Raw genomic sequence first — 188,097 nt, 5'->3', positions numbered from 1 at the left:
TTCACTCAGCCAGTAAACGATCGGGGATCCGGGGATCGCTGAGAACTCATCCTGGGGGGCCTCGAAACGGTTGTAGTTCTCATCAAGAAACAGGGAGGCTTATGCAAAATTCCCTCGCACGCCCAGCGAACAAGCCTCTGACCAGGGCTTTTGTGAAGCCCTACCCGAATTTTGCATAAGCCTCAGGGCCTCGATCGTTGAGACCGATCGCACATCGACGTGCTGCTCGAAAAGGCGGCGGTAGACGCCCCGAGCGGTCGGTGTCGGAGGCGTGTTAATGACGACGAACGCGACAGTGCCGAAGTCGGAGCCGAAGACACCGCGTCCGAGGTGCGCCATCGAAGCGAGACGCTGGTCGCGGAGCAAATCACGTCGGAGGTCCTCGAACGACTTCAGAGACATCCACGAGGGCAGATTAATCATCGCCCACATGCCGCCCGCCTCCGCCATCGCCTGAGCACGCACCATGAATCCCGTCATGAGGTCCGACTTGCCCGTCGGGTACTCGTCCTTCATGAACTGTGTTACGGATGAGCGATGCCGCCTCGCTCCGCGCGACGAGGTTCGAGTCGACCCGCAGAGCGACCCTGCCATTCCCGACGAGCCATGCCAGCACGACCTCGATGGACCCCAGATCCCAGCCGTACGGCTTGGTCTCGAACTGTGCGACGACCTTCTTGATCGTCACCTGCTCATGCAGAGCCGTCCGAGTGATGATCCACGACTCCATCTCCGTCCCGGGTGAGGTGAGCGCACTGAGCGAGCCCGCATCGAAGAGCGCGTCCTCATTCTGTACGGCGCTCCCGACCTGCTGTTCCTGAAAGACCTTGCCCCCGAGAAGGCCGAGACTGGTATACGTCCGTCCCACGAGTTCCTGGAATCCGTCGCTCACGCGGGTCATCGCGTCCTGCGAGGTGGAGATGACGGGAGAGGCGTTGATGATCAGCTGAGCGCTGCCGACCGCCCGACTCAGACGCTCGATGAGCTCCTTCTCACGATCGTCGTTGAGCGCTTTCTTGGACTGAAGGATCGATTGCATCGACGGCGATCCGCCCGACCTCGACTGCTGCAGGATGTACTTCTCCGTCTTGAGCACGAGACGCACATCGGTCAGCAATCGCTTGTCGCGACCGAGGAAGACCCGCAGCTCGTCTCTCCCCATGCTCTGGGCGACGATCTCGGTGTCGGTGTAGCTCGTCGCCGGCGTGATGAAGTGGATGGTCAGATCGTGCTGCCTGCCTTGAGCGATGTCGTCGAGCTTGTAACCGAAGGAGAAGTCCTGTCCGTTCTTCAGGTACTTGAGCTTGCTGGTCTTGAGGATGTTGAACGAGAGGTACCGCAGGAATCTACTCGACACCTCAGAGGAGTCGATGTCGACCGCCTTGATCTCCTTCTCGACCTCCTGTTCCTCGTTGGTGAGGTACTCGTAGACATTCCCGTTGCGCTGGAGGTACGACTGCGACTCGAGGAGCGAGAGCGCCTCCTGCACCTGCTTCCCGAGGCTGGTGAGGTCGAGCCCGAAACGGTCGTACACGAGCACGGTAAGGTTGCGTGGCGTGGCCTTGAACGTGTCGACGTACTTCACGAGGAAGAGCGCCTTGAGCAGGCGGTTGGCGAGCCGCGTGATGTCCGATCCGGGGTCGGGGAGGTGCTTCTCAGCCTGAAGGACCGCACTCTGCGCCGCTGACTTCAACGCCGCGCTGATACCGGCGAACATCTGATCGAGGGTCGCGAGATAGCCCACCTGCTCGTCGCCGATCCGCTTGGCGACCTCCTGCACGACACCGAGCATCGAGCGCTCGCCGACGGAGCTGTTCTTCCCCTCGAACATGTTGTGGTCGGACAGTCCCTCGATGGCCGCCTGGAACATCGGGATCTGATAGGTGACGAACGGGTACGTGCTCACGAAGCGCGCTTCATCGACGTAATTGCGATAGGTCTTTGCGCCGTCGACGAAGCTGAAGATCGTCGAGAAATTCGCCGCCTGCGCTGCGTAGACCGACTGAAGCTCCTGGGCACCAGCGGCGTCCTTCTGTAGCAGGCGCTTGCTGATCACCTCTTCGACGTCCTGACTCGTCAGCTTCACCTTCGCGCTGAACCGAGCCTGGATCTTCGAGAAGTCGTTGCCCTGCTGCCGCGTGCGATCGCCGATAATCTTGTCCATGTCCTCCTGCGAGGTGACGAAAACCCAGGCTCTCCCACCGCACTTGGTGTTAAGCGACTCGGCGATCGTCTGGAGGTTGAGCATGAGCTTGACGTCGTCGGCGATGAACTGACCGACCTCGTCGACGTAGAAGTTGAGCCGGAATCCGGGTTCCTGCTTGTCGATCCAGTCCCTCACCGAGGTCGCGAAGTCTTCGATCGAGACCGCATACGACCTCTGATACTGCGCGATGATGCCGGAATTCGCCCCACCATTGACGTCGGCGAAGGCCCTGTCGATGTTGTGACCCTCCAGAGCGGTCTGCTCGCGACCCTGCGACCAGTCGATACCGGCGTGCTCAGCGAAAGCGGCTTTGAACGCGTCGTACTGGCCACGCCCGTCGAGGTCCTGCTCGAACCGCGCCACCGCCCCGTCGTTACCGAAGTAGCCGCGACTCTCGTCGAAGACCTTGACGAACACCTTCAGCAGCGCGTCGGTCTGATCTTTCGCGATGAGGGTCGCCTTCTGGTCGATATTGAACAGCAGGCTCTTGGCCGGGATCGCGGCGGCCTTTCTCAGCGATGCGGTGAGGAAGGCATCGCCAGTCTTCGCGAGGAAGCTCTCGCTCACCTGCTCGCGCGGAAACACCTGCCCCTCGACATCCCCCAGGAGGTGGGCGAGCATCTTGAGCAGGTGCGACTTGCCAGAGCCGAAGAAGCCGGAGATCCAGACGCCGTTGGCATTCGTGTAGTTCGTGTACTCCTCCAGGAGCGGCGCCACACCTTTCGCGGCATCGTTGGTGAGGACGTACTCCTCCACCTCGACTCCCAGATGGTCGACGTCGTCAGCCTTGACGACGCCCTCGATCGAACGGGTGACGTCTTTGAGGAAGATCTCGCTGAGTCTCATCGGGTCATGCCTCCTGGTCGAGGATGCGCTTCGCGCGGTAGAAGGAGTCGTCTCTGAGCTGACCGAACAGCACGAGTGCGGAGCCCCGCGTGTTCGACACCTCGTAGCGCCCGGGGAAGAACAGGAGCATCGGCCAGTCTGAGACGACCGTCTGCAGATTGTTGAGCACCGTGTGCGACCTCACGAACGGGAAGACCTCGCCGATTCCGGTGAGGAACAGGATCTGGAACGACTCTCCCTCCATTCGCTGCTTGATCGCTGGCGCGAGATGCAGCTGCGGATCGAGCATGTTCTGGAGCATCTTGAGGAAGTCGGGCTTGTCCATCGTCGGCTCGGCCGCCATAACGCGGTCCCACACGTTGCGCGCTTGCAGCAACTCGATGCACAGGTCGTAGAGGTTGATCTCCAGCACCCTGATGCCGAGATCGGTCTCCAGCTTCGTCGAGATCCGCTTCTTCACCTGCGCCACCTCGATCGCTTCGGTGGGGTCGTAATCGTAGATGAAGTGTGCAACCTCGTTCCCGAGGCCCTCCATCCCGAGGAAACGGTTGCTGCTCAGGACCTTGTACAGGTGGTCTTCCTGCTGAGGAAGAGTGAGCTGGGAGCCCGAGCGCATCATGCCACCATCGTGGGGAAGAAGCGGATGTCGCTCGGAGTGCGCTTCCGGAGGCGGTCTGCGATCCGCGCCGAGAGAAGAGCGGGCTGGATCGAACCCTGAATCGTGAGCAACTCGGCCTCCACCATCATTTTGAACAGCACCTGCCGGAGCTTCTTGTACGTCGTCGGCGAGACGGAATCAAGTTCGTCGTGCCACAGAGCCTTGGCGCGGTAGAACGCGTCGTAGTCCTCGTAGGAGACGCTACCGGCAAGTGCCAGGAAGCGTTCACGCAGGACTTCCTCTGCAAATTCCCCGATCAGATCGAAACGGCGGCAGGCGGCGACCCAGAGGAGGTGAGCACGCTCCGAGGCGGTGGTGCCGCTGAAGAGCTCGATCTCCTGATCGGAGAGGACGGACAACCGGTCGACGGTCGCGCGCGCCCGGCGAACTCCTGTGCTGTAGGTGCGCGCCTGCAGCAGGTTGCCCTCGACCGCGAGCCGCCGGACCTGCGCCCAATCGCGGTGTTCCTTGTAGACGAGCGTCAGAATGCCAGCCTCTCGTTCCAGAAGTCCGCCCGTGGTGAACGACAGCGCGTACCGCGACGAAGCGGCGGGACCAGTCGTCACGGTACCCCCCCTCGGAAAGCGACATCCCGATCAGGAGAAGGGCGACCCGCGGGGGTCCCTGCGCTTCCAGGCTTTTTGCGGGAATCGAGAGCGATGTCCCCTACCGCTCCTCCAATCATCTCGATATGCGGACATAAAGAGCGGGACATGAGCGGAATGTCGAAGCGGCTGGGGTACCTGGACTCGAACCAAGAACAACTGAACCAGAATCAGCCGTGTTGCCAATTACACCATACCCCAATGGTCACGCGGAGGTGAGGCCGAGACCAGACGGCGAGCGGATCGAGACCCACGCGCCGAGAGACGACAGTACCCTACGGACGGCATCCCGCTCAAATCGAGCCGCGGACCACAGAGCCCTCCGACTCCGGAGCGGCCTCGCCGAGGCGAGCGCGCACGAGGTCACGATTGAGCGCGGAGGCAACCTGCGCACCCGATCCGGCGGCGACGATCAACTGCTGCGGCCCGGGAGGGGTGACCTCGCCGGCAGCGTACAGGCCGGGGACGGAGGTGCGCCCGCCCGCATCGACGCGGAGGAAGCCATCGGCGTCGCGCTCGGGGCCGGCCGCGTCGAGATAGTCGAGCACCGGGGTCCAGACGGGGCGCACGAAGGCTCCGGTGCGCGGGACGACGTCACCATCGGCAAGCAGCACCCCGGTCATGGTGGCCCGCTCCCCCGCCAGATCGGCGACGGGCCGACGCTCGACCCGGATTCCGATGGACGCGAGCAGCGACTCGTCGGCGTCGCTGACGACTCCGACTCCGTTGGTGAAGACGATCAGGTCGGTCGACCACTGCGAGAGGAGCATGGCGCGTTCGGCGAGGTCGTCGGTCTCGCCGATCAGGGCCAGCGCCTCCCCCGCCTTCTCGTAGCCGTCGCACTCCATGCAGCTGTGCACGGCGGTGCCGTAGTAGGCGCGCAGGCTCGGCAGGGCGGGCAGGCGCTCGAGAAGCCCTGCGGCGGCGACGACGGCGGTCGCGATGACGGAGCGGTCGGCGCTGCCGCGGACGCCCCGCGCACCGACCACGAACTCTCCGCCGGAGCGCTCGACGGAGGTGACCTGGGCGTTGTGCACCTCGGCGGCCTCGTAGCGCTCAAACTCCTCGCGCCCGAGGCGGCGCAGTTCGAGTGGGGAGATGCCGTCGCGGGTGAGGAAGCCGTGCGAGTGCAGGGTGGCGGCGTTCCGGGGGCGGTTGCTGTCGAGCAGCAGTACGCTGCGGCGCGCGCGGGCGAGGTTGAGCGCTGTCGAGAGCCCGGCCGGACCGCCGCCGATGACGACGACGTCGTACCGGCCTCCGATCGCCTCCGGCATACTTAGGCCGACCGGGCGGCGGTGAGGTGCGCCGAGAGGCGGTCGAGGCGGGCGATCGACTCGGCCTTGCCCAGGATCGCCATCGACTCGAACAGCGGCGGCGAGACGCGGCGGCCGGAGATGGCAGTGCGCAGCGGCCCGTAGGCGATCCGCGGCTTGAGACCGAGGCCTTCGATCAGAGCGGCGGCGAGCGCCTCCTGGATCGCGGCGGTCAGCCACTCGCCCTCGGGGACCAGCTCGAGCGCGCCGACCGCGGCGGCAAGCACCTCGCCGGTGTTCGCGGGCAGGCCCTTGAGCGCGTCCTCGTCGTAGGCGAGCGCGCCCGCTGTGATGAAGAGGAAGCCGAGCATCCCGGGAGCCTCCCCCAGCAGGCCGATCCGCTCCTGCACGAGTGGGGCTGCGGCATCGAGCACGGCGCGCTGCTCGGCCGTGGGCTCGCCGGCGAGCACGCCCGCGGCGAGAAGGTACGGGACTGTCCGCTCGGTGAAGTCATCGACGGCGAGGAGGCGGATGTGGTCGCCGTTGATCGACTCCGCCTTCTTGAGGTCGAAGCGGGCGGGGTTGGGATTAACATCGGCCACGTCGAAGGCGGCGACCATCTCGTCGATCGAGAAGACGTCGCGGTCGTGGGTCAGCGACCAGCCGAGCAGGGCCAGGTAGTTGATCAGGCCCTCGGGGATGAAGCCGCGGTCGCGGTGGTGGAAGAGGTTGGCGGACGGGTCGCGCTTGGAGAGCTTCTTGTTGCCCTCGCCCATCACGTAGGGGAGGTGGCCGAAGCGCGGGACGTAGGTCGTGACTCCGATGTCGATCAGCGCGTGGTAGAGCGCGATCTGCCGGGCGGTGGAGGGCAGGATGTCCTCGCCACGGAGCACATGGGTGATCTGCATGACCGCGTCATCGACGGGGTTCACGAGCGTGTAGAGCGGCTGGCCGTTGGGGCGCACCACGACGAAATCGCTGAAGGATCCGGCGGGGAAGGTGATCGGTCCGCGGACGAGGTCGTCGAAGGAGAGGTCGGCGTCGGGGACGCGAAGGCGCAGCGCGGGGGCTCGACCCTCGGCGCGGAAGGCGGCGCGCTGATCGTCAGTGAGGTCGCGGTCGTGGTTGTCGTAGCCGTGCTGCTTGGCGCGGCCGGCCGCCTCGTTGCGGGCGTCGATCTCGTCCGCCGTGGAATAGCTCTCGTAGAGGTGGCCGGAGGCGAGCAGGCGCTGGATCACGTCGAGGTAGACATCCGTGCGCTCCGACTGGCGGTACGGACCGTGCGGGCCGCCGACTCCGATGCCCTCGTCCCAGTCGAGCTTCAGCCAGCGCAGCGCCTCCACGATCTGCTCGTAGCTCTCCTCGCTGTCGCGGGCGGCGTCGGTGTCCTCGATGCGGAAAACGAACGTGCCTCCGGTGTGCCGCGCGTAGGCCCAGTTGAACAGGGCGGTCCGGATGAGGCCGACGTGCGGGGTCCCGGTAGGAGACGGGCAGAAACGGACACGGACGTCGCTCCCGGTCGCGGTCGTGAACGGGTGCGCGTCCGGCGCGCGATCCAGGGGCGAAGTGATCTCAGACATACGCTGCCGATCCTATCCGGCGGGCGGCTGCGGCCGCCCGGGACGCGAGCACTTGTACCGCGAAGCGCGCTTCTCGTCAACGGACTGACGCGAAGCAGGGAGCAGTGGTGCTCTATGCCGAGGGCTTCCCACCGATTCTGTCCGAGCACGGCTCCGCACGCCGCGCCCGAGGTCTGCGGGAGCCTGCCCGGAAGGAGCACGGATGAGCACGATCGATCTCGACGTCGGGACGGACCGCACGGTCCTCACCGAGTCGGCCCGCGAGGAGAAGGACGCGCGCACCCTCTCGCTCTTCCAGGCGGCGGCCGCGGCCGAGGACGCCGAAGGACAGCGGATCCGCGAGCGCATCGTGCTCGACCACCTCGGGCTTGCCGAGGCAATGGCCCGCCGAGTTTCCCGCGGCGGAGGCGACTGGGCGGATCTGCGCCAGGTCGCCTACGTGGGCCTGGTCAAGGCCGCCCGGCGCTTCACCCCCGAACGCGGCGAGAGCTTCGCCGCGTTCGCCGTCCCCACCATCACCGGCGAACTCAAGCGCCATCTGCGCGATCTGGGCTGGATGATTCGCCCGCCGCGCGGAGTGCAGGAGCTGCACCGCCGCTCCGCTGTCACGGCCGACGAACTCGCTCAGGAACTCGGACGCCATCCCTCCGACCACGAGATCGCCCGCCGACTTGGAGTCGACGCGGCCGACGTGGCCGACGCGCGCTCCGCCGGTCATCCGCTCTCGCTCGACGAGAGTGTCGGCGAAGGCGGCGTTGGGCTGGCCGAGACGATCGGCGGCGAGGACGCGCGTCTGCTCGAGATCGACCGGCGACACGGCCTTGCCGAAGCACTTGCCGAGCTCGAGGACGGGCAGCGCGAACTCCTCCGGATGCGATTTGTCGAGGAGCGGACGCAGCAGCAGATCGCGGACACGCTGGGGACGACGCAGATGCAGGTCTCGCGCCTGCAACGCAGGATTTTGGCACAGCTCGCGGACCGCCTGGGCGCCCCGTCGCGCAGCCATCAGCCCCGCGTCGCGCGTGCTCGGGTCGCCTCCGTCACACCCGTCCGGCCTGCCGCGCACCTGAAGACCGCCTGAGGTGGGCCTCGGCACTCGAGGGGAGCGAGGACAGGGCCGCGAGGACGTCATCGACCTGGACGGCGAGCAGCGCCGGATCGGGTTCGGCCGAGAAGACGTCGCCGCGGCGCAGGGACGCATCGGTCAGCACGATGTGCGGGCCGGAGACGGGCGGGCCCCAGGCCTCGGGCGGCGCGGGCCCAAAGAGGACGACGGAGGGGATGCCGTACGCCGACGCGAGGTGGGCGGCCCCGGTGTCGACGGTGACGACGACCTCCGCCGCTGCGATGACCGCCGCGAACTCGCCCAGGGAGAGAACGCCCGCGAGGACCTCGCCCGTGCTGGCCAGCTCGGCGACACGGCGAGCGCGGTCGGCCTCGTTCGCGCCTCCGGTGTAGATGACGCGGTGCCCCTCGGCCGTCAGCGCCTGGGCGACAGCGGCGAAGCGCTCCTCTGGCCACTCCCGGGAGCCGTAGAAGGCGCCGATGTGCACCACAGCTGCCCCAGCAATGGGCGCGGGCGCGGTAGGGACGGCGAGGGCGACGTCCTCGGGATCGGCATCGAGGCCGATCGAGTTGACGAGGCGGGCCCAGCGGGCGCGCTCGAGTTCTCCGTCGATCCAGAGCGGACGCGGATCGTGGGGGCCGGCGCCGGGATCGAGCCGGGGGACGCGGAACTCCAGCGTCTGCCGCGGGGCGATCTCGCGCAGGCGCAGTCGCGACTCCGGACCGTTGCCGTGCAGGTTGACGCCGAGTTCGACCCGCCCGGCGGCCATCGGAAGCGGGTCGTCAAGGCCGTGCAGCGTGGGCACCAGAGCGTCCAGGCCCTCGACCAGATCGACGATCGGCTCAAGCCAGGGTGTGGTGGCCATGATCAGCCGATGCTCGGGGAAGCCGCGGCGCAGCGCCTTGAGCGCGGGGACTGCGACGAGGAGGTCGCCGAGTTTGAGGGCACGCAGGGCGAGGATCTCCGCAGTCCCGTCCGGAGCGGTGAGAGCGCGCACGGCGCCTCCTTCCTGTCGGGACCCCCGTACCCCGTTGCGCGGGTCTCAGACGCGGGGGCGGCTGATCCGTTCTGCGACGCGCCCGAGCAGGACGACTTCTCTCGGCGGGAGTTTACATCCCCGGTCGCGGGGTACGAGGAAGAAGTGAACGACTCCTTGCTGCGGAGCGCCGACGGCGCCGCTGAGCGCATACGGACCCTGCGCGGGATCCTCTTCGATCGCGACGCGACGCTTGTGCTGGACGTCCCTTACAACGGTGACCCGTCGCGGGTCTCGCCGATGCCGACCGCGCTCGACGCGGTGGAGCGGGCGCGGGAGGCGGGACTTGCCCTGGGAGTCGTCACGAACCAGTCGGGCATCGCGCGCGGCCTCATCGACCGCGCGCAGGCCGAGGCTGTGAACCGCCGTGTCGATGAACTCTTCGGCGGTTTCGACATCTGGATGCTCTGCCCGCACGGCCCCGACGACGGCTGCGCGTGCCGCAAGCCCGCACCCGGGATGGTGCTGAGCGCCGCCGATGTGCTGGGACTGCCCGTTGACTCCCTCGCCGTCATCGGCGATATCGGCGCCGATATGGGTGCCGCCGCGGCCGCCGGAGCCCGCGGGGTGCTGGTGCCGACTCCCGTCACGCTCCCCGAGGAAGTAGCCGCTGCCCCGCTGCGCGCGGCGACGCTCCTCGAGGCCGTTGAGCTACTGCTCGCGACGCAACCGGACGGGGACTCCGAGTGAGGCGCCGTGTCCTCGTCGCCCGGCTCGACAGCGCCGGCGACGTGCTGCTCTGCGGTCCCGCGGTCCGGGCGATTGCGGCAGAGGCGGACGTGTTGCTGCTGAGCGGACCCCAGGGTGCGCCCGCGGCGGCGCTGCTCCCCGGACCGGTGGCGGTGCGCACCTGGTCGTGTCCGTGGATCGGCGATGCCTCCCGGCCGGTCGATGCCACGTTGGTCGAGGAGCTGCGGGCGATCGTGACAGAGTTCGAGCCCGATGAGGCCGTGATCCTCACCTCGTTCCACCAGTCGCCGCTGCCGCTCGCGCTGCTCGTGCGACTGTGCGGCGTCTCCCGCATTTCCGGCGCCTCCGTCGACTTCGCGGGCGCTCTGCTCGATGTGCGCCTTGTGCCGGGCGAGACGTTGGTGGAGGACCAGCCGGAGCCGGAGCGCGCGCTCGCCATCGCGGCGGCGGCCGGATTCAGCCTGCCCGCGGGCGACGACGGCCGCCTCCGGGTGCGCCGCGAGGGCATCCTCCCCGCGGTTCTCTCGGACGTCGGCCCCTACGCTGTCGTGCATCCCGGAGCCGCAGTCCCGGCCCGCGCCTGGCCCGCGGCGAACGCGGCACGCGCGGTCGAACTCCTCGCCGAGGCCGGCCTCGCCGTCGTCGTCACCGGAGGTCCGAGCGAGCGGGCGCTGACAGCTGAGGTCGCGGGCAGCCGCGGGATCGACCTGGGTGGCGCAACGGACTTCGCGGGAGCCTCCGAGGTTTTGGCCCACGCCGAGGTGGTGATCAGCGGCAACACGGGTCCGGCACACCTCGCCGCCGCGGTGGGCACTCCGGTGGTCAGCCTGTTCGCTCCGGTCGTCCCGGCCGTCCGCTGGGCGCCGTACGGGGTGCCGGTCGCGCTGCTCGGGGACCAGGAGGCGGCCTGCGCCGGCTCGCGGGCGCGTATGTGCCCCATTCCCGGCCACCCCTGCCTCGCGGGGGTGAGCGCCGAGGAGGCCGTCGCCGCCGCGCTCCGGCTCAGCGCCGCCATCCCGGCTCCGACCCCCACGAGAGAGGCGATGGCATGAGGATCCTGCTGTGGCATGTGCATGGCGGTTGGGCGGACGCGTTCGTCCGCGGGTCGCACACCTTCGTACTGCCCACCAGTGCGGCCCGCGACGGCTGGGGTCTGGGCACGGGCGGACGCGACTGGCCGAACGCTGTCGAGACCGCGCCGGAAGAGCTGCACGACGTTGACATTGACGCGGTTCTCCTCCAGCGCCCCGAGGAGTTCGCAGAGGCGGAGCGTCTGCTCGGCCGCCGGCTCGGCCGCGATGTCCCTGCCGTCTACGTCGAGCACAACACTCCGCGCGGCGACGTGCCGGACAATCGCCATCCGCTCGCCGACCGCGACGACCTGCTGATCGTGCACGTCACCCACTTCAACGCGCTGATGTGGGACACCGGCTCGACCAGGACCACCGTCATCGAGCACGGGATCAACGACCCAGGCCCCCTCTACACCGGCGAACTGGCGCACTTCGGCGTCGTCGTGAACGAACCGGTCCGCCGGGGACGCGTTGCCGGCACCGATCTGCTCCCCCGCTTCGGGGCCGTCGCTCCGCTCGACGTGTTCGGGATGAAGACCGATCGACTCACCGAGCTGCCAGGGTTCGATGGGGTGACCGTGCTCGGCGACGTGCGCACGCAGGCGATGCATGACGCGCTCGCTCGCCGTCGGGTCTACCTGCATCCGTTCCGCTGGACGTCGCTCGGCCTCGCGCTGCTCGAGGCGATGCACCTGGGCATGCCCGTCGTTGCGCTCGACGTCACCGAGGCGGGACGAGCCGTGCCGCACGAGGCTGGAGCGATCACGAACGACCTCGACTCGCTGGTGGCCTCCGCCCGCGCCCTGATCGAGGACCCGGACCGCGCCGCCCGCGCCGGGGCGGTGGCCCGCGAAGCCGCTCTCGCCCGCTACAGCCTCGCCCGATTCCATCGCGACTGGGATGAACTCCTGGCCGATCTTCCGCGTCGCCGCACGGCGCCGCCCGCCCTGGAAGGGAGCACACGATGAAGCAGCAGCTCTCGGCGGCGCGTCCGCTCACGATCGCCATGGTCTCGGAGCACGCCAGCCCGCTCGCGACGCTCGGCGGAGTCGACGCCGGCGGCCAGAACGTGCACGTGGCGGCGCTAGCCGACGCGCTCGCCCGCCGCGGCCACCGCGTGGTGGTCTACACGCGCCGCGATGATCCCTCCCTCCCCCGCCGAGTGCCTTTCACCTCGGGCGTGGAGGTCGTGCACATCGACGCGGGACCGGCGAGCCGCGTCCCGAAAGATGACCTACTTCCCTTCATGGGTGACTTCGCGGTCGACCTCGCCGAGGAGTGGCTCGACGAGCGGCCCGACCTCGTGCACAGCCATTTTTGGATGTCCGGTGTTGCGGCGCTCGATGCCTCCGACCGAGTCGAGCGCGTCACCGGACGCCGCGTGCCGGTGCTGCACACGTTCCACGCCCTCGGCGTCGTCAAGCGCCGTCAGCAGGGCGCACTCGACACCAGCCCCGAGGAGCGCGCCTGGCTCGAGCCGGGAGTGGGCCACCGGGCGGACGGCATCATCGCCACGTGCTCCGACGAAGCCTTCGAACTGAAGGGCCTCGGCGTGCCGACCTCGCGCATCTCGGTCGTGCCCTGCGGAGTCGACATCGACCGGTTTACCGTCGATGGCCCGGTCGCGCCGCGCGGAGAGCGACCGCGGTTGATGACCATCGGACGCCTCGTGCCCCGCAAAGGCATGGGCATCGCGATCGAGGCACTCTCGCTCCTGGTCGCGGCCGGTCACGACGCCGAGCTCGTCATCGTCGGCGGCTCCGGCTCCGGCGATGCCCTGACCGCCGACCCCGAGTACCAGCGGCTGCACGCAGTCGCCGAGAAACGTGGAGTCGCCGACCACGTCGACTTCGTCGGCCAGCTCTCGCAGACGGCGATGCCCGCGATGCTCCGCTCGGCCGACGTAATGGTCTGCGCGCCCTGGTACGAGCCGTTCGGCATCACTCCGCTCGAGGCAATGGCCTGCGGAGTGCCGGTCGTCGCCTCCTCGGTCGGCGGGCTGATCGACACCGTGGTCGAGGACGTCACCGGGGTGCACGTGCCCCCGCGCGATCCCGTCGCTCTCGCGGCCGCGCTCAGCTCGCTTCTCGCCGACCCCACGCGCGCCCGCGCCTACGGAGCCGCTGGCCGCGAGCGCGTCGGGTCCGGTTACTCCTGGGAGCGCGTCGCCGCGGACACCGAGCGCGCCTACCTCACGGCCCTTGCCGGGATCGGCGACGAGTCGGTCCTCACCGGTGCCACCAGCGCATCCTCATCCTCCACTACCCGGAAGGCGGCTCCGCGACGATGACCATCGACACCGTTCTGGACACCCCGACGGACGCCGTTCGGCGCCTCGTCGACGACCACGTAGCGCGCTCGCTCGACGTGGTCGCCCAGCTCGAGCGCCACTCCGAGCGGATCGCGGCATGGGGCACCGAGCTCGCTGACCGACTGCACTCCGGGGCCCGGCTACTCGCCGCGGGCAATGGCGGCTCGGCGGCGGAGGCGCAGCACCTCACCGCGGAGCTGGTCGGCCGCTTCGACGGTGACCGCATCCCGTTCTCGGCGATCTCGCTACACGCGGAGACGTCGAGCCTGACCGCGATCGGCAACGACTACGGCTTCGAGCACGTGTTCGCTCGCCAGGTCACGGCCCACGCCCGGACCGGGGACGTGGTTGTGCTGCTCTCGACCAGCGGACGCAGCGCCAACCTTCTTCGCGCCGCCGAGGCCGCCCGCGCGGCCGGCGCCCGTTCGTGGGCGCTGACCGGTGGCGGACCGAACCCGCTGACCGAGCTCTGTGACGAGTCGATCGCCCTCGACGGTCACGGCGCGAACGTGCAGGAGGCACAGCTGGTACTCGTGCACGCGCTCTGCCGAGCCTTCGAGCACCGGATCCGCGCGCGGACGGTGGCCACCTCGTGAACCGGCTACGCCTCGTCGTCGTCGGCGATGTGATGCTGGACGTCGACCTCTCCGGACCCGCGGAGCGACTGAGCCCGGACGCGCCGGTGCCCGTCGTCGACGTGTCGGCCCGCAGCGCCCGCGCGGGCGGCGCCGGGCTCGTGGCGCGGATGCTGGTGCGCGACGGGCACGAGGTGACGCTGGTGACGGCGCTCGCCGACGACTCCGATCTTGATGTCGCGGAGCTGCGCGCCGAGCTGCACGGCATCCGCGTCGTCGCCGGCCCCTCCGCAGCGCCGACGCCAGTGAAGACGCGCGTCGCCGCCTCCGGTCAGGCAGTAGTGCGCATCGACCGCGGCTGCGAGACGCCACCTGTCCCCGGCGTGACCGACACGATGCTCGCCGCCCTCGCTGAAGCTGACGCCGTGATCGTCGCCGACTATGGCCGCCGACTCACCGAGGACCCGTCGCTCCGGGCCGCTCTCGACGCGCTCACCGTGCCCCTGGTCTGGGACCCGCACCCGCGCGGCTCGCAGCCGGTCGCAGCGACCACGCTCGCGACTCCGAACCTCGCCGAGGTGGCCACGTTCTCGGGGGCCACGGGCCGCGGAGTGACGCTCGCCGAGTCGGCCGCGACCACGCTGCTGGAGCGATGGGAGTGCAACGCCGTCGCGGTGACGATGGGCTCCTCCGGCGCCCTTGTGCGCTCGCGCGGCACGGGAGTGCCGGTGGTCGTTCCTGCCGCTGCCGTACCGCCGAGCGACCCCTGCGGAGCGGGCGACCGGTTCGCCGCCTCCGCCGCGGTCGCGCTCGCTCAGGGCTCCAGCCCCTCGGCGGCCGTCCAGGCGGCGGTCGCCGAAGCCGGTGCCTACCTGCTCGCGGGCGGAGTAACGTCCCTCGCCGCTCCCGCCGACGCCGCTCCCCTGCATGGCGGCGGAGTCGACGCCCTGCGGGTCGCCGCGTCCGTGCGCGCCTCGGGTGGAACCGTGGTTGCAACCGGCGGCTGCTTCGACCTCCTGCACGCCGGCCACGCCCGTACCCTCTCGGCCGCTCGGGCGCTCGGCGACTGCCTGATCGTCTGCCTCAACTCCGACGACTCTGTGCGCCGACTCAAGGGCGCCGCGCGGCCGATCATCCCCGAGAACGACCGCGTCGACCTGTTGCTCGCGCTGGAATGCGTGGACGCCGTGCTGGTCTTCGGTGAGGACACGCCGGACGAGGCGCTGCGCCGAATCCGCCCCGACGTCTGGGTGAAGGGCGGCGATTACTCCGCCGAGTCCCTGCCCGAGACGGCAACGGTGGCGGAGTGGGGCGGCCGCGTCCTGACCGTGCCGTACCACCCCGGCCGCTCGACCACCCATCTCGCCGCCGCGCTCGCGCGTGTCGGCTGACCCGCGGCCCCCAGGCCACCCCCGGAAGGAAACCATGAGCACCACTCCCACCCCCCTTGGCCGCGTTCTGATCACCGGAGGGGCCTCCGGGCTCGGTGCGGCCGTCGCGGCCGCGGTCACCGTCGCCGGCGGCACCCCGATCGTGCTCGACCGGGACGTCTCGGCCGTGCAGGAGGGCGTCGCCGCCTATCAGGTGGATGTCGCGAAGACCCGCGAGGCCGAAAAGGCGGTCGCCGAGATCGCGCGTGAGCACGGCGGGCTCGATGCCGTCGTCACCGCGGCCGGCATTGATCGCTGCGGCCGCCTGGTCGATGTGGAGCCGGAGGAGTGGGAGCGGGTCATCTCGGTCAACCTCCTCGGTACCGCAGCGGTCGTCCGCGCGGCGCTGCCGTTCATCACCGAGACCCACGGGCGCGTCGTCACCGTCGCCTCCTCGCTGGCGATCAAGGCGGTCTCGGATGCGACCGCTTACTGCGCCTCGAAGTTCGGCGTGCTCGGCTTCACCCGGGCGCTCGCGGCCGAGACCAAGGGCGAGATCGGCGTGACCACGTTGATCCCCTCCGGTATGAAGACGCGCTTCTTCGACGACCGCGACGAGCAGTACAAGCCCGGACCCGACGCGCTGCTCAACGACCCGGAGAACGTCGCGAACGCCGTCATGTTCATCCTCGCCCAGCCCCGCGGCTGCGAAGTCCGCGAACTCGTCATCACCCACGAGGAAGAGCCTTCCTGGCCGTAACCCCTCACCTTCGCGAGATGCCTCTTGAGTACGCCCGGCGTGCCGCGTACTCAAGAGGTATCTCGCGGGGCAGTCACTAGCGGGTGGCGGCGAGCACCGCCCGGACGTCCTCGAGCACGGCCTCGACACGCACGTCGGCGACGAAGGTGGTCTCGTGCTCGCACCGCGGAGCCGTCCAACCGACCTGCGTCGCGTCGCGCCCGCAGACCGGGCAGCGCGTGGTCCAGCTCAGCTGCACGCGGTGGCGCTGCCGGCCCAGCGGAGCGGCGTTGATCGCGTTGCCGACCCAGAAAATCCCCACGGTCGGTGCCCCGACCGCTGCCGCCAGGTGCCGTGGCCCCGAGTCATTGCCGAGCACGAGGTCGGCGAGCGAGAGCAGCGGAGCAAGGTCCGGCAGTTCGACCGCGCCGGCCCACGAGAGGGTGCCGGGCGCCGCGTCCACGATCTCCTCGGCCGCGGGCACGTCGGAGGCGTCTCCCACGACGAGGACGCGGGCCCCGTCGGCGAGCAGCGCCCGAGCCACCTCTGCGAAACTCGCGCTCGGCCAGCGGCGGCGCCGGTCGGTCGCCCCCGGATGAATCAGCACGAGCGGACCGCCAGCGGGCAGCGCGGCGGCGAGACGGTCACGCCGCTCGGGATCGACATGCAGGAGCGGCTCGAGCCTCGTCGCGGGCGCTCCGGCGAGCCCGACGATCTCGAGCCCCCGCAGCATCTCGTGCTGGTAGTAGACGTAGGGGATCGTGCGCTCGAGCTCCACGGCATCCGGGGTCCGCGACCCGATCGTGTGCCGCGCGCCGAGGCGCCGCAGGAAAGGGTTGGAGTAGCGCCCGCCCCCGTGCAGCTGCGCGGCAAGGTCGAAGCGGCGCGCGCGCATCCGCTCCGTGAAGTCCTCGATAACCTGCGAATCCTCACCCTCACCGTCCCGGACGCCCTGCGCGACCGGCAGAATCTCGACGTGTGCCACCGGAGACTCCACCCCCGCGAGCAGAACCCGATGCGCGGGCGTGCCGAGCAGCGTGATCTCAGCTTCTGGGTAGGCCGCCGCGAGCGCCTCGACGGCGGGGAGGGCGAATAACAGATCACCCAGTCCACCGCCTCGGAGCACGGCGATCCTCTCGACTCCGGCGAAAGGCTCTCGGAGGGGGGCAATGGCGACCACGGCGGGTTCCTCTCAGGTGCGGAGGCGCGCGAGCGCGGCTCCGGGGGACAGTCACTTCTCCACTTCCCCGCGAGCACCGATCCGAAACGGATGTGCGCCGCACAGCGTCGGCTGAGAGTCCCTTCTCATCAACGATGGTGAAGGAGGTCCCGTCCTAGCTGACGTTGCGCGCGGATCCGGAGGCCACGGCCCGCTCGAGCTGCTGAACCCGGGTCAGCGAGACCCCGAACGCGGCTGCGGTGGCCTCGAGGGAGTACCTGTCCGCGCGTGCGAGGGCGACCGCTCGACGCCGCGCCACCGCCGAGCGTTCTTGGGCCGCTCGAGACTCGCGCTCCGCCTCCTCCGCCTCGCGCCACAGCTCTTCCGCCTCCGGCGTCACCCGCACGGTGACCTCCACCGTGACCTCGTGCGCCGCAACCCCGAGCGCGAGCGCCGCTATCTCGTGCGCGACCGCGTCCGCCTCGCTCAGTCCGCGCGCCTGGCCCACAACGTCCAGTTCGCGGATCGTTACGAGCCACCAGCGACCGTCGCGCTCAACGGTCGCTGTGTACCTGTACGCGGTCATCGGGGTCCTCACTCTCGCCATTCCTGCGGAACCGCAGGAAGCTTCCGCATCAGTTGACGGATTACTCCCGCCGACACCTCGTTATGGTGCGCGAAGAGCAATCCTGCGCCAGCGTTCGACGCCGAAAGCGGCCCGCTCCCTAGCCTCGGCGTATGTACTCTCACTTTCCCGCCGCGGCCGTCGCGGTCGCAGCCTCCGCAGCCATCCCCGCCGTCGTCCTGTTTGTCGTCCGCCTGCGCGATCGCAAGCGTCCCGACGAGCGGATCTCCGCCGCACCGGGCGACGCCGTCGTCCTCTCATTCCGACGCTGGCAAATCGTCGTCAACCGGGTCGTCGGCATCGTCGTCGCCGTGCTCGGAGCCCTCATGACCGTCATCGCAGCGACCAGACCCAACGAGACGGAGATGCTGATCGCAGGCATCGTCTTGGTCGTCACCGGCCCCCTGCTCATCCTGCTGGCGAGCTCGCTCGCGCGATTCCGCGTCACCCTCCTGGGCGATCGGATCGACATCATCCCGATGATCGGGCGCCCGCGGTCGGTCCCCGTGCACACCATCGCCAGAATCATCCCGGCGGCAGGCCGGTACGGGGGCGTGCAGGTCTACGACGCCCGGCGTCAGCGCCTCTTCTCCGTCACGACCATCACGCTCGGCTTCGCGCACCTCGTGCCGTTCCTCCAGTGGAACGCCCCTGATGCCTGGGAGGAGTTCGTGCGCAAGTACGGGAGGAACCTCCCCCGGATCCTCGGGCCCGCGGCGCCCCGCGCACAGGTCCGCTGATTTCCCCGAGCCTCGATGTCTAAGCCACCACCCCGCGGGTACCGGACGGTTGCGCCCGCCACCCCGCGCGCGCCCCCGACCGAGAGGTGACCGTGACCATCGACACCATTGCCACCGCCGCCGACGCCGTCCGCCACGCGCAGGCCGCGTTCCCCGCCTGGGCCGCTACCGCGCCCGCCGAGCGCGGCGCCCTCCTTCGAGCCGCCGCCCACCGCGTGGCTGCGCGCGAACAGGAACTTGCGGCTCTCAACACCGAGGAGACGGGCAAGCCCGCGGGAGACGCCCTCGGTGGTGTCCGCGCGGGAGTCGACACGCTGCTGCAATACGCCGAACTCGGCCCCCTGCATCGTGGGAAAAGCCTGCGCGGAGGCACCCTGAATGTCGATGTCGCCCTGCCGCACCCGCGCGGCATCGTCCTTGCACTCACTCCGTGGAACGACCCGGTCGCCGTCGCGGCCGGTCTGCTCGGCGCTGCGATCGTCTCCGGTGACGTGGTTGTGCACAAGCCCAGCGAGCGCAGCCCCGCGACCGGCGCCCTGTTCACGAGCATCCTCGCCGAGGCGCTGCCCGAGGGCGTGCTCACCCTGGTCGAGGGCGATGGCGCAGTCGGCGACGAGCTCGCCCGCACCGAGGGGGTCGACGTCCTCGCTCACGTCGGATCCACCGCCACCGGCCGCGCGCTGGCCCGGATCGCCGCAGTCACCGGCGCACACGTCATTCTCGAAAACGGCGGCAACGACGCGCTCGTCGTCGACCGCGACGTCGATCCGGTCTGGGCGGCGGAGCAGGCCGCGCTCGGTGCCTTCGCCAACGCGGGCCAGATCTGCACATCCGTCGAGCGGATCTACGTGCACCGCGACATCGCCGAGGCCTTCATCACCGCGCTGGTCGCCGAGGCCGAGCGCTGGAGCGCCGGTCCCCTCCCCCGCCTGGTGGACGCCCGGATGCGCGACGCCGTGCACGAGCATGTCACCGAGGCGCTCGGCAGCGGCGCCCGCGCGCTCACCGGCGGCACCCCGGGCCAGGGCACGTTCTACCCCGCGACGGTCCTCGCCGACTGCACCGACGCGATGCTCGTGATGACCGAGGAGACCTTCGGACCGGTCGCGCCGGTCGCCGTCGTCGACTCCTTCTCCGAGGGCCTCGCCCGCGCCGCCGCGAGCCCCTACGGCCTGGCCGCGTCGGTCCTCACCGCCGACATGGAGCACGCGCACCGCGCCGCGGCGACCCTCCCCGTGGGCACCGTGAAGGTCAACGGCGTCTTCGGAGGTGCGCCCGGCGGCAGCGCGCAGCCCCGCGGCACATCGGGCTCCGGCTTCGGCTACGGGCCCGAGCTGCTGGACGAGATGACCACGACCACGGTTGTGCACTTCGGCCTCCCCGTCCTCCCGGGCGGTGCCCGATGAGCCTCGAGGGCTCGGCGCTGCACCGGGCCAGCGCTCTGATCGCGCACGTGCAGGAACGTCCGCCGGTCGTCGCGGTCATCGGCGACCTGATCCTCGACTCGTGGTGGCTCGGCGAGGCTGAGCGGGTCACGCGCGAGGCACCCGCGCCAGTGCTGCGCCTCGACGACGTGGTGGACGTCGCGGGTGGTGCGGCCAACACCGCCGCGAACCTGCGTGCGCTCGGCGCCGTCGTCCGCACGGTCGGAGTCGCCGGCCGCGATCCCGAGGGCGACCGGCTTCTGCGCGCCCTCGACCGGGCGGGCCTGGACACCGCCGCAATCGTCCGCACCGACGCCGCCACCACGATCAAGACCCGCGTAGTCGGCGGCGACAGCGTGATGCTGCGCGTCGACTCCGGACCGCACCGCCCCGCCGACGACGAGATCGAGCGACTTGCGGAGGCCGCCGTGCGAGCCGCGGAGGGAGCAGACGCCGTGTTGGTCTGCGATTACGGCTCCGGGATCCTGCGCGCCGCCGTCGAGCGCATACTGGCCGCCGAGCGTCCGCGGCTCCTCGTGATCGACGCGCACGAGCTTTCCGAGTGGGCGTTCGCGCGCCCCGACGTGGTCACGCCTAACGCGAAGGAGGCGGAACACCTGCTGGGCGCCTCCCTCGGCCGCGGAACCGAGCGGGCCACCGCTGTGCGCGCCGCCGCCGCCGAGCTGCGCGCTCGCTCGGGCGCCGGCCACATCGTCGTCACCCTCGACCGCGACGGCTCGACCGCGCTCGACGCCGACGGTGCCGTGAGCCGCACGTTCGCTCAGCCCGCGGAGGAGAAGCAGGCGTCGGGAGCCGGCGACACCTTCGCCGCCGCGGTCACCCTTGCCCTCGCCGCCGGCCGTTCCCTCGCCACCGCCGTCGACCTCGCGCAGGCCGCCGCCGACGTGGTCGTGCAGCGCCCAGGCACCTCGATCTGCTCCTCCGACGACCTGCTGGCCTCGCTCGCCGCCCCCGGCGCCGTCGTCCTTGGCGAAGACGCTCTTGTCGAGGTGCTGGCGGAGCAGTCGCGGCGCGGCCGACGGATCGTCTTCACCAACGGCTGCTTCGACGTCCTGCACCGCGGCCACACCGCCTACCTCCGTCAGGCCCGTGAGCTGGGCGATGTGCTGGTCGTCGCGGTCAACGACGACGACTCCGTGCGCCGACTCAAGGGCGAGGCACGCCCCATCAACCCCGAGGGTGACCGTGCCGGAGTGATCGCCGAGTTGGGCTGCGTCGACTACGTCACCCTCTTCAGCGGCGACACTCCCATCCCGCTCCTGGAGCGCGTGCATCCAGACGTGTACGTCAAGGGCGGCGATTACAACCCCGACATGCTCGCGGAGGCGGGTGTCGTCCGCTCCTACGGCGGCACCGTCACCACGGTCGGCTACGTCTCGGAGCACTCCACGACCGAGATGGTGCAGCGGATCCGATCGGCGGCGCCATGACCAGTCGCCGTTGGTCGGGGCGCTGGGGAGTCGCCCAGGCTCCCGAGCCGCCGCTGATCGACGTGCTCGTGCCGACAATCGGTCGTCGCGCCGAGCTCGCCGCCACGCTCGCCGGGCTCGCCGCTCAAGACGATCCGCCGTTCCGCGTGATCGTCAGCGACCAGTCAGACGACGGGGTCGCCGAGAGCGATCCGACAGCCGTGGCGATGCTGCGTGTGCTGGAGGTGCAGGGCCGTGCCCCACTCGTGCGTCAGCACCTGCCTCGTCGCGGGCTGGCGGAGCAGCGGCACTACCTGCTCTCGCTTTCCGCTGCTCCCGCGGTCCTCTTCCTCGACGACGACGTCTGGCTCGAGCCGGGCACGCTAGCGCGCCTACACGAGGCGCTGGAGCGGCTCGACTGCGGCTTCGTCGGCTCCGCGGTGCAGGGCCTGTCCTACCTTGAGGACGTCCGCCCGCACGAGACGGAGGCGTTCGAGACCTGGGAGGAGCGCGTGCAGCCGGAGCGGGTCCGCCGCGGCACCCCCGAGTTCGAGCGCTGGCCGCTGCACAACGCGGCGAACCTCACGCACATCGCCGCCGAACTCGACGTCCCGGAGGGCGCCTGGCGCGCGTACCGGGTCGCCTGGCTGGGCGCATGCGTCCTCTACCGCCGCGAGGCTCTGCTGGCCGTCGGCGGCTTCGACTTCTGGGAGCAGCTGCCCCCGGAGCACAGCGGCGAGGACGTCGCCGCGCAGTGGCGCGTCATGGAGCGCTTCGGCGGCGCGGGCCTCGTGCCCAGCGGCGCCGTGCACCTGGAGACGCCCACGACGGTCACTGACCGGCGCGTCGACGCCTTCGACCGGCTCTTCGCCGAAGAGCACTCGTAACACTCCGACGAAAGGACAGCACGATGGATGCACCCAACCCGATCCAGATCCAGAAGTACCTCTCGGGCATCGACTACCCCGCCTCGAAGGACACGATCGTCAAGACCGCCGAGAAGGAGGGAGCCGACGCCGACATCCTCGACGCGCTCCGCGCCCTCCCCGACGTCACCTACGACAAGCCCACCGACGTCAGCGCAGCTGTCGCGAAGCTCTAACCTCGGTGTTCCTCCCCGCGAGGTCCCTCTTGGGTACGCGACACGCCGTGTGAAACGTATCCAAGAGGCATCTCGCGGAAGGCATCGGCGTCCGTCAGGCTGAGGCGTGCTCGCGCAAGACGCCCGACTCGAGGGCCTGGAAGGACAGCACCTTGTAGCCCTCGGACTCGAAAAAGATCGTCGCCCGGTCCGACTCCACGCTCATCACGGTGCCGGCGCCCCATTCTCGGTGCTCGACCGCCTCGTCCACGCTGAGCGGAGCGTCGACCGGCGCCGCGCTCGCCTCGCCGCTCGCGTCGTGATGCTCGCACGCGTCGCAGTTGCCGCACCACTCCTCCGACTCGACACCGAAGTAGTCGAGCAACTCCCGACGCCGGCACTGCTGCGTCTCGGCGTACGCGCGCATCATCGACAGGCGCGACTCCGCAATCCGCTCCCGGGAGGCGAGGGCGGCCTTCACCGCCTCCACCGCTTCGTCCCCCGACGCCTCGCGCGTCGCGACCAGGGCCGAGCCGGTCTCGACGAGGCCGGCATCCGCGAGGTCGTTCACGATCCGGGCGACGGTGCGCGCGGGCTTGTCCAGTTCCTTCGCGAGCGTAGCGGAGTCGACGCCCGGTCGCTCCGAGACTGCCGCCCAGACCACCCGCAGTGCCGCCTTGTCGACCGAACGCTTGGCGAAGAAGCGGCGAATCCCCAGATCCTCCGCGCGGTAGTGCAGCGCACCCGTCGCGGGTTCGCCATCGCGGCCCGCCCGGCCGATCTCCTGGTAGTACGCGTCAAGCGACTCCGTCGTCGTCGCGTGCAGGACGAATCGGACATCAGCACGGTCGATACCCATCCCAAACGCCGACGTCGCGACGACGACGTCCAACTCGCCCGCGCGCCACTGCTCATGCACGACCTTGCGCTCGGACACCTTGAGCCCCGCGTGGTACGCGGCGACCCGGCGCTCCTCTTCCGCGATGTCGGCCGCGTAGGCCTCGGTCTCCTTGCGAGTCGCCACATAGACCAGCCCCGGAGCCGTCCAGTTGCGCGCCTCCTCGACCACCGCCGCGCGCTTCTCGCTCTCGCTTTCGTGGCGACGCACGACCAGGCGGATCTCGGGCCGGTCGACCCCGTGCACCTGCACCTCAGGATCCGTCATCCGCAGCCGCTCGATGATCTCCTCGCGCACAGGTCGGGAGGCGGTGGCCGTCATCGCGAGCACAGGAGGGTTACCCAGCGCCTCGCGGACGTCGGCCAGGCGCAGGTAGTCGGGGCGGAAGTCGTGCCCCCAGGAAGAGACGCAGTGCGCCTCATCGACGACCAGGAGTGACACTCCCGCGGCCGCCAGTCGCGTCACGTTCTCGGGCTTGGCTAGTTGCTCCGGCGCCAGCAGAACGTAGAGCGGGCCGCCTGCGTCGATCCGCTCCCACGCGCGGGCGACGGCTGCGGCGCCGAGGGAGGAGTTGATCGCCACGGCCGGCGGAGCAGCGGGGGCGGACTCGATCGCGGCGAGCTGATCGGCCTGCAGCGCGACGAGCGGCGACACAACGAGGACGATTCCGCCGCGCTCCGCCCCGGCAATCTGGTACACCGCGGACTTGCCACCGCCGGTCGCAAGGACAAGGAGCGTGTCGCGCCCCGAGACCGCCGACTCGATCGCCTCGCGCTGTCCGGGCAGCAACGACGACCAGCCGAAATCCTCCCGGGCAATGCGGCTGACGGGATCGGTGCGGGGAGCATTCATGGCTCGACGCTACGTCTCGGCGCCGGCCGAGAGCGTCCGCTTGACAGCGCACCGAGGCTCGGTGAAGTGTTCCGCGGCGACGAGAGAGCTGCCGGGAACGGCGTCGCCGCCCCTTAGCGTCGCGTCAGCACCGAGTTGAACAGCGTGCCGATCCCCTCGATGTCGATCGCGACCGTGTCACCGTTCGCAATCGGCCCGACCCCCGCCGGCGTCCCGGTGAGAATCACGTCCCCCGGGAGCAGCGTGAAGATCCGTGACACATACGCCACGATCTCGGGCACCCCGTGAATCATGTCGCCGGTGCTCCCCGTCTGCTGCACCCGCCCGTTTACGCGGGTTTCGATGGCGCTCTCATTCCAGATGAACTCGGTCTCGATCACCGGCCCCAGCGGACAGAAGGTGTCGTACCCCTTCGCGCGGGTCCACTGCCCGTCCGAGCGCTGGAGGTCGCGTGCGGTGACGTCGTTCGCGATCGTGTAGCCGAAGACCACGTCCTCGTAGTCTTCCGCGCGCACATTGCGGGCGACGGCGCCAATCACAATCGCCAACTCCCCCTCGAACTCCACCTGCTGACTGTCCTCGGGGAGGACGATTGCCTCGTCGGGCCCAATGACCGACGTATTCGGCTTGAGGAAGACGAGTGGCTCCGACGCAGTCACGCCGCCCATCTCGGCCGCATGGTCGGCGTAGTTCCTGCCAATGCCGACCACCTTCGAGCGCGGGATCACCGGGGCGAGGAGCTTCGCCTCCGCAAAGGGGATGCGCTCGCCTGTCGTGTCAAATCCGGCGAACATCGGGTCCCCGGCGAGCACGACCAGATCGTCCTCATCAACGATCCCGAAGTGAATCGCTCCCCCGTTGTCCCCGTCGCGCTGCGTGGCGAATCGTGCGATCTTCATGCGTCCAACCTCGTCATCCATCCGTGCCTGTCCTCGCGGCGTCCATACTGGATGCCGGTCAACTCCTCGCGGAGCGACATCGTGAGTTCGCCCGCGGGCGCGCCCTCCTGCCCCACCGAGAAGCCCTCGCCCTTCAGTTCGGCAATCGGAGTGATCACCGCGGCGGTCCCGCATGCGAACACCTCGACCACATCGCCCGAGGCGACTCCATCCCGCCACTCATCAATGCTCACCCGGCGACGCTCGACCCGGTGCCCTCGGTCCTCGGCGAGCTGAAGCACGCTGTCGCGGGTGATGCCCTCGAGGATCGAGTCTGAGTCTGGGGTGACGAGCGTGCCGTCCTTTGTGACCAGCACCACATTCATGCCGCCGAGTTCCTCAATCCACCGCGACTCCTGCGAATCGAGGAAGAGCACCTGCGCGCAGCCGTGGCCGTTTGCCTCCTGCTGGGGCAGAAGGGAGGAGGCGTAGTTGCCGCCGGTCTTCGCCGCGCCGGTGCCCCCCTTGCCGGCCCGCGCGTACGAGGTCGACAGCCAGATCGACACGGGCGCGACTCCGCCCGAGAAGTAGGCCCCGGCGGGACTCGCGATCACGTAGTAGCCCACGTCCTCGGCCGCCCGCACGCCGAGGAATGCCTCGCGCGCGAACATGAATGGCCGCAGGTACAGGCTGGTCTCCGGCTCCGACGGTACCCAGTCGCCATCCGCGGCGATGAGCCTGCGCAGCGATTCGACGAAGAGGTCGGTGGGCAGCTCGGGCAGGGCCAGGCGGCGGGCGGAGTGCTGGAGCCGGCGGGCGTTCGCATCGGGGCGGAAGGTCCAGATGGAGCCGTCCTCGTGGCGGTACGCCTTCATCCCTTCGAAGATCTCCTGCGCGTAGTGCAGAACCGCCGCGGCGGGGTCGAGCGCCAGCGGTCCGTAGGGCAGGACTCGGGCGCTGTGCCAGCCGTCGGCGCGAGTCCAGCCGAGTTCGACCATGTGGTCGGTGAAGTGCACGCCGAAACCGGGGTTGGCGAGAATGCGGGCGCGCTCGTCGGCCAACCTCGGCGACGGAGCGACGGTCACCTCGAAGGCGAGGTCTGCGCGGGCGGAGTCTGTCGTCATCGTGGTGGTGTCCTTTGGCGGGAGGTCAGCGGAGGCGGGCGACGACCGAGTCGCCGATGGCGGCCGTGGAGCGCGGAGTACCGTCGCGAGACTCGATGTCCTCGGTCACCGCGGCGGTGACGCGAGCGGCCTCGTCGCGGTGGCCAAGGTGATCGAGCAGCATCGCCGCCGAAAGGATCGCGGCGGTCGGATCGGCGAGTTGGCGTCCGGCGATGTCGGGCGCGGATCCGTGCACCGGCTCGAACATGCTGGGGAACGCGCCACTGGGGTTGATGTTGCCCGAGGCTGCGAGTCCGATGCCGCCGCTGATCGCGCCGGCCAGATCGGTCAGGATGTCGCCGAAGAGGTTGTCCGTGACGATCACGTCGAACCTAGCAGGATCGGTCACGAGGAAGATCGTCGCCGCATCGACGTGGAGGTAGTCGACGGCCACGTCCTCGAAAGCAGCCCCGACCTCATCGACAATCCGCTTCCAGAGCGAGCCGGCGAAGACGAGCACGTTCGTCTTGTGCACGAGGGTGAGCCGGGAGCGCCGCGCGCGGGCAACCTCGAACGCGTGCCGCACGACCCGCTCGACCCCGTACGCGGTGTTCACCGAGACCTCGTTCGCGACCTCCTGCGGTGTGCCCTGCCGGATCGCGCCGCCGTTGCCGACGTAGGGTCCCTCCGTGCCCTCCCGCACGACGACGAAGTCGACAGCACCCGGTTCAGCGAGTGGCGAGGGCACTCCCGCGTACAGGCGAATCGGCCGGAGGTTCACGTAGTGGTCGAGTGCGAACCGCAGGCGCAGCAGTAGTCCGCGCTCGATGTTCGCGTCCCTCAGACGCGGGTCACCTGGCGCACCACCAACCGCACCCAAAAGGATCGCCTCGTGTTGCGAAATCGAAGCGAGATCGTCGTCCGTGAGGACATCACCAGTCTCGAGATAGCGAGCCGCACCCAGCGAAAAGGTCGTCTTCTCCAGCACGACATCCGAGCCGACGGTCACCGCATCGAGCACCTTCACCGCCTCAGCCGTCACCTCCGGCCCGATCCCGTCTCCAGGAATGACGGCGAGCTTCACGGTGCGGGGCATGGCGGATCCTCAGGCGTGCGGGGTCAGAGTCCCTCCAGCGTACTCGCAGACCGGTCCCGGGGAGGCCGAGGGCCAGGGGCGCTACTGAGAGACGGCCGTCGTCACGAAGACACCGGACTGTTTTCCCGCTCGCGGGTCATACGCCACACGTCGGCTCTCTCCGGTGCTGTGGTCCGTGATCACGATCCGAGCCTCTCCGCGATTCACCTGCTCACGGGCGAACACCGCGGAATAGGTTGCACTTGCATGGCTGGCGGAGACTGTGATGCCGCCGGTCGACACATCGTCCGACGCGCTGACATACCACTCCCCTGAGGGCTGACCTGTGTCGCCAGTCGTGCTCGAGACGCGTTGGATCGCACCAGCGTCAATAAGGCGCCCATAAGACTCCCCCGCGCACTCGCCGTCTCGCGCACCATCGAACATGATGCGGAACTGCCCTTTCCGATATGTCCGCGTACTGTCGTCTCTAATCTCCACGATCGACGACGCTTGAGTCGTGCTTGTGTCTCCGTACCACACCGTGAGCGTACTCGTTCCACCCACGCTGCCTCCTTCTGCCCGAATACCCGTGCGCGACTGGTAGAGAGACGCGCCCGACTCCGTTCTGGTGACGTTGTGGCATCCATCACCGCTGAACCACGTGGCGGTGGCAGCAGACGTCGGAGTCGCTAGAGCGACGCCCGTGCTGACGGCCACAACGAGACCGAGAGTTGGGCTCCAGTGGGCTTTCTTCTTCATCGCTCCTCCATCTTTCAGATCGCCATTCGACTGTCGCAACGGCGAGCAGACAACGCAAGAGCCGAGCCACCATCCGCGTCACACACCGTCATACGGGAGCACCTCATGGCGAGAGACAGTCGTCGCGAGAGAGGCTGGGAGCAGCGGGTGCCGCTGAGCACGACCGCTGATCCATGACGGAGGGAAGACAGATGTGGTTCGGTTCGAGCAGACTTCTCGGTTTCGGCGGAGCGGAGGCGAGAGCCCGCCGCGATCGCGCGGCTGCCGCGGACCGCTCCGACGATCACCGGTCCGATGAGCCCGACGATTTCGACGCGTCATCGACCCCCCTCCCACTCCAGCACCCCCTCGAACCCCCGCCTGACCACCCCTCCCGCGCCTGAGCAGACCTACCCGCGAGATGCCTCTTGGGTACGCGACACGCCCACGGAGGCGTACTCAAGGGGGCCTTTCTCGGCAGGAAAAGACCGCGCTCAGCTGCGGCGGAGGCGCCACGCGCCAACCGCAGCGGCAGCCAGGACGAGGCCCGCCCCGAGCCACGCCGACCAGCCGACGCCCACGTCGAACGCCGCGCTCGCCGAGGCGAGCAGACTCGCGGCAGAGTCGGCCGACAGTTCCCCCGCGACCGACACGGCGCCGCCGAGGGTCTCCCCCGCGCGCTGCGCCTGGCCCGCGTCGAGACCCGCGGGCAGCTCCACTCCACCGCGATACACCGCGGTCAACACAGTCCCCAGCGTCGCGGTACCGAGCACGGCGCCGAGCTCGTAGGCAGTCTCGGAGACGGCAGACGCTGCTCCGGCCTTGTCGGCAGGCGCGTTCGCGAGGATCAGTTCGTTCGAGACGGTCTCGGCCGCCCCGATCCCCAGGCCCAGGAACGCGAAGGCAACGGCCACGGTGAGTGCCGAAGCGCCTCCTGGAGTCCCGCTACCCACGGCGAGCAGCACGTAGCCGACCGCCGAAATCAGCAGCCCGGCCGGGACTACGAGGCGCGGAGCGACCCGCCGCGCGATCGGAACCACGCCCAGCCCGGCCACGATCATCACCGCGAGGCCAGGTACCAGCACAAGCCCCGCCTCGAGCGGCGAGAGCCCGACCACGAGTTGCAGATGCTGCGCGAGGAAGAACAACCCACCGACCAGCGCGGTCACGCTGAGCAGATTCACCACGATCGCGGCGCTAAACGAGCCCCGGCTAAACAGCGAGAGGTCGAGCATCGGCGAGGCCCGGCGCTGCTGACGGCGCACGAAGAGCACGCCCGAGACAACACCAGCGACCAGGGCCGCGACTCCCACCACGTCGACCCCGTGCTCCGCGAACGATTTCACCGCGTAGACGATCGGCGCCATCGTCGCGAGCGAAAAGAGGATGCTCAGCACATCGACCGGTCCAGGCTGCGGATCGCGCGACTCCGGCACCAGGATCGGCACGAGTACCACCAGCGGGAGCAGCACCGGCACCGCCAGCAGGAATACCGACCCCCAGGCGAAGTGTTCGAGCAGGACCCCACCGACCAGCGGACCGAGGGCCGATCCGACAGCGAATCCCGTCGCCCAGATCGCGATCGCGAGGCGGCGCTGATCGCGGTTCGGGAAGAGGCTGCGCAGGAGCGAGAGCGTCGAAGGCATGAGCATCGCGCCGAAGAAGCCGAGCGCCGCGCGAGCGCCGATCAGCGCGCCCGCGGTGGGAGCGAATGCAGCCACGACCGAGACCGCGGCGAACCCGACCGCGCCGACCAGGAGGAGGCGCCGCCGGCCGATGCGGTCGCCCAGACTTCCCATCGCCACCAGCAGTCCGGCTAGCACCAGCGGATACGCGTCCACGATCCAGAGCAGCTCCGTGCCCGATGGCCCCAGGCTCTCGGCGATCGAGGGGAGCGCGAAATTCAGCACCGTGTTGTCCACCGAGACCAGCAGCACGGGCAGCATCAGCACCGCGAGCGCGACCCAGGCGCGTCGTCCAACCCGATCGGCAGCGCCGGTAGGAGCGACGAGGGAGACGGGAGCGGTGCGCGCGGACACAGGAACGACCTTTCGAAGTGGGGACGAGGTGAGTATACCGTCCGGCCGGTACAGTCGCGAGGAATTCACCGTAGGATGGTCGCTGTGCCTCCTGTCACCCCCGCCCGCGACCGTGTCCTCGACGGGTTCGAGCAGCTGCTGATCGAGCAGGGCGAGCGGGCAGCCACCCTCGACGCCGTCGCACGCAAGGCCGGCGTCTCGAAGGGCGGCCTGCTCTACCACTTCCCGTCCAAGGACGCCCTCGTCGATGGGCTGCTGCAGCGTCTCGACGAACGGCGCGAGGAGGACGTCGCGCGCAGCCTCGCCGCACCGGAGGGAGTCGTCGCCTACCTCCTGCGCACCTCGTTCGCCGCCGACTCCGCCTTCGACCGCACCATCCTCGCCGTCTCTCGCGTCGCGCAGGGCCACGACGAGCGCGCGAGCACCGCTCTCGCCCGGATCCATGACAGCTGGAACAAGGTCGTCGCTGAGGCCGTCGGCGACCCGCTCCTCGCCCGCGCCATCGTGCTGATGAGCGACGGGCTCTACTACAACTCCGCCCTGCTCCCCACGGGCCAGGAGTCACGCGGCGAGGCCGAGGACGTGCTCGCCGTCGTCCAGCGCCTGCTCGCCACCTGACCCGGCGTCAGAGCCGCGTCACCAGCCGCTCCCGATCACAGCGCCGGACCACCGCGAAGAAGAGAACCGTGTCCACCACGACGAGCACGACCGCACCGACCCCCGCGACGGCGACGGTGAACAGCGAGAGCCCCGCCGTCTGAGCCACGACGAGGCCCACCAGCGGGAGCACCAGGAACGCCGCCGTCCCCTGCGCACCCTGCACCGTCGTCGCCCGCTGCGAGACCGCCACGATCAGGCAGATCGCGAGGAAGGCGATCAGCGGGGCGAGCACGAACGCCGAAACCAGCCAGGTCGCGGTCGGGAAGACCAGTCCGCCGAACAGCGGATAGCCGACCAGGTTCACAATGAGGCTGTAGAGGATGAAAGCCGCCCAGGTGATGAGCACGGCGGGGATCAAGGAGACGAGGATTTTCGCGAGCACCAGCTCGCTGTTGGTCAGCGGAGTGTAGAGAAGCCCCTCGATCGTGCGCTTCTCCTTCTCGCCCACGAAGCTCGCGCTCGCCGTGACACTCGCCACCAACACGGGGATAAGGAGGAAGACAGGGGCGAAGAAGTAGATCACCATCGCGTAGGCACTGGACTGCGCGAGGTCGTAGTCCGCGGGGACGACGCCCGCGGGCAGGTTCGCGAGGAACTGCTGCATCCCATTGATCGACGCCATCAGCGTCTCGTTGCGGCCGAGGAGCAACACCAGGACGGGAAGCACCGTGACGAAGAGGATGGGCACGACGATGATGGGCGCGAGAGCCTGCTTGTTGCGCAGGATCTCGTGGAAGTCCTTCCTGACGAGTGCGGTGACGCGTCTGCGGTTCATCGTTCTCCTCTGATGATGCTGAAGTAGTACTCCTCGATGGTGTGCCGCCGAGGGACGATTGAGGCGATCCGCACGCCTCCGGCGACAAGAGCCTCGACGAGATCGGGGATTTCAGCCTCCCTCCCGACCCGCAGGGTCAGCATGTCGCCATCGCAGGTGGCTGGCGCGGAGGCGAGGCGGTCGACGATCGCGAGCGCCGCCGCCGGGCCGCCTTCGACGGTGAGCTGCACCGTCGTGTCCGGCCAGCGCTGTTCGAGCAGGTCCGCGACAGTGCCTGAGGCGACGAGACGGCCGCCGTCGAGGATCCCGATACTCTCGCACAGCGTCTCCAGACCCTGCAGCTGGTGCGTGCAGAGGACGACGGCGACGTCGCTCGACGAGGTTAGCGACGAGAGAAAACCGATCAGTTCGGCCGTGGCCTCAGGATCCAGGCCCGACGTCGGCTCGTCCAAAAAAAGGACGTCGGGTTCGTGCAGCATCGCTCGCGCGATAGCCACCTTCTGACGCATGCCCTTGCTGAAGGAACCGAGGACGTCGTCTGCCCGGTCCGACAGGCCGAACAGGTCAAGCACCTCGCCGATTCGCGCGTCGCGTCGGTCCGCGGACATCCCGAAGAGTTCGCCCCACACCGTCAAGTTGTCGCGGACCGTAAGCAGATCGTAGAGGTTCCCGTCGGTCTGCACGCCGATGCGGTGGCGGAGCCGGTCGGCCGACGCCGGCGTGAGCGGCTCCCCGAAGAGGTAGACGGACCCCGCAGTCGGCGTGAGGAGCCCTGTCAGCAGGCGGACCGTTGTCGTCTTGCCGGCGCCATTGGGCCCGAGTAGCCCATAAGCAGACCCGCGTCGGAGGGAGAAGGACACGTCGTCGACGACCGTCCGCCCGCCGAGGGTCTTGGTGAGGCCGCGCACGCCGATCAGTTCCTCGGAGCGCTGTGACGTGGGCGTCTGCATCGCTGTCTCCATCATGTTCTTCTGTGTCCGTTCGATCGGATGCGGATGAGGAGGACGCTCGCGATGGCGGCAGTCAGGACCACGAGGGAGACCAGCCCGGCACCCCACTGGTCAGTCCCGCCGCCGGCGATCAGGCCGGACGGCGCGAGCAGAGCGGTCGGGGACCACTGTCGGAACCCCTCCGCGCCGGAGAAGAGGCTGCCAAGGAAGACGACGGCGGCGATCACGATCGCGGAGAGGAAGGGGGCGTTGGTCCAACAGGCCAGCACCCCCGCCAGGAGGGTAAACACCACGAGTGCGCCCGCCTGAAGCGCAAGCCCGCCGACGAGGAGTCCCCCGTCGAGGTCGGGGTGCAGGACCACGGTCTCGTAGCCGGCCATGACGGCACCGACTAGCGCGCCGATCAAGGTGACGATCGCCGAAACGGCCAATCGCGGGCCGAAGATCTGCCACGGTCCCGTTGCGCGCGAGCGGTAGAAGAGGCGCAGGCGTTCGTCCGGTCCGAGCGCGCATGCCCAGCCGACAAGATAGCCGGCAAGCAGGAGGGCGAGTTGCGATGAGTTCTTGAAGTAGGAGTCGACCAAGTTTTGCCATGTCGGGGCGGAGACGGTGATCGTCACGGTCTCGGAGGCGCCCAGTGCACCGAAGATGTCGGCGCTGTACTCGGCAATGAGCGGTGAGGTAATGCCCGAGAAGAGGAAGAGGAGCGCGACCACGAGGAGCCTCCTCGTCCGGTTCCATCGCTTGAACTCGACGGAAAGGCTCATGACCGCGGCCCCGCTCCAGCGTCGGCGGGCGTACCGATCCGATTCATGAACGCTTGCTGAAGCGAGTTCTCACCGAAGCTGATCGAACGGATGTCGCGACTGCTGTGCGCAATGACAGCCAGGAGCGGTTCAACCGCCGCCATGGGAACGAGTAGCTCGCGGGCTGAGCCAAGCGCGGGCTCCGCCGCGACTCCTGCCGCGGCGAGGCGGGCGCGGAGGCCGGATGCGTCCTCGAAAGACGACACGACGATGCTGGAGCGCACGGAGGCCGACTCGATGAAACCGCCCTTGTCTCCCGCGAACACCAGGCGACCGTGGTCGAGCACGACCAGGCGGTCGGCCACCGAGTCGACGTCGGTGAGGATGTGACTCGAGATCACCACGCACATCTCGCGCCCGAGGCTGCGCACGATCTCGAGGATCGCCTCACGACCAACCGGGTCAAGGGCGCTCGTTGGCTCGTCGAGGATCAGGAGCGAGGGCTTGCGCACGAGCGCCGCCGCAATCCCGAGTCGCTGCTTCATGCCCCGGGAGAACCCGCCTACCCGGCGCCGCGTGGCGTCGTCGAGTCCGACCCGTGCGAGCACATCCCTGATCGCCCGGCGCGTCGCCACATCGTGCGTGGGAGTGCCCAGCCGTGCCGACTGCGCCATGACTTCCAGCGGCGTGAGAAACGGCTCGAAACTGGGCGTGTCTGGGCAGTAGGCGATTTCGCCGGAGCCGCGCTCGATCCGCCCCGATATCACCGGGATGAGCCCGAGCAGCGCATGGATGAGCGTCGTCTTCCCGGCGCCGTTCACCCCGATCAACCCATGCACACCGGTTCCCGAAAACGCGCAGGTGATGCCGTCAAGAGCGGTGAAGGAGCCGAAGCGTACGGTGGCGCCGTCGGCTCGGACGAGCGCTCCGCTAATCGGTCGCACGCTGCTCGGTCCGGCCGAAAATCAGGTAGAGGATCCCGCCAAGGGGGATGGAGATCGCGCAGATGATCGCCCACGCCCACTTGGGCAGGTGCCGCGTGCCCGCGCTGCGAATCAAGTCGACGAAGCAGTAGACGAGGAACGCCAGACAGAGGATCAGGACGGGGAGCAGGATTTCGATTTTCATGACATCACTTTCTGTCTGAGGGCTGCACTGATCTGTCGGAGGTCGTCCAGGGCGGCCTCGTCGCCGTGAACCATCGCCACCGCGGTCGGGTTGAGGACCACCTCGTCGACCCCGTGCTCGCCGATGTCCCGGATGTGCTCCGCGACTTCTTGCGCATCCCCGACGACGAACACGTTTTTGCGCACGAGTTCACGGGCGCCGGACACGATATCGGAGGGGTGGGCGTCGATCCCCGCGCGGCAGAGCATGTCGGAGTAGTGGAAGCGCGCGAGGTGGTTCGAGCATCCGGCTTGCGCGAGAAGGTTCGGCGAGCGCCCCTCCCCCGTCAGGGCAACGTGCACATTCGTCACCACCCGCGCGCGTGTTCCGTCGGTCCGGGTCAGGCGCGGGAGGAGCACGTCGCGCACGTAGGTCCGCGGCGTCATCCAGGTGACGACGAAGTCCACTACGTCGCGCGACCTGGTGGCCATGCCCGGTCGCAGCACACCGGTCCCGATCTCGACTGGACCCGTCTCGAAGGTGGGCAGTTGAGCGTGGCGAGCTTCCAGGCCGGGCTCAGTGCTCGTGACCGGCCGACCCGCCAGCAGGTCGCGGACCATTCCTGCGTAGGCGGCGGTATAGCTGGCGGGGCGCTCCAGCGGCGCTCCTCGGGTCGCAGTGACGAAGTCTGGATCGGAGGCTCCGTACGCGACAGCGACGTCGCGGCCGAGGATGGCCGCCAGCGAGCGTGCCTGCAACGCGGCGTCGTAGGGGGTGCGCAGCACGGCGAGAGCGGTTCCTATACCGACGGGGACAGCGTCCTCTGTCCCGCCGAGGCCGGCCAGCGCCACATGGCTCTCGATCTGGAACGACTGCCCGGCCCACAGGCGTGCGTAGCCGCCCTCGCGCACGGCCCGCGCATAGCGGCGGACAACTCCCAGATCGCTTGGTTGGTGCGGGCAGAGCAGCGATACCTCGCTCACGCGGCACTCTCCTCGCTCACACTCGGCGCGAGGTTACGGGCGACATTGTCGGGGTCGATCCTCGCCTCGGCCAACGCGTCACGGATCCGGTCGACAAGTGCCCCGCCGGACGTCACGGTCGCGGCGATCGCCCCGGCCAGCGCGGCGCACCGGCTCTCGCCGAAGCTTTGCTCCCGGCCGGAGCGGACGGGCTCAGCGGCCATCCGCACACCGGGGACAATCTCCGCGCACAAGGGAGACCCCTCCGTGCTCGCGCCCGAGGACGGGACGAGTCGACGCAGGACGTCGCCGATGCCTCCCGCATCGGCAGAGGAGTAGTACACGATCGAATCGTTGCGGGGAAACGCGTCCGGACGGGACAAAATCTTGGTCCGAAATGAAAGGTTGCGGTCGACGAGCTCGCGCACGCTCGCCGCCCAGAAGCGAAGGGCCTGATCGGGATCATCGAAGCGCAGATAGTGGCGCAGCATCGTGCCGGGCGCCGCCGGCCGATCCGCGCGCTCGTGCAGGAACATGAAGAACCCCGGCGTCAGATTAGGTCGCAGACACGAGAGGCGCGCGTACTGCGCACCCTCCTCCTCCGTCAGGACGTCGGCCTTGAATCGCACCCGGATGCGATGCAACTCGACGACGCCTGCGTCGTGGTTGCCGTACCCGGGCGCCTCGACGGGGACGATCACACCGGGGTCCGGAATCGCGGCGTAGATGTCCTCCTCGAACCCCTCATCCGGGAGCAGGGAGGTCGTCACGAAGACATCGGGATTCCCCGCATGCAGATTCGCGTACAGCCAAGAAGCGAGGCCACGATGCGGGTCTATCGGGTCAAGATCGAGCCGGGCGTCCGCCAGCTGTAGCACACTGTTGTCGGTGTCGACAGTGAGAAGACGGGCGAGATCCGGCGCCGAGAGGCCTGCGCCGCTCACGCGATCACGGCCTCGAGGAGCACGGCCGCGCCGTCCGGCTCCAGCATCGCCTGCCGACCGATGCCAGCCAGAGCACGATCGACCGCAGGCATCGAGTACGACATCATCGATCGCGCGATGACGCGCTCGATGACGTACCAGCCGATGCCTCGCGCCAGCTCATTCCGATCCAGTGGTTCGGTGCAGCAACTGCGGTAACCCTCGAGGATCGCGGCAGCCACGGGCCGGGCCCGCGAGAGCATGGTCTCGCCCCTATCCAGCAGCAGGTTATGGAAGTCCAGGGCCGAACTCTCTGGCGAGTCGATTCCCGTGAACGCCCGCACGACCGCATCGAACAGAACGGCGCCGAGGAGCCCTGCAACATCGCGATGCGCCGGTGCGACCGTGAACTCCTCCCAGTCGATTAAGACCGGCTCGCCGTCGGCCCCGACCAGAAACTGGTCCGGTCGAAGATCGCCGTGCGAGGGAACCATCGCGAAGCGGCGCTGACCTGTCGTCCACGCGCGAACGATCTCGATAAGCTCCGCGTCATGCTGGAAGAGCCGCCAGCAGTCGAGCTCGCCGCCGCTCGCGCGCTCGAAGGCCGCCGGAGTGAGCCAGTCGAAGCCGTGCAGCGGCTCGTCCTCGGGACCGTCGGTGACCAGGGTCGGTTGCAGTCCGGAGATCGAGTGCAGCTCGCCGAGGATCGCGCCTGCGCGGGCGAACAAGCGTTCGACCTCGTTCGTCTCGTGAGCACTGTCGAGGACTTGCTGCAGGGAGCGAGCCTCGAGCAGATATGGGAACACCACTGTCCGCGCCTGCGCGTCGCTCGAAAGCATGGGGGGCGAGAACGTCAGCGCGTGCGCGCGGCGGACAGCCTCCCACTCCACAGTGTTGCGAAAGCGCCGGTCGGCGTCGGCCTGTCCACCTGAGAACACCTTGCGGAAGACCAGTCCCCTTTCAGACGCGACGACCGTCGAGCGGTTCCGCCCGACGAGCCTGTCTGCAATCGCCTCCGTCAGCATCCGATCCCCTCCGTCTCATCATCATGCAATGCTTCCCCGGTAACGAGCACTGCATCGCCCGTGAGCACTGCCTCCTTGCTGAGCAGCGCCTCAGCGCAGGAGAATGCATAAACTTCCTCGATTGCGCCGAACGGCCGATCCCCGTTCAAACAGAATGTCAGCCCTCTCGCAGAATCGGGACCGACGATCAGCCACGAACCAGCGAGGACGCCGGGCGCCGAGCCGCCTTTAAACTGCATGATTGGCGCACCCTCTGGATGGTTCTCCACGTGCCACGGAGTCCATGAACGTTCGGACAAACGGCGCATGACGTTGTCAATAGATTCAAGTGTAATAAAGTAGTCCAGCCCATCTGTGTATCGGATGCACTTGAGCGCGCGCTCTCGGAGATGAGAATCAACTACGGAGTGTTCGGCCACAGATTCCATCCCCCGCCCCCAGGCGCGAAGAAAATATTCCCGCGTCGAGAGAAGAGGAGTATTAAGAGTGCGCGGAACGCCGTGGAATTCGGCCGTGGCGAGAATCTTCTCGGACCCAAGAATGCGAAGAAAAAGATCAGCCGCAGTGTTGTCGGAGCGCAGGGTCAACAGTGAGCAAAGATCACCGACAGAAATTGATTTGCCGACATGCGCTGCCGTCAGGCCGCTACTAAGGTATGAGATGTCAGACTGTCGGATGACACACTCCGTCGCAAGAGACAAGGCGCGCGACTCGACGGCGGCCAGCGTTGCATCGAGGATGAAGAGCTTCATGAGGGACGACCCTGCGATCACGTTTGGGCCCGACCGGGCGACGATTCCCCCGTCTCTGGACAACACCGAAACCGTGCCGGCCACGGCGGACAGGGCCATTCGCAGTTCCTCAGCATCGCGAATGCGCGGAACCGGTGTCGTCAATCGCAACCCCTCGAGCCTCCCATCGGCTGTTTCCTGGACGTAGACGACGCCCGCGATTCCACCTTCCGACTCGACCTGGACCGCCGTGAGGCAGGCGGATTCCCGTGTCGAGTGTACGAGTCGAGGGCGGCTGAGCTGGATAGCCTGGACCGTCTGAAGGACGGCCGACTCCGGTCCTATGCGCTGCGCGGGACGCAGGCGTCGATCGATCTCATCCTTCGACACCTGCTCGCCTGAGAGGAACAACTCGATCGCCGCGGCCGTCGTCGGGCTAGTTTTCATTATCGTGAGCCTCGCGCTTTCTGGAGTGGCCGGGGGAGGTCGTGCATCGCGGCGAATCCCGTCTTTTGCACCTGTCGGACATGCTTTCTCGCGACCAGAAAAAGAAGACGGATGGGTTTTACTGGCATCGACGCAGAGAAGCCAGTCCGCTCAATTCACTCAGCGGATGAAGATCAGCGCCGGGACGCCCCGGGAACGACCCGACGCCGATCACATACCCGTCATCAAACGGATCAGGTCCAGGACCAGGACCAGGAAAACGACAGCGAATAGCTCACGCTGATACTTATAGACGTTCCGACGTCTCCCAGTTGTGCGTCGTTGAGAACAATGCTTTGAATCTCCGTCGGTGACGCATAAGCGGTGTAACCGCTCAGCAGGCTCCGTTCCATGATTTTCCCTTTCTTTGTTCGCGATTGGCAATGCGACCCCGAAGCGACGTTCTCACCTACCACCCCAGGCGCGCTCATGAACCATAGCAGCACGTAAGATGATGATGTCACAACCGGAATGGACTATTACTTATGCCTCCCATAACAAACACTTCTCTCTTGAGAGGATTCGGCGCCGAGACCGTACGCGCACTCTGCGCTCGAGGCAGTGTCGCTGAGCGCTCCACATACTCGAGGATCATCGTCTTCGCCGATCAAGCCCTCCTTGGTACGCCGCCTGCAGAGTGGGCCCTCGAGGCACTTCGTCAGGGGACACGCGGACCGCTTGTACGTCCGACGAGCGGTCCGCCTGAACTCGATGCGGTTCTCGCCGATGCGGGATTGCTCCAAAACTGTTCAGCCGCGGTAGCGCTTGGCGGAGGATCGGTCATTGATCACGCGAAACTGGTCCGAGCAGCAGCAGCCGGGGCAGACCTGCGTTCACCGACGAAGTTGGCTGCGGGCCACGTGCCCCTCGTCACTGCGCCTTCCCACGTGCCGCTGATCGCGCTTCCGACAACGCTCGGTACTGGATCCGAGCGCAACACTAATGCCATCCTCGCCGCCGGAGGCCGCCGATTTCTTGTCTCGGGTGACGTCCTGCGTCCGGACGTGGCCGTCCTCGACGCCGACTTCACTCGCTCACTCAGCACCAACGCGATTCTCTCCGGTATCTACGAAGCCCTCGCACGCACCATCGAACCCCATGCACGCCCGACGGCTCAGCTCGGCGCTGACCAACTCGCGCTCGCCACGGCGGCCAGGCTGGCCGTCCTCGGCGACGAAATCTCAGTGCACAGGGGCGAGCCGGTTGCCGACGACGTCCTGTTCGAGCTGGCCCGCCTCAGTGGATTGAGCCACGCACCCGCGATGCACGCGGGACGTTCCGCGTTCGCCTTCCCCGGCTGGTTCCTTGCACACGAACTCGCCACGGTCACCGGCACGTCCAAAGTTAGCTGCCTTCGCGCGCTGCTACCCGTGATCGATCGGCGGGCACACCTTGGGGTTCGGGCCTGGGGATCAGCGCGTCGGCGAACGGCGGCCTCGAATGCCGTCCTGACCGCCGTGGGCTTGCCTTCAGAAATAGAGTCGGCCCTGAGCGTCCTGGCGACGCGCTGGTCGCTCGCCGTCCCATCTACCGATTTCGACGTGGACGCGCTAAGCGCGAGGATTTTAGCCGCGTGGGGACCTCCTTCCCCCCACCTGACACGCATCGGACACCGCGAACTGGTCGCCGTGCTGAACGAGGTGAAAGACACTGGTTCCGTTTAACAGAGACTGCGACGGTGCCCTCGACAGTGCCGTCTAACATGCCGGGTTCCAGCACGATCCCGTCGGGCGCGAGGCGCTGCCTCTTGGTGCGCAGCCCGAGTTCATCGAATTGGCAAGAGGTCGAGACATCAGCGTCGCTAAACATAGGGTGAGGCGTATCAACATCTTATGGAGGAGCAGAGTGACCCTTCACCGTAGGTAGACCCTGACCTTCGGGCGATTTACGCCGCCAGTTCGAGGATCCATACAAAGAACTCACCTCAGCCTTAAGCTGTTCCCAGCAAGGGGAGACCATCATTAGGCGTGGAAAAGTGTGCTAGATAGGTTTTTGTGTTCAGTCGTCCCTTATTGACATTCAGTTACCGTTATCCAATTCTCCATCGAATTGCCTTTCCGCCCTCATCTGTAAAATAGTGGTTCGAAACTCGACCGCCGCCGGTTTATTGGTAGCTCTGGCTTGCCAGACCAGGTAAAGCGGGATGCAACCAAAGTGATGCTCGCTGAGCGGAACTTCGATCAGGTCGCGCGAATCGGGATGAAGTAAACCCTGGGGAAGAATTGCGAGGCCCAAGCCCTCGGCGACAAGATCGTGGAGCAGGCCGGGACTCTGGGACTGATAGTCCACACTGAATCCAGCATGTTTAAGTATCTGGTCAATTTTCGACCTTACAGGAGATCCAATCTGGAGACTGAGAAGGGAATGTCCAGAAAGACAAGTTATGTCGGTGAGCGGTGAGTGAAGACTTTCTACGCTGTCGCGACGATAGACTATACACAGTGGCACAGTACCCAAACTTGCTTTAGCTAAAGTTTCATCATCGCTTATCCGACCTCCTACGACGACAAGGTCTAGCTCGTCTCTACGAAGGGACGCGATTAACGCATCACTCGACCGTTCGTACACCTCGACTGTCGCTAGCGGATTCTTCGTGGAGAATGCCGAGATTGCGCTCGGGAGAGGTACAAGCTGCGCCCTCACCGAGGGTACGATCCCGAGCGTCACCACCCCGTGGATTGTTGCGGCGTAGTGCAACGCCTCTAACTGCAACTCGGCAGCTTCGTTCAGAAGCTTCTCCGCCCTAGGGAGTAGCCAGGCGCCCAATTCAGTCATTCTGACGCCTCCCGATACGCGACGAAAAAGGGATCCACCAAGGAAAGACTCGAGCAGGCGCACCTGAGCACTCACGCCTGGCTGAGTGACGTGCAGCTTCTCAGATGCTCGAGTAAAACTTTGCTCCCTAGCGACGGCGACAAAGTATCGCAAGCGCTGAATTTCCATGACATGACGCTAACTCTCGAGGGTCGCAACGGTGGTAATGGCGCGTTTTGTTCGCCCTTAGGCGCATATTCGGCTAATACCCACACAGTGAGCAACGCCGCGATACCGATGCGGCACAGTGACGAACACGCTCTCACACGAAACCATCCCTTTGTTGTCCTCTCCGCACAACTTGCGTGGAAAGAACTAAGGCGATGCTCGCCTCAAGCGAGGCAAATAACGACTGGGGTGTCAATATCTCTTTGAGACAGCACTTTGCTATTAAATTTGCCGAGCATGAGACGCTGGGGGGAATTAGTGCGGGCGCGTGCTGTTCGCCATTCCTTTCGCCACGAATCAATAACACGCATTTTAGCCGTAAATCTAAAGGATTGTGGTCAATATTTGTCGTTTTATTCACAAACACGAAAGCGGACCCGCGCTGGAATGAATAAGATATGTCACTTAACGACCATCATCCACTCGCCGAGGGTGTTGATGAGACCACGCACGCACGATCATTGATCATGAGGGCGTTCCTCCAGCAGGTCGTCAGTACCGATATCGATCGAGGCTGTAACTAACCGAGGCCGAGCCGCCGAATCTAGCCCGTTCAAGCCACTAGCGGCGCGCTCGACCTCGGTGACGAACAGGGAAGCGGCGCACCGACCCGTTCCCTCACTGCTGGGTGATGTCGATCTCCTGCATGAGGTCGGCGTCGATCGCGACGCGCACCTTCTCGAGCAGGCCGTCAGGCGCGGGCGAGTCGATGGTGATGACCGAGAGTGCCTTGCCCCCCGCCTCCGTGCGCGCGATCTGCATACCGGCGATGTTGACCGCAGCCTCGCCGAACTCGCGCCCGTACACCGCGACGATGCCGGGCCGGTCGACGTAGCTCATCACCACGAGATGCTTGGCGATGGGCACCTCGACGTCGTAGCCGTTGATCGCCACGATCTTCTCGACCTGCTTGGTGCCCGTCAGCGTGCCCGAGACCGAGATCTGCGAGCCGTCCGAGAGCGCTCCGCGCAGCGTGATGACGTTGCGATACTCGTTCGAGACCGTGTCCGTAATAAGGCGCACCTCAATGCCACGCTGCTCGGCGAGCACCGGCGCATTGACGTACGAGACCGTCTCGGAGACGACGTTGGTGAACACGCCCTTGAGCGCAGCGAGCTTGAGCACCTTCACGTCGTAGCCGGCGAGTTCGCCGCGCACCTCGACGTCGATGGAGGTGACCGGCGAGTCGGCGAGACCCGAGAAGACCTGGCCGAGCTTCTCGATCAGCGGGATGCCCGGGCGCACGTACTCGTCGATCACGCCTCCGGCCACGTTCACCGCGTCGGGCACGAGTTCGCCCGAGAGCGCGAGCCGCACCGAACGGGCGACCGAGACCCCGGCCTTTTCCTGCGCTTCATCTGTCGAGGCACCGAGGTGCGGAGTGACGACCACGTTCTCGAGGGCAAGCAGCGGCGAGTCGGTCGGCGGCTCCTTCACGAACACGTCAAGCCCGGCGCCCGCAATGGTCTTGGCGACCAGGGCACGGTGTAGCGCGTCCTCGTCGATCAATCCGCCGCGTGCCACGTTCACGAGGAACGCCGTCGGCTTCATCAGCGCAAGCTGCTCGTCCGAGATCATCCCGGTCGTCTCGGCCGTCTTTGGCATGTGGATAGTGATGAAGTCGCTCGCGGCAAGCAACTCCTCCAGCGGGAGGAGCGTCACGCCGAGCTGCTGAGCGCGGGCGCTCGTGACGTATGGGTCGTAGGCGACGACCTGCACTCCAAACGCCTGCAAACGCGCCGTGATCAGCGCGCCGATACGGCCGAGCCCAATGATGCCGACCGTCTTCTCGTAGAGCTCGACGCCGGTGTACTTCGAGCGCTTCCACAGGCCCTGTGCGAGGGCACTGTGTGCCGCCGGGATATGGCGCGCGAGGCTCAGGATGTGGCCGACCGTCAGCTCCGCGGCCGAGATGATGTTGGAGGTCGGCGCGTTCACGACCATCACTCCCGCGGCCGTCGCCGCCGTGATGTCGACGTTGTCGAGGCCGACTCCCGCGCGGGCGATCACCTGGAGCGAGGGAGCGGCAGCGATCGCCTCCGCGTCGACCTGCGTCGCCGATCGCACCAGGATCGCGTGCGCCGAGCTGAGCGCCTCGAGCAGCGCCGGGCGGTCGGTGCCGTCCACGGAGCGGATCTCGAAGTCGGGACCGAGCGCGTCCACGGTGGCGGGCGAGAGTTCTTCGGCGATCAAGACGACCGGCTTTGTCACGAGAGGCGCTTCCTTCGGAGAGGGGACGGAGCGGGCACCGAGGCGGGGAGCGGCGACCCCCCGACACTGTAGCGGAGGGGTGCCCGCGCCCCGGGCCGTGTGACGCGGAGCGTCACGTCAACGCGAAGAGCCTCTCGTAGCCGAAGACCAGCTGCACGTCGAGCGAGAGGGCGGCCGAGAGGCAGAGCGCCGCGGCGAGAATCCCCACGCGCGCAAGGAGCCCGCGTCGGCGTCCGAGCACGAGTGCGAACGCGAAACAGACCACGGGTAGCACCAGACCGAGCAGCAGCACCGTCCAGCCCGTCGCAGTGAGGTCGGTGCCCAGCAGCGCCCCGTAGCTGCGCAGGCCGACCAGGTTACCGACCGCCTCCCACACGTCCCAGGCGAAGAACAGCGCGAAGAGGACGGCGATCAGCACGGAGGCGAGCAGGCGACGCCCAGGTCGGTCGCGCCGGCCGGTCCCACCGAGAGTGGCCCGGGTCGAATCGGTCATCACGCCCCCCTGAGGAAAGGCAGCGGAGCAAGCAAAACCAGCCCAGCGACGAGCCAGAGCACGCGGGCGCGCACCCGGGAGTCGCGGGTAGCGAGCAGAACGACGGCGAACCACACGGGTGGTGCGGCGGCCGCGAGCCAGAGGCCGAGCGAGTACAGTCCTCGGCCCAGACCATCTCCTGGCTCGAATCGGCCGGCTACGGTCGGACCCTGCCGCGTCGCAGTGATGGCCCAGGCGATGGCGTACAGGAGGTAGAGCCCGGCCGCGATGCCCGACGCGACCAGCAGCGCGGACGAGGCGGCGTCCGCGTCGTCGTCGCTGGAATCGGAGTCCCCGGAGACGTCGCCACCAGCACCCTCGCGCGACGCGGGCGCCTCACCAGCGGCGAGCGTCGGGTCCGCGCCCTCGCCCGCCCACCCCAGAGCCTCGTCGTCGTCCGCCGCGTCTTCGTCCGCCGAAGAGCGGCCCGGTCTGCCATCACTCACCGCAACACCCTAGCCGCGCACTCCTGCGGACCGCGAGGGAACCCCGACCTGTTGAGGGAGCCCTCCCTCAACGAACCGGGGTTCCCTCGGTCCGCGAAGCGATTAGCGCGCGACGCTGCCGTCGGTGTAGTCCTCGTCGGTCTGCTTCCAGGCGAAGAGCTTGCGCAGCTCGCGGCCGGTCTCCTCGATGGGGTGCTTCTCGCCGCGGGCGCGCAACTCCTGGAACTCGGGTGCACCGGCGTCCTGGTCGGCGATGAAGCGCTTGGCGAAGGCACCGCTCTGGATGTCGCCGAGGACCGCCTTCATGTTCTCCTTGACGCGCGGATCAATGACGCGCGGGCCCGACACGTAGTCGCCGTACTCGGCGGTGTCGGAGACGCTCCAGCGCTGCTTCGCGATGCCGCCCTCCCACATGAGGTCGACGATGAGCTTGAGCTCGTGCAGGACCTCGAAGTACGCGATCTCGGGCTGGTAGCCCGCCTCGACGAGGGTCTCGAAACCGTACTGGACGAGCTGCGAGGTGCCACCGCAGAGCACGGCCTGCTCGCCGAACAGGTCGGTCTCGGTCTCCTCGGTGAAGGTCGTCGTGATGACACCGGCGCGGGTGCCACCGATGGCCTTCGCGTAGGACTTCGCAGTCTCCCAGGCGGTGCCGGACGCGTCGTTCTCGACGGCGATGATGTCCGGGATGCCGCGGCCGGCGACGAACTCGCGTCGCACGGTGTGGCCCGGGGCCTTCGGCGCGATCAGAATCACGTCGACGCCGGCTGGCGCTTCGATGTATCCGAAGCGGATGTTGAAGCCATGCGCGAAGGCGAGGGTCTTGCCCTCGGTCAGCTTGTCCGCGATCTGCTCGCTGAAGATCGTGCGCTGGTGCTGGTCCGGCGCGAGGATCATGATCAGGTCGGCCCACTCGGCAGCATCGGCGACGCTCTTCACCTCGAAGCCGTCGTCCTCGGCCTTAGCCGTCGACTTCGACCCCTCCTTCAGGGCGATGACAACCTGAACGCCCGAGTCGCGGAGGTTTTGCGCGTGCGCGTGGCCCTGGGAGCCATAGCCCACGATCGCGACCTTCTTGGACTGGATGATGGAGAGGTCGGCGTCGGCGTCATAGATGAGTTCAGTCACGTGGTAAGTCCTTTTCTCTAGTGGAGCAGCGGTCAGTTCTTGAAGACGCGTTCGGTGATGGACTTCGAGCCGCGCCCGATGGCGAGCAGGCCCGACTGCGCGATCTCCTTGACACCGTAGGGCTCGATGACGCGCAGGAACGCGTTGGTCTTACCGGTGTCACCGGTCACCTCGATCACCAGCGCGTCCGTCGCGACGTCGACCACGCGGGCACGGAAGAGCGTGACGGCCTCGAGTACCTGCGAGCGCGTGACGTTATCCACGCGGACCTTCACGAGCAGGTGCTCGCGCTGGACCGACTGGTCGGTGTCGAGTTCGACGATCTTGATCACGTTGACCAGCTTGTTGAGCTGTTTGGTGACCTGCTCGAGCGGCAGGTCCTCGACATCCACGGCGACCGTGATGCGTGAAAGCCCGCCTAGCTCGGTCGGACCGACCGCCAGAGACTCGATATTGAAACCGCGGCGGGCGAACAGTCCGGCGACACGGGTGAGCAGTCCCGGCTTGTCCTCGACGAGCAGGGAGAGAACGTGGTGCGTCATGCGGGTCTATTCCTCGTCGTCCCAGGTCGGGCTGTGGTCTTTGGCGTACTGGACGTAACTGTTCGAGACGCCCTGCGGGACCATCGGCCAGACCATGGAGTCGCGGCTGACGACAAAGTCGATAACCACGGGTCGGTCGTTGGTGGCGATGGCGAGTCGGATGGCGTCGTCGATCTCCTCCGGCTTGGTCACGCGGATCCCGAGCGCGCCGTACGCATCGGCGAGCTTCACGAAGTCGGGCACCCGAATGGTGTCGTGACCCGTATTGAGGTCGGTGTTGGAGTAGCGGCCCTCGTAGAACAGCGTCTGCCACTGGCGCACCATGCCGAGCGAGGAGTTGTTGATCACCGCGACCTTGATCGGAATGTTGTTGATCGTGCACGTGGCAAGTTCCTGATTGGTCATCTGGAAGCAGCCGTCGCCGTCGATGGCCCACACGGTCCGGTCCGGTTCGCCGACCTTCGCCCCCATCGCCGCGGGCACGGAGTAGCCCATCGTGCCAGCGCCGCCGGAGTTCAGCCACGAGTTGGGGCGCTCGTACTGGATGAACTGCGCCGCCCACATCTGGTGCTGCCCGACTCCAGACGCGAAGACGCCCTCGGGTCCGGTGATCTCTCCGATTCGCTTGATCACGTACTGTGGCGAGAGCAGGCCGTCGTCGGGCTCGGAGTAGCCGAGCGGAAACTCCGTTTGCAGCCCCTTGAGGTAACTCCACCACTCGGTGGTCTCTACCGTTCCGGCCGCGCTCGCTCGGACGAACGCCTCCGTGAGATCGGGGAGGACATCCTTGAGATCACCCACGATGGGCACGTCGGCCACGCGAATCTTTGAGATCTCGGCCGGGTCGATGTCGACGTGCACGACCTTGGCGTGCGGAGCGAAGAGGGCCGCCTTGCCGGTCACGCGGTCATCGAACCGGGAGCCGAGCGCGAGAATCAGGTCGGCCTCCTGCAACGCGAGCACCGCGGGGACGGTGCCGTGCATACCTGGCATACCGAGGTGCTGCTCGTGCGAGTCGGGGAACGCGCCCCGCGCCATCAGCGTGGTGACGACGGGAGCGCCGCACGCCTCGGCGAACGCCTTCAGCTCTGCCGCCGCGCGCGCCCGGATAACGCCGCCGCCGACGTATAGCACCGGCTTCTTCGACTCGGTCAGCAGCTGCGCCGCGGCCTGGATCTGCTTGCCGTGCGCCTTCGTGACGGGGCGGTATCCCGGCAGGTCGATCTTCGGCGGCCAAAGGAATGGCGCCTGATCCTGCTGCGCATCCTTCGTAATGTCGACCAGCACCGGGCCGGGGCGGCCTGTCGTGGCAATCAGCGCGGCGGAGGCGAGGGCAGAGGGGATGTCCTCAGGTCGCGTCACGAGGATGGAGTGCTTCGTGATCGGCATCGTGATGCCGACGATGTCCGCCTCTTGGAAGGCATCGGTGCCCATCAGCGTCGAGAACACCTGGCCGGTGATCGCGAGCATCGGTACCGAGTCCATGTAGGCGTCCGCAATCGCGGTCACGAGATTCGTGGCTCCGGGGCCGGAGGTCGCGATGCAGACGCCGAGCTTGCCGGTCGCCGAGGCGTAACCCTCGGCCGCGTGGCCGGCGCCCTGCTCGTGACGAACCAGAATGTGCCGGATCTTCGACGAGTCCATCAGCGGGTCATAGACGGGGAGGATTGCGCCGCCGGGCAAACCGAAAACGTCCTCGATCCCCAGCATCTCAAGCGAGCGGACGACCGCTTGCGCTCCGGTGAGGACCTCGGCCGCGGGGGCGGCGCCCGGGTTGGCGGATCGGGGCGGCTGGGGCGTCGGTGCGGTCTGCACGGCGGACGGGTCCGGGGTCATGCGGGTGTCGATTCCTTCGGGAGGTGGTGCGGCGGACCCCGGGCGACAAGCTCAGGGGCGGATGCCGGGAAAGCTCAGGGGCGGATGCCGGAGAAAGCTCAGAGGCGGATGCCGGGGAGACGCGAGTGCGCGACGGTCACCCGGTGACGGCGCCCTCGGCTGCCGAGCGGACGAGCTTGGCGTACTTGGCGAGGACACCGCGGGTATAGCGCGGGGGAAGGGGTGCCCAGCCTTCTCGGCGAGCGGCGAGCTCGGACTCATCGACGAGTAGGTCGATCGAGCGAGCGGCGATATCGACCCGAATCGGGTCTCCGTCGCGAACGAATGCGATGGGACCTGCGTCCACCGATTCGGGAGCGATGTGGCCGATGCAGAGGCCGGTTGTGCCGCCCGAGAATCGTCCGTCCGTCAACAGTAGTACATCTTTCCCGAGCCCTGCCCCCTTGATAGCGGCGGTGATGGCGAGCATCTCGCGCATTCCGGGGCCGCCCTTGGGGCCTTCATAGCGGATGACCACCACGTCGCCCTTCTCGATCCGCCCCTCGGTCAACGCGTCCATCGCGGCGCGCTCGCGCTCGAAGACACGGGCGGGGCCCTCGAAGACCGAGGCGTCGAAGCCGGCCGTCTTGACGACCGCCCCCTCAGGAGCGAGCGAGCCCTTGAGAATAGTGAGCCCGCCGGTCGCGTGGATCGGGTTGTCGAGCGTGCGGATGACCTCGCCGTCCAGCGGAGCGATGTCCATCTCGGCGAGGTTGTCGGCGACGGTCTTCCCGGTGACGGTGAGGCAGTCGCCGTGCAGGAGCCCCGCATCCAGAAGCGCCTTCATCACGGCAGGGACGCCGCCGTGGCGGTCAACATCGTTCATCACGTACTTGCCGAACGGCTTGAGATCGCCGATATGCGGGATCGTGTCGCCGATGCGGTTGAAGTCGTCGATCGTGAGGTCGACCTCGGCCTCGTTGGCGATCGCGAGCAGGTGCAGGATGACGTTGGTCGAGCCGCCGAACGCCATTGCGACCGCGATTGCGTTCTCGAACGCCTTCTTGGTGAGGATGTCGCGCGCCGTGGTGCCAGTGCGCAGCAACTCGACCACCGCCTCCCCCGACTTGCGGGCGAAGTAGTCGCGGCGGCGGTCGGCCGCGGCGGGCGAGGCCGAGCCGGGAAGGCTCATCCCGAGCGCCTCGGCGACGCTCGCCATCGTATTGGCGGTGTACATGCCTCCGCACGAGCCCTCGCCCGGCGCGAACGCGCACTCGATCCGCTTGGCGTCCTCCTCCGACATGATCCCGGCCTTGACGCCGCCGACGGCCTCGAAGGAGTCGATGATCGTGATGTCCTTCTCGGTGCCGTCCGAGAGCTTGACCCAGCCCGGGGCTATCGAGCCGGCGTAGACAAAGACGGCGGCGAGGTCGAGGCGCGCGGCGGCCATCAGCATCCCGGGCAGCGACTTGTCACAGCCGGCGAGCATGACGGTGCCATCGAGGCGCTCCGCCATCATCACGGTCTCGACGGAGTCGGCGATGACTTCACGGGAGACGAGCGAGAAGTGCATGCCCTCGTGGCCCATCGAGATGCCATCCGAGACGGAGATGGTGCCGAATTGCAGCGGGTAGCCGCCCCCGGAGTGCACGCCCTCCTTCGCGGAGCGCGCGAGGCGCTCGAGCGAAAGGTTGCAGGGAGTGATCTCGTTCCAGGAGGACGCGATGCCGATCTGCGGCTTCTCCCAGTCGTCATCGCCCATCCCGACCGCCCTCAGCATCCCGCGCGACGTCGTGGCCTCAATGCCGTCCGTAACGGTGCGCGAGCGAGGCTTCCAATCGATTTCCGGCATGCGTCGAGGCTACCGCGTCGCGCTCGGTCCCCCTGCTCGCCAGGCGGACCTCGACCGGCCCGCGCACTCGGCCCGGTCCACCCGTCCGGCACCCGGCCATCACGTCGAGATCCCCATGGACATCCGACTCGTCACGAAAGGCTGCTTCCTGCGTCAGATAGCAGCCGTTCGTGACGAGTCGGCCGGGCGGGAGGGGCGCCGCGGCGATTGCTGCGGGAAGATTCGGTCTATTTTGAGCGAAGGTCGGCGAGTAGCCGCAGCGCGTGCGCGACCTGCTCCGGCCCGCGGACGCGGTAAGCAGCAGCGGTGGTGCCCTCGCCGCTCTTGATGCCGACGTCGCCCACGCCGAGGACGGCGAAGGCGTCCTCATCTGTCACGTCATCGCCCGCGTAGAGCACAGCAGTCGCACCGGTGTAGCGGCGCAGGTGCTGGACGGCTTCCCCCTTGGTCGTCGAGCGGACCGAGAACTCGAGCACGTTCTTACCCTCGCGGACGGTCACACCCTGCACCTCCGCGCGCGCCTCCGAGAGGGCGACGACATGGGCGACGCGGCTGTGGCGCTCGGTCGCGAGGCGGGTGTGCAGAGCGAAGCCGGCGGGCTTGTCCTCGATCCAGACATTGTCGATCCCGCGGGCGATGCCTTTCAGCACGTCCTCGAGGACGCCGACCTTTTCGAGCTCGTCGTTATTCAGGCGCACAGCATCATCCTCGGAGTCGAGGCGGATTTCGATGCCGTGGGAGCCGACCAGCAGCGCCTCGTCGGGCAGCTGCGAAACCTCCTCGAGGCTCCCGAGCGCGCGACCCGAGACGAGGGCGACACGAGTGGCGGGAAGGGCGAGGAGCCGCAGCACGGCCTCCCGCGCCTCCGGAAGCGCTCGCGCCCGTGCGGGGTCGTCGACCTCGGGCGCGAGGGTGCCGTCGAAGTCGAGCGCCACCAGGATGCGGTCGGTCGCAGCGAGCTGTCGCAGTGCCATGCGGAGCCGGTCGGAGACGCCCTCGTTCATCGCGCGCCGCCGTCGAGCGTCCGCTCGTCCGCCGCCTCGCGCTCGCGTTCCGCCGCCTGGCCGTGCGCCGCGTCGTCGCGATGCTCCGCTTCCTGGCCGTGCGGCGCCTCCTGGCCCCGAGCGGCGGGGCGGACGTCGAGCTGCTGACCAGCTGCGTGCTCGGTGAGCGCCGCGAGGAACGACTCCGACCAGCGCGCGACATCGTTCTCGAGCACGCGGCGGCGCAGCGCCCTCATGCGGCGTGTGCGTTCGACCCGCGGCATCCGCGCCGAGGCTTCCATCGCGTCCTTCAGCCCTGCGATGTCGTGCGGATTCACCTGCACGGCCTGCTTGAGCTCGTCCGCTGCTCCGGCAAACTCGCTCAGCACGAGCACGCCGTCGTTGTCGAAACGGGAGGCGACGTACTCCTTCGCCACGAGGTTCATCCCGTCGCGCAGCGCGGTGACGAGCATCACATCGGCCGCGAGGTAGAGCGCCACCATCTCCTCCCGTGGATAGCCGTGGTGCAAGTAGCTGATCGCGGGGTGTCCGAGCGTGCTGTAGTCACCGTTGATCCGCCCGACCTGAAGCTCGATGTCGTCGCGCAGCTGGCGATAGGTGTCGACGCGCTCGCGGCTCGGGCTCGCGACCTGCACGAGCACTGCGTCCTCAGAGGTGAGACGGCCGTCGGCCAGCAGCTCGCCGAACGCCTTGAGGCGGTGGCCGATCCCCTTCGTGTAGTCGAGGCGGTCGACCCCGAGCATGACCGTCTCGGGGTCACCCAGCTCGGCACGGATCTCGCGGGCCCGCGCCTGGATCGTGGGGGTTCTCGCCATCGCTTCAAACGACGCGGAATCGATCGAGATCGGGAAGTGCCGGGCGACGACGCGCCGGACGCTCGCGCCGCGACGAGAGCGGTTCACGCGTCGGGTGCCGCCGGCCGCATCCTCCTCGACCGGCACCTCGACGACGGTGCTGCGGGTGTCGTAGCCGAGCAGGCGGCGCACGGCGCGGAGGAAGCTGCCGGCGTCGCCCTGCCGCTGGAACCCGATTACGTCGGCGCCGAGCAGGCCCTCGACGATCTGCCGACGCCACGGGAGCTGCGCGAAGATCCCGTACGGCGGAAAAGGGATGTGGTTGAAGAAGCCGATCGTGATGTCGGGACGGAGTTCCCGGAGCATCTTCGGCACCAGCTGCAATTGGTAGTCCTGTACCCAGACGACACCGTCCTCTTCCGTCACGGCCGCGGCCGCCTCGGCGAAGCGCCGGTTCACGCGCACGTAGGCATCCCACCAATCCCGGTGGTAGGTGGGAGGAGCGATGACGTCGTGGTAGAGCGGCCAGAGTGTGTCGTTCGAGAAGCCCTCGTAGTAGTCCTCGAGTTCCTGCGCGCTGAGGGCGATGGGGACGATCTGCACGCCGTTGTCCACGAAGGGAGCGACCTCCTCGTCGGCGACCCCCGGCCAGCCGACCCACGCGCCCTCGTTCGCACGCATCACAGGCTCGAGTGCGGTGACGAGGCCGCCGGGCGATGTCTTCCACGAGGCTGTGCCGTCCTCGGCGATGACGCGGTCGACGGGGAGGCGGTTCGAGACGACCACAAATGCGTTGCGCTCCGGCCCTCCGCGAGTCTGCTCGGCGTGGGAGAGATCTGCAGGGGAAAGAGTGGAGGTGGAGTGCGAAGGAATGGTCGTCCCAATCGTCGGTCGAGCCGTCGTCGTGCCCGTCGAGGTTACCAGCCCACCCCTGATGGGGGCCGGGGTCAGCCGTGGACGAGCGCGAGCGCGAGGGTCGCTCCGCCGACCGTCGGGATCACCGCGACCAGACCCAGGAGCGCGTACTGCCGCCACGAGATGTGCACTCCGAGCGCGGTGAGCCGCTGGTGCCAGAGCAGCGTCGCAAGCGAGGCCCACGGGGTGATGAGGGGGCCCGCGTTGACGCCGATCAGCAGAGCGACCAGGCGCAGGGGATCCGCGGCGACCGGCTCGAGGGCGAGGTATGCGGGCAGGTTGTCGACGAGATTCGAGGCGACCGCGCCGGAGCCGGCGAGGCGCAGCAGGTCGAGGGTCCCGCTCCCCTCTCCCGCGACGACGGCGAGCGCCGCGCCCAACCCGAGCTGGTGCGCTGCCTCCATCGCCACGAAGAGACCGGCGGCGAAGACGACGAGCTGCCAGGGCAGAAGCGAGACCCGCAGCGCGGCGGGCTTGCGGAGCGCGAAGAGGACGATCAGAGCAAGCGCGGCGACGGTCGCCGGGATCCACACGTCGAGCCCCGAGACCAGGGCGGGGAGGAGCAGCGCCACGACGATCCCCGCGCCGGTGAGCAGCACGCGGTCCGTGACGGGCGTCCGCTCCCCCGGCGAGTAGCGCCCTGCGAGCTCGCGTCGGTAGCGCACCGCCAGGATCACGACAGGCACGGCCGCCGCGACGAGCGCCGGCATCACGGTCAACGCCGCGAAGGCGAACGGGCCCTCGACGCCGAGCCTGTGCTGCGCAAGCAGGTTGGTCAGATTCGAGACGGGCAGGAGGAGCGAGGCGCAGTTCGCCAGCCAGACGGTCGCCATCGCGAACGGCAGTGGCGAGACGCGCACGTGCGCCGCCAGCAGCACGACGACCGGAGTCAGCAGCACCGCAGTGGTGTCGAGAGAGAGGAACACCGTGCTGACGACCGCCATCGCCACGACCAGCAGCCAGAGCACGGCGGTGCGCCCGCGCCCCCAGAGCGCGGCGCGCTCGGCCACCACCGTGAAAACCCCGGCGTCCGAGGCAAGCTCGGCGACCACGGTCACCGCGACCACGAAGCCGAGGATCGGCGCCGTCCGCTCGACCAGCTCGCCGAGCGCCTGCATCGGCAGGACTCCGGTGACGACGGCCACCGCCCCGACGACGAGCAGCACCGCTCCGATTACTGCCGTGCGCATGTCGTTCCCGTTCTCCTCGGCGTGCCCCGGCACGAGGACGGTGGTCCCGGCGGCGGTCCACCGTAGCGGGAGAACGCCTCGGTGCTGTCAACCGTTCCTCTGAGAGCTTTCGCACCCGCTAGCGTCGAGGTGAACACGGGAGGCACACGCATGCGCAAATTCATCCTCAATTCCAGCGTCATTAGCGCGATCGTCGGCGGCTGGTCGATTCTGCAGACCACGCGCAAGGGCCCGCGCGACTGGCGACTGGCCCTGCAGTGGGTCAGCTGGGCGATCTCGGTCACCGTCGCCCTTGCCTCCGTCTCCTACGACTCGAAGGAGATCGTCGCAGAGGAGCGCGGCGCGAAGCGCGACCGCTGAGCAATGCGTCCTGATGCTCTGCCTCCTCGTGAAGCGGCGTGTCAGCCTGTTGGTGGGTGTGTTCCCGGCGAGACTGGAGACCGTCGTCGCGTGCACGAGAAACGGGGTTCATCATGAGGTTTCGTCTGAGGCGCCGCCAATCGGCTCCCGAGGTCGTCGCGGCCCCCGCCCTGACGCAGGACCAGCTTTTCGCGGTGGTTCACGAGCGCCTGGCGGCGTTCGTCGGCTCCGAGGGCGCCTGGGTTGTCACGCGTCGCAGCCACGACGATCGGGACCCGATCTTCCACGGGATGCTGGCGCGCTCTCTCGCACACGAGCTGTCGGCCGCGATTCACGACGAGCAGCTGCTCGTCGGCGTCGAGCCAACGGAGAGCCCGGTTACCGCTGCGATCCCGGCGATGCGCGCGTCCACTCCCCCGGTCGAGCCCGCCGCGCTGCGCTGGGAACCGCAGCCGATCGCGGTCTGGGCGGAACCGACTCCGGCTGACGTCTCCGTCCCCGCTCCCCGCTGAGTTCGACGGATCTGGGCCGGTCTCGACTCCGCCGCGTTCGCAACCGAGGTTGAACGGCCCCGACAGCGCGTTTCCCGTCCTTTCGGATGCTTTCAACCTCGGTTACGCACATCGGTCAACGGAGAACCCACTCAGTTCAGAGCGTTGGCCAGCCCTCGGGGCCCTGGCTGCCGGCGGGGTACTCGTCGAGCGGTACCGCATGTGCCTGCCACGCGTCGATCGCGGGCTGCACGATCCGCCAGCACTCCTCCGCCGCGTCCCCGCGCACGGAGAGGGACGGGTCATCGTCCAGGATCCCCGAGATGACCTCCCCGTAGGCGAGGAGTTCCCCGGCACCGAATGTGGCCTCCAGCGAGGCGCGCTCAAGGGAGTAGGGGTCACCAGGACCATTGATGTTGAGTTCGAGCGCCATCTTGTCCGGCGCAAGGAACAACCGCAGCACCGACGGCTCCTCTGTCCCGTGAAAACCCGCGGGCAGGTGCGGCACCGGCTTGAATCGGATGACCACCTCGCGCCGCCGCTCGCCCAGCGCCTTGCCGGAACGCAGCGTGAACGACACTCCCGACCATCGCCACGTGTCGATCTCGACGGTGAGCTCGGCCAGTGTCTCGGTGCCGCGCTCGGGATCGACACCTTTTTCCTGGGCGTAGGACGGCAGTTCCCGCCCGTCGATCGTCCCCGCGGTGTAGCGGGCGCGCCGAGAACTTTCGGCCGGGTTGTCGCCGCGCAGGCGCGTCGCGCGCAGGACGATCGACTTGGCGTCCCGCAGGTCCGCGGCGTCGAGCGTAGACGGCGGCTCCATCGCGATCACGGCGAGGACCTGCAGTAGGTGGCTCTGGATCATGTCGGTTAGCGCACCGGCTCCGTCGTAGTAGCTCGCGCGACCCTCTAGAGCGAGTTGCTCGTCGTAGACGATCTCGACGCTCTCAATATGCTCCGCCGACCACAGCGGCTCCAGGACCCGGTTGGCGAAGCGCAGCCCGAGCACGTTCATCACGGTCGCCCGGCCGAGGAAGTGGTCGACGCGGTGGGTGCGGTCCTCGGGCACAAGGGCGGCCAGTCGCTCGTTGAGCGCTCGGGCGCTCGCCTCGTCGGTGCCGAACGGCTTCTCGAGGGCGAGCACGGTCCCCTCGGGCAGCTCGTGGGCAGCGAGCGCCTCGCACGCCGTGGCCGCGATCGCGGGCGGGAGCGCGAAGTAGACCGCGACAGGCCCGACGCAGCTCGCGAGCAGAGCAGCGAGCGCCTCCGGATCGGTCACGTCGACCTGCTGGTAGCGCGTGCCCGAGACCAGCGCGTCGATGCCGGCCCCGGTCGCCTCGACGCTCCCGAACGATGTGGTCAGCACGTCGTGCCACTGCTCCTGCGTCCAGTCCTCCCGCCCGGCCCCGACGAGGTGAATCCGGCGATCGGTCTCGCGCGTCAGCAGTTGCCCGACCGCAGGCAGGAGGAGGCGAGCGGAGAGGTCCCCCGTCGCACCGAGAATGAGCAGGGTCGAGACCGTCTGTGCCATGCGGCTCACCCTACGGCCCAGCGGGGCGCCATTGCTCCGCTGGGAGAAGGCCGCTACACCTGGAAGGATCACCGCATGGTCTCCCCCATCGAGGACTACGCCGTCCTCTCCGACTGCCGCACGGCCGCTCTCGTTTCCCGCGACGGAGACATCGACTGGCTGTGCCTGCCCCGCTTTGACTCCGCCTCCGTCTTCGGTGCTCTGCTCGGCGGTGACGACCAGGGACGCTGGTCGCTGCGGCCGGTGGACGGCGAAGCGACGAGCGAGCGGCACTACCTCGGTGACACTCTGGCGCTGGTCACGCGCTGGACGACTCGGACCGGTGTGGTCGAGGTCATGGACGTGATGCCGCTCCGCGACGAACGCGCCGAGCTCGTCCGCCGGGTCCGTGGTATCTCCGGCACCGTCCGGATGCGGCAGGAGCTGCGCATCCGCTTCGACTACGCCCGCACCATGCCGTGGGTGCGCCAGGAGGGCTCCGACAAGGATCCGCTGCTCGTCGCCGTCGCCGGACCAGACGCGGTCGTCGTGCGCGGTGTCCGGCTGAAAGCCGTGGACCACGCGCACGTTGCCGAGTTCGACGTCGTGGCCGACGCTGTCGTGGACCTCTCGATGGCCTGGTTCCCCTCGCACCAGCGCTCCCCGAAGCGCCTCGACATCGATCGCGCCCTGGAGCGCACGCACGCCTGGTGGACAAGGTGGGCGTCGGCAATCGACTACGACGGACCGCATCGCGAGGCCGTCGTCCGCTCGCTCCTGACGCTGCGCGCGCTGACCGACGACGAGACCGGCGGCATCGTCGCGGCAGCGACCACGTCACTCCCTGAGCAGTTCGGTGGCAGCCGCAACTGGGACTACCGCTACGTGTGGCTCCGCGACGCCGCCCTCACGCTGCAAGCCCTGCTCGCGCACGGCTTCGAGCAGGAGGCGCAGAAGTGGCGTGCGTGGCTGCTGCGGGCGGTCGCCGGCGCCCCTGAGGACGTGCAGATCATGTACGGCCTCGCGGGTGAGCGCGACCTCGCCGAGCGAACGATGCCGAGCCTGCCGGGCTACGACGGCGCCTCGCCCGTACGGATCGGTAACGCCGCCGTCGACCAATACCAGGCCGATGTCATCGGCGAGGTCATGGTCGCGCTGCACGAGGCGCGGGTGCTCGGAGTGGACGAGACGGCGTTCTCGTGGCCGCTCCAGCGCGCGCTGCTGGGCTTCGTGGAGGAACACTGGCAACGGCCCGACAACGGTATCTGGGAGATCCGGGGCGAGCCGCAACACTTCACTAACTCGCGCGTGATGATCTGGGCGGCCCTGGACCGCGGCGTCCGTGCCGTGCGCGAGGGTGGGCTTCCTGGTCCGGTCGAGACCTGGGAGCGGCTACGCGACGAGGTGCGGGCCGAGATCCAGGCGCAGGGCTTCGACGCCGAGCGCGGCCACTACGTGCAGTCCTACGGATCGACCGAGGTCGACGCCTCCCTCCTCGTGCTGCCGATGGTGGGCTTCGTCGCCGCAGACGACCCGCGGATGCTGGGCACCGTTGCCGAGCTAGAGCGGGTACTCCTGCAAGACGGACTGCTGCACCGCTACCGCACTGAGTCGTCAGTCGACGGCCTGGCCGGTGGTGAGCATCCGTTCCTCGCCTGCTCCTTCTGGCTGGTGCGGCAGTACGCCTACTCAGGCCGCCTCGGTGACGCGCGGGCACTGATGGACCGCTTGGTCGGCCTCAGCAACGACGTCGGCTTGCTCTCGGAGGAATACGACGTCGAGGGCCGCCGCCACGCGGGCAACACGCCGCAGGCACTCTCCCACCTCGCGCTCGTGCAGGCCGCCGACGCGATCGCGGCGCAGCAATGAGGTGACGGTGGGTGCCTGCTAGCGGGCGGAGGACCGTCGGCTTCGGCTCGTGCAGGCCGTGGGCGGGCGACGGTACCGCGACGACCAGTCGACCGAGTGGCGGATCACGAAGGCTCTCCTGACGTTCAGCCGCATGCTCGGCTGAGAGGAGCCGACGCGCTTGACCTCGAGCGCGCTCGAAGTCGTAGGTTGGCGCCATGCCCACCGCCACTGCCGCCCCGACCGAGACCGAGGTGCTGTCGATCTCGCAGGTCGCCGCCGTCACCGGTCTGACCGTGCACACCCTGCGCTACTACGAGCGCGCCGGGCTGATGCTCGACCCGGTCGAACGCGCCGCGTCTCAGCACCGCCGCTACCGGCCAGCCGACGTCGGCTGGGTCGATTTCCTCACCAAGCTCCGCGCGACCGGTATGCCGATCGCCCGGATTCGCGAGTACGCCCGGCTCCTGCGCATCGGGCCAGCCACGGAGCCGGAGCGCCTCGCGCTACTTCGAACGCACCGCGACGAGGTCGAGGCGCAGCTCGCCCGGACACACGCCAGCCTGACCGCGATCGACATCAAGATCGCGGCGTATCAAGAGAGGACCACCACCCTATGAAGACGATCACCCTCGGATCCGCCGTCGCCGCCCTCGAGGTCTCGCGCCTCGGCCTCGGCGCCATGGGCATGTCAGCGTTTTATACCGGAGCCGGCACCGACGACGCGGAGTCGATCCGCACCGTGCACCGCGCCCTCGAACTCGGCGTCACCTTCATCGACACTGCCGAGATCTACGGCCCCTACACCAACGAGGAACTACTCGGCCGTGCCCTGGCCGGCCGCCGCGACGACGTCGTGCTGGCCAGTAAGTTCGGCATGATCCAGCACCGCGGCGACGGGAGCCGCGGACTCGATGGCTCCCCTGAGAACCTGCGGCTCGCCGTCGAGGGCTCGCTACAACGCCTCGGGACCGACCACATCGACCTCTACTACCAGCACCGAATGGATCCGGGAGTGCCGGTCGAGGAGACGGCGGGAGCCTTCGCCGAGCTGATCCAGGAGGGCAAGCTGCGCGGCTACGGCCTCTCGGAGGCGGCACCCGCGACGATCCGCCGCGCCCACGCCGTGCACCCGGTGACGGCGGTGCAGTCCGAGTACTCGCTCTGGACCCGCGACCCCGAAGCGGACGTCTTGCCGGTGCTTCGCGAACTCGGCATCGGCTTCGTGCCCTACTCGCCGCTCGGCCGCGGCTTCCTGACGGGCAGCATCCGCTCGGTCGACGAGTTGGGCAGCGACGACTTCCGCCGCGACAACCCCCGCTTCGCCGACGGCGCGCTCGAGGCGAACCTGCGGATCGTCGAGGCCGTCGACCGCGTCGCTGCAGAGGCTGACGCGACGGCTGCGCAGGTCGCGCTCGCCTGGCTACTCGCGCAGGGCGACGACATCGCGCCGATCCCGGGCACCAAGCGCGTCTCGCGCATCGAGGAGAACGCCGCCGCCGACGCCCTGGTGCTCACCCCCGAGCAGCTCGCCACCCTCGGCTCCCTCGAGCCGCCGGTCGGCGACCGCTACGCCGACATGAGCTCGATCGGCCGCTAACCCCTCCGCCCCTTTCCCCCGCGAGATGTCTCTTGCGACCGCCTCCCTCGGCGGGTCACGTACCCAACTGGCATCTCGCGGGGTGAACTCAGTCGCGCGAAGGAGTGTCGCGCAGATCGATCAGGCCGGTGAAGAGAGCGCCGCGCTCGTCGGAGCGCTTGTCGCCCGAGAACAGGTTGTCCGGGGCGGAGGAGGTGTGGCGTCGCGGTGCCACCGGCTCGCTCTCCATCTCGATGCGCTGGCGCGGCAGGGCGACCGGATCTTTCTCGTGCAGCCACGAGACAAGTCGCTCGCGCACGTAGCAGCGCAGATCGAAGAGGGTCGGCGCGTCCTTCGCGGTCACCAACACGCGGATACGGACGAAACCGCCGGTCGCGTCAGTCACCTGCAGCACGCTGGTGCGCCCGTCCCAGAGGTCGGTCTCCTCCAGCATCCGGTGCAGCTCCTCGCGCATCTGCTCGGGGCTCACCCGCCAATCGAGGTCGAGTTCCACCGCGCCGAGCAATTCGGAGCCGGTGCGCGTCCAGTTCTGGAAGGGCTTGGTCGTGAAGTAGTTGGTCGGCAATACCAGGCGGCGATCGTCCCAGAGGTGCACGACCACGTAGGTCAGCGTGATCTCCTCGATCCGCCCCCACTCGTTCTCCACGATCACCACGTCGTCGAGCCGGATCGCGTCGCTGAAGGCGAGCTGCATCCCGGCGAAGATGTTCGTGAGACTCGACTGAGCCGCGAGCCCCGCGACGATGGAGAGGACACCGGCTGAGGCCAGCAGGCTCGCGCCGGCGGTCCGCGCCTCGGGGAAAGTCAGCAGCGAGGCTCCGATCGCGATCACGACGACGGCCGCGATGGCGACCCGCCGGATGATCGTCATCTGGGTGCGAAGACGACGGGCGCGCCGGTTGTCGGCGGTATCCGTGCGGTAGCGCGCGGCCCCGAGATCCTCGAGGAACACGAGAAGCGCGCCAGTCACCCACGCTGACGCCGCGATGGTCGCGATCTGGAACGTTCGTTCGATGAGCCCCGGCCAGACCTCGCCTGACACCGTCGCGGCCAGGGCCGTCCAGATGGCAATCGTCACGAGGAGGACCCGCAAGGGGACGCGTATTCGGCGGATGAGCAGGCGCGCCCAGGTCTTGCGTCTGCCGATCGAGCGGAGGACGAGAGCGGCGACGGCGGTCGCCACGACGGCGATCACGATCGCGATCACCACGGCGAACGCGATCGAACCGATCTCGGGGAGGACGTCTTCAGGCACAGGTGTCCTTTCGTTGGCGGGAGGCGAGCGCGCACCATCGAGCGGATCAAACACACAAGCCTTCCACGAATCCGGAAGCCCGTCCGGTTCCCCTCCCCAATGCTGCGCCAACGTCCAGACCCGGGCCCTAGCCCCGTGAGATGCCTCGTGGGTGCAGCTTTATCGGCGTGTCGCTTACCCCACTGGCAGCTCGCGGCGGTCGTCGTCGCGCGCCGGACGAGGCGCCTGTCGTCGCGCGGCTGCTAGCGTCCCAGCATCGAACGCGAGGGAGAATCATGTCAAAAGCGTCCACCATTACCGCGCTGATCGCGGCCGCCGCCGTCCTCACGGGCTGTTCTGGAGCAGGAGGCGAAACTCCGGCGGAGACTCCCACCCCCTCGTTCTCGTTCCCCGCCGCACCAACGGCCACGGATTCGGCGAGCCAGCGCTTCGCGGGAACGGACGGGGCGGGCCTCGACGACCCGGCCACACTCGAGGGAGTCGCCGCCGCGCTCGCGGGTACCAGCGCCTTCACCTTCGACGCCGGCGCCGCCCTCTCCTCCGAGAACACGCCGTACTGGGACACCGACACGGCAGCACTCTCATCGGCCGGTTTCCAAGCAGACACCTCGAGGACGAATCCGGCGAAGGGCTACTGGACTTTCCGCAACGACGCGGGAACGACGATCATGATCATCCAGCAGCGCGTGAAGGACAACGATCCGCAGGTCAGCGATGAGGCCGCGAGCCAGCATGTGATCGATATCTCGGGTCCTCAGGGGGAGGTGCAGCGCGTCTCCCTGGCCGTGAAGGGCGGCGGAACGATCGACGCTCTGCGTGCCGCGCTGGCCCCCGCCGAGGATGGGCTGGCCTGGGGCTCCGTTCTGCGCTCGTTCACCAAGCCAGGCATCGCCGTGCAGCTCATCGCGACCGGCGCCGATCAGTCTCGGGCCGACGACGCGCTCGATCTCGCGGTCCGGTCGACCACTGTCGGATTCCACGGCGTGCTGCCCCTCGTGGGTGGCCCCACCCCCGCCCCGACCGACCACTGACCGAGCACCACCGTCCGAGCACCATCGTCCGAGCACCACCGTCCGAGCACCACACCAAGGGAGAGCCATGACCATCCGACCCCTAGCCCGCACACTTGTGGTCGTGGCCACCGTCCTCGCCCTCGCGAGCTGCGCGAGCCCGGGGAGCGCCAGCCCGGGAGACGAGACCGCCGCGGAGACCGCCGTTACGCCGTCGTTCTCCTTCCCTGCCGCGCCAGCAGCACCCACCCCGAGCGCTTCCTCAGCCACCCACGGAGCCGACGACGCCTCAACCGGCGCCGGCCCTATCACTTTCACCGATGGAGCAGCACTGCATACCACAGACGAACTCTTCTGGGCCATGAAGATGTCGACCCTGAGCGAGCACGGCTTCGAACTCGACGCCGCACAGTCCGACATCGCGAACGGCCGCTGGATCTTCCGCGCCGGCGACGGCTCGGTCCTCACTGCACTGCAGCAGCGAGTGACGGACATCGACTCCACCACCACCGACGAGGACGCGACCCGGCAGGTCCTCGTGGCCTCGCACATCATCGACGACCCGCAGCCCGCAACCCTGCCCCGTCAAGGAGGCGGCACGATCGAGGCCCTCGGCGGCGACCGGGCTCCTGACGCGGACGGCCGATCCGTCGGAGCGATCTCGCGCAGCTTTGCCCGCACGGGCATCAACCTGTCGATCCTCGCCGCGGCTCCAAGTCCGGCGCGGCTGACCGAAACCCTCTCCGTCGCGGCGCAAGGCCTTGAGGTGGGCTTCCAGGCCGGCAGCTGAGTCCGTCGAGAACCGACCCGTCCGAGTGGGATGAACGACGCGGGCTTCGGCGGGGCGACACTCAGATTCGTGGGCAGCTTGGCCTGGTTCTCGACGCGCTTCTCACCGAACACCCGCTCAAGCCGACTAAGAAAAAAGCTCCGAGCCCGGCGCCGGACTGATGAGCAAAAGATATCGTTACACAGATTCGATGCGACTCCGCCGATTGCCACCCATAGGGGGGCTTCCTTGTAACTTCTTCAGCAGGTCAACAGTTATTTAAGTCGGTTCGCGCTGCGCCCGGTGATAGCTTTTTCGATATCGGTGACCTCAGAGCAGACGCCTCTGCATACCTCGTGGCGCGAGCCATACTTAGCGACACACATCGGTCCCTCGACGATATTGTCCGCGAACATTCTATCGCCATAGAGGATGACCCGGGATGGCTTGCGAAGCAGTTCTTTGCGTTGCGTTTCGGCACCCACGCCGTACTCATCGCGGCCGTGAAAAACGTGTTCACCGACCCGTGGCCGATGACGGCCTGGCCGAAAGACCACTTCATCGAAGTTCGCAATCCAGGCACATCCGCACCGAAATTCAGTCCCTCGGCCACAATCCTCGCCAGCGAACTCAACGACGTCGCCGAAGGTTTCGCAGATGCCGTCACGGCAGCAATGAGCTGGACAGAACGCTGAATCGGGATGCAGGCATGAAGCAAGAGCAACCGCCCGGGCGACGTCTTTCGTCAACGTACGCCGCCGCGGCCGTATTAACGATGCTCTCATCCACTTTCCTGCAGCTAGACGCGATTCGTGAATGGCGACCGTGCGGAGGGACGGATGTCGGAGCAATCCTAGGCGAGTCTGCCGTCGCGGCTGCTCTGACGCTCGTTTCCTGTTTTCTATGGCTGTGGGTCACGCGACGAGCCGACAAGTCGTACGAGAAGGTTCGGGGAGCGACATCGGTGGCGCTAGTCATTGCCGCCTTCGTGGTCGGTTCCGCCTTCTTTCTCGGTGTAGTCCTATTGTCCCCGGGAATCTCTGGCGAGTACGACACATGCGGATTCGACCTGGGTACGGCCGTCGTTCGGGCAGTTCCCGTACTCGCGCCCCTCATCGCATTAGCCGTTGCAGTGACGGCGACGCCCCGACGAAGGCGGGTGACACTACGAGGTGCTGCATGGTTCGGGGCGATCGTTCTCGGGGCGTGGGTTGGATTCGGGACTGCCGTGCTCGTGACCGTCTAAGCCTCGTGCTGCGGTAGTCGCGCCGGCTGCTGAAGAACGGCTCCTTGCGAGGCAGGGCGGATTCTGGACCGTCCCCGTTTTGGTGGACGAGGACCGATCAGCGTGGCGAATTGGCGAAACAGGGTGTGGACCAGAGCGATCCCGGCGGCTAGACTCGATGCTTTCGGCTTCATCCCCGAACAGCCTCCGTCCTACAGCGGCTTCCCCTGCGATTGCGGCCGGGGTCGACGTGCTCGTCGTCCCGCGGATGCAGGGACACAGCGACGTGAAGATGGTCCTCACTGTCCACGGGCACCTGTTCCGGACAGGCTGGACGAAGCAGCCGGATCCGATGGACTCGGCCAGGACGAGGGCACCGACTGAGAGCCCTACGGACTTTTTTCTGACTGCGGCAGCAAAATAGCCCCGACCTTCGGACTGTAAATACCGTCTGATCGGGGCTTTTGGTGCACCCCCTCGGACTTGAACCGAGAACCCACTGATTAAGAGTCAGTTGCTCTGCCGATTGAGCTAGAGGTGCGTGGCACACGGCTGAACGTGCGTGCCGAACCGAGGAGTCACACTACCAGCGGCTCCCCCCTACCCGTCAAATCGAAGGCGGTGCCGGCGGAGACCGGGGTGGAGAGGCCGCCGGTATCGTGAGCATGTGACCCCGAGCAGCGACTACCCGAGCCTCGACGACGACCTCCGCCTCGCCCTCCGCCTCGCGGACGCCGCCGATGCGATCTCCCGCGAACGGTTCGGCGCGCTCGACCTGATGATCGACACCAAGCCGGACAGCACTCCCGTGACCGACGCCGATCGCGCCGTCGAAGAGGCGATCCGCTCGCTGCTCTCCGCCGAACGCCCGGACGACTCGATCCTCGGCGAGGAATTCGGAACCTCAGGCGTTGCCGCACGCCAGTGGATCCTCGACCCGATCGACGGGACCGCGCACTTCCTGCGCGGAGTGCCGATCTGGGCGACGCTGATCGCGCTCGCGGTCGATGGCGTCCCCGTGGTCGGAGTCGTGTCCGCTCCCGCGCTCGGCACGCGCTGGTGGGCCGCGGCCGGCTCCGGCGCCTGGGCGGTCGAGACCGGACGCGCGACCGCGGAAGCCGCATCCGCGCGCCCGCCTCGCCGTCTTCGAGTCTCGGGCATCGACACACTGGCCCAGGCCACATTCAGCTACAACAGCATTCAGCAGTGGGACGGCGCCGGACGTCTTCCGCAATTGCTCGACCTCGCGCGCTCCGTCTGGCGCGACCGCGCCTACGGGGACGCCTGGCCATACATGCTCGTCGCCGAGGGGCTTCTCGACGGCGCAGGCGAATTCGATGTGAAGCCCTATGACCTCGCGGCGCTGGTGCCCATCGTTCAGGAGGCGGGCGGGCGCTTCACCTCTGCCGACGGCGAGGACGGCCCCTGGCACGGCAGCGCGATCGCGACCAATGGGGCACTGCATGACGAGGTCCTGGCGTTAGTGGCGCGGCGATGAGGAGCGGAACAGCAGCGCTGGCCAGTGCCGGACTGCTGATTCTCCTCTCGGGCTGCGCCTCGGTCGTCGGCGCCGACGGCTCCGAGGCGGTGCGCGACGACGACGGCACCGTCGTCACCGCCGGGGTGACCGATGTCTTCGCTCTGCACCGCGGCGACTGCTTGCGGGACCCGGGCGATGACCGGATCGACGACGTCGAGGTCGTGCCGTGCGAGCAGGAGCACGGGCTCGAGGTTTTCCACTCGTTCGAGCAGTCGGGCGACCGCTACACGAGCCGCAATACCCTCCTCGCGCAGGCCGACGCCGGCTGCGAGCCGGAGTTCGGCGCCGTGATGGGGATCGCCTACGGCGACTCGGCGTTGGAGTACCGGGCTCTCGTCCCCTCCGAGGTGAGCTGGCAACACGGCGACCGCACGATCCTCTGCACAGTCCACGACCCCACTGCGAGCGCAACGACGGGCACTCTCATGGGCGCCGCCCGCTGAGGTTCCGCGGGGTCAATCCCTCCCTGACTGCATTGACAGCCGAGACGACCGCGAGCACTGTGTGAGGACGACCGGCAGGCGCGAGGGGGCGCAGAGACCGACGGCTCAGGAGTCGACATGCAGAACCAGTACGACCAGGATCCCCCGGAGCGATCCGGGACAACCGAGCAGCGCTGGGGCCCCGCCGAGAGTCTTTTCGCCCGGCTCCGCCGTCAGCGCACTCTCCTCGCCGCCGCTGACGCGCTCGCCCAGGAGGGTCTTGGCGACCTCTGGTCCCGAGCCCTGCGCGCCTACACGGGAGCCTCCGACCGCGTCGTCTCGGTGGACGGTAACGCCGAGGCCGCGACCCTGGCGTGGCTGAAGCCGCGTGGAGTGATCTCGCTCCTCGTCGCCGAGACCTGCGACGACTCCGACACCGTCGAGCATCTGGCCGCCGCCCTGGCCGCGATGAACGCCGTCACGCTCACCCTCGACGAGGCGCGTGCCCGGCGTCTGGAGCGGCTGCTGCGGGCGCTGGCAACTCTGGTGCCCGACGCATTCGCCGAACTCCCGGCAGCACCGCACACGCATTACCCGGCAGGAGCGGCGACGGCATTCCTGACGCCAGGGCTGCTGTATCGCGACTGGGCACCACCGAAGGTGCTGCCTGTTCACGATCGGGACGACGATGAGCGCCTCGCGCTGCTGACCCTCTATGGGAGGATCCACCAGCTCGACGTTCGCTCCTGACCGGCAGCCTCTGCCTTGGACGGAGAAACCGCGAAAGAACAACTCCCAGTGCGCGACGACGACCGGTGGTGGAGATGGGGGGAATCGAACCCCCGTCCATCGCTGTGATTCTGCGCCTTCTACGGGTGTAGCCGATGAGAGCGTTCTGCTCGGCCCCGACCGTTACCATCGGCGCATCGGTCGACGGGCCCAGCCCGAGTTCAAGTCCCGCGTCGCCCTCAGGCGTAACGACGCAGCAAGTCCTCTCAATGACGCCAGGATCCGGGGCGAGGACGCACCCACGGGCTGACGGACTATCTACTCTGGCTTAGGCAGCGAGAGCGAAGTCGGTGCGCTTCTGTTCGGCACCTGTGTTTTCCAGGGATCGTTAACGAGATAACCTTGGATCCTCGACCCGCTTCTCGCAGTTTCGCAGGCAATGTCGAAACCGATCATCCCCGCGAGCACTCATCAGCCCTGGGGCCGCACGAGTGGGTCGTCGTCGCACACTGTGGAGTTACGCCGACCAGTCTACCTCAGCTCCGGGCGCTGACGCGGCGACGACGCAAGTCGACGAGGCCGAGTACCAGAGCGAGCGCGATCAGCCCGAGCGTGACGAGGTAGCCGTTGCGGAACGCATCGTGGTACTGGTCCAGTCCACCGGCCATTCCCTTCTCGCTCGCCAGAGTGGCGAAGAAGACGGCGGACGCACAGGCTGTCCCGACCGCGGTCCCCACCCGCTGCCCGAGCTGCCCGACCGAACCCGCGACTCCGCCCTGCTCGGGCGAGATCTCGGCAAGGGTGAGCGTCTGATTCGGCGAGACGACGAACCCGCCACCAGCGCCAGCAACCAGCATTGCCGCGCCCATTCCGAACGCCGCCGTCTCCGCCGGTAGCACCTCCGCCGCCAGCAGCACCAGTGTGAAGCCGACGACCACCAGCACGATTCCCAGCACCACGAGCGCCCGACCGTAACGCTGCACCAGTTTGCCGCCGTACCAGGCGGTGACCGCCGAGGTCAGGGCGAAAGGGATGCTGACCATGCCCGCGAAGACTGGCGCAAGTCCGAGCCCCTGCTGGAGAAACAGCGTCGTCAGGAGAAAAGTCGCGGGGATCGCCGCGAAATACGATGTCGCGACGAGGATCCCGTTGCGGTAGGAGCTCGTGCGAAAGATCCGAAAGTCAATGACCGGAGTGCGGCCCGTGGCGGCGTACTGCGCCTCCCACCGCACGAAGCCGAGAGCTGCCGCCGCGGCGAGCAGGAGCCAGAACCAGCGGTAGGGCGAGTCGCGCGACGATCCGGTCGTGAGCAGGAACGGCAGCATCAGAGCGAAGATCGCCACCGCGAGCAGCAGCAGGCCGACCGGGTCGAGTGACGCGTCGCCGCTCGACTGGCGACTCCGGCGCGGGATGAGCTTCCACGCGAAGACGAACGCGGCGATGCCGAGGGGGATGTTCATCCAGAACAGCAGCCTCCAGCCGTCCTGGTCGCCGCCCACCGCGATCAGGAGCCCACCGAGGGTCGGACCGAACGCGGTCGAGACCCCGATGGTTGCGCCGAAAACGCCAAAGGCCCTCGCGCGCTCGGCGCCCGTGAACATCTGCTGCACCAGGCCGAGCACCTGCGGCATCTGGATCCCCGCGGCCACTCCCTGGAGGAAGCGCGCGACAACGAGCATCTCGATCGAGGGCGCGACGGCGCACAGCAGGCTCGTCACAGTGAATGCCGAGAGCCCGATCAAGAAGAGCAGGCGTCGAGAGCGGATGTCGCCCAAGCGTCCGGAGGGAACCAGCGCGAGACCAAAGGCCAACGCGTACCCGGCGACGATCAGCTGCAGTTGACTCGCATCAGCCGAGAGCGAGGCCTCGATGGCGGGAAGCCCCACATTCACCTTCGACAGGTCGAGGATGGTGATCGCGGCGACTGCAACGCTCACGGCGAAAGCGCGCCAGCGGGTCTTCTCATCGGCGGCGCTCAGGGCGGCAGGTGCGCTGTTCTCCGGAGTGGTCACACTCGCCAGTGTTGCAGTCCAACAGCCGTTGAGAAGAGGGTTGCGCCACAGCTGTCGGACACCCTTGAGCGGGCACGTGCCCCGAGTGGCTACTCCCCGAGGCGGCGGCGGGTCGCCATCGCGCGGTCCGCCTCTCGCCGGTCCTGGCGCTCACGGAGCACCTGGCGCTTGTCGTAGTCCTTCTTGCCCTTCGCTACCGCGAGCTCGACCTTAGCCTTGCCGTCGCTGAAGTAGAGCGACAACGGAATCAGCGTGTACCCACCCTCCTTCACCTTGTTGTGGATCTTGAGGATCTGCGCCTTATGCAGCAGCAGCTTCCGCTTGCGGCGAGGCGGGTGGTTCGTCCAGGTCCCATGCGCCCACTCGTTGATGTGCACCGCGTCGAGCCACGCCTCTCCTGCATCGACAAAGGCGTAGCCATCGACCAGCGACGCACGACCTGCGCGCAGCGACTTCACCTCGGTGCCGGTGAGCACGAGCCCCGCCTCGTAGGTGTCCTCGATGAGGTAGTCATGGCGCGCCTTGCGATTGGTCGCGACGACCTTCTGTCCCTGTTCTCTGGGCACGGCTGCTCCTCGGGTCACGAGCGAATGGGGTGCGTCACCGGGACGATGCACCGGTGGGCTGCCCCGAACGGGACAGCCCATCAGTATACGGCCAACCGCGGATTAGACCCGCAAGTACCGCGCGATCGCCACATTCGCTGACACCGCCGAGAGGACGATTCCCACCACGATCAGGATCGGCACGACCACGATGGCGTCGTCGAGGCCGACGAACGACACCAGCGGGATCCGCTGAGCCAAAAAGCCCTGCACGAAGAACTGCACGATGGCGACCATCGCGACACCCGAGAGGATCGAGCCGATGAGCGCGGCGAAAACTCCCTCGAGGATGAACGGGGTCTGGATGAACCGGTTCGACGCGCCCACGAGCCGCATGATGCCCAGCTCCCGTCTCCGCGAGAACGCCGATAGGCGGATCGTCGTGGCGATGAGCAACACGGCGGCAACGAGCATGAGCACCGCGATACCGATAGCGGTGTAACTCGCGGCGTTAAGCGTGGAGAAGATCTGATCGAGATAGCGCCGCTGGTCGGTGACGCTCTCGACTCCCGAGACGCTGGACAGGCTCTCGACGATCACGTCGGACTGCGTCGGATCCTTGAGGTTGATCCAGAAGGTCTGGTTGAGCAAGTCGGGAGTGACGTACTCGGCGACCGGATTGCCCGCGAACTGCGCCTGGAAGTTCGCGTACGCCTGGTCGTGGTCCTCGAAGTAGGAGCGATCGATGTACGCCGCCAGCGTCTGGCCGGAGAGCTGTGCCTGCACCGCGTCGATCTGCTCCTGCGTGGCGTCGGAGCCGCTGCAGTTCGAGCCGCCGGACGTCGCCGTGCACAGATAGACCGCAACCTGGGCCTTGTCATACCAGAAGTTCTTCATCTGGCCGATCTGCATTTGCAGCAGGATCGCCGTTCCGACGAAGGTGAGGGAGATAAAGGTCACAAGGATCACCGAGACGACCATGGAGACGTTACGTCGGAGGCCGCCTGCGACCTCCGACCAGATCAATGCGAATCTCACTTGACGGGTCCTACGTTCTGCTGGTCGTCGCCGTTTTCTTCACTGTCGGCCGTGGGGGCGCGCAGGCCCAGCCGAGCCGCCAGTGACTCCTCGGGCAGGGCGCCGGTATCGGCGGGGAGAAAGATCGGGCCGGTCTGGCTCTGGATCTCGACGCGCGGGGCGGCCGGGGGTTCGGGGGCGGCAGCGGGCTCGGGCGCACGCGGGACGTCGGGGGCCGCGGCGGAGCGACGCCCTTCGGCGACGCGCGGCTGCGCGCCGGTCTGAGTGAGACGCGCGGGCTCCGGCACCGCGGCAGGCGCCTCTTGGCGCAGATCCACCTCGGGCACCTCAGCGGGCGCGAGTTCGCTGTCGATCAGCGCGGGCGTGGCGTACTCGGCGACCGCGTGGTCGTCGGCGGCCACCACCACGACGCCGTCGTGCACGACGGTGATGCTCTCGGTCTGGCCGTAGCCGCCCTGGCTCTCGTCACGAACGATGCTGCCCGCCGAGAGTTCGATGACGCGGCGCTTCATCTGATCGACGATGCCGGCCTCGTGGGTAGCCATGATGACGGTCGTGCCGCCGGCGTTGATCCGCTCGAGCAGAGCCATGATGCCGGCGCTGGTCGTCGGGTCGAGGTTGCCGGTCGGCTCGTCCGCCAGGAGGACGGCGGGCTTGTTCACGACCGCACGCGCGATCGCCACGCGCTGCTGCTCCCCACCCGAGAGTTCGTGCGGGAGGCGTGACGCCTTGCCTGCAAGGCCGACCATTTTCAGCGTGTCCGGAACAGCCTCCTGGATGTATCCCTTCGACTTGCCGATGACCTGCAAGCTGAACGCGACGTTGTCGAAGACCGACTTGTTCGGCAGCAGCCGGAAGTCTTGGAACACCACGCCCATATTGCGGCGGAAGTAGGGGACCTTGCGGCTCGAAATTTTGCCGAGGTTCTGGCCGAGCACGTGGATCGCCCCGGAGGAGGGGCGCTCCTCCTTGAGGATCAGGCGGAGGCAGCTCGATTTACCGGAGCCGGAGGCGCCGACGAGGAAGACGAACTCGCCCCGGAGGATCTCGAGATCGATGGCGTTCAGGGCGGGTCTCGTGCCGCCGCGATACTGCTTGGAGACGTTGTCGAAGCGAATCATGTCGGTACGAGGGTAAGCGACGATCGCGAAGAGTCGACCGAGCGGACCCGCGGCGCGTCGGTCGCGACTTCCCGGTGGCGCGCTACGCCGACTTGCGCCAGCGGATGCCGGCGGCGATGAAGCCGTCGAGATCGCCGTCGAACACGTGCGAGGGATTGCCGACCTCGTGGTCGGTGCGCAGGTCTTTCACCATCTGGTAGGGGGCGAGCACGTAGCTGCGCATCTGGTCGCCCCAGCTCGCGGTGATGGTGCCGGCGAGTTCCTTTTTGGTGGCCGCCTCCTGCTCCTTCTGGAGGAGCAATAGGCGCGATTGAAGCACCCGCATCGCGGCGGCTCGGTTCTGGATCTGGCTCTTCTCGTTCTGCATCGAGACAACCGTGCCGGTGGGCAGGTGGGTGATGCGTACGGCGGAGTCGGTGGTGTTGACCGACTGACCACCCGGGCCGGAGGAGCGGAAGACGTCGACGCGGATGTCATTGTCGGGGATCTCGATCGCCTCGGTCTCCTCCATCAGCGGGATGACTTCGACGGCGGCGAAGGACGTCTGGCGCTTGCCCGCGGCGCCGAACGGACTCATCCGCACAAGGCGATGGGTGCCGGCCTCGACCGAAAGAGTGCCGAAGGCGTAGGGGGCGTCGATTTGGAAGGTGGCCGACTTGATGCCCGCCTCCTCTGCGTAGCTGGCGTCCATCACGGTTGCCGCGTATTTGTGCTTTTCGGCCCAGCGCAGGTACATCCGCATCAGCATCTCGGCGAAGTCGGAGGCGTCGACGCCGCCGGCGCCTGCGCGGATGGTGACCACGGCGGGGCGGTCGTCGTACTCGCCGTCGAGGAGGGTCTGCACCTCGAGCTCGCCCATCACCTTTTGCAGCGAAACCAGTTCGGCGATCGCCTCCTGCTCGGACTCGGCATCGTCGGCTTCGTTGGCCATCTCGACCAGGACCTCGAGGTCGTCCAAGCGGCGGTCGATCGCCGTGACGCGACCTAGCTCGGACTGCCGATGGCTGAGGGCGCTCGTCACCTTCTGCGCTCTCGCCGTGTCGTCCCAGAGGTCGGGAACACCCGCCTGCTCGCTCAGCTCGGCGATCGTCGCGCGAAGCCCCTCTACGTCGATAACGGCGCGGATATCGGCAAAAGTGGAGCGGAGAGCAGTGATCTGCTCGGTGAAGTCGTTGTCCAGCATGGTGACCTCAGACTACCGGGGGCGCTCGTTCTCCCCGGCGTACCCTGGGGTCAGTGACTGACTCCGCACCGCGCCCCTTTCCCGTCGGGCCGCTGCTGCTGTCGACCTTCCTGCCGACCCTGCTGTTCTCGATCGGCGAGGGCGCGATCATCCCGCTCCTGCCTGCCGTCGCTGGCGACCTCGGAGCCACGCTCGCACTCGCGGGGCTCGTGGCCGGGATGATCATGATCGGCGAACTGGCGGGCGACATCCCCAGCGGCTGGATCGTCTCGCGAATCGGCGAGCGTGGCGCGATGCTCAGCGCCTCGGCGGCGTCGATCCTGGGCTTGGTCGTCTGCCTGGTCGCGACCTCGTGGGTCGGATTGACGCTCGGCGTGTTCGTGATCGGCCTCGCGACCGCGGTCTTTGCGCTGGCCCGGCACGCGTTCATGACCTCGTTCGTGCCCATCAGCCACCGGGCGCGGGCGCTGAGCGCTCTGGCAGGAGCATTCCGCGCGGGCTGGCTGATCGGGCCGTTCCTCGCGGCGGGAGTGGTGCACCTCACCGGTTCTCTCGAATCAGTGTTCTGGGTGCACATCCTTTGCTGCGTCGCGGCGGTCGTCGTGCTGGTGCTGGTGCCCGATCCGGCGACGGTCCTCCGGCGCGCGCGAACGACGGATGCCGTGGCACTCGATGCGGCGCCGGTGCCGGAGTCGGCCCAGTCACTTCTTGGGACACTGCGAGAGCACCGTGGTGTGCTCGTCCGGATGGGCTCTGGTGCTGCGGTGATCGGCGCCCTGCGTGCGAGCCGCACGCTGATCCTCCCCCTCTGGGCGGTCAGCATCGGGCTGGCCGGGACGGAGACGGCGATCATCATCGGTGTCGCCGGGGCACTCGACTTCGCGCTCTTCTACGCGGGCGGCCAGCTGATGGATCGCTTCGGGCGGGGAGCGACCGCGATTCCCTCCATGATCGGACTCGGACTCGGCCACCTCGCGCTCGCCGCCTCCGTCCTCGCCGCCGATCCGGTGCCCTGGTTCGTCGCGGTAGCGTGCGTGCTCGCCGCGGCGAACGGGATCGGCTCGGGCATCCTGATGACCATCGGAGCCGACCTCGCTCCGCCAGCCGACCCCGCCCCGTTCCTCGGCGCGTTCCGCTTCACCGGTGACGCGGGCAATGCAGCCGCGCCACTCGTCGTCTCGGCGCTCACCGCGGCCGTGTCGCTTCCCTTCGCCGCGGTCGCGGTGGGCGTGCTCGGACTCGCCGGAGCCGGGGCTCTTTCCCGCTGGATTCCGCGCTATCTGCCGCGCAGCGCTCCCCGCGGCTGACGCGGGCGGGCGGCCTCCTACACTGGAACGCGCACGCGGGAGTGGTGAAATGGCAGACACGCAGGATTTAGGTTCCTGTGCCGAAAGGCGTGAGGGTTCGAGTCCCTCCTTCCGCACGGTATCGCCGAGTACGCTGGGCGCGCTCGAGCTACCCATCGACCGGCCGCTCGGCACCGATCGACTGGAGACCCGTTGACACATGCCGCCCTCGTCCCCTGGCTCGACCCGGAGACGATCCTCACCTCATTCGGCCCGTGGGGCGTTCTCGTGGTGTGCCTCATCGTCTTCGCTGAGACGGGACTGCTGATCGGCTTCCTGTTCCCGGGCGACACCCTCCTCATCATCACCGGCCTTCTGGCGCACGAGAGCGCCTCCAATGGCGGTCTCGGCGTGCCGATCTGGCTGATCTGCCTGGCCATCGGCATCTCGGCCTTCATCGGCGGCGAGGTCGGCTACCTGATCGGGCACAAGGCCGGCCCGCGCATCTTCGAGCGCAAGGAGTCCGGCTTCTTCAGCATCGAGAACGTCAAGCGCACCAACGTGTTCTTCGAGCGCTTCGGCGGACTCGCCGTCGTCCTCGCGCGCTTCGTGCCGATCGTCCGCACCTTCGCGCCGATTGCGGCCGGGGTCGCACACATGAACTACCGCAAATACAGCCTCTATAACCTGATCGGCGCGCTGATCTGGGGCAGCGGGGTCACGCTGATCGGCTGGCTGTTGGCTTTCATCCCGCCGGTCGCCCAGTTCGTCTCGCACTACATCGACGTCATCCTGCTCAGCGCCGTCGCCCTCGCAGTGATACCGACGCTCTTCCACTTCTTCCAGCAGCGCCACCGCGCAAAGCTCGCGGCCGACCCCGAAACCGACTCCACGGAGTCAGCCGCCTACGTCCTCGACGCCGACACCCTCGACGGCAAGCCCCCACGCCGCTGATCCCCTCCCCCCTCGCGAGATGCCTCTTCGGTACGCAACACGCCGAAGGAGGCGTACCCAGAGGCCTCTCGTGGAGGCGGAGGGACGGGGGTTAGAGGCGGGCGGCGAGAGTGGTGAGTTCGGCGCGCAGGGCGGTGAACGCTCGGGCGCGGTGGCTGCGGGCGTTCTTGTGGTCCGGGAGGAGTTCCGCCGCCGTCCGGGCGCCCGTTTCGGGGATGAAGATCGGGTCGTAGCCGTGGCCGTTCGTGCCGCGCGGGGCGGTCGCGAGGGCGCCATCCCAGCGGCCTTCGACCACCGTCTCCTGGCCACCGGGTAGCACAGCCTCGGGAACGACCAGCGCGATGGTGCAGCGGAACTGCGCTCCGCGATGCTCGGCCTTGACGTCGTGCAGCTGCGCGAGCAACAACTCGAGGTTCGCCGTCGCGTCGTGCGCACGGCCCGACCATCGTGCCGAGAAGATCCCAGGAGCCCCGCCGAGCATATCGACGCAGAGACCAGAGTCGTCGGCCAGGGCCACAAGGCCCGTATGAGCGGCCGCCGCGCGAGCCTTGATCAGTGCATTCTCGGCGAAGGTGACGCCGTCCTCGATCGGCTCCGGCCCGTCATAGGCGCGCACGCCCACTCCGGGGACGGAACCGGCCAGCATCGCCCGAAACTCCTCCACCTTGCCCGCGTTGTGGGAGGCGAGGACGAGTTCGAGACTCACGCGCTCGGCTCCGCGGCGAGCGCCTCGGCCTGGATGCGGGCGAGGTCGGCGGCACCGGCGAGCGCGAGATCCAGCAGAGCGTCGAGTTCGCGGCGGTCAAAGGGGGCTCCCTCGGCGGTGCCCTGCACCTCGACGAACAGGCCCCGGCCGGTGACGACGACGTTCATGTCGGTCTCGGCGCGGACGTCCTCGACGTAGGCCAGGTCGAGCATCGGGACGCCGTCGATGATGCCGACAGACACGGCCGAGAGGCTGTCGATCAGCGGTTGAGCCTTCTGCCCCACGTACTTCTTGCCGCGGGCCCACTCGATCGCGTCGACCATCGCCACGTAGGCGCCGGTGATCGCGGCGGTGCGAGTGCCGCCGTCGGCCTGGAGGACGTCACAGTCGATCACGAGGGTATTTTCGCCGAGCGCCTTGGTGTCGACGACGGCGCGCAGGCTCCGCCCGATCAGGCGCGAGATCTCGTGAGTGCGTCCGCCCACTTTGCCCTTGACCGACTCGCGATCCATCCGGGAGTTGGTGGAGCGGGGCAGCATCGCGTACTCCGCGGTGACCCAGCCCTTTCCCTTGCCCTGCAACCAGCGCGGCACTCCGGCGGTGAAGGAAGCCGTGCACAGCACTTTCGTGGTGCCGAACGAGACGAGCGCGGAGCCCTCGGCCTGGGTGCTCCAGCCGCGCTCGATCGTCACGGTGCGCAGCTCGTCGGGCGCGCGGCCGTCTTTGCGCGTTGCCTGCGGTGCAGTGCTATCGGTCACTCGGGTCTCCCTCGGTCGTTCGGGAGCGCGGCCCGGTCGAGCTCGCGCAGGTTGATAGTGCCGGTTTCGACGAGGTCGACACTCGAGACCTCGGGGCCGAGGAAGCGGCGGGCAAGGCGGACGAAGTCGCTCGAGCCCGTCTCCTCCCAGCGGTAGCTGGGCGGTTCGGCAGAGGTGCGTTGCAGGCCGTGAGCGACGAGCGTCCGGTACACGTCGAGGGCGGTCTCCTCGGCGCTCGAGACGAGGCGGACGTCCGGGCCCATCACGTAGGCGATTGCTCCGCGCAGCAGTGGGTAGTGCGTGCAGCCGAGAACGAGTGTGTCGACGCCGGCCGCCTTGAGCGGGGCGAGGTACTCCTCCGCCACGGCGAGCAGCTCGTCGCTCCAGGTAACGCCCGCTTCGACGAACTCGACGAAGCGCGGACAGGCGGCGGTGACGAGGTGCAAGTCGGGCGCGGCGACGAAGGCGTCGTCGTAGGCGCGGGAGCGAATCGTGCCGACGGTACCGATCACGCCGACGCGGCGGTTGCGGGTGTCGCGCACAGCGCTGCGGACGGCCGGATGGATGACCTCGATCACGGGAATCCCGCGGCCAAGGGTGTAGCGCTCGCGAGCGTCGCGCATCATTGCGGCCGAGGCGGTGTTGCAGGCGATGACCAGCAGCTTCGCGCCCTGATCCACCAGAGTGTCGAGCGTGTCGAGGGCGTAGGCGCGGACATCGGCGAGCGGCTTGGGTCCGTAGGGCGAGTGGGCGGTGTCGCCGAGATAGACGATCGACTCGTTCTGCAGCTGGTCGATGATGGAGCGGGCGACGGTGAGCCCGCCGACTCCGGAGTCGAAGATGCCCAGCGGTGCGTCCGTCACGGAGGAACAGCCTACCCGCGCCCGGGCGCCCGGCCCGGGCGACGCCGGAGAACCCTCGGCTGGGCGCGGCGCGCCGGAAATCCACCCTCCGACAGCCGCCGTGGAACACTGTCCGGATGGATTCGACGGCCTTCCTCACCGACCGCTACGAACTCACGATGGTCGAGGGCGCCCTCGGCAGCGGCACCGCCGACCGTCGCTGCATGTTCGAAGTGTTCGCCAGGAGTCTCCCACCGGGCCGCCGTTATGGCGTCCTCGCCGGAACCGGACGTCTGCTCGAGCTGATCTCGCGGTTCCGCTTTGGCGATGACGAGCTGTCGTGGTTGCGCGAGAACCGCGTGGTCGACTCCCGCACGCTCGACTGGCTCGCCGACTACCGATTCCGGGGCGATGTCTGGGGGTACCGAGAGGGGGAGATCTATTTCCCCGGCTCGCCCGTGCTGATCGTCGAGGCGCCATTCGCCGACGGCGTCCTACTCGAGACCGTGGTGCTCAGCGTCCTCAACCACGACAGCGCCATTGCGAGCGCAGCGGCGCGGATGGTCTCGGCCGCCGACGGCAGACCACTGGCCGAGATGGGCTCGCGCAGGGCGGGAGAGCGCTCGGCAGTCGCGGCGGCCCGTGCCGCGTACATCGCCGGCTTCGGCGCCACCTCGAACGTGGAAGCGGGCCGCAGCTTCGGGGTGCCGACCATGGGCACCTCCGCTCATGCGTTCACCCTGCTGCACGACAGTGAGGAGCAAGCGTTCCGCGCCCAGGTCGCCGCGCTCGGCCCCGGCACCACGCTGCTGGTCGACACCTACGACGTAACCGCGGCCGTCGACCTCGCCGTCCGGGTAGCAGGCACCGGTCTCGGAGCTGTACGGATCGACTCCGGCGATCTTCCGCAGCAGGTCGCGCAGGTGCGCGCGCAACTCGACGCCCTCGGCGCGACGGGAACCCGGATCACGGTCACCAACGATCTCGACGAGTACGGCATTGCTGCCCTGGCCGCCTCCCCCGTCGACTCCTACGGCGTCGGGACCTCGGTCGCCACCGGCTCCGGGCACCCGACGGCCGGAATGGTCTACAAGCTCGTCGCCCACGAGGACGACGCAGGCGACTGGGTCGCGGTCGCGAAGAAGTCGGTTTCAAAGGCGTCGATCGGCGGGCGCAAGGCCGCGGGTCGCCTCCTCTCGGAGGACGGCGTCGCCGAAGCCGAGGTCGTGCACGTCGGCGCGGGTCCCGAGGGCGCGGTCGGCGAGAGCGAGCGGGCGCTCCTCGTCCCGATGATCGAGAACGGCGAGATCCGTTCTGAGCACCTCGGCTTCGAGGGTGTCGCTATGGCACGAGCGCACCAGGCGAACGCGGTGCTCGAACTCCCGCAGGACGCCCAGCGCCTCGGCCGGGGCGAGCCGGTTATCCCGACCCGCTACGAGTGACGGCGCCGAACGTCACTTCATCTTCGCGTAGATCTCTTTGCAGGCCGGGCAGACCGGAAACTTCTCCGGGTCGCGGCCCGGGAGCCACTTCTTGCCGCAGAGCGCGCGGACCGGCTTGCCCGTGAGCGCGCTCTCGAGAATCTTGTCCTTCGGCACGTAGTGGGAGAAGCGCTCGTGGTCGCCGGGCTCAATGGACTCCTGGTTGAGGAGTTCTTCGAGTTCGCGATCGAGGATGGCGGTTCCCCCGCCGCCCTCAAGGGGATCAGTGCTGCTGTTCTCGGCGCGCAGAATCATGCCGACGATCCTACGCGCGGAGGCTAGCGTCGAGCTGTCATCTCCGTTCAGACGACAGCCCGAAAAGGAGACCCCGTGGAACTGCTCTTCGTACACGGCGCACTGGTGCGCGACGGCGGCTGGTGGTGGCGTCGCGCTGCCGCCCTGCTCGAGAAGCGAACGGGCGTCCGCAGCCGGTCGCTCGCTCTCCCCTCCTGCGGTGAAGGCGACGGCGATTCGGAGGCGCCCGCGGGCCTTGTCGCCGACGCTGCGGCTCTGCGAAACGCGCTCGACGAGAGCGACGGAGCGGTCCTCGTCGGCCACTCCTACGGTGGCACCGTGATCGCCGAGGCCGGCGCCCATCCTGCCGTCGCGGGTCTGCTGCTCATCTCGTCCTACCTGCCGGAGGTCGGCCTCTCGCAGGGCGCGGTCATGAGCGGCGAACCGGATCCGGTGCGGATCGGACTCCTTCCCGACGGTTCCCTTCACATCTCCGGCTACGACGCCGCATCGTTCGCCGCGCGGTTCCTCCAGGACGCCGACGACGAGGACCGCGCTGGAGCGTGGGACCGCGTGACCAGCCAGTCGGCCGCCGCCTTCTCGACACCGACAACGGCCGCGGGCTGGCAGGGTGTCGACTCGACCTACGTCGTCTGCACCGGGGATCGCAGCACCACGGTCGCACTGCAGCGCTTCCATGCAGCACGGGCGACACGCTCGGTCGACATACCGACCGGGCACCATCCGTTTCTCACCCGCCCCGATCTCATCGTGACCGAGCTGGAAGCACTGCTCCGCTAGGGCTGGTCGGACACTGGGTGAGGAGCGAGGGACCGAGGTGCGGCGCCTCATGGTTCACCAGGCAATTATCGCGACGACCGAGCGGGGCGGACGCGGATCGGCCACGCGCTAGTAGCGGCTGGTGAAGGCGACGAGTTCGGTGGCGCGACGCTCGAACAACCAGCCTCCGATCAGCACGCCGAGGGCGAAGGCGACCACGGCGCTGCCGAAGCCCACGAGCACGGCGACGCCGGCCGACTCCGGATCGACGAAGAGCGCGCGCACGGCGAGCACCACGGCGGGCGCCGAGAGAAGCAAGCCCAGGCCGAACGCGAGCGACTGGGCCCCGGCACCACTCGCGCCCGGCGCCTGAGGCTGGACGAAAGCACTGTCGCCCGGCCGAGGCGCCGGATAGGCGAGAGCGGCCGAGACCGCACTGGCCACTCCCGCGGGAACGAGCAGCAGGCAGGTGTTGACCGCCAGGATCACGGGCAGAGCGCCGGGCTGGGCGGAGGCCGCACTGCTCACCAGCGATCCAACGACCACGACCGGGAGTCCGAGCAGGAGAGTCGGAAACGCGCGGCCGAGCCGGTCGGACCAGCCGCGCACACCCGCCGCGACGTGCAGCCAGAAGGCGGAACCGTCGTAGGCCACGTCATTGTGCAGGAACCAGCCGAGGAAGAGCGCGATCAAGGGCACCGGCAGCAAAGAGAGCAACGGGAACGGCACGCCGACCAGCGCGAGAAGCAGGAGCGCCGCGATCGGGAGCAGCGGCACTGCCACCAGCGACATCTGATAGCGGGGGTCGCGCAGCCAGTACGTGATACTGCGAGCGGCTATCGCGCCCGTGCGACTCGAGCCGAGCACGTCGAACCAGCCCAGTCGCAGGCCACGCGGCGGACGGGAGGTACGTTCTGGACGCTCGGTGAGGATCCGCACGACAAGCCACCACAGTGCGGACGCGGCCAGCACCGTGAGGAGGGCGACGACCAGCGGTCGGGCCGCTTCGCCCGTCACGGCGGCGGGAGCGATGGCCCAGGCGGCGCCGAAGGGAGTCGCTCCGAGAGCCACGCCCCAGCGATCGAATACCGGAGACTCGCCGGTGTCGAGCACCGCGGCCACCCCGAGAGCAATCGGGCAGGCGAGCAGGAGGACCAGTCCGAGTACGGCGAGCAGCTCGCGGGCCGTGCGTGACGGGACAAGAGCGGCGGAGGCGGCGAGGCCGATCCGCGCGAAGAGGGTCGCCGTCACCACGCCGAGGAGTGGACCGAGCAGCGCAAGCGCCCCAGCGCCGGGGAAGAGAGGAACGCTCGCCAGCCCCAGGACCAGCAGCGCGAGGACGGGCAGCGAGACGAGCCCCGCGAGTGCGAGCGCGCCGGCGAGACGGACCGTCGGCAGACCGAAGAGCCGGAAGGCCCGCGGGTCCATCGGGTCGAGCGGGCCAAGAAGGAACGGGAGCACGAGGAAGCCGAGGCCGATCAGACCGCCACCGGTCGCCACGGCACCCGCGGCAGCTTCCGGCGCGGAGTGCAGCGCCCCGAGCGCGGCGAGGAGCCCGGCGGTGACTGCGATGACCACGAGCACGCCGAGTACCGCGCCGGCCGAGCGCGCGGGCCCGGAACGGAAGGCGCCGAGCAGGACGTCGATCCTCAGCCGGAGAAGTCGTGCAACCACTGCAGCCCCTCGGCGATCTGCTTACCGCCCGCGAGTTCGAGGAAGCGCTCCTCAAGAGTGGCGGCGCCGGCGACCTCGGCGACCGATCCGGAGGCGAGAACCCTCCCGCCGACGATCACGGCGACGTCATCACACACGCGCTCGATGAAATCGAGCCCGTGACTCGAGAGCACGACGGTGCCGCCTCCCGCAACGAACCGGCGGAGCACGGTGATCACGGCGGCGGAGGAGACGGGATCGACGGACTCGAACGGCTCGTCGAGCACCAGGACGCGCGGCGCGTGGATCATCGCGCCGGCGAGCGCCACCTTCTTAGCCATGCCCGCGGAGTAGTCCGAGATCAGCCGCTCCAGAGCGTCGGTGAGGCCGAGCGCGTCGGCGAGTTCGAGCATGCGCTGCTTCGCCGTCGGCACGTCGATGCCGCGCAAAGCGGCCGAGTAGGCGAGGAACTGAGCTCCGGTCAGCCGGTCGAAGAGACGGAGGCGGTCAGGCAGCACACCGATCAGTGGCTTCGCGGCCGCGGGGTCCTTCCACACGTCGACGCCGTGCACGAGCACGCGGCCAGTGTCGGGGCGGAGAAGGCCCGTCATCATCGAGAGGGTCGTGGTCTTACCCGCCCCGTTGGGGCCGATGATCCCGGAGAAGGTGCCGGCGCGAACGGCCAGATCAATGCGGTCGACCGCCACTATCCGCCCGAAAGTTCGGGTCAATTGGGTCAGTTCGAGGACGACGGGAGAGCCGCTCTCGGAGCCTGCGGTGTCCTCGGCTGCACGCTCGGCGGGATCGGCGTTCGTCGCGGACGTCATCCGGCTACGGTACCAACTCGCTTCCGAGGCCCCGGCGCCCGCGCCGGGCGCGCGGACGAGACTGCGAAAGGTCAACCACCCCGAAACGAGGGGGGCGAATAGTACACTCTGTCTCATTGCCGAAAACCGTCCCTCCGGTGCCCGGCGACTGAATTCGAGGAGAAGACACGATGACGCGCCCAGGTCCGACGACGAACCGCAACCTCGCCTCCGTCGTCATTCTCGCCGCCGGGGTGGGCAGCCGCCTCGGTCGCTCCCTCCCGAAGCCACTCACGCCACTCAGCGACGGCCGCACGATCATGCAGCAGCAGTTCGACAACATCCACCACGCGTTCGGCAGGAGTGTGCCGATCAGCATCGTGGTCGGCTACAAGCTCGAACACATCATTGAGGCCTTCCCTTCGGCGGCGTTCGTCTATAACGAGCAGTACGACCAGACCAACACCTCCAAGAGCCTGCTCCGCGCTCTGCAGGCGAGCGGCCAGGGCGGGGTGCTGTGGATGAACGGCGATGTCGTCTTCGACCCGCGCGTCCTCGACCGGGCCGCCGGGCTGATCGCGAGGGAGATCTCCTTCGTCACCGTCAACACCGCGAAAGTCTCGGACGAGGAGGTCAAGTACACGACAAGCGCCGAGGGCTTCATCGACGAGCTGTCCAAGACGGTGCACGGAGGACTCGGCGAAGCCGTCGGAATCAACTACGTGTCCGCCTCCGACAAGGCCGCGCTGGCACGTCAGCTCGCCCGGGTGGACGCGCAGGACTACTTCGAGCGTGGAATAGAGTGGGCGATCGAGCAGGACAGACTGCTCGTCGAGCCGATGGATATTTCCGACCTGTACGCGGTCGAGGTGGACTTCGCCGAGGACCTTGAGCGCGCGAACCTCTTCGTCTGACGCCGGCGGTTCCTCATCCGGCTCGGGCAGGGCCGGTGGGGAGGAGTCGTACGCTGTGAGCGCCGCCGACCTCCTTGCCTCCGAAACGGCGCTGCGCCACCGGCGCTCGCGGGCGTGGCGTTACCGGCACTCGCTCTGGTTGCTGACGAAGCGCGACCTGACGGTCCGCTATGCGACGAGCGCGCTCGGCTATGTCTGGTCGGTGCTCGACCCGCTCGTGATGTCGGGCATTTATTACTTCGTCTTCACCGTCGTCTTCCAGCGGACTGTCGGCGAGGACCCCTACATCGTGTTCCTGCTCGCGGGCCTGCTGCCCTGGATGTGGTTCACCCAGGCGACGTCCGATGCGACCCGCGCGTTCCTTCGCGAGGCAAAGTTGGTGCGCTCAACCTCGATCCCGCGCACCATCTGGGTGGGGCGGATCGTGCTCTCCAAAGGCATCGAGTTCGTGGCAAGCCTGCCCGTGCTGGTGCTGTTCGCTGTGATCGCCGGGGCGCACCTGACCTGGTCGGCGCTGCTGTTCCCGGTGGCGATCCTCCTCCAGGGGGTGCTCACGCTCGGTGTCGGCCTGCTCGTCGCTCCGCTCGTCGTGTTCTTCCGGGACTTGGAGCGGGCGGTCAAGCTCGTGCTGCGCTTCCTCTTCTACGCGTCGCCGATCATCTACTCGACCGCGAATCTGCCCGAGCAGATCCGTCCGTTCGCCGCGCTCAATCCGCTCAGCGGGATCTTCGCGCTCTACCGCTCCGCCTTTTTCGAAAGCGAACTCGACGTGCCGCTGATCCTCTCCTCCGCGGGGATCTCGCTGCTCATGCTGGCCCTCGGAATGATGGTCTTCCGCCGCTCGGAGCACGCAGTGCTGAAGGAGCTGTAATGGCCGACGCCCCCGTGGTCATCGAGTGCCGCGACCTCGGTATTCGCTTCCGCCGCAACCGTCGCGGGCGCCGCTCCTTCAAGGACCTCTTCGCCGGACGCTCACGCCGATCCCGCCCCGATGAGTTCTGGGCCCTGCGCGGACTGGACGTGCAGGTGCGCGCCGGCGAGGCGATTGGGGTCGTAGGACGCAACGGACAGGGCAAGTCGACGCTACTCAAGCTGGTCGCGGGCGTGGTGCTACCCGATGAAGGCGCCGTTCACGTGCGCGGAGGCGTCGCTCCGCTGATCGAGATCACCGGCGGCTTCGTCGCCGACCTCAGCGTGCGGGAGAACGTCTACCTCACGGCCGGGCTGCACGGGATGTCCAAGCGCGAGGTCGACGTCCGCTTCGACTCGATCATCGAGTTCGCCGAAATCGGCGACTTTCTCGACACCCCCTACAAGCACCTGTCCAGTGGGATGAAGGTGCGCATCGCGTTCTCAGTTGTCTCGCGGCTCGAAGAGCCGATCATCCTGGTCGACGAGGTGCTTGCCGTCGGCGACACGGCGTTCCGCGAGAAGTGCTATGCCCGAATCGAGGAACTCCTCGCCTCCGGCCGCTCCCTCTTTTTCGTCTCGCACAACGAACGCGACCTCCGCCGCTTCTGCACTCGCGGGCTGTACCTGGACAAGGGCCGCTTGGTTCTGGACGCGGGGATCGAGGAGGTGCTCGCGCGATACGCTGAGGACTACGCGCCGAGACCGCGGGACAGGCCACTACCGCGGAACAGCGCGGCGTCGACCGTGGAGGGTGCGCCAGCCGAGAACACCGTCGCCGACAACTGACCGCTCCGGCGCCCCGAGGACGCAGGAGTGCACGACATGGCCCAGAAGGACCGCAAGCGCGAACGCGCGCTCAAGAAGGCCCGAGTCGATGAAGCCCGCGAGTGGGAACGCTCCGAGGGCCCCGGGGCTGCCGAGAATGCGCAGCTCGCCCGGATGCTGGATCGCCTGCTCGCCGTGCAACGGCCGGCCGTACTCGCCAACATCCGCGCGCTGCGCCGCCGCCGCCCGTCCGCCACTCCTGAACAGATCATCACCTCGCTCGAGCGGCAGTATCTCTCGAGCGTGACCGCCGGTGGAGCCGCGATCGGTGCGACCGCCGTCGTCCCGGGCATCGGCACCGCGGCCTCGGTGGCCCTCTCGGGAGCCGGAGCCGCTGGCTTCCTGGAGGCCAGCGCGCTCTTCGCACAGTCAGTGACGGAGGTGCACGGCATCCCCCTCGACGACCCGGACCGAGCCCGAGCCCTTGTGCTGACGCTGATGATGGGCTCCTCTGGCAGCGAGATGGTGCGCCAGGTCGCCGGGCAGGCCGTGGGAGGAGGCACAGGGCTCAACCAGTACTGGGGGTCGGTCGTGACCAAGGGGCTGCCGTCGTTCCTCGTCGGCGAGCTGGCCGACCGAGCGAAGAAGTCGTTTGCGAAGCACTTCCTCGCACAGCAGGGGGCTGGACTCGTTGGCCGGGCGATGCCGTTCGGGATCGGAGCCGCGCTCGGCGGGGTCGGGAACGCGATGCTCGGGCGCAAGGTCGTGCAGAGCGCCCGCGACGCGTTCGGACCAGCACCGCAGGCATTCGGGAACACGCTGGTGCTCAAGCCGAGCCGCGCTGAACAGAAGGCGCTGGCCGCGGGGTCCGCTGAGCCGCTGGAACTCTACGTGCGCGATTACGGCGGAGCGGGCGAGCGCGTGGCGCTGCTTCTGCACGGGCTCGGCTCCGACTCCCGAATCTGGTACACCCTCGTGCCGACGCTGCACGAGCGCGGTTACCGCGTGCTCGCGCCGGACCTGGCCGGGCACGGCGGCTCGCCTGCGTCCCCCATCTATTCGCCCGAGCGCTGGGCCGAAGACGTGCGCGCCTCCATGCTGCAGACTCCTGACCTGATCATCGGGCATGGCCTCGGCGCCGTCGTCGCGGCGCGGCTCGCTCCGGAGTACCGAGCACAGCGGCTCATCCTGCTCGACCCGGCCTACTCGGACGCGCGCGGCCTGGCGACTGCCCTGCGCCGTGCTCGATCTGTCGCCCACGTCGAGACCGGTGACGCCGACTCCCTCCGCCACCGCCACCCGATCTGGACAGACGAGCAGATCGGGCTCGACGTGTCGGCTCTCGGGCTCTGGGACCCGACGTCGTCCGACGGGCTGACTGCGCGTGGCGCGGCCGAGGCGCCGGAGAGCTTTCCGGTACCGACGCTCGCGGTACTTCCGCAGGACCCGCTCGGGCACGACTCGCTCCGCGGGGTGCTCGGCGATCGCGGCGTCGAGGTGCGTACCGTGCCGGGTGGCGGCGCGTCGATCCTGCGCGAGGACCGCGCCGCGCTCATCGCGACGGTGGAGGATCGGCTCTAGGCGCCGGTGTTTGCCATCGAGGGCCCGCGGACGCGGCCGGCAGCGGGTCGATGGCTCGCTCTACCGGTGGAACACGGAGGGGCTGGGCCGGCAGCGTCCGTAACCGAGGTTGGGCGCTCGAAATCCGGCTCCAACGGGGCGAATCCGGGTTCTCCACCTCGGTTGCGAACGGCTCGGGCCTTCACAGGGCCTACGGCGGCTACGGCGCTCCGGCCGAGGGGAATCGTGCGAGCCGGGAGACGGCTACTTCGCGGCCTTGGCGGCGGCCTTGGCGGCCTGCTTCGTCGCGCGGACCTTCGTCAGCGACTCCGGCGAGACGATGTCGGCGACCGAGCGGAACGAACCCTCCTCGCCGTAAACACCCGCGGCCTCGCGCCAGCCCACGCCGCCGAAACCGCACTGCTTGCCCAGCAGCGCCAAGAAGATCCGCGCCTTCTGCTCGCCGAAGCCCGGCAGACCCTTCACGCGGGCGAGAACGGTGCGACCATCGGGGTCGTCTCGAGTCCACAGAGCGGACGCGTCGCCGTCCCAGTCGTCGATCACCGCGCGGCACAGATCCTGCACGCGGCCGGCCATATTCACCGGGTAACGGTGGACTGCCGGCGGCGTGCGGCACAGCTCCGAAAAGGCGTCTTCGTCGAATCCTGCAATCGAGGCGGCATCGAAGGCCGCGCCGGCCTCGGCGAGGCGCTGCTCAATCTTGAGCGGACCCGAGAATGCGGTCTCCATCGCGACCTGCTGGTCGAGGAGCATCCCGATCAGCAGGGCGAGCGGGTCGCGGCTGAGCAGGGCGTCAGCGTCGGGATCGTCGGTGATGTGCAGGGCGAAGTCGCGGGTCATCCTTCAGGGATACCACGGCGGGCGGCGAGGCTCAGTGCCCGAACGGTGCGGTCGATCAGGGCGAGCGCAGAGGTCACCTCCAGATCGCCGGAATGGCCGTAGCCGAGCACGAGCGCCTCGGTGCCGGACCGGCCCGAGAACGCGTAATCGTGCACTGTGGCGACGAGGAGCCCCTCCCGAAGCAGCGCGGCAGCGACCGCTGCGGACTCCAGCGGCGCGGGCAGCGAGAGGACGACGTGCAGCCCGCCGTCGAGTCCGCTCGCTCGACCCCAGGGGAGATTCTCTGCGAATCCGCGGACCAGCTCGCGGCGGTGCGCATACCGACGCCGGGAGCGGGCCAGATGCCGTCGGAACGCCCCGCTCGCCATGTACTCCGCGAGCGCAGCCTGAGTCGGGCCCGAGGCGGACGCATCGCGCTCGTCGTTTAAGGCAATCAACGCTCCACGGAGCCACGACGAGGGCGGGACGGCGAGGTACGCGATCCGGAGCCACGGCGAGATCGTCTTCGAGAAGGAGCCCACGTGCGCGACTCCACCACCCGAGTCGAGGGAGGCGAGCGCGGGCAGAGGCGCCCCGACGTAGCGGAACTCGCTGTCGTAGTCGTCCTCCACCACGAGCAGCCGCCCGTCCGACGCGCGACGGACCAGCTCGAGCCGCTCGGCCAGAGCGAGCCGGCCACCGGTCGGGTATTGATGCGAGGGGGTCACCACGACAACGTCGGCTCCGGAGTCGGCGAGCGCGTCGAGGTCGATGCCGTCGCCGCGGACGGGGACGCCGACCACCTCGTGCCCACCCGAGTGGAGGCGGCGACGGACGGCGGGATAGCCCGGATCCTCGACCGCGATGCGCACCGGCCGTCCGAGCGAGGCGGAGGCAGCGCGCGCGAGCAGCGCGACTGCTGCGGCCGTGCCACTGGTCACCAGCACGTCGGAGGCATCGACGTCGACGCCGCGCGACCGGCGCAACTGCTCGGCGATCTGCTCCCGCAGACCAGGATCCCCGGAGGCAGGCGGAGCGGCGGACGGGGGCCTCGAGAGAACCGTCCGCCAGGCTGACCGCCACTCCGGCGTGTCTAGGGCTCTGGTGTCGGGGCGACCTGGACGGAGGTCGGCGACCCTGTCGGTCGCGGCGCGGGGAGCGGCACCCGGCCGCAGGCGCAGTGGTGGCGGCGCCAGCAGTCCGTCGGAGGCGACGGTCACTGCCGCGCGAGGGTGCGCGACCAGGTAGCCCTCCCCCACGAGCTGATCGACGGCCGCGACGACGGAGCCGCGCGAGACGCCCAGTTTTTCGGCGAGAACTCGGCTCGCGGGGATCGGATCACCGGCTCGGTAGCGACCGTCGAGCACCGCCTGTCGTAGCGCCTGGGCGAGAGCAGCCCGCACCCCTCCTCGCGCTATCGGGCCGAGCTGCAGCGGAATTTCGAGATCGCCGGACGCCATCGGTCACTCCGTTCTGGACCACTTCGATTGCGGCCCAGTGGCATCGTGACAGATCCACGATGCAGGCGAGGATCTCTGTATGGACACCCTGCCCACGACCGACCGCACCCGCGTGACCCGGCTCCGAGAGCGCCAGCGCACCGACCCCGCCGAGCTGCACGCGATCCTCGATGAGGCGCTGATCGCGCACGTCGCCGTCGTCCGCGACGGGGTAGCAATCGTGCTGCCGACCCTGTTCGCCCGCGACGGCGATTCCCTTTTGCTGCACGGGTCAAGCGGCGGTGGGCTCTTGCGCGAGGCGGCGCGCGGCTCCCTTCTCACCGCCTCCGTCACGCTCGTCGATGGCCTGGTCGTGGCCCGAACGACGTTCGACAGTTCGATGAATTACCGCTCGGCGATGGTCATCGGGCGGGCGGAGGCGGTGGAGGGCGAGGAGAAGGCGCGCGCCCTCGACCTGCTGGTTGCGCGCCTGCTTCCTGGCCGTGCCGACGAGGTGCGGCCAAACACCGCGCGGGACATCGCAGCGACCCTCGTGCTGCGCCTCCCGCTCGCGGAGGCGAGTGTGAAGGTGCGCGCGGCAGGGGCCGGAGACCAGCCGCAACCTGGAGTCTGGGCGGGAGTGGTGCCGCTCGTCACGCGCACCCTTGCCCCACTGCCCGCCGAGGAGGAGGCACCGCGCGTGCCCAACTCCGTCGCGCGCTTCGTCGCCGCGGTCGATAACTCCGCGCCGCCCTACCGCTGAGTGCAGACGAGCCGCGTGCTACTTCGCGTCCTGCCGCGGGAAGACGACCTTCTGCACGACGATGATGACCGACGCGGCGACCGGGATCGCGACAAGCGCACCGAGCACGCCCGCGATAGTGCCGCCCGCCACTGCCGCGATCACGACGACTGCTCCTGGCACCGAGACAGCCCTGTTCATGATCCGCGGACTGAGGACGTAGGCCTCGACCTGCATGTAGACGAGGTAGTAGCACGCCGCGACGAGAGCGGTCAGCGGCGAGGCGAGCAAGCACGCGAGCGAGATGATGACCGCTCCGGAGATCGTGCCGACGAGCGGGATCAGCGAGCCCAGGAACGCCACGCACGCCAGCAGCGCCGGCACAGGGCCGCCGATGACAAGAAGCAGGATGAACGTCAGCACGCCGTTCACACCGGCGAGGGTCACCTGCCCGACGACATAGCGGCCGACCGCACCGGTGATCTCGTCACCGACCTCGTGCGCCTTCGCTCGGTGCGAGGCCGGCGCGAATCGGTAGGCGACCGCCTTCATCGAGCGGAGGGAGGCGAGGAAATACAGGGTGAGGATCAGGACGATGATGGCGCCGGTCACTCCGCTCGCGATCCCCGTCCCGACGGCGAGCAGCCCGCCGCCCAGCGAGAGCAGGTTGTTCGGGTTGCCGAGGACGCCCTGTGCGTTGGCGATCAGCTCGTCGATGTCGATGACGCCGCGCAGCTGCCGCTCGAGGTCGAGCACCCACGGCTGCGCGGCGATGTCGGTGATGATCTCCGGGGCGCTGGTGACGAACATCGTCAGCTGCTCGACGAGGATTGGGATGATGTAGATCAGCAGCCCGGCGAAGATCAGCACGACCGCTGTGAAGACCGCCGTGATCGCCAGCGGCCGGGGTAGGCGCTTGCGCTCAAGCCACGAGACCAGCGGATCCAAGCCGAGCGCGAAGAACATCGCCACGAAAATGTAGGTGAGCACCGTGCTGAGCTGGACGGCGAGGCCGCCGAGGACGAGGGCAACCAGCACCCCCAGACCGCCGAAGAGGCCGATGCGGAAGGAGCGGATCGTGAAGACCGGCTTCTCCGGATCGGTCGAGACCACGATGTCCGGCTCGGCCGCTGGCTGAGCGGGAGCCGACCGGCGCCGGCGGGAGCGGGCGAAGGCGCGCGGGAGGATCATGGATCGAGCGTATCGAAACCCGGGCGGGCCTCCCGGCGGCGCCGCCCACCCTTGACGCGAGCTGGTTCCGTCGCCTGATCGAGGCACCGTCCACGAGCGAACTGCCAGAGCAGCAGGGCGAGCGGAGTCGCGGAGTCAGCCCTCGGGATCGTGGTCGTCGATGACCGCGTCGTCACGGTGGAGGGCGGCATGCCGCTCCCACTCGGCGAGCAGATGCTCGAGTGCCGCCTCAAATCGGCGGGTCGCGGCTCCAGGCGATGTATCACCGAAGTAGTGGGCCACCCAGCGCTGCAACCGCTCGATTGCCACAGTGTCGTGCTCGGCCGTCTCGATTCGCGCAACGACCGCGGCGGCGTCCTCGGCGAGCAGCCACTCCGCGTCGCCCAGATAGCCGGACTCATCCACGTCGGCCGCGGAACTCGTCGGCCGGGTCACCAGCAGTGGTCGTCCCGTCGCGAGCCGGTCGTAGACCATCGCCGACACGTCGAGCACCGCGAGGTCGGCGACCGCTAGTTGCCAGCCGAGTTCGGCACCGGTGTCGTGCACGTGCCGGGCGGCAGGGTCGGCGGCGTTCGCGGAGGCGATCATCGCAACGATCTCACGGTCCGCCGCCGCGTAGTCGGAGTCGACGGCGCCGCTTCTCGGGTGCGGGCGGTACACCACGCGAAAGCGGTGATCGGCGAGCAGCGCCCGAACGAGCGCGACGCCGTGGCTACGGATCGAGCCGTATCCCGCCGCCGGCCGGTCGCCCTCCCAGGTCGGCGCGTAGAGGATGACCCGGCGCTCGTCCGGCTCGAAAGGTGTGTCGCCTGCGAAGTGGTCGGCCTGCGGGCGCCCAATGGCCAGAGCGCGAGTCTCGAAGTCATAGTTCCAGAGCACGCGGTGCAGACGGGCGAGTGCGGCGTCTCCGGCGATCAGGCTGTAGTCGTACGCCTTGAACTGATTGGTCGTCATGTACATCTTGTCGCTCTCGCCGTGGTTGACGAAGACGTGCCAGCGGCGCCCATACCGCATCATCTGGAAGTTGCGCGCGTTCTGATTGACATACAGGATCACGCGCAGCGGCTGGCTCGCGATGGTGCTCTCGAGGTCGGCGACCGAGCGGACGTAGGCGACCGGGATCGGGCTTTCGCGCAGCAAGACGTCGGCGGCGCTCGCGGTGCGGCTGAGCAGTACGACCGGATGCGTCCGCGCGAGCTGGGCGAGTGGCCGGTACCACTGCCGCACCTGGTAAAGATTGATGTCGCCGTCGGCGAAGTAGACGCCCACGTCGAAGCGGCCCTGCGGCAGAGGACCGCGCGCGGCGAGCAGGCGCGCGACCGAGCCGCGGGCCCGCCGGGCCGCCAGCAGCTCACCGGCCATCGTGACGGCGAGGCGCGCGTCGGTACGGAGGCGGTCGAGGAGGTCGCGAGGGGCGGAAGTCATCCTCATCAGGCTACCGGCGACGGCCCCCGGATCGGGGGTACCGCGAACCCCTTAGACCGGGGTCACCCGCAACCAGACGAACTGGAGCGGCGCCAGCCGGAAGCCCTCGCGCAAGTCGACGCCGGTCTCGGTGACCAGGTCAACCGCCTCCGGGACGAACCCACCAAAGCGCTGGGGCGCAACCTCCTGCACCTCCTCCGACACGTTGACGAGCACCAGCACCGCCTCGCCGTCGCCCGGGCGCTGGTAGCCCAAGACATGGTCGTTCACCGCATCGAAGCTGGTCAGCGCAGTGCCCGCGAACATCGGCGTCGCCTTGCGCACAGCGATCAAGTGCAGGAGCCCGCCGAAAATCTCGCTCGCTGCCGTCCCCGGGACCTCGCGCTCGGCGTAGCGTTCCCGAGGGCGCCGGGGCCGATTGACCCACCGCGAATCACCGGCCTTCTCGGGGTCGTCGAGGTAGCTGTGATCGTTGAGCTGAGCGACCTCATCACCGAGGTAGAGCAGTGGCAGTCCGCCGGAACTCAGCATGATCGAGTGCGCGAGGAGGACTCGGTCGATGCCGTAGGGATCGCCTGCCTCGATCCCGGCCAGCGAGGCCGTCGTCCCCGATACGCGCCGGTCCCCCGTCCGCGGATTCTCTTGGAACGGCACTCCGCGGGCGAAGGTCCCGTCGAAGTGGCCGGTGTAGAAGTCGTTCAGGAACCTCCGATGCCCGGCCGCGTCGATCCCCAGCTCGGCCGCGTCTTCGTCGGCGAAGGTCCAGCCGATGTCGTCATGGCCGCGCACATAGTTGACCCAGGCCGTGCCCGCGGGCAGCGCATGCCGACGCTCCAACGCGTGGGAGAGCAGACGAACGTCGCGCGTGGCCAGCGCCTCCCAGGTCAGCGCCATCTGCAGCGGGTTATACGAGAGCTGGCACTCCTCGACATCGATGTACTCGATCACCTCGTCGGGATGCACGATCGCCTCGGACTTGAACAACAGCGCCGGAGCCGCCAGGCGGCAGACCTCGTTGAACGCGCGCAAGAGGAGGTGCGCCTGCGGCTGCGACTCGCAGCTCGTGCCGAGCTCCTTCCAGATGAACGCCACCGCGTCCATCCGTAGGGCGTCGATGCCCTGATTGGCGAGGAACAGCATCTCCCCCGCCATGGCACGGAACACTTCTGGGTTGGCGTAGTTGAGGTCCCACTGGTAGCGGTGGAACGTCGTCCACACCCAGCGGCCGTCCTCGAGCTGCACAAAGGAGCCGGGATGATCGTCGGGGAAAATCTCGCGGGTGGTGCGCTCGAAGGCGTCCGGCTGCTCACGATCCGGGAAGATCCAGTAGTAGTCCTCGAAACGCTGCTCGCCGGCCAGCGCCCGCTGCGCCCACTCGTGCTCGTTCGATGTGTGGTTGAAGACGAAGTCGACGACCAGCGCAATGCCCTGCTCGCGCAGCTCGGCGGCCAGCAGGCGCAACTGCTCCATGTCGCCCAGATCGGGCCGCACCCGCCGATAACTCGACACGGCGTAGCCGCCGTCCGACTCCCCCTCCGGTGCATCGAACAGCGGCATCAGGTGCAGGTAGTTCAGCCCAATCTCGCAGAAGTACGGGATTTCAGCGCGCAGACCCTCGAGATCGACGGCGAAGCGATCGACGTAGCAGACACCGCCGAGCGCCTTGTTCGAGAGGAACCAGTCCGGGTTCAGCTCGCGGGCACGGTCGTGGGCTCGCAACTCTTCGGGCCGCTCCTCCCACGAGGCGGCAGCGAGTTCGACGATCGCGACGAGCTGGTCGGCGAGGTCGTCGCGGCCCACGTAGACCGCGGATAGCAGTTCAACCAACCGCGGGAGGTGCGCGTCGAGCCGCTCACGGAACTCGTCATCGACGGGGCCGAGGCGTCCGCGGACGGCCGCGAGGAGATCCGGCTCAGCGAGCCTCGCCTCCGCTTTGGCACGCTCGGTCGGGGAGAGCTGAGTCGAATCGAACACCGTCGTCCTTTCGGGGCCCCGGCGGGGGCGGATTCCCCGATGCTAGACGATCGGCGGACGCCCGGCGAACGTCATCCGGAGCACCGTGCGCGCCGAGAGCACGCGCCGCCCACCCGGATCGGATCGCCAGCCCTCCCGCCAGCCGGCCCACCACGCACGCAGGGCGGCCTGGTCGCGGCGCCAGCGCAGGCACTGGATCGCCGTCCACGAGCCGATATAGGCCGCGGCGAGCGGAGCGGCGAGGTTGCGCCGCGCGAGCCAGACCCGGTTCCGCGCGTTCAGCCGGTAGTAGTCCGCATGACGGGTCGGCTGGATAACCGGATGCTGCGCGACGAGATCGCCGGCGTACCAGACCGTGCGACCGGTGCCCCAGACCCGCCACGCCAGCTCGATACCCTCGTGCGCATAGAAGAAGGGAGCGGCCCAGCCGCCCGCCTGGGCGAAGACATCGCGGCGCAGCACGACGGCTCCCTCCCACACCGAGAAGACGGGGCCGGAGCGACGTGGGTCGCCCTTGCGGATGCGCGGAATCCACCGCCGCGGGCTCGGCGAGCCGTCGGTGCTGTCGACCCGGGGCTGCACGAGCCCGATCCGGCGCGGTGACGCGAGCAGGGCTACGGAGTCGAGCAGGAAGCGCGGCGAGGGTACGCGAGCATCGTCATCCAGGAAGAACAGGTACTCCCCTTCGACGACGGCCGCTCCGGCGTTGCGACCCGCGGGGATGCCGAGATTCTCGGGGAGCGCGAGCGCGCGCACACCGTCGGGCAGGCTCTCGGGCTCCCAGCCGTTACCGACGCAGACGACGTCCAGTTCGACCCCCTCCTGCGCACGCACGCTCGCGAGGCCCACGGCGAGGTCATCGGGCCGCGTTCCCTGGCTGAGCACGACGACTCCGACCCTCGGCTCAGGCGCGAACACGCCGAGAGGCCATGATCGCGACGAAATGACCCACCAGAGCGAGCAGGGCGAGTGGCAGCAGCGCCCCGACCAAGACACGATCGGCGATCCCCGCTCCCACGACGAGGCCCACCAGGGCTGCGGCGAACGCCAGCATGGTCAGCTCGACGGAGTGGTAGAGCCGGTGGAACGGCAGGAAACGGGCCGCGCGGCGCAAGCGTGCCAGTCCGGAAGAGGACACAGCCGCCTCTCCCTTCGTGTCGGCCAACTTCGTCAGCCCCGCGTTCGCCCGCGCGACATGCACCATGTCGTTCAAGGCCTTGTTCAGCACGATCACGAGCGCGAGCGCGAAGCCCACGCTCGTCCAGAGGAAATCCTCCGGCGCCTCGAACGGGAAGCCCGCCGCGCGGAGGCCGAGGGCGATCGGGATCAGCGCCTCCGTCGTGTAGTGGCCCACCTTGTCCAAAAACACGCCCGCCGGCGACGAGGTGCGGCGCCAACGCGCGACCTCACCGTCGCAACAGTCGACGAGCATCTGCACCTGGCCGAGGAGCAGCGCCAGCGCGGCCCCGGCAATTCCCGGAATCACCAGCGCGGCGGCGGCACTCCAGCCCACCAGAATCATCAGCCCCGTCACGCCGTTCGCCGAGATCGGCGTCCGCACGAGCAGCCAGGTCAGGTACGGCGAGAGGCGGCGGAGGTACAGCGAGGCGGTCCAGTGCTCGGCGTTGCGGCGCCCGCGGACGTCCGGCGGTTGCGTGACCGCTCGAAGTTCGGCGAGAGAGCGGGGTCTCGTGGTCATGCGCCCCTCGGCGAGTCGGACCGCGGCTGGTGGCGGTGGGCGGAGATGTTGCTGGTCAACCCGGCGAAGCCGAGCACGAAGCCGGTGCCCCAGGCGACGTGGATCGCCGGGATGACCACGGCGAACCACAGCATCGCACGGGCACCGTCCTGCCGTGCGACCGCGAGTGCCGCGGCGGCGACCACGAGGAGATAGCCCACCGGGACCGCACAGCCGAGCAGCAGCCACGGTGCCGCGTGGGTGAGCGCCTGCGCGACTCCGCCCAGGCCCGCGACGAGCCCGAGCGCGAGCAGCGCCACGAGCAGCGGCGGGGCGAAGTAGCGGAGCGAGCGCGAGGCCGGGAACATCCGAGTCAGCTCGCCGCGCCACATCCCGGTCGAGAGGAACTGGCGCAGCAGCGCGCGCAGCGATGGCCGCGGCCGATAGGTCACGGTGAGACGCGGAGTGAACCAGACAACCTCGCCGCCCTCGCGCAGACGCCGGTTCAGCTCCCAGTCCTGACCGCGCTTGAAGCGCTCGTCGAAGAGGCCTGCACGCGCGAGCGCCGAGCGGCGAAAGACTCCGAGGTAGACCGTGTCGGCCGGACCCTCCTGCCCCCCGACGTGGTGCGGGGTGCCGCCCAGGCCGATCCGGGAGCCGTAGGCGCGGGCGACGGCCCTCTGAAAGGGGGTGATCCCCTCTGCTGCCATCACCCCGCCGACGTTCGCGGCCCCGGAGCGCTGGAGCGCCTCGACCGCCGTGCGCGCGTACTCGGGCGGCAGCACGGAGTGCGCGTCTACTCGCACGACCACCGGGTACCGCGAGGCGCGAATGGCCGCATTGAGCCCCGCGGGCGTGGAACCGACCTCGTTGTCCACGACGCGGATCCGCGGATCGGCCGCGCTGAGTTCGGCGACGAGTTCCTCGGTGCCGTCGATGCTCGGCGCGAGGGCGAGCACGATGTCGAACGGCCCAGAGTAGTCCTGGCCCAGCAACGAATCGACTGCCGCGCGCACGTGGGTGACCTCGTTCAGCACGGGCATGACGTACGACACGCCCGGCAGGCCGGAGAGGTCGTCCGTCGAGGTCTCGGGCTGCATGGGTCCAGTTCGTGCGGGCTCGGGCGCCGGGTCAGTGCGCGGACGCAGGACTCGTCACACTATCAGCGGCTGACCTTTTGGCCCACGGCCGCTAGCCGCGCCCTGCGCCGCACCGCACGCTGGACTCGGCCTTCGAGCGTGCGGCGGAGCATCCGACGTGCGGCAGGACGTAGCGGTAGCCCCCGCGGACGACTCCGCGAGGGCTACCGGTGCTGGCGAGAGTCAGTTCGTGGCCATCTGACCCAGCGTCGCCTTCGCCTCGTATGCCTGGCCGTTACGCACGTAGGTCAGCTCGACCTCGGCGTTCGCGGGATGCGAGCGCACCTGAGCGGTGAGATCGGTGCCACTCGTGACCGGGACGCCTCCGATGCCCGTAATGATGTCGCCCTTGGCGAGACCGGCGGCCGAAGCGCCCCCCCCTCCCGCTACGCTCTCGATCGTCGCGCCGAGCACGCCCTCGACCGAGTCGCCCACACTCGCACCGAGCAGGCCGTGCGAGACCGAGCCGTTCGCGATGATCTCCTTCGAGACGCGCTCGGCGACCGAGCTGGGGATGGCGAAGCCGAGGCCGACGCTGCCTGCCTCCGAACCGGAGGAGGACTTTTCGGCGCTGTAGATAGCGACGTTGACACCGATGAGCTGACCATCGCTGTTGAGCAGGGCCCCGCCAGAATTGCCGGGGTTGATCGACGCATCGGTCTGGATGACCGGCAGCGAGACCGAACTCCGGGCCTGAGCCGGCTGCTGCTGACCGGGGAGGTCGAAGTTGAACGGGCTGTCGCCGCCGCCGCTCGACTTGTCACCGGTCTCACTCGGCGGCGCCGAGGAGGCGACCGAAATGCTGCGGTTGAGTGCGCTCACGATGCCGTCGGTGACTGTGCCGGGCAGACTGAAAGGAGCACCGATCGCAACAGCGGTGTCGCCGACGTTGACCTTCGTGGAGTCCGCGAACGTCATCGGACTGAGGTCCGTCGCTCCCGTGAGCTTGATGACGGCGAGATCGAGGGTCGGATCGGTGCCCACGATAGTGGCGTCGAAGATGCGCCCATCGCTGGTGGAGACAGAGACAGTCGGGCTGGACGTCGTGCCGCCGACAGTGACAACGTGCGTGTTGGTCAACACGTATCCGTCCTTCGAGAGCACGATTCCCGAGCCGCCGCCCCCTTCCCCGTTCCCGTTCTTGACCAAGATGGTCACGACGCTCGGGCTCGCCTTGGCGGCGACCGCGGTGGCGGTCGTGGCGTCCTCGGCGTTGTTCACGGTGATCGTCTGCGCGCCGCCGGTCGAGACCACGCGCGTCCCACCTCCGTTGGAAGCGGACCACAGGCCGAACACGCCGGCTCCGGCGACGCCTCCGACGACCGCGCCGATGGCGAGCGCCGCGACGACGCCGACGCCGGCGCGGCGCGTGCCTGAGGAAGAAGCCGCGGAGTGTTCAGTGCCGAAGGCGCTCGCGATGGGCGGCTGCTCGGAGCCATGCAGCGTATTGGGCGCGGGAGGCGCGTACTGGCCGTAGCGGGCGGACTGCGAGACAGGTTGCGCTTCGTTGCCAACCGTGGCGTTCGGCGTGTACGGAGGCTGAGGAGCGGAGGGGTAGGGTTCGGTCGGGTTCCCGCCCTGGTGGATCGGCTCGGTGGGCCCGGTGGTCGAGGACGACGCTCCGGAGATCTCGCCGGGTGTGCGCTCGGTCGCCTCTCGGGCGCCGGACTCCGACGGCGTAGTGGGTTCCTCCGGCTGACGAGGACCCTCGTGACTCTCGGTCATGGGTGCTGCTCCTTCCAAGCGGGGATAGCTTGGCGAGCGTACCTGAGCGTTTCTTATGACGAGGCTGCGAGCGCGAAATGAAACCGTCACGGTCACCCGACCGGGCACACTGGAAGAGTGAGTATTTCTGGATCCTGGTCACGCGCAGCAGCCGGCGCGGGCCTTCTCGGCCCGAGTGGTGAGGTCGCAACAACCGTCTTCAGTGAGATGAGCGCGCTCGCTCAGCGCACGGGTGCAGTCAACCTCGGCCAGGGCTTCCCGGACGAGGACGGGCCGCGCGAGGTCCTCGAGGCGGCGCAGGCAGCCATTGCCTCTGGCGTCAACCAATACCCGCCCGGGCCGGGCTTCCCGGTGCTGCGGGAGGCGATCGCCACGCATCAGCGCCGCTTCTACGGCCTCGAACTCGACCCAGACGGTGACGTGCTGGTGACGACCGGGGCGACGGAGGCGCTCGCGGCCACGCTGCTCGCGCTCCTCGAACCGGGCGACGAGGTCGTCACCTTCACTCCGCACTACGACGCGTACGGCGCTCTAATTGCCCTCGCCGGCGGTGTCCACCGCACCGTTCGCCTGCGCGGTCCCTCCTTCACCGTCGACCATGACGAGCTGGCCGCTGCTGTCACCGACCGCACGCGGATCATCCTGGTGAACGATCCGCACAACCCGACCGGCGCCGTCCTTTCCGCCGACACGCGTCACGAGATCGTTCGCCTCGCAGAGCGGCATGACGCGGTGATCGTCACCGACGAGGTCTACGAGCACCTGCGCTTCGACACCCCGCACGTACCCTTGGCGACCCTCCCCGGCGCGTTCGAGCGCACGCTCTCCATTTCCTCCGCGGGTAAGACGTTCAGCACCACCGGGTGGAAGATCGGTTGGATCGGCGGGCCGCGGGAGCTGGTGACCGCGGTCCTCGCGGTCAAGCAGTTCCTCACCTATGTCAGCGGCGCGCCGTTCCAGGGTGCGGTCGCCCTCGGCCTCAGGATGCCCGACTCTTTCTTCACCGGGATCGCGGCAACCCTCGCTCAGAAGCGCGATCTGCTCTCGGCGGGCCTGGCGGCGGCCGGCTTCGGCGTCGCTCCCTCTTCCAGCGGCTATTTCGTCGTCGCGGATGCGGCTCCGCTCGGCTTCGCCGACGGCGTCGCGCTCTGCCGGGAACTGCCGAGGCTCGCGGGCGTGGTGGCTGTCCCCGTCTCCGCATTCTGCCGACCGGAGGACGCGGCGCCCTACCGCTCGCTCGTGCGGTTCGCGTTCTGCAAGCGCTTCGAGGTGCTGGAGGAAGCGGTGGCAGGCCTCGCGGGGATGGTGCGCTGAGGGATCAGAGCGGCTGCACGCGGAATCGCCTCAGCGCGAGCGCCGGGTTCTGTGCGCGAGCCCGCAGGATCCGGTCGCGGGAGACCCAGGCGACGGCGACGTCCTCCACCTCGCCGAGCGTCACGATCTCGACGCCCATCGGATCGACCACCATGCTCGTGCCCACCCCGATCGGTGGCGTCTGGTCGGCCGCGAGAAGGTAGACGGTGTTCTCGAGGGCGCGCGCGGTGACCAGCGTCCGCCAGTGTGCCTCTTTGAGCGGGCCGCGAACCCATTCGGCGGGCGCCGCGATCACGTCTACCCCCGCGTCGACCAGCCAGCGGCTCACCTCGGGGAAGCGCAGGTCGTAGCAGGTCTGCAGGCCGACGACGAGGCCGCCGACATCGAAAGTTTCGGGCGCGGTGATCTCGCCCGGCGCGACCCACTCCGACTCCGTCTGCCCGAAGGCGTCGTAGAGGTGGAGCTTGCGGTAGCGCGCGACGAGCGACCCCGAGGGATCGAGAGCCACCAGAGTATTGGCGATCCGCCGATCGTCGACAGCTTCGACCATCCCTGCGACAAGATGGAGCCGATGCTCTCGCGCGAGTGCCGCGAGCCCCTGCACGAACGGGCCGTCGAGTGCCTCCCCTGCCGCGACGATGTCTGGCCCGAGCGGGTCAGTGAAGGCGGAGCTGTACTCGGGCAGGACGACCAGGCTCGCACCGCGCTCCGCCGCAGTGCGCACCAACCGCGCGATCACGGCGAGGTTCTGCTCGCGGTCGATGGTCGGGGCAAACTGCGCAACCGCCATCCCGATGGCGGCAACCATCAGCTCGGCGGGTAGAGGAAGAGCGCGACCTGCGAGGCCGGGATTGTCCTCGTGTGGTATGCGTGGCTGTGGCCCCAGTTGTACTCCTCGAGCGCGACCGTGCCGTCGGCATTGACGGCCTGCACGTACGCGACGTGGTTGCCGGTGAACCAGGCCACCGCTCCCGGGACCGGAGTGCTGCTCGTCACCCAGCCGTGCGAGGCCCACTGTCCAGCCCAGGCGTAGGCGCTGCCGCCTCCCGGGGTCATATTGCCCCAGGTCCACTTGAACGCCGCGCTCGTGGATCCCTGGTCGCGGTTGATGCGCCAGGCGACGAAGTCGACGCACTCGCGGTAGTAGTAGCGCAGCGGCGAGAGCCCGCCGCCCTGCTCGTCAGTGAGCTGGTCGCGCCACGGGTAGTCGTCGCCCTCCTGGCGCGGGGTGACCGAGATGCTCGTGCCCGCGCTGCCCGCGGGAGCGCCCGTCGGTGCGGTGGCGGCCTTTGCCTCCTGAGCGAGACGCGCCGCCTCAGCGTCGCGGGCGGCCTGCTCTGCGGCGGCGAGCGCCCGCGCTTGAGCGGCGGCCTCGTCGAGCTGTGCCTGGGTCGGCGCGGTGAAGGAGTCGCGGATGACCTGCTCCTGCACGGCGTCCGGCGCGACCGTGAGCTTTTGGTTGCCCAGGGCCCGCACGCGAGCGGCAGCTTCGATTGCGGCCTGCGAATCGGGAGCCGGGTCGAACGAGTAGGCCGGCAAAGCCGAGACAGCGACGAGCCCGGCGATAGCGGCAACGGCGACCGTGCTGAACGCGGCGCGGACCGCCTTCCGCGAACGTCCGCGAACGGGGCGGAGGGGGACCAGGATCGGAGTGGCAACCGGTGCGGCCGGGAGGGCCCGTGGATTCGCTCTCGCCTCGCGCAGGCTTCGGCGGGTCGGGTGGGAGCCGGCTCCGTCGTTCGAGCGCTCGCCCACCTGTTCGTCCGTCACACCGCCACCCTTCACATCGCGGTCGAGGATACCGCGCGCGGCTCGGCGACACACCGAGTGGCACGGGCGCGGCGGGACTCTCCCCGCCACAGCGTGCTCTGGTCAGTGAAGAAGCAGTCCGGCTGAGATCCGGGTGCCACTGCACCCTCGCTCGGTGATGACTCGCGAGCCTGCCCGGAGTAGCGTCCGTGACGACGCGGGAGCAACGGGGCGGCCGCGGAACGGAGGACGGACATGATCCGGAGCGAACGCGCGTTCAGCGGCTTCAGTGTGGATGACGTGGAGAAGGCACGTGCCTTCTACGGTGACGTGCTCGGTCTCGACGTCGCGGTGAACGCGATGGGCATCCTCGAGATCGAACTGCCGGGCGGCGGCCGCGCGATCGCCTACCCCAAGCCCGACCACGAGCCGGCGGGCTTCACCATCCTGAACTTCGCGGTCGAGAGTGTCGATGCCGCCGTGGCGGAGCTGAACGCGGCGGGAGTCGTCACGGCCATCTACGACGATCCCGCCCTACCGACCGACGCGACCGGAGTGATGCGCGGTCACGGGCCGACGATCTGCTGGTTCCGCGACCCGGCCGGCAACGTGCTGAGCGTGATCGAGGGCGACTGACGACCTCGTCACGCCCGCACCGCCCGAGCCGGATCAATCGATGCCGCTCGCAACGCAGGAGCGACGGACGCGAGCGTCCCCGTGACGAGCCCCGTCGCGAGTCCGAGCAGCGGCGCAGAGGAGGAGAGAACAGGTTCCCAGCCTTGACCGGCGCTGACGACCAATACCGTCAGGAGACCGCTCGCCGCCCCGGCCGCTCCACCCGCACCACCGACAAGCACCCCCTCGAGGAGAAAGAGCAGGGCAGTCGCCGCCCTGCTTGCGCCGACGGCGCGGCGGAGTCCGATCTCGGCGACCCTGGACTGGACCGAGACGAACAGGATCGCGGCCGCACTCACCGTCGCCAGTCCGAGCAGGACGAGCGAGATCGTGGCGACCAGCGCGCTCAGATCAGCGGCAACCCCTCGACGGAGGTTTCGCAGGTCGGCGACCGTCTCGACGTTCACCGATCCGGGCGCTCCTGGAGCGACGGCGAGAGGAATCGCCTCCGCAACCGCGGCCGGTAGACCCGGCTCGGTGCGCACGACAAGCGAGTGGTCGGCTCCCGGCAGATGGTCGGTGACCGCCGCGGAGACGAAGAGTGCGGAGTCGAGATCCGCGCGGCCGGAGTCCTCAATCAGTCCGACGACCTCGACGGGTTGGCCACCGACCCAGACCTCGACGCCCGGTGCTGCGGCCCCGACGCCGAGCGTCGTGGCGGCTTGCGCGCCGAGCACAGCGAAGCGACCCGGCACAGCCGGATCAAAGAGCGAGCGCGCCGATGACGGCCGGGTGCGCACGTCATCGAGCACGAGCAGGGCGGAGTCACCACCGACGACCCGCACGGGCGCGCTCTGACGGACCAGCACGGAGCCGGGACGGAACCTGGCCAGGCCCGCGTCCGCTGCAGAAACGGAGATGGAACGCGCGACGCCGACGACCCCGGGGAGAGCGTCGATCCGCTCGACGGCGGTTCGCTCAGCGTCCACCCGCTCGGCCGTCCTCCGTTCCTCGGGAAGCGACACCGTGACCTCGTCGAGTGCCGCCCGAACGAGGCGCTGCGAGACCTGGTGCGCGGCAGTCTCGGCCAGGCCCGTTGCGGCGACCAAACCCCCGGTACCGACGAGGAAGGCGAGGAGGAGCAGCGCCGTCCGGCCCGGGCGCAGCGTCATAGAAGAGAGTGCATCGCCCACGATTCCGACGAGCGCTCGCGCCCGGTGCCGAGCAAGGCCCCGCTCCGCTCGCCGTGAAGGAGCGAGGCGGGAGCTGCTACCTCCGGTATCAGCGATGACCGTCCCGTCGGCGACCTCGATCCTGCGAGTCGCGGCGCGCGCCACTCGTTCGTCGTGGGTGACCACCACAACTGTCCTGCCCTCGCCGTGGAGCTCCTGCAGGAGCCGGATCACCTCAAGACCGTTCGCCGAGTCGAGGTTGCCGGTTGGCTCGTCCGCGAGGATGACCTCCGGATCGGTGCAGACGGCGCGGGCGATCGCGAGCCGCTGGCGCTCCCCACCTGAGAGCGACCTTCCGGCAGCCCGGCGCCGATGCAGCAGACCAAGGCGCGCGAGCGCCGTCGTCACGCGCTCGCTCTGCTCCTGGGTGCTCCGGCCGCCGATGCGTAGCGGGACCGCGACGTTGCGCTCGACCGAGTCGTCGGGCAGTACGTGGGACGCCTGGAAGACGAAGCCGAACACTCGAGACCGCAACTGATCCCGGCGGTGGTCCCGCAGCGCACTCACATCAGCGCCGTCGATCCGGTAGCTGCCCGAAGTCGGCTGATCGAGGAGCCCGAGGACGTTGAGGGGAGTCGACTTACCCGCCCCTGAGGGACCGATCACCGCCACGAATTCACCACGTTCGATGACCAAATCGACCGCCGACAGAGCGGTCGTCGCGGACGTACCGTCCCCGTACCGGCGGGCCACATCACGCAGTTCGAGCAGCGGAGTCACCTCGGCACCCGGACCATCGTGCCGACAGGAAGGGCCTCGGTCGGATCGAAGGACGCCCAGCCGTCCGCCTGCGCGCGCAGGCCGATCTCGATTCGGGGCGGCAGCGTCGCGCTCGGATCACCTGTCGGCTGAACGAAGGTCTTCCCGTCCTCCTGGAGCACCGCGACGAGGGGGACGGCCGGAACCGGCTCACCCGTCCGACCGGTCGCGACTGTGACGGGACGACCGATCGCAAAACCCTGGTCTGGCCTCTGCGAGAAGGCCACGTTCACGTCGTAACCGGCGCCGGACGAGGAGTCTGTGGAAAAAGCTCCGATCGACGACACGGTACCCGTGGCCGATGCTCCCGCCTCCCCCATCAGCGTGACGGCCGTGCCGACTGTGAACTCGTCCACGCTGATGACAGTCGCCCGGGCGCGGACAGCGTCGGGAGCCGTGCGGAGCTCGGCAAGCGCCTGCCCGGTCCCGACGCTGGGCTCGACGGGAGCCGCGGTCGCCGGCGAGGACGACGACGCCGGCGATGAGCCTCCGCCGGAGCCGCCCTCCGACAGGACGGTGCCCACGGCGGCGACCGAGGCGACGATGGCACTCGGACCGGGAAGGATGACGAGCTCACCGAGGTCGACACTCGTTCCCGGCCCGATGCCCCCCGGTGGTTCCGCGTCAGCCCGGTGGTAGAGGTCTCGGATCGCCCGCTGTGTTTGCGCGTCGATGACGCCGCTGTCCACGACGTCCAGGCCGGCTTCCGCGAGCGCCTGCTGGAAGCGCGTGACGTCCTCCCCCGTATCGCCCGCCGCGAGCGCACGATACGGCGGCACATCCATCGACAGCACGAACACGGGTCTGTCCGAGACCTCGGCGAGGAGCATCCCGGCGCCGACCTCCTGCCCGACCTCGACGTGAACCGCCGTCACGACAGCACGGGACGCCGAGCGCGGCCGGACGGCTTCGACCGGCAGAGTCGTGCCGGCGACCACCTCTCCCTGCAGTCGAGCGGACTCGGCGACCACGCGGGACTCAATCGCAACATCGACCGGCACCACGGTGGTGGACGCATCGACGGCCACCGATTCAGGAGTCTGAAGTGACCGACCCCACCAGAACGCGCTGCCAGCGGCGAGCAGGACGACCGCGACAAAGACTCCGATCACAGCGGGACGCGCGATAAGCCCCGGCCGGGCAACGACGTCGCCATCCGGCTCAGCTTCCATGCTCAGCGATCACCTTCTTCGCTCGCTCGAGCACCTCCGCCTGCTTCTGCTTCACCACAGCCAGCTCCGCCTCATGAGCCGCGATATACCCCGCCTGATACTGAGCTTGAATGTCATAGAGGGTCTGCTCCACCTTCGCCTCCTGATGACACGTCGCCTCGGCTACCGCCGTCCTCACCTGGCCCTCGGCATCCTCCGGCTTATTCATCACTTCAAACGACGACGGGTTATCACTCATGGACAACCCGCTCCGCGCAAAACACTCAGCAAGAGCCGCCCGAACCTTCGGGAACTCCTCACTCTCCGCCGCCGCCGCAGCGCCCCCGTAGCGGCCCTCATCGACAACCACCATCAACGCTTCGGTGGGGTTATCGCTGTGGCCCGCGTCTTCTGTGAGATTCGGGATCCGCTCGACCGACTTGGTGCACCTGCTCTCGGCAGCCATCTGCTCCGCCGACGGCGTCCCGTCCGCGGCGACCGCGGCCATCACGCTTTTCTCATACGGCGACTCCGGGACGTCGTAGCCATACACCGCAGCCCGAGACACACTCCAACTGCCGTACCGGCGGTTGAACTGCTCCTCCGAACCCCCTTGCCAGTCCACATGCGCCGGCGAATAATCACGACCGGACTGCTGCAGGCAGTCGAGGATGAGCAGATCATTCGCGTGGGTGACCGCGAGCATCTCGTCGGTCGTGGGCAGGAACTCATCGAGGGGAAGACGAACCGACTCAAACTCCTCATGAAGAACGGCATGCACCGAACCATCCGGGGCGACTTGCTCATAAACCTGGTCTTCTGTCGCCGCCGGGGCAGGCGATCCACTGACGCCGACGGCTTCCTGAGAACAGCCGACGAGGACGACGGAAATCCCGGCGAGGATGAAGACACCGAAAGACAGAGGGACACCACTGCGCATCAGGCGATCCTCCAGCTGCTGATCTGGTCGTTGAGATCGTGCGGATCACCGTCGCAATGCCGATTGGGGAGGAAGTGCTCGGACGATTGCGCCGGGAGAAACATGCTGCATCCGTGATAGCGCTCGTCCGAGTAGAAGCGCGTGGCATATTTATTGGTGGCCACGCTGGAGGCTTGATCGTTCCACCAGTCGCCGCCGAGCGACTCGCGGTTCGGATTCTGCTGAGTCATCTTTCCGCCGAAATTGGCGTGTTCGAACAGGCAGACGTACACGCAGCCATCCGAGAAGGCGTCGGCGCCTGCCGGTGCGGCCCCGGTGATCGCCGCTCCGGCGACGACGCCCAGCAGGGCGACCCTCGCCCAGGCCGCCGAGCCCGCCGATCCACTGTTCTTGACCGCTCCGGTCTTCATGGTTGTCTCCTTCGTTCCTACCTGACGGAATGTCAGTGACCAGGAGGATACGCAGTAGCCGGTCGACGCGCTCTCCTGGCGCGGAATGACGGTTGGAGAGTGACGGGGCCTACCGGCGCCCACAACCAGGGCCTTGGCAGGAGCGGTCTGACCTGGCAGCAGCCAGCAGGCGGGGACGCGCAGCCACAGACGTCACGAGAACGAATCTGCCGGGAACCTTGACGAGGAGCACATCCCGGATGCCCAGTGACGGGCCACTAAAACGACGAAAGCCGATCCCCTTCGGGACCGGCTTTCGCTTTCTTGTTGCGGGGGCAGGATTTGAACCTACGACCTCTGGGTTATGAGCCCAGCGAGCTACCGAACTGCTCCACCCCGCGGCACAAGAGAAAACACTACAGGCCTTACGAAGCTGGTGCAAATCGACGCTTCGCCCAGTCGACGTTCCCCCTCAGACGGGCTTCGTCGCGCGCAGCACATCCTGCCGATCGACGGTGAGGCCAACCGCCGTCAAGGCAGCTGCGAGGTCCGCCGAGGATCGAGCCCACGTGCGCACGTCGGCCGCTTCTCTCGGAGTGCCTGAGCGAGGCCACACCAGGACAACGCCTCCGGGGGCCACGAACCATTCGGTGAGCCGCGCCCACTCCTCCAGGTCGGGCAACCATGACACGACGCCTTCCGAGCTGAGCACGACGTCGAAAGAGTCCGGCTCGGGCAGCATGTGCCGCAACTCGTAGAGGTTCGCGCAGACGAAGCGGATCCGCTCGGACAGATCGCGCTCGGCAGCACGAGCGCGCGCACGGCGTACAGCCGGCATCGAAAAGTCGACCCCGACGACAGTCGCGCCCCGCCCGGCGAATTCGTGCGCGTCGAGGCCGTCGCCGGAGCCGAGGTGCAGAACTCGCGGTGTGAGCGTCGAGGACAGCACCGCCTCCGCCAACCCCGGTCGGAGCGCACCCTCGCCGGTGCGCTCCTCCCAGTACGTGCGATTCAGGTCAAGCCACTCTCCCGAGCGCAGATGCTCTCCGCGGTCGACCTGGACCATCCGGGCTACTTTCCTTCGGCCTGGAGCGCCCGCGCGAGCGCCTCGGTCAGCTGCTTGTCTGCCGTCGCGAACGCGGACAGATCGCCCGACTTGAAAGCAGTCTCGCGCGCTGTCAAGGCGGTGCGAGCGTCGTTCAAGGCCTGCTGGAGCGCGGTCTGGTCGCCCGTCCCGGTGCCGCCCGTGCCCCCTGTCGTTCCGCCCGCGTCGCCGCCGGTGTTCCCACCCTCGGTACCCGTCCCGGCGCCCGGAGTCGTCGGCGTGCCGGTATCGCCCGCGTCCGCTCCCGAGTCGCCGCCGAAGAGGCTGTCGAGCGCCTTGTCGAGGGTGTCCTCGAAGGCGATGTCGTCACCGAATGCGACCAGGACCTTCTGCAGGAGCGGGAAACTCGTGTCTCCGTTGGAGCGCACATAGATCGGCTGAACGTAGAGCAGGCCGCCACCGACCGGCAGTGTGAGCAGGTTGCCCCGGGTGACGGTCGTGTCGCCACGCGAAAGGATGTTGAGTTCGTTCGCGACCGTGGGATCGGTCGTGAACGCGTTTTGCACCTGGCCCGGGCCCGGGACCGTGTCGTCCTTGGGCAGCTCGAGCAGGCGGAGCGTGCCGTAGCCGTCAGCGACGGCACCTGCCTGGGAACCGGCGTCCGAATCGGCGACGAGATAGCCGGTCAGCACGTTGCGGCTGGCCTGCGTGCCCTGGACACTCGCCGGGATGTACGTCGAGTACAGCGAGTAGGACGGCACCCCCTGATCCGGAGTTTGCAGCGTCAGATAGTACGGCGGTTGCAGGCTGGCGCCCGATGCGGCGGCCGTAGTCGCGGCTCCGCTGGTCGGGTCGTTGGGAGTCGCCCATGCGTCCTCACGGGAGTAGAACGATCCGGCGTCGGTCACGTGGTACGTGCCGAGCACCGCGCGCTGAACCTTGAAGAGGTCCTCCGGGTAGCGGACGTGGCTGAGTAGCTGCGCGGACATGTCGCTGACCGGCTTGACCGTGGTCGGGAAGATCTTTTCCCACGTCTGCAGAATCGGGTCCTCGGTGTCCCAGGCATAGAGGGTCACCTTGCCGTCATAAGCGTCCACAGTGGCCTTCACCGAATTGCGGATGTAGTTGACGTCATCGGTCGGGAATTGCTGCTGCGTGCTCGTGTCGGCGATCGCCTGCGAGAGGCTTTGCACCTCCGAGTACGGGTAGTCGGCAGACGTGGTGTATCCGTCGACGACCCACACCACGCGGCCGTCGACGACGGTCGGATAGGCGTCGGAGTCGAGCTTGAGATAGGGAGCGACCTTTTGCACGCGCTGCACGGGATCGCGGTCATACAGGATCTGTGACTTGTCGTTCACTCCGTCCGAGAGGAAGATTTGCTCGGACTGGAACTTGATCGCGTAGACGAGCTTCTTGAAGACGTTGTCGAGCGAGGGACCGCCTTGGCCGTCGAAGGTCGTGTACGTCTGCTGCGCCCCATCGGTGCCTGACGGGTAGTCGAGTTCGATGTCGCGCGAGTCGTTGCCGCCGACGATCGAGTACGGCGGCGAGTTCTCGCCGAAGTAAATGCGCGGCTGGTAGTCGCCCAAGTCTCCGGTGGTGGGGACGCCGGACTCGATGAAGACGGGCTCGCCGTCGGCCGAGCGCTGGTTGCCATAGGCGGCGACGAGGCCGTAGCCGTGGGTGTAGACCAGCGTCTGGTTGTACCAGGTCTGGTTGGCGCCGAGGCCATTGAGGTTCAGCTCGCGGACGCCGACCACGGCATCCTGCGTGGAGCCATTGATGGAGTAGCGGTCGACATCGAGGGCATTTTGCGTGTCGCCGAACTTGTAGTACTGCCGGAACTGCTGCAGCTGCGCGAACGCGTCAGTGACGACGGAGGGATCGAGGATGCGAATGTTCGCCGTGGTCTCGGCGTCGGAGCGGAGCGCACCCGGCTCGGCGTCAGTGGTGGCGTCGTAGGGGATGACCTGGACATCCTTCACTCCGTACGCCTGACGAGTCATGTCGATGTTGTTCTGGATGAAAGGCTGCTCGAGCGTACGTTCGTTCGGCTCGACCTGGAACTTCTGCACGATCCACGGGTACAGCGAGCCGACGAGCAGACTCGACACGATCAGAAGAGCCGTGCCGATGACCGGGAGACGCCAGCGGCCGATAAAGGCAGTGACTACGAAGAAGATCGCAACTAACGCAGCGATTCCGGCGAGGATCTGCAGGCCCGGGATCGTCGCGTTGACGGTCGAATACGTGGCTCCGGTGATACGCGGACCCTGCTTCGCGAGGGTCGCGTACTGGTCGAGCCAGAAGCTCACAGCCTGCACAGCGAGGTAAAGGGCCGCGGTGATCGCGAGCTGGACGCGCGACGCCTTCGAGATGCGGATTTCGCGGCCGTTGACCCGGATAGCGCCATAGAGATAGCCGGTGGCGAGAGTCGCGAACGCCGAGATCAGCAGGACCGCCGACGCGAATCCGACAATGCTCTGATAGAAGGGCAGCTCGAAGAGATAGAACGACGTATCCAGGCCGAATTGCGGATCCGCGACCCCCGAGGGCGTGCGATTCCAGAACGTGAGACTCGTCTGCCAGCGAGTGGCAGAGGAGACGCCGGCAAAGAGGCCGAGCACCGCGGGGATCCCGAACGTGGCCAGGCGCCGGAGCGGCTCCACGACCTGCTGGTAGCGGTCGATCTGCGGATTGAGCTTCGCGTAGACCGGCCGGAGGCGGTACGCGAGCATCAGGCTGACGAACACCGGCACGGCCATCGCGACGAAGCCGATGATAAAGAGACCGCCGGCGGCCGCCCACTGCGTTGTGAGCACGGACAGGAAGCCGAGCTGGTCATACCAGAGGATGTCGGTGTACAGGCCGGCGAAGACGAAGAACGCCACCACCAGGATGGCCACCACCACGACAGTGACGGCGAGGACGCTCCGTCGCTTCCGCTGCGGCGTTTCGGTTGCTGTGGAACTCACGGAGGGGCCTCTTGCTGTCGAGATGTGAGGGGAGAGACCCATGCTATGCGACGTGTGTCCGGCTCAGCTGAGCGTCGCCCGCGGGCATCGTCTCCGCCCGTCCCCGGTCCCGCCCCGTCCCGCTCCCGTCCCCCGCCGAGAAGCCAGAAGTTGTCGCACTCGGCGTCGAGTGCGACAACTTCTGGACAGTGGCAGATGCCGACTCTCGGACAGTGGTGGATGGAGAGTCGGGAGTGAGCGCGGGCGGCGGGCCGCGGTCAGTTGATCGGAGTGGCCGTGCTGCAGTTGGGGAGGCCAGACGTGTCGCCGGCAGCGACGGCCGTGAGGGTGGCCAACGCGTCGTCGAGGGTCGAGACCGCCAACACGCCGAGTCCGTCGGGGACGTGACCGACCACCTCGTTGCAGTTGCTGCTCGGAGCGAGGAAGTAGGCCGCACCGGCGCCTTTCGCTCCGTAAAGCTTTTGCCGGATGCCGCCGATCGGGCCGACCTCGCCCGCGGCGTCGATCGTCCCGGTGCCCGCGACCTTCTGGCCGCCATTGACTTCGCCCTCGGTGAGCTTGTCGATGATCCCGAGCGCGAACATCATTCCGGCGCTGGGTCCACCGACATCATCGAGCTGGATGTCGACCTGGAAGGGGAAGTCGAAGGATGTGCCGGGCAGGATGCCGATCACGGCGGCTCCGTTCGATTCGCGGGGCGTGACGTGCACCTCCTGCTGCGCTTCGCCGCGCGCAATGCTCAGCTGCACTGGCGCGCCGGTGCCCAGCGTCTGCAGGGTCTCGCGCAGGGCGGTCACATCGGTCACGGCGGTGCCTGCGACGGCCAAAATCTCGTCCCCCGGCTCGAGAACGCCCTCAGCGGGCGATCCTGTCGGCACCTGCAGCACCGACACGTGCTGCTGGACGTCGTAGCCGAGCTCGGTGAGCGCCGCGGCGATCGCCTCCTGCTGCGAGTCGGTCATCTCGGCCTGGTTCATCTCGTCACGCTCCTCGACCGTGGTCGACGGCGGGAAGATCGCATCGACTGGGACGACAGCCTTTGTGCGATCGAACCAGGCTCCCGCGACCTCGACCCAGTTCGGGAGGCTCTGCGGACTGCCGAGGACCGAGACGGTGAGCATGTCGAGGGTGCCGCCGGTCGGATAGGTCGTCTGGTCCGGGATCGAGATGAGCGGGACGTCCTTCCTGGTGCCCAGGGTGTCGAACACGGGACCGGGCTGCTCGATCACGTAGGGAGCGGGAGCGACGCCGAGTCCGACGACGAGCGCGACTCCCGAAAGAAGGACGACCGGTCCCACCCACGCGCGGCGAGGGGACAACGACGGGCGCGGGCCGTCGGAGAACAGCGACACGGAGGCCTTTCTGGCTGCGGGTGGAGCGGCTCCGCCGGGATGTTCGCGGCGGGCGGAAGCGGGCTGCGCCCGGGCGGCGCTCTGCACAACGTGGCCCGAGGCGCTCGGGCTAACGTAGCCTGCACGACTGGGAGTCGCTGGAACATGCGCCCGAAGTAGGGCCGCAGAGGCTGCGACGACCGATTTCACCCGAACGACGGAAGGCTGATCCGATGGCCGATGGCGACAGCGCGGACCGAGCGGGCGGCGGCTCCGAGGACGAGTTCCGGGAGATGCTGCGGAAGTTCCTCTCGGGGAACGGACCGGTCGATCCCGCACATCTCGCGGGGGCTGCGGGTCTTCCCAACGATCCCGTCGCGCTGGCGAAGCTGCTGGGGCAGCTGCAGAGCGCGATGCAGCACAACGGCACAGGAGGCGTCAACTGGACGCTCTCGCTGGAGCAGGCGAAGCAGATGGCGCGGGCCGAGTCCACGCCGGTGTCCGACTCTGTCCGCGCACCGTTCGATGGCGCCTTCAAGGTCGCGGCCCTCTGGCTCGACGAGGTCGCGTACGTCTCAGAACTGAGCCGCACGCCGCGCTCGATCAGCCGACTGGAGTGGATCACGCTGACCATGCCCGTGTGGACTCAGCTCGCCGAGCCGGTCGCCCTCAGCATCTCGGACGCGCTCACCCGAGTACTGCGCGACCAGGCGCCCGAGGAGATGCAGGCGATGATCGCCGGCGCCGAGGGCATGATGCGAGGGATCGGCGGCACCCTGTTCGCCCTGCAGCTCGGCCAGGTCGTCGGGCAGTTGACGGCCGAGGTCGTCTCTGGCGGCGATATCGGCATTCCGCTGCTCGAGGAGAACGACGCGGCGATCGTGCCGCAGAACGTCGCGGCCTTCGGCGAGGGTCTCGACATCCCGCTCGATCAGGTGCAGCTCTACCTCGCGGTGCGAGAACTCGCACACGCGCGCCTGTTCCGCCACGGCAAGTGGCTGCGCCTCGCTCTGATCTCGCAGATCACCGACTTTGCGCGCGGGATCAGCATCGACACCACCCGCCTTGAAGAGCTGGCCGAGAACTTCGACCCGGCCAACCCCGAGGAGCTGCGCGACGCAATGACATCGGGCGCGCTGATCCCGCCCAAGACGGAGGAGCAACTCGCCGCCCACGGCCGCCTCGAGACGGTCCTCGCACTCATCGAGGGCTGGGTCGACGTGGTAACGGCTGCAGCGACCACCCGACTGCCCAGTGCAGGAGCGATCGCCGAGACGGTGCGCCGCCGCCGGGCCTCCGGCGGGCCCGCCGAGTCCGCCTTTGCCACGCTGGTCGGGCTGGAGCTGCGGCCACGACGCCTCCGTGAGGCCGCCGCGATGTGGCAGGCCGTCACCGACGCGGTGGGGCCGGAGGCGCGAGACGCCCTGTGGTCGCATCCCGACCTCCTGCCCGGGTCGGACGACCTTGACGACCCGAGCATGCTCGTCGCGCGACTCACCGCCGAGGCGCGCGGCGAGACTCCTGAGCCGGACGAGATGGACCGCGCTCTGGAGGATCTGCTGAACGGAACGATGCCGCACGAGGGCGACGCAGATGATCCCGGCACAGACGTCGCTGACGACCACGGAGACGACCAGGGTTCCGCACCCACCGGAGACCGCCCCCTCTGAACCGGCGCCAGCCTGTGGATAACTCGCGCGGCGCCGGGACGTTGTGGGCCATGATCGGGCGATGGTGCTCCGACTCGATCCCCGACTCCCCCTGCTCTGGCGCTCCGCGCACTCGGTGCAGCTCGGACTCGACCGGCCGCACGTGGTCCTCGAGGGAGTCGGCTACCCCGAGGAGCTGCTGCTCGACGCCCTCCGAATCGGCACGAGTGCGGGCACTGTCCGGTTGATCGCGAGACGCGCGGGAGCATCCGACGCGCGCGTCGATGACGTCCTCGCGGCGCTGCGCCCCGTGCTCGTGCGCACTACTGAGCCCGGCCCGCCCCCGGCCCCGCGCGTCGTGGTCGAGGGTGCCGGCGCCGCCTCCGATGCGCTTCGGACGCTGCTCCGGAGCGAGGGCTGCGAGCTGCTGGGCGAGGACTCCCTGCCGGATCTAGCCGTCCTGGTCGCGGACTTCGCTGTCGCCCCCGCGCGCGCGGCGCACTGGCTCGGGGCGGATGTACCGCACCTGGCTGTCGTGTTCGGCGACGAGGGTGTGCACCTCGGCCCGCTGGTGGAGCCGGGCGAAGGGCCATGCCTGCACTGCGCGGAGCGTGCACAGGTCGACCTCGACCCGGATCGGCCGCGGCTCGTGATCCAGGTGCTCGGCAAGACGGCGCCCACGCGCACACCCTTGGCGAGCGCCGCAATCGCGGTTGCGGCGGCCGACATCGTCCTGCGGCGGCTCTTGGCCGGATGGCGGGGCCTGCGTCACGTCGAGCGTAGCTATACCGACGCCTCCGGCAGTTTCAGCGAGCGGCGGAGGGAACCCCACCCCGGCTGCGCGTGCCGAGCTCTTCCAGGAAGCGTGACGGCTCCCGCCGACTGACGCGGCCGACCGTCGAGCGCGCCCACGAGAGCCGGAGCCGCCGTCGAGCGCGGGTGATCCCGACGTACAGCAGCCGGCGCTCCTCGTCGATCGCCTCGAGCCCGGCGGCATACGAGATCGGCAGCAGGCCCTCGGCGAGTCCCATCAGGTGCACTGACTCCCACTCCAGGCCCTTCGCCGAGTGCAGGGTCGCGAGGGTGACCGCCGCCCGATCGGGCTCGTGGTGCACGTGCTGGCGGGCGATCAGGTCGTCGGTGAAGTGGCGGAAGCTCCAGCCTGCGGGCGCCTCGTCCACCAGGCGGGCGAGGGTGTCCAGCGACTCCCAGCGGTCGCGCACCGCACCCGGTGCAGACGGCGGCTCGGCGCTCCAACCGAGGGAGCGGAGCACGTCGCTCACCGACTTGAACAGCGGCTCGCCCGCAATGGACACGGAAGCGGCGCGCAGCTGCATCACGGCCTGCTTCACTTCTGGGAGGTCGAAGAAGCGCTTGCCGCCGCGCATGTGCGCGCTGACTCCGCGCTCGTGGAGCGCGTGTTCGATGACAGCGGACTGACTGTTGGTGCGGAAGAGCACCGCGATGTCGGAGGGACGCACCCCCGCTTCAATGTCCGCGGTGACTCGCGCCGCGATGCCACGTGCTTCGGCGATGTCGTCCGGGTAGGCGTCGACTGCCGGCTCCGGGGCCTCTGTCGCGGCCACAGCATGGAGCGAGAGAGCCCCCGGCCGCCCGCGCATCAGACGGTTCGCGGTCTGCACGATCGGCACAGCCGAGCGGTAGTTCTCTTCAAGGCGGACGACCGTCGCGGCCGGCCAGCGGGCCGGGAAGTCGAGGAGATAGTCGGCGCGGGCTCCCGCGAAGGAGTAGATGGTCTGGCTGGCGTCGCCGACGACGCACAGGTCGCTCCGGTCGCCCAACCACAGCTCCAGGAGCCGCTGCTGTAGCGGCGAGACGTCCTGGTACTCGTCAACCACGAAGAAGCGATACTGCTCGCGCACCTGCATCGCCATCGCCGGCTCGGATTCGAGCATCCCGGCGGTGACGAGCAGCACGTCCTCGAAGTCGATCTGGCGACGCTGGTCCTTCAGGCCCTCGTACTCGTCCACGAGCGCGACGGTCTGCTCGAGTGTGAGCCGACCCGGGAGTGCGCGGGTGCGCGCGGCGACCGCGTACTGCTCGAGCGAGAGAGCGGACACCTTCCGCCACTCGATCTCGGCCGAGAGGTCTCGCAGAGTCGCCGTGTCGAGCTTGAGGCGCAGACGCTCAGCCGCGTGCCCGAGCAGCCGCGCCTTGCCGTCGAGAAGCTGCGGCATCGTCCCGCCGACGAGCTGTGGCCAGAAATACCCCAGCTGCGAGAGCGCCGCGGCGTGAAACGTGCGCGCCTGGACTCCGCCGGCTCCGAGCACCCGCAGGCGCGAGCGCAGCTCGGCGGCCGCGCGGCTGGTGAAGGTGAGCGCCATCACTCGGCCGGGGGTGTAGACGCCAGTGGCGACTCCGTGCGCGATGCGGTGGGTGATCGTGCGGGTCTTGCCCGTCCCCGCTCCGGCAAGCACGCAGACGGGGCCGAGCAGCGCCTCCGCTGCCTCGCGCTGCCCCTCGTCGAGACCATCGAGCAGGCTCACGCGATCGGGCCGTTCTCCAACTCGCCTCCGTACCAGTCCTCGATCATCGCGCGAGCGATCGAGGATCTCCCGGGCAGGAGCACCGAGTCGAGCGAGTCGTGGAGTTGCTGCCGGGTGAACCAGCGCAGCTCGACGATCTCCTCGCCGTCCGGGAGCAGGTCGTCCGGCGCCTGATCGTCGGCGACCCGAGCGCTGAATCCGACCATGAGCGACGCGGGGAACGGCCAGGGCTGCGAACCGAGGTACTGCGGGGCGACGACGCGGAGCCCCGACTCCTCGCCGATCTCGCGAATCACCGCGGCCTCGAGCGACTCGCCGGGCTCGACGAATCCGGCCAGCAACGAGAAGCGGCCGGTGCCCCACATGGCGTTGGAGCCGAGCAGGAGGCGGTCGTCGGCGTCGAGGACGCAGACGATGATCGCGGGATCGGTCCGCGGGAAGACCTGACTGCCGTCGGTGAGCGAGCGGCGCACCCAGCCACCCTGCTCGACCACGGTCGGGTCGCCGTTGCGAGGCGAGTAGCCGTGCGAGGCGTGCCAGTTGGCGATTGCCAGTGCCTCGGTGAAGAGGCCGGCGTCACGGTCGCTCAGGCGATCGGCGATCGGACGCAGGCCGCTCCAGCGCTCCTCGTCGGGCTCGAGCTCGGCGGCGGCCGCATCCGTGAGCACCGTCACGACGACCGGAGTTCCCGCGGGCTCGCCGGGCGCGTCGACCGTTGTGCGACCGAGGTAGATGCGGAGCACGCCGGAGGTGACCTCCGCCGTGCTGCGCAGCGCGAGACGGTCGGAGTCAACGAGCGTGCGGTCGTGATGCAGCGCGAGCACGCGAGTGGTGGAGTCGGTGAGCAGCTCATCGAAGAGCGCCGGGCGGGTGCGGCCAACGTTGTCGCGGTCGACCGCCTGTCGAGAAAGGGGGAGGCGATCAGCGAAGGGAACTGACATCCGAAGCTCCTTTCGTCACGGAGCCGCGAGCACCGCTGTCACGGGCCTTCGACGGCATCGACGGGACAGCGCGTGGCGGCAAGACGGCCGGGCACGAGCCGCCTACCCTGGACACCATGGCCAGATCCCACCTCACTCTAGCCGCGCTGGCCACCTCGGCCGTCGAGGGCCTCGATGTCCGCACCGCGCGCCCTTTCACATCGTCGACGCACGGCGACTTCGACTCCGCGCTGCTGACGACCCGGGACTCGGCGCGCCTGGTGGTGCGGGTGCCCACCTCCCCGCTGGCCGAGCAGGAGCAGCTCGGCGACCTCGTCGCGTTGCGCGCGCTGACGCCAGGAATCCGCAGCCGCCTGCCGTTCGACGTCCAGAAGAGCGTCGGGCAAACGCCCTTCGACGGGACGCGCGCCGTGGTCTACGAGTACATCGAGGGCCACCGCGTCCTGATCGACGATGTCGCCGCGCAGAGCGCTCTCGCCGATTCCGTCGGTTGGTCGATCGGAGCGATCCACTCGCTGCCCGCCTCGTTCGTGCAGGAGGCTGGGCTGCCGATCTCGACGACCCGCGACAACGTCAACGAGACCGTCGCGGTCATCGAGCGCGCGGCCGACACCGGACACGTCCCTGCCGCCCTCGTCGCACGCTGGGAGATGGCGTCCTCGGACGACGCGCTCTGGCAGTTCGATCCGACCGTGGTGAATGGCTCGATGACCGCCGACTCGTTTCTCCGCTCCGGTGACGTCGTCGCCGCGGTGCTCGGCTGGGCGGCGTTGCGCGTCGGCGACCCCGCCCGCGATCTGCACTGGCTGCTGAGTGCCCCCGGCTCCGAGACGGCGCTCTCCGCCTACTCGCGGATGCGCGCGGGCGCCGTGGACCGCGCGATCCGGCAGCGCGCTCAGCTCTACGCCGAACTCGAGCTCGCGCGCTGGCTGCTGCACGGCACCGAAACCGACGACTCCGCGATCGTGGACGACGCGGTCGCCATGCTCGACACGCTGGTCGACAGCGTGCTTGGCGACCTCTCGGCGCCGCTCTCGACCGACACCGGGCCCGTGCTTGAGGTCTCAGAGGTCGAGGAGCTATTGAACCGCACGCCCGGAGCCCGCACCGGCTCCTCCGCTCACGGCCGCGGGCTCGCCCCCGTTGCCGAGGACAGCGACTCCGCCAGCTCGCGCTCGGAGTAGAACCGCTCGGGCCGCAGCACGAGGTCGTCGGCAACGAAATAGAACACGGCGTCGACGCTGTCGAGCGGCACGCCCCGCCAGCGCGAGTAGGCGAGCCGGTACAGCGCCAGCTGGAATTGCTTGAGCTCGAGATCGGCGGCGTCCTTCGGTGCGCGGCCGGTCTTCCAGTCGACGATTTGGACGCCCGCGTCGGTGCGGTAGACGGCGTCGAGCTTGCAGACGACGACATGGCCGGCGAGCTGGAGATGGATTTCGATCTCGACGGCGTCGGGGCGCCGGTCGGCCCACTCCGATCGCTCGAAAGTCTCGATGAGGAGCGCGAGTTGCTCGTGTTCGAGGCTGGTCGATCCGCTCTGGTCGAGTTCGTCGGGGAAGGTGTCGACGGCCTCAGCACCGCCGTAAATCCCGAAACGGTTCTCGACCCAGGAGTGGAACGTCGTGCCGAGGCGGGTCTGTCGGTACGGCCGCTCGGGCATCGGCCGGCGAAGCTGCGCAGACACCTCGTCGGGCGTGCTCACGATGTCCTTGAAGCGCGACGCGGGGATGCGCGTCGGCAGCGGTGGCCGCTTGCCACCGGCGAGGCGCACCGCCCGCTCGGCCAGCAGGAGGCGGATGTCGTCGCCGCGCGCTCCAAGCAGGGCCGGCTCGGCCGTGTGCACCCGCGCCGCAGCCGCCCGCACCCGCTCGCCCCGGGAGCCGAGCGGATCGTGCGGCCAGCGGAACGTGCGCGGCGCGCGTTCGAGCGGGTTCTCGAGGTCGGCAGGTTCGGTGGGGAGCGCTGGGATCGTTCCGGCCTCTTCGAGGTCGCGGAGGAACACCCCCGGCCCGCGCGGCTTCGCCTGACCTGCCCACCACGAACCGGTGAGCAGCAGGTGGTGACGCGCGCGCGTCACGGCGACGTAGGCGAGGCGGCGCTCCTCCGCCTCGTTGCGCTCGCGGAGGGTCTCGCCGAACGCGCCGATCGCGTCGACGACCTCCTTCTGGGTGGTGCAGCCGCGCCAGGCGAGGTCGGGGAGCTCGGCGGCATCGCCGCGGAAGGCGTAGGGCATCGCACCCAAGCGCACCCAGCCGCGGAATCCTTCGACGGGCGTGCCGGGCAGCTCGCCATCGACCATCCTCGGCACGGCGACGAGATCCCACTCCAGGCCCTTCGAGCCGTGGATCGTCAGCAGCTGCACGGTGCCTGGCTCGGGGTCCTCGGGGCGTGGGGCGAGGCCGTCGCGCTTGTCGGCCAGCACCAGCCAGCGGAGGAATCCCCGAAGCGACGAACCGGTGCCCGCGCCGCGGTCGTCGGTCTGTAGGTAGCCGGCCACGGCCTCCCGGAACGCCTCCAGGTTCGCCCGGCCGTCGCTGCGCGACTCGTTCGCCTCGACCTCGATGTCGAGGCCCAACTCTTGCTCGACAAGGGTGACGAAGTCCAGGAGGTCGAGACCGGCCCGCGCCCGCAGGCGAGCGACAAGAGTTCCCGCCTGGCGCAGCCGGCGCAGTCCCTCCTCGCTGAAGGCGCCGAGGGCGGAGTGGTCGAGGCGGCCGTCCTCACCGGGGCGGCGCGCGGCAATGAAGTCGAGGGCCTCGACGATCGAGCCGCCCTCGCCCTCGGTGACAGACGCACGCATCCGCTCGCGTACCTCCTCGGGAAGCAGGCGGTGCGCGTGGTCGCGGGCAGCGAGCCAGGAGGCGAGGTCGCGCAGGGCCTTGAGGTCGCGCACCCCGAGGCGCCAGCGAGCACCGGCCAGCAGGCGCACGAGTTCACTGCCCGCGGCGGGATCCTCCACCACCGTCAGCGCCGCCACGAGGTCGGCGATTTCGGGCTGGCGGAGCAGGCCACCGATCCCCAGAATGTGGTAGCGAACGCCGTGCTTCGCCAGCGCGGCCGCGAAGCGGTCCATGTGCGCGCGAACACGAAAGAGGATGGCGGCCGACGGCGGCTCGAGGCTCTCGCGCAGACGCCCCGCGAACCAGCGCGCGACATCGTCGGCCTCCTCCTCGATGGTCTCGGGGAACGTGAGCTCAACGGGGTGGCCGCTCGCCCCGGGGCCGGCAGCGAGGGTGTCGACCGGCACGGCGCTCCCGGCCGAGAGCGGCTCGACGACCGCGTTGGCGGCCGCGAGCACGCCATGGCCGTTGCGCCAGCTGGTACTGAGTGAGAAGCGCGCCTCCCCCTCGAAGTCGACGGAGAATCGGCCGAGACCCTCGGCGCTCGCCCCGCGCCATCCGTAAATCGACTGGTGCGGGTCACCCACGGCCATCACGCCCTGTCCCGCAAAGAGCCGGGCCAGCAGCTGCGTCTGCAGCACGGAGGTGTCTTGGTACTCATCGAGCAGCACCACCCGGTAGCGGGCGCGATACTCGTCAGCGATCCGGGGCACGCGCTCGACGATTCGTCGTGCGAGGGCGACCTGATCCGAGAACTCGACAAACCCGCGCTCGGCTTTCGCCTCCTGGAACCGCTCGGCGAGCGCCGTCAACACGGGCAGCGCGCTCACCGCGTTCAGCGCCTTCTCGAGCTCGCGGTAGACGCCGGAGCCGCTGCCCCCGCGCGGCAGCTCCCCCAGACGAAGGAAGTCCTCGGCGAACGCGGCGACCTCGGCCGGCTCGGCGAGATTGTCGGCCAGATCGTGCGCGAGTGACACGACGAGATCGGTGAGCCGGTCGATCCCGGCTTCGACGTCGAGGATGCGAGGGTCGGCCGTGTCAGCGACGACTCCGCGGGCGAGGTGCCACGCGGACGCCTCTGAGAGGACAGTCGCATCGCCCTCGCGCCCAATCAGCGCAGCATTGTCGCGGAAAATGGTGTTCGCGAAGGCGTTGTAGGTCGAGACCGTCGCCGCCTCGAAGAGGTCCGGGGCGCTCTGCCCGGGCGGCAGCCGCAGGAGGCCCGCGGCGCCGAGCTGGTCGATCCGCCGCCCGATGCGCTCGCCGAGTTCGGTGGCCGCCTTGCGGGTGAAGGTGAGACCGAGCACCTCGGAGGGAGCCGCGAGGCCGTTCGCGAGCAGCCACAGTACGCGGTTCGCCATCGTCTCGGTCTTGCCGCTGCCGGCTCCGGCGACCACCAATGCGGGCCGCAGCGGCGCCTCGATCACGGCTCGCTGCTCGATGGTCGGCGGGCGCAGGTCCAGGCGCTCCGCGATGGTCAGGGCGTCGATCACGGCAGTTCCTCCTCGTCCGGTGCGTCGGCGTCGATCGTGAGCAGGCCGTCGCCCGGCACCTCCGGCACAGCGTGGATGCGATAACGCAGCGCGTCACCCGGCGAGTACGGCACCGACTCGAGCAGACCGGAGAACCGGGCTGCCGCCATACCGAGCGCCGCAGCGCGGACGCGCTCGCGCAGGCGCTCCAGCTCCTCCTCGCCGAAGCGGGGCTGAACGACCTCGCGGTACGGCTTCCCGCGCACCCCACCGGAGACGAAGAGCAACTTTGCACCGCCGCCGGCCGTCGGATCCGCCGCCTCAATCGCCCCCTCGGCTACCGCGAGCTGGTAACTGCCGAGCTGTGCATGCTCGGCAATGTCGACCTGCCGAGGAATTCTGCGTCCCGTTTTAAGGTCGACGATGGTCACGGAGCCGTCGGCCGAGCGCTCGACGCGATCGATCGAGCCGCGCACCCGAGCCGGAGGCACATCGAGCTCGAACTGCTGCTCGCGGCCCAGTACCTCGCCGCCGCCGCGCTCGAAGTCGGCGAGGTAACCGGCGAGACCGTCGATGAGACGCCGCGTCACACGCTTCTGCCGCTCGCCGAGCCACGGCGACTCGAAGACGAGTTCGGGCCAGCGCGACTCCAGGGCCGCCCAGAGCTCGTCGGGGTCGGTACTCGCGGCGTTCTCGAGCACCCAGTGCACGAGGGTCCCGACGCCCATCGCCGTGCTGGTCGTCGAGCCCGAGACGGCATCCACGAACCAGTCGAGCGGCGAGCGCTCGAATGCCTCGAGTCGGCTGGGCGAGACTGCGACCGGCCGCTCCGGGTCATCGACGTCGAACAGCGGCTCCGTGCTGGAGGGCTCGAGGAGTCCCGACCACTCGGCCGGGTCGGCGCCAGGCACCTCGGCCACAGCGAGGGCACGCAGCCCACGGATCGCCGCGGGCGATTGCGTGGACCCGGGAGTGGTGGCCGTGCGCCGCAGCGCCGCCACCGCCCCCCGCAGTGTCATCGGCACTGCCGACGTGGCGTCGAGCCGGGGCGCGTCGGGCGGGCTCAGCCGGAAGAAAAGGGAGGGCGTCTCGTCCTCGCCTGCGACGGCGCTCAGCACCACCTGCCGACGGGCGCGGGATACGGCGAGAGCGAACATCCGAAGTTCATCGTCGAGCGTGGCTTTGCGGACGTCGAGCGGCAGACCCCCCTCGCCCCGCGTGTACCGCACCAGCCCGTCGGGGTCGAGCAGCGAACCGCGCTGGCGGAGGTTGGGCCAGACGCCGTCCTGCAAGCGAGCGATGACGACCACATCGAACTCGAGCCCGACCACCGAGGAGGGAGTGCCGATAAGCACCGCGTCCTCGACCGAGCGGGGCGCGAGTGTGTCCTCCGGCACCTCCGCCTCGAGGATCTCGGTCACGAAACCGACGGCGGACCGCCCGGGCGCCCGCTCCACGAAACGACGGGCTGCGCTGAAGAGGGCGACCACACCATCGAGATTGCGATTGGCCTCGGCGGCGGTGAGCCCGGTGCCGAGCGCGAGTTCGCGCCACGAGGTGGCCACGCGACTCGACTCCCAGGCCGACCAGAGCAGCTCCTCGATCGAGCCGTGCTCGGCGTGCAGCCCGCGAACCCGGTCGAGAGTGACGGCAAGCCGCTCGGCCTGGCGTGCGGGCGCCGAGTCGATCGTGGCAAAGCGGCCGGGAGCCGCCAGCGCCTCGACCAAAAGGGGATCGCTCGCGCGGATGCCGCCGGCCGCGAGTTCCTCAGCACGCAGGGCGAGCCGAAGCCGACGCAGACCAAGCCGGTCGACGCCGCCGAAAGGCCCGAGCAGCAGCTCAGCGGCGAGGTTGGCGTCGAGTTCGCGCTCACCGATCGCCACGCCGACGAGCACAAGCAGAGCGCGCGCGGCATGATCATCGCGGAGGTCACGGCCGGCGAGCACCGAGCGGGTCGGTACCTCCGCTACCGCGAGCGCCTTCATCAGCGGCTGGACCGCGGCCCCGGAGCGAACGACCACCGCCATCTGCTGCCACGGGATGCCGTCGCGCAGGCGTCGCTCTCGCAGCAGCCGCGCCACCGTCGCCGCCTCACGGGCGGGTGTGGGCGCGTGCAGCACGAGCACGGGCACCAGCCCGCCCTCGGGCTGCGGCTCGGCGACCGCCGTGCGCTGGCGGCCGGCGGCAGCGGTGCCGATCCGCTCCGTCGCGCCCGACACGAGAGCACGCACTGCGGCTGGATGCCGGTGCACCCGGGTGAGGATGAACGTGCTGACCTCGGTGATGCCGAGGCGCGAGGCAAAGCGGCCGAGAGTATCGGAGGCGGCGCCGCGGTAGGCGCTCGTCGCCACGTCGGGATCGCCCAGCGCCACGACAGTCACGCCGCGCTCCGCCAGCGCGCGCAGAAGCACAACGGTCGATTCGCTGGCCTCCTGCATGTCGTCCACGACGACGAGTCGCAGGGCGCCGATCCGCTCGCCCCCGCGCCCGGTGCGAATCGCCTCGGCCGCGAACGCGGCGAACTCGGCGGCGTCCAGTCGAGTGCCCGCCTCTGGCGCCATCCAGTCGACGACATCGCGCACCTCGTCGAGCATGTCGGCGGCGGCGCACCACTCGCCGCGCTCGGCGTCCACGCCCAGTGCCCGGATCGCGTCCGTGTCGAGCCCGTGCTCGGTGGCGCGCATTCCAAATTCGCGCAATTCGGTGCGGAACGTCCGCAGCCGGAGTACCTCGGGGCTGAACTCGTCAGGCCAACAGGGACCCGTGCCCTCCTCGAGGTGGCCCTCGAGAAGTTCGGAGAGGAGGGCGTCCTGCTCGCCTCCGGTGAGCAGCGTCGGCCGCTCCAGCCCGCGCTCCTGTGCGGAGGAAGTCACCGCCTCGAATGCCAGCGACGTCGCGGTTCGCGCGAGCGGCCCCCGCGTCGGCACGCCCAACCGCAGCGCCAACACATCGCGAAGGGCGGTCGCGGCGGTGCGACTCGCCGCGAGCACGACGATCGATTCGGGGGCGTAACCCCGTTCGAGCACACGCTCGGCGACCAGCTCGACAGCCGTGGTGGTCTTGCCCGTCCCCGGGGCGCCGAGGACGGCCGCGCTCTGCCCATCCGGCAGCGCGAGGACCGCGCGTTGGGACTCATCGAGCGGGACCGGGGGCAAGTTGTAGAACGCCAAGTCCCGATAGGGGATGGTCACTTAGCTCCTCGAGGACCCTGATCAGTACGAGTCGACACCCGCGTACTCAGTACGCTGACCGAAAATTAAGACGGCCCCCACGGAAACCGTGGGGGCCGAATCCCCTCCGAGCTAGGGCACGCTCTTAACACGCTTTATAGTACACGCGAAGGACACGGCCGTCAACTTCACGGAAGGACGAAGCGAGCCCTCAGTGCGCTTCGAGGATCACCCCTCACTCAGAAGCTAAGCAAATTCGCGGGGTTCCAGGCGCCGTCCAAGCCTCCGGCCGTGAGGCCGACCTCAGCGCGCGCCGCAAGCTGGAGCGGAGCGACTCCGTGAAATTGTTCCGCGTGAATCATCTGATCCAAGACAGCGGAGATCAATGGACCAGAGCAAAGCAGCGTGCTTTCGAGCCCGACCGGCCTTGCGTCGCCGCCATGTAGAACCATGTTCCGCTGTCGGTACAGTCGATGCAATGCATGGTTGATGTATTTCCTCACGCGGTTGAGCGTACTCTTTGGGTCCTCCGCAAGTTGCTTCATCCTGTTAAGAGCCTGTTGCGATCGAAAATCGAGGAAGTCGATGACATTCCCGGAGAGCAACCAGCTGTACATAACTTCCGCTCGACCGGCGGTATCCTCAACGCTTTCGAGCACGGAGAGCAATCGCTGATTAGCCCTCTCTTCTCTTTCTACCAAATAAGAGAGTCGACCAAGTTCAGCTCGCCCCCATGCTGCGGCAAGGATCGACGCAGCGCGGTCGGCGGCGATCGCCTTACCCCCGAAACCGCGCTCATCTCCGTCACTGGGGTCAGTAAGAAGGGACTCGATCGAAGCCCATGCTGACGAAACCGCCAAAGTGTCCGGACCATCAGTTAGGGGAGAAGCGAGTTGCAAAGCATCGTCTAGCGCGGTCGGTTGTCCATTCAAGACGATGCCATTCCGAAGTTTCTCACCCGCAGTCCGTGACCTGAGGACTATCGCCTTCCGCCGCTGAGCGAGACGCTTTGCTCCAGATTCCATGCGAAAAAAGGGATCATAGGCGAACTTGATTTCACCCGGTTCAAAGCGTAGTTGATTCTCAAGCCGGGTAATTCTCTCCGCAACAATTCTTGTGGCCGACCCAGGATCAAGTGCCTCCACCTCGAATTCGAGGGAACCAATAATAAGGTCACCCTCGACGCGCTGGTCCTTCCAGTCGCTCAGAATTCCAAGAGCAACATCTTTAGACCTCCACTGCGGACTTTTCTCAAGTTCGATGTGATCGGGGATTTTATGAATGAGAACCAAACCTCTGTGCGGAATCGGAGATTTAAAGAAAAGGGATTCCAGTTCCTCCACGATATCGAGGGTTTTCGCGCCATTTCTAATAAGGGAATGAACGTACTTCCGAAGCCATTCGCCATCATATCCTTGATCCAGAACCGCAGAAGAGAGATAACGCGAAGCACGCTCTACATGAAGATTATCTCCGTGCTCCTTGAGCTTGTCCTTCCAGTTGCTGAAATACCTCGACTCCGCGAACTGAATGAGATGATCCAACTGACGATGGCGCTGGGAGGAGTAGCTCAACTTACTCTTGAGGATATCGTGGAGCTGCTCCCGAACGGAGAGGCCTGCCAGGCCCGCATCGTTTCCCAACCCACCGAGGATGCGCCGTGAGAAGCGATCGAGTGCTCCTTGAGCGACTACCCTTTCGGGAACCCACTTCAGGGAGCCCGAGAACTCCCAAAGCGCTAGGAGCGAACCACCCTCCCATGAGCGACGGTACCAAGGTGTCCACGGCTCAATCTGCTCTAGGAGGCGATGCACGAAGAGGTCTCCCCGTGATGCAACGTTCATCAGCCGGCACCTCTTCCCGCACCCGTTCGCTCCGGGGTGCCTCCGTACCGTAGTGCAATCCATGCGTCCGACACTCCCGCGCAGCTCACCGGTCCCCCACCCTGCCCGCTCCGCTCAGCGCGAAACCGGTGCCGGCGCTGAAGCGCGGTCCCGTATCCTGACAGGCACATCCCCTCCCGAAAGGCACTGCTGGTGGAAATCCGTATTGGAATGGTCAACACCCCGCGCGAACTCAACTTCGAGTCGTCGATGTCCGTGACCGAGGTCGAGAAGACGGTGACCACCGCCCTCGAGGCCGGTACCGCGGTCCTCCGCCTCCGCGACGAGAAGGGCAAGATCTACATCATCCCCACCCACACCATCGCCTTCGTCGAGGTCGGCTCCGAGGAGTCGCGCCGCATCGGCTTCGTCGCCTAGGCGCTCCCCCGCGGTCTTGTCGTGGAACTCCTTTTTGCCACTCTGTTCGGCGCACTGATCGGCCTCGGTGCGCGCTACACGGTGCCGCACCGGCACCTGCACGGCTCCGTACTGGTGCCGGCCCTTGGCGGGCTGATTGCCGCGGTCCTCTGGGTGGCGCTGACGTGGGCGGGCCTGCCGTGGGACGGCGGACTGATCTGGATCATCACGCTGGCCGTCACCGCTGTCGCCGTCGTGCTGATCGCCCTGCCCCTCGGCCGATTTCGAGCGCGCCGCGACGAGGCCGCATTGCAGGCCATGCTGTCGGGCCGCGTCGCGCCCTGACCACGCACGAAGGCGCGGGAGTTCCACGACTCCCCGAAGATTCACTCCGCGAGGCCGCCCTCACGCCGTGAGACCGAGAGCGTCCATCCGCCGAGTGTGCGAAGCGATGAGTTCGGTGAAGACTGGCTCGATGCGCGACTCGTCGGAGTCGTGGTTGCCCGAGCCGGACAGTGCTGAGCGAGCCACGAGAAGGGTGTCGCCGACCAACCGACGGCCCCACACCGCCAGGCGAGAGCCCAAGCGCTCGTCGGCGGCGATCTCGCGGCGGAGGATGGCGATCACTCCGTCGGCCCCGGTGTCGGCGCCGAGTGTGTGGGCGATCCGCGGTCCGACATCGCTCGGCAGGCCGCCGGAGAGGCGGATGAAGAAGTCATCGAGCAGGCCGGCCGTGATGTGAGCCGAGAGCAGCGTCTCGTGCAGGTTAGCGCCACGCGTCAGGCGCTCAAAGGTGTCGATCGCCGGCCGAAACGGCGCCATCGCCTCGCCCGGCTCGACGTCACGTCGACGCAGCTCGGCAACCACGGCGTGATGCTTCGCGAGAGCGGTTCCTGCGGCGGAGGAAATCGACTCCTTGTCAGCGAGATCGTCGCTCTCGGCGACGGCGCGAGCCAGCACCTCAAAGACGGCGAGCTGAAGGTACGCCACCTGGCCGAGATAGGGCAGGACCTCCGGCGTGAGGTCGGCCAGATCGACGCGGTCGCGCTTCCTGACTGCTTCGCCACGCGGTGTCAGACGGGGGACGTCGAGGAGCGGACGTCGACGTCGAAACCAGGCAGCCATCCCCTCAGCATAGAGCGCAGGTGCGCGCCGGTCCGGGGCGCTGTGGCTGCCGCCTCCGGGGCCCTGGGGGTCGAAAGCAGTAGACTCGCCGGGATGTCACCGGCGCTGGATCGGTGACGCTGCGCCCGGAGTCGTACAGGGGCGTAGACCGTTCGACACGACAGGCGCTTCACTCCGTGACTTTCTCCGATCTGAATATTGACGATGACATCGTCGCCGCACTCGCCGCCAAGGGCATCCTCGAGCCGTTTCCCATTCAGGAGCAGACGATCCCCCTGGCCCTGCAGAAGCAGGACATCATCGGCCAGGCCAAGACGGGCACCGGCAAGACGTTCGGCTTCGGCCTCCCCCTTATCCAGGCCCTCGGTACCGATCCCGCCCCCGGCGTCAAGGCGCTCATCGTCGTGCCGACGCGGGAACTCGCGGTACAGGTGACCGAGGACATCGAACTCGCCGCCTCGAACCGGCCGACCAAGATCGTCTCGATCTACGGCGGTAAGGCCTACGAGGGCCAGATCGAGCAGCTCAAGGCGGGTGCGCAGATCGTCGTCGGCACGCCCGGGCGCCTGCTCGATCTCGCCGGGCAACGACTGCTCTCCCTCACAGACGTGAAGGTGATGGTTCTCGACGAGGCCGACAAGATGCTCGACCTCGGCTTCCTCTCGGATATCGAGAAGCTGTTCGCGCAGACTTCCGCTACCCGCCACACGATGCTCTTCTCGGCGACAATGCCGGGTGCGATCGTCGCCCTTGCGCGGCGCTTTATGAACAAGCCAATCCACATTCGCGCAACGGACCCCGACGAGGGCATTACGCAAGCCAATATCAAGCACATTGTTTATCGGGCGCACTCGCTCGATAAGGACGAGGTGATCGCACGCATCCTTCAGGCCGAGGGTCGCGGCAAGACCGTAATCTTCACGCGCACGAAGCGCGCTGCCGCCCGCATCGTCGAGGAGCTGAACGACCGTGGCTTCAACGCTGCCGCCGTGCACGGCGACCTCAACCAGGAGCAGCGCGAGCGCGCGATGGCCGCATTCAAAGCCGGCAAGAAAGACATCCTCATCGCGACCGATGTCGCCGCGCGTGGCATCGACGTCAACGACGTCACCCACGTCATCAATCACACGATCCCGGATGACGACCAGACCTACCTGCACCGTGTCGGCCGCACCGGCCGCGCGGGCAAGACCGGCATCGCGGTGACCTTCGTCGACTGGGAGGACCTACACAAGTGGGCCCTGATCAACCGGGCGCTCGAGTTCGGCCAGCCCGATCCGGTCGAGACCTACTCCTCGTCGCCGCACCTCTACACCGATCTCGACATCCCTGCGGGCACGAGAGGTCGGCTGAAGCCAACCCCGATTCCCGCCGAGGCGAAAGCCGATGCACGCCCGGAGCGCAGCGACCGCCAGCCGCGCCGCCGCACCCGTGGCGACTCCGCCGAACCCGCCGCCGTGCAAACCGGCCCCGCACCCTCGAGCGAGAGCAAGGAGCACCACGACGGCAACAGCGAGCCGCGCCGCCGCACGCGCTCCCGCCGCCGCTCCCCGCGCCCCGACACCCACCTCTGACCCCCTCCGGCCCCTCTTCTCCTCCTTCCCCGCGAAATGTCGCGAGATCGGCCGAAACGGTCGAGAGAGCCGTCCCTGGCGGCATATTTCGTCCGTTGCGACCAATCTCGCGAACGTCGACCGCTCACGACCGGCGAGATCGCGGGAAACGGACGAGATCGGGCGCCACGGACAGCGATGTCGTCCGTTCGAGGGGATCTCGCGACATTTCGCGCGCGAGGAGGAGAGGCGGCGCGGGTGCGGCGTCAGCGGGCGGAGGCGCGGATCGCGTCGATCGTCGCGCGGGGCGTCGTGTTCTCGCCCAGGCGGTTGGGCTTGCCCGTGCCGTGGTAGTCGCTCGATCCGGTGGTGACAAGGGAGTACCGGGTCGCTAACTCGCGCAGGCGCCGCTTACCGTCGGCCGTGTTCTCGCGGTGCTCGACTTCGAGGCCGAAGAGCCCAGCGTCGACGAGCTGCGGCAGGATCGACTCGACCGCGATCCCTCTCGTACTCGCGGCGGGATGCGCGATCACAGGTACTCCGCCGGCTAGGCGGATGAGCCGCACGGCGTCGACCGGGTCGGGTGCGTAGTGCGGACGATAGTAGCCGCCACGCCAATCGAGAATCCCCGCGAAGGCCGCCGATCGGTCCGTCGCGAGCCCGCGGGCGACCAGAGCGTCGGCAATGTGGGGGCGGCCGATGGTCGTACCCGGAATCGTCTGGTCGAGCACGTCATCCCAGGTGAGGTCGTAGTCGGCTGCGATCGCAGTCACGATCGCCTCCGCTCGGTGCGTGCGGGCCAAGCGGATGCGCGCGGTCTCCGCGACGAGGTCTGCATTGGCTGGATCGACCAAGTACGCGAGCACGTGCACACTGGCCCAGCCGACGCGCGAGGAGAACTCCATGCCGGGTAGCAAGTCGATCCCGACGCTCTCGGCGGCGTCGAGCGCCTCTGTCCAGCCGCCCGTCGTGTCGTGGTCGGTTAGGGCCACTCCTGCCAGTCCCGCTGCGGCGGCGGCACGGACGACGTCTGCGGGAGTCTCAGTCCCGTCGGAGACGACGGAGTGGGTGTGGAGGTCGTACGCGCCTCCATCGATATGCATGCACTCCATCGTAGACGGGCCGTCCGCATGCCCTAGCCTGATCGGGGATGGCGACGAGACTGGTGAAGTTCGCGGTGGCGCTCGCGGTAGCGATCATGCTGCTGGTGCTCGTCGTGCCGGGGTTCTTCGGCGTCGCCCGAGAGGCACCGTTCGCGCAGATCGTGCCGTTCCGGCTGGCGACCGGCCTCGCCGCCGTGGCCGCCGCCGCCGTCCTGGTCGTGCTCGCGGTGTTGGTCGCTCCGATCCGCCGTCTGTCACTCGCGCTCGCCGCCCTCGGGGTCGCCTTCGCGCTGGTCCTCGCGGGCGTGCAGGGCCTGCGCGGCTACGGCTCCGCTCCCCCGCGCGCCCACCGGCTCGCCGATGTCCGCGTCGCGAGCTGGAATATCCTGCACGATGGCGTGCCGACCGAGACGATCGTGGAGCTCGCACAGGAGAACGCCGTCGACGCCGTGGCCCTGCTCGAAGTCTCGCGCTCGCGTGCCCAGGAGGTCGCGGATGCTCTCTCGGTCGCGGGTGCGCCGATGACGCTCCACTACGCCGGAGCGGGCGGGACCGACGGCTCCGCTCTGCTGCTCTCACCGGGCCTCGGCGGGTACAGCATCGACTCAGGCACCGTCATCACGGGCGAGACTCCCTCGCTCATCGCCCGGCCGGACACCCCCGAGCGGCCGGTGCTGGCCGCCGTTCACACGATGGCTCCCATCCCCGGGGGCATGGCCCAATGGCGGAGCGACCTCGCCGGTCTGGCTCGGCTGTGTACCGCGGAGGAGGACGTCATCGTGGTCGGTGACCTCAACTCCACCGCCGAGCACTGGGCCGATCTTCCCGGCACTGCGGCGCTGGGAGGATGCGAAGACGCCGGCGCGCGTGCAGGAGGTGGCGCCCTCGGCACCTGGCCGGCCTCGATCCCACCTGCCCTCGGCGCTCCCATCGACTACGTTCTCTTCTCCGGTCGCTGGGAAGTCTCGGGCTATCTCGTGGTCACGGACCGTGACGAGGCGGGGAGCGATCACCGGCCCCTCGTCGTCCAGCTCTCGGTCCGCGGCCTGGTGAAAGACTCTTCCTAAGACTGCTCCACAGGCTCCTCCACAGGCCGTGACCGTTGCCGATCTTTCCCCCTCGACCCCTCGCAGCCTCCGCCCGTCGACCGGAGGAGGACAATAGGCGGCATGACCAACACGGAGGAGCGGACCGCCGCTCAGACGCCCGACCCCGCTGCACCCCCGCACCCCCGCGCCACTGCGAACCGCTCCACGACCCCCGCCTCCGACCGCTTCCGCACCTTCATCGCCTCCGGCTGGGCCGAGCACGAGGAGCCGTTGCCCGGCCCCCGCGAGCAGGCGTCGTTCGCCGCCGCGCGCCGTGAACGCCTCTCGGCTCTGCACACCGGCGTCCGCCTCATCGTTCCCGCCGGCCGGCTGAAGCAGCGCGCGAACGACACCGACTATCCCTTCCGCGCGCACTCGGCGTTCACCTGGCTCACGGGCTGGGGCTCCGACTCCGAGCCCGGCGCGGTCCTGGTGCTCGAGCCGGCCGAGTCGGGGCACCGCACGACGCTCTACTTCCGCGAGCGGGCCGGTCGCACCTCCGATGAGTTCTACGCCAACTCAGAAATCGGCGAATTCTGGATCGGCCCGCGCCCGTCACTCGCGCAGGTCGCGAGCGACCTCGGACTCGAGACGCGCGGCATCGACGAACTCGACGCCGTCCTCGACTCGGGCGACGGCGTTCCCGTCGCCCTGCTACGCGAGGCCGATCCGCTGGTCGCCGAACGACTCTCGGCGGGTAACGCCGACGAACTGGCCGATCGCGACGGCGCGCTTGAGCGGGACATCGCCGAGTTGCGCCTCGTGAAAGACGCCTACGAGATCGCCGAACTGCGCGCCGCGGTCGAGGCGACCGGCCGGGGCTTCGAGGATGTACTGGCAGATCTGCCGCGCATCATTGCGCACGAGCGCGGCGAGCGTCTGATCGAAGGCGTCTTCTCCGGTCGAGCCCGCGCCGATGGCAACGCGGTCGGCTATGACACCATCGCGGCGGCAGGCCCGCACGCCTGCATCCTGCACTGGACCCGCAACGACGGGCCCGTGCGTCCCGGCGAGCTGGTGTTGCTCGACGCCGGCGTCGAGCAAGAGAGCTACTACACCGCCGACATCACCCGCACCTTCCCGGTCACAGGCCACTACTCCGAGGCGCAGCGGCGAGTGCACGAGACGGTCCTGGAAGCGGCCGATGCGGCCTTCGCGATCGTCCGGCCCGGAATCCGCTTCCGTGAGGTTCATGCCGCGGCAATGGCCGTGATCGCCCAGCGCACCGCCGAGTGGGGCCTGCTGCCGGTCAGTGCCGAGGAGGCGCTCGAGGCCGACAACCAGCAGCACCGCCGGTACATGGTCCATGGCACCAGCCACCACCTCGGACTCGATGTGCACGACTGCGCCAAGGCGCGGCGCGAGATGTACCTCGACGGAGTGGTCGAGGAGGGCATGGTCTTCACGATCGAGCCCGGGCTCTACTTCCAGCCCGATGACCTCACCGTCCCGGAGGACCTGCGCGGCATCGGCGTGCGGATCGAGGACGACGTGCTCGTCACTGCCAACGGCGCTGAGAACCTCTCGGCGAGCATCCCCCGCACGGCCGACGACATTGAGGCCTGGATGGCGCGGCTGGCTCGCTGAGTCGTCTCGGCGGGTCGAGAGCGATCGTGGAGCCTTGATAAGCACAACTACGGCTCCCGCGGCAGTACATGGATGATGCGACCTGGATGAGACGCGAAGGTCCGGCAGGACGTCGCCACCTTCTCCGGCTTCACAGACGTGCACCCGCTGAAAGCTCACGAGGACACCCAGGACTGAGGCCAGGGCTCATGCCGCGAGCGCGACGTCCGTTGCGTCGAGAAGCCCCCCGAGAAGAGTCGCGAGCTGACCCGGCGGCGACTGGGGATCCTCCGGGTGCCACTGAACCCCGAGGAGGGGTGCGCGGCCGTGCTCGACCGCCTCGACGACTCCGTCGTCGGCGCGGGCAACGACGCGAAGACCCGGCGCGAGCACATCGACGGCCTGGTGGTGGGCGCTCTGCACGGCCAGCCGTCCTGCCCCCAAGAGCCCGCCGAGCGTGGAGTCGGCCTCGAGCTCGACCTCGTGCCGGTGCATACGCTCGTGCGCGGCGCCCGCCGCGTTCACGTGCGCCGCCTCGGGGCCGAGATCTTGCACCAGCGTTCCGCCGAGCGCGACGTTGACGATCTGTAGTCCGCGGCAGATGCCCAGGAGCGGAGTACGCCGCACCAGCGCGCGGTGCACGAGCGCGATCTGCGCGGCGTCGGCCCGCTCCGCATGCGGCCCCTCTCCGGGGTATCCGCGCCGGGCGCCGTAGTTCTCCGGGGCGATGTCCTCGCCGCCCGCCAGCACCAGCGCGTCGGTGCCCGCCGTCCGAGCGAGCAGTTCTGCGCTGCCAAGTTCCTCCGCTGCATAACGCTGGACCTCCCAGCCGTGCTCGCGGGCGAAGGTCAGGATCCGACCGTTCAGGATCTGCACATAGGCGTGGTAGTCCTCGCGACCGGGTCGCGCGCGGACAACCTCGACGATGGCGAGTGAGCGGGTCATGGCACCATCCTGCGCACGGATGTGCCGATGGGCGACTCCGCATGTCACGCGGTGTCACACTCGGGCCGTACGATCGCGGAATGAGCGCGCTACCCCCGTCCTTCTCGGAGCGCCTGAACCGAGCGCGCGCCGACATCTCCGCGCTTGCCTCGACCACGCCGGAGCGTCACGTCCGCCCCCTCCGCGAGGCGATTGAGCTGGCAGCGGGCGGACGAGAGGACGCGGACTCGTTGCTGGACGCGGTCGAAGCCTTCGTCGCGCTCCTCACCCGCGCCCAGACGCAGCTCAGCGGAGTCGAGCGCTCTATTCGCGAGGACCTGGAGCGGGCAGTGACCCTCTCGGCCCTGCGCACCTCCGCGCAACTCGCCTCTGCCGCCGACGTCGCCACCGCCTGCTCGGCCGCGCGCTCTCTCCTCCTTGATGCGGACGAGGCCCGCTCGGCCGGCGCCCGCCACGACCCGGCGGCTCTGCTCGTCCTCCTCCTCGAGGCCGATGCCGCGCTGGACCGGGTGGTGGCCGGCTACCGCGAGCCGCGCGCGCAGGCCGCGCGCCAGCTGCTCCTCCTCGAAGCGGCGCGCACCGCGGCCCACCTCGGCGCGGGGGCTGTGGAGCTCCTGACGGCCGTGCACGGCGAGCGCGTCACACCAGCGCCGCGGATTCTGGCCGAGGAGACCATCGCGCAGCTCGAGAGTGCGGCGCACCGAGCCGCGACCCAGCCCGCGGTCGCTCTCGACCAGGCCCGCGCAGCCGCGGATCGCGCGCAATCGGCCCTCGACGAGGCCCTCGTCGACCTCGACGGCCCCACGGCGCCACCAGCTCCCGCGACCCTGCCGAGCAGTGCGCCCGGCGCCTGAGCCAGGAGGCGCCGCGGCGCGCATGCCATAGTGACACGCATGGCCTCCTTCCTCGTCGTCCCCCAGTGGCAGGGCTCGGCATCGACCCGTGCGATGCGCCTCGTCGACGGGGCCGAAGCAATCCGGGGCGATCTGCCGTCCTCCGCCACCACCACCGTCGAGGTGCCCGCCGAGGCCGGTGATACTCAAGACACCGGAGTCCGCCGCTACGCCTCCGTCGCCGCGACCGCTGAGCGGATGCGCGACGCTCTCGCCGGACGCTCTGAACCCGTGATCACGATCGGAGGTGACTGCGGCGTCGAATTCGCGGGGATCGGCCACGCGGTCCGTCATATGCCGGGTCCCGTGGCGCTTGTCTGGCTCGACGCCCACCCCGATGCGCACACGCCCGAGTCGTCGGTGAGCGGCGCCTTTTGCGGGATGGTCCTCGCGGCGGTGCTCGGACAGGGCGTTGGCCTTCTCACTCCCTCCGCTGACGAGCGGGTCGCGGCCGAGCAGGTGGTGCTTGCGGGCGTCCGTGCCGCCGACGTCGGCGAACTCGAGCCGCTACTCGAGCGAGGCGCGACCGCTCTCGACACCGACGCCGTCGATCCGGAGTCTCTTGTCGCCGCGGTCGAGGCCACCGGCGCGGCCTCGGTCTACGTGCACATCGACCTCGACGTGCTCGATCCGGCAGATTTCGCTGGCCTGTTCGATCCGGTACCGTTCGGCGTCCCCGCCGCTCGCCTCGTCGCGAGCCTCGACGCGTTGCGAGCACATTTCCCGCTCGCTGGCGCCGGAGTCACCTCGTTCGCCCCGTCCTCTCCCGACGCGGCGGAGGACGATCTGCCGACCATCCTGCGGATCCTCGGCGCCCTGTCTCGCGGAGTCTGACCGAGGAGCCGAGACAATTCTCCGCCCGCTGCGCAAGCCCCGGCGGGTGTCGGTGGCACCCGGCAAGATAGTCGAAGGCGACCGGACGGAGGAACGATGAGCGACGAGCGACCACGCGTGCGGATCGAACGGCGGGGTCCCGTGCTGGCGATCGTGCTCGATCGTCCCGAGAAGCGCAACGCCGCCGACATCCGCCTTCTCTCCGAACTCGCCGCCGCCTACGGCGAACTCGACCGCGATCCCGATCTGCGTGTGGGAGTCGTCCTGGCCGAGGGCGAGCACTTCACCGCCGGTCTCGACCTCGCCGACATCGGCCCGCGTCTCGGCACCGGCGGTCTCGACTTCGTCCCCGAGTGTGGCCTCGATCCGTGGGGCGTGTACACCCGCCCCGTCGCGAAACCTGTTGTCATCGGCCTGCAGGGCACCTGCCTTACCCTCGGCATCGAGCTGGCGCTTGCGAGCGACGTGGTCGTCGCCGAGGAGTCGACCACATTCGGGCAAATCGAGGTGACACGCGGCATTCTGCCATTCGGCGGCGCGACGCTCCGCTTCCCGCGGGCAGTCGGCTGGGGCAACGCGATGCGCTGGATCCTCACGGGAGAGCTCTTCGACGCCGCCGAGGCGCACCGCATCGGCCTCGTCCAAGAGGTGGTCCCGGACGGTACCGTCGCCGACGTCGCCCATGCGCTCGCTGCGCGCATCGCCGCCCAGGCTCCGCTCGCGGTCCAAGCGGCGCTTGCGAACGCCCGGCTCGCGGTCGTCGCCTCCGACGCCGAGGCCGCCGCCGCTCTCCCCACCGAGCTCGCCCGCCTGGTCGGATCAGACGATGCCCGGATCGGCGCCGAGGCGTTCCTCAGCCGGACGACCGCAGAATTCACCGGCCGATGAGTAACGAGAGCGCCGCAACAGGCGTGCGGGATGTGACAGCCCTTGAGGCGCAACTGGCCCGAGCCGCGCAGCAGCTCGAGATCCGGCTGCGCTATGGCGATCAAGTTTGGGAGCTACGCGAGGTCGACCACTTCGCTGTCTTCTCTCGGCGCAGCGTCGCCCGTCGCGCGGGGCGCATCCTCGTCGCCTCCGGCTACCAGATCGCGATTTCCCGTCTCCGCCTGCGTTGGGTACTCGTCGCCAGCCACTACGCGGCGGTCGACGAGGAGTCGACCAGCGCGTTCCTGCGGCAGGTCGTCAGCGCCGTCGAGAGCGAGGGCGGCCGGTACGACAGCTGGCGCGCAGAGATCGTCCCGGCGCACTGATGTGCACGGTACCGAGCGGCATCCGTCCGCTCCCCGCAGCCACGGGGCGCAGCGCCCCCGAGTCCCCCCAGGAGAGATCATGACCAGCAGCCCGACCGCCGACGAGTTCGACCTGATCGTCATCGGAGCCGGACCTGTCGGTGAGAACATCGCCGACCGCGCTGTCCAGGGCGGCCTGAGCGCCGCGATCATCGAGAGCGAACTCGTCGGCGGCGAATGCTCCTACTGGGCCTGTATGCCGTCAAAAGCCCTGCTCCGGGCACCGATGGCGCTGCGGGCGGCGCGCGACCTACCCGGCGCTGCGCAGGCAATCACCGGGGGCGTCGACGTCGCCGCGCTGCTCGAGCACCGCGACTTGGTCACCAGCCACTTCGACGACCACGGCCAGGTGCAGTGGCTTGAGGGCGCCGGGATCGAACTCGTCCGCGGCCACGGACGCCTGAGCGGCGAGCGTGAGGTGACCGTGACCGGCACCGAGGGCGATGTCCGCGTCCTCCGCGCCCGTTTCGCTGTGGCGGTCGCGACCGGCACCACCGCCGTCGTCCCAGACGTCCCCGGTCTGCGCGAGGCCGCGCCGTGGACCAGCCGCGAAGCGACCTCGGCGGAGGAAGTGCCGCCGCGCCTCGTGATCATCGGCGGCGGAGTTGTCGCCTGCGAGATGGCGACGGCCTACGCGGGCCTCGGCTCCTCCGTCACGCTGATCGCCCGGAGCGGACTCCTCTCGCCGTTCGAACCGTTCGCCGGCGAGCTGGTTGGCTCGGCGCTGCGCGACCTCGGCGTCGACGTCCGCCTCGGCGACTCCCCCGTCCGGGTCGAGCGCCGCTCCGGCACCGTCGCCGTCACTCTCGACGGCGGAGACGTGATCGAGGCAGACGAGATCCTCGCCGCCACCGGCCGCGCGCCGCACACCCGTGACGTCGGCCTCGACACGGTCGGTCTGGAGCCCGGCTCCGCCCTCTCCGTTGATGAGACTCTGCTCGTGCTCGGCGCCGACGGCGCGCCCCTCGGCGGCGACCACCCGTGGCTCTACGGGGTCGGCGACGTCAATCACCGCGCACTGCTTACCCACCAGGGCAAGTACCAGGCCCGCGCAGCAGGAGACGTGATCGTTGCGCGCGCCACCGGCGCCCAGGTGCACGACGCGCCGTGGGGCGCCCACGTCGCGACCGCCGACCACGAGGCCGTCCCGCAGGTCGTCTTCACCGACCCCGAAGTCGCTTCCGTGGGCCTCACCGCTGCGGCCGCCGAGAAGGCCGGCTACCGAATCCGCGTCGTCGATTACGAGATCGGCTCTGTCGCCGGAGCCTCCCTCGCGGCGGTGGGCTACACCGGAACCGCGCGAATGGTCGTGGATGAGGAACGGAAGGTCGTCCTCGGTGTGACTTTCGTCGGCAAGGAAGTCGGCGAGCTGATCCATTCGGCAACCGTCGCCGTCGTCGGCGAGGTGCCGCTTTCACGACTCTGGCACGCTGTCCCCTCCTACCCGACCATCAGCGAGATCTGGCTGCGTCTGCTCGAGACCTACGGGCGCGAGAGCGCGTGAGCGCCCTCCGCCGCGCCGCCTCGAATGTGGCGCTCCATCCGGTGATCACTCGGCCCGGCTATCTCTTCGCCTGCGCGGTCGGAGTCGTGTGGGGCGCCCTCTGGAGCACCGGAACCATGAGGCGCAGCCACGGGCTCGTCGTCTTTACCGGGCTCCCCGTCTGGGCGTTTAGCCGCGGCGGCTCCTGCGTCGGGACAAGCTACCTGACGGGCACAAACGTGTCAGAACGAGTCCTTGAGCACGAGGCCGTGCACAAACGGCAGTGGCGGCGCTACGGAATGTGGTTCCCGTTCGTTTACACCGCGGCGGGTCGCGATCCGCTCCGCAATCGATTCGAGATCGAGGCAGGCCTCGAGAAAGGTGGGTATCTCCGTGGTCACTGACATGACAGGACGCGTGGTCGTCATCACCGGAGCCAGTTCCGGCATCGGCCGAGTTGCGGCCGGCGCGCTGGCCGCGGCGGGCGCCAGCGTCGCGGTGGTCGGGCGCAACCCCGAGCGGACGCGGGCCGTCGCGGCCGACGTCGGCGGAAAGGCGTTCCTTGCCGACTTCGACCGGCTCGACGACGTCCGCGCGCTCGCTGCCGGTCTCCTCGAGCGCTACGAGCGGATCGACGTGCTCGCCAACAACGCGGGCGGCCTGGTCTCGACCCGTGCCGCCACAGTCGACGGCTACGAGCGGACAATCCAGAGCAACCACCTCGCGCCGTTCCTTCTCACCCGCCTCCTGCTCCCCCGGATGATCGAGACTTCGCGGGAGCGGGCCGGGGTGCGTGTGGTGTCGACCGCGAGCGTCGCGAACCGCTTGGGCCGTCTCCGTCTCGACGATCTCGACAGCCGTCGCGGCCCGTGGCTCGGCGGTTGGCGCGCGTACGGTACGTCCAAGCTCGTGACGATCCTGTTCATTCGGGAGTTGGCCGAGCGGCTGCTGACGACCGCGGTCGACGCGTACTCGTTTCACCCGGGTGTCGTCTCGACCAACTTCGGATCGGACAGCGTTCTGATGAAGGCGATGACGTCCCTGTCGATCGGCTCCTTCGGAATCTCCGCCGAGGCGGGCGCCGTGCCGCTCATCACCCTCGCCTCCGAGCCCGACGTTGGCGCCGCGAGCGGCACGTACTTCGACCAGCTCACGCCGCACGGCTCCCTCAACCCGCAGGCGCGAGACCGCACCCTCGCCCACGACCTCTGGGACCTCTCCAGTCGACTCGTCGGCGTCTCCCCCGTCCTCGTCTGACCTCGCGTGCGACCCTCGGACACGCGTGAGAGTTCGAGCGGAGCGAGAGGTGTCCACGTCGGCGTCTTGATCGGTCTATGAATGCGCCCGGTACGCGTCTGCATCCTCCGGCGGAGGACGGTCGTTATCGTGACCGTATGGGTGCAGGCGTGAAGGGCTCGCTCGGCTCGGGACGCCCCTCGACTCGTCTCCCCATCCGATTTCTGACGGCGACGATCCTCGTGCTCGCGACGGCCCTCACCGCGATTGCCTCGGGGGTCCCGTCCTATTGGAACGACGAGGCCGCGACCCTCCGGCTGGCGCGGCTGCCGCTCGACGAGTTGCTCGCTTTCGTCCAGCACAAGGATGCCGTGCACGCCATCTACGGGGTGTCCATGCACGGCTGGATCCTCCTCGCCGGGGAATCAGAGGCGGCAACACGGGCCCCTTCGGCCCTCGCAATCGGCGCGGCGGCCGCAGGCCTGTTCGTGCTCCTCCGCGAGCTTGATCGACCGCGAGCGGCGGTCTCTGCGGTGGTCGTCTTCGTGCTGTTGCCGCGTTCGACCTTCAACGGCGTGGAGGCTCGGTCCTCGGCGCTCGTGACCGCACTCGTCGTCTGGGCCGCGGTCCTGGCGGTGCGGGCGGCTCAGGAGGGGCGATGGTGGCGCTGGCTCGCACTCGCCATTGTCGCCGGGGCGGCGGTCGCGGTCTTCCTCTACGCGGCCCTGGTCCTACCGGCGCTGGTCGTACTCGCGGTGAGTGCTCATCGCGGTGCGCGAACGGCTATTCGGGCGGTGCTTGCCGTCATCACGGCGGGCCTGCTCGCGTCTCCGATCGCACTGACGGCGGCGGGGCAGGGCTCGCAGGTGGGGTGGCTGCAAACCCAGCCAGTGAACGCCTGGACGGTGATGGTCGAGCCGTTCTTCGGGTCGAGTTGGTGGCTGGCCGCGCTCGTCATCGTGCTACTCGCTGTAGGCGGAGCCGGTGCCTTCCGCGGCGCCCGCCTGCTCGTGCTCGCTGCCGCGGCCTGGATCCTCGTGCCTCTCGTGACACTGCTCACGACGACCGCTCTCGTGACACCCGCCTTCACACCGCGCTACCTGAGCATGAGTTCGCCTGCGGTGGCAATCCTCGTCGCCCTCGTTCTCGCCTCGTGGTCGCGACGCATGTCCGTCCTGGTTCTCGTGGCTCTCGTGCTCGCCGCCCTGCCGGCCTTCGTCGGGTCGCGTCTACCACTGGGCAAGCCTGGAGGCCAGGACATCCGTGGCGTCGCGCACGTGCTCAGCGAAAAGGCGCAACCTGGCGACGCACTACTACTCGGGGACAAGGGCACCGTCTCGCTGCGCCCCCGGATAGCACTCGCGGCCTACCCCAAGGCATTCGCACCGCTCGAAGACATCGCCCTCGCTGAGCCCTACTCCACGTCAGGGAGCTACTCCGACCGGCTGCTCGACGAGAATGCGGTGCTCAGCCGGCTACAGCACGAGCAGCGCGTGTGGATCGTGACGCCGACCGGTGCCGAGCCCTCGCCGGACGACGCGCAGATCACCCAGGCAGGCTTCACGCGGGTCAGCGCGCAGTCGATCCCCACGATGACGATCGCGCTCTGGGCGCGACAGTGAGACCTCTCTGGGTCGAACAGCTGTCCGCAACGCAGCCATACGGTCACGAACGTGTCCCGTATGAGGACGCCCAGACGGAACACCCGCGGCGGGTGTCCCACCGGCCAGTTCGTGCGCTGTATTCAGCACGAGGCGTTGGTAGGGGTTCTGCATGAGTGGATGCACAGCACCGCGTCAGGGGCGCCGAACCGCGACTATCCCCGTGCGCCTCGACTTCCGCCTCTCGCGCCGACGACGACCTGTCGCTCAACCACCCCCACGTCCGGGTGCGCGGCTTCCTCGACGTCCCAGCGGACGCTATTGCCCTAGTTGGACTCGGAGCGGCCCGTGCGCCAGTACCCCATGAACGCCACCCGCCTGCGATCGAGCCCCAGCTCCGTAACGAGGCACCGGCGGATCAGCTTCACCGCGCCGGCTTCCCCGGCGATCCACGCGTAGAGACCGGGGTCACTGCTCTCCTCCGGGACCTCCCAGAGAATCCCGCTGTCGATGTCGACGTCGGAGACCTCGACGCCGCGGTGGTGCGCCGTGAGGAAGCGGGTCGCCCAGGAACGCACTGCGCCGCCGAGAGCAGCGCCCGGAGCTGCGACGGATTCGCGGACGATCCACGTCACACTCACACCGGCCGGATGACGCAGCGCAAGCCGGTCGAGTGCCGACGGCACTTCGAGGAACGCCGCTCCGGTCGCCTCGTCGCCCAGGCTCTCGAGGATCGCGGCGATGGCCGGGACAGCCGTCTCGTCCCCGGCGAGCAGGAGCGACGTCGCCGCTCCGGGATGGAATTCGACCCCGCCGCCCGGCAGCTCGGAGCGAATGTCGGGGGCGATGATGACGATCCGCTGGCCGGCACAGGCCGACTCGGCCCACGCGGAGGCAGGCCCGGCATCGCCGTGAGCCGCGAAATCGACGTCGACCTCGGCGAGCTCGGGACGGGTCGCGCGGATCGTGTAGGTGCGCAGCGGGTTGCGCAGCTCGTCAGGCAGGTCCCGCCAGCGGGTGTACCAGTCGGGTGCGAGCCCGTCGGGTCCGTCCTCGTCCGCGACGGAGGCCATGAACTCCTCGGCCCCCGAGGCCGCGGTCGGCACCACGAGCTTGATCCTTTGGTCGGGACCCGTACAGCCGACGCAGTCGAGATCGGCGCCGGTGAGAGTTACCCGGATGAAGTGGGGGGCGATCCTCGTCGCGCGGGCGACGGTCGCGAGGTAGGGCCGGTAGGGCGGGCGGGCGGGCGCAGTAGTTGTCGGAGGCATCGGTTCGTCTCGCTCGGAGGTCGGGTTTGGCGCGTTAGGTTCAGCGGGCTGCGTGTTCGGTAGAGACGCGAAGCCGTGCCTCGATGTCGGTCGCGAGTTCGTCGATGACCGGTCCGGCTCCGCCGATCCAGGCGCAGAAATCGTGCCGTGGGTCAGCCCACGGGTAGTCGCGGTCGACAACGGACATCTCGCCCGTCCAGGCGCGCACGGCGCGGTCGAGGACGGCTCCTCGGCAGCTTGCCCCACCGGTTCTGGCGCGGCCGAGCCAGGTGACGCACACGCGGCCCGGAGCCAGAAGCGGTGGCAGACCTCGCGCGTCGTCCACCTCAATGAACACCTGGCCGCGAGCACCCTCCGGCAGCGCGTCGAGGATGCTTTGGATCCACGGCACAACGGTCTCGTCGCCCGCGATCAGGTACTGCTTCACGTCGACCGGCGCGGAGCCGTCGCGGTCCTCGAACATGCACATCGCGTTCGAGTATAGGCAAGGCTTACCTCAGTGCCTAGGCTGCGACGCTGATCATCCACCGGGCACTCTCACCACTGAGGAGGATGCCGCCGCTGCCAGCGCGCCCGCCGCTCAAGCTGCGCGCCGATTGCGAGCAGTGTCGCTTCCCCACCGGGGCGGCCAATCAGCTGAACCCCCATCGGGAGTCCCTCCTCTGTCGTGCTCAGCGGGAGAGTGATCGCGGGGAGGCCGCTGACGTTCACGAACGAGGTGTAGGGCGTATAAAGCACCTGCTGTTCGAAGTTGCGCTCGGGATCATCGAGGTCGTACCAGCCGACCGGGCGCGGCGTCATCGTCAGTGACGGTGTGAGGATCGCGTCGAAGCCGGCGAAGGCGGCGATCACGGAGCGTTCGTAGCCCGAGAGCCACGCCGCCGCCTCGACGACCTCGCGGGCGGAGCGGCGGCGTCCCTCCTCGATCAGCCAGCGCGTCAGTGGCTCCAGCAAGTCAAGGTCCGCCCCTTCGACCGGGAGAGTCGCGGCGCCGCTCTGCCACAGCACGCGGAACGCTGCGGGATACGCGGCGCTCGGTGGCAGTGCCGCCTCGTCGAGCCCGTGGCCGAGCGCGCTCAGCGCCGCGATGCCCTCCTCCAGCGCTGCGCGAGCTTCAGGCCCCAGAACGATCTCGTACTCCTCGTCCCAGGGCGAGGTCGTCAGTACACCGATCTGAAACCGACCCTCCCCCCGCACCGCCGCGCCGAGGAACGAGCCGTCACCGTCACCGGGAGCACCGAGCGACCAGCGCTGCGGGAGGCGACCGTTCTTCCGCTCGAGCATCCCCTCCAGCAGCAGCCCGGCGTCCGCGACCGAACGGGTGATCGGACCGGCGACCGTGAGACCGCCGACACCGCCGATCCCCGAGAGCGCCGCCACGCGCCCGCGTGAGGGCTTCAGCCCGACCAGCCCGCAGGCCGCCGCAGGGATTCGGATCGAGCCCCCACCATCGGACGCGGGGGCGAAGGGCAGCAGGCCAGCCGCGACGGCGACCGCCGCGCCTCCGCTCGATCCGCCCGCACCGAGCCGGGTGTCCCACGGGGTCACCGCCGGCGGTCCGATGCGGGTCTCGGTGTACGAGGGCATACCGAACTCTGGAGCGGCGGTCTGACCGAGGCTGATGGTTCCCGCAGCGTCGAGCACCTCGACGATCTCGTCGGATGCGGTCGGCACGTGATGCTCGTGCAGTCGGGAGCCGAAGGTGGCACGCACTCCGGCGCGGCGCCAGAGATCCTTCTCGCCGCTCGGTATACCCCAGAGCGGCACGGTGCGCGGCAGGGCGTCGGCTAAGAGCGATGCGGCACGCTCCCGAGCCGCCTCCGGAGTCACCGTCGTGAAGGCGCCGAGTTCGCCGTTCCAGCGCTCGATTCGGGCGAGATAGTGCTCGGTAAGCTCGAGTGGAGTGATGTCACCGCGCTGCAGCCAGTCCCACTGCTCCTGGGCGCTGAGATGGTGGAGTTCGAACATGGGACGACCCTATTCCGCCACTCGTGGGAGTCGGCAGAACAGGGTCGGGGGGATCAGGCGGCGCGACTCCCGCTGTCGTCGGCACCGAGACGGCTACCGGCGGGAACCACGGTGTCGCGGTCCACGCGCGCTCCTGTCGCAATGACGGCCGAGCCGCCGATGCGCGAGTAGCTTCCGATCCGGGCCCCTGGTCCGACAACAGCTTCGGGACCGACGTGAACGTTCGCACCGATGAAGGCGCTATGCCCGATCATCGCGTCGCGGTCGACCCAGCTCCCGGCGCCGATCCACGCCCGCTCGCCGACCGTCGCGCCAGGCTCGATGTAGGCGCCGGTCTCGATATATGCGGATGCGGATACTCGCGAGCCGGGAGCAACCATGCCGCGCCCGTTAGCGTGCCGACGGTAGACAATCTCCCCATCGCCGCTGCGTGCCCCTCGCCCCTTGTTCATTCCTGTTCCTGCCATCTGCCTGCGGCTCCTCCGAGCTGTCCAAAGGACGGGCTCGACGCCCTGTCCCGTTATCGAGAGACAACAGCGGCTGACCCTCCGGAATTCCCCGTTTGGGGGTCGGGCCGGGCTGTCGGAATGACTCAACAGCGTCGGTAGGCGTCATCCTCAACCGCCAGCACGTTGGATCGTCAGGAGCGGGAGTCGAGCACCCGCCGCAGCCAGTCATAGGAGGCTTTGGGCACCCGGTCGTGACTGCGCGCGTCGAGGGCCACCAGGCCGTGGGGCCGGGTGTACCCGTGTTGCCACTCGAAGGCGTCCACCAGCGTCCACAGTTGCACGGAGTCGATCGGGAGCCCCTCGTGCACCGCCTCCGCCAGGGCCGCGAGGTGCGCGCCGAGCCAGCGAATGCGATCGGTATCGACGATTGTGCCCTCTCGGTCCGGCTCGTCGGGATAGCTCGCGCCGAGGGCCGTGACGACGAGCGGAGGCAGCGCCTCGCCGTAGCGCTCGACCAGCGACCGCAGCACCGAGACGGCGGCCCAGGGAGCCATCGGCGAGCCGTCGCCCGTGCGGTCCAGCTCCGGCCAGGCGACGGTGTGAAACGGCAGCGCCGGTGGAGCCCCGACTCCGATGGGCGCCAACGGGTCGCGGCCCGCGGCGATGCGTTGCGGCGGCAACGGCGCGACCGCGTAGAAGTCGAGCGGAGCCGCGATGCGCGCGAGGTCGACCGGGTCGGCCTGCGCGAGAGGCCCGAGGAAAGGCGGCAACTCCTCAGGGCCCTCGGGGTATGCCCCGGTCAGCACGGGATCGGCGACGAGACGGTTGCGGAGCACGTCCGCCAGAGCAGCCCAGGCCCGATCGTGCTCGTCGTCCGAGGCGGCCTCGACCGGAGCGAGCGCATCGACGATCCCAATCCGCCCGCCTACTTCGGCCGCCCGCAGTGCTTCAAGGGCGACGCCGTGGCCTAGCAACTGGTGGTGCAGCGCGGGCAGGGCGCTGAAGAGACGACCCGCAGCGGGCGCATGACGCGTCAGGGCGTAGCCCTCCAGCATCACGGTGGCGGGCGAGTCGAGCGTGATCCAGTCAGCGACCCGGTCACCGAGCCGAGAGCCGAGTTCGAATGCCAGATCACCGAAGCGAAACGCTGTGTCGCGGTTCAGCCAACCGCCGCTCAGCGCAGACGGGGTATCGCGGTGGTGCAGCGTCAGCGCGACGCGAATGCCCGCCTCGGCGAGGGCGTCGAGCAGCTGATCGTAGAAGCCGAGGCCGCCGCGATCAACCGACCCGCGCCCGTCAGGCTGCACCCGCGGCCACGAGACTGAGAGCCGCAGTTCGTCGACGCCGAGATCGACCATCAGCGCGAGATCCTCGCGCCAGCGCAGGAAGAAGTCGGTCGCGATCTCGGGCGTCGCCTCCTCGGCGATCGTCCCGCGTCGCAGAGCGAAGTCGTCCCAGACCGATCGGCCCCGCCCGCCCACCTCGAGCGACCCCTCCGTCTGAAAGGCGCTCTGGGCTAGGCCGATTCGCAGCCCGGGCGGGAGGATCCTCGCCAACTCGCGTGGATCGTCGAAGCGCGCGGCCTCGGCTCGCACCTGTCGCCGATCGCGCCCCCGTGCCTCGTCTTCGCGCATGGTCTGTCCTCCGTTGTGTCGTGGCCGGGTATATTCTCGCGGAAGCGCTCTCTCGCACTCACCGGGCTCCCCCGTCCGGGTGAACCACCTCCTTCGATTGGTGGACATCCGGTAACACCGGTGCGGCGCCCTTGACAGCGCCCGCGCGCCCCCGTCCAATGGACGCATCGTGAAATCGGACGTCGACATGGCAGTACCGGGGAGTCCATCGGTCGCGCCGGTGCCCCAACTGCGTCGATCCCGGAGGAGCACAGCCGCACTCCTGCTGATCCTCCTCGCCGCCGTCGCCTCGGCCTCAGGCCTCACGGCGCCCGCCGCCCAGGCTGCGACGATAGCGATCACCGCACCCGCGGCAGGCACCGTCCTCTCCACCGGCACGACCACCGTCACCGGCACGGCGACCGCGGGCGACCAGGTGCAGGTCGGACTGCGCGGCGGCAGCGATCCGCTCTGCATCACGACCACCGGCACGGATGGCCGCTGGAGTTGCGTCGTGACGCTGAAGGACGGTCCTGCGACACTCGTCGCCGTGCAACTCCTCGCCGCGGGCGGCACCAGCTCGGCTGCGGTCGACATCGCGGTCCTCAGCGCTCCGGTGATCCAGTCCGTCGATGGCTCCGCCACCTCCGCTGGCTCGGTGCGCGGCACCGCCTACCCCCGCGCCCGCGTCGCGGCGGTCTCGAACGGCGGAGCGTCCTGCCTCGCCACCGCAGATTCGAGCGGCGCATGGTTCTGCCAGCTCGCTCCCACCCCGGCTCCCGGCACCTACCGGATCACCGCGACCCAGACCGCGTCGTTCGCGGGGAGCACCGCCTCCCCGGCGAGCGCACCGGTCACGCTCGTCGTCGACACCGCCGCTCCGACCGCACCGACCCTGGGCTCACCGACCGGCGGGGCAACACTGCCGCTGACGGGCGCCACCTACTCCGGGACCGGCACCGATGGCACGCGCGCCTACGTGTATGTCGACCGCGTGAACACGTGCGAGGCTGCCGTCGCGGCCGGTGCGTGGAGCTGCACGGGTGGAACGATCCCGGCCGGCGCGCACCGCGTCTCGGTCATCGCGGGCGACAGTGCAGGCAACTACAGCTCACCCAGCCCGTGGATCGACGTGACTTTCGCGGCCGCGACCCCTGCTCCCTCCAGTACACCGACAACGCCGCCGGCCACCTCGGGGACGACTCCCTCCGTTCCGCGCACGACTCCCGCCGCCCCGGGGACCGCGTCGCCGCGACCGACCGTGCCTCCGACGCCCACTCGCCCCGGCGAGGCGGCACCCGCTCCGCAGGCCGCGCCAAGTAACGAGCCGCCGGCGACGCCGCCGCCCGGTCCGATCGAGCAGCCCCCCTCGTCGCCCGCCCCGGCACCCGATGTCGGGTCGGTCCCCGGTGGCTGGAACTCGGCGACCGGGATGACCACGGCGCTCTCCGCCGGGTCTCCGGTCATCTCGATGGCGGACTGGATGCGTTCGCTCGCCCTCGCGCTGCTCTCCCTCGCCCTCGTGGTGGTGCCCGCGCGCCTCGCTGCCGCCGGCCGCGCTCCGCACGCCACCCGCACCTGGCGCCTGACCGGCCGCAACCGCGCCGCGGTCGAGTACGACGACAAGCCCGACGCCGGCCCGATCTCACCGCGCCTGATGGTGGTCGGGATGATCGGCTGCGCCGCCGGGCTGGCCCTGCTCTCAGGGCGTGTCGACAACCAACCCGCCTATCTTCGGTTGCTGATCGCGGTGATCGTCGCGGTCGCCCTCGTCAATGCGGTCGCCGCGGGCGTGCCGGCGGTCATCGGTCGCCGTCTCGGCATTCCGGGGATCGGCGTGATCGCCGCCCCACGCTCCCTGCTCCTGGTCGCCGCCGCCGCGCTCCTCTCACGGTTCGCCGGCCTCGACCCGGCCTTCCTCTTCGGCGTGGTGATCGGACTCGTCCTGCCAGCGGGAGCCTCCGCCTCCGCGAGAGCGAAACTCGCTACCGTGCGGATCGTCTCGCTGCTCGTGCTCGCGGGCCTGGCCTGGGGCGCCTCCGCACTCGTGCCGCTCGACGGTTCGTTCGGTGCCGTCCTGTGCGCCGAGGTGCTGAGCGCGACGACGCTGATCTCGGTGGGCTCGAGCGTCGTCCTGCTGTTCCCGGTGGGCCGGCCGGCCGGGCGGAACATCCTGGCATGGTCCCCGCTGCTCTGGCTGGGTATGACCCTGCTTGCCACCACGGTGCTGTTCGTGCTGTTGACCCCGACCATCGCCGCATGGTCGACCGACGGCGGTGCCGGGCCGGTCCTCTTCGCAGTGGTCGCGTTCACCGCGGTCTGCACGTCGATCTGGGCCTGGCGGCGCTTCGTCGATTCGGAGTAGCGGCCCGGCTCAGCCGATCGAGACCGGCTCGTCGAGGTTGTCGTTCGGCAGCAGGTCGGCCACCGCGCTCACCGTCAGCTCACGGAGCGTCGCGATCCCGCCGTAGACCCCGAGGAACGCGGTGTCAGCCGCGTCCCGCCCGGTCGCGATGCGGACCAGGCTCGAACGGGGCGCGAGCGTCGTCGCGTCGACCACGCGCCACTCCCCCTCGACCCACGCCTCAGCGACCGCGTGGAAGTCCATCGGCTGCAACCCTGGGGCGTACACGGCGGCGAGGCGCGCGGGGACGTCGAGGGCGCGGAGCAGCGCAACGACGAGGTGCGCGAAGTCGCGGCACACGCCCTGCCGCGCGAGCAGGGTCCGCTCAGCGCCGTCGGTCGGCAGGCTCGACCCGGCCACATACGCCAGACGGGTGCCCACCCACGAGCTGACCGCCGTGAGCAAGCTCTGGCCAGAGAGTCCGGCGAACTCCGCACGCGCCGTTGCCCAGAGTACGTCTGACTCCGCATAGCGGCTCGGCCGCAGGTAGCGCAGGCGGTCCACCTCCTCTCCCGTGAGGGGAGCGCTGCGACCCCGGATGCTCGCGGAGTAGTCGACAATGAGGTGGCCGACGGGTGCGTCGAGCACGTGCAGCCGAGTGCCGTGCTGGTCGAGCACCTCGCGCGGCGCGAGCGGACGGCCGTCGAGGCTCAGAGCCAGTGTCTCGACAGCCCCGTACACCTCCGCCACAGCGACGGAGAACACGAGAGCGGCCGGAGCCGCGACATCGAGGGTGAGCCGGACCGAGACATCGCGCTGCATACGGGCTCTTCTCTTCGAGGGGGGTCAGATGCTCTGCGGGAGGGGCAGAAAATCAGGTGCCCTGCTCACCCTTCGGCGGCGGGGTCGGTCCAGCCTCCGGCTCCTGGACCAGCTGGAGGCCGCCCGAGGAGTTCGCGGATACGGTCAGCAGATCAATCCAGGTGCGGTTGATCGAGGGGACGCGGCCACCGAAGTACGTGAAGTACAACGGGACGGAGGGGTCGAGCCAGATGCTGGAGCGTCCGTCACCGACCGCGGGGTCGTCTCGCCACGAGAAGAAGAAGCTCTCGCGGCGGCGCAACTTGTTCGCAATGACGATCTGAACGTGCGTGAGCGTGCGGTCGTCGAACTCGATCTCGACTCCCGAGGCTCCGTAGAGCAGCTTCCCCATGGGGGCCTCCTGGCCGCCCGGTGCCGAGCGGTGCATGACGGTGCCCGCGGGCACGAGGAGCGGGAAGCCATTCGAGACGCCCGCCGTGAACCGGGCGAATCGTGGTCCGGACCCGCGTCCGAATGTGCAACCGCCTGGCGACGACTCTATGCGAGGTGGCGCGGGCGAGCGACACCCGATTTTCGCACGGCGTTTTCGGACGAAAGCTGTTCGCAACCGAGGTTGAAAGCCTCGGACGGGCCGCCTACGCCGCCGCCAACCGATCTCAACCTCGGTTACAGACATATCGGCCGGCAGACGCGCCGGAACGACGCCCGGCGATGTCGGAGGTCGGACGTACGGTACCCGCATGATCGAATGCGCAGCGTGCGGAACCGACGCCATCGTCCTCGACCGCTCCGGCGGTCGCGACCTCGAAGAGGAGCTGGTGGTGCTCTGCGCCAAGTGCACCCCGGGCGAGATCACAGGGGCCCTCGAACCGACGCTACTCGAACCTCCACGCCGCAATGCCCACGCTCGCGCCGCATAGGTGCCCCCACTGGGACTCGAACCCAGACTGAAACGATTTTAAGTCGTCTGCCTCTGCCGATTGGGCTATGGGGGCGACCACCGGGAGGAGTGATTTCTCGCACCTCCCAGCGGCTCTCTCAGGACTTAGCGGGCTCGCCACCGACCGGCACGGGAACGCCGGCCTGGCCGGGGATCTGCGCCGGAGCCTGCGCGGCCGGGGCCTCGGCGGCGGGAGCCGCCGGACGCGGACGCGACGCGTATGTTTCGAAGGAGCCGCGAGGGTACTCACGCGCCTCGATCGAGGCGATGTCACGGCCGAGCCAGAGGTTGTTCCACCAGCCCCAGACGACGCGGAACTTGCGCTCCCACGACGGCATCGCGAGGCCGTGGTAGCCGCGGTGCATGACCCAGGCTGGGAAACCCTTGATCGAGAGCTTGCCGGACTGGAAGACGCCGATGCCGATGCCCAGGCCCGCGACCGCGCCCGCATTCTTGTGGAAGTAGTCGACCGGCTTCTCGCCGCGCAAGACCGCGGTGATGTTCTTTGCCATCAGCTTGCCCTGGCGGACGGCGTGCTGCGCGTTGGGGACGCAGAAGCCGCCGACACCACCGCCGGTGAGATCGGGGACCGCCGTCGCGTCACCGGCTCCCCAGGCCCCCTCGACGATCACGTCATCGTGGCCGACGCGGAGGTCGGCCCGCACACGCAGACGGCCACGCTCCTCAATGGGGAGGTCCGAGTTCTTGATCGACGGGTTCGCCATCACGCCCGCGGTCCAGATGATGAGGTCCGACTCGAAGCTCTCGCCGGTGGAGAGCTGGATGACGCCGTTCTCGGCCGACTTCAGCTGCGTGTCGAGGTGCACGGTGGCGCCGCGCTCATCGAGGTTCTTCAGCACCCAGTGGCTGGTCTCGAGAGCGACCTCGGGCATGATCCGCCCCATCGCCTCGATGAGGTGGAACTGCGTCTCCTCGAACTCGATCTCGGGGTAGCGCTTGAGCAGGGCGCTCGCGAAGGAGCGCAGCTCGGCGAAGACCTCAATACCGGCGAAGCCACCGCCGACGACCGTGACGGTGAGCAGGCGGGAGCGCTCGGGGCCGGCCGGCAACGACGCGGCCTTATCGAAGTTGGTGAGGATGCGGTCGCGGATCGCGGTCGCCTCCTCGATCGTCTTGAGGCCGATGGCGTTGTCGGCGACGCCCGGGATCGGGAACGTGCGCGAGACGGAGCCGGCGGTGACGACGATCTGGTCGTAGACGAACTCGTACGGCTCGCCGACGGTCGGGGTGATCGTTGCGGTGCGGTTGGCGTGGTCGATCTTCGTCACCTTGGCCGCGAGGATCGCCGTCTTCTTGAGGTGGCGGCGCAGCGAGACGATCGCGTGGCGAGGCTCGATGGAGCCGGCCGCGACCTCAGGAAGGAAAGGCAGATACGCCATGTAGGGCAGGGGGTCGACGATCGTGACCTCTGCCTCGTTCGGGCGGAGCTGCTTCTCGAGCTTCCACGCGGTGTAGAAACCGGCGTAGCCGCCTCCGACGATCAGAATTTTGGGCACGGGTGAATCTCCAAGGGGGATGGACAATGCGAACACCCCCACTCAACGCGAAGTGCCCGCTTTCGATGCGGTGGCAGCACTGACCCCGACTGGGAATGAGCTTAGCGAAGAGCGCGACGGTGGTGGCGCCTCCCGGGCTCCGGTAGGAGGCCTATGCGGCGAACGGCGCGCAGGCGCAGCGCTCCGGGGACCAACCGGCCCGATCCAGAGCCAGGTCGCCGATCGGGTTGATGCCTGGGCCGGCGGCGAGAGCGTGTGCGGCAAGGGCATGCAGGCACTTCACCCGGGTGGGCATCCCGCCCGAGGAGATGCCAGCGATCTCGGGCACAGAGGCGACGCTCTCGCGGTCGGCGAGGAACGCCCGGTGCGCGGCGGCGTACGCCTCACGCAGCGTGTCGTCCTCGGTGAGGAGCCCGTTGTACTCGACCATGACCTGCGTCGCCTCGAGCTGCGAGATCGCGGACGTAGCGGCGGGGTGGGTCAGGTAATAGAAAGTCGGGAACGGAGTGCCGTCCGACAGGCGCGGGCTGGTCGACACGACAGTCGGATCGCCGCAGACGCAGCGGGCGCTGATCCCGATCACGTCGCGGGCGGGGCGGCCGAGCTGAGCGGAGACGACCGCGATATCGCGCTCGGACGGCGGATCGAAGGGGGGCGTGGTCACGGGGGCTCCAGAGGACGGACGGCCGGAAGGACGTTCCAGTGTACGCAGGCGTGCGGCGCAGCCTCAGGGAGTGGGAGTCGGCTCCTGAGCCGTCGGGTCGCCGAGGCCCGAGACTGCAATGGAGGAGAGCAGCGAGCCGGCCCAGTCGGTCGGCGTCTCTTGCACGGTATCGCTGGCGGGCTGCTCGGCCTGCTGGGCGACGGCGATGTCATCGAGCACGAGGTAGCTGACCTCGCCCGGCATCACGAAATAGAGCCGTTCGCGCGCCTGGGCGCGAATGAACGCGGGGTCGGACCAGCGCGTCCTTTCCTCATCGAGATTCTGCGACTGCGTCTTGGCAGCATCGACCGTCCGCTGCAGTTCGGCAATCGCGGCGCGCTGCTCCACGAAGTTCTTGATGCCGGGAGCGAGAACGAAGACCGCCAGAATCATGATGGCCATCACCAGGAGAGTGAATCCGGAGCCGCGGAGGCCGGCGATCCAGGCGGACGAGGGTGCGGCGGCCGGTTGTTTCGGGCGAGGGGCGCGCGGTGCGCGAGGGGTGGAGGTGACGTGAGACGTCGATCCGGAGCCCTTCGTTGACCTCGTCGCTATCGCCTGCGGGGTGGCGGCAGGCGCCGCAGCGGGTCGACGCGGGGCGCTTCCGGGAGCGGAGGGGCGGCGGGGCGGACGGGCCATGAGCGGATACCTCCTCGAGCGCAAACGACGTGGAAATGACAGGGGAACGAGGAGCGGCCCCGGCGCCCGCACCGAGGTGCTGAGACTCCGGGGCCGCTCCGGCGGGGAGAGACTACGCCGAGAAGCGCGGGAAGGCGGAGCGACCCGCGTAAGTCGCCGCACCTCCCAGGATCTCCTCGATGCGCAGCAGCTGGTTGTACTTCGCCACGCGATCGGAGCGAGCAGGAGCACCGGTCTTGATCTGGCCGGCGTCGGTGGCGACAGCGAGGTCGGCGATGGTGGTGTCCTCGGTTTCACCGGAGCGGTGCGAGAGGATCGCCGTCATGCCGTTGCGCTGGGCGAGGGCCACGGAGTCGAGCGTCTCGGTGAGCGTGCCAATCTGGTTCACCTTGACCAGGATCGAGTTGCCCGCCTTCTCGGCGATGCCGCGGGCCAGGCGCACCGGGTTGGTGACGTAGAGGTCATCGCCGACGAGCTGCACCTTCTCGCCGATGGACGCGGTGAGATGGGTCCAGCCGGCCCAGTCGTCCTCGTCCAGCGGGTCCTCGATCGAGACGAGCGGGTAGTTGGCGACGAGGTCGGCGTAGTAGGAGGAGAGCTCCTCGGCCGAGAGCTTCTTGCCCTCGAACGTGTAGGCGCCGTCCTCGTAGAACTCGGAGGAGGCGACGTCGAGCGCGAGACCAATATCTTTGCCGGGAGTAAAGCCCGCGGCCTCGACGGCCTTGAGGATGAAGTCGAGCGCCTCGCGGTTGGTGGGCAGATCGGGAGCGAAGCCGCCCTCGTCGCCGAGGCCGGTCGCGAAGCCCGCCTTCTTCAGCTGCGCCTTGAGCGCGTGGTAGATCTCAACGCCCCAGCGCAGGCCCTCCGAGAACGACTCGGCGCCCAGCGGGACGGCCATGAACTCCTGGATGTCGACGCCGGTGTCGGCGTGCGCCCCGCCATTGATGATGTTCATCAGGGGCACGGGGAGGGTGTGCGCGTTCGGGCCGCCGACGTAGCGGAAGAGGTCGAGGTCGGCCGACTGGGCTGCGGCCTTGGCGACGGCGAGGCTGACGCCGAGGATGGCGTTGGCGCCGAGGCGCGACTTGTTCTCGGTGCCGTCGAGTTCGATCAGCTCGGCGTCGATCAGGCGCTGGTCGGTGGCGTCGAAGCCCTCGATGGCCGGACCGATCTCGTCGATCACGGCGTCGACGGCCTTCTGCACCCCCTTGCCGAGGTAGCGCTCGGAGTCGCCGTCGCGCAGCTCGTACGCCTCGAACGCGCCGGTGGAGGCGCCGGACGGGACCGCCGCTCGCGAGGACGCGCCGTCCTCGAGCAGGACCTCGACCTCGACGGTGGGGTTGCCACGCGAGTCCAGAATTTCTCGGGCGACGACTGCCTCGATAAGGGCCACAACTATCTCCTCTTGACGGGTGGGCTCCCGGAGGATGGGAGCGGTCGGGAAGGAGTCTACTGACCGCCTCCCCACCACAGGAGCCCACGCGGCCGTAGACTCCCAGGGCCCGATCGGCCGGATGGCCTCGGCGCTCCCGCTAACCGGAGGTTCCCCGTGAGCACGACCGCCGCCGACTACGTCGACCGCCTCATCGCCCTCGTCCCGGACTTCCCGAGCCCGGGCATCCTGTTTCGCGATCTCACGCCCGTCTTCGGCGACGGCGAGGCGCTGCGGGCCGTGGCCGACGCGCTGATCGAGCCGTATCGCGGCCGGGTCGACGCGATCGCCGGAGTGGAGGCGCGCGGCTTCCTCCTCGCCGCGGCCGCCGCTTATTCCACGGGACTTGGCGTGGTCACCATCCGCAAGCCAGGCAAGCTACCGCGGGAGGTCCTGCGCGAGCGGGCGACCCTCGAGTACGGCGAAACGACGCTCGAGGTCCACGTCGATGCGGCCCCGCGCGGCTCCCGCCTGCTGTTGGTCGATGACGTGCTTGCGACCGGCGGAACGCTCGACGCCAGTCGCCGCCTCATCGACCGCGCCGGCTGGCACCTCGAGGGCATCGCCGTCGTTCTGGAACTCCAGGCCATCGGCGGTCGCGCCGTGCTAGCCGGCCACCCCCTCACCGCGCTCGTCACCGCTTAACGCCCCCACCTCCCTCCCGCGCGATGCGGAGGAGGGCGCTAGGTGAGGGAGAGTGACATGCGGGAGAGGACGAAAGTCTCGATCACCTGGACTGCCATGTAGAGGACGAGGGAGACGGCCGTCACGAGCACGACGGCCGACCAGACGTCGGCGAAGCGAGCCTGTGCCGACCAGGCGTTGATCGCCCCGCCGATGCCGGCGCCGGTGGAGAGCCACTCCGCGAGGAGCGCGCCTGTGATCGCTCCCGGAACAGAGATGCGGATTGCCGCGAAGAGCGAGGGTAACGAGCCGGGGATCGCGACCTTGCGGATCGCAGTGAGGGTGCTGCCTCCGTAGACCGCGACGACGTCGAGCATCTGCGGTGCGGCGTTGTTGAGGCCGAAGGCGATGGTCACCAGCGCAGGAAACAGCACGACGATTCCGCCGATGACGGCGACGGAGGCAAGTGAGCCGGTGCCGAAGATCAGGATGATCAGCGGCGCCATCGCGATCAGCGGCACCGAGCGCAGCAGCATCGCAAACGGCATCAGCGCGTGCTCGAGGCCTTTCGAGAGCCGGAAGAGGATCGCGCCGAGGATGGCCACGACGAGCCCCGCCGCAAAACCGATGACGGCGTCACCCATCGTCACGGCGAAGAGGCCGCCGAGATCGGCGCGGTGCTGCGGAGCCTTCGCATCGGTAACGAGGTGGTCCCAGACGTCCCACGGGCCCTTGACCACGTAGGGCGAAACGCCGCTGAACAGCACGACGCCGATCCAGATCGCGAGCACGATCACGATCGTCGAGAGGGCGACGAGCAGGCTCTTACGCAGGTTTTTCAGAGTTGCGCCGAGCGCGGCCGTGCGCAGTTGCTTTCGTAGCTCGTCGACCGCGAGGATCGAGGTCACCGTCGACTGCTCGGTGCGGTTGGGGACGGTGGTCGTCATGATCATGCCCGCTTTCCGGAGGACCAGGGCGCGACAAGGCGCCCGATCCCCCCGACAATGCCGTAGCCGAGGAGCGCGACACCCGCGCAGAGAAGGAACAGGGCCCAGACGCGGGGCGAGTTCAGCGAGACCTGCGCCGCGACCAGGATCGGGCCCACGCCCGTCTCGATCTTGCCGAAGTACTCGCCGAGAATCGCGCCGAGGAAGGCAGCGGGCACCGCAATTTGCAGTGCCGACAGAATGTTGGGCAGCGCCGCGATCAGACGGACCTTGCGCAGCTGGGTGAAGCGCGAGCCTCCGTAGACCGTGACCACGTCGAGCGCCGCCTTGTCGGCCGCTTTGAGCCCGAGCAGGCTGCCGACGACGGTCGTGAAGAACACCGAGAGCCCGGCGAGGAAGATCGCGGTTCCGCTCGGGCGGCCCGGAGCCTCCGCACCGCCGAGGATCAACAGCACGATCGCGCCGATGGCGACGATCGGCACGCAGTAGGTGATGACCGCGAGCTGCGAGACGACCCCCTCCAGCCAGGGCACAACCAGCACGAGCGCCGAGAGCACCAGCGCGATGAGGTTGCCCCAGAAGTAGCCGACCGCGGCCTCGCCGATCGTCACGGAGAAGTTGCGCCAGTAGAAGCCGACGCCGTCCGCCATCGCCGTCTGCACAACCTGCACGGGGGTGGGGACCGGGGCGTAGGTCGCGGATCCGGTCGGGGCGGTCACGAGAGCGATAATCCACCAGGCAGCGACGATGGCGGCAAGGCCGATCAGACCGATCAACCAGGGCGGAAGGGACAGGACGCGGCGCGGCGCGGCGGGCAACGTGGTGGCCACGAGGCTCTAAACCTGGTCGTCCGCGGCCGCGCCGCCGTCACCGAAGAGGAGTTCCGACGCCTGGTCGACATACGCGTGGAACTCGGGGGTGCGCTGCATCTCGGGAGTGCGCGGGCGGGGCAGGTCGATGTCGAGAATCTCCTTCACCCGGCCGGGCCGCGGGCTCATCACGGCGACGCGGTCCGAGAGGAAGATCGCCTCCGAGATGCCGTGCGTGACGAGCAGCGTCGTCGCCGGCTTCTCGGTCCAGATCCGCAGTAGCTCGAGATTGAGCTTCTGCCGCGTCATGTCGTCGAGCGCACCGAACGGCTCGTCGAGCAGCAGCACCTCGGGCTTGAGGATGAGGCACCGGGCGATCGACACGCGCTGGCGCATGCCTCCCGAAAGCTGAGCAGGCTTGGCCTTCTCGAAGCCGCGCAGACCGACGAGGTCGATGAGTTCGTCGATGTACGCCTGATCGACCGGCTTGCCCGCAATCTCGAACGGCAGTCGAATGTTCGCCGTCACGCTGCGCCACGGCAGAAGCGCGTGGTCCTGGAAGGCGATGCCGAGTGTGTTGTCGCGACGCAGCTCCTGCGGAGTGCGGCCGTCGACCCGGATGCTTCCCGCGGAGGGCTCCTCCAGACCCGCGAGGATGCGCAGGATGGTCGACTTGCCGCAGCCCGAGGGGCCCAGGAGCGCGAGAAAGCTGCCCCGATCCGTGTGCAGATCGGTGTCGTGCAGCGCCGCGACGCTGCGAGAGCCCATCCGGAACGTCTTCGACAGGCCGTGGATTTGGATGCCGGTGCCGCCGGCATCCTGGTCGCGCAGGGTGCCGGCGTTGGTCGTGTCGGTCACGAGTGGTGCCCTTCGTGAATCAGGATCAGGCCGCGTACTTCAGCAGGTCGGGGTTCGCCTGGTACACCTCGGCGAGGAGGGTCAGGTCGAAGAGATCCTCGGCCGTGACGTCGATCCCGGCGCCCGCCAGGGACGCGATGGTCTCGGACTGAAGTGTCTCGGAGATGGTGAAAAGGCCATGTGCGACCGTCTCGTCCGAGACGACCAGCTCCTCGGACTGGATGGTGGCGCCCTTCTTGGACGCCTCCTCGTTGAGGCCGAGGTCTTTGCCGTAGGTGGTGACGGCGAGCATCGCGCCCGCCTCCGGGTCGTTGACCGCGTCGGTCCAGCCCTTGATCTCGGCGACGAGGAACGCCTTGAGGGCTTCGCGCTTTTCGGCGATCGCCTGCTGCGTGACCGAGAAGGTCTCGGCGACGAACGGGAGGCCGTTGTCAGCAAAGGGCAGATTGACGACCTCGTAGCCCTCGGCCGCGACTGTGATCGCCTCATTGGTGAGGTAGGCGATGAAGCCGTCCACGGTGCCGTTGACGAGGACCGAGGGGTCGTACTCTACCGGGACGACGGTGAGGTCGGATTCGGAGAGGCCGTTCGCCTTGAGCAGCGCTTGGAAGAGCGAGGTGTTCGAGGCCTGAACGCCGATCTTCTTGCCGGCGAGGTCAGCCGGGGTGGCGATGTTGCCCGCGGTCTTGATGGAGAGGACAGTGAAGGGGTTCTTCTGATAGGTCGCGCCGATGATCTTCAGCGACGCCTCCTGCTGGGCAATCGCGGTGCCGATCGAGACGGCGTCGCTCAGCGCGACATCCGCGCCGCCCGAGAGCAGCTCGGCGACACCGGTCGACGGGCCGGGGGTGAGAGTGACGCCCGACAGGCCTGCGGCGGTGAAGTAGCCCTTCGAGTCGGCGAAGAATTCACCCGCGAACTCCTCGTTCTTGATCCAGGACAGCTGGACCTTGAGGGTGCCGAGGTTGCCGCCCTCACCGGCCGCGGCGCCGGAGGAGTCGGACGCGCACGAGGCGAGGACGGACGTTCCGCCAACCGCGAGGCCGGCCACGCCCGCCATGCGGAGGAGGCTGCGGCGATCGAAGTGCGAAGTGGTGGGGAGGGGCGACAGGGTCAAGGGGACTCCTCGGGTGGGATCGTCGGGCTGCTGCGGTACGGTGCGCGGGTTCGCGGCGGGTACCCGCGCGGGCACTGTCGAGCGCACCGGTCGGGTGCCTCGACGCTATCCCTCAGAGATTTCTCAGGTGTATCCGCACATTTCACGGGTATTAAGGCTCTCACGGTTCCACCATCCGACTGGCTCTGCGCCCGCGGGCGAGCGGCGGACCCGCTGAGCCTCAACCGAGGTTCTTGAAGACCAGATCCTCGACCTCGACCGCTTCCCGCGGGACGAGCGCGAAGCGAGTGAAGCCCGCGGCGGTAGCCCGATCGAGCAGCGGAGTGAGGTTCTTTGCCCGACGCTCAAGCCGGACCCGCGACCCCCGAGCGATCAGCACCTGCTTGAGCGCGAGCAGGTACTCGGGAGCGGCGTCGCGCTCGTGCACTAAGACAACCGCGTCGGCCCGCTCGGACTCCGACGCCTCGATCAGCTCGACGATGCGCTCGAAGCCAATCGAGAAGCCACAGGCTGGGACATCCTGGCCGAGGAAGCGGCCGATCATCCCGTCGTAGCGTCCGCCACCACCGACCGAAGAGCCAGAGGACGGGTGCGCGATCTCGAAGATCGTGCCGGTGTAATACCCCATTCCGCGCACAAGGGTGGGGTCGAAGCGGAGCGAGACGCCGACGGGTAGCGAGCGGAGCGACTGCGCGAGCGTGTCGAGCGCGAGCACCGCCTCCGGGTCGATACCGTCGGGCAGCACGCTGAGGATCGCGGACTGCTCCAGTGGCACTCCCCCGGCGGCGACCGCTTCCTCGATCCGTGCGAGGTAGCCGCCCAGCACCGCCGCGGCGTCCGGGCCGTCGACCTCGAGCTCGGCCACCACTCCGGACGCTCCAATCTTGTCGAGCTTGTCGATCGAGATCAGCGCGGGGCCGAAGCGCTCGGGCGCGAAGCCGCAGTGCTCCAGGATTCCGGTGAGAATGCGGCGGTCATTGATTCGAATGGTGCACTCGCGCAGGCCCAGCGTGTCGAGAACAGCAGCGGTCGCGGTGATGAGTTCGACCTCGGCCAACTGACCGGGCTCGCCGATGATGTCGATATCGCACTGCACGAACTGCCGATAGCGGCCCTTCTGTGGGCGCTCAGCTCGCCAGACCGGGGCGATCTGAACCGAACGAAACACCGTCGGCAGCTCGGCCCGGTGCGAGGCGTAGAAGCGGGCGAGCGGCACGGTGAGGTCGAAGCGCAGGCCCAGGTCGGCGAGGGCAGAAGCGTCGTCGGCGGCGGCGAGGTCGTCGCGGGTCAGGCCGCGGCGCAGGACGCTGAAGGCGAGCTTCTCGTTGTCGCCGCCGAGGCCGGAGTGCAGGCGCTCGAAGTCCTCGACCACGGGGGTCTCGATCTCGTCAAACCCGTGCGCGGCGTAGACGCGGCGGATGATTCCCAGCGCGTGCTCGCGCTTCGCTTTGTCTGCCGGGAGGAAATCGCGCATGCCACGGGGCGGGGTGATCGGGGAGGCCATGACGGCGATTCTCCCAGATCGGCCGGGGCGGGCCGGCGACGGGGTGACCGCGACAGCGGCTGAGCCAGCACACATCACGTCGCTGAGCGGCAACCTTCGATCGACGACGCGATCGTGTGCCCAAAAATACCCGTGTACCCCGGTACCGCCAGCCCTCGTCCGACGCGTGGACCACGTTTTGCGCCATGGCTCGATTCTTCCTCAATTTTGCTTTATGAATGAAGGGGCATTGACACAAATTTTGGAAAAGGATCGGTGCCGCTCGCGGCGTACTACCCGGCTCACTCGCCCGGGTTTTTGCATCACCGAAGGGTTTACCATAAGGAGTTTTAGCGCATGATGAGGCACCTCTATATGCTCATGCTGATCATCATGGTGACGGTCATGAGTGAGCTCCAGGTCGCCGGGATGATGCCGGTCATGGCCGCTGACCTAGGCGTCGGAACAGGCAGCATTGGCTTACTTGTCTCGATCTACGCTTTCGGCATGACAGTGGGCGGACCCACCTTCGCATTTCTACTCAGGCGTCAGCCACCCAAAGCCGCATTGCTCGCGATCATCGCCTGTTATGCCGTAGCACAAGTACTCGTTCCACTCATTGACTCTCTCTGGTGGATAGCCAGCGTACGATTTATCACAGGAGCACTGGCTGGCGCCTCCTTCGGACTTTCCCTCAGCTACGCCGCACGCGTGGCGCCCCGTCCGGAGCGGATCGGTCAAGCAGTCTCTATCGTGCTGGGAGGAATCACGATTGGTACGGTGCTCGGCCTTCCGCTCTCGCACCTCATCGCAGAGTCTTGGGGGTGGCGAGCCAGCTTCTTTGTTCTTGGCGGAGTGACGTTCCTCCTTCTCCTCTCCGCCGGGAGAACTCTCCCCAAAAGGGACGGTGCGACAGCAACCGCTGCTGGTCAGGACCTCGATAATCTCCGCTTGCCCACTTTATGGATGCGGTATTTGGTCAGCCTACTCACCATCGGTGCCGCGTATGCGTCGTTTTCCTTCTTCACGCCCCTCCTCGAAGTGAGTTCTGGTTTCAGCAGCGCCGCAACGACCGGGATACTTCTCGCGTACGGGCTGTGCGCCTACATCGGGAACGCCGCGGTTGGACGTCTCGCCGACACCCGGGCGGTCGAGGTACTGTGCAGCGGCCTCGCCGCTCTTGTCGTGGCACTTGCGGTGCTGGCGACCTGCGCGACCAACCAACCACTCGCTCTTGCAATGGTGCTCGTTGTTGGACTCGTCGGAGTATCAATGAATCCGGCTCTCGTGACCAGGGTTGCCGAGATCGGTGGCACAGGCACGATGGTCAGCACCATTCACACGGCAGTCATCTCGGCTGGCGTGGCTCTCGGGTCTGCCATGAGCGGCATAACGATGAGCTGGGTCGGCGACGACGACCCCACCATTGCCATGTGGACAGGGAGCGGACTTGGTCTCGTGGCAGTGATAGCGGCTCTCGCGACAGGCCGAGGGCACACCGGCAGCATCCGGTCCGAACGAGGGAGCGACGGAGCCCGAGCACGTGCCGCGGAAGACAGCCTCCCCCGTGGCTGAGAGCGCACCGAGGCTGTGAAGGGGACGCGACAAGCATCTCTGCGGGAGCCGCGTCGCCGTCAGCCCTCGCGTTGCTCCTGCTCGACGGCGCGGATCTCGTCCTGGAGGTCGCGGGTGGCGGTGCGGAGCGCGCGCTCGGCGTCGAGTCCCTGGGCGCGGGCGGACGCAACGATCGCGAGCAGAAGCGGACCGAGATCCTCCTCCGATTCGATGGGTAGAGGACCCTGGCCCGCATCGACGATGCCGAGCGTGGTCGCCTTGCCGATCACCTTGTCGGCAAGCGCCAGGGCGGGCATACCCTGCGGAATGCCGTCGAGCACGCTCGTGCGGTGCGGCTTCTCGGTGCGCTTGAGGTCGTCCCAGACGGCGATCACGTCCTCGGCCGTCTCGGCCGTCGCGTCACCGAAGACGTGCGGGTGACGGCCGATCATCTTGGCGTTCATGTGCTCCGCGACGTCCTCAATGGTGAAGGGTTCGGCACTCTCGGCGGCGAGATCGGCGTGGAAGAGCACCTGGTAGAGCACATCGCCCAGCTCTTCGATCAGGTCGGCCCGGTCGCCCGCCTCGATCGCCTCGACCAGCTCGTGCGACTCCTCGATCAGGTAGCGCACGAGGGACTCGTGGGTCTGCTCGGCGTCCCACGGGCAGCCGCCCGGAGCGCCGAGGACGTGGACGGTGCGGATGAGCTCGTCGAGCCGAGGATGCGCGATCACCCGGCCATCCTCGCATCCGCTCCATCGAAGCAAGCACCCGACCCCGCCCGGACGTAACTCCCCTCCCGGTCCCCGTTCCCCGCCGGCCCCAGCCGCGAGATGCCTCTTGGGTACGCGACACGCCGGGCGGAGTCATATGGTCGTTGCAACTGGTCGTTGCAACGCTTCGATAGTTCGGAGTGTTCATGTCACCGGTTCCTGCACCGAACATGTCCGCAATAGTCGTTTTGTTCACGTTCTGCCGTAACAAGACTAGAGTCACAACGACCTGCTCGCAAATGTTCAACAACCCCGGCCGTCCCGACGTCTCACCCCTTCCCGCGGCAATCTGCCATACCCGAGAGATCAGCTCCGTCAATTGCTTCGCATCCAGGCCTGCAGTAGAGTCGTACCGCATTGGCTTCCCGTTCCAAAAATAACGAGCTTTGGAACTTCTATCCTCTCGAACGGGAAGCCGATGGCTCTGAACGACACGCCCAAATCAGACCTTATGAATAACGCTCTTACACTCTCTATTTCTCGGAGCAAGGAGCCGATGCGCTACAACGCTACTACAGGACTTGATTCGGAGCAGATCACGGAACTCGTGTCCCAGATATGGCAAGCGTGTTGTCTGTCCGGTGTCGCTCTGACCGACGCGGCGATCGGTCGGGTCCTTCTGGTCGACGGCGAACGTGTCAAATGGTGTGTGTAAGGGTGCGTCTCCTGACGAAAGGATGCACGCAGTTGGTGATCAATAAGGTGACGCGCGAGACGCGTCGGAAGCAGCAGGCCGAGGGCGCGCGGCGTCTGGTCGAGTCGGGTGTGATGGATGACCTGTTCGCGAAGATCGACGCGGGCGAGATCCAGCTCGATGGTGATGGCGGGTTTATCCAGCAGCTGATCAAGACCGGGTTGGAGCGGGGCCTGCGAGCGGAGCTGACCGATCATGTCGGTTACGAGAAGGGCGATCCGGAGGCGCACGTGTTCCCGAAGACGGTGGCCACGAGCGTCGGTGATGTCGAGTTGCGCATCCTGCGGGACCGCAACGGGTCGTTCACCCCTCGGCTGGTCCCGACGGGCAGTCGGCGTCTGTCGCAGCTGGACGAGATGATCGTCTCGCTCTACGCCGGCGGGATGACGGTGCGGGACATCGAGCATCACCTGGAATCGACGATCGGGACGGACCTGTCGCACGAGACGATCTCGAGCATCACCGAGGAGATCGCCGACGAGGTCCTGGCCTGGCAGCAGCGGCCGCTGGAGGCGTTCTACCCGGTGATCTAGCTCGACGCGGTGATCGTCAAGGTCCACGACGGCGGGCACGTGCGCAACAAGGCCGCACACATCGCTGTCGGCGTCGACGTGGACGGCGTCAAGCAGGTGCTGGGCATCTGGATCCAGGCCACGAGGGCGCGAAGTTCTGGGCGGGGGTCTGCGCCGAGCTCGCCAACCGCGGCGTGCGTGACGTCCTGATCGTCTGCTGCGACGGGCTCACCGGGTTCCCCGAGGCGATCTGACCTAACTCGATGGTTCAGACCTGCGTCGTCCACCTCATCCGCAACGCGATGCGGTTCGTCGGCTACGGGCACCGCAAGGCCGTCGCGGCCGCGCTCAAGCCCATCCACTAGCCCCGACCGCGGAGGCCGCCAGAGACGCGCTCGAAGCGTTCAGGGCGTCGGAGCTGGGCCGAGCCGATCCTCGCGCGGCGGCGGTATTCGAGGACACCTGGGAGCGGTTCACGCCCTTCCTGGCGTTCCCGCCGGAGGTGAGGCGAGTGATCTACATGACCAACGCGATCGAGTCGCTGAACTTTCAGCTGCGGAAGGTCACCAAGAACCGCGGACACTTCCCGAACGATCAGGCCGTCGTGAAGCTGCTCTGGCTGGCGATCTGCACCATCGAGGACAAGCACGCTCGCGACCGCGAGACGGAACGCGGACTTGGCCGCGGCGCGAAACGCAAGGCCGAAGGGCGGCTCGTCGAGGGCCAGGTCACCACGAACTGGAAGAAAGCCCTGGAACAGCTCGCCATCGTCTTCCCCGAGCGCGTCGAGCCCTACCTCTAACCCGGAGGCCCCACCAACTTACACACACAACTTGACAAACTCGGCGACGGGCGTGCCAGGCCGACCGGTCCTGATTCGACGGGCGCGGGAAGAGCAAGGGAAGATGGCATGGCAGGCGTGGCGTCTCTCGCGGATGGTGAGCGTTGAAGAACTTCCATCCTCAGCGCGAACACCACGCCTGCACCGCTACCCCAGCACCGGCGTGTCACACCCGAAAATCGCTGGTCACGTCACCCACCAACGACTTTGACGGGGCCCTGGATGTCCTCCCGATCCGCCAAACTCAACAACACACCACGCGACATCCGGTCGTCCTCTCAGCGATTACACCCCGAGTGATGCACTGACCACCTGAAACCGCCCAGCGACCACGGGGGAGCTCTTGCTCGACCTTCTTGTAGCCCGAACTAAAGAAATGATTACTGCCGGAACCAAGAACTGATTCAAAGGCCATCCATGTTCCGCCCGCTGCACTGCGAGCCAATTCCATGAGACTTATTCAGGCCACACGATCCGCGGCTTGGAAATCCGCGCTAATCAAGGATTTCGTAGCGGCCCGGTAGAGCTCTGAATAAGCCTTCATGAATACAGTGCAGGTCGTATGCGTGAGGATGTGTAACGTTCTGGGACTCTGGCTTGCTGCTGGTTGCGGGTCTTACGAGTGGTATGTTCATGGAATGGGTAGCAACACGGGTACGAAGGAGGGTCGACCGCGCGACGCGGCCATCAGCCGCGCTCTAATACGAGCCGCTGAGCGACTCATGGAATCCGACGGTTTCGATAAGCTCACCGTCGACGGGATCGTCAGTGAGGTTGGCACGACGCGTCAAACGTTCTATAGGCGCTACAAGAGTGTGTCACTCCTGGCCCTCGAGATTCTCCTTGAACGGTTTGGCCGCCAGGAAGAGATAGACACTGGCAACCTTTCATCTGATCTGCTCGAGCTACTGCGCACTGACGTGGCTATGATGACATCTCCGCTTATCCGAAAGAATCTCACTGGACTCCTTGAAGACATGCGCACTGACGATGAGATTCGTGCGCGCTACCTCAAAGAAGTGATTTATTCCCGCCGAGAGGTGGTGAGTCGGGTGCTCGAACGGGCGAAAGCTCGAGGCGAGATCACCCGAGATGACACTGACTCCGAGTACATCTGCGACCTCATGTTTGGACCAGCGCTGTCGCGTGTGGTCCTGCAAACTGGGGCTCCGATTGACGATCGTCTCGCGCGCCAGATCGTGGCTTCGTTGATGCGAGAGCTTTGCTGACACTTGACCGCTGCCGATCTGTTAGCTGGGCGCCCTGAGGGTGATCTTCGCCAGTCCCTCGCGACTAAGCGATACCGTTCTGAATACCCTCTGGCCGAAGTGACTTGAGCGATCTATGCTCGGGGACTGGCTACTGTAAGTGATAGAAACTGTGCCGAATTTACGGAAATGGGTGCGGTATATCTAGCGGGCTGCTACCGAGCCTCTCCAGGCCGCGGATGCGCCTGTTTCTATGCCCGAATGTCATCGGAACTGCACCCGGAATTGCTGCTTTCACGCAGTACAGACCCGCCAGAGAAAGTTCGCGACTAGTTTGATCAACGATCATTGGATCATATCCTTCAGATGTAATCCGCATCACCATATTACGCAAGTCATCTCCGCTAGAAGCGGAAACCCTGAGCGAGTATTTTTCTTCCAGTTCCGAGATCTCAATCTTGCTTGCCCCTCGCCTGTCGTCCAGATGTCGAACAAGGTGCGCTGCGTCCGGGTGAGCGTGCATGAGAGCGTGGTCGCCGAGCTGACGAACGTTTTCAAAGCTATGAACCATGCTCCGGGCGTTAAGCCAGTTTGCTTGCAATGCACCATCGACGCTTCGCAAAATTGGCGCAAGCTCGCTCAGAGCATCAGTAAGCGCTTGTCCGAAACTAAAACGACAACTTGCTGCAGATACCGAATAGGCAACGCGTGATTCACGAGACCCTTTTTCTGCGCGTCGCGCATGGACCCATACCACGGGGATGTCGCCAATGGATTTCGGCGCAAAAGCGGTCACCTGGCACTCATTCTGTTCCTCGATATACAGCCACAGATTGCGACACTCTTCTCCCATAGAATCCTGGGAGATGCGGATGGGGGTGTCCTGGCGATACCACGCCCTAAGACATGCATCACGCTCGACAACTTCCAGTAGCCCAAACAGTGAGGCTTCGGCTAAAGAATTTCCGAGTGCGCAACCGTTTGAAACTTCATAAGCCTGCCGAGGGTCACCCCGATTCACCAAAGCGTTCCCGTAAAACGCATAACCTTCGGGTACGAGTATCGGACTCTTCTTGCCTAAAGAATATCCCCACGTCCACCTGCACTCTGGATCGAGCCGAGGAGATACGAATCCTTCACCGTACAGTTCATGCTCTCCTGCCCGACGGAGATCGAGAGCTGCCTCAGCTAGGTCACTTCTTCGACAAGTCATCGCCGCCAGAGCTCTAGCAGGTGCGAGCCCTGCCCACCTCTCAAGCGCTTCGAAGAGCGCAGTGGATTGGGCGACTTCTGAGGACTGTGCCCTACCCCAGCCGGCTTCCTTTGACTTGCTTCCGCGAATGGGGACCGCCGCTTTGGCGACCTGAAGTCCGGCTACTTCTCCTATCTCGATTGCTGGCGTGATCCCAGCAAAATCATCCACGTAATAGCTCCGCAGCGACTCAAGGGAAGGAGCGAGGGAGCGAAGAGAACCAGGCTCTGACTTCTTGCCGGCTTTCCAGTTGAAATCCTCTGGTCGGGACACTGGAAGCTGTCCGCACCATGCGCACAACGGGTCAACAACGATCCAACGAGGTTGAATAGAAAGATCTGAGAGGCCAACGGTGAAGTATCGACGCCTACGATCCTCATCCCAATTGATCGCTTCCTCTCGCAAATTCTCAGCCAGCAGTACGGCAATTTCGGGTAGTTCCGGTCGAAGGCGTAATACCTTTTCGCTCAGATGAGGTAGAAGCCGCTTACTGTTGGCCTCTTCGAACACCTCACCGTGTTGGCGGATTCTCGTCCGTCTAGATAGCAGACACTGAGTACAGCACGTCTCTCCCGCTTGCTCAACAGGCCCTATCACTAGCCATCCTGGTTCATGTGTAATGAGTTGCATTGCCCCAGTTATCGAAGGGCGATCGTCTTCCCACATGTCAGATACAAAGATGTCTAGCCCGTTCTGAAGCACGCTCGAAGCTGTGCTTTGAACTGCCTGAAAGAATGCTCCTTCACCGCGTATCATACGCTGCTCCTAAAACCAATTGGCTGTCTCAATGCCTGCCCTCCTTTAGCGAATACCCGCGTGCTGCGAGTTCATGGTGAAGTGCTCCATAGGGGCTGCTAGGCCAGAGTTCATGAGGAACAAGCATCGGCGCTTCGGCATCCGAACTTCGTTGGGACGAGGGTCGCAACATAGAAATTCTCTCACGAATAAGAGGCCATGCACCTAAGGCGCCGGAGAGCGATTCGAATAAGAGGGGCGCCGTCTTCGCGATATCGCACCCAAACTGTACAAGCACACTCGGCTGACTCATCAAACGGTATACCTGAAACCATCCCTTCCCCTCCAAGCTTTGACGCGGGCACTCCTTCATCACCATCCTCGCTAAAAAAAGCAGAGCGAAATCAGCATCCGCTTTCGCGGGGAACGCACGGGATGAAGAACAGATCTTGGCGGCAAGGCGTTGTATTGCGACACGCGCCGCCATATTCCGAGAGGCTTCCACGGACTCTCCGCTCGCAATTGTCACATTACCGTCAGCTGCGCAGGCTTCCGAGAAGCGTAGACCGAGTTGAATGTGGTTTACCTCACCAACCTCGAATAGCGGGCCCAGGTGACGATTAACTAAGCGCGCCAATAGCTGATCGGAGGTAGTCGACCATTCATCTGGCGAAGAAAAACGCTCAACGTCTGTGGACAGAGTTGTGTTGTCAACACGAATCACTCTCCCAGAAGCATTATCTGCCATATGGGCACCACGAGATGAACTCGCAATTATCTTCGCTACCCGAAATGCACGGCGCGCGTTCCGACCTTCACCTCGGCTGCTTACCCCCTCTACGGACTCTACCCAGGCCTGGAACCCTTGCGACTTACTTTCATCGAAGGCGTGGACCCATGCCGCTTGCGAACTAGAAGTGACTTTAAGTGCCTCGTAAGGTGCATCGGTTGGGCGTTCGAGTACCCCCCGAGTCAAAAGAATATCGGTGAGCCTCCTAGTTGCAGACGCCCCACCTTGCGTGTCGGAATAACCGGCATCCATGCTTGTCACATCGCTAATTTTTGACAGCAGTAAGGGAGTTACGCGTTGCTCGAATTGTCCTACTCTCCAGGGTCGGGCTACAGAATTCAACGCAATCGTGTGATCCTGCTGAGTCATGAAGACGACCTCACCGACGGCGTTCAGACCACTCACGATCGACTCCCGACGGCAATCTCTCCGACGCTAGCTGCAACATCAGGATCCCAACCTGTGTAGTCCTGCAGGAGCCGAGGGGTCCCAGTGCCCAAAAGACAGCACGAAGTGTCCTCGGCGACGGACAATAACGACCAGCTCTCCATGACAATCCCCACGTGTTTGAGGATCAGGGAGTACCCGATCTCGCGATACTTGCGGAAAAGATCGTTAAACCTCGCAACCATGATCACCAGTACCTGGGGAGCGGCGGAACCTGCCATCGCGACCCGGGCATCATCACACATCCGCGCGGCGGGCTCCGCCCCGTTCAATACTTCTAGAGTGTGGGATTCCTTACGATAGATATAGAGCCCCGCCGGCACTCCTTCAGCGTTCCGAACAGCTAGAACTAGATCAAGTTCGTAGATCGCGCCACCGGAAGGGTACGACCTATTGAACGGCTCCCGCCCAACAACCCCCGATAGCAGATTCGACAAGGCTTGACTTGACACTGGATTCGTTTCGTTGTATCCGCGTCGCGATAGCCGCCGGTCCAGTGCCTCCCCGAGCGAGATTTGGTCTTCAGCCTCACGTCTTGATCTGGGCAAAGGATGATGTCGACCTGTCCCTTCAAGGTAGGTGCTCGCCCTGGCTTCGCTGATCACCGCACCGAAGTTGTCGCCAATGATGGCGGCGCGGTGTCGACGACTCCGTAGATGAAACCAACGTTCATGAACAGCCCAATTGTGATGATCTCTAGACCGGGATAGTTGTGCATCAACATATATGCCAGAAGAGATAAGCTCAGTAACTACTTCTCCTAAGATTCCAGCAGGCACGCCATGCACGCCACGCAGCACTTCACTCGCCAGGGAGGCGTCGCCGATGTGGATGCGCCTGCCGCCGCTCACACGTTCCAGTAGGAACCCCGACTGCCATGGACATACGACGACATCGTCGGCGATCCGGTATCTCGGAACCCGAGAGCTGTCGGGTTCCGTGCCTTGACAGAAGTCAACTGGAATGCTCTCAGCCCTCACTAACCGACCATCCCAGATTCTCCTAATGAGTAATGAAGCTTCATTCAGGCTGGTAAGTAAGCCGAACATCCCCATCGCCTTCGACTCCGCCTCGGTAACCTCCGATGAGGCAATCAGACGCAGAAACTGCAGCGCAGCATCGCTAGAGTCACCTAGTTTCCATGTCTGACCGAACCACTCGAGCCAGATTTCTCGACTTCCTGGCGAAGTTCTCGTCTCACGCTTCACCAATTTGATACCTGAAATTAGCGAAAGACGAAGAGTCATAGCTCGTACACCGTTCGGAAACGCTCGATCGCCCGCGACACGCTCGCGTTTTCCCCTGGACCGGGCAGCAGCTTCGAGGAGGCCGTCACTTCGAACAGACGCTCCGCGCAGTCTGCAGCTAGGTGGCAAAGCAGAAATCGTTCCCCTGGCTTGATTCCTAGCCGAGTGAGCTGGAGGTAAGAGTAATTGAGCAGCAGACGGTATTGCGAGAACCAGATGATATTCAATGTGGTTCCTGTTTGTTCCGCCGCATGAAAGGGACTAGCTGATACAGCAAAGGGGGCATCGTTTCGCGAAGCCGTTGACCAAGGCGGGTCTATGCTGAGCCTTCCCGCCGAAATCTGATACGCAGAGTCCTGGAAAGTTCCTGACGAGGAGCTGAGCCAGGATTCAACTAGTGGTGAAAGCGCTTCTCCACAATCGAGTTGTGTGACGATCTGGTGAGCCCGCTCGTCTAAGGTCTCTGCTGCCTTTCGACTCATCCGATCCCACTTCTCCCGGAGACCCTTGCCTTCGGGCCACCAATTGAGGAATGCCTCGCTATGGGAACGAAATGACACGAACCCTCGCGCTAACCCGACTCCAGAGAACGCATGCACCGTAGCAATCATGAGGTCGAAGGCGAATTGGCGGAGTTCTGCCGGGTGATCGAGGTGTTCGAGCACGCCTAGGCCCGATCTTGTTGTCTCGACATAGAAGCGCTCCAATGCCTTTGCGCCAGCGGAGCCGCCGACCATTTCTGTCCGTTCAGGTGCCCGAATCATATCCACATGCGCATCGCTCATTAAAGGGAGGAAGGGACCTTGGTCGGACTCAAGCTCGGCGAGTCTTGCTTGGTGATCCTCCGAAAAGTTTGAGGCGGAAAGTCGATACTCGTCTCGCTCGCCCGTAACCCTTACCAGTTCGAGATGCTCTCGGAGATTCGCAGTGAATGCCTGAATACTTCTCATTGGCGTGTCGGGCAGCACGATTCGCCAGTGGGGACCCTGTTTCCAGTGTCTTACGAAGTAGGCATCGCTGATCTCGGAAGCCGCTTTCATAGCCGGTGCCAGATAGGTCGACGCAACTGGCTCGCGGTAGTCAAAGACTCTCACGATATAGCTCATCTCACTCCACCCCATTCTTTAGTTCAAGGATTTCCTGAGCCGCGCGACGGACTGCTGCCTCATCGTCGATTGTGACTCCGATCCTGTTGCAGAAGAGGTGAAATAATAGGTTGAGGACTCGCTCAGGCGTAATGTCTTCTGGTCGGTTCGGAGATAGCTCGATGAATCGTGAAATCGACTGGATCTCGTGCGCCCACATTTGCGATGCCACGTCACTAGGATTGAAACGGTCGTGGGCGACCTTCAACCGCGAGGGCATGGAGACCGACTCGCCTGTGAGACGGATGCCACAGAGTTTCGCGGTCTCAATGCCGCAACGGATCGCGAGTGCCATCTTGCTGCTGCGACTTGGCGCCTTTTGAAGTACTTCAATCGCGAACTGGGAGGACCATACAAAGTGGTCTTCTACCCGGTGTAGCAACTCGCCGTCTCCGTATCTTCCGCGTTCTGGACGATAGGGAATTGTCCTCACGCTACAGTTGGGCAGCATTTTTGGGAGATAGTCGACTTGTTCATAGCGGCCAAGTACACGGGCACTGTGGGCGTACGCCGTAGCCGTAATCGCGTCACACGGGTTGTTCCTGAACCAGATGCGAGTGATGTCGGCAACGATGCTTTCGAGCTGCTCAATATCAGCATCGGGTTCAACCAACAACCGGAGCCTGACATGCGGACCACCATCCCAGTAGCGCAAGAAAAAGAAGAGTTGTGTAGAGCCGATCGCTTCAGCAACTTGGGGAATGAGTTCAGCAATCAGCCGGTTCTGGTCGCCGTGATAAAAGATGTGGGTGCTCAGCCAGAGCCTGGTCCGTTCCAAGTCAATCGCCTCCTTTCAGCGTTTTCGTATCTCGAGAACTGTTTCCTCGTGGGGAACTGTCCCTGAGACGGGCACAGGGCTCGCCGCCTCAACGACGACCACGCCTGATGTGGACCGCAACATTTGCGCGAATGAATCTAGATACTCATGTGAGCGAAGGTCGAGATATTGGGGTTTACGCGCCTTTCCAAAGGCTCGTTCTTTCCAATCAGAAGACTCGATTTCTAGACGTATGTAGACGTGCTCAGGTATCTGGTGCTTGCGCCGCCAGAGTTCGAACTCCCAGAGTGTCCGCGCATCAAGAGGTGGCCTAAGAGGGACATCTGAGACGTTCGCAACCCACTTTTGACGTTCAAATACGACGTGCTCGAACTGTACTGGAGGAATGATTTCGACCTGGTTCGACGTCGGTGCGGCCAAATGTTGCACGATAGGGAATGCTGGATGTTTGAGGTTTGCCCTGCCGAACAGTGCGAGTAGGAATCGGGCAGCCGGGGGCATTATTGGCTCTGCGAGAAGCCCTGTGAAGCCGGGACGGAAGTCAGCACCGTTACTGTCTGTAAGGGTTAGTAGTCCATTTGGTCCCAGCCGCACCTTCAGATCACCGAGGTTGATGGCCTTGGCGGCACCAGTCTGTACTTCGACGTGAGGGTAGCGGAGAAACTTTGCTTCGGGTGGTGCGGTGAGATTTCCTGCTGATCCGAAAGCTCCGGGTATGGGCAAGGCCTCGACTGTTGCGGAAGTGCTATTGCTCGGCAATACCGTCAGTGCATCTTTGCCCGACGCTTGTTCTAACAGGCGCCACCAGCGGGCTCTGCCTCGGCCGTCCCCGGCGCCCACCACATTGATCATGATCGTCTCGCCGTCTGTTTGCGCATAGAACGTGGCGCGATCGCGCGTACTGATCCAGGCGGGGTAGGAGGATGTGATCTGCTTTAGCCGATCCTTCGTAAGAGGGCCGTTACGGCATTCTTCTCTGACAGCATCTCGCGCAAAGCGCCTCAGCTGGTTAAGGCTCACTAGGCGGGGATCTGTGCTCCTTGCCAATAGCTTGCCGTCAAGAGGTCTTGCCAAGTCGAGTAATTCCAAGGTCTCGTTGTGCGACCCGTTTTCCGTCGACCTGTACTGGCGAAGGGCTGTTTGAACTTCGAAGTAGAAATCTACGAAGGTCGTGGCCTCTGAATCTCCTAGAACCTGTCTCGCAAAGTTCGCGGCTGCCAGACGCACGGGGAGCATCCGGTCGAAAACAGAGAGCCATTCCGTTATGACTCCCAGCAGGCTGACAGTCTCAGCGCTCTGGAACTGTGGTTGAAGTTGGCCTGCCGACAAGCGCAACGCGTTCTCGTGGAACCCATGCTTTGATTTTGCCTGCTCTTTCGGCCATGGTATCCCTCCAAGAAGTTGGGCGAGTCGCGCCCCTACCTTGTGCACCTCTTCTAGGCGTTGTCGGGGCGATGTTTGACAGTCCGCGATCTGCTGCCTTCCTAGACACGCGTGTAGTCGACCGAATAGAGCCGACAGCTCATATGAATCCTTGTCATCGATTGCCTCACTGCACCACGATGCGATCTTCTCGAGAGCAGTCGGATCATCCAACGAGAACGGAGGAAACAGCTCCAGGAGACCCAACTCAATCGCGCTGTCCACATGCTCTTGCCAGCCGTCGTCAGGTCGCGCAGCGTAGACCTCGGAGAGTGAGGTGGCTGCTTGCCGGCACATGTCGATGAGTTCGTCAAGTTGAGGGCTGGCTCTGACTTGCACGAATGGCTCGGAGCGTCCGTTGCCGGTAAACCGAAGCACGCCGTTGTGGCGGACAATTGACGGATTCACTCTCAGTATTCCCGATCCAGCAAATGTCTCGCGCTTGAATAGACGAGTAACAAACTGGTCAAGAACGTACTGGTCCAACTCGATCACCGAAGCGGTTGGGCTACCCGGCTGCTCTTCTGCACGGGGAGTAGCGATCCCAGTCGTGGTGAAGGTGCTATATGGGCTGGTTTTGGCGCCGGCTCGCGAAAAATAGCGAAGCAATGCAATCCGAGAGTGTCTCGAAAGGCTATTCCCATGCTTACCTATTGCCTCTGACAGTGCAAATGTCGCCGTCTCAAGGCCTCGAGCGAAATTTTGATCGCTTAGCGCCAACGTTACCCAGGTATGAGTGTCCTCCTTAAGCAGATTGGCAAGCGAGTCTTCCTTAAGTTGCAGAGCAACACGCAGGGAATCCCATTCCTGAAGTAGCCCAATCTCGCGCGAGGATAATTCGGCAAAGACTTCGCGGGAACGCTCGCTTCTGGGGATCTTTCGCTTGTTGTGAATAGACCTACGCAGGCCAACTAGCTTTGCACGGATGGAAGTGTCGGCTTCTGGGATGCGTTGATACAGGGCATCTTCGAGCTGGGCGCCTACATCGTTCAAGTCGGCGTAGGCCTCGACGACGAGATCAACTCTCCGTACGAGTTCCCTATTTCTCACAGTAGAGAGCAGCTCGGGAGAAACTCCCGCACGTCTGGTGAATACGGGTTGCTCGATCGCCCATTCAGCCAATGTTCTCGTACCATGCCCTTCATCAGATACGGATTGGGGAGGGTGATCGCTTTCGGCGCACCCTCCCCAACTTCTTCGTGTCTGCCAGTTACGGCAGCGACGAGCAGGAACAGCCGCAGCTCGGCCACGAAGCGCCGGTCTCGACGAGACCGTGCCCAGCGGTGAGCGACTCTACGGTCAGTCCGTCGTCGGACAGGTCGAAGACCTGAGCGTCGATCTTCTGGAACGATTCTTTCTCATTCATGTTGCACCTCCTCTCTATTTGCATACAGTACATGCTGTATCGGCACTGGTCAAAGTCGTGGGTGAGTGGTCTCACCGGGGTCTGGTGTGTGACACGCCGGCGTTGCGGTGGCGCGGCAGGCGTGGTGTTCGCGCTGAGGACGGACGTTCTTGACGCTCACCATCCGCGAGAGGCACCACGCCTGGAGGCTTGTTCAGAGCCCTACCGGTTCGCTACAAACGCCCTGATTAGCGAGCATTTTCAGGCTGTGAATCATGTGCTCTGAAAAAGCCTCCGGCTATGTCATTTCCCCGCGCGTTTCCCGCGCACGTCGAATCAGAATCGGTCGGCCTCGCGCGTCCGCGGTTGTCTCGAGCTGCTCTCCACAGTCCCTGACCCGCGTCGGCGCCGCGGCGTCCGGCACCAGATCGACGCGATCCTCGCCGTCGGGATCGCCGCCGTGTTGGCCGGGTCGCGGTCGTTCATTGCGATCGGCAAATGGGCGGGCGACGCGTCCACGGCCACGCTCGCTGACACCTCGGTGTCACGGCTGGGCGCAGACCATCGGAACCCACGATCCGTCGCGCGTTCCGGGACATCGACGCGGACGTCCTGGACCAGGTGATCGGCGCGTACATGTGGTGACGCACCGGCATGCTCGGCGGGCGGCGGGTGTTCGCGATCGACGGGAAAACGGTCCGCGGGGCCCGCTCCCGCGCCGCACCTGGTCTCCGCGCTGGAGCACCACTCGGGGACCGTGCTGGGGCAGGTGCAGACACGTGCGGAGAGCAATGAGATCCCCGAACTCCGTGATCTGCTTGACCGTTTCACCCTGGAGGGTGTCGTGGTCACCGCGGACGCGATGCACACTCCACGCGACATCGCGGAACACATCATCGCCGCAGGCGGCCACTACCTGCTGACGGTCAAGAAGAACCAGCCGAGCCTGCACCGGCTCTGCAAGAATCTTCCTTTGGCCAATGTGCCGGGCTCGACCGAGATCGATACCGGGCACGGCGTCTGGGCGCGCCGCACGATCAAGGTCCTCTCAGCGCCGCCGGGGCTGGAGTTCCCGCACACGCTCCAGGTCGCGCAGCTGCGCCGCACCCGGACCGTGAAGGGCCGTCAGAGCGTCGAGGTCGTCTACCTGATCTGCTCCCTCGACCACAGCTAAGCCCCACCACGAACACTCGCCGCGTGGAGTCGAGGGCGCTGGGGCATCGAGAACCGGGTGCACTGGGTCCGCGACGTCACCTTCGACGAAGACCGCTCCCGAGCACGGGTCGGCAAAGGGCCCCGCGTCATGGCGACGCTACACTCCACCGCGATCAGCCTGCTCCGCCCCACCGGACACAACAACATCGCCGCCGCTCTCCGGCATCACGCCCGCGGCCACACCAGACCCGTGAAACTACTACTCACCAGCTGATACCGACTTTGACGGGGCCCTGCATGCTGTATGGGAACTGGTCAACCATCATCTTGCACCCAAGCGCGGATCCGCACCACTGCTCGCGACACGCCGGTATGACGGTGCTGTCGGTTCCCCGCCTGTCGGCAACTTAGGGTATGGTGTGATCCGGAACTCTCCATGACCGCGGGGCTACTACGCCCGTGGCACGGCGACGCCCACGGCACGGCACTGACGCCACCGTGCTGAACGGAAGATCAGAGCCTCAGCAGTGTGGCCGGCCTCGCGGGTCGTGCCGCTCAGTATGGATTCCGCATCTACGCCGGATGATACGCAGCGCTGGCCTCGCAGGGTTCCCCGTGATCGCAGCTGAATGTATGGTCTTAAGAACGAATGTGAGTGGAGGTGTCGCCGTTGCTCCTGTCTCTCTGGCTGATGATGCAGTTCATCGTGCTGTCACTTTCGGTGGCCGCGGGGTCGGTACTCGCGTCCAACCCGACGCAGACTTTACTCATTGTGGCTGCGAGCGCTCTCGTTCTGGCTCACTCTGTATGCTGGGTGGCGAATGCACTCGCTCGTTCTCTTCGGATGGCGCCTAACGCTCCTCCAGTGCCTACGCGTATCCAGGCATCCGAGGGGCTGCGTCTCCCCGGGGAACCTGGGACGCCGGGCAATATTCGGGCCCGTGCTCCGGCCTTCGTCGTCCAGACCTCCTTCTGAGCGACAGATAGCTCACGCCTACTATGGCAAGAGTGGCAGAAGCGCCCGCCTATCGGCTGTGCGTTCATCGTTTTGAGGAGGTGTTGTAGCCCACACTTCAGCATCTAGCGAGACGAGCATTTCGTGTATCCTTATACCCCCAACAACGACCACCATGTTCCTGCGGTAGCGCAGGACGACATCCCCGTTCGCCCTGAGAATGAGGGGCAATCAGGGTCGTCTCGATCTTTGCTTTCATCGCTTTGGCTGCGTGTTTCTACGCGGGTGAACATTGGCGTGATGGTGGCCTACTCCGGTGCTGCGGCTCTGATTGGAGTCGAAGGGCTTGCAGTAGTTGTCACATATTCTTCGATGTGGCCTGTTGGGATCCCTATTGTCGTGGGAGTTCTCTGGCTCGCGTATGTCTTCCGCGAGCGTTCGACGGCTGCGTGGAGACGTCTCCGTGGTCGAGGGCCAATAAGAACAGATGAGATCGACCCCAAGTCGTAGTCGATGAATATGGGCCCCTACGAGTTCTTGCCGATCCAACTTCTTCTCAGGATCGCATACTGGGCAGTCACGACCCTCGAGTCCTTTGTCGAACCCGTCGCCGGCAGCGAGAGTGCTGCAATCACTATCATCCTCTTTACAATTGGTATTCGATTGCTTCTCATTCCAGTAGGAGTATCCCAAGTGAAGGCGGGAGTCGCCCGGACTCGGATGGCACCTAAGGTCACTGAGTTGCGACGGCGCTACCACAAGAATCTAGAAATGCTCCAACGCAAGACAATGGCGCTCTACGCGGAAGAGAAGGTCTCCCCGTTCGCCGGCTGTCTTCCCGTGCTCGCGCAAGCACCAGTTCTGATGGCGGTATATGGTCTGTTTATTCGACCGTCAATCGACGGGCATTCGAATGAGTTGCTACTGCGTGCCTTTCTAGGAGTTCCTCTTGACTCGGGGCTTCTCGGGCTACTTACTGACGGCATGATTACCTGGCCTGCGGCCGCGGTGTTTGTAGCAATCATCTTTCTCATTGCCGTGGTAGCTCAAGCTTCTCGGCATCTTCTTGCTCCTTCGAGTCCGCCCCCTTCCGACAGCCTCCCGCCCGGGTCACCAAACCCTGCGGCGATGATGCGAGTCCTCAGCTTCATGCCCTTTGTGACGGCGGGCATCGCAGTGCTCGCCCCTCTGGCCGCCGGGCTGTATCTACTCGCCACGACCTCATGGACTCTCGCTGAGCGCCTCGTTCTCATTCGAATACTGGAGCCGGGCAAAGTCGCACCCATGTGAGTATCGACAGACCGAAGCCGCAACGGTAGTCCATGGGTTGCTGTATTGAAGAATGGAATCTTTGTGCGGAGGGAAATAGTTCGCGTGTGAAAATTGCCCCTTAGAAAAAGGCTGGATGTCGAGATGCGTGATTTTGCCCGCCACCGATTTAGGGCACTTACGGCCCTAAGCGGCCCACACTTTGTCGCCTTTCCGTGTTCGCGATTCTCGACCGTTCCCTGAATCCGCGCCTCAGAGCAACGAGACGACGTTCAGCAGACTCAGCTACACGCCACTCAGATTGCTGGATGACTGTGGACACCTTTGCCTTTTTCGGCTCATCGTAATTGAGGGTGTAGTCGGGGTCTGAAGACGCCAGTTTCGAGCAGGCTGCGGGCGATGTAGGTGGTGAGGTTGCGGAAGCCCAGGGTGGTGCCGCGGAGGTGTTCGAGGCGGCCGTTGATCGCTTCGGTCGGCCGTTCGACGTGCCGGGGCGGTCGAAGTAAGCGAGGATGTCGGCGGCGCGGGCGTTCATCGTGCGGCCGAGGGTGACCAGCTCTTTCAGGGCTCGTGGGACCTTGCTGCTGATCGAGTCGATCAGCGCTTGCATCGCCGTCCTCCCGGCGGTCCGATCCGGGTCGCGGTAGGCGGCGATCATGCGTTGATAGATGCCCCAGGTCGCCTCGACCTCGACGTGCTCGTCGACCGCGAACACCGTCTTGAGGCGGGCGTGTTGCTTGTCCGTGAGGAGGTCGGCGCCGGTGTGCAGGGTCCGGCGTGCCGAGTAGAGCGGGTCTCTGGAACGTGAGCCGCCCAACGTTCTCTGGACCATGTGAATAGTTGTCTATGCAGCGAGATTCATGTGATGCCACAAGCAGCAGCCGCCTGAAATCACCACGCGTTGCAACGACCACTAAACAATGCCCCGAGGGAGGCGTACCCAAGAGGCATCTCGCGAGGGTCGCGGGCGGGGGCGAGATGCCGGCCGGAGCGGGGGTGGGTTAGACGGAGACCGGCTCGGAGAACAGGGCGTCCAGGAGCGATGCGACCCACTGGATGAGGGCGCGGTCGCCCAGCGCGGCGCCGTCGAGCACCGGCATCGGCACGACGACTGCATCGGCCTGCTGGAGGTACTTCGCACTCGGGTACATCCGGCGCAGGCGCACCTGGATCGAGTCGGGCAGGTGTGCGGGAGCGACGCGCACGTTCGAGCCCATCGCGACCACGTCGCTCAGGCCCGCCTTCTGCGCGCGCATCCGCAGCCGAGAGACCAGGATGAGGTTTTCCACCGCCTCGGGCAGCTCACCGTAGCGGTCAGTGAGTTCCTCGACCACCAGGTCGATGCTCCCCTCCTTCGCGGTCAGCGAGGAGGCGGCCGAGAGCTTTTGGTACGCCTCCAGCCGCAGCCGCTCGCTATCGACGTACTCCTCCGGGATCCGCGCATCGACGGGCAGCTCGAGCCGCAGCTCCGTCTGCCCCTCGGCGACCTCGCCGCGGAACGTGTCAACAGCCTCGCCGATCATCCGCAGGTAGAGGTCGAACCCCACACCCTGGATGTGCCCGGACTGCTCGCCGCCGAGCAGATTGCCGGCGCCGCGGATCTCGAGGTCTTTGAGCGCGATCTGCATGCCGCCGCCGAGGTCGGAGTTGGCGGAGAGGGTCTGTAGCCGGTCGTGCGCGGTCTCGCTGAGCGGCGCCGTCTCGTCGTAGAGCAGGTAGGCGTAGGCGCGCTCGCGCCCGCGACCAACTCGCCCGCGCAGCTGGTGCAATTGCGAAAGTCCGTATTTGTCGGCGCGGTCGACGATGAGCGTGTTCGCGTTCGGGATATCAAGACCGGTCTCGACAATGGTGGTCGAGACGAGCACGTCGAACTTTCGCTCCCAGAAATCGACGATGATCCGCTCCAGCTGGGCTTCGCTGAGCTTGCCGTGGGCGACGGCGATGCGCGCCTCCGGCACCAGTTCGGCGAGCTGGGAGGCGGCACGGTTGATCGTCGAGACCCGGTTGTGCACGAAGAACACCTGGCCCTCGCGCAGCAGCTCACGGCGGATCGCAGCGGAGATCTGCTTTTCGGAGTACGGGCCGACGAAGGTGAGGATCGGGTGGCGCTCCTCAGGCGGAGTAGCGAGAGTCGACATTTCGCGGATACCGGTTACCGCCATTTCGAGCGTCCGCGGGATCGGCGTGGCACTCATCGAGAGGATGTCGACGTTCTTCTTCAGCGCCTTCAACTTCTCCTTATGCTCGACGCCGAAGCGCTGCTCCTCGTCGATCACGAGCAGGCCGAGGTCTTTGAAGACGATGGCGTCGCTCAGGAGCCGGTGCGTCGCGATGACCATGTCGACGGTGCCATCGGCGAGGCCCTCGATCGTCTCCTTCGACTCCTTCGCACTCTGGAACCGGCTGAGTGCCCGCAGGTGCACGGGGAAGCCGGCGAAGCGCTCCTGGAACGTCTCGAGGTGCTGGCGGACGAGCAGCGTGGTCGGCACGAGCATCGCGACCTGCTTGCCGTCCTGGATCGCCTTGAACGCGGCGCGGACGGCGACCTCAGTCTTGCCGAAGCCGACGTCGCCCGAGAGCAGGCGGTCCATCGGAATCGGCCGCTCCATGTCGGCCTTCACCTCGTCGATCACGGTCAGCTGATCAGGAGTCTCAGCGAACGGGAACGCCTCCTCCAACTCCCGCTGCCACGGCGTGTCCGGCGGGAACGCGTGCCCGCGCGAGGCCATCCGTGCGGAGTAGAGCTTGACCAGCTCGACGGCGATGTCACGGACTGCGCGACGCGCCTTGCTCTTGGCCTGTGACCAGTCGCTCCCGCCCATCTTGCTCAGTGCCGGGGCCTCGCCACCGACGTACCGCGAGAGCAGGTCGAGCTGGTCGGTGGGGACGAGGAGCTTGTCGCCGGGGAAGCCGCGCTTGCTGGGCGCGTACTCGAGCACCAGGTACTCGCGGCGAGTCTTCACCGCGTTGCGCCCGCCGCTGGAGACCTCGCGCTGCGAGAGTTCGACGAAGCGGCCGATACCGTGCGTGGCGTGCACGACATAGTCGCCGGGGGTGAGCTGCAACGGATCGACGACGTTCTTGCGGCGCGACGCGAGCTTCTTCACGGCGCGGGAGTCGTAGCCGACGGTGCGGCCGTAGAACTCGGTGTCGGTGAGCAGGGCGAGCTTCGCCTCCTCGATTTCGAAGCCGTGGTCGACCGACGCCTGCACGACGTAGGCCAGCCCGGTCTCGAGGTCTGCTGGCAGGTCGGCGACGATCCGCGCGGCAACCTCGTGTTCGGCGAGCACCTGGTCGGTGCGCTCGACCGTGCCGGTGCCCGGGGCGGTCAGGACGACACTCCAGCCATCGGCGAGGCGCGCGCGGACGTGCGCGAGGGCGCCCTCGACGCTGGCGCCGAAGCCGGGGACGGGCTCGCCCTCGATCCGCACGGCGAGGATCTCGTCGATGCCAAGTTCCTCCGGCAACACGTCGGTCTCGCCCGCGGCGGGGCCCTGACGGAAAGTGCTCATCGTCCACCAGGGGTGGTCGGGAGTCTCGGCGCCGGGAGCGCTGTACTTCACGGAGTCGCACAGCGCGCCCAGCGAGATGAACTCGCCCGAGGCGAGGTCGATCGGCGTCTCCGCCCCCGCGGTCGCCGCGCTCCACGCCGCCTGAAGGAACTCACGGTTGGTCTCGGCGAGGCTGATGGCGCGGGTGGCCACCCGCTCGGGCGCGAAAACGGCGACCGCCGCCCCCTCCGGCAGATAGTGCGAGACCGGGACGAGCCGGTCCAGCAGCGCCGGCGCCAGCGACTCCATGCCCTCGACCGGGATGCCCTCGGCGATCTTCGCGAGCATCGCCGACAGGCTGGGGAATTCGTGCAGCATCTCGCGCGCCCGCTGCCGCACGGCGGGAACGAGCAGCAGCTCGCGGCTCGGCGGTAGGTCGACGGAGTCTGTTTCGCCCGGGAGCGAGCGCTGATCGGCCACCGAGAAGCCGCGGATGGAGTCGACCTCGTCGCCAAAGAAGTCCACCCGGCTGGGGTGCTCGGCCACGGCCGGGAACACGTCGAGGATGCCGCCACGCACCGCGAACTCGCCGCGGCGGGTGACCATGTCGACTCGGGCGTAGGCGAGGTCGACCAACTCGGCGGAGATGCGGCCCAGGTCGTAGCCGCGTGCCCCCTTGACCAGGCGGATCGGCTCGATATCGGCCAGATTGTCGGCGACCGGCTGCAGGGCAGCGCGCACGGAGGCGACCACCACCAGCGGACGCTCCCCCGTCCAGTGCTTCATCCTTCGCAGCGCGTCGAGGCGACGCCCGACGATCTCGGCGCTCGGGCTCAGGCGCTCGTGCGGGAGCGTCTCCCACGCGGGGAACTCGACGACATCCGCCTCGGGAAGGACACAGCCCAGCGAGGCGCGAATGTTCTCGGAGTCGCGGCCGGTCGCCGTCACGACCAGCGCGGCCTGCGGGCGACCCGCCTCCGCTCGACGCCCGAGCAGCCCCGCGAGCAGAGGAACCCGAAGGCCGTCGGCCACCGAGAAGTCGGCGTCCCGCGCCGCGTACGCCAGAGCATCGTCGAACGTGGAGGCGCGCGACAGCGCCGAGATGATCTCGTTGAGGGGCACCACGCCAGTTTACGGGCGGCCGGCCAGTCGGCCGCCGCCCCCGCGTGAGCGAACCCTGGACCGCCGAGGGAGCCCGGCAATTCGGGTCCCGTCGACGGGTTCCCTCGAACGGGTCAGGCGCTGGTGTGGAACTTGAGCTGGGCGGCCGACAGGCCGGAGTCGGCGATGAGTTCGACGGCGTCCGCCGCATCCGACACGAGCAGGGGTAGGGCCTCGCGCTCGGGAGCCGCGAAGTCCCGAAGGACGAAGTCGGCGGCCTGCTGGCGACCGGGCGGGCGGCCGATACCGACCCGAACCCGCAGAAACTCGGCCCCCGCGGTCGCAGCGAGGATGTCGCGGATGCCGTTGTGACCTCCGTGGCCGCCGCCCTGCTTCAGCCGCAGGGTGTCGAACGGGATGTCCAACTCGTCGTGCACGACGATCAGGTGCGACGGATCCAGAGAGAAGAAGTCGAGGAGCTGCGCCGTCGGTCCGCCAGAGAGGTTCATGAAGCTGTTCGGCTTACCGAGCACGAGCTTGGGGCCGCCGGGCCGGAGGAATCCCTCGGCGACCACAGCGTTCGCACGGTTGTGTCGGCGGAACGAGCCGCCGATCCGCGTCGCGAGTTCGTCGAGTACCATCTGGCCGACGTTGTGCCGGTTGCGCGCGTACTGCGCCCCCGGGTTGCCCAGTCCCACAATCAGCCAGGTCTCGCCCATGTCGTTCCTCTTCCTCGGGGGCCGGCGGAGGAATCCCCCCTGGCCGACACGGAACGGGCCCGCCGCGGCTGCGAGCGGGCCCGTTCTCGGGATGTCTGGACTACTCGGCGCTCGCGGCGACGACATCGCCCGAAGCGGGAGTTTCGTCCTCGTCGCCCAGGTCCTGCTCGACCTCGGCGGTCACGTTGACGATAAGCACCTCGGCGTCGGTGACCAGCGTGGCGCCCTCGGGCAGCGTGACGTCGGCTGCCGAGATCTGGGTGCCGGCCTCGAGGCCCTCGACCGAGACGACGACGTTCTGCGGAATGCGCGTGGCGTCGACCTCGAGCGAGAGGGTGTTCGACTCGATCGACACGAGCGTGCCGGGAGCGGCGTCGCCCTCGATGTGCACGGGGATGTCGACCTCGACCTTCTCGCCCTTGTTGATGACGACGAGGTCGATGTGCTCGATGATCTGACGGACCGGGTCGCGCTGGATGTCCTTCACCAGGGTGGTCTGCTGCGCGCCCTCGATGTCGAGCTCGAGGATCGCGTTCGCCTTACGCGTGAGCAGCAGAACCTGGTGGCCCGGGAGGGTGAGGTGCTGGGGCTCGGTGCCGTGGCCGTAGAGCACGGCGGGGATCTTGTTCTGCGCGCGAATCTTGCGGGCGGCGCCCTTGCCGAACGAGGTGCGGACCTCGACGACGACCTTGTTGGTCAGTTCAGCCATGATGTTCTCCTTGGGCGACGCACAGCGCCACCGGATCGGGTCGTGGCCGGTAGCCACGGACGGGGTTTCGACTCGAACGCATGTCAGCGTGAGGAGAAGTCCGTGGCGCCCAGGAGGGGCCTCGCCTGCTTCCACCGCGTCGATCACGGATGCAGGTGCATCCCTCGCCGAAGTTCAGCTGCCGATCCTACCGGGCGTCCGCTCTGCCCGCCAGCATCCGGCGGAGACCTTTCGCTCAGACGGCCCATGTCCGGGTGGACTGGCTACCGTGCCCCTATGACGAGTGATGACTTCGGCTCCTACGTCGAGAAGAACGGCTTCCACCGCGACACCAATTACATTCCCACGCGAATCACCGCCGACGGCCGCGACGGCTACCCGGTCGAGGCGGGGCGCTACCGTCTCGTGGTCTCCCGGGCCTGCCCGTGGGCGAACCGTGCCGTCATCGTGCGGCGGCTGCTCGGCCTCGAGGACGCCCTGTCGATGGGCGTCTGCGGACCGACCCACGACAAGCGCAGCTGGACCTTCGACCTCGATCCGGGTGGCGTCGATCCGATTCTGGGCATTCCACGCCTGCAGGACGCGTTCTTCGCCCGCTTCCCCGACTACCCGCGCGGGATCACGGTGCCGGCGCTCGTCGACATCCCGAGCGGACAGGTCGTCACCAACGACTATCCGGTGATGACCCTGGACTTCTCCACCGAGTGGACCGCGTTCCATCGCGAGGGCGCTCCTGACCTCTACCCCGAGAAGCACCGCGACGAGATCGACGAGGTAGCGGAGTTGGTCTTCCACGACGTCAATAACGGCGTCTACAAGTGCGGTTTCGCGGGCTCGCAGCGCTCTTATGAGCGGGCCTACGACCGCCTCTGGGCGCGCCTTGACTGGCTGGAGGAGCGGCTGAGCACCCGCCGATACCTGGTCGGTGACACCATCACCGAGGCCGACGTCCGCCTCTTCACCACGCTCGCCCGCTTCGACGCGGTCTACTACAGCCACTTCAAGGCCAACCGAAATCTGCTCTCGGCGATGCCGGCGCTCTGGGGCTACGCGCGCGACCTGTTCGCCACTCCGGGATTCGGCGACACCATCGACTTCGTGCACATCAAGTCGCACTACTACGAGGTGCAGCGCGACATCAATCCGACCGGCGTCGTGCCGAAGGGGCCTGACCTGTCCGGCTGGCTGGTGCCCTCCGGCCGCGAGGAGCTGGGCGGGCGTCCGTTCGGCGACGGCACTCCCCCGCCCCCGCCGATCCCGAGCGAGCTCGTCCCCGCCGGGCATGGGGCCTGAGGGGGCACGGGCCTGAGCGGGCGGAGTGGTGGGAAGGACCATCCCGTCCTCGAGTACGTGATGCGGGTCCGAGCGGACGTCGGAGGCCCATTCACGTCCGAGGTCCACGCTGACGCCCGCAAGGAACTTGGGCAATGGATCTGGCTCCGGCGCGGGGAGTCGCTGAACGGGGCGGCCGCGTGGACGGTTCAGAACAGCGATCGGCTCATCGCGTTCGCGGCACGCGGTCACGGCCGTTCCGACGGTGCTGGGCCGATCAAGCCCGGCAACGTCCGCGCCGATCGCCTCTTCGACGGCCCGGCGCTCCGCGGGGACTCCCACCGCTCGCGGGATGCGCTGCATGTCTTGCGCGTTCAACTACGCCGCCCCGGAGGGAATCTACTTACTCAAGGAAGCGCAGCTCGTATCGCTGAGGCACCGCGTCATGCTGGCAGTAGTGCCAGAAAATCTCACCAGCTTCGACAGCGTCAAACGCCTCGTCAGCGGGCACTCTATCAACACGACCGTTCCAAGTAATATCCGCAGCGCCCGTGGACTGTTTACCTTCGGGCAACAGGCGAGCCAGCCTGTAGAGACTTTCGGAGCCACCCGCATTCTGCTTCCGTACCTCGATCATCATCACAGCCGCACTCCCGGCAGCCTGCACAAACAGATCCGCCCAAGATCCAGGCAAATCGTTCCTCAACCGCTTGCCCTCCGGCAGTCGAGACAAAGAGATCGCGAATTCGCCTTGACCATCCATCAGCATCGGAGCTCGGCGAACAACGTGCTCAGCAAGCTGATCACTCAAGACTTCTAGTCTCGAAACTCCGTTATAAGTGAATACGTGCGTGACTGGCATCTCCCGAGCTTTCTTTTCAAGGAATTTCCTGAAGGATGACTTTGACAATCGCAGTTGGTTGACCATTCGGAATACCCCTCGCCGGACTTTCTGGCGATTCCCTGCTTGCGTTTTGCCGAGCTTCTCGCTCTCTTCGAGTGTGGCGATATCTGCGACATGGCGGAGGCTGCGCAGTCGCAGCAGACCGTTGTTCCCGACGTCGACGAGGTTGACCTGCACCTGCACCCGTCATCACCGGACCGGACGAGGGAAGGCGTCGGCCGAGAGAGCGGGAAGCAGGAGAAGGTTAGCGGCGCTGGCTTGGCGGGACGTACATCCTCTCGGGTGTCAGTTCTCGACCGGTCGGCGTGTCGACAATACGTTTGCCCTGCTCGTCGATGACGATCTGCAGATCGCTTCCGACAGGGAGGTCGTAGATACCGATCAGAGCGGGCTCGATTTCGCAAGCATCGTTGAAATCGGTGATGCGCCAGTTGTTCGAGTCGGCGAGGTACTCACTGCTGTCCGCCGCGCTCATGATCCGCCAGCCATTGTCAACCCGTGCGTTCGAGGGCTCCCGCAGCATCCATCGCACCGGAGCGCGACCCTCCCACGCGTTCACCGTCATCAGACATGCCCCAGCCTGAGGAATAATCTCCATACCCTGCTCCCGTCTCATGAGATCACGTCAATATCTTGCCCCGTCGCCGCAGCATACGCGCGAACCTCATCGCGCATGAAACCAAACTTGGTTTGCGCGAAATACTGCCCCACGCTGGCTTGACGACGCTGATCGACATGCGCTGTCAAGTCAGGTCGAGAGTGCGCCGTGACCGCAGCAAACACGGCCCGCAAATATTCGGGCTTAGCAGAAATATTCGTGAGAAGCATCGTCAGTGGAAGGCCGAACCTGGGTGAGCGCAGATTGATGTCCGCCCCGCCGTCCAACAACCGTGCGATCAGCGCCGCTTCCC

The 188,097-nt window shown here is 67.6% G+C and carries 162 protein-coding genes, 5 tRNA genes, 1 other RNA gene and 4 pseudogenes; 65 read left to right on the top strand and 107 right to left on the bottom strand.

Going from position 1 to position 188,097, the window contains the following annotated elements; genetic code table 11:
* Window positions 1-415: 415 nt before the first annotated feature.
* From brxC to gltX, 6 genes are all read right to left on the bottom strand, one after another.
* Entirely contained in the window at window positions 416-3,052 is a 2,637-nt protein-coding gene (gene brxC, locus B0H03_RS08070) for a BREX system P-loop protein BrxC (protein WP_237399358.1), read from the bottom strand.
* A 4-nt stretch (window positions 3,053-3,056) separates the two neighbouring features.
* Entirely contained in the window at window positions 3,057-3,671 is a 615-nt protein-coding gene (locus B0H03_RS08065) for a DUF1788 domain-containing protein (RefSeq protein WP_337189957.1), read from the bottom strand.
* Window positions 3,668-4,276 carry a DUF1819 family protein gene (locus B0H03_RS08060; RefSeq protein WP_104263908.1) on the bottom strand — a complete coding sequence of 203 codons (609 nt, stop codon included), beginning with the start codon at window positions 4,274-4,276 and terminating at the stop codon, window positions 3,668-3,670. The genes B0H03_RS08065 and B0H03_RS08060 overlap by 4 nt, the downstream gene beginning before the upstream one ends.
* Window positions 4,277-4,444: 168 nt before the next feature.
* A tRNA-Gln gene (locus tag B0H03_RS08055) sits at window positions 4,445-4,516 on the bottom strand.
* 92 nt (window positions 4,517-4,608) lie between these two features.
* Window positions 4,609-5,589 carry an NAD(P)/FAD-dependent oxidoreductase gene (locus B0H03_RS08050; protein ID WP_104263907.1) on the bottom strand — a complete coding sequence of 327 codons (981 nt, stop codon included), beginning with the start codon at window positions 5,587-5,589 and terminating at the stop codon, window positions 4,609-4,611.
* A 2-nt stretch (window positions 5,590-5,591) separates the two neighbouring features.
* Window positions 5,592-7,148, bottom strand: a complete 1,557-nt coding sequence (gene gltX / locus B0H03_RS08045) for a glutamate--tRNA ligase (RefSeq protein WP_104263906.1) — start codon at window positions 7,146-7,148, stop codon at window positions 5,592-5,594.
* A gap of 202 nt (window positions 7,149-7,350) precedes the next feature.
* Between gltX and B0H03_RS08040 the strand changes: the two genes are divergently transcribed.
* Window positions 7,351-8,229, top strand: coding sequence for a sigma-70 family RNA polymerase sigma factor (locus B0H03_RS08040; RefSeq protein WP_104263905.1), 879 nt, complete (start codon window positions 7,351-7,353; stop codon window positions 8,227-8,229).
* Here the strand turns inward: B0H03_RS08040 and B0H03_RS08035 are convergent.
* A complete protein-coding gene (locus B0H03_RS08035) occupies window positions 8,189-9,211 on the bottom strand; it encodes a glycosyltransferase family 9 protein (RefSeq protein ID WP_104263904.1) in 1,023 nt (340 codons plus the stop codon). The genes B0H03_RS08040 and B0H03_RS08035 overlap by 41 nt on opposite strands.
* A 144-nt stretch (window positions 9,212-9,355) precedes the next feature.
* Between B0H03_RS08035 and B0H03_RS08030 the strand changes: the two genes are divergently transcribed.
* From B0H03_RS08030 to B0H03_RS08000, 7 genes are read left to right on the top strand one after another with little or no spacing between them, the layout of a single operon-like run.
* The gene (locus B0H03_RS08030; protein ID WP_165827977.1) at window positions 9,356-9,940 is read left to right on the top strand and encodes an HAD family hydrolase; all 585 of its coding nucleotides are present in this window, start codon (window positions 9,356-9,358) and stop codon (window positions 9,938-9,940) included.
* Complete coding sequence (locus B0H03_RS08025) at window positions 9,937-10,992, top strand: glycosyltransferase family 9 protein (RefSeq protein WP_104263903.1); 1,056 nt, start codon at window positions 9,937-9,939, stop codon at window positions 10,990-10,992. The genes B0H03_RS08030 and B0H03_RS08025 overlap by 4 nt, the downstream gene beginning before the upstream one ends.
* Window positions 10,989-11,981 (top strand): glycosyltransferase, encoded by a 993-nt coding sequence (locus tag B0H03_RS08020; RefSeq protein ID WP_104263902.1) that lies wholly within the window; start codon window positions 10,989-10,991, stop codon window positions 11,979-11,981. Before B0H03_RS08025 ends, B0H03_RS08020 begins: the two co-directional genes overlap by 4 nt.
* The gene (locus B0H03_RS08015) at window positions 11,978-13,303 is read left to right on the top strand and encodes a glycosyltransferase (protein ID WP_104263901.1); all 1,326 of its coding nucleotides are present in this window, start codon (window positions 11,978-11,980) and stop codon (window positions 13,301-13,303) included. Before B0H03_RS08020 ends, B0H03_RS08015 begins: the two co-directional genes overlap by 4 nt.
* On the top strand, window positions 13,300-13,920 hold the full coding sequence (locus tag B0H03_RS08010; protein ID WP_104263900.1) for a D-sedoheptulose-7-phosphate isomerase: 621 nt from the start codon (window positions 13,300-13,302) through the stop codon (window positions 13,918-13,920). The genes B0H03_RS08015 and B0H03_RS08010 overlap by 4 nt, the downstream gene beginning before the upstream one ends.
* Window positions 13,917-15,290, top strand: a complete 1,374-nt coding sequence (locus B0H03_RS08005; RefSeq protein WP_276329553.1) for a PfkB family carbohydrate kinase — start codon at window positions 13,917-13,919, stop codon at window positions 15,288-15,290. The genes B0H03_RS08010 and B0H03_RS08005 overlap by 4 nt, the downstream gene beginning before the upstream one ends.
* 34 nt (window positions 15,291-15,324) lie before the next feature.
* Entirely contained in the window at window positions 15,325-16,029 is a 705-nt protein-coding gene (locus B0H03_RS08000; protein WP_104354072.1) for an SDR family oxidoreductase, read from the top strand.
* Window positions 16,030-16,105: 76 nt separating this feature from the next.
* Here B0H03_RS08000 and B0H03_RS07995 read toward each other — a convergent pair whose 3' ends face one another.
* Window positions 16,106-17,188: a glycosyltransferase family 9 protein gene (locus B0H03_RS07995; protein WP_104263898.1), complete on the bottom strand. Its 1,083-nt coding sequence runs from the start codon at window positions 17,186-17,188 to the stop codon at window positions 16,106-16,108.
* A 154-nt stretch (window positions 17,189-17,342) separates the two neighbouring features.
* Window positions 17,343-17,753: an antitoxin HicB gene (locus B0H03_RS07990; protein WP_104263897.1), complete on the bottom strand. Its 411-nt coding sequence runs from the start codon at window positions 17,751-17,753 to the stop codon at window positions 17,343-17,345.
* A 152-nt stretch (window positions 17,754-17,905) separates the two neighbouring features.
* Between B0H03_RS07990 and B0H03_RS07985 the strand changes: the two genes are divergently transcribed.
* From B0H03_RS07985 to B0H03_RS07965, 5 genes are all read left to right on the top strand, one after another.
* The gene (locus B0H03_RS07985; protein ID WP_104263896.1) at window positions 17,906-18,532 is read left to right on the top strand and encodes a hypothetical protein; all 627 of its coding nucleotides are present in this window, start codon (window positions 17,906-17,908) and stop codon (window positions 18,530-18,532) included.
* 92 nt (window positions 18,533-18,624) lie between these two features.
* Window positions 18,625-19,938 (top strand): aldehyde dehydrogenase family protein, encoded by a 1,314-nt coding sequence (locus tag B0H03_RS07980; RefSeq protein WP_241560370.1) that lies wholly within the window; start codon window positions 18,625-18,627, stop codon window positions 19,936-19,938.
* Window positions 19,935-21,407, top strand: a complete 1,473-nt coding sequence (rfaE2, locus tag B0H03_RS07975; RefSeq protein ID WP_104263894.1) for a D-glycero-beta-D-manno-heptose 1-phosphate adenylyltransferase — start codon at window positions 19,935-19,937, stop codon at window positions 21,405-21,407. The genes B0H03_RS07980 and rfaE2 overlap by 4 nt, the downstream gene beginning before the upstream one ends.
* Window positions 21,404-22,273: a glycosyltransferase family A protein gene (locus B0H03_RS07970; RefSeq protein ID WP_104263893.1), complete on the top strand. Its 870-nt coding sequence runs from the start codon at window positions 21,404-21,406 to the stop codon at window positions 22,271-22,273. Before rfaE2 ends, B0H03_RS07970 begins: the two co-directional genes overlap by 4 nt.
* Before the next feature lie 23 nt (window positions 22,274-22,296).
* Window positions 22,297-22,488: a DUF2795 domain-containing protein gene (locus B0H03_RS07965; RefSeq protein WP_104263892.1), complete on the top strand. Its 192-nt coding sequence runs from the start codon at window positions 22,297-22,299 to the stop codon at window positions 22,486-22,488.
* 94 nt (window positions 22,489-22,582) lie between these two features.
* Here B0H03_RS07965 and B0H03_RS07960 read toward each other — a convergent pair whose 3' ends face one another.
* The 5 genes from B0H03_RS07960 to B0H03_RS07930 all read right to left on the bottom strand — a co-directional run bounded on the left by B0H03_RS07960 (window position 22,583) and on the right by B0H03_RS07930 (window position 30,053).
* Window positions 22,583-24,217 (bottom strand): RecQ family ATP-dependent DNA helicase, encoded by a 1,635-nt coding sequence (locus B0H03_RS07960; protein ID WP_104263891.1) that lies wholly within the window; start codon window positions 24,215-24,217, stop codon window positions 22,583-22,585.
* A 113-nt stretch (window positions 24,218-24,330) separates the two neighbouring features.
* Entirely contained in the window at window positions 24,331-25,116 is a 786-nt protein-coding gene (locus tag B0H03_RS07955; protein ID WP_104263890.1) for a fumarylacetoacetate hydrolase family protein, read from the bottom strand.
* Window positions 25,113-26,219 (bottom strand): branched-chain amino acid aminotransferase, encoded by a 1,107-nt coding sequence (locus tag B0H03_RS07950; protein WP_104263889.1) that lies wholly within the window; start codon window positions 26,217-26,219, stop codon window positions 25,113-25,115. Before B0H03_RS07950 ends, B0H03_RS07955 begins: the two co-directional genes overlap by 4 nt.
* 25 nt (window positions 26,220-26,244) lie before the next feature.
* Window positions 26,245-27,294, bottom strand: a complete 1,050-nt coding sequence (locus tag B0H03_RS07945; RefSeq protein ID WP_104263888.1) for a 3-isopropylmalate dehydrogenase — start codon at window positions 27,292-27,294, stop codon at window positions 26,245-26,247.
* Window positions 27,295-28,508: 1,214 nt separating this feature from the next.
* Complete coding sequence (locus B0H03_RS07930) at window positions 28,509-30,053, bottom strand: MFS transporter (RefSeq protein WP_241560369.1); 1,545 nt, start codon at window positions 30,051-30,053, stop codon at window positions 28,509-28,511.
* 84 nt (window positions 30,054-30,137) lie between these two features.
* Here B0H03_RS07930 and B0H03_RS07925 point away from each other — a divergent pair, with 84 nt between their 5' ends.
* Window positions 30,138-30,671, top strand: a complete 534-nt coding sequence (locus B0H03_RS07925; RefSeq protein ID WP_419956894.1) for a TetR/AcrR family transcriptional regulator — start codon at window positions 30,138-30,140, stop codon at window positions 30,669-30,671.
* Window positions 30,672-30,678: 7 nt separating this feature from the next.
* Here the strand turns inward: B0H03_RS07925 and B0H03_RS07920 are convergent, their stop codons facing one another.
* The 9 genes from B0H03_RS07920 to B0H03_RS07880 are packed head-to-tail and all read right to left on the bottom strand — an operon-like array spanning window position 30,679 to window position 38,379.
* Window positions 30,679-31,488, bottom strand: coding sequence for an ABC transporter permease subunit (locus tag B0H03_RS07920; protein ID WP_104263884.1), 810 nt, complete (start codon window positions 31,486-31,488; stop codon window positions 30,679-30,681).
* Entirely contained in the window at window positions 31,485-32,438 is a 954-nt protein-coding gene (locus tag B0H03_RS07915; protein WP_160487260.1) for an ABC transporter ATP-binding protein, read from the bottom strand. Before B0H03_RS07915 ends, B0H03_RS07920 begins: the two co-directional genes overlap by 4 nt.
* 11 nt (window positions 32,439-32,449) lie before the next feature.
* Window positions 32,450-33,154 carry a hypothetical protein gene (locus tag B0H03_RS07910; protein ID WP_133248938.1) on the bottom strand — a complete coding sequence of 235 codons (705 nt, stop codon included), beginning with the start codon at window positions 33,152-33,154 and terminating at the stop codon, window positions 32,450-32,452.
* Window positions 33,155-33,201: 47 nt separating this feature from the next.
* A complete protein-coding gene (locus B0H03_RS07905; protein ID WP_104263881.1) occupies window positions 33,202-34,128 on the bottom strand; it encodes an ABC transporter ATP-binding protein in 927 nt (308 codons plus the stop codon).
* Complete coding sequence (locus tag B0H03_RS07900) at window positions 34,115-34,312, bottom strand: PLDc N-terminal domain-containing protein (RefSeq protein WP_104263880.1); 198 nt, start codon at window positions 34,310-34,312, stop codon at window positions 34,115-34,117. Before B0H03_RS07900 ends, B0H03_RS07905 begins: the two co-directional genes overlap by 14 nt.
* Window positions 34,309-35,274 carry an LLM class flavin-dependent oxidoreductase gene (locus B0H03_RS07895; RefSeq protein WP_104263879.1) on the bottom strand — a complete coding sequence of 322 codons (966 nt, stop codon included), beginning with the start codon at window positions 35,272-35,274 and terminating at the stop codon, window positions 34,309-34,311. Before B0H03_RS07895 ends, B0H03_RS07900 begins: the two co-directional genes overlap by 4 nt.
* Window positions 35,271-36,197, bottom strand: a complete 927-nt coding sequence (locus B0H03_RS07890) for a T3SS effector HopA1 family protein (RefSeq protein ID WP_104263878.1) — start codon at window positions 36,195-36,197, stop codon at window positions 35,271-35,273. Before B0H03_RS07890 ends, B0H03_RS07895 begins: the two co-directional genes overlap by 4 nt.
* Window positions 36,194-37,201: a phosphotransferase gene (locus B0H03_RS07885; protein WP_104263877.1), complete on the bottom strand. Its 1,008-nt coding sequence runs from the start codon at window positions 37,199-37,201 to the stop codon at window positions 36,194-36,196. The genes B0H03_RS07890 and B0H03_RS07885 overlap by 4 nt, the downstream gene beginning before the upstream one ends.
* Window positions 37,195-38,379, bottom strand: coding sequence for a serine hydrolase (locus B0H03_RS07880; protein ID WP_104263876.1), 1,185 nt, complete (start codon window positions 38,377-38,379; stop codon window positions 37,195-37,197). The genes B0H03_RS07885 and B0H03_RS07880 overlap by 7 nt, the downstream gene beginning before the upstream one ends.
* Before the next feature lie 524 nt (window positions 38,380-38,903).
* Here B0H03_RS07880 and B0H03_RS07870 point away from each other — a divergent pair.
* Window positions 38,904-40,082, top strand: coding sequence for an iron-containing alcohol dehydrogenase (locus B0H03_RS07870; RefSeq protein WP_104263874.1), 1,179 nt, complete (start codon window positions 38,904-38,906; stop codon window positions 40,080-40,082).
* Window positions 40,083-40,437: 355 nt separating this feature from the next.
* On the opposite strand, the gene B0H03_RS07865 is transcribed toward B0H03_RS07870, so the two are convergent.
* The 11 genes from B0H03_RS07865 to B0H03_RS07815 form a co-directional block, all read right to left on the bottom strand.
* Complete coding sequence (locus B0H03_RS07865; protein ID WP_104263873.1) at window positions 40,438-41,361, bottom strand: LysR family transcriptional regulator; 924 nt, start codon at window positions 41,359-41,361, stop codon at window positions 40,438-40,440.
* 657 nt (window positions 41,362-42,018) lie between these two features.
* The gene (gene serA / locus B0H03_RS07860) at window positions 42,019-43,611 is read right to left on the bottom strand and encodes a phosphoglycerate dehydrogenase (protein WP_104263872.1); all 1,593 of its coding nucleotides are present in this window, start codon (window positions 43,609-43,611) and stop codon (window positions 42,019-42,021) included.
* A 112-nt stretch (window positions 43,612-43,723) separates the two neighbouring features.
* The gene (locus B0H03_RS07855) at window positions 43,724-44,104 is read right to left on the bottom strand and encodes a hypothetical protein (protein WP_104263871.1); all 381 of its coding nucleotides are present in this window, start codon (window positions 44,102-44,104) and stop codon (window positions 43,724-43,726) included.
* Complete coding sequence (locus tag B0H03_RS07850; protein ID WP_104263870.1) at window positions 44,104-44,589, bottom strand: hypothetical protein; 486 nt, start codon at window positions 44,587-44,589, stop codon at window positions 44,104-44,106. The genes B0H03_RS07855 and B0H03_RS07850 overlap by 1 nt, the downstream gene beginning before the upstream one ends.
* Before the next feature lie 102 nt (window positions 44,590-44,691).
* Window positions 44,692-45,717, bottom strand: coding sequence for a ketol-acid reductoisomerase (gene ilvC, locus B0H03_RS07845; RefSeq protein ID WP_104263869.1), 1,026 nt, complete (start codon window positions 45,715-45,717; stop codon window positions 44,692-44,694).
* Between the two features lie 32 nt (window positions 45,718-45,749).
* Complete coding sequence (gene ilvN, locus B0H03_RS07840; protein ID WP_104263868.1) at window positions 45,750-46,259, bottom strand: acetolactate synthase small subunit; 510 nt, start codon at window positions 46,257-46,259, stop codon at window positions 45,750-45,752.
* A gap of 6 nt (window positions 46,260-46,265) precedes the next feature.
* Window positions 46,266-48,095 carry an acetolactate synthase large subunit gene (locus B0H03_RS07835; RefSeq protein ID WP_104263867.1) on the bottom strand — a complete coding sequence of 610 codons (1,830 nt, stop codon included), beginning with the start codon at window positions 48,093-48,095 and terminating at the stop codon, window positions 46,266-46,268.
* A 136-nt stretch (window positions 48,096-48,231) separates the two neighbouring features.
* The gene (gene ilvD / locus B0H03_RS07830; RefSeq protein WP_104263866.1) at window positions 48,232-49,926 is read right to left on the bottom strand and encodes a dihydroxy-acid dehydratase; all 1,695 of its coding nucleotides are present in this window, start codon (window positions 49,924-49,926) and stop codon (window positions 48,232-48,234) included.
* A gap of 227 nt (window positions 49,927-50,153) precedes the next feature.
* Window positions 50,154-50,930: a trehalose-phosphatase gene (otsB, locus tag B0H03_RS07825; RefSeq protein WP_104263865.1), complete on the bottom strand. Its 777-nt coding sequence runs from the start codon at window positions 50,928-50,930 to the stop codon at window positions 50,154-50,156.
* Window positions 50,927-52,510, bottom strand: a complete 1,584-nt coding sequence (locus tag B0H03_RS07820; RefSeq protein ID WP_104263864.1) for an alpha,alpha-trehalose-phosphate synthase (UDP-forming) — start codon at window positions 52,508-52,510, stop codon at window positions 50,927-50,929. The genes otsB and B0H03_RS07820 overlap by 4 nt, the downstream gene beginning before the upstream one ends.
* A gap of 161 nt (window positions 52,511-52,671) precedes the next feature.
* A complete protein-coding gene (locus B0H03_RS07815; RefSeq protein WP_104263863.1) occupies window positions 52,672-53,829 on the bottom strand; it encodes an SLC13 family permease in 1,158 nt (385 codons plus the stop codon).
* Window positions 53,830-53,979: 150 nt separating this feature from the next.
* Here B0H03_RS07815 and B0H03_RS07810 point away from each other — a divergent pair, with 150 nt between their 5' ends.
* Window positions 53,980-54,189: a hypothetical protein gene (locus B0H03_RS07810; RefSeq protein ID WP_104263862.1), complete on the top strand. Its 210-nt coding sequence runs from the start codon at window positions 53,980-53,982 to the stop codon at window positions 54,187-54,189.
* 113 nt (window positions 54,190-54,302) lie between these two features.
* Complete coding sequence (locus B0H03_RS07805; protein WP_104263861.1) at window positions 54,303-54,701, top strand: hypothetical protein; 399 nt, start codon at window positions 54,303-54,305, stop codon at window positions 54,699-54,701.
* A gap of 136 nt (window positions 54,702-54,837) precedes the next feature.
* Here B0H03_RS07805 and B0H03_RS07800 read toward each other — a convergent pair whose 3' ends face one another.
* Window positions 54,838-56,211 (bottom strand): glucose-6-phosphate dehydrogenase, encoded by a 1,374-nt coding sequence (locus B0H03_RS07800; protein WP_181075006.1) that lies wholly within the window; start codon window positions 56,209-56,211, stop codon window positions 54,838-54,840.
* Between the two features lie 39 nt (window positions 56,212-56,250).
* On the opposite strand from B0H03_RS07800, the gene B0H03_RS07795 reads away from it, so the two are divergent.
* From B0H03_RS07795 to B0H03_RS07785, 3 genes are all read left to right on the top strand, one after another.
* Entirely contained in the window at window positions 56,251-58,059 is a 1,809-nt protein-coding gene (locus B0H03_RS07795; RefSeq protein WP_419956895.1) for a glycoside hydrolase family 15 protein, read from the top strand.
* A 197-nt stretch (window positions 58,060-58,256) separates the two neighbouring features.
* Window positions 58,257-58,658 carry a MerR family transcriptional regulator gene (locus tag B0H03_RS07790; protein ID WP_104263858.1) on the top strand — a complete coding sequence of 134 codons (402 nt, stop codon included), beginning with the start codon at window positions 58,257-58,259 and terminating at the stop codon, window positions 58,656-58,658.
* The gene (locus B0H03_RS07785) at window positions 58,655-59,638 is read left to right on the top strand and encodes an aldo/keto reductase (protein ID WP_104263857.1); all 984 of its coding nucleotides are present in this window, start codon (window positions 58,655-58,657) and stop codon (window positions 59,636-59,638) included. Before B0H03_RS07790 ends, B0H03_RS07785 begins: the two co-directional genes overlap by 4 nt.
* A gap of 88 nt (window positions 59,639-59,726) precedes the next feature.
* On the opposite strand, the gene B0H03_RS07780 is transcribed toward B0H03_RS07785, so the two are convergent.
* The gene (locus B0H03_RS07780; RefSeq protein WP_181075005.1) at window positions 59,727-60,893 is read right to left on the bottom strand and encodes a mechanosensitive ion channel family protein; all 1,167 of its coding nucleotides are present in this window, start codon (window positions 60,891-60,893) and stop codon (window positions 59,727-59,729) included.
* Between the two features lie 275 nt (window positions 60,894-61,168).
* On the opposite strand from B0H03_RS07780, the gene B0H03_RS07775 reads away from it, so the two are divergent.
* The 3 genes from B0H03_RS07775 (at window position 61,169) to B0H03_RS07765 (ending at window position 63,367) form a co-directional block, all read left to right on the top strand.
* On the top strand, window positions 61,169-61,924 hold the full coding sequence (locus tag B0H03_RS07775) for a hypothetical protein (RefSeq protein ID WP_104263856.1): 756 nt from the start codon (window positions 61,169-61,171) through the stop codon (window positions 61,922-61,924).
* A gap of 67 nt (window positions 61,925-61,991) precedes the next feature.
* Entirely contained in the window at window positions 61,992-62,693 is a 702-nt protein-coding gene (locus tag B0H03_RS07770) for a hypothetical protein (protein WP_127843857.1), read from the top strand.
* Window positions 62,694-63,028: 335 nt separating this feature from the next.
* Window positions 63,029-63,367, top strand: a complete 339-nt coding sequence (locus B0H03_RS07765; protein WP_127843856.1) for a hypothetical protein — start codon at window positions 63,029-63,031, stop codon at window positions 63,365-63,367.
* Between the two features lie 995 nt (window positions 63,368-64,362).
* On the opposite strand, the gene B0H03_RS07755 is transcribed toward B0H03_RS07765, so the two are convergent.
* Window positions 64,363-64,438 (bottom strand) — tRNA-Lys (locus tag B0H03_RS07755).
* Window positions 64,439-64,564: 126 nt separating this feature from the next.
* Here B0H03_RS07755 and B0H03_RS07750 point away from each other — a divergent pair.
* The 3 genes from B0H03_RS07750 to B0H03_RS07740 all read left to right on the top strand — a co-directional run bounded on the left by B0H03_RS07750 (window position 64,565) and on the right by B0H03_RS07740 (window position 66,609).
* A complete protein-coding gene (locus B0H03_RS07750) occupies window positions 64,565-65,395 on the top strand; it encodes an inositol monophosphatase family protein (protein ID WP_104263852.1) in 831 nt (276 codons plus the stop codon).
* Window positions 65,392-65,880 carry a septum formation family protein gene (locus B0H03_RS07745; RefSeq protein ID WP_104263851.1) on the top strand — a complete coding sequence of 163 codons (489 nt, stop codon included), beginning with the start codon at window positions 65,392-65,394 and terminating at the stop codon, window positions 65,878-65,880. The genes B0H03_RS07750 and B0H03_RS07745 overlap by 4 nt, the downstream gene beginning before the upstream one ends.
* A gap of 117 nt (window positions 65,881-65,997) precedes the next feature.
* The gene (locus B0H03_RS07740; protein ID WP_104263850.1) at window positions 65,998-66,609 is read left to right on the top strand and encodes a hypothetical protein; all 612 of its coding nucleotides are present in this window, start codon (window positions 65,998-66,000) and stop codon (window positions 66,607-66,609) included.
* A gap of 66 nt (window positions 66,610-66,675) precedes the next feature.
* Here the strand turns inward: B0H03_RS07740 and ssrA are convergent.
* The 6 genes from ssrA to prfB all read right to left on the bottom strand — a co-directional run bounded on the left by ssrA (window position 66,676) and on the right by prfB (window position 72,487).
* Window positions 66,676-67,048, bottom strand: a transfer-messenger RNA (tmRNA) gene (gene ssrA, locus B0H03_RS07735).
* A 76-nt stretch (window positions 67,049-67,124) separates the two neighbouring features.
* Window positions 67,125-68,600, bottom strand: coding sequence for an MFS transporter (locus B0H03_RS07730; protein WP_104263849.1), 1,476 nt, complete (start codon window positions 68,598-68,600; stop codon window positions 67,125-67,127).
* Window positions 68,601-68,689: 89 nt separating this feature from the next.
* Window positions 68,690-69,166, bottom strand: coding sequence for an SsrA-binding protein SmpB (gene smpB / locus B0H03_RS07725; RefSeq protein ID WP_104263848.1), 477 nt, complete (start codon window positions 69,164-69,166; stop codon window positions 68,690-68,692).
* Between the two features lie 102 nt (window positions 69,167-69,268).
* On the bottom strand, window positions 69,269-70,183 hold the full coding sequence (ftsX, locus tag B0H03_RS07720; protein ID WP_104263847.1) for a permease-like cell division protein FtsX: 915 nt from the start codon (window positions 70,181-70,183) through the stop codon (window positions 69,269-69,271).
* Complete coding sequence (gene ftsE, locus B0H03_RS07715) at window positions 70,180-71,304, bottom strand: cell division ATP-binding protein FtsE (RefSeq protein ID WP_104354071.1); 1,125 nt, start codon at window positions 71,302-71,304, stop codon at window positions 70,180-70,182. The genes ftsX and ftsE overlap by 4 nt, the downstream gene beginning before the upstream one ends.
* Before the next feature lie 82 nt (window positions 71,305-71,386).
* Window positions 71,387-72,487: a peptide chain release factor 2 gene (prfB, locus tag B0H03_RS07710; protein ID WP_104263845.1), complete on the bottom strand. Its 1,101-nt coding sequence runs from the start codon at window positions 72,485-72,487 to the stop codon at window positions 71,387-71,389.
* A gap of 53 nt (window positions 72,488-72,540) precedes the next feature.
* On the opposite strand from prfB, the gene B0H03_RS07705 reads away from it, so the two are divergent.
* The 3 genes from B0H03_RS07705 (at window position 72,541) to B0H03_RS07695 (ending at window position 74,727) form a co-directional block, all read left to right on the top strand.
* Window positions 72,541-73,794 carry an MFS transporter gene (locus B0H03_RS07705; RefSeq protein WP_241560368.1) on the top strand — a complete coding sequence of 418 codons (1,254 nt, stop codon included), beginning with the start codon at window positions 72,541-72,543 and terminating at the stop codon, window positions 73,792-73,794.
* A 35-nt stretch (window positions 73,795-73,829) separates the two neighbouring features.
* Window positions 73,830-73,910 (top strand) — tRNA-Leu (locus B0H03_RS07700).
* A gap of 76 nt (window positions 73,911-73,986) precedes the next feature.
* Window positions 73,987-74,727, top strand: a complete 741-nt coding sequence (locus B0H03_RS07695; protein WP_104263844.1) for a DedA family protein — start codon at window positions 73,987-73,989, stop codon at window positions 74,725-74,727.
* Window positions 74,728-74,818: 91 nt separating this feature from the next.
* Here the strand turns inward: B0H03_RS07695 and rdgB are convergent, their stop codons facing one another.
* From rdgB to murI, 3 genes are read right to left on the bottom strand one after another with little or no spacing between them, the layout of a single operon-like run.
* Window positions 74,819-75,433, bottom strand: coding sequence for an RdgB/HAM1 family non-canonical purine NTP pyrophosphatase (gene rdgB / locus B0H03_RS07690; RefSeq protein WP_104263843.1), 615 nt, complete (start codon window positions 75,431-75,433; stop codon window positions 74,819-74,821).
* Window positions 75,430-76,191 (bottom strand): ribonuclease PH, encoded by a 762-nt coding sequence (gene rph / locus B0H03_RS07685; protein ID WP_104263842.1) that lies wholly within the window; start codon window positions 76,189-76,191, stop codon window positions 75,430-75,432. Before rph ends, rdgB begins: the two co-directional genes overlap by 4 nt.
* Window positions 76,188-77,054 carry a glutamate racemase gene (gene murI, locus B0H03_RS07680; RefSeq protein WP_104263841.1) on the bottom strand — a complete coding sequence of 289 codons (867 nt, stop codon included), beginning with the start codon at window positions 77,052-77,054 and terminating at the stop codon, window positions 76,188-76,190. Before murI ends, rph begins: the two co-directional genes overlap by 4 nt.
* A 116-nt stretch (window positions 77,055-77,170) precedes the next feature.
* On the opposite strand from murI, the gene B0H03_RS07675 reads away from it, so the two are divergent.
* Window positions 77,171-78,475, top strand: coding sequence for a nicotinate phosphoribosyltransferase (locus B0H03_RS07675; protein WP_104263840.1), 1,305 nt, complete (start codon window positions 77,171-77,173; stop codon window positions 78,473-78,475).
* Window positions 78,476-78,487: 12 nt separating this feature from the next.
* Here B0H03_RS07675 and B0H03_RS07670 read toward each other — a convergent pair whose 3' ends face one another.
* Window positions 78,488-78,769 (bottom strand): DUF3039 domain-containing protein, encoded by a 282-nt coding sequence (locus B0H03_RS07670; protein WP_104263839.1) that lies wholly within the window; start codon window positions 78,767-78,769, stop codon window positions 78,488-78,490.
* 75 nt (window positions 78,770-78,844) lie between these two features.
* Between B0H03_RS07670 and B0H03_RS07665 the strand changes: the two genes are divergently transcribed.
* Window positions 78,845-79,549, top strand: a complete 705-nt coding sequence (locus B0H03_RS07665; RefSeq protein ID WP_104263838.1) for an alpha/beta hydrolase — start codon at window positions 78,845-78,847, stop codon at window positions 79,547-79,549.
* A gap of 108 nt (window positions 79,550-79,657) precedes the next feature.
* Here the strand turns inward: B0H03_RS07665 and B0H03_RS07660 are convergent, their stop codons facing one another.
* Window positions 79,658-81,202: an ABC transporter permease gene (locus B0H03_RS07660; RefSeq protein WP_104263837.1), complete on the bottom strand. Its 1,545-nt coding sequence runs from the start codon at window positions 81,200-81,202 to the stop codon at window positions 79,658-79,660.
* A complete protein-coding gene (locus B0H03_RS07655) occupies window positions 81,178-82,008 on the bottom strand; it encodes an ABC transporter ATP-binding protein (RefSeq protein ID WP_237399357.1) in 831 nt (276 codons plus the stop codon). Before B0H03_RS07655 ends, B0H03_RS07660 begins: the two co-directional genes overlap by 25 nt.
* A 170-nt stretch (window positions 82,009-82,178) precedes the next feature.
* Between B0H03_RS07655 and B0H03_RS07650 the strand changes: the two genes are divergently transcribed.
* From B0H03_RS07650 to B0H03_RS07635, 4 genes are read left to right on the top strand one after another with little or no spacing between them, the layout of a single operon-like run.
* Window positions 82,179-82,901, top strand: a complete 723-nt coding sequence (locus B0H03_RS07650) for a phosphocholine cytidylyltransferase family protein (RefSeq protein WP_104263835.1) — start codon at window positions 82,179-82,181, stop codon at window positions 82,899-82,901.
* 55 nt (window positions 82,902-82,956) lie between these two features.
* Window positions 82,957-83,772, top strand: a complete 816-nt coding sequence (locus B0H03_RS07645; protein ID WP_419956893.1) for an ABC transporter permease — start codon at window positions 82,957-82,959, stop codon at window positions 83,770-83,772.
* Entirely contained in the window at window positions 83,772-84,599 is an 828-nt protein-coding gene (locus B0H03_RS07640; RefSeq protein WP_104263834.1) for an ABC transporter ATP-binding protein, read from the top strand. Before B0H03_RS07645 ends, B0H03_RS07640 begins: the two co-directional genes overlap by 1 nt.
* A 36-nt stretch (window positions 84,600-84,635) precedes the next feature.
* The gene (locus tag B0H03_RS07635) at window positions 84,636-86,159 is read left to right on the top strand and encodes an alpha/beta hydrolase (protein ID WP_104263833.1); all 1,524 of its coding nucleotides are present in this window, start codon (window positions 84,636-84,638) and stop codon (window positions 86,157-86,159) included.
* Window positions 86,160-86,402: 243 nt separating this feature from the next.
* Here the strand turns inward: B0H03_RS07635 and B0H03_RS07630 are convergent, their stop codons facing one another.
* Both B0H03_RS07630 and pdxR read right to left on the bottom strand, forming a co-directional pair.
* Complete coding sequence (locus B0H03_RS07630; protein ID WP_104263832.1) at window positions 86,403-86,999, bottom strand: HhH-GPD-type base excision DNA repair protein; 597 nt, start codon at window positions 86,997-86,999, stop codon at window positions 86,403-86,405.
* The gene (gene pdxR / locus B0H03_RS07625; RefSeq protein ID WP_104263831.1) at window positions 86,996-88,438 is read right to left on the bottom strand and encodes a MocR-like pyridoxine biosynthesis transcription factor PdxR; all 1,443 of its coding nucleotides are present in this window, start codon (window positions 88,436-88,438) and stop codon (window positions 86,996-86,998) included. Before pdxR ends, B0H03_RS07630 begins: the two co-directional genes overlap by 4 nt.
* A 79-nt stretch (window positions 88,439-88,517) precedes the next feature.
* On the opposite strand from pdxR, the gene B0H03_RS07620 reads away from it, so the two are divergent.
* The gene (locus tag B0H03_RS07620; protein ID WP_104263830.1) at window positions 88,518-89,180 is read left to right on the top strand and encodes a pyridoxamine 5'-phosphate oxidase family protein; all 663 of its coding nucleotides are present in this window, start codon (window positions 88,518-88,520) and stop codon (window positions 89,178-89,180) included.
* Between the two features lie 18 nt (window positions 89,181-89,198).
* Here B0H03_RS07620 and B0H03_RS07615 read toward each other — a convergent pair whose 3' ends face one another.
* The 7 genes from B0H03_RS07615 to B0H03_RS07585 all read right to left on the bottom strand — a co-directional run bounded on the left by B0H03_RS07615 (window position 89,199) and on the right by B0H03_RS07585 (window position 98,291).
* Window positions 89,199-90,350 carry an AI-2E family transporter gene (locus tag B0H03_RS07615; RefSeq protein ID WP_104263829.1) on the bottom strand — a complete coding sequence of 384 codons (1,152 nt, stop codon included), beginning with the start codon at window positions 90,348-90,350 and terminating at the stop codon, window positions 89,199-89,201.
* A gap of 135 nt (window positions 90,351-90,485) precedes the next feature.
* Complete coding sequence (locus tag B0H03_RS07610; protein WP_419956892.1) at window positions 90,486-91,775, bottom strand: hypothetical protein; 1,290 nt, start codon at window positions 91,773-91,775, stop codon at window positions 90,486-90,488.
* 51 nt (window positions 91,776-91,826) lie between these two features.
* A complete protein-coding gene (locus B0H03_RS07605) occupies window positions 91,827-93,749 on the bottom strand; it encodes an alpha-amylase family protein (RefSeq protein WP_104263828.1) in 1,923 nt (640 codons plus the stop codon).
* Window positions 93,750-93,791: 42 nt separating this feature from the next.
* Complete coding sequence (locus B0H03_RS07600; protein ID WP_104263827.1) at window positions 93,792-94,667, bottom strand: glycosyltransferase family 2 protein; 876 nt, start codon at window positions 94,665-94,667, stop codon at window positions 93,792-93,794.
* Window positions 94,654-95,448 carry a CDP-alcohol phosphatidyltransferase family protein gene (locus B0H03_RS07595; RefSeq protein WP_104263826.1) on the bottom strand — a complete coding sequence of 265 codons (795 nt, stop codon included), beginning with the start codon at window positions 95,446-95,448 and terminating at the stop codon, window positions 94,654-94,656. The genes B0H03_RS07600 and B0H03_RS07595 overlap by 14 nt, the downstream gene beginning before the upstream one ends.
* Window positions 95,445-96,527, bottom strand: a complete 1,083-nt coding sequence (locus B0H03_RS07590) for a glycosyltransferase family 2 protein (protein WP_104263825.1) — start codon at window positions 96,525-96,527, stop codon at window positions 95,445-95,447. Before B0H03_RS07590 ends, B0H03_RS07595 begins: the two co-directional genes overlap by 4 nt.
* A 222-nt stretch (window positions 96,528-96,749) precedes the next feature.
* A complete protein-coding gene (locus B0H03_RS07585; RefSeq protein WP_104263824.1) occupies window positions 96,750-98,291 on the bottom strand; it encodes a S1C family serine protease in 1,542 nt (513 codons plus the stop codon).
* A 117-nt stretch (window positions 98,292-98,408) separates the two neighbouring features.
* Here B0H03_RS07585 and B0H03_RS07580 point away from each other — a divergent pair, with 117 nt between their 5' ends.
* Entirely contained in the window at window positions 98,409-99,605 is a 1,197-nt protein-coding gene (locus B0H03_RS07580; RefSeq protein WP_104263823.1) for an aminotransferase class I/II-fold pyridoxal phosphate-dependent enzyme, read from the top strand.
* A 4-nt stretch (window positions 99,606-99,609) separates the two neighbouring features.
* Here the strand turns inward: B0H03_RS07580 and B0H03_RS07575 are convergent, their stop codons facing one another.
* Both B0H03_RS07575 and B0H03_RS07570 read right to left on the bottom strand, forming a co-directional pair.
* Entirely contained in the window at window positions 99,610-100,413 is an 804-nt protein-coding gene (locus tag B0H03_RS07575; RefSeq protein ID WP_104263822.1) for a carbon-nitrogen hydrolase family protein, read from the bottom strand.
* Complete coding sequence (locus tag B0H03_RS07570) at window positions 100,413-101,375, bottom strand: CHAP domain-containing protein (protein WP_160487258.1); 963 nt, start codon at window positions 101,373-101,375, stop codon at window positions 100,413-100,415. Before B0H03_RS07570 ends, B0H03_RS07575 begins: the two co-directional genes overlap by 1 nt.
* A 234-nt stretch (window positions 101,376-101,609) precedes the next feature.
* Between B0H03_RS07570 and B0H03_RS07565 the strand changes: the two genes are divergently transcribed.
* Window positions 101,610-101,990, top strand: coding sequence for a VOC family protein (locus B0H03_RS07565; RefSeq protein ID WP_104263820.1), 381 nt, complete (start codon window positions 101,610-101,612; stop codon window positions 101,988-101,990).
* Between the two features lie 8 nt (window positions 101,991-101,998).
* Here the strand turns inward: B0H03_RS07565 and B0H03_RS16540 are convergent, their stop codons facing one another.
* The 8 genes from B0H03_RS16540 to B0H03_RS07525 all read right to left on the bottom strand — a co-directional run bounded on the left by B0H03_RS16540 (window position 101,999) and on the right by B0H03_RS07525 (window position 111,815).
* Entirely contained in the window at window positions 101,999-103,921 is a 1,923-nt protein-coding gene (locus B0H03_RS16540) for an ABC transporter ATP-binding protein/permease (protein WP_104263819.1), read from the bottom strand.
* Window positions 103,918-105,132 (bottom strand): hypothetical protein, encoded by a 1,215-nt coding sequence (locus B0H03_RS07555; protein ID WP_104263818.1) that lies wholly within the window; start codon window positions 105,130-105,132, stop codon window positions 103,918-103,920. Before B0H03_RS07555 ends, B0H03_RS16540 begins: the two co-directional genes overlap by 4 nt.
* Window positions 105,122-106,051 carry a hypothetical protein gene (locus B0H03_RS07550; RefSeq protein WP_104263817.1) on the bottom strand — a complete coding sequence of 310 codons (930 nt, stop codon included), beginning with the start codon at window positions 106,049-106,051 and terminating at the stop codon, window positions 105,122-105,124. The genes B0H03_RS07555 and B0H03_RS07550 overlap by 11 nt, the downstream gene beginning before the upstream one ends.
* Window positions 106,051-106,461, bottom strand: a complete 411-nt coding sequence (locus tag B0H03_RS07545) for a peptidase inhibitor family I36 protein (RefSeq protein WP_104263816.1) — start codon at window positions 106,459-106,461, stop codon at window positions 106,051-106,053. The genes B0H03_RS07550 and B0H03_RS07545 overlap by 1 nt, the downstream gene beginning before the upstream one ends.
* 306 nt (window positions 106,462-106,767) lie before the next feature.
* Window positions 106,768-106,841: transfer RNA gene (locus B0H03_RS07540), tRNA-Met, on the bottom strand.
* A 71-nt stretch (window positions 106,842-106,912) separates the two neighbouring features.
* Window positions 106,913-107,506, bottom strand: a complete 594-nt coding sequence (locus B0H03_RS07535; protein WP_104263815.1) for a class I SAM-dependent methyltransferase — start codon at window positions 107,504-107,506, stop codon at window positions 106,913-106,915.
* Window positions 107,507-107,511: 5 nt separating this feature from the next.
* Window positions 107,512-110,505 (bottom strand): UPF0182 family membrane protein, encoded by a 2,994-nt coding sequence (locus B0H03_RS07530; RefSeq protein WP_164860175.1) that lies wholly within the window; start codon window positions 110,503-110,505, stop codon window positions 107,512-107,514.
* A 215-nt stretch (window positions 110,506-110,720) separates the two neighbouring features.
* Window positions 110,721-111,815 (bottom strand): YlbL family protein, encoded by a 1,095-nt coding sequence (locus B0H03_RS07525; protein WP_104263814.1) that lies wholly within the window; start codon window positions 111,813-111,815, stop codon window positions 110,721-110,723.
* 212 nt (window positions 111,816-112,027) lie between these two features.
* On the opposite strand from B0H03_RS07525, the gene B0H03_RS07520 reads away from it, so the two are divergent.
* Window positions 112,028-113,464 (top strand): zinc-dependent metalloprotease, encoded by a 1,437-nt coding sequence (locus tag B0H03_RS07520; protein WP_104354070.1) that lies wholly within the window; start codon window positions 112,028-112,030, stop codon window positions 113,462-113,464.
* 61 nt (window positions 113,465-113,525) lie between these two features.
* A complete protein-coding gene (locus B0H03_RS07515) occupies window positions 113,526-114,329 on the top strand; it encodes a hypothetical protein (RefSeq protein WP_104354069.1) in 804 nt (267 codons plus the stop codon).
* On the opposite strand, the gene B0H03_RS07510 is transcribed toward B0H03_RS07515, so the two are convergent.
* Together B0H03_RS07510 and nudC are read right to left on the bottom strand one after the other, a co-directional pair.
* Window positions 114,250-115,986, bottom strand: a complete 1,737-nt coding sequence (locus B0H03_RS07510) for an ATP-dependent helicase (protein WP_104263962.1) — start codon at window positions 115,984-115,986, stop codon at window positions 114,250-114,252. The two genes, B0H03_RS07515 and B0H03_RS07510, sit on opposite strands and share 80 nt — an antisense overlap.
* On the bottom strand, window positions 115,947-116,891 hold the full coding sequence (gene nudC / locus B0H03_RS07505) for an NAD(+) diphosphatase (protein ID WP_104263963.1): 945 nt from the start codon (window positions 116,889-116,891) through the stop codon (window positions 115,947-115,949). The genes B0H03_RS07510 and nudC overlap by 40 nt, the downstream gene beginning before the upstream one ends.
* A 116-nt stretch (window positions 116,892-117,007) precedes the next feature.
* Here nudC and B0H03_RS07500 point away from each other — a divergent pair, with 116 nt between their 5' ends.
* Window positions 117,008-118,075, top strand: coding sequence for a phosphotransferase (locus tag B0H03_RS07500; RefSeq protein WP_104263811.1), 1,068 nt, complete (start codon window positions 117,008-117,010; stop codon window positions 118,073-118,075).
* On the opposite strand, the gene B0H03_RS07495 is transcribed toward B0H03_RS07500, so the two are convergent.
* From B0H03_RS07495 to B0H03_RS16175, 3 genes are all read right to left on the bottom strand, one after another.
* A complete protein-coding gene (locus tag B0H03_RS07495; protein WP_104263810.1) occupies window positions 118,012-121,224 on the bottom strand; it encodes an ATP-dependent DNA helicase in 3,213 nt (1,070 codons plus the stop codon). The genes B0H03_RS07500 and B0H03_RS07495 overlap by 64 nt on opposite strands.
* Window positions 121,221-124,394: an ATP-dependent DNA helicase gene (locus B0H03_RS07490; RefSeq protein ID WP_104263809.1), complete on the bottom strand. Its 3,174-nt coding sequence runs from the start codon at window positions 124,392-124,394 to the stop codon at window positions 121,221-121,223. The genes B0H03_RS07495 and B0H03_RS07490 overlap by 4 nt, the downstream gene beginning before the upstream one ends.
* Window positions 124,395-124,612: 218 nt before the next feature.
* The gene (locus B0H03_RS16175; RefSeq protein ID WP_127843850.1) at window positions 124,613-126,217 is read right to left on the bottom strand and encodes a hypothetical protein; all 1,605 of its coding nucleotides are present in this window, start codon (window positions 126,215-126,217) and stop codon (window positions 124,613-124,615) included.
* Between the two features lie 192 nt (window positions 126,218-126,409).
* On the opposite strand from B0H03_RS16175, the gene B0H03_RS07475 reads away from it, so the two are divergent.
* Together B0H03_RS07475 and B0H03_RS07470 are read left to right on the top strand one after the other, a co-directional pair.
* Window positions 126,410-126,634: a DUF3107 domain-containing protein gene (locus tag B0H03_RS07475; protein WP_104263806.1), complete on the top strand. Its 225-nt coding sequence runs from the start codon at window positions 126,410-126,412 to the stop codon at window positions 126,632-126,634.
* A gap of 21 nt (window positions 126,635-126,655) precedes the next feature.
* Complete coding sequence (locus B0H03_RS07470) at window positions 126,656-126,958, top strand: hypothetical protein (protein WP_104263805.1); 303 nt, start codon at window positions 126,656-126,658, stop codon at window positions 126,956-126,958.
* Window positions 126,959-127,018: 60 nt separating this feature from the next.
* On the opposite strand, the gene B0H03_RS07465 is transcribed toward B0H03_RS07470, so the two are convergent.
* Window positions 127,019-127,738, bottom strand: coding sequence for a ferritin-like fold-containing protein (locus B0H03_RS07465; protein WP_104263804.1), 720 nt, complete (start codon window positions 127,736-127,738; stop codon window positions 127,019-127,021).
* 176 nt (window positions 127,739-127,914) lie between these two features.
* Here B0H03_RS07465 and B0H03_RS07460 point away from each other — a divergent pair, with 176 nt between their 5' ends.
* Window positions 127,915-129,312, top strand: coding sequence for a DEAD/DEAH box helicase (locus B0H03_RS07460; RefSeq protein WP_104263803.1), 1,398 nt, complete (start codon window positions 127,915-127,917; stop codon window positions 129,310-129,312).
* A 245-nt stretch (window positions 129,313-129,557) separates the two neighbouring features.
* Here the strand turns inward: B0H03_RS07460 and B0H03_RS07455 are convergent, their stop codons facing one another.
* Complete coding sequence (locus B0H03_RS07455) at window positions 129,558-130,394, bottom strand: PHP domain-containing protein (protein ID WP_104263802.1); 837 nt, start codon at window positions 130,392-130,394, stop codon at window positions 129,558-129,560.
* A 47-nt stretch (window positions 130,395-130,441) separates the two neighbouring features.
* Here B0H03_RS07455 and B0H03_RS07450 point away from each other — a divergent pair, with 47 nt between their 5' ends.
* Window positions 130,442-131,461, top strand: coding sequence for an endonuclease/exonuclease/phosphatase family protein (locus tag B0H03_RS07450; RefSeq protein WP_133248937.1), 1,020 nt, complete (start codon window positions 130,442-130,444; stop codon window positions 131,459-131,461).
* A 102-nt stretch (window positions 131,462-131,563) separates the two neighbouring features.
* On the top strand, window positions 131,564-133,069 hold the full coding sequence (locus B0H03_RS07445; RefSeq protein WP_104354068.1) for an aminopeptidase P family protein: 1,506 nt from the start codon (window positions 131,564-131,566) through the stop codon (window positions 133,067-133,069).
* Window positions 133,070-133,255: 186 nt separating this feature from the next.
* Here the strand turns inward: B0H03_RS07445 and B0H03_RS07440 are convergent, their stop codons facing one another.
* A complete protein-coding gene (locus B0H03_RS07440) occupies window positions 133,256-133,993 on the bottom strand; it encodes a gamma-glutamyl-gamma-aminobutyrate hydrolase family protein (RefSeq protein WP_104263799.1) in 738 nt (245 codons plus the stop codon).
* Between the two features lie 80 nt (window positions 133,994-134,073).
* Here B0H03_RS07440 and B0H03_RS07435 point away from each other — a divergent pair, with 80 nt between their 5' ends.
* The 8 genes from B0H03_RS07435 (at window position 134,074) to B0H03_RS07400 (ending at window position 141,353) form a co-directional block, all read left to right on the top strand.
* Window positions 134,074-134,847, top strand: coding sequence for a hypothetical protein (locus B0H03_RS07435; protein WP_104263798.1), 774 nt, complete (start codon window positions 134,074-134,076; stop codon window positions 134,845-134,847).
* A gap of 39 nt (window positions 134,848-134,886) precedes the next feature.
* Window positions 134,887-135,720, top strand: coding sequence for an arginase family protein (locus tag B0H03_RS07430; protein WP_104263797.1), 834 nt, complete (start codon window positions 134,887-134,889; stop codon window positions 135,718-135,720).
* Window positions 135,721-135,816: 96 nt separating this feature from the next.
* Complete coding sequence (locus B0H03_RS07425; protein WP_104263796.1) at window positions 135,817-136,608, top strand: crotonase/enoyl-CoA hydratase family protein; 792 nt, start codon at window positions 135,817-135,819, stop codon at window positions 136,606-136,608.
* Window positions 136,605-136,973 (top strand): ribonuclease E inhibitor RraB, encoded by a 369-nt coding sequence (locus B0H03_RS07420; protein WP_109714859.1) that lies wholly within the window; start codon window positions 136,605-136,607, stop codon window positions 136,971-136,973. The genes B0H03_RS07425 and B0H03_RS07420 overlap by 4 nt, the downstream gene beginning before the upstream one ends.
* A gap of 79 nt (window positions 136,974-137,052) precedes the next feature.
* Window positions 137,053-138,516 (top strand): dihydrolipoyl dehydrogenase family protein, encoded by a 1,464-nt coding sequence (locus tag B0H03_RS07415; protein ID WP_104263794.1) that lies wholly within the window; start codon window positions 137,053-137,055, stop codon window positions 138,514-138,516.
* Complete coding sequence (locus tag B0H03_RS07410; RefSeq protein WP_104263793.1) at window positions 138,513-138,899, top strand: Fe-S oxidoreductase; 387 nt, start codon at window positions 138,513-138,515, stop codon at window positions 138,897-138,899. The genes B0H03_RS07415 and B0H03_RS07410 overlap by 4 nt, the downstream gene beginning before the upstream one ends.
* Window positions 138,889-139,752 carry an SDR family NAD(P)-dependent oxidoreductase gene (locus tag B0H03_RS07405; protein ID WP_241560364.1) on the top strand — a complete coding sequence of 288 codons (864 nt, stop codon included), beginning with the start codon at window positions 138,889-138,891 and terminating at the stop codon, window positions 139,750-139,752. The genes B0H03_RS07410 and B0H03_RS07405 overlap by 11 nt, the downstream gene beginning before the upstream one ends.
* Window positions 139,753-139,889: 137 nt before the next feature.
* Entirely contained in the window at window positions 139,890-141,353 is a 1,464-nt protein-coding gene (locus B0H03_RS07400; RefSeq protein WP_160487257.1) for a glycosyltransferase family 39 protein, read from the top strand.
* Window positions 141,354-141,658: 305 nt separating this feature from the next.
* Here the strand turns inward: B0H03_RS07400 and B0H03_RS07395 are convergent, their stop codons facing one another.
* The 5 genes from B0H03_RS07395 to B0H03_RS07375 form a co-directional block, all read right to left on the bottom strand.
* Window positions 141,659-142,603, bottom strand: a complete 945-nt coding sequence (locus tag B0H03_RS07395; protein WP_109714858.1) for a siderophore-interacting protein — start codon at window positions 142,601-142,603, stop codon at window positions 141,659-141,661.
* A gap of 40 nt (window positions 142,604-142,643) precedes the next feature.
* Window positions 142,644-143,072 carry an SIP domain-containing protein gene (locus B0H03_RS07390; protein ID WP_104263785.1) on the bottom strand — a complete coding sequence of 143 codons (429 nt, stop codon included), beginning with the start codon at window positions 143,070-143,072 and terminating at the stop codon, window positions 142,644-142,646.
* 68 nt (window positions 143,073-143,140) lie between these two features.
* Window positions 143,141-144,571, bottom strand: a complete 1,431-nt coding sequence (locus B0H03_RS07385) for an amidase (RefSeq protein WP_104263784.1) — start codon at window positions 144,569-144,571, stop codon at window positions 143,141-143,143.
* A gap of 53 nt (window positions 144,572-144,624) precedes the next feature.
* Window positions 144,625-145,038 carry an LbetaH domain-containing protein gene (locus B0H03_RS07380; protein WP_104263783.1) on the bottom strand — a complete coding sequence of 138 codons (414 nt, stop codon included), beginning with the start codon at window positions 145,036-145,038 and terminating at the stop codon, window positions 144,625-144,627.
* A gap of 173 nt (window positions 145,039-145,211) precedes the next feature.
* On the bottom strand, window positions 145,212-146,654 hold the full coding sequence (locus B0H03_RS07375; RefSeq protein ID WP_160487256.1) for a glycoside hydrolase family 1 protein: 1,443 nt from the start codon (window positions 146,652-146,654) through the stop codon (window positions 145,212-145,214).
* A gap of 169 nt (window positions 146,655-146,823) precedes the next feature.
* Here B0H03_RS07375 and B0H03_RS07370 point away from each other — a divergent pair, with 169 nt between their 5' ends.
* Window positions 146,824-148,998, top strand: a complete 2,175-nt coding sequence (locus tag B0H03_RS07370; protein WP_160487255.1) for a hypothetical protein — start codon at window positions 146,824-146,826, stop codon at window positions 148,996-148,998.
* 9 nt (window positions 148,999-149,007) lie between these two features.
* On the opposite strand, the gene B0H03_RS07365 is transcribed toward B0H03_RS07370, so the two are convergent.
* Window positions 149,008-149,799, bottom strand: coding sequence for a transglutaminase-like domain-containing protein (locus B0H03_RS07365; RefSeq protein ID WP_104263780.1), 792 nt, complete (start codon window positions 149,797-149,799; stop codon window positions 149,008-149,010).
* A gap of 52 nt (window positions 149,800-149,851) precedes the next feature.
* On the bottom strand, window positions 149,852-150,190 hold the full coding sequence (locus B0H03_RS07360; protein ID WP_104263779.1) for a DUF7882 family protein: 339 nt from the start codon (window positions 150,188-150,190) through the stop codon (window positions 149,852-149,854).
* Window positions 150,191-150,539: 349 nt separating this feature from the next.
* Here B0H03_RS07360 and B0H03_RS07355 point away from each other — a divergent pair, with 349 nt between their 5' ends.
* The gene (locus tag B0H03_RS07355; RefSeq protein ID WP_104263778.1) at window positions 150,540-150,719 is read left to right on the top strand and encodes a hypothetical protein; all 180 of its coding nucleotides are present in this window, start codon (window positions 150,540-150,542) and stop codon (window positions 150,717-150,719) included.
* 1 nt (window position 150,720) lies between these two features.
* Here the strand turns inward: B0H03_RS07355 and B0H03_RS07350 are convergent.
* The 5 genes from B0H03_RS07350 to eno form a co-directional block, all read right to left on the bottom strand.
* Window positions 150,721-150,794: transfer RNA gene (locus tag B0H03_RS07350), tRNA-Leu, on the bottom strand.
* Between the two features lie 43 nt (window positions 150,795-150,837).
* Window positions 150,838-152,256 carry an NAD(P)/FAD-dependent oxidoreductase gene (locus B0H03_RS07345; RefSeq protein WP_104263777.1) on the bottom strand — a complete coding sequence of 473 codons (1,419 nt, stop codon included), beginning with the start codon at window positions 152,254-152,256 and terminating at the stop codon, window positions 150,838-150,840.
* A 151-nt stretch (window positions 152,257-152,407) separates the two neighbouring features.
* Window positions 152,408-152,920, bottom strand: a complete 513-nt coding sequence (locus B0H03_RS07340; protein ID WP_104263776.1) for a DUF501 domain-containing protein — start codon at window positions 152,918-152,920, stop codon at window positions 152,408-152,410.
* A gap of 63 nt (window positions 152,921-152,983) precedes the next feature.
* A complete protein-coding gene (locus B0H03_RS07335; protein WP_104263775.1) occupies window positions 152,984-153,598 on the bottom strand; it encodes an FtsB family cell division protein in 615 nt (204 codons plus the stop codon).
* 112 nt (window positions 153,599-153,710) lie between these two features.
* Entirely contained in the window at window positions 153,711-154,991 is a 1,281-nt protein-coding gene (gene eno, locus B0H03_RS07330; protein WP_104263774.1) for a phosphopyruvate hydratase, read from the bottom strand.
* 156 nt (window positions 154,992-155,147) lie between these two features.
* Here eno and B0H03_RS07325 point away from each other — a divergent pair, with 156 nt between their 5' ends.
* Window positions 155,148-155,675, top strand: a complete 528-nt coding sequence (locus B0H03_RS07325) for an adenine phosphoribosyltransferase (protein WP_104263773.1) — start codon at window positions 155,148-155,150, stop codon at window positions 155,673-155,675.
* Between the two features lie 38 nt (window positions 155,676-155,713).
* Here the strand turns inward: B0H03_RS07325 and B0H03_RS07320 are convergent, their stop codons facing one another.
* The 5 genes from B0H03_RS07320 to hisS all read right to left on the bottom strand — a co-directional run bounded on the left by B0H03_RS07320 (window position 155,714) and on the right by hisS (window position 160,889).
* Window positions 155,714-156,607, bottom strand: a complete 894-nt coding sequence (locus tag B0H03_RS07320) for an ABC transporter permease (RefSeq protein WP_241560363.1) — start codon at window positions 156,605-156,607, stop codon at window positions 155,714-155,716.
* Complete coding sequence (locus B0H03_RS07315; protein WP_241560362.1) at window positions 156,604-157,431, bottom strand: ABC transporter permease; 828 nt, start codon at window positions 157,429-157,431, stop codon at window positions 156,604-156,606. The genes B0H03_RS07320 and B0H03_RS07315 overlap by 4 nt, the downstream gene beginning before the upstream one ends.
* 6 nt (window positions 157,432-157,437) lie before the next feature.
* Window positions 157,438-158,178, bottom strand: coding sequence for an ABC transporter ATP-binding protein (locus B0H03_RS07310; protein WP_104263787.1), 741 nt, complete (start codon window positions 158,176-158,178; stop codon window positions 157,438-157,440).
* A gap of 115 nt (window positions 158,179-158,293) precedes the next feature.
* Window positions 158,294-159,385 (bottom strand): ABC transporter substrate-binding protein, encoded by a 1,092-nt coding sequence (locus B0H03_RS07305; protein ID WP_237399356.1) that lies wholly within the window; start codon window positions 159,383-159,385, stop codon window positions 158,294-158,296.
* Window positions 159,386-159,605: 220 nt separating this feature from the next.
* Window positions 159,606-160,889 carry a histidine--tRNA ligase gene (hisS, locus tag B0H03_RS07300; protein WP_104263772.1) on the bottom strand — a complete coding sequence of 428 codons (1,284 nt, stop codon included), beginning with the start codon at window positions 160,887-160,889 and terminating at the stop codon, window positions 159,606-159,608.
* Between the two features lie 336 nt (window positions 160,890-161,225).
* Between hisS and B0H03_RS07295 the strand changes: the two genes are divergently transcribed.
* The gene (locus B0H03_RS07295) at window positions 161,226-162,443 is read left to right on the top strand and encodes an MFS transporter (protein ID WP_104263771.1); all 1,218 of its coding nucleotides are present in this window, start codon (window positions 161,226-161,228) and stop codon (window positions 162,441-162,443) included.
* Window positions 162,444-162,502: 59 nt separating this feature from the next.
* On the opposite strand, the gene B0H03_RS07290 is transcribed toward B0H03_RS07295, so the two are convergent.
* Window positions 162,503-163,156, bottom strand: a complete 654-nt coding sequence (locus B0H03_RS07290; protein WP_181075003.1) for a nucleoside triphosphate pyrophosphohydrolase — start codon at window positions 163,154-163,156, stop codon at window positions 162,503-162,505.
* Between the two features lie 807 nt (window positions 163,157-163,963).
* On the opposite strand from B0H03_RS07290, the pseudogene B0H03_RS07285 reads away from it, so the two are divergent.
* Window positions 163,964-165,203, top strand: a pseudogene (locus B0H03_RS07285) (IS256 family transposase).
* A gap of 677 nt (window positions 165,204-165,880) precedes the next feature.
* Window positions 165,881-166,471, top strand: coding sequence for a TetR/AcrR family transcriptional regulator (locus tag B0H03_RS07280; protein WP_160487254.1), 591 nt, complete (start codon window positions 165,881-165,883; stop codon window positions 166,469-166,471).
* A 160-nt stretch (window positions 166,472-166,631) separates the two neighbouring features.
* On the opposite strand, the gene B0H03_RS07275 is transcribed toward B0H03_RS07280, so the two are convergent.
* The 6 genes from B0H03_RS07275 to B0H03_RS07250 form a co-directional block, all read right to left on the bottom strand.
* Window positions 166,632-168,332, bottom strand: a complete 1,701-nt coding sequence (locus tag B0H03_RS07275) for a TOMM precursor leader peptide-binding protein (protein WP_160487253.1) — start codon at window positions 168,330-168,332, stop codon at window positions 166,632-166,634.
* A gap of 1,296 nt (window positions 168,333-169,628) precedes the next feature.
* The gene (locus B0H03_RS07270; RefSeq protein WP_160487252.1) at window positions 169,629-170,882 is read right to left on the bottom strand and encodes a SagB family peptide dehydrogenase; all 1,254 of its coding nucleotides are present in this window, start codon (window positions 170,880-170,882) and stop codon (window positions 169,629-169,631) included.
* Window positions 170,883-170,917: 35 nt separating this feature from the next.
* Window positions 170,918-172,027, bottom strand: coding sequence for a lantibiotic dehydratase C-terminal domain-containing protein (locus B0H03_RS07265; protein WP_160487251.1), 1,110 nt, complete (start codon window positions 172,025-172,027; stop codon window positions 170,918-170,920).
* 1 nt (window position 172,028) lies between these two features.
* A complete protein-coding gene (locus B0H03_RS07260; RefSeq protein WP_160487250.1) occupies window positions 172,029-172,844 on the bottom strand; it encodes a lantibiotic dehydratase C-terminal domain-containing protein in 816 nt (271 codons plus the stop codon).
* Window positions 172,845-172,859: 15 nt separating this feature from the next.
* Window positions 172,860-175,388: a lantibiotic dehydratase gene (locus B0H03_RS07255; protein WP_109714857.1), complete on the bottom strand. Its 2,529-nt coding sequence runs from the start codon at window positions 175,386-175,388 to the stop codon at window positions 172,860-172,862.
* Window positions 175,389-175,476: 88 nt separating this feature from the next.
* Window positions 175,477-175,632 (bottom strand): thiomuracin/GE37468 family thiazolyl RiPP peptide, encoded by a 156-nt coding sequence (locus B0H03_RS07250; protein WP_104263762.1) that lies wholly within the window; start codon window positions 175,630-175,632, stop codon window positions 175,477-175,479.
* A 355-nt stretch (window positions 175,633-175,987) separates the two neighbouring features.
* On the opposite strand from B0H03_RS07250, the gene B0H03_RS17445 reads away from it, so the two are divergent.
* The 4 genes and pseudogenes from B0H03_RS17445 (at window position 175,988) to B0H03_RS07240 (ending at window position 179,011) form a co-directional block, all read left to right on the top strand.
* Complete coding sequence (locus B0H03_RS17445; RefSeq protein WP_202129912.1) at window positions 175,988-176,236, top strand: transposase family protein; 249 nt, start codon at window positions 175,988-175,990, stop codon at window positions 176,234-176,236.
* A gap of 93 nt (window positions 176,237-176,329) precedes the next feature.
* Window positions 176,330-176,785 (top strand): annotated as a pseudogene (locus tag B0H03_RS16895) (ISAs1 family transposase); the annotation flags it as partial.
* Window positions 176,786-176,800: 15 nt separating this feature from the next.
* A pseudogene (locus B0H03_RS16890) lies at window positions 176,801-177,040 on the top strand (ISAs1-like element ISMul1 family transposase); the annotation flags it as partial.
* 1,200 nt (window positions 177,041-178,240) lie between these two features.
* Complete coding sequence (locus tag B0H03_RS07240; RefSeq protein ID WP_104263760.1) at window positions 178,241-179,011, top strand: YidC/Oxa1 family membrane protein insertase; 771 nt, start codon at window positions 178,241-178,243, stop codon at window positions 179,009-179,011.
* A 317-nt stretch (window positions 179,012-179,328) separates the two neighbouring features.
* Here B0H03_RS07240 and B0H03_RS07235 read toward each other — a convergent pair.
* The 4 genes and pseudogenes from B0H03_RS07235 to B0H03_RS07220 form a co-directional block, all read right to left on the bottom strand.
* Window positions 179,329-179,819: pseudogene (locus B0H03_RS07235) on the bottom strand (transposase); the annotation flags it as partial.
* 172 nt (window positions 179,820-179,991) lie between these two features.
* Window positions 179,992-183,603: a transcription-repair coupling factor gene (gene mfd / locus B0H03_RS07230; protein ID WP_104263769.1), complete on the bottom strand. Its 3,612-nt coding sequence runs from the start codon at window positions 183,601-183,603 to the stop codon at window positions 179,992-179,994.
* Window positions 183,604-183,716: 113 nt separating this feature from the next.
* Complete coding sequence (gene pth / locus B0H03_RS07225) at window positions 183,717-184,301, bottom strand: aminoacyl-tRNA hydrolase (protein WP_104263759.1); 585 nt, start codon at window positions 184,299-184,301, stop codon at window positions 183,717-183,719.
* A gap of 100 nt (window positions 184,302-184,401) precedes the next feature.
* Window positions 184,402-185,010, bottom strand: a complete 609-nt coding sequence (locus tag B0H03_RS07220) for a 50S ribosomal protein L25/general stress protein Ctc (RefSeq protein WP_104263758.1) — start codon at window positions 185,008-185,010, stop codon at window positions 184,402-184,404.
* A gap of 276 nt (window positions 185,011-185,286) precedes the next feature.
* Here B0H03_RS07220 and B0H03_RS07215 point away from each other — a divergent pair, with 276 nt between their 5' ends.
* Window positions 185,287-186,303 (top strand): glutathione S-transferase family protein, encoded by a 1,017-nt coding sequence (locus tag B0H03_RS07215; RefSeq protein ID WP_104263757.1) that lies wholly within the window; start codon window positions 185,287-185,289, stop codon window positions 186,301-186,303.
* A 382-nt stretch (window positions 186,304-186,685) separates the two neighbouring features.
* Here B0H03_RS07215 and B0H03_RS16170 read toward each other — a convergent pair whose 3' ends face one another.
* The 3 genes from B0H03_RS16170 to B0H03_RS16535 all read right to left on the bottom strand — a co-directional run.
* Window positions 186,686-187,369: a hypothetical protein gene (locus tag B0H03_RS16170; protein WP_127843848.1), complete on the bottom strand. Its 684-nt coding sequence runs from the start codon at window positions 187,367-187,369 to the stop codon at window positions 186,686-186,688.
* A 61-nt stretch (window positions 187,370-187,430) separates the two neighbouring features.
* On the bottom strand, window positions 187,431-187,784 hold the full coding sequence (locus tag B0H03_RS07205; RefSeq protein ID WP_104263755.1) for an immunity protein Imm33 domain-containing protein: 354 nt from the start codon (window positions 187,782-187,784) through the stop codon (window positions 187,431-187,433).
* A gap of 14 nt (window positions 187,785-187,798) precedes the next feature.
* On the bottom strand, window positions 187,799-188,097 hold a 299-nt coding region (locus B0H03_RS16535; RefSeq protein ID WP_165827978.1), incomplete at its 5' end, for a hypothetical protein.

This window comes from Rathayibacter iranicus NCPPB 2253 = VKM Ac-1602, assembly GCF_003149025.1.
GTDB classification, from domain to species: domain Bacteria; phylum Actinomycetota; class Actinomycetes; order Actinomycetales; family Microbacteriaceae; genus Rathayibacter; species Rathayibacter iranicus.
This window is presented reverse-complemented; position numbering and strand designations above follow the sequence as displayed.

Coding starts and splice junctions, on each gene's coding strand:
- brxC (WP_237399358.1), bottom strand. CDS start 3,052: ATGAGACTCAGCGAGATCTTCCTCAAAGACGTCACCCGTTCGATCGAG.
- B0H03_RS08065 (WP_337189957.1), bottom strand. CDS start 3,671: ATGATGCGCTCGGGCTCCCAGCTCACTCTTCCTCAGCAGGAAGACCAC.
- B0H03_RS08050 (WP_104263907.1), bottom strand. CDS start 5,589: ATGCCGGAGGCGATCGGAGGCCGGTACGACGTCGTCGTCATCGGCGGC.
- gltX (WP_104263906.1), bottom strand. CDS start 7,148: ATGTCTGAGATCACTTCGCCCCTGGATCGCGCGCCGGACGCGCACCCG.
- B0H03_RS08040 (WP_104263905.1), top strand. CDS start 7,351: ATGAGCACGATCGATCTCGACGTCGGGACGGACCGCACGGTCCTCACC.
- B0H03_RS08020 (WP_104263902.1), top strand. CDS start 10,989: ATGAGGATCCTGCTGTGGCATGTGCATGGCGGTTGGGCGGACGCGTTC.
- B0H03_RS08015 (WP_104263901.1), top strand. CDS start 11,978: ATGAAGCAGCAGCTCTCGGCGGCGCGTCCGCTCACGATCGCCATGGTC.
- B0H03_RS08010 (WP_104263900.1), top strand. CDS start 13,300: ATGACCATCGACACCGTTCTGGACACCCCGACGGACGCCGTTCGGCGC.
- B0H03_RS08000 (WP_104354072.1), top strand. CDS start 15,325: ATGAGCACCACTCCCACCCCCCTTGGCCGCGTTCTGATCACCGGAGGG.
- B0H03_RS07990 (WP_104263897.1), bottom strand. CDS start 17,753: ATGACCGCGTACAGGTACACAGCGACCGTTGAGCGCGACGGTCGCTGG.
- B0H03_RS07985 (WP_104263896.1), top strand. CDS start 17,906: ATGTACTCTCACTTTCCCGCCGCGGCCGTCGCGGTCGCAGCCTCCGCA.
- rfaE2 (WP_104263894.1), top strand. CDS start 19,935: ATGAGCCTCGAGGGCTCGGCGCTGCACCGGGCCAGCGCTCTGATCGCG.
- B0H03_RS07970 (WP_104263893.1), top strand. CDS start 21,404: ATGACCAGTCGCCGTTGGTCGGGGCGCTGGGGAGTCGCCCAGGCTCCC.
- B0H03_RS07965 (WP_104263892.1), top strand. CDS start 22,297: ATGGATGCACCCAACCCGATCCAGATCCAGAAGTACCTCTCGGGCATC.
- B0H03_RS07960 (WP_104263891.1), bottom strand. CDS start 24,217: ATGAATGCTCCCCGCACCGATCCCGTCAGCCGCATTGCCCGGGAGGAT.
- B0H03_RS07955 (WP_104263890.1), bottom strand. CDS start 25,116: ATGAAGATCGCACGATTCGCCACGCAGCGCGACGGGGACAACGGGGGA.
- B0H03_RS07950 (WP_104263889.1), bottom strand. CDS start 26,219: ATGACGACAGACTCCGCCCGCGCAGACCTCGCCTTCGAGGTGACCGTC.
- B0H03_RS07945 (WP_104263888.1), bottom strand. CDS start 27,294: ATGCCCCGCACCGTGAAGCTCGCCGTCATTCCTGGAGACGGGATCGGG.
- B0H03_RS07920 (WP_104263884.1), bottom strand. CDS start 31,488: ATGAACCGCAGACGCGTCACCGCACTCGTCAGGAAGGACTTCCACGAG.
- B0H03_RS07915 (WP_160487260.1), bottom strand. CDS start 32,438: ATGCAGACGCCCACGTCACAGCGCTCCGAGGAACTGATCGGCGTGCGC.
- B0H03_RS07900 (WP_104263880.1), bottom strand. CDS start 34,312: ATGAAAATCGAAATCCTGCTCCCCGTCCTGATCCTCTGTCTGGCGTTC.
- B0H03_RS07885 (WP_104263877.1), bottom strand. CDS start 37,201: ATGCTGACGGAGGCGATTGCAGACAGGCTCGTCGGGCGGAACCGCTCG.
- B0H03_RS07880 (WP_104263876.1), bottom strand. CDS start 38,379: ATGAAAACTAGCCCGACGACGGCCGCGGCGATCGAGTTGTTCCTCTCA.
- B0H03_RS07870 (WP_104263874.1), top strand. CDS start 38,904: ATGCCTCCCATAACAAACACTTCTCTCTTGAGAGGATTCGGCGCCGAG.
- B0H03_RS07865 (WP_104263873.1), bottom strand. CDS start 41,361: ATGGAAATTCAGCGCTTGCGATACTTTGTCGCCGTCGCTAGGGAGCAA.
- B0H03_RS07855 (WP_104263871.1), bottom strand. CDS start 44,104: ATGACCGATTCGACCCGGGCCACTCTCGGTGGGACCGGCCGGCGCGAC.
- ilvN (WP_104263868.1), bottom strand. CDS start 46,259: ATGACGCACCACGTTCTCTCCCTGCTCGTCGAGGACAAGCCGGGACTG.
- B0H03_RS07835 (WP_104263867.1), bottom strand. CDS start 48,095: ATGACCCCGGACCCGTCCGCCGTGCAGACCGCACCGACGCCCCAGCCG.
- ilvD (WP_104263866.1), bottom strand. CDS start 49,926: ATGCCGGAAATCGATTGGAAGCCTCGCTCGCGCACCGTTACGGACGGC.
- otsB (WP_104263865.1), bottom strand. CDS start 50,930: ATGAACGAGGGCGTCTCCGACCGGCTCCGCATGGCACTGCGACAGCTC.
- B0H03_RS07815 (WP_104263863.1), bottom strand. CDS start 53,829: ATGCGCACGGCAGTAATCGGAGCGGTGCTGCTCGTCGTCGGGGCGGTG.
- B0H03_RS07810 (WP_104263862.1), top strand. CDS start 53,980: ATGCGCAAATTCATCCTCAATTCCAGCGTCATTAGCGCGATCGTCGGC.
- B0H03_RS07805 (WP_104263861.1), top strand. CDS start 54,303: ATGAGGTTTCGTCTGAGGCGCCGCCAATCGGCTCCCGAGGTCGTCGCG.
- B0H03_RS07800 (WP_181075006.1), bottom strand. CDS start 56,211: ATGGCACAGACGGTCTCGACCCTGCTCATTCTCGGTGCGACGGGGGAC.
- B0H03_RS07790 (WP_104263858.1), top strand. CDS start 58,257: ATGCCCACCGCCACTGCCGCCCCGACCGAGACCGAGGTGCTGTCGATC.
- B0H03_RS07785 (WP_104263857.1), top strand. CDS start 58,655: ATGAAGACGATCACCCTCGGATCCGCCGTCGCCGCCCTCGAGGTCTCG.
- B0H03_RS07775 (WP_104263856.1), top strand. CDS start 61,169: ATGTCAAAAGCGTCCACCATTACCGCGCTGATCGCGGCCGCCGCCGTC.
- B0H03_RS07770 (WP_127843857.1), top strand. CDS start 61,992: ATGACCATCCGACCCCTAGCCCGCACACTTGTGGTCGTGGCCACCGTC.
- B0H03_RS07745 (WP_104263851.1), top strand. CDS start 65,392: ATGAGGAGCGGAACAGCAGCGCTGGCCAGTGCCGGACTGCTGATTCTC.
- B0H03_RS07740 (WP_104263850.1), top strand. CDS start 65,998: ATGCAGAACCAGTACGACCAGGATCCCCCGGAGCGATCCGGGACAACC.
- ftsE (WP_104354071.1), bottom strand. CDS start 71,304: ATGATTCGCTTCGACAACGTCTCCAAGCAGTATCGCGGCGGCACGAGA.
- prfB (WP_104263845.1), bottom strand. CDS start 72,487: ATGCTGGACAACGACTTCACCGAGCAGATCACTGCTCTCCGCTCCACT.
- B0H03_RS07675 (WP_104263840.1), top strand. CDS start 77,171: ATGGATTCGACGGCCTTCCTCACCGACCGCTACGAACTCACGATGGTC.
- B0H03_RS07670 (WP_104263839.1), bottom strand. CDS start 78,769: ATGATTCTGCGCGCCGAGAACAGCAGCACTGATCCCCTTGAGGGCGGC.
- B0H03_RS07655 (WP_237399357.1), bottom strand. CDS start 82,008: ATGACGTCCGCGACGAACGCCGATCCCGCCGAGCGTGCAGCCGAGGAC.
- B0H03_RS07650 (WP_104263835.1), top strand. CDS start 82,179: ATGACGCGCCCAGGTCCGACGACGAACCGCAACCTCGCCTCCGTCGTC.
- B0H03_RS07640 (WP_104263834.1), top strand. CDS start 83,772: ATGGCCGACGCCCCCGTGGTCATCGAGTGCCGCGACCTCGGTATTCGC.
- B0H03_RS07635 (WP_104263833.1), top strand. CDS start 84,636: ATGGCCCAGAAGGACCGCAAGCGCGAACGCGCGCTCAAGAAGGCCCGA.
- B0H03_RS07630 (WP_104263832.1), bottom strand. CDS start 86,999: ATGACCCGCGACTTCGCCCTGCACATCACCGACGATCCCGACGCTGAC.
- pdxR (WP_104263831.1), bottom strand. CDS start 88,438: ATGGCGTCCGGCGATCTCGAAATTCCGCTGCAGCTCGGCCCGATAGCG.
- B0H03_RS07620 (WP_104263830.1), top strand. CDS start 88,518: ATGGACACCCTGCCCACGACCGACCGCACCCGCGTGACCCGGCTCCGA.
- B0H03_RS07615 (WP_104263829.1), bottom strand. CDS start 90,350: ATGATCCTCCCGCGCGCCTTCGCCCGCTCCCGCCGGCGCCGGTCGGCT.
- B0H03_RS07610 (WP_419956892.1), bottom strand. CDS start 91,775: ATGACTTCCGCCCCTCGCGACCTCCTCGACCGCCTCCGTACCGACGCG.
- B0H03_RS07595 (WP_104263826.1), bottom strand. CDS start 95,448: ATGACCACGAGACCCCGCTCTCTCGCCGAACTTCGAGCGGTCACGCAA.
- B0H03_RS07590 (WP_104263825.1), bottom strand. CDS start 96,527: ATGCAGCCCGAGACCTCGACGGACGACCTCTCCGGCCTGCCGGGCGTG.
- B0H03_RS07585 (WP_104263824.1), bottom strand. CDS start 98,291: ATGACCGAGAGTCACGAGGGTCCTCGTCAGCCGGAGGAACCCACTACG.
- B0H03_RS07575 (WP_104263822.1), bottom strand. CDS start 100,413: ATGGTTGCCGCCATCGGGATGGCGGTTGCGCAGTTTGCCCCGACCATC.
- B0H03_RS07565 (WP_104263820.1), top strand. CDS start 101,610: ATGATCCGGAGCGAACGCGCGTTCAGCGGCTTCAGTGTGGATGACGTG.
- B0H03_RS07555 (WP_104263818.1), bottom strand. CDS start 105,132: ATGGAAGCTGAGCCGGATGGCGACGTCGTTGCCCGGCCGGGGCTTATC.
- B0H03_RS07550 (WP_104263817.1), bottom strand. CDS start 106,051: ATGCGCAGTGGTGTCCCTCTGTCTTTCGGTGTCTTCATCCTCGCCGGG.
- B0H03_RS07545 (WP_104263816.1), bottom strand. CDS start 106,461: ATGAAGACCGGAGCGGTCAAGAACAGTGGATCGGCGGGCTCGGCGGCC.
- B0H03_RS07535 (WP_104263815.1), bottom strand. CDS start 107,506: ATGGTCCAGGTCGACCGCGGAGAGCATCTGCGCTCGGGAGAGTGGCTT.
- B0H03_RS07530 (WP_164860175.1), bottom strand. CDS start 110,505: ATGGGTCTCTCCCCTCACATCTCGACAGCAAGAGGCCCCTCCGTGAGT.
- B0H03_RS07520 (WP_104354070.1), top strand. CDS start 112,028: ATGGCCGATGGCGACAGCGCGGACCGAGCGGGCGGCGGCTCCGAGGAC.
- B0H03_RS07515 (WP_104354069.1), top strand. CDS start 113,526: ATGGTGCTCCGACTCGATCCCCGACTCCCCCTGCTCTGGCGCTCCGCG.
- nudC (WP_104263963.1), bottom strand. CDS start 116,891: ATGTCAGTTCCCTTCGCTGATCGCCTCCCCCTTTCTCGACAGGCGGTC.
- B0H03_RS07500 (WP_104263811.1), top strand. CDS start 117,008: ATGGCCAGATCCCACCTCACTCTAGCCGCGCTGGCCACCTCGGCCGTC.
- B0H03_RS16175 (WP_127843850.1), bottom strand. CDS start 126,217: ATGAACGTTGCATCACGGGGAGACCTCTTCGTGCATCGCCTCCTAGAG.
- B0H03_RS07465 (WP_104263804.1), bottom strand. CDS start 127,738: ATGGCTGCCTGGTTTCGACGTCGACGTCCGCTCCTCGACGTCCCCCGT.
- B0H03_RS07455 (WP_104263802.1), bottom strand. CDS start 130,394: ATGCATATCGATGGAGGCGCGTACGACCTCCACACCCACTCCGTCGTC.
- B0H03_RS07450 (WP_133248937.1), top strand. CDS start 130,442: ATGGCGACGAGACTGGTGAAGTTCGCGGTGGCGCTCGCGGTAGCGATC.
- B0H03_RS07445 (WP_104354068.1), top strand. CDS start 131,564: ATGACCAACACGGAGGAGCGGACCGCCGCTCAGACGCCCGACCCCGCT.
- B0H03_RS07440 (WP_104263799.1), bottom strand. CDS start 133,993: ATGACCCGCTCACTCGCCATCGTCGAGGTTGTCCGCGCGCGACCCGGT.
- B0H03_RS07435 (WP_104263798.1), top strand. CDS start 134,074: ATGAGCGCGCTACCCCCGTCCTTCTCGGAGCGCCTGAACCGAGCGCGC.
- B0H03_RS07430 (WP_104263797.1), top strand. CDS start 134,887: ATGGCCTCCTTCCTCGTCGTCCCCCAGTGGCAGGGCTCGGCATCGACC.
- B0H03_RS07425 (WP_104263796.1), top strand. CDS start 135,817: ATGAGCGACGAGCGACCACGCGTGCGGATCGAACGGCGGGGTCCCGTG.
- B0H03_RS07420 (WP_109714859.1), top strand. CDS start 136,605: ATGAGTAACGAGAGCGCCGCAACAGGCGTGCGGGATGTGACAGCCCTT.
- B0H03_RS07415 (WP_104263794.1), top strand. CDS start 137,053: ATGACCAGCAGCCCGACCGCCGACGAGTTCGACCTGATCGTCATCGGA.
- B0H03_RS07400 (WP_160487257.1), top strand. CDS start 139,890: ATGGGTGCAGGCGTGAAGGGCTCGCTCGGCTCGGGACGCCCCTCGACT.
- B0H03_RS07395 (WP_109714858.1), bottom strand. CDS start 142,603: ATGCCTCCGACAACTACTGCGCCCGCCCGCCCGCCCTACCGGCCCTAC.
- B0H03_RS07390 (WP_104263785.1), bottom strand. CDS start 143,072: ATGTGCATGTTCGAGGACCGCGACGGCTCCGCGCCGGTCGACGTGAAG.
- B0H03_RS07385 (WP_104263784.1), bottom strand. CDS start 144,571: ATGTTCGAACTCCACCATCTCAGCGCCCAGGAGCAGTGGGACTGGCTG.
- B0H03_RS07380 (WP_104263783.1), bottom strand. CDS start 145,038: ATGGCAGGAACAGGAATGAACAAGGGGCGAGGGGCACGCAGCGGCGAT.
- B0H03_RS07375 (WP_160487256.1), bottom strand. CDS start 146,654: ATGCGCGAAGACGAGGCACGGGGGCGCGATCGGCGACAGGTGCGAGCC.
- B0H03_RS07365 (WP_104263780.1), bottom strand. CDS start 149,799: ATGCAGCGCGATGTCTCGGTCCGGCTCACCCTCGATGTCGCGGCTCCG.
- B0H03_RS07360 (WP_104263779.1), bottom strand. CDS start 150,190: ATGGGGAAGCTGCTCTACGGAGCCTCGGGAGTCGAGATCGAGTTCGAC.
- B0H03_RS07355 (WP_104263778.1), top strand. CDS start 150,540: ATGATCGAATGCGCAGCGTGCGGAACCGACGCCATCGTCCTCGACCGC.
- B0H03_RS07335 (WP_104263775.1), bottom strand. CDS start 153,598: ATGGCCCGTCCGCCCCGCCGCCCCTCCGCTCCCGGAAGCGCCCCGCGT.
- B0H03_RS07320 (WP_241560363.1), bottom strand. CDS start 156,607: ATGATCATGACGACCACCGTCCCCAACCGCACCGAGCAGTCGACGGTG.
- B0H03_RS07310 (WP_104263787.1), bottom strand. CDS start 158,178: ATGGGCTCTCGCAGCGTCGCGGCGCTGCACGACACCGATCTGCACACG.
- hisS (WP_104263772.1), bottom strand. CDS start 160,889: ATGGCCTCCCCGATCACCCCGCCCCGTGGCATGCGCGATTTCCTCCCG.
- B0H03_RS07295 (WP_104263771.1), top strand. CDS start 161,226: ATGATGAGGCACCTCTATATGCTCATGCTGATCATCATGGTGACGGTC.
- B0H03_RS07280 (WP_160487254.1), top strand. CDS start 165,881: ATGGGTAGCAACACGGGTACGAAGGAGGGTCGACCGCGCGACGCGGCC.
- B0H03_RS07275 (WP_160487253.1), bottom strand. CDS start 168,332: ATGCAACTCATTACACATGAACCAGGATGGCTAGTGATAGGGCCTGTT.
- B0H03_RS07265 (WP_160487251.1), bottom strand. CDS start 172,027: ATGAGCTATATCGTGAGAGTCTTTGACTACCGCGAGCCAGTTGCGTCG.
- B0H03_RS07250 (WP_104263762.1), bottom strand. CDS start 175,632: ATGAATGAGAAAGAATCGTTCCAGAAGATCGACGCTCAGGTCTTCGAC.
- B0H03_RS07240 (WP_104263760.1), top strand. CDS start 178,241: ATGGGCCCCTACGAGTTCTTGCCGATCCAACTTCTTCTCAGGATCGCA.
- pth (WP_104263759.1), bottom strand. CDS start 184,301: ATGGGCGAGACCTGGCTGATTGTGGGACTGGGCAACCCGGGGGCGCAG.
- B0H03_RS07220 (WP_104263758.1), bottom strand. CDS start 185,010: ATGGCTGAACTGACCAACAAGGTCGTCGTCGAGGTCCGCACCTCGTTC.
- B0H03_RS07215 (WP_104263757.1), top strand. CDS start 185,287: ATGACGAGTGATGACTTCGGCTCCTACGTCGAGAAGAACGGCTTCCAC.
- B0H03_RS07205 (WP_104263755.1), bottom strand. CDS start 187,784: ATGGAGATTATTCCTCAGGCTGGGGCATGTCTGATGACGGTGAACGCG.